A 230,686-nucleotide genomic window follows, 5' to 3' on the forward strand; every position below is an offset into this window, starting at 1 on the left:
CAAGCGGTGCTCTACTAATTCCACTAGCACTCCACTGAAATATCTCAAGTTCTATATTAGCTATACTATTTTGAGAATCATTAATGCAGACGACCCGAATTTGGCTGGCTGCCGTAGATCCAGTTAACGGATTAAATATGGCTCCTGTTGTATATGGCACTCTAATTCCAACTCCTCTCTCACCCTATCCATTCATCATTTCGTATTATAGATTATGTATCTTAGAAGATTTTCGAACAGGCTTACGGGCAAAAAATAACAAATCAAATAAAAATTACTTTCTGCAGCATTAACTATTCATGGCTACTTCTAAATCATGAATGTTAACGATACTCAATTTAATAGCTTATAAAGACGATCATCCAAGAGTTTTAATGAAATTTTCATATATTAGGAATGTAAGTATTCTAATTTATTGGAGTGAGGAACTATGAATCTAACAATTATTGACTCTGGAAAAAGCATTCCCACAAGCTTTACTCAATCCATCTCCACACCTCTAGTAGCTTATCCCAATGGAAATACACTGGCTCAATTCGGACTCTCGACGAATACGGGCGGCATCGTCCAACTTCAGGTTACTCTAGGCCTGCAAGTTACTACAGGGTCCCCCTCAGTACTGATCTCTCTAATTCGTGACTCCACCGTAATAGCCACCAGCCAGTCTACACTCTTCACTGTCAATGCCCTTGAAACCTTAGATTTTGCATTTGTAGATTCGGGTATGCCTGCTGGTTATCATTCCTACACGCTGCTAGCTTCCATCTCTAACGACTATTCCTTGAATAGAGCCAATGTAGTGGGGCCCATTATATTCACAGGATTATCCTTAGTCTAAATAGCGACATTTCTATGTACTCCGCCTGTTTTCCGCACAATAAAACCCCTGGAAATGTTTCAGGGGTTCTTCTCATTTCAAATATACAATTAGTACAGAATTGTTTTAGATATGATTACGAGCAAGATAAATAGTACCAAAATTGCACCTGTAGATGTCCAGCCGCCGCCATATCCACCAATATTGTTATCACAACAACCTACTTCACCCATTTAAATTCTCCTCCTCATATGCAGTTCGGATTTCTTAGAACCCTTCATTCTATGTAAAATTAGCTACGGATGCGAGGGCTTATAGACTTATTATATATCCCATTTCCATCTATTTTTTATGTCAGGATTCCAACAGATCCTGCTGCTAAATTGTTTCCAGAATTTCAGATGAATTTCATCTTATAACGATGTTCTATTTGTGGTTCAGCACTAAGAAAGTTCCAATTCTACTCCAATGAACCTAAAAGTTTTAATCTCTAAGAAAGTAATTTACTTATGTCCTCAACAAAAGTCCTCAATAAAATGGAAAGAGCATGTTCAGACCCTAATATAGGGTTGAACATACTCTTTATTTTTTAACCGATGGATATTCCGTCAAATGAGACAGGTCCAGTAACACTTGCTGTATTCAGCAAAATATTTAGACTGTTGTTTGCTACGACCAACGAGTATGCATGATAACCAGCCGGTGCATTATCGAGGAAAGTTATATTAATAGGAGTAATTGCCAATAAAGATAAACCCGATGCGCCTACATTGAAGATGGGCTGTCCATCTCTTAGAATCGTAAAAATGACACTTGGAACACCCGCAGTCGTCTGGAAACCTACCGTCGTTGATAATAATGCACTCCCACCAGTAACAGTAAAAAGTCCAAATGTTGCTAAAGTTGTAGGATTTGCTGTTCCCAGAATAGGAATGCTCAACGTTTGTGTTCCTGTAGAAGCTACGGAGCTTCCTCTATCTATAATTGTGGCCATGTATTTCCCCTCCTTTTGTAATCTCTATACAATATGTTAGCCGATTCAAAAGGTTTGGATGTTCGCACTACTCCCATAAAATCCATGATCGCCTTATACTCAAAATTCACTTGCATGAGAGAACCCCGAAGGTCTCCAAAGAGACTTCCGGGGTTCTGCTTGGTTCTGGTTCTCGTCTACTCCTGTATCATCATTACAGCAAGAACGATTTAGAGATAATTACGAGAAGAATGAACAATACCAAAATTGCTCCTGTGGAAGTAAAACCACCGTATCCGCCTGCTACTTCACCCATTGAGATAACCTCCTTGTAATTAACGTACCATGCATTGTATTCGGCGATTCTTTCCTTGGATTGGACACTCACCCATTTCTACAAAATCCCTCTGTACCCTAAGATCTTTCCCAACCCTCAAGAATAGTGATGCGTTGTATATCCGATTGATTCTCCCATAGAATATACCGTTCTTTCTCTAAAACCAGTAGCGCAGCTCGAATGTCCTCGGCATGGGATCGCCCAGTTAGACGTTGCAGCTCAATCATGCTAGGCATTTTTCTATACTTGGCTGCGTAATTATACATAATTCTCAACAATTTCCGTTCAAAATCAGGCAACATATGAAATCGACCGTCCCTTGGGCTAGAATATATATATTATACAAGAACATATGTTCCTGTATCAATAGATTAAAAAAAGATCCCTACACAAAGTGTATGAATCTTTTAGGAGACCAATAATTTTTACTCACAGTTATTTTGGATATTATTGTATAATTAGTTAACTTTTTAAATAAGGAGAGATTTTTGTGAAGAAATTAGACTCCTTCGAGAAGACTTTATTAGTGTTTGCCGGGATCATTATTTTATTCGTTATCAGTTGTCTTGCGGCATTTCTATACTTCTCCACGAATTTTGTCCATTGAGGCGGGATACCAAGGGTTAATATGAACCAACACTTCTTCTACATAATTCATTTTATGTTTGATTGTATCGCGAATTTCTTTACTTACATCATGCCCTTGCTGAACCGTCAAATCATTGGGTATGCTTACTCTAACATCTATAATAATGTAGTTCCCCAATTCTCGCGCCCGTATACGGTCAATTCTCTTCACATAATTCACTGCTGCCACAATACTGCGGATTTCATTCAGTTTGTCTTCCGACAAATTTTTGTCCATCAGGACATCCACCGATTCACGGCCCATCCGATAAGCTAGCTTAATTACAAAGTAAGATACAATTAATCCAGCCAGTGGATCTCCATATTCTGTAAAGGGAATGTGATAATGATCTCCTATTAAAGAAAGCCCAATCCCTGCTACCGCTGCGGCTGAAGCATAGACATCAGCGATATGATCATAGGCCGTGGCCATTAAGCTTTTGCTATTCTCCGCTCTTCCAATACGAATACAGTATACATATAACGTTTGCTTCCATATTAGAGAAATAACCGCCGCTCCTAGAGCGATGTAACTTGAAGCCTCAGGGGGTTCAAATAAAGCTTCTACAGACTTTACAATCATCAGAAGAGCCGCCAAAGCAAGAATGATGGCGACTACTGCAGAAGCCAGCACTTCCGCTTTACCATGACCATAGGGATGATCATCATCGGCGGGTTTTTGAGCAATTTTCGTAGACGTCAATGCAGCAAAGGTCGCTACAACATCTCCAGCATTATGTATTCCATCTGCAACAAGCACCTGACTTTTGAATAATAAACCTACCCCGATCTTAAGCCCTGTCAAAAGTACATTACTTATCAAACTAATCCATACCGCAACAATTGTCTTATTCCTAGCCTGCATTGATCTCATAACCTGCCTTAAGAAAAAATAGTGTCTTTACATAGTAACCTCTACACTTTGAGTGGGTCTAGAGAAACAGTGTTGTCCAAAACCTCAAAAGACAGTCATTTGGCAATTCTTTTTCCTCTAACCAATTTATTTACCTAGCTACAAAATAAAAAAATCCACTCCTTATGGAGTAGAATTTTTGTCCATATATTTAGATAAGATCGCACCTAGTGTACCGATATCAATAACATCCGATGCTTTCCAATCTGGGCTAATACCAGCATGTTCAATTAACCATTGTCTGCCGGATTCTTTCCACTGTAGTGCAGGTGCTGGAGGATCATTTGGAATAGGAGTAGTAGCTTTCTGATAAGCATTTTTGAGATCTGCTAACGTCCCACGATACTCATTCATGTCCACACTTCCTGATATGCCATTTACGCTACCTTCACTTGAATACTGCATGAATTCCCAGGCATTCCATCCTGCTTTGTTCGCAGGAACCGTACTGCTATAGTAGGCATACCATAATGGTACGTCTCCAAGACTTGCGTTCAAGTACGCATCAATAAAGCTAGGATAGGTGTATAAAAAAGGGAGCTTTCCCGTACGTCGTTTGAATTCGTCGACCCAAGCTCGGATCGTAGCTGTAATATTAACCGGTGTTCCTGCTTCTTTGGTCTCGGCATCTAGCACTGCAGGAAGATCTAACGATGCGACCCCGCCTATAAGATTCAACGTAGTTAGGAAATAGGCAACTTCGGCTGCTACATCGGCAGGCTTGGATGCTCTTGTAAAATGATAAGCGCCTACTAGTAGGCCTGCTGCTCGTGCACCCTTTACATAGGTCACAAATTGTGGATCAGTATACGATGTACCTTCTGTAGCTTTAATAAATACAAAGCTTTTACCTGATGCTTTTACCTTAGTCCAATCAATAGTACCCTGCCAATGGGATACATCAATACCTTGGGCATGCGCCGTGCTTCTAGCTTGCATGGGCTGTCCTCCTTTCCATTTGCTATATGCTATGAAAAGGAGGAACCATTGCTCCCGGCTTATAGCCTTGCTTTATCGGTTATTCCATAATTTTTCCGGGGTCGGCTACTTTCTCTATTTTCTTCTCCGTCCGGTGTTCACTGCCTAAATAATATTTCTCTATGGGCTTAAAGTTATCATCCAAAGAATACACGAGCGGTGTCCCTGTAGGAATATTCAGATCCAGAACCTCTTCGTCCGTCATATGATCAAGATATTTGACAAGCGCCCTTAGACTATTACCATGCGCAGCAATAATGATCTTCATTCCGGCTTCCAATTGAGGAATAATCTCACGCAGCCAGTACTCTTCTACTCGAACAATCGTTTCTTTTAGACTCTCTGTTAGAGGGATATACTGATCGGGCACATCACGATATTTCACATCATTCCTAGGATAGCGCCCATCTTCCTTCGTCAGCGCAGGGGGAAGTACATCAAAACTTCTACGCCAAAGATGGACCTGCTCCTCCCCATACTTGAGGGCCGTTGCTTCTTTACTGAGCCCTTGAAGTGCTCCATAATGTCGCTCGTTCAGCTGCCAAGTTTTGTGCACCGGTATCCATAGAAGATCCATTTCTTCCAACGTAAGAAATAGTGTTTTGATCGCTCGCTTCAGATAAGACGTATACGCAATGTCGAATACAAAGTTTTCTTCCTTAAGGAGCCTGCCTGCTTCCTTAGCTTCAACAATTCCTTTTTCAGATAGATCAATATCCGTCCAGCCAGTAAATCGATTCTCCAAATTCCAGACACTTTCTCCGTGACGAATGAGAACTAACTTGTGCATATCGCCTATCTCCCTCCATCTCATACCCATTTGCTAAAACTCTCCATTATAGGATTACCCAATCTTAGTAGTTCTAAGAACAGATTATAGAGACTTATTTAGGAAGTATATTTTCTGCCTAGATTTCGCCCATAGGAGACAATGTTCGCTTTTTAGGTAAGGATGAGAACTGTACAGGTAATAATGGAAAAAGAAGTTCCGCAATGCGATAGGCTTCCTCAAGATGTGGATAACCAGACAAAATGAACGTATTGATACCTAATGCGGCATACTCTTGTAATCTAGCAGCAACCGTAGCTGGGTCGCCGACAAGTGCCGTGCCAACGCCCCCGCGAACCAGACCTATGCCCGCCCACAGATTAGGACTAAGCTCTAGCTGATCTCGGTGACTTCGTACAAGTTCTGTCATTCTACGCTGGCCTACCGAATCGAATCGGTCCAGCACCTGCTGGGCTGAATCAATCTCTTCTTCACTAATATGCTGAACAAGCCTTGCGGCCGCTGTCCAAGCCTCCTCTTCGGTCTCCCTGACGATGATTTGTACACGGAGACCGAAGCGAATGGTTCTCCCATGCGCGTCTGCCTTTTGCTTAACATCTAACACTTTCTGGGCAACCATCTCTGGTGTCTCTGCCCAAGTCATATATTGATCGATATGTTTGCCAGCTACTTCATGCCCGCTCTCAGATGAAGCTCCAATGAACAGAGGAGGAGATTGCTGCTCCAAGGGAGGAAATAATAACTTTGCGCCCTCTACCTCAATATGCCGACCGCGAAATGTTACCGTCTCTCCTTCCATAAGCTTCTTCCATACCGTCAAGTATTCATCCGTGGCTTCATAACGCTCTTGATGCGTAAGGAAAATCCCATCCCCAGCCATTTCAATGGGATCTCCACCTGTCACTACATTAATCAATAATCTTCCTGAAGATAAGCGATCAAAAGAAGCGGCCATTCTCGCTGCAATAGATACACTGACACCACTTGGACGCACAGCAACCAAAAATTTTAATCGCTGCGTAAAAGGCATGATTGCAGAGGCCACTACCCAAGGATCTTCACAAGCATGCCCCGTCGGGACAAGTATGCCAGTATAACCTAGACGGTCCACCGACTGTGCGATCTGTCTGAAATAATCGAGATCCGTAACCCTTGCTCCTTCTTTCGTACCTAGATACCTTCCATCTCCCATTGTAGGTAAGTACCAATAAATTTCCATAGCGACTCCATTCTTATGACCCATGACTTTGTGAACCTCATTCAACCTACACGGACGCAATATGTGAAAGTAAAGATTCTCGTAATTCTAAAAATTGACGATCCGCACGTAGTTCATTAAAATTTCGAGCTTTATTTTCGGAATACAGAGGATTTCTAAAATCTTGAACGATGCGCCCCGGCCGAGCATGCATAATAAGAATTCGACTAGATAATAAGAGGGCTTCATCCACATCATGGGTTATGAACATTATGCATTTTTGTGTCTTGGCCCAGAGTTCTCTAACATGAATCTGCATCGATTCCCGCGTCAGAGCGTCCAAAGCACTAAAAGGTTCATCCATGAGCACAATGCTGGGATCCGTGGCAAGTGTTCGGGCTATGGCTGCTCGCTGCTTCATGCCTCCAGATAATTGATGAGGTAGCTTCGAAGCCGCTTCCTGAAGTCCAACAAGTTGCAGATAATGGGCGGCTTTCTCCTTGCGCAACGGCTTGGGGATACCCTTCATTTTCATACCAAACTCTACATTCCCAGCGATCGATAACCAAGGAAACAAATTAGCATGCTGAAACACAACGCCTACGGAAGAATTGGGAGCTTTATGCTCTTTTCCATTAATTCTCACCGTTCCACGTGTGGGCGGAATATATCCAGCTAAAATATGCAAAAGCGATGTCTTCCCACAACCGGAAGGACCTAATACACACACCAATTCACTTTGCTCTAATTCAAGATTAATCTGGTCTAGAACGGGTTCTTCCCAAGCAGGACGATAGGTAAGACTTACTTGATCTACAATGATTTGAGTGCTCCGATTAGCATGAACAGGTTCAGAATGATGAGATGTGAATGTAGGTGTTGCGATCATCACAGCCTAGCCTCCTTTCGCTAGTTATTTAACAGGGTAGAGATCATTTCGAAGTGCCTTCTGGTAGGAAGCTAGATTTACAGAGGATTTAATTGTTTTCTGCTCTACTAAAAAGTCCCCCGTGTCCTTAAGTAGCTGTCCGAATTGACCCGGCTTATCAGGTGAACCCATGTATGCTGCCTCTGTCTGCTGTAATGCATCCAGCACAATGATTTCGTTCATGGCTTTAAGACTCTGCGCTACTGTTAACCCTAATTCTTTGGACAACGCTACAGATGCGCTCTGCGGATGTGCACGATACTCCTGAACAGCCTCATCTAATACAGAAATATAATCCTTTACCACATTTGGATATTTGCTAAGGAACTCTTTCTGTACTACACCTACTTCCCCAGTAATTCCCCCTTTAGCAGCAACGTCTTTTGAAGTTAAAAGCACATTTCCTCCATGTTCGATGAGAGTGGATTGCGTAGGTTGCCAAATATATGCACCATCAATATCTCCACGCTGCCATGCAGCCAAAATTTCTGGAGCAGGAATATCAAGAATCGTTAAAGATTTCTCATTAATACCTGCTTGTTTCAATGCAGATAGTAGACTGAAGTGGGATGTAGAACCGAATGTCGTTGCAATTTTATGTCCTTGAGTGCCTTGCAAATTAGTTATGCCTACACCATTTTTCACAATGAGAGCTTCACTCTCAGCAATGACATCATGAATATAGTAAATTTGATAAGGCAAACCTTGAGAAATTCCGTTCGCCGCTGGAGGCGTACCGACCATCCCAAAGTCAATAGCTCCACTGGTCATGGCTACATTCACATCGCGCCCCGCATCAAACTTGATCCACTTCACCTGAACTCCGGCAAATTTCTTCTCGGCTAAGCCCAGAGCTTTGGCTAATAGTTCTCCATTTGGAGAGACTTGATAACCGATTCGAATTTGCTTGGGATATGTACTAGACCCCTCTCCCTTAGTAGTACTAGTTAGTGCCGCATCTTTAGCTCCGCAGCCTGATAATAAAAGGACGATCATTAACCATATGCAAATGGGAAGATTTCGAGAGTTTAGATATTGGTTCATTAGAAATTCTCCTTTTTATTCACTCTAAATTAGGATTGTTCTGTCCAAGGACACCATTTATGCATAGCTGAACGGATGAGAACATCAATGAGCACAGCAATCACACCCATAATGATAATACCGACATAAATCACATCACTGCGTAGAAATTTGCTAGCGTCCAGTACCATCCAACCGATTCCGGATATGGCCGCTACCATCTCTGCAGCTACAAGAGTGGAATAAGCAACGCCCACCGCTGTTCGTAGAGCTGTTAATAGATCAGGTAGACAAGATGGAAAGATAATATAGATGTACAAGCTCCATCCCTTAGCTCCTAACGATGTCGCTCCACTAATCCGATCTTTAGGAACGCGTTGTACGCTGTATACTGATGTAATGAACAAAGGAGCAAAGGCGCTTAAGAACAACAATAAAATTTTAGAAGTATCTTCAATACCGAACCATAGAACCAAAAGTGAATAATAGGCTAGTGGAGGCAACGGCCGATAAAACTCTACAAACGGATCAAATATAGCTTGAAGCCAGCGAAATCTTCCACACAGAATTCCTAAAGGGACGGCAGTAACAAAGGCTATACTTATTGCCACAAATAAACGCCATAGACTGGCCCCAATATGTCCTAGGAGGGTCTCACCTTTGTATCCATCTTTAATAATCTCAAGGAACGCTGCCCACACTTCTGCAGGAGATGGCATAAATAAAGAACTTACTACATGCAGCGAACTGATCAGCCACCACAATAGCCCAGCTACAATTACCGCACTCGCTGAAATTCCCCGATATATATACGGATGAACACCTTTTCTTGCTATAGAGCGGGAATGTTTTGGTTTTTCTTTCACCGATATTGCAGGCCGCACTTTACATTTTCCTTTCCATCTACATTTAAAATAGGTGAACAACAGAAAAAAACCATCTTCATACCACTAAGGAAGTTGTCTTCCTACCAGGTATATGAACGATGGCCTCTAGTGGTCTAGTAGGCTATATAGTTAATAGAGACGATTTTTTTGCAATAGAACATAAAAAGTGATAGCTCTCCCAAAGGCTCTATCTTGATTGCCATTTAACTATAACGTCTGATTGATACATAGTCAACTATACTCATTAAAATACTAGGTTATTAAAAAACCGCTTCATTTAAATTATTTTACATCTCACAATGTTTTCCAATTAGTATGCTATAATCGACATAATTATATATATTTGGAGGTCAACATGAGTTATTTTTTTCTGTTTTTCGTGCTTAATGCGTTAATTGGTAATCCGTTTATCGCCATCTTTCTCCTACTTATCATTGTGTATTTCATTGATCGAAGATATGTAGGAGTCTTTCCCAGCATCACGAAGCCTTTCAAACGCATGCGTACAATCTCTGCCTTACGTCAGCAGTTGTCTATGAACCCTCACGATGCCACAGCCAAAAGAGACTTGGCACGGCTATTACTCGAACGAAAAAGGTACAACGAAGCCTATACTCTTCTAGAGCAAATGAGATCCCAGTCGGAACAATCTGCTGAATATTGGGACGATCTCGGGCAAGCCGCTCTTGGTCTAGGACGTATAGATGAATCGGAGAACTATATACTTGAGGCTATCCGCCTTAATGAACGAGTAAGATACGGTCAACCCTACTTAAGACTAGCTATTGCCATGAAATCTAAAGACCCGCAGAAATCGATTGCCTACGCTGAGAAATTCAGCGGCATCCATTCTTCTTCATGTGAAGCCTACTATCTATTGGGACATGTCTATCAGTCCCTAGATAGAAAAGATGAGGCTCGCCAAGCTTTCTCTGAATGCAATGCCATTTATCGAGGATTACCTAAGTATAAAAAACGGCATGAGCGTAAGTGGGCTCTGCGGAGCTGGTTCAGCCGCTTAAGACTATAATTCAAGGCTGATGATCTTAATCCACAAAGACCCGATCCCTCTCGCTAATACGAAAGGGATCGGGTCTTTGTGGTTGTTGATTTATTTAATTAGCCATGCAGATGTGTCGAATCGGTACCTGTTTTTGTTCCTGCCTTACGAGGGAACGGCCACCAGTTCGCATTACCGAACGTTTTCACCATTACAGGAATGAAGAATGGTAATATCACAAGTGAGTAAAGCGCTAGACCACTAAGTACAACCGTAGCAATCTGAAGCATAGACATGACGCCAGATGGATACATAGAAGCGAAGGTACCGCCCAGAATGACGGCTGCCGACAATATCACAGTACCCATATTTCTCATCGCATGCAAGATGGCATCGGTAGCGCTCCAGTGCTTGTTCTCATTGAATCGATCCATAAGGAAAATACTGTAGTCGATCCCTAGTGCAATTAGAATGACAAAGCCAAAGAATGGAGTAGCCCAGCTGATGCCGGAAATGCCCATAATCTTCACAAAAATAAGCTCAGTGATTCCGAGAGAAGTATAGAACGTTAATACAAGTGAAGCAATCAAATATAGTGGCATGATGATAGAACGGAACAGCAGCACTAGAATAATAAAGATTCCCGCTAACATCAGTACAACTGTACGTGAGTAGTCTGCATCCGAAATATTTTTCAGGTCGTTAAATGTACTTGTTACCCCTCCAAATGCAATATTGGCTTTTGAAAGTTTGGTTCCTTCCACCGCACGAGATACAGCTGCTTTAACCTGATCTACCTCGCTGATCGCCTTAGTACCATACGGATTATCCGAGAAGACGACATTCAGTGTCATGATCTTACGGTCTTTGGACAAGTACGTGTCAAACAACTTGGTTACATCTTTATTGTTAAGCGCCTCAGCAGGTACATAGAATCCACTTAAGCCTGTCTTGGACTCGCCTACTTGCGTCAGATAATTTTTGGCTGTATCTAGTCCACCGCTCACTTTAGCAATTCCATCCGCACTTTGACTGAGTCCGTCTGTAAGCTTGGAAATCTGTCCAGAGAACTGATTGAAGCCATTTTGAACTTGTTCCTGCCCGCTTTGAATCTGAGCCAGACCGCTGACCACTGCAGGAATTTTCCCAACGATCTGCCCTTGACCATCGGCAGCTTGCGTTAAGCCCGACTCTAGCTTTGTAATTCCAGCTATGAGTTGATCGAATCCCCCCGCGAAAGCCGTTTGACCTGAAGCAACCTTACCCAATCCACGGTTCGCCTGAGTTAACCCTGAAGAGGCTTGAGCAAGTGAGGTTTGGAGCTGTTTGAGGCCAGCTGAGATCTGCTCTGTACCTTTTCCAGTCTCGGTAACCGTTCCTCGGATGGTTAAGTAATCCTGATCTTTTGCAAGTTCTGGATACTTACTTTCAAGGCTTGTGAACCGTGTGGATAATCCATTGAGTCCCGCAGCAATGCCGGCCAACTGTTTATTAACACCCGATAATCCACCACTGATTGAACCTACGCCTTTGCCAATTTTCTGATAAGAATCAAGCAGTTGTTGCTGAGCTGTAGCAAGTTGCTGTGCGCTCTTCTTCGCTTGGCTTAGACCTTGCTTCAATTGCCCTGCCCCGGCAGAACCGCTGCGAATTCCTGACTCAATGGTCGATAGTCCTCCGCTAAGCTGAGATATGCCGTTCTTGAGTTTCTCTGTGCCCGCGGCAAGCTTGCCTGTGCTATCAGCAGCTTCTTTCAATTTAGGTTCATTCTCGCTTAACGAATTACTAGCTTTGGACAATCCTTCTTTGATGGTATTCAGACCATCATTGCCTTTACCTAGTCCCTCACCCACTGTTTGAACCTGTTTGTTCAACTGGAAGTCTTCCACTTCATCTCCGGTTGGACGACTCAGACCACGGACGCTGGAGACACCATCAACCTGGCTTACTTCTCGGCTTATTTTCTCAGCCAAAGCCATATATTCTGCATTATCCATGCGTTCTGTATTCTTTATTACAATAGAAGTAGGTAATGCTTCTCCGGGTTCAAAGCTTTCGGAAATAATATTGAAAGCTTTCACCGATTCATATTTCTCGCCTATTTCTTCCATACTATTGAACGATACTTTACCCGAATAAGTGATTAAGAAAGGCACCGTACAGATGACAACAACCAGCATGGCGGCCCAAGGGCGCTTGATGGCAAAAGAACCTGCGGCACCCCAAAGCTTGTTCTCTTTATGTTCTAAGGAACCCTTAGCTGGCCAAAAAATCTTTTTGCCTAGGACGGCCATGAAAAATGGAACAATGGTGACTAACGCAACCAGCATTACAGCGATACCAATAGCTACCGCTACAGCTGATTTGTATAGAATGAACTTCGATAGACCAATAGCCGAGAACCCAACGAGTACGGCAAGACCTGAGAAAAATACTGTTTTGCCAGCGGTCCGATACGTTGCTACAATCGCTTCCCACGTATCATCCGTATGCTGTAATTCTTCCTTAAATCGACTGATGAGCAGGATACAATAATCCGTTCCAATCCCGAACATAATCGCTACCATGAAGATTTGAGTATACGTCGAGAGTGGAAAATTCACAGAATCCACGAGGAATGCCACAATCGATTGAGACACGATATAACTGAACCCTACTGTAAGTAACGGGATAAATGGAGCGACAAATGAACGGAACATTAAGAACAAAATAAGCAAGATGAAAATAACCGTGAAATATTCTGATTTTTTCAAGCCTTGTTCTGAGCTAGTTACATTATCTTCATTGATGAGTTCCTGCCCACTCAAGTAGTGCTTAACTGTAACAGAACTTAACGAACTACGAATGTCTGCTGCAATATCCTTCACAGGGCGTTGGTCTGTATTCACAGCTATAGCCGTTAAAATCGTACGCCCATCTTTGGATATCATCTTCTCTGCTGCATCAGGGGTACTAAATGGATCCGTGATCGAATCAATCCCCAGCTTTGCCTTATTGGCATTTAGCTTTTCAATACCTTGTTGTATCGATTGTTTGCCGGCTGTAGAGATGGCTTCATCCTGATGGAATACAAGCGCGACCTGACTTTCTTTCCCTCCGCCCTTCATTTCCGCAAGTTCTTTCAAAATTACCGAAGCTTCTGAAGATGAATATCCATCAGGAACGGACACATTTCCTTTCTCCCGTACCAGATCGGTCATTGAAGGCGCTGCAAGCATTAATCCAACCGCTACAATGACCCATACCAGCATGACAAGCCATCTGGTTTTTAGTATAAATCTCATTTCTCTTGACCTCCGTCTCCCACAATTCGAGCTAATTTCTCAAACGTAACGATAAATGCATCAATCTCTTCCTGACTGAAATGAACCAAATAGGAGGACACCACCGACTGAACTTGATTGTAGGCGTTATGAAATACGATCGTTCCTTCATCTGTCAAAGATAGATAGACTATTCTTCGATCTTGAAGATCCCTAGTACGTTCGATTAATCCCCGATCAACCAAGCGTGTAATCATAGCCGTGATTGAACTTTTACCTACGCAAAATTCATCGGCGAGTTCTGTAGAAGTTGCAGTACCCTTCGCCCGAATCGAATACATAATCTGAAATTGTTCCAATGTAATATCTGCACCAAAAGCATCTAGAATCTCACTATTCAGCTTCTTCGTGACCTGAAAAGATGCATTTATATATCTTTCGATAATAACTTTGGACTGTTCCTGGCTCAATGCTTCGCGCTCCTTCCTTTCCTTCCCTCGTTCACAACTAGTATCCACTCATCTAAAATTGGGACAATGATTCTACAGTAAAACAGTTCACCTATAGAACTATATAGCGATAAGCAGCCATTGTCAATCCAATATCTTCCGTATATTGGCATAACAAAAACCCTTCAAATCTGAACAGATTCAAAGGGAAATGTATAGATTACCTAAATATCATTACCTAAAAGTTAAGCTTCGTCTGTAGGGGGTTCCGCTTCATAAGTACACAGATATTGTTCAATCCCAGGGATCTCACTTGGCAGACTAACAACTACGAACCCAATGCTTCGGTAAAAATCCACGACCTCTTCATCCACCTTGGCGATCAGACGCTGGGGAGACTGGTCTATTAACAGTTCTAGTACTAACGCGCGCCCATACCCTTGGTCTCTGTGTTCGGGAGACACTGCAATATGTTCAATTTGAAAAGTATCGTCCTCAAGTAGCTTGTACCCAATCACCCCTACCCAATCCTCTTCCTGCCGCAGCGCATAAAGCTGATAAGCTGAATCTATAGTATAGAGATGAGTTGCTGACGCAAGTTCCTCTTCATCGGAATAGACCGCAACTTCAAGTAAAGATGCAATATCCGCACGATTCACATATTCTTTTACATCAATTAGCAATTTGAAATCCTCCTGAATAGATAAGTAATCCCATTCTACTGCAAAAAAAATAAATTGTGAAATGCATTAAATTACAGTTGCATTTCATATAATTCCAAGTATAATACTTGGTATATAACATAATTGAAGGTGAGAATATGATTCAGACTCCAGTCAAATATAGTACACAGCGGGTAGACGATTATCTCGACCTGTTGAATTATGCCAAGCATATGGGTGATCTTTCTTGGCAATTAGATCTCATGGAGACTTTAAAGACACTCCCTGATTTAAGTGAAGAGGAATTCCGGCAAGCTGCAGAAGATTTACTCTGGAGACAATTCGATGAGGTAAATTCAAAAATGATGGATCTCTTCATTCAAATTCGTAAAAGTGCAGATGAGACCACCAAACAATTGCTTCTAGAAAAAATGTGGGATTTGAAGCGGGAGAGAATTTCACTATCCCAAAAAATAAAAGCAAAACAGTAATCCATAACATATATATGTATAAAACAAAAACAGGCATGCAGTTGGTCTGCTTTGCCTGATGACATGAGTATCTTGGTAATTTTGGGGATTACCTCGACACTGAATTTTTAGATTTGAGTAATGATAGCTTTACCGGTAATATTGCAGATTACATTACATGGATGTTTGTTTCATCTCACGCATCATTGTCATCATCATGGTCATCATTTCATCACAGTCTTGCATTTTGTTCATCATCATGTCCATATCCATACCCATGTCCATCATGTTCATTTCGGAGCAACAATTCATCATCATCTTCATGCTGTTCATTTTGCTCATCATATCTTCCATACACATGTTCATCATCATTTGCATGCACATTTTTTCCATTTTGTCTCGCCTCCCTTCCTTTATTTTCCTCTGCCTATTTCAAAATACTACACTTTCTTCCTAAAAGCAATAGTTTCTAGAAAATAACTATTGTCTTTTTTGTTTTTCCATAGTATAATACCACCTTTTCTGATTTATCCTGTAGGCTTTAAGGGTGCAAGGATTCAAATTCCAAATAAAAATAAAAAACCAGCCTTGTAGTGGCTGGTTTGTATAAGCAAGAAGCTATTTTTTCTCTATAACTTCTGTATGACCATCAGCAAAACCTAGAACTAGGGTCTGCGTAATGTCAATGAATAGTCCATGCTCCACAACGCCTGTGACATGATCAAGTTCCTGCGCCAAAAGCGCAGCATCTTCAATTCGGCCAAAAGCCGCATCCACAATGTAGTTCCCGTTATCCGTCACATACAGTTGATTCGTATCTTGCTGTCTTAGCTGGAAGTCTGCAGGATACAAGGAACGGAGCTTACGAAGCGTCCATTCATAACTAAAAGGAACAATTTCAATAGGAAGTTTGAATACACCTAATTGATCTACCTTCTTGCTATCATCGGCAACGACAATAAAATGATCAGCTTGTAGAGCTACAAGCTTTTCTCTTAAGAGCGCTCCGCCGCCACCTTTAATGAGCTGCAATTCATGATCTACTTCATCCGCACCATCAATAGCTAAATCCAACCGATCTACTTGAGCTGCTTCAATCATAGGGATGTGATACTTGCGTGCTAGCTCCTCCGATGCTGAAGAAGTAGCGATAGCTTGAATTAACAATCCTTCCGCCACGCGTTGCCCTAACCTCTCAATTGCCCAGTAAGCTGTAGATCCCGTTCCTAGCCCTACCGTCATGCCATCTTTAACCCAATCTGCGGCCAGATATCCTGCTGCCTGCTTCCCATTCATTAGCATAGCCTCCTGATATGTATACTCTATCATCTATCATAACAAATGTTCCTATCGTCTGATAGCCTTTTCATTAAAAGCAAAACAGCCTCTCCGCTAAAGGACAGACTGTTCTACCTTAACTAGGCAGGCCGAGGCTTCGGATTCGACTTAGAATCGGCCTCTTTTCCTCCCCCATCTTTGTCCGGCTTGACCGCGCACAAGATAAGAATTACGGCAAGCAAGGATACTCCACCGATCACAAAAAACATGGTCATATGACTGGTCTTAACCAACACCGACACAACCGGGGGACCCAAAGCTACACCTATGAAGCGCATACTACTATACAGTGAAGTGATCGTTCCTCTTGCTTCCTTTTCAATTCCCTCCGTTATAAGAGCATCTGTACATGGAAGAACAATACCAATACCCGCCCCGCATATAATCAAGCAAGAAATGACGAAATAAATATGATTGAACATACTGATGCCGAATAAAGCCCCTGTGGACAAAATCATTCCAGCTACGCTGCACCACTTCATCAGCACTTTATTTTTGCCTATTTTTTTTCCAGTAATATACGATGCCAGACATAGTGCAGCTAAGGGAATAGCAAGAACAAGACCTTTCACTACTCCCTTCAGATGATGCTTGCTCTCCAATTGTTCTGACAAGTAAAATAAAACGCCGAACAACAAAAACATACAAATTCCACCGATGGCAAAGATGGCATACAGCCAGCGTCCCTTTATTTTTAAAATCTTTTTGACCCCTTTAAGAAACGTGCGTAAGGATGGTGGATCTTCTTTTCGGGGAGGAGACTTCACTAAGAAAATCACTAAGCCAAGTGCCACCAAACATAACAGCGGAATAGCTAAAAATGGGAGATACCAAAGCCACAATCCAAGTGCAGCACCTAGAATCGGACTCAGCACTTTACCGAATGTATTGGATGTCTCGATGAGACCCAGACTTTTACTTACATCGTCTTCATTCTCGAACATGTCCCCTACTAAGGGAATGACAATGGGGAAAGCACCCGCAGCTCCAATTCCCTGTAACAAACGTCCAGCGAGTATAATCCAATATACCGTCATACCCTCCCCAATCCATGAGGCAAGGCCAGATAAAGCACCTCCAAGACCGGTAATAATTAAGCTAGGGATAATAACCGCTTTTCTTCCGAATTTATCCGATAAATATCCCGCAATAGGAATAAGTAAAATGGCAACGACACCATACACGGTGATTAACATACTGACTTCAAATGAACTAATATGAAGTTGTCTCGCAATTTGAGGAAGTATGGGAATAAGCATCGAATTGCCAAGAGTCATAATCAGCGGTATGGAGGCAAGTGCGAGTAGACTCCCTTTTTTGTTATCCATCCCAACACCACCACCTCTCGGCTTCCAAGTAAAGATTGGAACTCTACATAGTGTGGTTATTTTCGTGTGGAAATATTCGAAGATTACATCTCATCTATCCTTACATAATCCTGATTGCGTGCAGACAGGATGAACGGGCTAGGTTGTCCTAGCGAGTAAATGTGGAGCCAATGCATTGCTCTCGTACATGCTGTATAAAATAGCTTTCGCTCCGTCTCCCGAGCGTATATTTCTTCAGACCCATTATAGATAAGAACAGCATCGAACTCCACTCCCTTAGCTAAATAGGCCGGGATAATATGTATCCCTTGCTCGAATGACATCGTTGTTTTTTTAATGAGTTTGACGGGCACCTGCTCATGTAAAGCGGTATAGGCTTCTTCTGCCTCTGCTGCCGTTTTACATATCACAGCAATCGTCTCATAATCCTCCCTCTTTAGGCGTTGAATTTCATTGATAATTTGAGCTTGAAGTTGCTCTTTATTCCCAACTATTTCTACAACAGGAAGCTCTCCACGTCGATTGAAAGGAATAATATGCTCTCCACCTGAAATCATAGCCTTCGTAAAGTTCACAATCTCTTGCGTCGAACGATAACTCCGCGTTAACGTAATTTCTTCGCTTTCCTCAGGACCATATAGATCTTGAAGCACGGAGGATTGCTGAAGCACAGAGGCATGAACATAAATAGCTTGATTCAGATCCCCCAACGCCGTCATACGCGCTCTAGGGAACAGATGTTTCAAGAAATAAAGCTGAAATGGAGAATAATCTTGTACTTCATCAATAAAGACATGCCGAATGTTGGTATTAGAACGGAAGCCAAGGATCATTTCCTTCAAATACAGCATTGGAGTTGCATCTTCATAAGCCAGGTTGCCTTGACGCAGATGATCTAAAGTGAAGCTACAAATATCTGCCCATTCCTCAGGGAGAGGGCGGTCACTCAGTTTGGCTATATGTTCAGAGGAATCAAATAATGTAGCGTACATCTTCTTAGTGTCCACAAAACGAATGCCCTTGACCCATTTGCGCAGAGGTTTCAGTCTAGAGCTAACCAACATTTTTGCCAAAATGATATGTTCATCTTCAAAGTCAGAAAAGGTATCCCCTTTTCCTCTTTTTTTCCTGCGCATCCGTCGATATGCGCGCTGATATTCCTCTTTATCCAGCAATTGCAATTGTTCTTCTACCCATGGCTTCTTCAGTTCCTTGCGAGCGAATTCCGATAGTGCTTTCAAGAGCCAATCCTTCAAAAGTTCACAACGATTAGACAAGCGTACAGAGGGATCAAACGCATAGAATTTCGCTTCAATATCCGCCGCGGAGACGATTTCTTGCCCCTGAAATCGTAAAGGCCTGAACTGCATCCCTGTGTGCTCCAGAAGTTCCTTATATCGATTGAGCACATGATAAAATTGCTGGGAAGATTTGTACTGAATGCCTGCGATACGAGCGGTATACCCTTTTTTTTCATAAGAGGATAAGACATATTCCATCTGAATAAACGGATCTTCAAGTTGATATTCCCTTCCGATGCGATGTTCCAAATACTCTTGGAACGTAGTCTGTCTCATGTTCTCTTCGCCAAGCTCTGGCAGCACGGTAGAAACGTAACTATTGAACATTGGATTCGGCGAGAACAAAATAACCTGATCCGCTGTCAATTGCTCCCGATATCTATACAGTAGATAGGCTACACGTTGCAGGGCTGCCGAGGTTTTACCGCTTCCAGCAGCACCTTGCACAATCAGTATTCGGCTTCGATCATTCCGAATAATTCGGTTCTGCTCCTGCTGGATGGTAGCTACGATACTTTTCATCTGAGCGTCTGACGTCCGGCTGAGAACTTGTTGGAGCAATTCATCTCCAATGGTCACCCCTGTATCGAACATAAACTTAATATGCCCATCTCGAATAACATATTGCCGTTTCAGCTCAATCGTACCGCTAATTTGACCTGAAGGCGTGTGATACGACGCTGGCCCTGGAGTACTGTCATAATATAAGTTCGATATAGGTGCACGCCAATCGTAGACAAGGAAATGCTCATCTTTCTTGTCCAAGAGGGAGGCTATTCCTAAATATACAGCTTCTCCGGGTTCACCTTTCTCGGTAAAGTCGATACGTCCAAAATAAGGGGATTGATGCAATCTTTTCATTTTGCTGAGTTCTGCGTAGGCATGTAAATGGCTTCTCTCCCGATCCGAGAGGATCTCCGATTGTTGACGCATACTCGTAGAAGTCTCACCCACATCATCCGACTCGCTGAAATTCATCGTAACTTCATCCCAGAAGTCTTTACGCATCTCTACCACATCGCCTCGGACGGATCCTACTTCCTGTTCCAATTTGCGAATGCGTCCTTCAATAAGCTGAGTAACTTCCTTAACACGGGTCTGTTCTTCCTGCCAATCCTGATCCGTCATGCTCAATGCGATTCACCCTTTCATCCTTGCAAATACGATAGTTGACTTTATTTCTAATACATGATAAAATAGAATTAGGTTAATTATAATTTTATATATTAATTTTAACACATATATCTAGTTTACCTTTATTTAGCTATCAAAGCAAATACATGAGCATATTCAATCGTTAAAAGTCCCGCCTAATGGCGGGACTTTTTTTAGTATATACAGTTCACTTACGTCATACCCTGTTCTTCCATAACTAATGGCGAATGGTCCGCTAGTCGATTCAACCGCTCTAACTGATGTCCATAGTCATACATTTCAGCAGAGACAATCGATAAACGTAATATGCCAATCTTTTTCTCTGCATAATGCTCGTGCATTTTCCGAAGGAACTCATCGTTATCTTTTTCTAGAAGATCTGCTTCCAGATAATTCGGCTTCAACTTATCATCAAATTTCAGCAAAATATGTTCATGGAACCGAATAAGTCGCTCCAGATGTGCATCAAAATCCTGGTTTAGTTGCTCTGGTCGATCCGCTTGAAAATAATGCTGTTCTACAGCATCTAACACTTCATATCCCTTGCGAAGCGTCTTGAGCATCTGTTTGTAGACCACAAGCTGACGACTTTCGCTGAATTTAGGTTTCTTCAGCTTCTTCAGATCTTCTTCCATAAGCTTAAATTTATCGCTGAGTGAATTAATCGCATCTTCCAGCCCCCGCTTCTCATTTCGGAATACATTCTCCCTGATTTCATCGGAGATGACCGTCCGCATCAGCAGACTGAGCTTGTCAAAGATATGTCGCACCTGCCCCACGAATTGAACGCGAGGTTTTGGAGGAAAAAGCAGCAAATTAATTAAAAAGGCTGAAAGAATGCCAACTAAACTCAATGAGAAACGAGTAAGAGCGAACTGCCACTGTCCTGAAGCTTCCATCACCGCCACTACAGTTACAAGTGTAAGCCCAATCGTATCCCCCATATTTAATTTAAGACAAATCATAATAACGACGACGCATACCAGTCCCACGGCAATAGGTTCTTTGGAGAACACCATTCCTGCTAATAATGCAATGATCGCACCCAGCGTATTCGTCTGTAACTGTTCAATTAAATATCTCCACGAACGGTAGATGGAGGGCTGCATAGCAAATATCGCAGCTACAGCAGCGATTACGGGTGAAGTCAGATGAAACCATTCCGTAATATATAAGGCCAATGTCACAGCAATACCCGTCTTCAGCATTCTAGCTCCAAAAGTCACAGCCACACCTCCTGTCCTTAGATTGTTTGATTTTGCTATGTTTTGTCGAGACTAAAGTGTACCCGGAAAATTAATTGCCGTACCACACTTACATCAAAGAGGTGAATGTTATGTTATTAATCCGTTCCATTCGAGTTCCCGTTAGCGTAACCCTGATCGGTATTATTTTACTCACGACGCTCCATAGTTCCACAGCACAAGCACGTACAGAAGCAAAAGCTGTGGACCCGCTGAAGGCTCAAGTTCATACTTTATTTCCAGAGGACCCCCAGACCCGTTCATCCCAGACGCATGGCCGATTTCAGATGATTCTGGTACAGGAGACAGCAGCGCTTATGCACACCACACCAGACACATTCATTCCAGACATTCGTTCAGGCAAAACCCTAGCCCAAATCGTGCAGGCTAAGACAGGTTGGAGCGAATCAGCCTATGTCCGCAGACTAAATCAGGCTATGGCTAGCAGACTAGATCAAGCCGTAGCTTCAGGAAAATTAAGTTCAGATCAAGTCTCACGTATCAAACAAACATTACCTAGTAAGATAAAAACGTCGGTTACCCAGGTCTGGCAAGAGCATCCACGATCTAAGGTGGAAATTCACCGCGGGTCCAATCAAATTAATATCAGACCTTAACTACCAACCATAGAAATAAGGCTTTTGAGGCTGTCCACGTGGACAGTCTTTTTTCACCCTTTAATTGAAGGTGTAAAATCTCCACTGCGCTGAAACTCCGCCATAATATCAAATTCATCTTTTAGTTTGCTATAGATTCTCTCATACATATCATAGAGCTGAAGATAGACTTCACTATTTTTCAAGTTTGGCTTATGACGATGAGTAATCCGTACCCATGATTTCACCTCATCCAAGGAATCCAAATCACCTATAGCATATAAAGCCATAACCGCGGCACCCAAAGCGGAAGCATCGGCGACTTCAGGCACCAATAGTTCCTTCCCCATCACATCACACAATATCTGACGCCATACGGCTGATTTGGCAAATCCTCCTGAAGCAATAATTTCGGTGGCGGGACCCGCAATATCACGTAGTGCAACTCCAACAGAGAAAATACTCAGGACCACACCTTCAAGCACCGCTCTAATAAAGTGCTCTCTCTGATGTCTAAGGCTAATTCCAAAAAACAATCCTCTAGCATTGGCATTCCAGTATGGGGCTCGTTCGCCTGAGAGAAAAGGTAAGAACAGCAGACCTTCTGAACCAGCAGGTACACGTTCTGCATAATTAATCATCAGATCATAGGGGTCCATCCCCAGCTTCTTAGCTACTTCAATCTCTGGCGATGCAAATTGATCTCGAAGCCATCTAAGCATAATTCCCCCATTGTTCGTTGGACCCCCAACGACCCATTGTTGATCCGTTAAGGCATAACAAAATGTTCGCCCCTGTGGATCCGTAAGCGGGTGGTCCGTTACCATACGTATCGCTCCACTAGTTCCAATCGTAATCGCGACTTCTCCGGGTCCTGTTGCGCCTACCCCTAGATTCGCTAACACCCCATCACTTGCGCCGATAACTACAGGTATATCTGCTGAGAGTCCCATTTGCTCGGCTACAGCAGGCTCCATTCCCTTCAGAATATGCGTAGTAGGCACCAAAGCTGGTAGTTGTTCGCGTGTGATTTGTAATAAAGACAAGACGTCCTCATCCCAATCCAGTGTGTCTAGACGAAGTAATCCGGTTGCTGAAGCAATCGAGTAATCACTAACATATGTACCAAAAAGTCTATGTAATACGAATTCCTTAATTCCGATGAACATGGCTGTCTTATGGAACAATGCAGGAGCTTGCTCACGCATCCATAGTATTTTGCTTAAAGGAGACATCGGATGAATCGGCGTTCCCGTGCGCAAGTATATTTCATGTCCGCCTAACTCTTCCTTTAATTTCTCTGCTTGCGCTACGCTACGATTATCTGTCCAGACGATGGAAGGAGTGAGTAAATTGCCTTCGGCATCCATCGAAATAAGCGAGTGCATAGCTGAGCTGAAGCCAATCGCTTTTACTTGATAAGACGCAGCTTCCTTTGTCGAAAGTACTTGTTGAACAGCCTTCACAATAGATTGGAAAATAAGCTCCGGATCCTGCTCTGCCCAATCTGGCTTAGGTTGACTCAAGGGATAGCCTACCGATTGGGAGACAATGACCGTTCCCTTTTGGCCAAATAATACTGCTTTTAGACTCGTTGTTCCGATATCTAACGCTAGAATAGCCTCATTTTGTTGCATCGTCATTATAACTCCTCCTTCGATCTCCTACCGTTTAGATACTACCTCGGAATTCATTGGCTGGAATGCCGGCAAATCTCTTAAATCTTCTTGAAAAGTATAGCGGGTCCTGAAAATTAAGCTTGAGCGCAATCTCTTTAATCTGCATATCGGTGTTAAGAAGTAATTGCTTGGCTTCGCTTATTTTGAGCCGCTGAATATAATCATGCAAAGGATACCCCGTATGATGGCGAACCAACCGCCTTAACGTAGACAACGAAACGTGATATTTCTCAGCCAGATCCTGTGGATTCATCGTTCCATAGATCGCTTCTTCCAAATCCCTCCGTACAGATTCCCACGTTCCGTCAAGCGCAGATACTCCCTCTGCCGCTAACTTAAATTCAAAGAGCATAGATTCCAGCTGAAGGGCTGCGCGGTCTGCATTCGCGGGGACCCCACTCTCCATAAGATCAAAAACATTTTCTAGTTTATGTGTCCACTTTTCATGTCTCCCCACATGCAAGAGAAGACCCGGGGTAAGCAGTTCTTGTTCTACCCATTCCTGAATTCTTGATCCATAAATATTAATGTAATACTCATCCCAACTTGTGCCAACATCTGGGCCAAAGCGATAATGAGCCTGATCCGTGAAGAAGAACACGTCCCCGCCCATAATTCTTTGCTCTCCACCTTGGTCTGCTTGGTACACGCCCGTTCCACGCGCGATATATACAATAGCCCAACTCTCAAAAGATGCTTTTTCCCGAAAAAGGAAACGATCTGGCAAATGCCCCACTTGACCTATACGAATGAAAGGCACTCGTAGCTTTGAGGGGTCCATTTTGAGATCAATAATCCGAGTGGAGCTCTTACTGATAACATAATCCATGTGGGTGGTCAAGATCGATATTCCTCCTGCATAGGCGAAGTGATATTTTTTAATTCAATCCATGGATGGTCTACCAAATTGTACAAAAAGATCGGAGGATAATCCAATGTCTTACGCCGATGAATTCAATCTGCTGCCTGCAACGCAACAAATTCGATATAGGTCAGAACATTCATATCTACTCATCATGAAACACCAACGCTCCGTCCGCCCTAAGCAAAAACAAGTACGACTTAAAGAAACCCTACATCTTCAATCCTTGATTAAAGACCTTTTGCATGAAGGATTAGCTAGCCGAGTATTCCCATCATCCCTAATCGGTCCTTCTATATATATCGTACTCATTGAAGCTGAATAAAAGGAGCAGTATACGATTGTAACACACACTGGGTATGCCAACCTAGTATTGGGTGGAAGTATTCAGGCTATCTATTATGCACGTCAGCTCTATATTGGAAGCTTACCTTTCGCTTATGATTCCTTCCCCGATTTATGGCTTGAGGAAACATCCTTGACTGGAGAAGATGTAGTGAGAATCCATCAACATACTAAAGAATAGGAAATTAAACTTGCTCCGAATGAGAACAGTTAGGGTCATTTGGAGGAGTTATTAGGGAGTTCAACGTGGTAGCATTTACAGAGTGTCTACTTGGAGTCCTTATTAGTCATATAGAAGTTCTATTTCAATCTAGGATTACCGAAATATATGAATACAAGAAAAAAGGCCCCCCTACTCTTACGCAGGTAAGGCCTTAAGCGAAGCTAAGACATTTTCAGTCCTAAAATAGACTTTTACTCGAACCTTAACGTTCCTTATGCTTATCTTGAGCTGGCTGATGAATGTCCACTGCTTCATCTTCAGGTATATGCTTAGGTTCGATCTTCTCATCCTCTACAACAGGAACCGCTGCTTGCAGCGCAGGCTGAATGCCCACCCCCACAGGAACTTCCAAGATGTCGAGGAAGAACATGAACACTGGAACCCCAACAATGAGTCCCCATACCCCGAAGAAATGTTCAGAGACGAGTAAAATAGTGAACGTATAAAAAATAGGTAGATGCGTCTTAGAGGACATGAACTTCGGATTCAACACATAAGACTCCAAAGCATGCAATACTACAATCATAATTAAAATATAGATGACTTTAATTGCTCCGCCGATCTTAAATGCAATCGCACACAGCGGAATGAGCGATACGAATACACCGAGTACAGGTACAAGTCCGAGCAAGAAAATCATCATGCCGAGTGCGATAAGATTCGGAAATCCCATCACCCATAAAAAGCCGGTCGATAACAGAGCATTCGTTAGGGAAATGAGAAACTGCACTTCTATAATTTTACCAAATGATTGTACGAATTTACGTCCGAAATATTCAAGCTCATTAAAAAAGTAAGAAGCTTTGCTAGCTCGGAACTTGGATGTGAATCGAATGACCTTCTCCTTCTCTAGGAGGAAGAATAAACTTAAAATAATAGCAATAAATACATTGAAGCTCCATTTACCAATATCCGTGACGGTCTTCACAATGAAATTAAATCCGGTATCAATGTAGCTAGCCAGATCGATTTTGTTAATCGATTCTACCAAATAATTCACAATCATATTGTCTGGAAGATCCATCGGAGGTTTGTTGTAGAACGTGATGACCTGATTGACCAATTCGTTCAGCTCCGTCACTAAGACGGGGAAATATTTATAGACGGTATAGACCACTAGACTAATCAAAACAATATAAATAAAGGCAACTGTGAAAGTATTGTTCAGCCTGACCGTTCGCTCCGTACTCTTAATAATAATTTTGTGCAATCGATTAATCAGGTATGTAAGGATGAAAGTGATCAAAATTAAGTTAAGCATGCTCTGAAATACATATAACATGACTACTAAAAAAATAAGAGCAAAAAACCTTCGAACCCCTGCAATCGCAAACAATTCCTTGAAAAACGTCATGAATCTGCTCCTTTATCCTATCTATATTTATGAATATTGTATCCATAATAAGTGAGTACACTCCTCAAATCAAGAAAATACCTACCTAGATATACGGTCAACTGGAACCAAAGTAGCACTTTTTTTCAAGAATCGAACCAAAGCCTGATATTTTTTCTGAAATTCGGTGAAATGATGATATAAGGTGGTGCTCTCTGACTACTGCTCAAGGAAAGGGGATCAGGATGGATATTAAAAAATTCAGAATCAAACAAGGCGAGGAATTTTCATTAGAAAAAGCTGACCCATCGAATACCAGCCAATTCAAATCCAAAGAAGAGGCGGAAGCCGAGACGGAGAGCCTTCGCAAGAGACTCGTTGAACTTCAAGATATTCTCTATGCTGAGAAAAAGCATTCCGTGCTCGTGATTTTGCAAGGGATGGATACAAGCGGGAAGGACGGCACAATCAAGCACATTTTCTCAGGCATCAACCCTCAAGGGTTCAATGTGACCAGCTTCAAAAAGCCTACGGCTGAAGAGTTATCTAGAGACTTCTTATGGCGAATACATGAACATACACCAGCTAAAGGCTATATCGCCGCATTTAATCGATCTCAGTATGAAGATATTCTTGTCCCTAAGGTCCACGGCACAAGTACGGATAGTGCACTAGATCATCGCTTAAAACATATTCAGCACTTTGAAGATATGCTCTCGGATGAAGGTACGAAGATCGTCAAGATTTTCTTACATATCTCTAAAGATAAACAATTAGAAAAAATTCATGAACGGATGAAAGAACCCCGTAAATTCTGGAAATTCGACCCTACCGATTTGTTAGAACGGGAATATTGGGATGCCTATCAATCTGCCTATGAAGAAGTGCTGAGTGCTACAAGTACAGCTCAGAATCCTTGGTACTGGGTACCCGCTAATCACAAATGGTTCCGGAACTATCTAGTATTACGTATTCTCGTTCAGACGTTGGAAGGGTTGAATTTAGAGTACCCTGCTCTGCAAGCCACGCCTTCTGATCTTGCGAGATACATGAATGAGAAGTAAGTGCTTTACCGCATTAATGATGAGTTGCGTCTTTGTATTGTCTTGCACGTAAAATAGAGGAACGCTATACTCTCGTTAATAACTTTGACGGAGAAAAGTAAGTGGATGCGTCCTGACAGGGACGGGATTGCCGGAGATTGAGAGCAGCCCGCAGATGACGCGCCTACTGAAGTTCGCTCCTGAGTTGATTTCTTGAATCGCTGTAGACAGCGTATTAGGGAAATCCGGCTTTACACCGTTACCGTGCTGAGGCGAGATATCTTGAAGGTTGTCTAATAAGGGTGGTACCGCGGCATATATTGCCGTCCCTTAATTAGATAACCTTTTTTTGTTGTATATAGATTAGATTTCACCCCATTACCCTTTAAGGAGAGATTCAAGATGAGTGAACATTTAGATGAATTAAGAGGTAAGCTAGATGCTATCAATATTCACATGTTAAAACTACTGAACGAACGAGCAGAGATTGCCCGCGAAATCGGCGAAATCAAAGAAAAACAAGGCATTCCGAAGTTCGATCCAATCCGTGAAGGCACGATGCTTGATGAATTGACGAAATTGAATCCGGGCCCGTTCAAGGATGATGCTGTAAAACACATTTTCAAAGAAATCTTCAAAGCCTCTCTCGACTTGCAGATCGAAGATCACACACTGCAATTGCTAGTTAGCCGTAAAAAACAACCAGAGAATACCCTGATTGATATCAAAGGTATCTCTGTGGGCGGAACTTCCCCCGTCCTAGTTGCTGGCCCTTGTTCTGTTGAATCCTATGAACAGCTTCGCACGGTTGCTGCTGCATTAAAAGAAGCGGGAGTGAAGGTTATGCGCGGCGGAGCATTTAAGCCTCGTACTTCCCCGTATGATTTCCAAGGCTTAGGTATCGATGGTCTGCGGATGCTCAAAGAGGTAGCCGATGAATATGGTCTAGCCACGATCAGTGAAATTGTTCATCCAAATCACATCGAACTGGCTGAGAAATATATCGATGTCATTCAAATCGGGGCTAGAAACATGCAAAACTTTGAACTGCTCAAAGCCGCAGGTCAAGCTAAGATTCCTGTTCTCTTAAAAAGAGGCATTGCCGCAACGCTCGAAGAATTCGTGCATGCCGCTGAATATATTGTGGTCCATGGTAACAGTCAGGTCATGTTGATTGAACGAGGAATCCGCACATATGAGAAATGGACACGCAATACGCTTGATATCTCCGCAGTGCCATTATTAAAACAAGAGACCCATCTTCCTGTACTTGTCGATGTTACCCATTCTACAGGTCGCAAGGATGTATATTATTTGCTACGTTTATTCTAGGTTTTCCTGATTACTGTAGCTGTGAACTACACTAGACAAGTAAGCTGTCCCGTCTTTAGCAATGGTTTCAGCTTACTGTCAGTTTTTCGTTGTCTATAGCAATAACAAGAAATATAGTTCGTTAAACAATTATTACTTGAATAGGCCTGATTGCTGGAGTCCCTTCCAAAAATTCTGGAATTCCGGAATATCTAGCTGCTGAGCGGCATCGGACAGCGCGGTAGACAGACATAGAATCCAACAGGTTAGCCATAATATGGTATTGTAAATCATATAAAGCAAAGGTCAAATATTCCTAATTTAATCATGATTAATTCGAGGCAATTATGGGGATAAAAAATTTTGTTGTTGCTTGTACTCTTTTTGCCTTCGTCTTTTTTATGATAGCGATTGCAGGAAAAGATCTATTCACCTATGCTCCACTCATGGGATGGGCAGGTGGATGCTTATCTTTAACCGTTGCTCTTATAGCGCTGCGAAGATCTCATTCGGTGCGAAAATAACATTTATGGTAAACATAGAAAAACCCCTTACCTGCCTTTGATTCCATAAGCTTCATAAGCTTAGTTAAGATCCAATGGCAGGTAAAGAGGCAGCCCTTATTTTGAGCACATCATTTTAGTTATAATTCAGCAGTGGCTTCACGCACACAGGCTTAGACACTTGCGCTGTTAACCCTGTAAATGCTAACTTACCCGTCTTCGTATCCACCTTGAATACGGCCAAGTTATTCGAATCCCGATTAGCTACAATCATCCACTCCCCACTCGGCGTTAAGGTAAAATGTCTTGGATGTCCACCTTCTGAAGAGACATGTTCTACTAGCTTAAGCTGACCGTCTTCGGGCTCAACCTCAAACAAGACGATACTATCGTGCCCGCGATTAGAACCATACACATAACGTCCATCGCTAGAGACCGCGATCTCTGCTGTGCCATTCTCCCCTTGGAATCCATCTGGTAAAGTGGAGACGACCTGCTGAAGTGTAAGTTCGCCTGCATTCGCCTCATAAGTAAATGCGGCAATTGTAGAGTTGACTTCATTGATGACGTAGACTTTATCTCCTTGAGGATGGAAGGCTAAATGACGTGGACCTGAACCCGGTGGCAGCACCGCATCTTTATGGAATACAAGCTCACCTTTCGTACGATCCAGTGCATATATTCTTACAATATCTAGTCCTAAGTCACATACCAACACATACTTCTCATCTGGGCTGAACCATGCCGAATGAACATGCGGCTTATCCTGACGTTCCGGATCTACCCCATGTCCTGTATGCTGCTTCATATCCAGCAATGCACCTAGTGTTCCGTCTGCATTCAGACCGATAAGTCCCACTTGTCCTCCGTGATAAGCGGCAACGACTAGGAAACTATGATCTTGATCCCGATTAATGTGACATGTAGTTGCATGTAAATTCAGCTCTCGGCTGATTTCTGTTAAAATACCGCTAGTCTCATCAAAGGTGAAAGCTACAGCTTCCCCAGCTTTCGTATCCTCCGCTACCGTCTCTCCAATCGCATAGAGCCTATGCTTGGCAGCATCTACATTAAGAAATGTAGGATTCTTCAGCCCCGATACCTGATCCAGCTCTTTTAATTCCCCTGTATTTTGATTGAGTTCATACGTATAGACACCGGGACCTTCTGCTTCCGCATAAGAACCTACGAATAGCAGTTGACGATCTTGTTGTTGCGACATTCCTCTATTCCTCCTAGTCTGTAGACATTCTTGTTCATATTGTTCTACAAATAGAAGCAAATGTAAAGTCAGCTTAAGCCCAGTGTATTACAATTCGATACGTCTTTTCTCCCGTGCGGATTGCAGACAAGCTTCGATTAATCTCAAATTCAGCACAGCATCCTCCGGCTCAAATAAAGGAGGTTCAATACCCATAGCCGCGCGACCAAAATCCTCTACTTCTCTAATAAATGCATTCACATTACGCTCACGATACTCCTGTAATTGACGATTTTGGAACATAAAATACCCTGATTGCTCTTTACCCGAAAAAGCATGAGGAATCTCTATTCTACCTTCGCTACCCCGAATTTCTAGACTACGTCGCTCTTCCGCCCACATGCCACAATCGAACGTTAATGCGAGGCCATCTTTAAATTCAACCAGACCACTGGACATCATATCGACGCCGCCATGTTCCTCAGAGAATAAGGCATTTACTGTAACAGCCTTAGGTTCTAAGCCTGTAAAAAAGCGTGCTGCACTCAGTGGATATCCCCCCACATCATACAGCGAACCGCCTCCCCAATCTTTTTGATAGCGTATGTTCGCCTTTTCGCTTGGATTATTATAAGTGAACGATGCCCGAATGACACGTAGATCACCGATACCGCCTCCAGCAATCATGCGCTGTGCACGGCGTAGGACGGGATGATGTCTATACATCAATGCTTCTGCAAAATGAACGCCCGCAGTCCGGCAAGCCTTTACCATCTCTGCTGCCTCAAGGCTGGTTAAAGCCACTGGTTTCTCGCATAAGACATGCTTTCCCGCCTCTGCTGCACGAATCGTCCACTCGTAGTGAAGATGATTAGGTAGCGGAATATAGACGGCATCCACATCAGGATCCTGCAATAATTCTTCATACGACCCGTAAGCCTGAGGAGCATGAAATTGCTCAGCAACCCCTCTACTTTTGTCTAAATTTCGACTAGCTACCGCTTGTATTACGCCGTTCGAGGAGTCTGCAATAGCTGGCATTACACTATTGCGAGCAATATTTGCACAGCCCATAATTCCCCATCGTAATGTAGTATTCATCTAAGAGTTCCCCCATTCATGATATAAAAGTGCTCATTCTTCACATGAGACTGCTCATTCTTCGTTCAAAGCCCGCACAATCGGTTAAACATATCTAATAAGCATAAACCTGTAAGCCGAAGATGAAACAGAATCTAGCGGATGGTTTTAAAGCCCATGGGAAATACCGTATAATAAAGTATTCAGAAATTTAGAAAGTCTGATAAGAATGGACTAGACCGAGGAGTGGAAAGGATGAAAACCATCAAAGTAGGTGTCATCGGTGGAGGCGGGATTGCAGGCGCCCATGCCAAAGCATATTTGAAACTACCTTTTGTAAAAGTGGTTGCTGTTGCTGATTTAATGGAAGGACGAGCAGCACAGTTTATTGAGAAATATAGCCTGAGCGAAGCTCAACCTTTTACCGATTACCGAGAATTATTGAAGCTTGATCTGGATGCTGTAAGTATATGTACGCCCAATGTATCTCATCATCAAATTTCCATTGATGCCCTTAGAGCCGGTAAGCAAGTTCTTCTGGAGAAACCCATGTCCGTTACTCTAAGTGAAGCCATCGATATGGTCCATGTATCCAAACAAATGAATCGTATGCTCTCGATTGGATTTCAACCGCGTTATGATCCGAATATGAAAATGCTTCGCGAGATTGTGCAATCCGGCCAACTTGGCAATGTGTATTATGCCGAGACAGGGGGAGGCAGACGCCGCGGGATGCCCGGCGGAACTTTCATTAGCAAAAAATTAGCAGGGGCAGGGGCCATGATTGATGTAGGCTGTTATTCTTTGGACCTTGCACTAAATACGCTGGGACATCCCCGTCCACTAACGGTATCTGCCTTTACCACGAACCATTTCGGAACCAATGCTCGGTACCATCCTGAAGCTTCTAAATTTGAAGTAGAAGATTTCGGCGTGGCTATGATTCGGTTCGAGAATGATATGGTGCTTCAATTCAAAATCTCATGGGCTATGCACATGGACTCTCTGGGCCCTACGATCTTCCTTGGTACAGAGGGTGGCATTAAAGTAACGCCTTATGGATCAGGCCCATGGGCTGGAATCTGGAACGATAAAGTAGGGTCAATGAAGATGTTCCAAGATGATGAAATTGGACAAATCTCCAGAGATTTAGCATTAGTTGATCACGACCTTAATCTCTTCCATGAGAAAATTCGCGATTTTGCCGAAGCGGTTCGTGATGATCGACCTGCTCCCATTCCAGGGGAAGAGATTGTCATTCAGCAAGCTATTATTGATGGCATTCTGCGTTCATCTCAACAACGTAAAGAAGTATCCGTTGAGCTGCCCTTGAACATCACAGAAGTATAATTATAATGAGATACAAGATTACGCAAAAAGAGCTTGCGGAGAACATTCTCCGCAAGCTCTTTTCTATTTAGATGTTTTCTATTTAGATCTTTTCTATTTATCTCTATTTAGATGAAGGTAGCATCACCCTTAAATCTTTCTTGCCCAGTGACGACTTTCTTGAATGCCATCGATTATCGCTTTACCGAATTTGTCACCTTCCGCTCCAGTGTCATGAATGACAACGCCTGGGCTTGGGGCAATTCCTGCGGCTTGTAACAGCTCTGTTGCATCTGTTCCAATTGCAATCGTCTTATAGTGTTGGAAAGCTTCGCGCAAGAAATTGCCTGTCTTGCTATCGGTCTTCAGTGCATCTGCACTTGCCTTACCCCCTACAGCATATACAGCGTCAAACAGTACAGAATCTGCATTTAGAAGGGTATGAACAGGTTCTGCAAGGGTTCCTTTATCTCCGCGAATCGGTGTAAGATCCAGCCCTACAATTTCAGGTGTAACACCTGCCGCTTGCATGCTAGTCAATACGGATTTGACTTCCGCTTCATTATACCCGTCTGCCATTAGCAATGCTGCTTTGCGCGTCTTAGCAGATTTGATCGTATTCATCTGACTAAGAGCTGGAGATTTCGCAGTTACACCTGTAGCCACGCCTTTTTTAGCCTGAGCGTTGATACCCGCTGCAATACGTTCTGCCAACACTTCATCGACTTGACTGAACACATCCACTACATTTTGACGAATTTCCTTGCTCTTGACTTTACCAAGTTCAAATCGGAAAGCATTTACGATATGTTCCTTCTCTACATCAGACATGCTGTTCCAGAATAAAGTTGCTTGGCTAAAGTGGTCTTTAAAGCTATCACTACGTGCCTGTACTTTGCGGCCTTCAACCTTCTCCGCATAATGCGCATAACCGCCTTCTTTCTCCGAAGCAGGAGCAGGAGAATTGCCGGCAATCGTATTTTTATGATAACTAACGGGGCCAGTATTAATCGTCATGCGATGCATACCATCACGTTGATTATTGTTCACAGGTGCCACAGGTCGGTTGATCGGAATCTCCGCAAAGTTAGGTCCACCTAGACGTGACAACTGCGTATCTGTATAAGAGAACAATCTTCCTTGAAGTAGGGGATCGTTAGAGAAATCAATTCCGGGAACCAGGTGACCTGGGTGGAAAGCTACTTGTTCGGTCTCTGCGAAGAAATTATCTGTATTACGATTCAGCGTCATTTTACCAATGATCTGAACCGGGACAAGTTCTTCTGGCCATAACTTGGTTGCATCCAAAATATCGAAATCAAATTTGAATTCATCTTCTTCACTTAGCAATTGCACACCGAATTCGAATTCAGGATAGTTGCCTGTCTCAATAGCTTCCCACAGGTCGCGGCGATTGAAATCCGGATCTTTACCAGCAATCTTTTGCGTCTCATCCCAGACTAAAGAGTGTACACCCAGCACAGGTTTCCAGTGGAACTTAACGAATGTACCTACACCCTGCTCGTTCACTAGACGGAAAGTATGCACACCAAACCCTTCCATCATCCGGAAACTTCTTGGCAAAGAACGATCAGACATCGCCCACATAACCATATGTGCCGATTCTGTATTAGCCGATACAAAGTCCCAGAATGTATCATGAGCCGATGCCGCTTGCGGAATCTCATTATGAGGTTCCGGCTTCACCGCGTGAATAAAGTCAGGGAACTTCATCGCGTCTTGAATAAAGAATACCGGCATATTATTACCTACAAGGTCATAATTGCCTTCTTCTGTGTAGAACTTCGTAGAGAAGCCACGCACATCACGTACCGTATCACTAGAACCTCTAGAACCAGCAACTGTCGAGAAACGTACGAATACTGGCGTTTTTAGCGATGTATCGTTTAGAAATTTAGCTTTGGTATAAGGAGCTAACGACTTATATAATTCAAAGGTTCCGTGGGCACCGAAACCGCGAGCATGAACAATACGCTCTGGAATACGCTCATGGTCAAAATGGGTCATCTTCTCACGGAAATGGAAATCTTCCATTAAGGTAGGTCCTCGTAATCCTGCTTTCAAAGAAAACTCATCTTCACTAACCCGGAGACCCTGATTGGTCGTCAACTTTTGACCGTCATTATTTACACGATATTCTTCTAGTTGTTGATCTTTGCTATCTTCATGTAAATTGCCATTTGCTGCAGATGATTGATTGTCTTTATCATTCATGAGTTCGCTTCCTCCTTGAGATTCATAGCTTGGAAAACCTTTTAGAATTTGTTGTATATTAACGAATAAGGTCAAAAGCAACATCTGGACAAAAAGTCCCTCTTAGAATATAAACACTTTCTCTATTAACCAACCAAGGTATACATATTTTTGTTTGAAATTAAAAGATTTAATTGTATAGATCTTTCTTTTTAGCATATTGCACAAAAAAAACTGTGAAAAATGTGAAAAAATAATGCACAAAACGTTCATATTATGTTAAGATAATAACGCTTCCATTAATCTTTTAAAGGGGGATTTGGATGTTATATACGGAGCTTAGACCACGTAATGTGTACGAGGATTTGGACCCAGGGGCAGATGCTTATTTCTTCAAAGTCGGAGATCAAGGTGTGGTCATTTTTCATGGACGCAACTACAATCTTAAAAAGAGACTGACGGACGAAGAACAACGGACATTGCTTCACCATCCCTCATTTTTCCGGATTACGTGTCATTTATTTGTGAATGTCGACAAAATAACTGAAATCGATCACAATACCCTGCACTTTAGAGACGCTATACATGGGGTGAAATCGATAGAAGTCCCTCGTAAGATGGCTGAGCAACTACGCCGGCTAATCCATACACGGAACTCTATCGCGATATGATGATGAAAGCCGTCTTCTCTGAGGAAGACGGCTTTGTTGTCTTTACTTTATATATATTCTGGCTGTCTCTTCCCAAATCTCGCCACATTCTAAACCGAACAATCCAATCTCCTCGGCCGGCAACGATATATTGGGAGCATTAACTAAATTCACTTGCGGTTCAGGACAGAAAAAACCTGGCGTTCCCTCATTATTGTAGATCATCCACTGTTTGTAGGAAGTTCCCACGTCATAGACTAAAGTTACCTGCTGTACTGTATCCGTAAGCTCCATTCGATTCCGCCCATTCTGGGGAGCAACGGTATAGTGGTGGTCCAAATTCTCTGAAAAAGGATGTAAGGTTCCTTCCCTTAAAGAATGATCGGTTGGAGACACAGGCAGCTTTCTTCCCGTTGGAAGCATCCGTTCATTCATTTCCCAACGTTCTCCTACCGTAAGCTTCACCTGATAATTTGACGCCTGACTACCTGGAATGAATGGGGCATTAATCGCTGTGTGAAAAGCGAGTAGACAAGGCAGGCGCTTGTCTCCATCATTATGAATCCATATGCGCTGAGAGAGCCCATCCGCCCCCAATGTATATTGAAGCTTCATTGTGAACTGAAAAGGAAATTGAGCATAGACAGGATGCTGTTCATTCACCGTAATAGATACCGTAACATAGCTATGATGCTGGGTAGTCCCAAAATCTTCTATTTCCCAAGGAGTTGTATGCAAGAAACCATGTAAATGGTTATGTCGATCGGGCTCGTTAATAGATAATTCATATGTCTGTCCATCCCAAGGAAACTGTCCATCTTCATACCGATTAGGTGGAAAAAGCACAGGAATACCGTAGACCGCCGGTTTCTGCTTGAACATCTCCATTTCATGCTCAGGTTCCCGCAGGAAATTCCAACCTTTTATCGTATCACGAAAAGCTACTAAATTCCCCCCATATTCAGGGAGAATCACGGCCTCATATAATCCGGCGGTAAGTCGAATGGCAGATTCGCCGCCATATGTATCTTTGAATGCTTGTATTTTGCCCATGTTCATCTTCCCTTTCTGGTGTACATACATAAAATTGAATGTTCTCCACATACTTCATAGTAAAACATCTAAGAAATGGAGCGTAATTCCAATGTCTAATTCAATGAGTGTGCGTACCTTGTGGATCTGCAGTTGCGTATTAGTCTTATGCACTTCCTGCGGCTCCCGCCAATCTGCTGATAAGTCCCCTTCCCCCACTGCTTCTAACTCAAAAGCATGGAGCACCGATACTGGCAATGCTGTATGGATTCCTCTGGATTCTGCCGCCGATGCTATGGGCCTAAGGATAAAAGATACATCTAATACCACACAACTCGGTTACACGGATGCAATGTATGAGATCCATGAGGGACAGCATCGGGCTCGTTCCAAAGGATTATCTCTTAAGTTAAGACATGTGCCGGTTCGTCAGGGGAACCGAATCTATATCACGCAAGAGGATTTGTCCACATTATTAGGTACCCCTACTTCTTGGGATAAAAACACGCAAAAGGTGCAGATCCAACCCTTTTCGTCTCAAGAAGCCCAACTGTTAACGCCTAACGCAAATGATACTCCGCTACGTAGTCTTTCAGCTGTAGACAAAGAAGCGCTCATTGCTTTTGCCAAACGATTCCTAGGAGTACGTTATGAATTTGGTTCCTCTCCTTATGAGCAGAGCAAAACCTTTGACTGTTCTTCTTTTACCCAGTATGTATTCAAGAAATACGATATCGATTTACCTAGACTCGCCAGTCAGCAGGCTGAACTAGGAACGGCAGTTACCCGCAGTGAACTGCAGACGGGCGATTTGATTTTTTTCACTGTTCCGGGCCGATTTAAAGATGACAAGATCCCCGGACATGTCGGAATATACATTGGAGACGGCAAGTTCATCCATACGTGGGGAGATCCCGGGGTTCAAATCAGTGACTTAGACAAGGGCTACTGGAAAGGCGTCATTCTTTCCATGCGCAGGGTACTGTAATTACAAAGATTCACACAAGCTTGTCACTTCTGAACCTGAGTCGATACACAGTGGGGGCGGCGTCTAAGACAGCGATCTAGGATGCTTCATGATTCTGAATTTGGCCCAGCCTCCACATTTAATACGCAATCTTCCACATCCGTATTCTCCGCGTACTGCTAAGCTTGCCTTCAAGTATATCATGAACCTCCACATAACAGATTCCTGACTTATCTATAGACTTCATATCGACTTCCTTGCATACATTCCCCTTAGTTAAATGTTAAATAGACTTATAAAAATTATTGCCTTGCTTGGAAAAATCTAGTATGATGTATTCCTTCTTTCATTTTTCGCCTTGACTGAAGTTGACGAACAGCTCGTCACTCTAACTTATCGGAGGTGTACTATGCTTTATTTCACGCTGGCTTCCAAAGCCTACGTCCGCAATCTTCAATACCGCGCAGCTCATCTACTGCATAATGTCGCAAGTGTCCTGTTTGGCTACATGTATGCTTGTATCTGGATCGGAATCGGAGAAGAGACATCACTTGGAGCATATGGTGTCCAAGGCATGACTAGTTACATTGCTTTTACGCAAGCTAGTCTGTGGATCTCTGGATTCGCTACCATGGGACTAGGCATTCCTCAATCGGTCCGCACAGGGCAAATCGCTCTCGACCTGATGAGACCCGTCCACTTATTCCCTCATTTGATGAGCCGAGAGTGGGGCCAAATTGCTTATCAGTTCACCTACAAATCCATTCCTATCTATCTCATCTACTTCGTATTATTTGATCTTAAAGTTCCTAGGCACTGGAGCACGTGGCTGGCTACTTGTTGCGCTTTAATTCTAGCCGGATATCTATCGATCTGTATTAACTATGTGATCGGAGTAACCTCTATCTGGACTACGGAAAGCAACTGGCTCTATTGGACACATCATGCCCTGATTAATTTGTTAGCGGGGTTCTTTATCCCCATCGAATGGTTACCTCATTGGATGCAATCCCTTTGCTGGTTCATGCCCTATCCCTATCTTCTCTATGTTCCGACTCGAATCTATCTGGAACTAGGAGCCATCCATTCCTTAATAGGTTCGCTAATATGGTGTGTTCTACTCACCCTATTCTGCATCTACTTAACCAAGCGCCTAAGACTTAAGGTGGAGGTGCAAGGCGGATGATTCCCTTCAAACCTTGGCTCAAGTTGTACATGATCCTAATTCGCTCCAGTCTCCAAAGCCGCATGCAGTACAAATTTAATTTCATCTTGTCTACCATGCTAGCCGCTATGATTCAAATTGCAGAATTTCTTATGGTCGCTCTCGTGCTGTATAAATTCGGTGCTATACGAGGCTGGACTGTATACGAACTAGGATATTTGTTTGCCATTATGACCCTCTCCAAAACGATTTATCGGTCACTAGCAAGTGATGTCCACCATCTTGAAAATTATCTAGTCGAAGGGCAACTTGATCAGCTGCTAACTCGACCAGTCCCAGTTCTCTTTGCGTTGATGACTCAAAATTTCAGATTAATGTTGGGCGAAATCCTTCAAGGTAGTTTTTTGTTGATATGGTCCATGCGCCATATGATGAATTCTGGACAATTACATGCCATGTCCATCCCTTACACCTTGCTAATGATCTTATCAGGAGCCACAATTTTGTTTGCCATTGGACTTGCAACTGCCTCCGCTGGATTTTGGACCACCCGCATTCAAGAACTACAGACCTTAACTGAAGATGCTGCCCAGACAGCTGCCAAATACCCTCTTCATATTTATCCTTCTTGGCTTAAATCATTCTTCTTATTCGTTGTACCGGTAGGGTTCGTCAATTATGTTCCATCTCTATTCATACTTCATGGTGAGTATGGACTATGGCTGTTGTTAATAACAGTGGGGGTATCCCTTCTGCTGCTCATCCTTAGTCTGCAGTTCTGGTCTTATGGATTAAGTAAATATCAAAGTACAGGAAGTTGAGGGAGGATAATATATGAGCACTGAGGCTATTATCGAAGTTCATGAACTACATAAGGATTTCAAGCTTTCTGTTGCTAAAACCGGGGCATTCTCAGGAATTCGCACCTTATTTTCAAGGGACTATAGGATTAGACAGGCGGTTCACAATATCAGTTTTAGCATTCAACCCGGAGAATTTATCGGCTATATAGGACCCAATGGAGCAGGCAAGTCTACGACGATTAAGATGTTAAGTGGCATTCTTCATCCCACATCTGGTGAAGTGAGAATTCAGGGTACAAGCCCGGGGCAACATCGGCGTCAAGTGGCTGCGCAGCTTGGCGTCGTATTCGGTCAACGAAGTCAGCTTTGGTGGGATCTGCCTGTACAGGACTCCTACGATATCCTTGCTCAAATGTATAGCGTGACCCCGCAGCAATTACGTCAACGTATCGGTACATTAAATGACCTACTAGGATTAGAGGAGTTCTGGAAAACGCCGGTTCGCAAGCTTTCCTTAGGTCAGAGAATGCGTGCCGATGTAGCTGCCTCCCTCATTCATGACCCCGACATTCTATTTCTAGATGAGCCTACCATTGGACTCGACATTGCCGCCAAACGGAGTATCCGGGTCCTGCTGCGTTCTCTGAATCAAGAAATGGGCAAGACCATTCTCCTCACAACCCATGATATGGATGACATAGAGCAGTTATGCAATCGTGTCATGGTTATTAATCAAGGAGAGTTAACTTATGATGGAACTGTGCAGCAATTAAGAGAACGAATCGGACTTCCTACCCTTGTACGTGTCATATTCCAAGGACCTTTTCAGCTTCCCATAAATCTATCTACTACCTTGCTACCCTTTGATATTCCGGTTAAAGACTTAGGATTCATACGAATTCTCGAAGTAGATGACCGAAGTGTTCTGGTAGAAGCGAATAGACAAGAGATCAAAGCGATGGATATGTTAAGAGAACTCAGTACGTGGGGCGAAGTGGATGACATTCATATGAACGAACCGCTGTTTGAAGATATTATTCATACCATCTATTAAATGATAGTTTTCCTTGTTCACCTCTGGCTAGCCATGTATACTAAATACAAACATACGTTTGGTATTATTCTATCTTGTCAGTCCGGAGGTATAGCTTATGAAAGGTACGACCCATTTGGCAATCGGTACAGCAATCGGCGTTGCCGCTTGCTCTCATTATCCATTTTCCCTGAAAAGTTCTGCTGTATACCTAGCCGTGGCCGGCTTCTCAGCACTAAGTGCTGATCTTGACGGTCCTAGTATGCTCAGCTCGCGAATCGGGCAATTATCTCGAACCCTTCGCGAGCTTTTCCTATGGGTAGGTTTTGTCTCCATCCTTATTCTAGGTTGTCAGTATTTTTTCTACCATCTCTTTTTCTTAGAATATACGGCCTTATCTGTCGCCTTACTGATGTTTGGACTTATTACTAAAGAAGGTCTTATACGGAACACCTTAATCAGTCTAATTGGAGCCGGATTCATCTATGGAGGTTGGGTGTGGCATATGTATTGGTTATCTGGACTAGGTCTATTTATTATGGTAGCGCCTTGGTTCAACCATCGCGGGATGACGCATACGGTGTGGGCCGTTTTTGTCTGGGGAGCCATAGCTACCGGCCTTGAGCGAGAACTTCAACTTCCCGGTATTATGACAGTGGCTTCCCTGTCGTATATCTCCCATCTATTAGCAGATACGTTTACTCCAAGTGGGGTGAAGTGGCTTTTTCCTCTGTACAAAAAACCGTTCAAACTCCCTTAAATTGAATCTTAAGGCCTATATATTTGGAATATTATAGTGACAATGGCAGGGGTATGTTCTATAATCTAATTGTTACTGCGCAATAGATTTGCTCACAAAGATTATGGTGTACATACCCACGAGGAGGACAAAATGATGTCTATTTATTCGTTCCATGCTCACAATATTCGCGGCAAAGAAGTTCCAATGAGTCAATTCAAAGATCAAGTCTTACTCATTGTGAACACTGCAAGTAAATGTGGACTCACGCCCCAATACAGTGATCTTCAGAAGCTTTACGAGAAATACAAGGATCAGGGCTTCACAATTTTAGGCTTCCCCAGTAATCAATTCGGAGAGCAGGAGCCTGGATCTAACGACGAGATTAATACGTTTTGTCAGCTGAATTATGGCGTAACCTTTCCTCTTTTTGAAAAAGTAGATGTTCGCGGAAGTTCCAAACATCCTCTTTTCGCATACCTTACCGAGCAAAAGCCTTTCACTCAGTTCGATCTTTCGAATTCAGGTGCTAAATTATTAAAAGCCTTTATTGAAGACAAACAACCTGATCTGATGCTTGGCGATGACATCAAATGGAACTTCACCAAGTTCCTAGTTAACGCACAAGGCGAAGTGGTAGAACGATTCGAATCTCCTGTTGATCCGGTAGACATGGAGACAGCTATTGAGAAATGGCTTTCCGTGAAATAAATTTCTCCCCCTTTTATACAAATGTAAACGCTGTCCGAGTAGACGCTGAAATGATATAATTTGGAATAGCACACTATTTGGAGGGATGTTTACAATGGAATTCCGTATTGAAAAAGACACAATGGGTGAAATCAATGTTCCAGCGGACAAGCTGTGGGGTGCACAAACCCAGCGTAGCCGTGAGAATTTCCCTATTGGTATTGAACACATGCCGATTGAAGTGATTCAAGCTTTTGCTATCCTCAAACGGAGTGCTGCATTAAGCAACCAGAAGCTGGGTAAGCTGTCTGAAGTGAAGGCTCAAGCTATTGCCCAAGCAGCAGATGAAATTGAAGCGGGACAATGGGATGATCAATTCCCACTCGTGGTCTGGCAGACCGGAAGCGGTACGCAGTCGAACATGAATGTTAATGAAGTGATTGCACATCGTGGTAATCAAATTCTTGAACAGCAAGGACATGCAGAGCGCCTTCATCCGAACGATGATGTGAACATGTCCCAAAGTTCAAATGATACGTTCCCTACAGCCCTTCATGTAGCTGGAGTTCTAGCTGTTGAAGGTCAGCTTCTACCTGCCATTAGCAAGCTGGAAGATACTTTTAGCAACCAATCCGAGCAGTTCAAAGATATCATCAAGATCGGCCGTACCCATCTACAGGATGCTACACCGCTTACCCTTGGACAAGAAATTAGTGGTTGGCAGCACATGCTCGAGAAGAGCCGTAAGATGATTAGCGAAAGCGTTGAATATATGAAGGAACTTGCTATTGGGGGAACAGCTGTAGGTACAGGCATCAACGCTCATCCTGAGTTTGGCGATCGTGCTGCGGTAGAGATTAGTCTGTCCACAGGCAAAACGTTCACTTCCGCTTTGAATAAGTTTCATGCTTTAACAAGTCATGATCAAGTCGTGTATACCCATGGAGCTATTAAGGCTCTTGCGGCTGACGTTATGAAGATAGCCAATGATATTCGTTGGTTAGCTAGTGGTCCACGAAGCGGGATTGGTGAGATCTCGATTCCAGAGAACGAGCCAGGAAGCTCCATCATGCCAGGTAAAGTGAATCCAACACAATGTGAGGCCATTACCATGGTTGCAGCTCAAGTATTTGGCAACGATGTTACCATTGGATTCGCAGCTAGCCAAGGAAACTTTGAGTTAAACGTATTCAAGCCAGTTATTATCTATAATTTCCTTCAATCTGTCCGTTTACTAGCTGATTCTCTAGTCGCATTCCATGATAACTGTGCCATTGGAATTGAACCTAATTATGAGAAGCTTGATCACAATCTTAAAAATTCTCTGATGCTCGTCACTGCGCTTAATCCTTATATCGGGTATGAGAATGCTGCCAAAATTGCTAAATTAGCACATAAACAGAACCTTACGTTAAAAGAGGCTGCATTACAGACTGGACTATTGAGCGAAGAACAATTCGATCAATATGTGAAGCCGGAGAATATGATTAAGCCTGCGAAGTAATACTGGAATCTATGAATATCTATCGAGTAAGTTATACATCCGGTAAGTATGTAGTCAAAGGTTATCTTGCTTTTCCTCCAAGGTGTCATGTCTCTTCTGAACAACTAGAGCAATGGATGAATCCAGCGCAATCTCCTGAACTTCCCCTGGAGCTTATTGCGCAGTCTATGGAAAATCCCCTGCCTCATTGGTCTGGTCAGAAGTGGCCTGTCTTCCTTTATTGCCGTGGAGGTATAGGTAAAGTAGGTAGTGTCAAAACGAAATGGCTCGAAGACTTCGCACGCCACGACCAGATCGTATTTGCCCCTTGTTATCGAGGCAATGAAGGGGGTCAAGGTCGCGATGAATTTGGAGGTGCGGACCGAGAAGATGTCTTCTCGGCTTTTCGTATACTTCAAAGTCTGCCTTGCGTGAATGCAGAAAAGATTTCAGTGATGGGATTCTCTAGAGGAGCCGTGAATGCCGCAGAGCTTGCCTCCGGCGACGATCAATGGACAGATGCTGCCCTTCACCAAAGATTAAGTGCAGGGATGAATTCAATTGCAAAGTTGTCTTACGTTGAACAGTCTGAGTATCATTTGCTCAAGAGCCCTTTACCTCGAGTATACAGACTTATTCTATGGAGCGGAGTATCGGACTTAAGCCAAACCTATGAAGAACGCATCGAGCTTAGACGCATGTTCAAACGGGTTATTGGAGGCACGCCACATCGGCTTCCCCAAGCTTATGCAGATCGATCTCCTCTATTCATGGCATCAGCACTCCCCTGCCCTATTCTAGTTATCCATGGCACAGATGATCCTCAGGTCGATTACAGTCATGGCGAACGAATGGTAGCGAAGCTGCAGGAGCTAGCCTTAGACGTTACCTTTCATACGTATGAAGGTTATGCACATCATTTTCCTGAAGCTGTTCATCAAACCGCAATTCAGCGAATGTTCCAGTGGATCAGCTCTAACTAGTTGGGCTTAATACAGTGTCTCTATTTAAATGTACTCTTGTTCCAATTAAGACTCCATTACAGTAGGCATACACCCTCCCTTTCCCTTGTGAATACGATGTCACTAGAGGTTTCAAAAGGGAGGATATTACAGTATGGCTAATCGCATTATCGTGGATTTATCGGATCGACAATTGTATTTATTGGACGGAAATATTGTAACTAGAGCATTTCCAGTTGGAGTAGGCAAAATGCTTACACAGACCCCTACAGGGAATTATACGATTATTAATAAGGAAGAGAATCCGGGGGGGCCATTCGGCGTTTTATGGATGGGACTCTCTAGACCTCACTATGGAATTCACGGAACCAATGATCCTGCTTCGATAGGTCATTATGTATCTCATGGCTGTATTCGAATGTACAACGAAGATGTTTTAACATTATCTCCGTTAGTTCCTGTAGGCACACAAGTAACGATCCGTGAATAAAAGGCTTCTGCTTCCCATGGACACCCTGGTTTCACATCTTTCATAAGATGTGAACGCCAGGGTGTTTTTGCGGATTTGCCGAAGCCTTACGTTTTCATTTTATTCTGGTTAACCGTATAATAATGAAGAATGTGAGCACCCCTTAATGGCAGAGGAGAAGAAAATATGACGCAGGTACAGAATTTACACCAAGCATTCGAGATACTGGGACTTCCAGAAGGTTCTTCACGTCAAGATGTAGAGAAAAGATTCGAGATTTTAGTACGTCAATACCGAGGTAGACCTTCCGAGCAGTTCGAGCCGATAGCCAAGGCCTATCGAACCATTACTTCCACTGAAGATCAGCAAGCCATCGATGAGATTACGCGCGAAAAATATGCAAAATTCAAAGGTTTCGCTGGACCCGCTGAGCGAATAGATGACTTTTTCCGTCTGCATAAGTATAAAGTTATTATTGCAGCGATTGCCCTCATCGCTATTATTTTTGGAACACGCAGTTATCTAGACTATCGTGCCGAACAAGACCGACTAGCTAAGCTTCCACCAATTGACTTGTCCTTTATGATTGTCGGAGAATTCGCACAATCATCTGGCAAAGAAGAGATGACAGAGATAGAGACTGGCCTCCTCCAACCTTTTCCAGACTGGCACCGCGTAACTGCTTTACTCACCTATTTATCCTCTGAAGGGCAAGGTCAAATGGGTATGGCCATGCAGCAGAAGGCGATGGTGCAACTTGCTACAGAAAAGTTAGATCTATTCATTATGGACAAGTCAACCTTCGAATGGATTGGTGGCGGCGGTGGACTTATCTCTTTAGATGATCAAATGTCGTCCTTATCCACCAAGCTTAAGCCCGATCAACTGCTAAAGTTGAAGCGTCAGGATGATACTGATGATACTAAGGAACATGTCTACGGTATCAATGTAACCAATAGCCCTTTAGCTAAGGCATTACCGCTGAAATATAAAGATTTTATCATCGGGATCAAGACAGGAGCGCAGCATCCAGAGAAGGCAATGGAATTCCTAAAAACTTATGCAGCAAGCCATTAACTATGCTACACAAGTTCATCCTAAATTTATTAAGAACCATTCATTTTACTATGAACCACTCATCATACTATGAACCAATCAACTTACTATGAGCCTTTTACTTACTATGAAACCTCATTTCACTATAGCAATAAGGACAGGTAGCACTACGAAAGAAGCTAATGTGGTCCATAAAATGCAGCGTGACACCAATTGAGGCGCTGCCTCGAATCTTTCGGAGAGCACCACAGCATTTACTGCTACAGGCATAGAAGCGAGAATGAGCAGAACGGCATACTGCACGCCATGAACATTTAATACCCAAAGTACAAGAGCAGCAACAAGTGGAGATAATACAAGGCGAACCATAATGCCTGACCAAAAAGCTTTGCCTAATATCGCTCCCTCTTCTCTGCCTTGGATACTTACCATCTGAGCTCCTAGAATCGCAAGCACTACTGGAGAATAGGCAGCAGCAACCATAGCTACTCCGCTCTGGATACCTTCAGGTAGAGAAAGGTCCAGCGCACGCAGTAAAAGGGCCAGTGCAGCCGCATAGATCGCAGGCAGTGCAAATACAGACTGTATCGCTTTACGCATCGTGAACTGAGATCTTGCGGCAAAATATACGCCAATGGTATTCACAATGATCATCTGCCCAATCACATACACCGAGGCCTTATCAAGTCCTAACTGTCCAAAGGCAAGCAGAATTAGTGGGAGACCATAATTCACACTGTTTGTGAAGGTAGATATGAGTGTCAATCCTGCTTGTTCTGCTGAGGGAAGTCTAAGCCAGCGTGCAATCGCCTGAGCTATAGCCCATAGCAATACTAGATTAAGTAGCGAGAATCCTAAGGTATGCGTGACTTCAGTCCACGTAATTTTTGCATTCAACAAGGTTTGCAGTAATATGGCAGGGCTTAAAATATACAAATATAGGGTGAGCAAAGGCTTCGTATCTATATTTTTGAACTTTTTGAGCAAAGCTCCGGATAACACGGGGATCGATAAAGGAACTAGCGTATGAAATAACGTGCTCGTGATTGCTTGTAACATGAGGTTTGTCCTTTCTTCAGTTGAGTCTTAGCCTATACTCTACCTTAGATTTACGTATTTGGATATTCCACCTGTTGGAAGATCATCCCGATATCAAAAAAAAGCGTTCGCCAAAACCATGTGGTTAAGGTGAGCGCTATTTAAAATGCACTTTATTTTAGCTGAACTGAATTCAAATCATTAAGTTATGTCTTCATGGGAAGAAGTTGATTCAAGCGGGTCATTCACTATTTCTAGCTGCTCTTCGGCTTTTGAATACAAGGCTCTACGTTGCTCCATTAATCGTACCTTTCTCCTCCTATATAACCAGAACATCCATAGAATAATACCTGCTATACCTAGGATCGGAAGCGCTCCTGCCAGAACGATAATGATCCATTTCCCAAATTCACCTAGCCCATTTAAGGTCCCTCTTAATGCATCAGATGCTCGCTCTCCGATAGAACGGGTTACTTTACCCGACTCTTTAGTTAATAGATCGCCACTTTGCGAAAGGTGAATAGTAATTGTGGAATACGCAATATTATGATCTAAATATTTCATTTTTCCTCTAATTTGTTCAATCTCCTCCTGAATTTTGCCAAGTTCATTCGAAAAAGAGACTAAATCGCTTGTCTTCTCCGCTCGTTTGAGAAAATCTAAATACCGCTGTTCCATAATCTCTTTCACTTTCAGTCTAGATTCCATATCTACATACTGTTCAGTTACATCTTGTCCTTCCATACTCTGACTCATGGATTCATGCTTCATTAGACTTATGTCTTTCATCAAGGGAGCAAATCCTTTAGCCGGAACTTTGACTACAAAATTACCTCCTAGATTGTCGTCTGACTTATTCTCAGAAAATTGAAGAATATAACCGCCCCGTTGTGTCACGATTGTTCTCACTTTATCCTGAGCGATTGTATAGTCTTGAACCTTCAAATCCATGTTTGCCGTGTAGATTAACTTTTTGTTAGAGGAAGGAATTGAAGCATCCGATGTTCCTGTTGATTTCTCAGAAGCTGGTACTTCTGGAGAAGCAGTCGAGTCCGCCGAAGTTTGTACAACATTATCTTGAAAACTCTCCTTATTCTCAACTGCATTAGAATTCTGAGCTGTCCCGCAAGCGGTTATGAATACTAGCATCAAAAGGATGAATCCTTTACGAAAGTCTCTCTTCATCATTTGTTCCCCCCACTCTGAATTCACTATCTTAAACGCAGGAAAATACTGGAATGTTTCAAAGAGTTTGTATTTTTTGCTTATTGCGTTAAAAATAAATGAATGCCCTGTTGACAGCAAGCGTTTTCATGTTGTTAGATAACTGTAGAACTAATCGAATATGGATCTTCGGGGGCAGGTGAAATTCCTGACCGGCGGTGATAGTTCACTTGTGAACTCGAGCCCGCGACTCGTCATGACTGCATCAGCAAAGTGACGACTGACTTGGTGTAAATCCAAGGCCGACGGTATAGTCCGGATGGGAGAAGATCAAAAAACAGCCACGAACACGGTTTTATTTACCGTTGGAATAGGTTTGTTTGATGAGGCCCCCGTATATTACCTTTATGGTATATGCGGGGGTTTTTCTACATCGAGGTCCACTATTCAAAACTAACCGATGGGAGTTTTTGAATATGGAAAATGTCAACACCGCTACACTGCATTTCAATACCAAGAAGCGAATCAATCCTGGTTTTTGGTTCGTAGTTATGGGTGCTGCACTTTGGGGTGCCGACCCGCTGTTCCGAATTTTATTACTGAAATACTTCACATCCACTCAGATTGTATTGCTGGAACATATCTTGCTCTTCGTCTTCGCAGCTCCCGTACTATGGAGGCATCGTGCCGAACTGAAGAGTATCCGCTTGCGCCATGCTGTAGCTCTTATCTTTATCTCTTGGGGTGGGTCGGCTATTGCCTCCATTCTGTTCACTCAAGCTTTGTCCCCGGCCCACGGGGATTTGAATGCCGTTCTTTTACTACAGAAAATGCAGCCTATTTTTGCTATTGTCCTAGCTCGTATTATTTTAAAAGAACATTTGCCTAAATACTTCTCTTGGTTGATTGTAGTTGCACTTACAGGTACCTACCTACTCACCTTCGGATTCTCGCTTCCTTTTGGACATTTTAACAATTTCATAAAAGTAGGTAGTCTACTCTCCCTAGGTGCCGCAGCGCTATGGGGTGGATCTACAGTGATGGGACGATATATGTTAGGTAGTATGAAGTATGAGACCGTCACTTCACTACGTTTCATCTTAGCCTTGCCTTTACTGTTCATCATTAATGCTTCTCAGGGTGCTGCATGGACCGTTCCTACAGGCGGAGCAGAAATCACCTCGATCAGTATCAACTTATTTCTACAGGCTTTGCTCCCAGGTATGCTCAGCCTGCTACTTTATTACAAAGGCCTTTCTACCACCAAAGCTTCTTTCGCTACACTTGCTGAACTGAGCTTCCCGATGGTCGGGGTACTTATTAACTGGATTGCCTTCCACCAAATGATTACTTGGGCACAATTCACAGGATTTATCTTCATCTGGGTGACGCTCTTCATCATCTCCAGACAGCAACAACCTGAACCAGCAGAATCTCTTCAATAAAATATAAAGGGTTGAACCGCTTACTTGCGGTTTAACCCTTTTTTGTTACTCCTTAGTAAGATTTAGTAAGATGAACTCTAACAAAAAAGGATGATCTCTTGAGAGACCATCCTTTCTTTCATATCTTATTTACAACCGTGGTTTTTACTTTTGTTATACTTTTTTACTTTTTTATTTTTTTTACTTTTTCTACTTTTTCTACTTTTTCTACTTTTTCTACTTTTTCTACTTTTGATTAATTTATTTTTTTACAATCATTATTTTACAACCATCACTGGACAAACAGCCTGCTGGATTACATCATGGCTGACACTACCAAGGAACACTTCTGACATTAAGCCCATACCCCGAGTGCCCATAATGATTAGATCGATATTTCCATCCTGCGCTTCCTTACATATCAACTGAGCGGGATCACCATGACGTGTAACTTTTTTAATTTGAGCGGATATTCCTTCTAGAATGGCATAGGCTGGAGCCATCAATTGCTCGCCCTCGTCTTCTAAGCGAGAATCTACATCCACGCCTAAAGGAGGCTCCGTATAACTTAACTGTGGATTAATATGAAGCAGCGTCAGTTCGATGTTTTGACTTTTCATCGTCGATACCAAATCCTTCGCAGACTGCATAGCCCGTAGAGCATGTTCCGATCCATCCACGGGCACTAATAGACGTTGATACATTTGAACCCCTCCTTAATGTCCACCTTCTGTAATATGAGATAAATGTCCTCTGCGCACAATCAGAACGACCACGCCAACTAACACCATCAAAGCGCCGAATAAAAATGGTGAATCTGCAGTAGACCAATCTTCAGATAATTTTCCAGCTAACCAAGGAGATAAGGCCCCTCCAAGAAATCTAACAAAGCTATAGGCTGCCGAAGCTGTCGCACGCTCAACTGGCGCGGCTTGCATCACGGCTGTCGTAATTAATGTGTTATTAATTCCGAGGAAAATCCCTGCTACAATGACAGCAACTACAATGGTAGGCGTGGAATGATACATCGTTCCGACAGCCATAACCACGAGATCCAAAGCGAACAAACTAAGCATCCAACTGATGGACTTGACTAAGCTGATCCGACGCTGAATTCGAGGCGCTACCACTACAGAAGTGAAGGCCAACATAATGCCCCATCCAAAAAATACATAACCGAGTTTGTGTATATCGATATGCATTACATACGGAGAATAAGCCATCAACGTAAAGAATCCAAAATTATAAAGGAAAGCAACAATAGCAAGGGTCAATAAAGCAGGATAGCCTAATGCCTTAAAAGGGTCTGCTATCGTACTTTTCTTCTTAGGCTTCGGTGTAGCTGGTAAGACGAACAGGATAAAGATAAATCCAATTAACATCAATACACTTACACCAAAGAACGGACCACGCCATGAAATAGAACCCAGTTCTCCTCCGAGCAAAGGACCCACAGAAATTCCTAGTCCCAAAGCCGCTTCATATAAAATAATCGCTTTGGCTGTTCCTGAGGTGGAGAAATTAACAATAGCTGATAGGGCAGTAGCAATGAATAAGGCATTCCCTAGTCCCCATCCGGCTCTAAATCCTACAATTTGTCCGATCGTGTCAGATAATCCACCTAAAGATGCAAATATAATAGTAATCAGCATACCTAGCATTAGCGTCCATTTCACACCAAAACGGCTGGACACAATTCCCGTGATGAGCATCGCTACCCCCGTTACCAGGTTATAACTGGTGAATAGGAGTGATACTTGGCTCTTACTTGCATGAAGCTGCTCCGAAATTGCGGGCAAAATCGGATCGACCAAACCCAATCCCATAAAAGAGATTACGCAGGCAAAAGCAACAGCCCAAACGGCTTTGGGCTGTGAAAACATGCTGGTAGATGGCTGAAGTCCACCAGCTAACTCTGTATGTTGTTGTTGTTTCATTCCGAACCCTCCATAACTGTAATCGCCTCAATACTTTTCGACCTCTTATTATATAAACAGTATACTACCTTTCGAATTATATAGTCAATTATTTATATATAAATATTTATATATAAAATAAAGTTTCTATCCTATTTGACACCCTCCTTAACTTGTAACTATAATAATTTCAGTTCACACTTTTCATCACTGATTTCTGCATCATCAAATCCATGTGTACATATATCGGAGGTCTTTTATTATGAAAGTTGAAATTTGGTCAGATTATGCCTGTCCATTTTGTTATATTGGCAAACGTCGTTTTGAAGAGGCATTAGAACAATTTCCTGATCGCGATCAAGTAGAAGTTGTCTATCGAAGTTTTGAATTGGATCCCACAGCTCCCTTGCGTGTAGAGCAGGATATTCATGATATGTTGGCGTCAAAATATGGTATGCCACGGGAGCAAGCCATAGCTACCAATCACAATGTTACTGCCCAAGCGAAATCAGTAGGACTGGAATACAATCTAGACACTATGATTCTCACCAATACGCTGGATGCTCATCGCTTGACCCATCTTGCGGCTGAACAAGTTCTTGCAAAGGAGCTAAATGAACGATTGTTACGTGCTTATTTTACAGATTCTCTGAATTTGGGTGATCATGAAGTTTTGGCTGATTTAGCCGAAGAAGTAGGGATGAATCGTACGAAGGCGCTGGAAGTATTAGCATCCAATCAATATACCGAGGCTGTACGAGCTGATGAGCAAGAGGCTGGCCAACTTGGTATTCAAGGAGTTCCCTTCTTCGTCATGGATCGTGCCTATGGCGTCTCCGGGGCACAATCGCTCGAAGTTTTCCTTGATGCACTACACAAAGCAGCCGCTTCCGAATAGGGAAGCGGCTTTTTCATTTTCTATAGAAAGATCAGACACTTAGATGTCCAATACTATATCTCAACGATCGGTCTGCGCGTTTGGACCATGCATGGAATAACTACGATGCTTGGTCAGCCTTTTACCTATAGCTTGTCCCGTTGAAAGTCGACGAATGAGCTTTTTTCCTAGTTTCTCATTCATCTCTTTGAACCAATCTCCTTGTGGATAGACAGCTAACGTACAAGCATCGGAACATCGCCCCATACAGCTTGTTTTGCTTAACTGAATGTTGGACTTCGCCTGCTGACTGGAGATCTCTCTTCGCATTCCTTCGGCTACAGAACCCGCCCCATTCTTCATACAACTGGACCCCAGACACAAGACAATATGATGTTGAAGTTTACCTAAGTCTCTACTCCCCATACTCTGTTCACTCACCTTCAAACGCATGTTACCATTACCATAACATAGTGTACTCAGGCTGGCGAATGTATTACTTTTTGCTTACTGGCCTATCAACTTAGTATCCTGAATTTATATTTTCATTCCATTTTATCCAGAGTTTGAGGTAATCTTATAATACGAGGGAGTGATCACTAATCAGACGGCTATATTTTATATCAGTGATAGGTAGCATAGCCATATTAATACAATTGTTGTAGATTCTTTTGTAGGAGGTCCACTCCTCTTTCAGTTATTCCCACCCACCATAGTGCAAATCCACACGGCAGGTGTTAATGCATTTAGCAAATCAAATCGCTTATTTACTGAACAAGTCCATAATGATACAAATCAAAGTTCAACTGCACAGATGAATACGGACTTCCGTAATATCACTTTTATCGCCCAGTTTGAAATTCGAAATTCAACCTACAAGCCTATGACAAACTTACAATTAGATCTCATTTCCTCTTCAAATGCTCCACCTCTTGGTGTCTCATATAGCTACGATGGGATGTATGTTCAAATCGTACGATTTTCAACAAGTACTACACAGCTAACTGTACATTTCCCTGAAATAAAAGACTTCCCCATCGGGTCTCCATGGAGTTTAGAAAATAACCCTATCCGCTTACGGCTAAGTTGGGGAGATCAGCATCAATTCCATAAGGACTATCTACTTGCACAACTATTGAGAACATTGTAGGACTTCTAAGACCCGTCACTCATAGATTTTTTCGCTAACCATCATATTATTTAACTATTAATTTCTAGGAGACTGTATTCGACCCAGCAGACTGAATCCATAAATGAAGCTGTAACTTATCATTAGAATTAAGAACAGAATTCCTGTAAACGGAACCATTCGCCGTAACTCCTCTATATCCGTGAACATAGTCAGCACTTGCTTCAGTATGCTTTTCGGATGCATAATCGCATCCCAACTGTTCCATCGAATAAATCTGCCTAAATATATACCAAAACTGCTAAGACCTAGGACTAGCATGGCAAAAATCCAACTTCGTCCATATCCATACACACGCCGCACCAACTCCTGAACCAGAAACAAAGAAAAAATCCCAATGAACAACCCTACTATAGCAACTGAAAAAAACAATAATAAATGATACCAGAAGGCGATGTCCATCCAGAAACGATATGTATTGTCTAGATGATATTTCGCAAAGGGATGGAGCAAATCTGTCAGTAAGTATGCAGCATTCGGGTAGAAAAGAAGCCACAATATGCTTGTAGCTGTTAATAATATGATACGAAGTTCCTTTTCGATCTTAGCAACCATAATCCATTCGAGGAGGAAAGCAAAAAGGATAGGTAACCACGCAAGGAATAGGTTCCAGTTCAAGAACATGTAGATTTGTCTTCCACTGGTATAACGAATATGATGACCTAGACCCAAACAGAACATACTTGCAATGAATAGGAGCATTGCCATCATGAGCTTTACAAATAGATGGTTAATATCTTTCAAACTTCTCAGCATCATGGTTACCTCCAACCCACTTCATTCCTAATCCACTAAAATTCCCTTTATTTTACTCTATCATAGTGGGTTGCAATGCACAAAAAAGCAGGCTGCTGGGCAACCTGCTGATTGATAATTAATGATCTATCTACACGAGTACTCCACTTACTTTTAAGGTACGGGTTGGTTCAGTCTTCCCAAATTCCGGTTTGAGTGTATGCACCCCATGGGTCCACCGCACGCCGTTTGCAATCACTTTGAGAATTTCTTGATTGTAATAGGTCGGGTAAGTCTCATGGCCCGGGCGGAAGTAGAATATTTTACCCTCTCCCCTTTTGAATGTGCACCCACTCCGGAAGACTTCTCCTCCTTCAAAATTGCTAATGAATATCAGTTCATCGGGTTCAGGTATATCGAAAAATTCTCCGTACATTTCCTCATGCTCAAGTATGATCTTGGCATCGATATTCTTTGAAATTGGATGAGTCGGGTTCACATTCCAAATTATTTCTTGTTCTCCCGCTTCACGCCATTTTAGATCACAACTCGTGCCCATCAGCACCTTGAAAGGTTTGGAGAAGTGGGCCGAATGCAGTACAACGAGCCCCATCCCTTGTTGTACACGCTTAGCTACTTTCTGAGTTATGTCATCACTTACACGATCATGGGCCATATGTCCCCACCAAATCAGAACGTCCGTGCTATTCAGCACTTCATCTGAAAGCCCGTGCTCAGGTTGATCCAATGTCGCCGTCCGAATCATAAACCCTTCGTTGGATAGCCCCTCTTTCAAAGCTGTATGGATACCGTTAGGATAAATTTCTTTCGCTTCATCGTGTATTTTCTCATGTACAAATTCGTTCCAAATCGTTAGGTTGATCATGGTTAAGGTTCCCTCCATCAGGTTAGCTTGATTTAGTTATTATCTTATTCCTATCGAGGATCAATTCATATGAACAATATGGCTAAAACATGCACAATGTGGTTAACTTTGCATTCTCAATTCGTAAGATGGGCCTCAGAATCATGTCAGGTATAGAATATAATATCTTGCATAGGTATGATATTTAGGCTTTTACAACGTTTGCACAACTCTAATTCAATGAAGTTAGAGCAAAATAGCCATTTTCAACATTTACCCAAATTTTTCTAACAAGTATGATAAATCTGGTCATCCTCTTTATAGCTTATGAATCTTTTCATAGCTCTGAGCATGCGTAATTTGTTGTAATTTATGATATACCGCAGATCTTAAGCCAGTCTGATTGCCTTCTCTTAAGTTATTGTCCAATTGCTCCAATGAACTTGCTCCAGGGATGATACATGCTACAGATGAATGTTGTAAAGGATAACGGAGAGCTACTCCAGTTAGGGAGGCTTTATCTTCCTTTGCTGTCTGCACGATGGCATCTATCTTATGGATTAGGGACAGAAGCTCATCCGTACTGTAATTCAAATAACCCTTGTGAATCTTGTCCATTCCTTTGTCGGTTAGAATACCCCTCGCTAGCGGCCCCCTTGCAATGAGACTGATTCCTTTTTGTTCAAGTAAAGGTAAGACTTGTTCTTCAGGTCTTCGATCAAGGATGCTGTATTGACTCATTACACTTGCAATATTGGACATCTCAGCATAGGCCTGAATCACCTTTGGACGAATGGACGAAATTCCATAATATCGAATGATGCCGGATTGCTTAAGCTCCTCGAATGCCTCAATCGTCTCTTCCATTGGGTCCTCTAAGGTACCCCCATGCAATTGATACAAATCAATATAATCTGTACCTAATCTGCGAAGACTTTCTTTGACAGCAGAAACAATATACGACTTGGAAGCATCCCATACTACATTTTTACCCGCTTCTCGCCGATTTCCAACTTTTGTAGCCAAAATGACTTTTGAGCGGCGCCCTTTTATCGCTTGTCCAACAAGTTCCTCGTTCCGTCCGTCATCATATAAATCCGCTGTATCGAGAAAATTCACTCCCCGATCCATTGCTTCATGCACGGTATGTATCGCCGCTTCTTTGTCCGTACCTAAAGACATACACCCTAGCCCTATCTCACCAATTGTCAGGTCAGAATGACCTAGCCTTCTCATATTCATCTCATTCATCCTCCTACATGTAGAATAAGAAAAGACTGCCTAAGGCAGCCTTTTCTTATTATTGTACGATGCTGAGGGAGTCCATTCAAATTAATAAGAACTTCCGGATACGAACAATACAGCTATAATCAAAATAACTAAGATAATTGCATACATCGCCGTTCCTACAATACCGCATACTAATCCAGCTATAGACATACCTTTTCCTTGCTCACCTGTAGCTCTAATCTCCTTGAGTGACAATCGAGCAAACACTATCGCTATAATGCCAATAATAAGACCAATATAAGGGATGACTACAGCTAATATGCCCAGCACAAGTGCCGGTATAGCTTTTGAATTAGTTTTTATAGGATTGTGCTGAGGTGGATATGGTGAATATGGCGGTTGTTGTTGATAATTTTGATGTTCATTCTGGAATTCGTTCATGTTAACTCCTTATATGTGCTATTAGATTAGACTTATGTAAATTCAAATCATGAGTTGGATAATGAACTAATAATTATACTTCCAACAATAATTATAATGGTGTACATAGCTGTTCCAATAATCCCGCATACCAGACCAGCAACAGCCAAGCCTCTACCTTGTACCGTGCCACGCTTGATCTCTTTTAACGCGAGTGTACCTAAGATGATGGCGATTATACCAAGAACAATTCCTACATAGGGAGCTACAATACTTAGAATACCTAAGACTAAGGCAGCAATCGCCTTTCCACTGTTAGGCCTGCTGATGGCCTGAGAGTTTTGAATCGATGAATCAGGTGTAAAATTACTCATGAAATACCTCCTAATTAAGTATTAGGAATATTGTACCATAATTCTGGGATAATCTAGGTGTATTGTTTTATTTTTTTGTTTATCTATTATCTTTTTACGGGACAAGAAAGAAAAGGCAAGCCTTATGGCCTACCTCCCTCTCTACATATATCTGAAACTATTTCTGAACCGTTTTATTATAGGTGCCGATTTTGTCCGTAATGGTCTTCGCAGCATCGTCCAGCGCTTTTTGCGGTGGCTTGGAACCACTTAGCACTTCTTCAATAGCGCCCTCTACCGTCTGACGAGCCTCTGGGAACACGCCCATCACTGCGCCTTGTGTAGCTGTGCTTGGCTTTGAAGCATGAAGCTGATCAATAGCTGTCTGGAACTGCGGATATTTGGTCAGATTATCTTTGACGATCTGTTCGTCATATGCTTTTTTCGTAATTGGGAAGTAACCTGTAGCGATATGCCATTTGGCTTGAGTCGTAGGCTCTGCTAAATATTTAATAAATTCCCAAGCCGCTTTTTGCTCCGCTTCTGGTTTGTTGTTCAGAATCCAGAGGCTGGCTCCCCCCACTACAACACCACCATCGGATGCAGACTGGGGTTTAGGCAAGAAGGCGGTCCCCACTTTAAACTTTCCATCACTACCATCTACAATCTCCCGTAGAGAAGCCGTGGAATCCAATGTCATAGCAATTTGACCTGCAATAAATGCTTTTTCGGTATCGTCTGTTTTACGACCCAAGTTAATGACACTTTTGTTATCGATCATGCTCTTCCACCACTCTAATGTCTTCACACCCGCTTCTGAATTTACTAGCGATTGCGTAGCAGGAGAAGTCCGTCCGTTGCCATTGTTAAGGTATTCTTTGCCTTGATTTGCGAACAACTGCTCCATGAACCAACCATAGATAGCAAAGGAAGCTGGGTGCCCCTGTTTGCTAAGCACTTCCGCGTCTTTTTTCACTTCTTCATACGTAGTTGGAGGTTTCTCTGGGTCAAGTCCGGCTGCTTTAAAAAGATCTTTGTTGTAATATAAAATTGGATTAGAAGTATTAAATGGCATTGAATATTGTTTGCCGTCAAAAGTATAATATCTCGTTATATTTTCTTCTAATTGACTGACGTCATATTTATCTTGATCAATGAACTGCTGCACGGGCGTGATCGCTTTGGAATCAATCATGAACCGTGAACCGATCTCGTACACTTGAATCATGGAAGGTCCACTATCTGAGTCCATGGAGGCTTTCATTTTGTTAATACTCTCGTCATATGTTCCTTGGAAGACCGCTTCAACTTGGACTTTATCTTGGGATTTGTTGAAATCAGCGACAAGTTGATCGACTTCTTTGCCTAGAGCGCCACCCATCGAATGCCACCAGACCACTTTGGTCTTACTCGAAGCCGAAGTATCATTACCTTGGGGCTTCGCCGTTGTCGCTGCATCAGACGAATCTGTAGTTGTGCCTCCACAGGCGGAGACCATGAGCATCATAGCCACTGAGGCCATACCTAACATTCCTCTACGTGTAAACTTTCTCATTTCCCTAGATCTCTCCCTTATCCTATATCATCTTATTTGTAAGCCGTCATTAGACGGGAATTACCTCTTTAAAGTGACACAATTAGCCTTTGACCGCACCCGCTGTAAGCCCGCGAACCAAATATTTTAGCCCGAACATAATGAGTAGTAACGATGGCAACAGCACGAGTGCAACCCCGCATAACACAACATTCCATGCCGTAGAATCCTGAAATTGAAGCATACTAATCCCAATCTGTACGGTTCTCATCTGCGCAGTATTTGTAATAAGGAGAGGCCATAAATACATATTCCAAGTATTCAAGAATACATACACAGATAAAGTAGCCAGAGCTGGTTTGGACAGAGGAAGCGTAATGTATAGAAAATAACGGATATGTCCGCATCCATCCATACGCGCCGCCTCGAACAGTTCCTTTGGAAGCTGAAGGAAGAATTGGCGCAGTAAGAATACTCCAAAGGCTGAAGCTAGAAAGGGAACGACTAGACCGGGATAGGAATCCAGCCATTTGAACGATTTAATTAACAAGAAATTCGGAATCATCGTCACTTCCCAAGGGATCATCAAGGTCGACATGAACACCGCGAACCAGAATGCTTTTCCTTTGAACGAAATAAAAGCAAATGCGTAGGCGGCCATACTTCCAGTCAGTACCTGCCCAGCCATGACGAGTGTAGAAACAATAAAGCTATTCACAATAAATCTGCCTACAGGAATTAAATCCAATACCGCGTGCAAACTCCCCATATACAGCTCGGAAGGCACAATTTTGGGAGGATATTGACTGAATTCGTCCGGCGTCATGAAGACGGCAAGGAACGTATAGAGAATAGGATAAAGGATGCATACTCCAATCATAGAGAGCAGGATATACACAAGCCCATTCGATAACGTGCGGCGTTTCATCATTGATAATGCACCCTCTTTTCTACTACAAAGAATTGCACAAAAGTTAACAGCAAGATAATGAGGAACAGAACAATAGAAATGGCACTTCCCGTTCCAAATTGGTAGTTCACAAAGGCCTCTTTATAAATCGAATACACGAGCACTTCTGTGGAGCCCGCAGGACCACCTTGCGTGAGAATATGTATCTGTCCGAACGATTGCAGAGAGTTGATCATCGAGACTATGAACAGAAAAAAGAGCGTTGGTGACAATAGAGGAATAATGAGTTTGATGTAGGTTCGTATTGGGCCTGAGCCATCTATTTTGGCACTATCATAAATATCTTCCGAAATATTTTGTAGTCCGCTTAAGAGCACAATGAAATTAAATCCGGAATTCATCCAAATCGTCATCAGTGATATGGACATCAATGACCAAGAGGGATCAGTAAGCCACTGGACCGGAGCTATATGAATCAAGCTTAGGAAATAGTTGAACATACCCATCGTGGGATGAAATAACATCATCCAAATGACAGAGGACGTACCGACAGACACAGCTAACGGTAAGGAGAATATAAACTGGAAAACACGGATTCCACGCAGTCTTGCATGAGCTAATCCTGCCATGATCAGACCGAGTACAATACCGGCAGGCACTGTTAGAAATGCGAATTTGCCCGTTACCCATAATCCCTTCCAGAAGGCATTCGATACAAAAAGAGTATGAAAATTGTCCCATCCTACATATGCCGCAATGCGTCCCCGAGGATCGGTTAAATGGAAGCTTAAATAGATCGATTTCATCATGGGATACAGCAGAAAAATACCGAAGAAAATGAGGGAAGGTGCCAAGAATACATAAGCCAGTATATTTTCTTTCACATGGGTAGAACGGATTTTTCTCTTTAAAGATACAGGCACTTGTTGCGAAATCGGGTATTGCATCTCTCTCTCTAACAAATTCACTTCGCTGATTCCCCCTTGATCCTTTATCTCCTCTTCAGTGTAGAGAAGACAAGTTCGGGAGACATGAGCGCAGTGTAAAACTTCATTAATTGTAAAGAAACTTTTTACATGAATTACATTTACCATACAAAAAAAGACGCTGTCTGGAGGACAACGTCTTGCGCTTTATGAGAAGGCTACTTATATCGAAAACAAATCTACCTGCGTCGACTTAATTAACATTACTACATATATCTAGGGTGAAAAAGAGAAAAATCTCGGTGCTTGATCAACGTTTACATGCGAATCATCTACATGAATGGGCCGTCCCGAAGTATGATGGATTGCCTCTACTAGCGCCCGAGCCTTGAGTAATATCTCCTCATACTCTTCATTTGGATCAGAATCGATGACAATGGCCCCGCCAACTCCGATAGTTAAACGGTCCTTCTCCTGTACAATCGTTCGAATGACAATATTCAAATCTGCGGAACCCTGAACACTTACGAACCCAATCGAACCTGAATAGATGCCTCTACGTCTACCCTCAAGTTCTCGAATAATCTCCATACTACGTTTTTTTGGAGCCCCAGTCATCGAACCACCCGGGAATACTTTACGTAATGCATCATAGATCGAAATCTCAGGTTTCAGGCTTCCCTCTATAGTAGAGACCATCTGATGCACAGTCTCAAAGGTCTCTATCTGCATCAATTCGGGAACATGAACGCTACCCGTAATACAGATGGATCCGATATCATTGCGTAATAGATCTACAATCATCAGATTCTCCGAGCGATTTTTAGGACTATTGCGCAGCAATTCCTTACACTGCTCATCTTCCTCCGTACTCCGCCCTCTTCCGATTGTTCCCTTGATTGGCTTCGCGTTCAAAATCCGTTCTCGGTCTAGTCTAAGAAACCTTTCTGGGGAAGAACAATGTATATGTAGTTCCCCGAAAGACAAATAGGCCGCATAAGGAGCTGGGTTGACCCTTCTTAAATTCATATACAGCTCAAGGGGATGGACGGATACTTGGGTAGTCAGTTCATTGGTTAGATTGATCTCATAGGTGTCCCCCGCACGCAAATACGTCTTAACTTGCTCAATATTCGCCATATATTCGGGATAACTCTGAGCCCAGTGAAAAGCTAACGGTTCTTGTTCCGATTTGTGTAATGAATTCGAGACAGAGGCGAACTCGCTTATGGTGGAGACGAACTCACTTGGGGTCGGTATAAGCTCTAACTTAGCTTCAACTTGATCGAACCACAGTTCAGCTTCATGCTCATTATGTGCTAGACACAAGACGTAAATATGTTGATCTTGATGGTCGAACGCTAACATCTGATCTGCAAACAATAGCCTTACATCGTCATATCCCTTTGGTTCTATACTAGTAGATGATTGTTCAAGACAATCATACCCAAAATATCCTACATAACCTGTCTGAAAATCAAAGGGAAGCTCTCTACACCCTTCCACTTGAGCGAACCGCGATTCATTTAAATAATCTATAATAGATAGATTTATCGGAGTATCTTCTTGACATCTATGTTCTGTAACGACCCGAACAGCGGCATTATAGCTGACTTGGTAAGAGCGAGGACCCTGATCATCTCCCATATACGAAAATCGGGACATGTTGCCATCTTGCCGACTGCTATCCAGCCAAAAAGCATGCCTGCTCTGCGCATAGAGTTGCATAAATACAGTATCCGTATCCTGCCAATGCTCTAAAATACGATAAAAGACGTTTAAGTTGTCTGAGTCTAAGGCTACTTGAAGGGAGCTATCTGCTGCAGATACCTGCAAATCCTCAAGCAGTTCTTGCCCCACTGACATTGTTGAAAAATTTGATTGTTCTTTTATACTATTCCATTCCTTCGCCTCATTCAAAAAATTCGTAATCAGCTGTGTCCCATACTCGCTGCAGATGGACTCTGGGTGGAACTGTACCCCCCAATGCGGAGATGAGCTATGCCGAATGCCCATATTCAGCCCATCTCGGGTCCAAGCAATTCGCTTGAGTTCATTGGGCAAATGATCCTCTATTAACAAGGAATGATAACGAACTGCTTGAAAAGGAGCTGGAATACCAGCGAACAGCGAATCCTTACTATGGTAGATATCGCTGATTACACCGTGGGCAATCTCCGGTGACGCAATCACGTTAGCCCCATTCACCCATCCCATACCCTGATGTCCTAGGCAAATCCCCAGTATAGGAAGATCCATTTCGCGAAGTGCATGGGCACATACCCCAAAATCTTGCTCCTGATCCGGCCTGCCTGGACCCGGCGAAATGACTACGCATTCGAACGCATAATTTCTTTTCACCTCGTCCCAACTCATGCTGTCATTGTGGACTACGATCGGTTCTTCGCCCGTTATTTGCGCAATCATTTGGTACAGATTATAGGTGTAGGAATCATAATTATCAATTAGTAAAGTTCTCATAATCTCCTCCAAAAAAAAGACAAACGAAAAGCGCTCTGAGCGAGCGCCCTTCTCCACAATTATACTTTATTCACGGCATGTAATACATTAGCAATCATACGTTGTCCTGCAAATTCATGGGCACTCATAATCGATTCCGGATGGAACTGAACAGCCCATACCGGAAGTTCGTTATGCTCTATACCCATAACAATCCCATCTTCCGTAGTGGCTGTGATCTTCAGCGCCTCTGGTACCTGCTTCGCATAGAGCGAGTGATACAAACCTGCTTTTACATGCTGTATATCTTTGAAAATTATACTCGATTGCTCATCTTTTTGAACAAAATGAATATCCATCTTCTTCCCATGCCTAGGGAAGCCCAAGACGTCCAGTTCCCCACCAAAATATTCTACAATTCCTTGCAGACCTAAGCAGACTCCGAAGACAGGGATCTTTTTGTCTAGACAAATCGCTATAGTTCGGCTTAATTGAAAATCGTGAGGTCGACCTGGTCCGGGTGATAACACCACAAGATCGAACGAATGGTCCTGAAGATAGGTCCAAGCGGACTCAGTTCTGAGTGTGACGACCTTCGCCCCACTTTGCTTAAAATAATTCCCGAGCGTGTGTACGAAGGAATCCTCATGATCCACAATGAGAATCTGTTTCCCTCTGCCCACGTCCTGGAAGCTGAACTCCTCGAATCTTGAAGCCCTGCGCTCTCCTCGAATAGCTTGAATTAAAGCGGCCGCTTTGGTTAGTGTCTCTGCTTCTTCATCTTCGGGCACAGACTCACAAAGAAGTGTTGCGCCGACCTGTATTTTGGCTACATCCTTCTTCACATGAATCGTTCGCAAGATGAGACCTGTATTAATCGAGCCATTAAAGCTTAAGTAGCCTACAGCCCCGCCATAAAACTCCCGAGAAGCTTCTTCATGTTCTTCAATCCATTTGACGGCTGCTCGCTTCGGTGCTCCAGTGATGGTCACTGCCCACATATGAGTGATAAATGCATCTAGAGAATCGAACTGCGGCTCTAAAATCCCCTCTACATGATCGACCGTGTGAATGAGATGTGAATACATTTCAGGCTGTCTACGGCCAATCACTTTTACCGAGCCAGGAATGCAAATCCTTGATTTATCATTCCGATCCACATCTGTGCACATCGTAAGTTCGGCTTCATCCTTAGCTGAGTTGAGCAGTTCACGAATGCGTTCCGCATCTTCGATGGCATCTTTCCCGCGCTTAATCGTACCTGAGATTGGACATGTCTCTATCCGGTCCCCTGTAACACGCACATACATCTCTGGAGAAGAGCCGATAAGGAATTCTTCTTCTTCGCCCAGATTAACAATGAATCCGTATGGACTTGGATTAATGACTTTTAGTCTTGAGTAAATATCTGTAGGTCGGTCTTTGCACTTCTCATAAAAAGCATGGGTTGGAACCACTTCGAACAAATCGCCTACCTCGAACGATTTCAACGCTTCCTGCACCAGACCAGCATATTTTCCTTCACAGTACGCAGGTTCAGGTCCTCTGGGTGGATCTACAACCTGCACAGAAAAGGCTTCTCTAGATTCTCCTTCGGTACTCAAGGCCCCATAAGAAAATTCATAATCTAGCGTATATGCCGATTCCATCTGATGATCGATAATCGTAATTTCATCAGGGAGATACAGAACCAATTCAGAGAATTTGCCTTCCCGCTTATGCTTAAGCTCCATGCGTTCGAATTGAAAGATTAGATCATACCCAAAGGCACCATATAATCCAAGGAATGAATCTTCTGTTGAATAAAATATATCCCGAATATTACGAATTAACGTAAAAATAGAACTTTGCTGAGATCGATTCTCTTCAAAAAATATCTCGTTCGATAGCTTAATTGCTCCCTCTAATCGTGTATCCGTATTCTGTATACATTCAATATGCTTCTGCTCTAGAAGATGAACCTTAATCATCTCCAAAAGACGAATCCCCTTGGGATTCAAGGCATTTATCTTAAACTGGTTAGCTAATGTTCGAATCTCTAAAGGGGGATTGATAAATCCAATATCCCATCTCGTATATCTTCCGGGGTATTCGTAGGTACTTGAGAAGAGAGCTCCCTTCTTCGTATCCAATTGCTTCAGCACGTAGTCTAGTGCCACATCAATGGAATTCGATATGTACTTCCTACGAACGTGAATACCTTGCTGTGTTACATAAGACTCGTTGTTAATCAATGTGTCTGTCAAAATACCCATGTGAATTCCTCCTCTATAATGATAAGGAGAAACAGAGTCATATTTAATTGATCTATTCTCATTTGCCTCAGCTCAGCTCAACTAAACTTAACTATCCTGTCTCAACTGCTATTATTATACATTTTTTCATTTGTCACAGCTACTGTTTGCTTCATCCATTTTTTGAAGGTCCAGCGATAGCACATGAACAGCCCTCGAATCCATTCATCTAAGCAAGCAGCAATCCAGATGCCTACGAGCCCAAGGCCAAGATAAGAGCCTAGATAAAATGAGGCGCTAGCTCCAATTCCCCACATGGAGAACATGCCCACTACCACCGGAAATTGAATATCTCCCGCCCCTCGTAGCGAACTGGTCAAAATCAGATTAAACGTTCTTCCTAACTCCAGTATCAAAGAAATCCCTATTAAGATTTTACCCTCTTTTATTACCGTCTGGTTGGTAGTAAACCCATGGATCAAGGGGTTGTAGAGAAGGATCATCCCAGTGGAAGCTATAAGGCATAGCAACAGAGCGAGCTTCAAATTGCTATAACTTAGATTATAGGCCTTGTCTTTAAGGGAAGCCCCCACTAGATAAGCCACCCTAATCTGGGTACCCTGCCCCATCGCACCTGCGAATAAAGGGATAAACATCGCTATATTTTGCAGGTATACTCTCGTTGCCACAGCCTCTACCCCCATAGAAGCAATGAAATAAAAAATTAAAAACTGAGAAGCGTTATAGGAAATTTGTTCGAGTGCTGAGGGGATTCCGATTTGCAAAATTTTTCTCACGTGTTGGGGACGGTCGGTACACTCTCGTAGTTGGGTATGAGTTGTTCGAAGGAATAAGAAAAATAAAGTAATTGCTGCGATACCCTGCCCCGCAATGGTGGAGTACATCACCCCTTGTATACCTAATATAGGCCAACCGAATGGAGCGTAAATGCACAGATAATTTCCGCAGACGACAATAATATTCATGCCGAGCATGACAAACATCACATGTTTGGTCCGTCCATAATTTCTTAGGACCGCAGAGCAGGACATGACGATAGCTTGCAGAAATAAGCACGCCCCGACTCCTCTCAGGTAAAGTAATGAATCGTTATATATATCAAGGGATATTCCCATGGCATGGAGTAAAATCGGCGCCGTAATCCATATAAGGCCACTTATAACAATGCCTATTCCTAAGTTGAAAAGAATCGAAGATATTGAGGCTTTCACCGCCTCTTTCTCTTCCTTTGCCCCAAGCCACTGCGCTACAATAATCCCCGTACCTATGGATACGACACCAAAAATAACTGTAATTAGAGTTAACACTTGATTGGCCACGCCCACCGCAGCCACCGCATGATCGGATAGATGACTTAACATAAAAACACCAGATACTCCGATCAACTTCAACATGAAAACTTCCACAAAAATGGGCCAAGTTAAAGCCAGCATCGTCAACTGTTGAGGATCTCGATCCCTGAGCTTCTTCATCTTAAGACTTCAAATAAACTCTGCATTCGTAGGGTTGCAGAAGAGAAAAGTCGATTTGTTGTATAGGGCAGTCATAGTTCCCGGCAAGTTGCTCAGCCTGAGTTGACTGAACATAGTTAGCTAGTTCGAACTTGGGTGTTCCCGATTTGAAATTGCAAACTACAATAAGTACTTGATCTTGATAGCTACGGGTATACACCGCAATCTCTTCATGATCAGGATCAAGCAGTTCAAAATCACCAAAGATAGCTACTTCATACTTAGTACGGATCTCAATTAATCTCTTATAGTAGTTCAAGATGGAATTCGGATCCTTTAACTGGTCCGCTACATTAATCGCTTCATAATTTGAATTCACAGACATCCATGGGGTCCCCTTGGTAAATCCGCTATGCTCTGAATGATCCCACTGCATTGGCGTCCTTGCATTATCGCGGCTATTGCGCCAGAGATTTTGCAAAATGTCACTCTCGCTAACTCCATTTTCCCTAGCATGTCTAACATAAGTATGAGATTCAACGTCCTGATACGATTCCATGTCTGGTAGGCGCACATTCGTCATACCTAATTCCTGTCCTTGATAGATAAAGGGCGTACCCTGCATTAACATATAGAAGGTTGCCAGCATCTTAGATGAGGCTTGATGATAAGTATGCTCATCTCCAAATCGGCTAACGGAACGGGGTTGGTCGTGATTCTCGAGATATAGACTATTCCACCCCCGGCCCTGAAGTCCAAGTTGCCATTTGGCCATTCTTTTCTTGAGATCAGGAACGGTCCAAGGTTGACTATCCCACTTCCCATTTCCTCGGTCTACGCCCATATGTTCGAACTGAAAAATCATATTAAAGAATCCTTCTTCTTCCTGTACATAAGAAGCCGCTTCTTCAGGATTTAGCCAGCAGGCTTCAGCTACGGTCATACAATCGTACTCATTCAACACTTCTTCTTTCATTTCTTGCATGAAGTCTCGAATGCCCGGGCGATTCGAATAGCCAGCCATGGCATTTACGTAACGCTCTCCATGACCACACGGCAAATTGGGAAGACCAGGCTCTTTTTTGATATACGTAGCTGCATCTACCCGGAACCCATCAATGCCTTTATCCAGCCACCACTTCATAATGTCATAAATCTCCTGCCTTAAAGCCGGTTCCTCCCAGTTCAGATCCGGTTGTCTGGTTGTGAACAGATGGAAGTACTGCTCTTTGGTCTGATCATCATATTCCCATACGGAACCTCCGAAGACAGATCTCCAGTTGTTAGGTTCTTTCCCTGAAGGATCACTTTGCCGCCAAATGTAATAATTACGATAAGCATTATCTTTTGAACGCTGAGATGCTAGGAACCAAGGATGTTCGTCCGACGTATGATTCAGGACCAAATCCATTATAATTTTGATTCCCTTCTGGTGCGCCAATGCCAACAGCTCATCAAAATCTTCCATCGTGCCGAAATCCGAAAGAATCTGCTTATAATCGCTAACGTCATACCCATTATCATAATTAGGTGATTCATATACAGGGCACAACCAAATGACATCAATTCCTAATTCATCTAAGTAATCCAGCTTAGAGATGATTCCTTGCAGGTCTCCAATCCCATCTTGATTGCTATCCATGAAGCTTCTTGGATAAATTTGATATACGATACTGCGCTTCCACCACGGTTGATCCATTCACATTGACATCCTTCCCCTTGAGAATCTGAATATGAAGATCCTGAATATGAAAAAGCGCACATTCGGATATTGGACAATATCTAAATGTACGCATCACAAATTTGTGGAATTCTTATTGTCCTTGCCTAGCCAACTGCTTCACGAACCAAAGTGAATTGCGATCGATTAAACGGTCTAGATAAGGGTTCGCCGCTGAGAGTGCATTTTTGATCAGTTCTTCACCTAAAGCGAATGAGAACTTCTCACTTTTTTCGATTTCTAATTTTTTCTGGAGATAGTAGGTTCCTGATACCGTGTACGTGCCTACCTTAACCGCCTGACATTTCTCAAAGAAACGATCGATATTAAATAAAATATCACTAAAATAATTTCTTAACTTCGCATTTTTCTCTATAATCTGACTCGTCTTAGCGTCGAGTATAAAATCAATAATGTAGTCTTTGTTCTTCAGAAATCTTGAAGTCATCAGAATCAGGTGCAAGTTCTCAATGGGCTTCACAATAATAATGTTCGTGCCTTCATAGATGTCGATTAGAGTCTGGATGCACATTTCAGTCATATTACCGATTAATACTTTCTGACCTGTCTGTACATATTGAGGGGAATCACTTAAGTAGATATAGGCTGTGGAGGTCTCGGAATTCTGAGAAAACGATTTGATCTTCATAGGAGAGTTGATGTGGTCTAGCGTACTGCGAGTAATGTTGACTTCGCCTTCTATTCTGCCCAGTGTGAGAATTTCGTCTACCCCTATGGCACTATACTGTAGCGCTATGTCAGAAATCAGCTCCGCTGTCTTCATATAATTCAGGCCCTCTTGATGATCATTTTTCACACCCCAGCTCCCATCCGTATTAAGTGCTGTACTGAATGGATCGACTGTAAGGGTAATTTCACCTAAGGGGAATGCATCTCGAATGGTTCGGATTCCTTCCACATGATCGTCTAAGATTTGACTTGGCGTCATGCGGGCATCCTTTTTTCCAACGGGCCGGATAACTACGGAATGAATACCATGTTCTCGCAGTTCGTGGATGTACTGAATAGCATTCAGGGCCGATCGATAAGGATATCCGGGCATATGGGGCATGTCCTTCTCTTGATTACCTGAGAGGGTAAAATCAAGATCAATCGGCTGAGCAAAACAGCTTGGAGTAATTTTGACTTCACATTCATCTAGAATACGGCGCGAAGTTCTCATGTTATCAAACAGATTTTTCTGCAAATCATCTTGAAATAATTCTTCGAAAACTGTTTTTACATTGGTTAACATCTCCACCACTCCTATATGATCTATTTATTTTACATGTAAATTGTAGTTAAAGAACCTATTAATGTCAATTTAAAGTCTAGCAAAATTTATGTAGCGTGATGTTTCATTTAATGAATTCGTTTTCACGAAGAAAGCTTACAAACACCAAGAGCAAAGATCCATTAGGAACTTTGCTCTCTTTGATTTTTCATCTATTTTCGCCTTTATCGCTAATCTCTCAAGTCGCTAACGGTCTTTCTTTCTACAATGGAATGTAGTGCTATGGTATTGTCAACAGTCTCCCCCGTCTGAATCATAGTAAGCAGTTTCTCACACGCCATTTCGCCCATTTCTACTAGAGGTTGATGCACTGTGGTCAAAGGTGGAACGACCATCTCGGCCAGCTTTACATTATCATAACCTATCACGGACAGATCGCCGGGAATGCGTATGCCATGCTTAGCAGCCACCGTCATTATAGCTACAGCCATCTCATCACTAGCCGCAAAAATCGCCGTATAGTCTCTAGGACGGGTTAACAGCTGCTCCATTGCTGTGCATCCACTATCGAATTGAAAATCTGCATGCACGATCCATTCCTCCCGGTAGGGAAGATGATGATCTGCTAAAGCCTGTTTGTACCCTTCCACACGAGGAACGCCAGCTACGAGATCGTCCTTTGTTCCGCCCATCATAGCTATATGCCGATGACCATGAGTAATCAGATAATTCACAGCATCGTAGGATGCTTGCTTATCATTTACTTTTACATAAGGTATATGAGGTTTGTCCGTCTCGGTTGCAATCAGTACAACAGGAACTTTCATAGCCTGTAGTGCCTCATAATATGAATCTTGAAGCACTTCGCTTGCGAAAATAATACCGTCAACCTGCTTTTCACGAAGCACCTGTAGATAGTTCAGCGTACGCTTCCCATCATCTGAAGTATTACACACAATGACACTGTGTTGATGACGATGGGCCACCTCTTCAATACCATGCAGAACTTCTGCAGAAAAAGAGTTGGATACACATGGAAAAATTACTGCTAACGTCTGTGTGCGTTTGTTAATGAGTCCTCTGGCAATTGCATTGGGCTGATAGCCCATTTCCTTGATGACCTGAAGCACTTTCACTTTAGTCTCTTCCGAGTAACCTGTAAGGTTATTCAATACTCTGGATACGGTAGCTATAGACACTTGAGCTTGTCTTGCAACATCTTTAATTGTGGGATTCATATCAACATTCCTTTATAGCATCTTCAGCTTTTTTTATCGAGGTTCGCTTAGAAAAACTTGTGTACACCAAGCAACAAAACTACTTTTAGTTGATCCCTTGAGGTACCCTGCCACGCATGATTGAACACAGACCAGACATATAGGCTAATCCACACAGCCATCAGGAATACACCTAGAACCAACATTGGCATGCTTAGATGGAGGTTAGGTTAAGTAACAACACCATAATAGGCAACAGTACCCTATTCACAACGAAAATAAAAAGCCCAGCGAGCCACACATTTTGGAACCAAGGGGCTCGTTGCAGAAGTACGACGAATCCACTTCGATTAGACACCAGCCCCTGTATTGGATATCTAAAAATAATAACCAAACCAATGCCCATCATACCTAAAAGAAACAACAAGAACAAACTCTTATAAATCTCCCTTTTTCTAAGTGGAATCCCCTTCTTAAATTCGACTTATTCTACCATATTCCACATAATAAAATCACCATTTTTTCCCACTAATTTCAAATCTAGTCTTAAATTTTTAACGACTAATATAAGCTTCATATAAGATTACCTTCTTGCAAACTGTACTTTAGTCCTTTAACAAGTAGTTGCTTATCGACGGCGTTAAAGAAGTTCTACACTCTTGTACGCCCCATGTCCAAACTTCATGTTGCTCTAGTTATGAATTCATAGCTTATAGGCCATACTATCCCTACATCTAGCAGAAGACTTAGCATTTTAGCAAAATGGAGGCCTATATTATGAACGCTCAACCCCATTCTCAATCCCCTATTCCTATAGATTATGACCGAAGCTGGTTCACCCAGCTTGATGCTAAGTTAGAGAAAGGTGGCCCGTGGGACGACTGGAAACTCTTTGGCCTGTCCCTTCAAGCAGAGCAAGCTGGACTGATTCATGATTTTGAAGAAATGCAGTGTCTTAAGCACCTTCACGGACTTGAACCTTTGCCTCATCAGTTGGATACCGCTAAGAAAGTGCTGTTTGAGATGCGAGGACGGGCTATTTTGGCAGACGAAGTGGGTCTTGGTAAAACCATTGAAGCTGGACTTATATTAAAAGAATATTTGATTCGCGGACTTGTGCGTAAGGTGTTAATTCTTGTACCCGCCTCGCTGGTCTTGCAATGGGTCCGGGAGCTGAATAGCAAATTTGGCATTTCGGCTACCGCTCAGAAAAAGGCCCATTCATGGAGCTCTGACATTGTCGTTGCATCCATGGACACGGCTAAGCGAGAACCACATCGAGAGATTCTTATGAATGAAGAATATGATCTTGTCATAGTAGATGAAGCACATAAATTAAAGAACAAAAAAACTACCAACTACCAGTTTATGTTGCAGCTTCGCAAGAAATATTGCCTTTTGCTTACGGCCACCCCCGTACAAAATAATCTAGATGAACTTTTCAACCTCATTACACTTCTGAAACCGGGCCAGCTTGGTCGTCAAGGCGATTTTGCCGCCAATTTTGTGGTAGATAAGCGAATTGCCAAAAATGAAGATCAACTTAAAGGTGAACTGGCCAAAGTCATGATTCGTAATCGGCGCGGTGATGGACAGCTTAACTTCACGAAGCGCATTGTTCGGAATGTCCCTTTAGATCTATCCCCCGAGGAGCAAGCATTGTATGACGGAGTGACCTCATTCGTAAGAGATCAATATCAAGCTTCTGGCGGGAATTTGAACAGTATGTTATCGCTTGTTACCTTACAAAGGGAAGTGTGCAGCAGCCGCGATGCGGTCTTCGTGACGCTTGTTAATCTATCCAAGAAATTAGCTCCCGATTCTCCTGTTCGTGACCGGATTTGGGATTTAGTTCATGCCATCAAAGCGATTAAAGAAAATACCAAAGCTGAGACCACCATGAAGCTGATTGAGCAGATGAATGAGAAAGTTATCGTATTTACAGAATACAGAGCCACACAAGAATATTTGCTTAATTATATGCGGGAGCGAGGCATGACAGCCGTTCCTTATCGTGGAGGCATGAATCGGGGCAAGAAGGATTGGATGATGGATTTGTTCCGCGGCAAATGCCAAGTGATGATTGCTACAGAAGCAGGCGGTGAAGGCATCAATCTCCAGTTCTGTCATCATATGATTAACTTTGATCTCCCATGGAATCCGATGCGTGTGGAACAGCGTATTGGGCGAATTCACCGACTCGGACAAGAACATGACGTCAAAATATATAATTTGTCTACTCGAGGAACGATTGAAGAGCATATTTTGAATCTTTTACACGAGAAAATCAATATGTTTGAATCCGTCATCGGCAGTCTGGATGTTATCCTTGAACGCTTCGAAAAGAAAACGTCCATCGAGAAAAGTCTCTATAAAATTGTGCTTGAAGCAGGTACGGAAGAAGACATCCGCAGCAAAGTGAACGATCTCGGACAATCGCTAGACTCCATCAAACAAGAAGTAATCGAAGAAGATGTACATCCCTCAATGACCGATACCAATTTAGAACATCTATTAGGAGGGTAAACTGACAGCATGACCATGACCCCACAAGAAATCCATGATTATGTTCTAACTTATCTGGAAAGCACGAATTGTACGCTGCTTGATCGGTCTGCACACCATATCACGGTTAAATTATCGGAAGAGGCGGATAAGGAATTGACCGGCCGGCCTTACTACTGGGGATTCATTGAACGAACTCAGACTGAGCCGGAGACGATGTCCTTTCTCTTTGTCTTTGATCCTGAACGCTATGATGAAGCGCAGCTCCTTAAGACCCGAGTGCCAAATACAGATACACGCCTGACCCAGTTTGCTCAGCCTGAAGGGAATACACTTGCCCCTGCTCCGACTCCGGCTGAAGGACAAGAGGATACCATTCTTGGGCGATATTTTGGTATCGTCCGCCCCCTGCCTACCCCTGGTCCAGGAAGAATCCAGCGCGAACATATCTATTTTGGCAGTCCGAAGCTTAGACAGATCTTTGCCGCCGCTAGGCGAGGAAGCAGTGCGGTCTATGTATTTGAAGACCCGGGACAACGACAGCGGTCCACGCTTTTTCCGGCTGCATACGAACCTTGGCTTGGAGCCTGCTTCAAAGTGGAATTTGCGTGTGATATGAAGCGCGAAGAACTTCATTTTTATGGCATTTCCTTAGTTAGTGGAAGGATTGATGAGCATTTTCAAGATCGCTTGAATGCCATTCAGCTCCAGACAAGGCTCCCTGAAAATGTCCATATGGAGCCTACGCAGTACCCGCCATCGGAGTGCCGTGATGCTCTGGAACGATGTCTTGAAGATAAAATCAGACAGCTTGATTCAAGCTGGGCTAACTCGGCAAAAGAAAGGCTTCAAGAGGAATTAGCAAGAATAGATGGGTACTATCAAGATCTGCTTCTTGAACCTGAAGAAGATAAACGACTAGCTGTCCATGCACAATATGAAGCACGCAAGCAAGAAATACGTTGGCAATATGAACCTCGAATTCGCGTATCCGTCATAAACTGCGGGATCTTTCATCTTCGTTCGGATGAATGGGGGAGAACTGAGCGTTATCGATAAAAGACATCAAAAATAGAACGGTCCTGACAAGCTCGTCCCGACACGTTGTAACACTCTTTGGATGGAGGACTAGCTAAACTAATGCTAGGAATAGTTATCCGTTCTCAGAGAATATTCCTATAATTTCATTGAGGCAGGGGCCAATGCTATGATTACAAGTTCTCGATTCACACGAATAGGGGTAGTAGGATTTGGATTAATCCTACTATTCACTACTTATTTACCATGTGATATAACCGCGGCTGCGGCCGCAGTTATACCTCATTTAGATCGAAGGATCGCTTCAGCACATGCTTCCAATCCTTCAGATGAGCTGCAACATTTTGCTGAGGACATAGTCCATCGGCTCTCAAACACAGAATCCTTTGGAGGTTGGAGTTCTGCAGAACTTGCCATTGAAGCGCTCGGCCCTGGAACCCACGCCTGGCTAGTTACTGTAGGGTCATCTGTAGGGTATCTCATTATTAGCGCTAAAGAAGAAGGTGGTTATGCCCTTATTGAATATGGCAGGGGCTCACTTCCTCTCTTCGGACGCACTCAGTTAGATCATACACTAACTAGTCTCGCACTAAATAAAGATCATCTTAAAGTCGAAAAGTTTTATGCTGGCCCTACCCTAGCACAATGGAAACTTACGCAGACAGGAACAAACAGCATGCGTATCGCCACCTATTTAGATGCTTTATCCGGCGAACTTCTTCCCGAAACAGATGCAAGCATCTACAAGCAGAGGGTAGCTTGGCTCAATACAAGCCATACCGTTTCTAACTCTGAGCTACAATTCCCTAAGTTAAACGAAATTACAGCAAACGCTTTCAATCCTTATGACAACATGTTATGGTTAACTAGAAAAGCTGTACTGAGTTCCTACACAGCCATTCCTGTACAGCTTATGCAGAACAAACAACTTGTCTTCACTTCTCAAGGAGGAACGCGCACGTATTCAACAGCTCTACCCTTGAATGGCATGCAGCGCTGGACAGGCAGTCCGAGTATACCAGATGTTGTGTATCTCTTCTCCCAGTCGGAGACCTCCGAACGTTGGATTGCTCTCTCATCCCTTGAAGCATCTGGACAATTTTATAATACTAACCCGTGATACATACATAAATGCAAGCAACCAGCAAGGACAGCATGAGTCTACAATAGACCCGATATGCTGGCCTTTTTTCGTTCATCCCCCATCGGTTTCACTTATTTTGATTATATATGGATTAGAAAGGATGTGTATTTATGTCTCAAGAAGTACGCACAAAGTTCGATGCACCCAGAATCTTTGCATTTGCAATACTGTTGTTGTGTGTTCTTGCTTTTCAAGGAAGAGCACAGGCTGCATCCTCCGATGAACCAGGAGAATGGAAGGCGGGGATTGCCTATCCTCAGGGAACTACCGTTACATACTTAGGAAATCTGTATGAATCATTATCCACACATCAGAGCCAGACGGATTGGTTACCTACAGAGGCCTCTTCCTTATGGAAAAAGGTTGACCTCCTATCTTATGTACATATCGGTGGACGAGTAGTTCTCGCAGGTGAGGGGGTCAACTATAGTTGGCCAGGCATCTACTTTTCAGCTCGGTTTAAGGGAACAGGCATTGGGATTAAACTGGAAGATCCGACAAATCGCTATAAAGTCGAGATTGATGGAGCATCCTATCCATCCATTACAGCACCGGGAAATGTCACTCAATGGTTCCATGGGTTAAAAGAGGGGGAACATACCATCCGGCTGACTAAAGTATCGGAGACCTATTGGTCCTATGGGCGATTTGAAGGTTTTGTACCTGTGGAAGGTGGTACATTATTATCCCCACCTGCCTATGCAGCACGCCAGATCGAGTTCATCGGCGATTCCTTCACCGCTGGATTTGGAACTTTGTCTAATCAACGAGAGTGTAGTCAGGATCAGATTGCTGCGACTACGGATGCGAGCCAGACCTTTGGCGCTTTCACCGCCCTTCAATTTGGCGCAGAATATCAGATTAATGGATTGTCAGGACGAGGAATGGTACGGAATTACGGAGGAACGGACATTGAACATCCTTACCCCGTACTCTATAATCGTGATTTGATTAATGATCCCACTAGTGTAACCGCACCCAATGCATCATGGAAGCCTCAGATTGTTGTCATTGAATTAGGCATAAATGATTTGTCTCCACTAGAGGCGGGTGAAAGTTATACCGCGGAAACCTTAAAACAAGCTTATCAAAAGGCTTATAATAACTTTATCGCGACTCTACGTACTAAATATGGAAGTAATGTTGATATTATCGTAAGCGCAACTCCTTTATGGCCTGATAATTTATTCCAGAAATATACGCAAGAAATTGTTACTGCACAACGTGCCGCGGGGGATCAACGTATCCACTATTTCTCCTTTGAAGGCATCACCCTGAACGGCTGCTTATGGCATCCAACCGTAAGTGATCATCATCAAATCTCTGCACAGCTGAATCAATTCATCAATGCATTACCGAGTGCCTGGAATCGTATTCCCAAAGAGGCTATGGTCTGGTCGGACCATACAACTTATCAATTAAATGATATCGTTGTATACAATGGCATCATTTATAGTAATATTAAAGCTCACACATCCAATGTAGGCTGGAATCCCGCTTCTTCTCCTACTCTTTGGAAAAAGGTAGTTTCTCAATAAGATAGGTACTTAATGGTACTACCTACATTCATGAGTTAAGTTTAGTCCCTATATGCTTTTAAAGCAGCGCCCCTTGTTTTTTAGAGGGGCTTTTTCTTTTGAAATTTTTTCTTTTGTGAATATAAATTTCAGCCTTCATAACTGACCAATATTCGTAAAAGAACTCTGCTGAGCTGAGGCTCGTGTCCTTTTTGGGCTTTGCAAAAAATCTATGCACAACAAGATTTCTTATAACTAAAACCGCCGGTGCTTTTATCCTTTGACCAATTAACTTTAAATCGTTGCAAATAACAAGGCAAAAAAACCTCTTAAATTTTACCATATCTTTAAATATGGTAAAACTTAAGAGGTTTTAATCTATCTCAGACTATGAGTCATTCCCAAATTATCGGAATCTTTATACTCAATATCTCGAATGAAAAGCCCTCTTTCCTCTGCCATTTTTTTTAATTTTTCAATAAATTTCGGTTTTTTAGAATAGACCGGAAGTGAAAAATCATAATTACCTAAAATTACAGTTTTTTCATGAGGAAGATAAAAATCAAAAAATATTATTTCTTTTAAGGTAAAGTTTAATATTACTTTTAAAAGCATTAAATCATGGGTCATGATAAATCTACTTTTGATTGACTTTTTTAAAATCAGTAAATTTTTATACTCTGTCTTCGTTACTCTTTCTTTAATATGAGTCAAGTTAAATCTGCTACCAAATAAATTTGAGCAGTTTATGATACATTCATGATGTGATAGTAGTTCAGAAAAAAATTTGATAAACTTAGGTCTATCATTGTTATCAAGATATTTATTAGAAAGAAGATCTAATGATTCACTTTCACTAAGTTTTTCGGGATATCGATCTAAAATTCCAAAGTTTAAAGTGGTATTCACCTTAAGTTCATCTTGCTCATCATCAGATAAAAGTAATTGGTTAAATTCGTAAAATTCTTTTGATTCTTCCTTTGAAAGATTCTTTATCATATCTTTTTCTCCTCAATTAATCTCGCAGCATTTTTCCGAACTCGGTTAGTGCTTTTATTTTTGCCATTCAGATCTTTTAGCTTCCACTTGCTTCCTCCAATGTAATTTATTCTTAAGTCTATTCTTGTCCTTTGAGCATCCTGATTAATCATTCCTTCATTCTTGTCGCGACAAATGCTGAACCTATAACTGAATCAATCCTTAAGCCTACTAATAGGTGGATCATAATGCTTTGCCATTAAATAATACAAGTTAGTTCCCACATCATATCTGTAACCAGCATATCGATAAGAATTTATATCAGCAAGGCTTTGCTTTTTTTAGCTAAATTACCCCATGCATCATAATTATAGTGTGCGACTTCATTTCCAAAAGCATCTGTAAGAATTACAATCTCCGTGCCCATTAAAATGGTAAAAGTTGTATCATCTGATAGTGTTTCCCTTACAACTTGGTTTCTTACTGCCGTTTGCTACCTAATACTATAAGGAGGCAAAAAGCGAAAAAACTTTTCGAATAAAAAGAACCGGCTTTATGCCGGTTCTAACCACTTCATCTTAATTTATTTGAAGCTTTAAAAACGATGATGAACGGAGCGAAGCATAGAGAAATGAAATCAGGGTTCTTGGTTCGCTTTTTAAAACTTTTGCGTGTCAGATAATTTTTCACTTTAGATAATTCGGACACTTTATCCTCACAAACTCAGGACTGTTTTTCAATCGCATAATTTTAGTATCGTAGTTCTAAATTTTCTTCCATACTTATCGTGTGATAAGTTTTTAGGGAGACAGCTACTTATGTTAAACGAATTAACCTGTACGATTAAAGTGTGCTGCTTATTGCGGCTAGTTTATTGTTCATTATCCTGCTTGACTGAGCTTGCAGTTAATTTTCGCTTCCACAAAGGTTCTGGTTCACTCTCCCACCACAACTCAATACCTAGGGGAATCATACCGAACCATTTACGACTCCATGGCTCCTTGGTTTGTTTCTCCTTTTCATGCTCGCGTATACGCTCAGCCTTCGGTGTCTCCACGTAATGTACAACTTTTTCGGTAATTAACATCACAATTTCTTCGCCTGAAGCCATTTTTTACCGCCTCCATAATCATTCAAAGCGTATAAAGTGTAGTATCCATAGTATTCACCACTTCTGAACGTCATAATCCCTTTGAACGTGCATGATCTATCCATAATTGGCTCATTCTATAGAAAATGAACTGAAGAGGGGCAAGTGACAAAGTGAAACGTAAAACAAGTTTATTATTGGCAGCCAGTATCGCACTGTCCTGCTTCACTCCTTGGAGCAGTGAAGTTCAAGCCAAACCTCAAGATATTGAACGATTAGCCAAACACGCTTTTCCGGATTCTGTTGTTCTCATTGATGTGGGACATGGCGGAATTGATGGCGGTACTTCATTTGAAAAAATTTTGGAAAAGGATATTAACCTAGATGTCAGTCGCAAATTGTATATGATTCTTCGTAGCCAAGGGTTCAAGGCCGTACTTAATCGATCAGAAGATTACGCGCTAAGCGATGACAACCGTTGGCTAAAAAGCCGATCTCGGCATATGCGAGATCTGGCTCAACGTAAAGGCTTGAGTCAAGAAATTACTACAGCTGTCGTAGTAAGCCTCCATGTGAACTGGGGACGTAACTCGATCAAGCGAGGTGCCCTCGTACTTCATCAAGATGAAGGTCGAAGCGTTTTACTAGCCCATGCCATTCAAGATCATTTAGACCATTATTATGACATCAACTCTTCTCCGGTATTAGGCAAACCTTTTTATCTACTCAAACATACAGAAGTACCCGCTGTCATTGTAGAGATGGGTTTCCTCAGCAACCCGCTCGACCGCTCGATTATGGTACGTACGAAGGGACAGACGGAATTAGCTGAAGCAATAGCTTCGGGTATTACGGCCTATTTTACAGAAATATAAAATAGACCCCGGTTCACAGATGTATCCTGCTTTCCAGAGTCTAAATAGATGTGTATTCATTCTGCCAGATGGGTAGGCATTATTTCCAAATGAGCGGTAGGCATGGCATTACTTACGGAAGGATTATATTAGGCTTTCCTTGTTCTCTAGCCAAATCACTCACCCCAACGAACTGAGCCTCTTTCTGCAGCTTCTCTATCGACTGTCTAAGAACGGAGGCTGTTTTTTTGCCTGAATGGCCCACATGACCGATCGTTACGCAGCTTTCATGTATCTTTAAAAATTCCGCTACTTTTTCGATTTGTCTGGCAATTGCAGCTTCTGAAGCGACATCATCTAAAAAAATATGATTATCTACCTGAGGCAGTCCTTTGGCTCTGCATAGTTTACCCACAATAGATCTATAGTTCGTCTTACTATCCACAAAAAATAACCCGCGCTCTTTGCATACATCTAACACGATAGACATAATGCGTTCATCTGCTGTAATTTTTGATCCCATATGGTTATTAATCCCCACCGCATAAGGAACATTATCAATCGCCTTCTCTACTCGTGACCTCACCTCTGCATCCGTAAGACTCGACAGGATTGCACCAGGTCCTAGCCAACTAGCTCGTCCTTGTTTGGGTTCCATCGGAAGGTGTAGCAGAACATCAAATCCCTTCTCATGAGCAAGCCTTGCATCTTTCTCTGTCGAGGGAAGGAATGGCATAACGGCCACGGTCAATTTGACCGGCATCGCCATAATCTGTTCGGTTCCCACCATGTTATTGCCTAAATCATCGATAATGACGGCTAGCTTTTTAGTTGGTTGTTCTGTGTGGACAAGAGCCGCTGATGAACCTTTTGCCTGTTCTCCTTTTATGTGCATAAGGGTAGCCGATGGTGCGCCTTGCTCTGCTTCTGCTTTAGGGGTATACCCTATCATGACCAACACTAAAGCGGCCATCGTCAGCTTTAATTTATAGAAATTGGGTCTGTGCTTAAAATTGTTGTTCACTATGCCACTCTCCTGACTTCTTGTTCATCTCATGATGTTGAACTATATTTCGCACCTTTTAATATTCTTTTCATGTAGTTGCTATTTAATAAATATTTTCCCTCAACCCATCAAAATGTATTTGTACCTTTCGTAGTTTTGCCTTTTAGTATCTGTTGAATTTGCGTTTTTATTAATTATTTCTGGAGTGGCTTGAACATCAAAATAATAATTGCATAATTTGAATACCCATCCAATAGCTCTCTTAATGTCAACATGAATTTATTATGAAACATGTTCATTCGCCAGTAATAAGTTTTAAACTAGATCTATTTTTCTGCATTGTCATGTTTTTGCGATTATTAAATTGTAAATAAAAAAGGCTCGTAAACTGCTGCAAGAGCAATTTACGAGCCTGTTAGATGTAAGGTTGGTGCGGTCGAGAGGACTCGAACCTCCACGGGGGTTAGCCCACACGGACCTGAACCGTGCGCGTCTGCCAATTCCGCCACGACCGCATGTTTGGCGCGGTGTTAAACCGCTGTACTACACGTAATATTCGACTAGCTTCACAAGGATTTTTTCGGAAGGCATAAGTTAGGCTAACGAAATTATATCCGCTAATTCTAACTACTTATGCGTCGTGTTAAATCCATGCGCGTCTCAACCACGCTTAAATATATTATCACGTTAGAACTAAGCAAGTCAACAACCTTTTATTATATTTTACCATTGATTAAATCTAATTCTAAAGGTTAGAATAAGAACATAAGTTCGTATTAGGTGGTGATGAATAATGGCTGTCCCTCAGATTACTTCGGCTGAGCTATCCATGATAAAGAGTAGTTTGGCCCTGATGTTCATTCGAAAAGTTTTTGAGCGAGATGCTAAAATTTTAGAACAAAGTGGGCTTCTGAAAAGCCCGGAGGTATACGTGAGTATGATTGGGGAGGGTATAGAACGAGTGAGTATACTCCAATCTGAAGTTAAAAACGAACTACGGAAGCAGAACATTCGTATCTATAGACTTACGCAAGACATAGATGGAATAGAAGCTCATTATCGTTGCCGTAAGTATGAAGGGACGATGCGCATTCTGTGGTCTTCTCTCCGAAATGAAATGCCTGAACGAATGAAAGCTTATCTCAGTATTCAACCTACCGAAACGGTACTTAGTACTCGCTAACAACCTTCTTATTTAACAGATTGAAATAACTTGGCAACAATTAAAAACGCAAAAAGCTGTCCGGGTCTCCAGACAGCTCTCCTTTTTACCTATCCATGATCTGCAATTGCCTTCTGAACACGAGTTACACCTTGGGACAAAATATGCCCGGAGCTGACCGCCGCCGCTGCTGCTACAGTCTCCCGAATTTCTGCATCGCTTGCTCCCTTGGACCGAGCTTCCCCCGTATGATAAAATGTGCATATTTCATTGTTATTGAATAGACTAATGCCCAAAGCGATCAATTGTTTGGTCTTAGCATCCAATTCACCGGCTGCTAAGGCTTTACCTGTGAATTCATGATAAGCCTCAGCTACATCAGGCAAAGCTTGGCCAAAATCGTGAATCCCATCTTTATAAGCCTTTACCTTATCTTCTGTCAAAGACAATTCCTGCACTCCCCTTCTTCAGGATCAACTATAGCTGTTAAGTTACTTCTTCTACGTTGTCCGGAAATAGGGATTTATATGCTTTCATCCAAAGGAGAAATCCGTTTTTCTTTTGAAGGTTGAATGATATAATTTCGGTCTAATTTGACCACGTTGCGGTTGGGCCTGCGAATCATCACTTGAGTATCGTTCCAAGCTACGACAATTCCTCGTATATCATTCGTATCTAGCCCGTCTCTTACGACCCGTACCTTTTCTCCAGATAATCGGTAAGCATCTAACTGTTCATCGCTAATCATGATCTGCCCCTCCTTCTCAATCTATATCCAGCCCATAATTTACCCTACTCAGGTTAAATATAAACAGGCCGTATGCCGAGGAGATCCCGGAATACAGCCTGCCTGGATGCGGGTCGTGCGGTCACAGCCCGCGTATGAAACCTAACCGGCTCCGACACTTCCCAGCAATTATCTTTGTGCGTGTTCTTTACTGTCGTTCTTCTCGAACCAGAAATCCAACACCTTCGCAGACATGACACGTTGTTCTACATAAGCCACTTGCTGTGGACTGAACTGTTCTCTCCAAGGGAAGGAAAGCTCATCGCACAATCCTGCAATCGTCAGCAATTGCGACCAAGCTACATATCGTTTGTACCAAAAAAACTGCGGATGTTCGAGCATATAGGGATAAAGGTCGTCAAATTCTGTATGTTTGCAATCCAAGGCACGCTCAAAAGTAATTTTAGCTTCACTTAATTTTGCAACAAAAAATTCTGCATTAACTACGGGTTGTTGTTCTCCCATGTAGTTGCCTCCTCTCCCTACTTACTCTTCATTATAAACGAAAAGCAAGGCTCTGCAAAGGATTGTTCTTAAATTTGATGAATATGCCTAATCTTCAAAAGCTATGGAACCTCCATCAAGCGAGGTGATTTTTACCAAGGATTCCAATCGGATTCCTTGTTCTCGAATCGCCTTAGCTCCAGCTTGAAAGCTTTTCTCGACGACAATTCCGACGCCAACTAACTCGGCACCCGAACGTTGGATAATTCGTACGAGCCCCCGCGCAGCATCTCCATTTGCGATAATATCATCAATGAACAATATGCGATCATTCTCCGAAATATATTGGCGAGATAGTAAAATATCTGTAACGATGCCCTTAGTAAAAGAAGGAACACGCTCGCATAACGCATCGGGATCAGCCAATAGTGTCTTTTTGCGACGGGCAAATACTAGAGGTACACCTAGTTCAAAGGCGGTGGCAAAAGCGATCGCGATACCAGAAGATTCTACCGTCACCACCCGTGTTACTCCATCCTCACGAAACATCCTTGCAAATTCTTTGCCCATGTCCATTGTAAGCTGGGGATCTACTTGGTGATTCAGCAGTCCATCAAGCTTAAGAACCTGATCTGAGACCACCACGCCTTCTTCCAAGATTCGTTTTTTCAATGATTCCATGGAAATTCCCCCTGACCGTTATTTCAAATTTTCTTTTTTACTAGCTCGTAAGCTCTTCAAATGTTTGTAGAAGAAATATAATATTAGTCCAATTAATAAGATTGTGAGCACCAAGAGAGACATCCGCCATACGTGATGATGCAGGTAGATAGCGATTTTTCTCCAGTTATGTCCTACTAGACTTCCTATACACATGAAGGTTGTACACCAGATGGCTGATCCAATCCCGGCATAGGTCAAATATACAGGTAGAGGCAGACGGTAGACACCTGAGAGATAGGAGGTAACCTGCCTTAATCCCGGTACAAAGTAACCAAAAAGCACGCTCCAATTCCCGTACTTAGCGAACCATTTCTCGGTCTTCTCAAGCCTGCTAGGCGTGATAAAAATCCACTTCCCAAACTTGTGAAGCAGCGGTGTACCAATAACCCGTCCAACCGTGTAACTTAGCATCATTCCCGTCATACTGCCCAGAAAAGTCATCAGTAATGCAATCCAAAATACAAAATGCCCTTCGGCAGTTAAGCCGCCAAACGTGACGACAAGCGTCTCATCCGGAACAGGTATGCCTACGAATCCCAGCGCTAACAATCCGTACATGGCCAAATAACCATAGTGATGGAGATAGGTCATGATTACACTCACTAGTTAACCTCACCTTTCTGAACAAAACGCACGACTTGGACTAGCCGGACAGGTTCCAGTCATGTCCTCAGCCCTACTTACATACCTTGTACTATATATAGCACAGAACCGGTTGATTCGGTAGTCGTGTCTTATTGAAAGTTACCCCCGAACCGCTCGATCTAACCGATAGGAGGAAAATCATGAAAAATGCCTTGAAAGTGCTGCAAATTGGCTTTACTTATATCGGCACCATTGTAGGCGCTGGGTTCGCCACGGGCCAAGAAATCATCACCTTTTTCACGCAATATGGCCGCATAGGAGCCCTGACGATTCTCATTGCTTCGGGACTATTCATCTGGCTGGGAACTAAAATGATGCTCCTCGCACATGACATTAAAGCGGAATCCTATGAGGATCTGAACCGCAAATTATTTGGCCAGCGAACCGGTGGATGGATAAGCCTTTTTACCTTACTCGTATTGATGGGTGTGAACAGTGTTATGCTCGCTGGGGCCGGCTCTGTATTTATGGAGAACTTAGGATTCCATTACCAGACCGGACTACTAATTACGCTAGTAGGTACATATTTGCTCCTCCACCGCGGGATGCAAGCTATTCTTCAATTAAACTCTATTGTCGTTCCGCTCATGTTACTGCTCTCTATAATCATTATTTTAAATACCGTTGGCTTGCCTGGAGCCACTCGGTTTATGACTATTTCGACGGACGCGAGTACAACGGCAGCTTGGGCCGCTCCATTTATGTATACCGCATTTAACCTAGGAATGGCCCAAGCCGTCCTTGTCCCGATTGGAAGCCACACTACAAGCCGAAAGGTTCTTATATGGGGCGGTATTATGGGCGGAATCGGTGTTGGTTTTCTGCTTATGGCTGGGCACTTTGCCTTATCTGCTCAAATGCCAGGTATCACCCAATATGAAATCCCTATGGGCAATATTGCAAATCATCTAGGTGCAGCCGTGCGAATCGTCTATGTCATTCTAATTTTCTTAGAGATTTTCAGTACCTTTGTAGCTGATATTTACGGAGTGTCTTTACAGCTACGTCAGCGTCTTCGGATCTCTCCCAAACTGCTGTCTCTGATTCTCCTATTGATCTGCTATGTAACTAGTCAATTCGGATTCAGTTCGCTGCTCTCGGTTCTCTACCCATTGTTTGGTTTATTCAGCTTAATCTGGGTCGTAATGTTGATTCTATATCGTCGAGAGAAACCTACTCTGTAAATCAGGGTATGTGACTATGAAGAATACTGTAAATATAATTTCTTTAGCTCATGTACAGAACGAGCAATTGAGTATTGACTCTTCGCTTTGTCCCAACCCATTCGAGCCAGTGCATAGCGATAAGAGGGATCAACAATTACTTTTTCTAGAGCATCTGCAAGAGCTTGGGGATCTTCTGGAGGAACCAAAAGTCCCCCCACACCATTCTCGATTTGTTCTGCAATGCCGCCTACATGAGTTCCCACCAAAGCTAGGCAGCAGAGAGCTGCTTCTGCAAATACGGAGCCGAAAGCTTCCGCTCTTGAAGGTAAGACAAAGATATCAAAAAAAGGCATAAATTCCTCTGGATGTAGCGTATAGCCATAAAATATGGTTTCGTTATAAATTCCAAGTTCCTGAGCCATTGCTTCGAGTTCAGGCCGAATCGGACCATCCCCAATGATATGAAGCACATACGGATGACCTTTACGTTTTAGTTCAGCACAAGCCCGAAGTAAGATGTCTAGACCCTTCGCAGGGACCAAACGACATACCGTAACAAGCTGGGCTACTTCATTCTCGTGAGAGACCGGCTTAAATCTCCGTTCATCAAAACCATTCGAGATAATCCCGACATCCTCAGGCCTATTAACATAAGGCGCCATGTAATCTAGAAATGATCTAGACACCGTAAGCATACGATCTGTCCGATGCTCTAACTCTTTATATATGGAGACTAGGAACTGATGTTCCAAACCCCCTTCTTCTATTTTGCCATTCAATAGTAATTCGCGTTCATAGCTAGAGTGAACTGTCTGAATTACAGGCGTATCCGGAAATACCTGCTTCATCGCAAGTCCCGCAATCGGGTGGTGCGCATGGATCAAGTCGTATCGCTTTTGAATTCTAAGCTTCGTCCACCATAAGTAATCTCGGTAGGTTTGAATGTACTTTTGAACAATGGGACTCTCTTCGTAGACGGTCCAGTCAAAGGTATGAAACTCGACAGGGTCCTTTCCTTTGCTTCGTATCCTTCTTGGGATAGAGAATAGCTCCATCTCCCAGTGGGGAGGATTGAACCGTTCTTGCATGTAAGGAATCATAGAAGATACCCCACCAGGTTGTTCGGGCGGGAAGAAAAGTGCTTGTAGCAGTTTCACAATCAAAGCCCCTTCCTTTAGTTAGTTCGGACGACGTACCGCCTTTATCCATTATGACATACGCCACTTGGAACATCCATTTTCAGTTCATAGCAAAAAAGAACTTGAAGGCATCATCTGAATGATACGAACAAGTTCTTTTTTATGTCGATTAGAATGTACATACTAGATAACTTTCGATTTAGATTGTACATTACTAGATAACTTTCGATCTAGAATGTGCATTACCAGTGATGAATGTTCCTAGGCGGAAGGAGTCTCGGACAAGCAGAATTTCTCCAGCGCGAGCCGCACACCTTCATCATTGTTAGAAGCTGTAACTTCCTTAGCCGCTGCTTTTACTTCAGCTGGAGAATTGTCCATAGCTATCCCAAGTCCTGCAAATGTAAGCATCGTTATATCATTATAGAAATTACCAATAGCCATAACTTCTTCTGACGCAAGACCTCTTGATGTCGCCAACTGCTTCAAAGCATTTCCTTTTGAAGAATCAGGATGCATCAGGTCAATAAAATAGTCTCCACTACGCAGCATATTAAATTCTGGGTTCCACAGACTCCACTCTGCAAACACACGCTCCATCTGATCCGATGGACCTGAAGCGGTTAACTTCACAATCGGTTCCTTAAAGTCTGCCCAGATGGGCATATCCTGAGGTTCGATCATGAACTGATGATACATAGCCAGAACTTCGGAAGTCATTTGGTCTAAATGGTCGACGTACAAGCCGTATGTGGTGTTCACATCAAAATGAACTCCATGTCTACGGCAGTAATCCATATAAGGCAATAATCCTTGTGCATCAATTGCGAACTCGTGTACAATGTCACGCGTCTTCACATCTACGGTTGCCGCTCCATTATGCGTAATGACATATCCTTCGAGACCCATGGTCTCCATGAAAGGAATACAGCTGAGCGGAGCCCGGCCTGTACACAGTACAAATTCCGTACCTTGCGCGGCTATACGTTGAATGGTCTCGGCCGTAGAAGGCGTGAGTTCATGCTTATCATTCAGCAAGGTTCCATCTACATCCAGTGCAATCAATTTATAATTCATGTCTCCACCCTCTCTATATGTCATAATTATAATATATCTCGATTCATCAAGGAAGCCAGTTCTTCAGGGTGAAGTTCACGTGATGCCCCGAGAGGAAGTTCTTCATCCAATGCAAGAGAACCCATAGAGATTCTTTTGAGAAACAATACTTTGGAATCCACGGCTTCAAACATGCGCTTTACCTGATGGAATTTCCCTTCCGAAATTGTAAGCTCAATTAGACTTAGCTTACGATCATCCTTTTCCACATGTTGAAGCACCTGCAAATGAGCGGGTAAAGTCTTATAGCCATCATCTAACGTAACCCCATCCACAAAACGCTGCGCTTCACGATCGCCTACATGACCTTCTACCTTAGCAAAATACGTCTTGGGGACATGTTTGCGCGGAGACAGAAGATCGTGCGCAAGCTGCCCGTCATTGGTAAGCAGAAGCAACCCTTCCGTGTCTTTATCTAACCTGCCCACAGGGAACAATTCAAAACACTTATATTGTTCAGGCAACAAATCTATGACTGTACGATCTCGCTGATCCTCCGTTGCCGAGACAACACCTGCGGGTTTGTGAAGCATGATGTACACAAATTCTCGATAAAAGATAGCTTCACCATCTACTTCAATCTGATCTATATAGGGATCGGCCTGAGCACCGCTATCTTTGAGGACTTGTCCATTAAGCGTAATTCGACCTTGTTTGACCATTTTTTTCAGGTCCGAGCGTGAGCCTTTTCCTAAATGACCTAATATTTTATCGATTCGCTGTGTTTTCTTTCCTTTACTATTAGCCATTTATGTCCACCTCCATCCTGCTGGATATTCATTCTTCAATATACCGTCCAACCATTTTCCCCAGCCTGCCGAAATGCCATCTACAAGCACAAGAACGAATCCCTTAGGGGCTACATCTTCATTACGCAGGACTCGATCAGCCGATATCTCCAAGGTCTCTCCTTTAAGGTACCTTACTGCTTCTCCCTGCTCTATACTCAGGTTCACCGATCGAACGGCTTCATCAGAACGGAGCGCCGCAGCAAGCGGGTGGCCAGGTATGAACCGCCCATGCTTCACCGTGCCTACATACCAACCAGGTCTCACGGTTTTGAGACCGTTGAGGCTGGATTTGGGCAGTCTAGAGAGATATACATTTGAACCATATAAAACAGGTACTCCCGGATCTTCGAGCTTCAGATTTTCCTGAGCAAATTGATTCCAACCATCTAAAATCTCGCTTTCTACCGCAACAGGCTTCATGGATGACCGTGTATCTTTATGATGAAGTGAGGATCCACGACGAGAGCCTTTCGATTCTGTTCGATTTCGCTTGGTCTCTGCAGGAGGAGCGGAACTTTGAATACATACAGGCTCTATTGCAATATGGCTTCTCTCCGCTCGCTTCCCTTGATGCTGAAGAACAGCTACAAAATGACCCTCACCCTGTATTTTATGGGGCCATAATCTTGTGCATTTAGCTGTCGCTTTAATGGACTCTTCCGACCATTCGTTAGACTTGGACGAATCGATCCACTCCGGTCTACCCGAAGCAGTCCCCCATGACTTAGGAACTTCCATCACATTAAACTCCGCATGATCGTCCAAAAATGAAGCAATCATCGCTTCGTTCTCTTCTGGAGAGAACGTACACGTCGAATAGACGATCGTTCCCCCCGGGGCAAGTAGAGCTGAAGCCGATTTCAAAATATCCTGCTGCATCCATTCACATTTCTCCACCGAATGTTTCTCCCATTGCCGAGCCATATCCGGCTCTTTGCGGAACATCCCCTCGCCTGAACAAGGTGCATCAATTAAAATTCTATCAAAAAAGTTAGGAAAGGCATTTGCAATACGCTCAGGGCTATCATTTAACACAATAGCGTTACGGACACCATAAAGTTCAATATTTTTAGCTAAAGCTTTGGTACGTTCTGCACTGATATCATTGGTCACGAGGAGTCCTGTACCTTGTAACTTAGCGGCAATCTGCGTGGACTTTCCGCCTGGGGCTGCACATAAGTCCAATACCCGGTCATCCAGCTGAATATCCAGTGCTTCTACAGGTGCCATAGCACTGGGTTCCTGAATATAGTAGAGTCCCGCATGATAGTAGGGGTGCTTGCCAGGTTTCACCCCATCTTCTGTATAATATCCTGTAGGGCACCAAGGAATAGGTTGTAACTTAAAAGGAACCTTCTTTTCGAATGCTTCAGGTGCAATTTTGAGCGTGTTAATGCGCAGACCACTGTAATAAAGCTGGTCATAGGTAGCTATAAAAGAAGTATACTCCTCTCCAAGCAGCTGCTCCATTCGCTCTATGAACGCCTCCGGTAATGCTGTCTTCATATCATGGTATTCCTTCCTGAGTCGCAAGCGGCCCGCTCCCCATACATTAATGAGGAGCGGGCCGCTGGCATTATTTAGGTCTGAGCTGATCTCTGAGTGCATGTTTGTCTCCCCGCTGCGGGTGAATCTGCAAGGGAAGATGGGGTGGACATGCTTTATCTGATCTCGCCACAGCTTGTTGCAAATGAATATCGATCATTTCAATCTGAATGTCATAATAAGGAATGGGCGATTCCGGCTGTGACTCTAGGGCAGTAATCAGCACATAGACCTCATCTCTTAATTTTCCAAGGTTAATGCCCAAGCTATCTCCCGGATAATGAGCTAATTTCTCAGCCGCCGAACGAAGCATTTTCCTACTTCCTGAGAGATTATGTCTACGAAAATGAAACATACCCACAGCTACTTGAAGTAAGCCTTTAATTAACGGATTACGATTTTCTTTCAGCCACAATTCTTCAAGCACTTCATGACATTCAAAGTAATCCTGATCCCGATTAAAATATATCAGATACGCCACAAACAGCGGATCATAACTCATCCGGATCCTCGGCTTTGCGGGCTTGCTTCAGCAGCCCCTTCACTTCATCGGATAGTTCCTTCATCGCATGCATATCTTTCAATTCCCATAATTCATTAAACCTGCGCTGTGCTTCGATAGCCTCTGAGACGAGATGATAAAAATATAATTTGTGTATAGCACCAAGTACTTGAGTAATTAAACTGGAATCATCCTCAAAGCTCTTCTGCGCATCCAAAATTTCTTGACGGATACTAGACATTTCATTATCTAGAATAAAGGCCGCTTCCGCTGCTTTTTTCAAGCGTTCTCTCATATCTCCTGGCAGGCTTTCTCTGAACTTATAGTTCAGTGAATGCTCAATCGTAGCCCAAAAGTTCATAGCAAGAGTACGAATTTGAATCTCAGCTAGCACTCGTTTTTGACCCAGTGCAGTCTGAACAGGATACTCTACAATCATATGAAAACTACGATACCCACTATCTTTATAGTTCGTAATGTAGTCCTTCTCGTATATCACCTGCAAATCTTTGCGATTTCGAATATATTCAGCCACTCTCCGAATATCCTCCGCGAACTGACACATGATTCGAATACCTGCGATATCCTCAATTCCTGTCTCCAATTGATCCATCGGGACATTTAGACGTTTCGCCTTGTCCAAAATACTGGATATCTTCTTCACGCGTCCGGTTACGAATTCGATCGGTGCATACTCTTCTAGCTTCTTAAGTTCGGAACGCATCGTCTTGAATTTAACTTTTAATTCTTCCACGGCTTGTTCATACGGAAGCAAAAATGCTCCCCAATCTATAACATTCATCCTCTGTGCCTCCTGTCCTGTATCCGGCTAATTATCGATGATCGGCTCCTACAGCTTCTGAGATATGACTAAAACCATCGCGCTTAAGCAGTTCCAGAAGTCCTGCATGTAGTTGTCGATTGATCTCGGGTCCTTTATAAATTAAGGCAGTATATATCTCAACTAGACTCGCCCCTGCACGGATTTTGTCATAAGCATCCTGACTATCAAAGATCCCTCCTGAACCAATGATGGGTAGAGTTCCTTCCGTCTGCTTATATATCCGGGCAATAATTTCTGTAGAGCGCTCTGTCAAGGGACGACCACTAAGACCCCCCGTCTCCTTGGCATTCTCATGAGTTAGACCTTCTCTAGAAATCGTCGTATTTGTAGCAATGATTCCTGAGACTCCGCTCTTTTGAATCGTATCTACCATAAAGGTCAGTTCTTCATCGCTCACATCCGGTGCAATTTTGACCAGTACAGCCTTTTTCTTCCCCATCCGAGCGTTATGAACCTCTATCTCCTGCATCACGGCAGACAAAAGCGTAGCGAGTTCACTCCCATGCTGTAGATTACGCAAATCCGGCGTATTTGGTGAACTTATATTAACCACAAAAAAATCAGCTTGCGTATAGAGCGCTGCGATGCATTTCTCATAATCTACATGCGCTTCCTCGTTAGGCGTCGCTTTATTTTTGCCAATATTGACAGCGATAGGGATGGGTCTTGCGGACAATGCTTCCAATCGGCTCGCCATCTGGCTCGCTCCATGATTATTAAAGCCCATCCGATTCACAAGTGCTTCATCTGGAGGTAGACGGAACAAACGCGGCAGTTCATTACCAGGCTGGGCGAGCGGGGTTACGGTGCCCACTTCCATGAAGCCAAACCCCACAGCAGAGAATCCAGCCACGGCTTCAGCATTTTTATCTAGACCTGCGGCAAGTCCTACAGGTGTTGGAAAATGAAGACCGAACAAATCTACGGCAAGTTCAGGAATTTCCTTCACACCGTACATCATGTGTAGTAGCGGCGCACCGCCCGGGAGCTTCCCCGTTGTATGTAATCCGCCAATAACTAAATGATGCGCCTTCTCAGCATCTAATTTGAAGAAGATTGGCTTACCAAAGTTGCGGTATAACAATGCTATTCACTCCGTTCATATGCAATGGACATTATGCCCCTTCATCAAGTTTATCGTTTTCTTCGGCAAAAGAAAAGTTTTGAAACGAAGATTGTTCATCTTGTTCTGTGCCTAGAAATTTCATGAACTTCCCATTACAATAGATTTGTATGAATGATTTGTTTTATGAGAGGGGACCTGGGCCTAGTGTCAACCAAACGTATACCACCGACAATGCATCAGAAGAAGGAAGAGGTCAATAAAAAACTAATTATTTGGGTCAGTACTATTATAGGTGTCATCGTCGTAGCTCTCGTCGTGCTTCTTGCTGTGTCTAAATAAAACAATGAAGTAATCAACGATCGAATTAATTAATAATTTATGTTAGCCAATGATACGTTTTACGGGGATTTGTCTGCTCCTGTCGATCCGGTATGCTAAATTTAGATCCAGATTGAGGAGAAAGATGAGGCAAATTCCCTTTACCAATGGACACTTTGGTCCCCATGGGTACCATATCAAACAGTTCCTCTACGTCATCCTTACGCATACGAACACATCCGAGAGACTGATCTTTGCCTATGCTGTCCGGCGCATTCGTTCCATGGATAGCATAATTCGTATCTGATAATTGCATGCCTCGGCTTCCAAACTCCCCATTCGATCTTCCATTCGGGTTCATAACTTTATCTGTGATGTGATATATACCTTCTGGGGTATTGACTCCTCCCAGACCAATGGAATAACTCCTTAAGATAATATGTCCACTGACCAAAGCCAATTGATGTTGCGCTTTGTCGACGATAATTTCAAGAGGTTGATCAAAAAAACGTTGGGCCACTGCCGCGCGGTTTCCCTTGACGCCCTGCTCTTCGCTATTATTATTGTGATTTCCTGAGTCTAATGATGCCCCTGCCGCAGTAGAAGAATTAGTTCCTTTAGGCTGAGTTATCAAGGCAAATGCGGCTCGGAGTTCAGGACTGCGACCTGCCACCCAATTTTCTGGAAAAGGCTTAGTTAATGCATTCAGACTCTCAGGCATGCGTCCTTTTGCTTGTAAGTAGTGCTGAATCGCAGTATTAATAATGGCATTGGCCTCTTGCTGCACCGTCCAGACCTTTGCTAATTGTTGTAATGCTTTTGTCTCCGCCGGCTCACAGTCACAGACCTTCTGCTCTAGACTTTGTACCCTTAGTTCTCCTTTACTGGGGTGTTCAACGCTCAGTACGACGGGCATCTCCTGATGCCAGAGCAGCCAACTTCCTTGTTGGCGCATCGCAAGCACACCTGTTAGTCCACCAGAAGGCATACTACTCATAAATTCCCCGATTACGTCTCGATCGGAATTCACACGACCCCAAGCTTTAGCTGTAAAGTCTACGGCTATTCTATCAGCTCTCCCATCGTCATTCGTATAAGAATCTATGGTTAAAAGATCCCTTTCTATGTAAGCATCCATGGTCAGGTCGGAGTTATGATCTACATGCTTTGGTGCAGCAACCGATGGAATCCACAAGAGCTGTAGCAATACCACAGCAAGCCATGCGCGCCTTATTCTACGCGTCCGTCTCTCCTTATGGTCTGTCGCTTCCATTAATTTAGCCTGATATTCTTCCCATACTTCTGCTGGAACTTTGCTACTCTCAAATGCTTCATATATGTGACCGGCTTTGTTATAACAATAATTGGCTTTGCCGATTTGTTCATTTTTCTCATATTCCTTGCCTAGTAAATACCATGCCATCCGATTCTCCGGATGAAGTAGAACATATTTTTTCAAATAAGATAAATTCATATAAAACGCTCCAATCCTAGGCGATCCTTCCTTTCTATTATCGGTAAAATCAGACTAGATTGCAGTGCCCTCCTTAGTCCAAGGGAAGATCACGCGTTCGAATCCTATCAATTATGTCTTTGGATATACGCAAAAAAGGCATCTTCTGATCCCTAGGGGGAGAAAGATGCCTTCTGCGTAAATAATAAAATTAGCCTTCTTTATTGAATGGAGTATCTGCAATTTTGATAGAATCTGTAGGGCAACCATCACAAGCGTCCTGCAAATCATCATACAAATCTTCACCAATTTCCACGTTACCATGGTTGCTGTCGCTCTTGTAAATAACTTCAGCCAATCCTTCATCATCGTAATCATAAATATCAGGTGCTGTAGCGCCACATGCGCCACATGCGATGCATGTGTCTTTTTCAACCCAAGTATATTTTGCCATATTTATCTGCCTCCTGTATAAGACCGTACAAGTCCAATGCTTGGTTACCAACATGTTCAATATAATATAATATAACCACAATTTCAATGAATTTCACACTTTCAACAAGTGATAATCATTATCACAAAATACTCATTCCTCCCGATCTTCTCGTAGAAAATCGGTTTGTAGTGATGTACCGCGGATTTTGTGGTTACGGATGAGTGTAGAGGGGTCATCTCCTAGCATTCCTGCAGTGAGAATAGCGCTCTCACCAAACTTATCTCGAATTCGATCCATAGTCCGAGTTAGCTCTTCTTTTTTGGGTTGTCTCTCATAATCAAATAGATCCATCTGAAGAGCCGACTCCTCTTTGGGCACCAAATTTTGCAGTGTAATCCCAAGAAGACGTACAGGTCTTCCTTCCTTCCAATGCCTACGATACAGCCGGCAGGCCTCGTGATAAATCTCATCGGCGGATTCCGTAATTTGGGTCATGGTTTGAGAACGAGTAATGGTCTTCATATCTGGGGTTCGAATCGTAATCTGAACAGTCTGAGCCATCATATGCTGACGTCTCAGTCGCCGTGCCACTTGATCTGCTAGATTCAGCATCACCCGCTGCACTTCTTCTATTTGACTAATATCTCTTGGAAGCGTGGTTGTATGTCCGATAGATTTGTTCTTTTCTCGGTCTTCTCGGACAGGCGAATCATCTAGACCATGCGCAGCCTGCTTCATCCAAATTCCCATCACACCGAATCGTTCGCTCAGCAGTCGTTCATCGGCTGCAGCCAACTGACCAATAGTATAGATTCGTAAGCGTTGCAATTTTTCCGCCGTCTTTCCGCCTATACCAAAGAGCTCTCCACACGGCTTATCCCAAAGTAGCTTAGGAATGTCCCGCAACCGCAGAACAGTAATGCCATTCGGTTTTTTCATATCTGAAGCCATCTTGGCTAACAATTTGTTCGGTGCCACCCCAATCGAGCAAGGAAGGGAAAGTTCGCTCATAATCCGATCTTGGATCTCCTGGGCAATCTGCATCGGTGTTCCGAATTGCCTAGAACCTGTAATATCGAGATAACATTCATCTATGGATACAGCTTGCAGTAATGGTGTGTACCCATAGGCAATCTCCATAAATGCTTTGGAGTATTTCCGATATAAATGAAAATCAGGAGGAATGACAATCAAGTCTGGACATTTCCGGAGGGCCTGATGCACCTGCATCCCCGTAGAAATTCCTAATCTACGTGCCGTATATGAACTGGTCACGATAATTCCTTTACGTAGCTCTGAACTCCCTGCAACAGCCGTAGGTTTATTGCGATAGAGACGAGGTTCCTCCGCCTCATGAACAGAGCAATAAAAAGCATTCATATCTAAATGTAAAACAACACGTCCATTCGTTGGATAATGGGCATCTACACTTTTCAAATTGAGACCCTCCTTTCTACCAGATCCTCCCATGCAAAATATCGAAAACCATGTTACATTTAAAATAACTAATGATATAATATTTAATTATACCAAAAATGCTGATGTTTTTACGACTTTTGAAGGGGGATTCTCCAACATGTCAAAGGCCTTATCCATCTTCGATACCACTCTGCGGGACGGTACGCAAGGCGAAGGAATCAGTCTCTCTGCCGACGACAAGCTTAAGATCGCCACGAAGCTTGATCAGTTGGGTGTGCATTATATTGAAGGCGGAATTCCGGGAAGCAATACAAAAGATATCGAATTTTTTAGACGGGTAAAAGATTTGGGACTGCGCGCCAAAGTTACGGCTTTTGGCAGTACACGCCGCAAAGATAGCGTGGCTGCACAGGACGCCAACCTGAATAGGATTATTGATTCTGGTGTCTACGCGGCTACCTTAGTCGGGAAATCTTGGGATTTCCATGTTCACACTGCTCTCCAGACTTCCTTAGAAGAGAACCTCGCGATGATTTTTGACTCCATCTCCTACTTGAAACAGAAGGGTCTTGAAGTTATTTTCGATGCCGAACATTTCTTCGATGGCTACAAGCACAATCCTGAATACGCTCTCTCGGTAATGAAGAAGGCGGAAGAAGCTGGAGCCGATTGGTTGGTCATGTGTGATACCAATGGAGGTACTCTCCCTCACGAAGTTCATGGAATCGTATCCGTATTGTCTGAACGCGTGAAGCAGGCCATGCTTGGTATTCACACCCATAACGACTGCGAACTTGCAGTAGCAAATTCTCTAAGTGCTGTACAGGCGGGAGCTCAGCAAATTCAAGGAACCATCAATGGATACGGCGAACGCTGTGGAAATGCGAATTTATGCAGTATTATCCCCACACTACAATTGAAGATGGGTTATGAAGTGCTTGAGACTGACAAATTGGCCCAACTCACCAATACAGCTAGATATATTAGTGAAATTGCTAACGTTCATATGCCAAATAATCAGCCTTATGTCGGTACCTCTGCTTTTGCTCACAAAGGTGGCATTCATGTATCCGCCATCCTGCGAGATTCAAGAACTTATGAACATGTAGCTCCTGAGACTGTTGGCAATAAACAAAGAGTTCTCGTATCTGAGCTTGCCGGACAAAGTAATATCGTATCCAAAGCTCAGGATATGGGTATTGCCTTTGACCCTAGCCATGAGGATACGAAGCAAGTCATGTCCAAAGTTAAGGATTTAGAACATCAAGGCTATCAATTCGAAGCGGCGGATGCCTCACTGGAATTGCTACTTCGTGAAGCCAATGGAGAAATTACAGAATTGTTCGTCTTTGAGTCCTTCAAAATGTTGGTCGAAAAAACAGCAGGACGTCCTGTTGTCTCTGAAGCGTTCGTTAAGATCAAGATAGATGGCGCGAGTGTCTATACAGCAGCCGAGGGAAATGGACCTGTGAATGCCCTCGATAATGCACTTCGAAAAGCATTGATTAATTACTATCCACGCCTACAAGACATCCATTTATCCGATTATAAAGTTCGGGTGCTCGATGAAATGGATGCTACAGCATCCAAGGTGCGTGTGCTTATCGAGACAAGAGACCTCACATCGAGCTGGAATACGGTCGGCGTCTCTAGCAATGTGATTGAAGCCAGTTGGGAAGCTTTAGTGGATAGTATTCGCTATACGCTACTCGGACAGACTAAATTGCAAGGTCAACATGAAGTAGCTAGCGAACGAGGCGGCATTGTGAACCACTAATTCTAAAGCCAAACCAACTTAATAAAGAGCCGAATCAAGGATTTCCTGATTCGGCTCTTTGTTTTGCATCTTTAACTCGATTACACTTCTGTACTTCCTACTACGTTAAGTTAGAGTTATTTACTATCTACTAGCTTCATAAGCTTGAATTCAAGATCTTTGGCGGTTAAAGTTCCGATAATTACATCTTGAATTTTGCCATGGCGATCAATCAAAATATTCGTTGGAAAAGCAACCCCATTATATTGTTGATAAGCCTCAGCTTTCTCGTCTAGCAGTACTGGAAACGTGTACTTATACTTATCCACAAATTCTTTTGCATCTTTCAGCTTGTCATACATCGTTACATTTACACTATACACATCGAGATTCTGCTTGTATTTATCACTTAATCGAACAAGATCTGGGGCTTCTTCTTGACATGGACCACACCATGAGGCCCAGAAGTTGAGCAACATCGGCTTATCCCTTGAACCGCCTATAGAATATGTCTGTCCATTCAAAGCCTGTAAAGAAAATGATGGAGCATCGCTGCCTATCTTAAGCCCGCTATTTGCAGAAGCCGTAGCTCCTAAAGAACTAGGCTTAGACATCCATTGATCCCACCAAGACATAATTCCTTTATCCGAATTCTGATACAGCGCAATCGCTAGTAATAGAGCGACAACACTGAGTATCAAACCCATTCTTTTCATAATTATCTTTCCTTTACACTTGTTGTTAACAGCCCTTAAAAAGCAGGCCTAGTCACTCCTTCCTATTGTACCCTTATTTCATAATTTGTTACAATGACCTCATCATTTTCGATACAAAAAGGAGACTGTAATGAATTTTTCATTCGAATCGGATCGCATGTATACATTAAATGCATCCGTACGCCGCCAGTTGGTGACCCATTTATATAGAGAACTCCCAAATGAAGCTTGCGGAGCTCTATTGGGTAATTTGGATAACAACGTCCTACATATTGACCGACTCCAGCCTATACGCAATACTGCCGGAAATCCCAAGCACGCTTTTCATTTAGACCCATCGGGGTGGATATCCTGTAGCTTCCATCCTCACTTGATTGGCATATTTCATACCCATCCTACGTCTTCGCCTACCCCTTCAGCCGAAGATTTGATGCAATTACAATTGTTTGGAGAATTCATACACATTTATCTTATTGCTTCGCCTATAACTAAAAACGGTGAACCTGATGCGCTAATTCACGCCTATTCGGTCCACCGTAACCCACATAGTTTATACTATCTTGAACCTTTAATACTTACTCAAGAAAATGTATAAATCTCCTAAAGTCAATACATTTCTCAACTGTAGTTCTTCTAATAGACATGCCCACAAAGTTGCTGTCATCTTAGCATCTTGTAGCGCATTATGACGACGAGTAATTGGAATCTGATAAAAATTCAGCCATTCATCCAAACTCATAATTCCTAGATTTGGATTTAGCTTAGTAGCAATAATCATCGTATCCAGAACTCGGTGACTAAGACGAGTCTTAGATGTTTTCCAGAGCGCTTGATCCAGAAATGCTTTGTCATGACCGCTACAATGCGCAACGAGGACACGATCAGACACAAAAGTCATAAAGCCATGCAGTGCCTCTACCATGGGTGGTGCACTGCTGGCCATTTCCTGGGTAATACCTGTAAGCTCTAGGATAGAAAGAGGAATTGTACGCTCAGGCCTACTTAACAAATGAATTTCTTGTTCCTTATTCACACTGCCTTGCATGTTTATAGCACCAAAAGATAATATTTCATCACCATGCTGAGCATGAAATCCCGTGGTCTCTAGATCAAACACAGTTGTCTGTAACTCCGTGAGAGGAATATGAAGTGTCTCCGGACGACGTTGTCCTTTGTTAAGCGAACGGATAAAAGCAATCTGCTGCGCGCTCGGATGTGCATATAATGAATTCACATGTGAAAAAAAGCTTTTGCTTCGAAATGCGCCCCAAAAACCTCCACTCCCTGTATTTGGCTCTCTCATTTGCGCTTCCTCTCCCAAAAGCGATGCTGGCGCTGTAACGTTCGATACAACATTTTGATATTCCCAAGACTCCCTCGAAGTAGACGTAACGTCTCTCTCTGCCTCATAATAGTTGGGCTGAGGTAAGAACTGCCTTCTATCATCCCATCTTCCTTGACCCATGAAGTCATAGATCTCAATTGAAGTGCCGTAACGAAGGAACTTTGGCAAGCCTCTATCCCGGACACAGCTTCAAGCTGAATTAGTTTTTGCAGACGGTCTAGGGTGGATGTCTCGCGCAGACCATATTGGAGGGCCATACACCTTATTCCATTCACAAGAGGCATATATAGACCATACTTCATGTCGAAACTTCCTGCATGCTCCCCAAAAGACTCCGTAATCACCTGACCCAGTACATTTAGTCCAGCTTTGTGACGAACCGTATTTCTCAATAGTCCAGCTGTAAGTTCATCGCTTTGTTCCATTATCCTCAAGAAGTGATCAGACCAAGCAGCACTTAGCATAGCATCGCCTGCAATATGTCTAAGATCGGAAGCAATAGTTAAATATCTAACCGCTTCCCACTGCAAACTATTACGCCATCCTTGTAATTGCTGTCTCCAACCCGCTATATCTTTTCGCCACATCGGATTAATTGCCATGACCTGTCCTGGGCACGGAGGATACCCAGACTTTTCAAGTATCCTTACCAGCCGCTCAGCAAAAACATCAAAATATGGCGCAAGATCTCGCCCTCCACTATCCCCAATAATTAACCCATTGTCTTGATCACTCCAGAGGGTCTGTTCAGAGCGGCCTGCACTACCAAATACAACAAAGGCGTATGAAGTTGGCGGTTGACCGAACCCCTCGGCTTCCATCATCATCTCCGAAAGATATACCGCTCGATTCATTACCTCATCATGCATTTGATTGACCGCTCGGTTCCACTCTAGCACTGGCATCCTATTTCGTAGTTTAAGCAGTTCATTTTGTTCTTTCATCCGGGCTGCTCGCAATGAACGGGGAGAGGAAGCCGATCGAATGCCTGTATAATGAATATCCTTCACGGTTACTTCAGACATGATCTTGTTCCCCTCTCTTTGTTGGATTCTATAGTAAGTAAGTTACATACGTTGTGTCGACTTTGATGCTTGATGCTGAATAAGACTCATTTGTTCAGGATAGCCATAGGTCCCATGCTCACTAATATCCAGCCCCATCATTTCTTCTTCTTCAGTTACACGAATCCCGATGATATACTTCATAGCCCCAATTACTAAGAAGGACACGACAAATACAAATGCAAAAGTACCGAGTACGCCAATAGCCTGAATGCCTAATTGGCCTAAGCCTCCTCCATAGAACAATCCCGCCTTGCCTACACCTGTAGTAGCTACTAATTCTGGGGTAGCGAATAAGCCTGTCGACAGCGCTCCCCATACACCCGCCAGACCATGAACAGAGAAAGCAGAGATCGGATCATCAATTCCCGCGCGTTCTAACCACTTTCCAGTGAAGAAAGCGATAATGCCTGCTACGGCTCCAATGATTACGGCAGCCCAAGGAGTAACAAATGCGCAAGATCCCGTAATCGCTACGAATGCTGCTAATACCCCATTAAGCATGCTTTGAATATCGGACTTCCCTGCAACAGCCCAGGAGATGAATAATGCGGCAAGGGCTCCGGCAGCGGCGGCAATGTTCGTAGTAAGCGCAACATAACCAAAGAACCCATTCCCAAGTGGAGTCAAAGCACTTCCCGGATTGAAACCAAACCATCCGATCCAGATAATAATGACACCTAATACGGTCAACACTTGATTATGACCAGAGATTACATTAGGTTTACCTTCCTTATTATATTTGCCTAGACGAGGTCTAAGAAGAATTGTCGCTGCTAATGCCGCTGTAGCACCAGTTAAATGGACTACCGTAGAACCCGCGTAATCCTGCATACCCAAGCTTCCTAACCAGCCACCACCCCATACCCAATGAGCAACAATTGGATAGATGAAGACGATAAAGATCGTTCCAAAAATTATATACACGCTCAGCTTCGCTCTTTCAGCCATCCCGCCGCAAGCAATAGCGAGCGATACCGCAGCAAATGAAAGCTGGAATAAAAATTTCACATTTAATGAGACATCAGAAAAAGCTAATGACCTGAAGGATGCCGCTGCATCATCTCCGCTGAATAAGAACCCTGTCGTTCCCCAGAAGCTATTCCCGTTCCCGAATCCAAGGGCAAAGCCAGCAGCCCAGAAAGCAATTACAGAAATACCCAACGTAAGTACAGTTTTGCCTGCAACATGTCCGGCATTCTTCATCCGAACGGATCCTGCTTCAAGAAGTGCAAATCCAGCTTGCATGAAAAATACGAGCAGTGCTGCTAAGAATACGAATAAGGTATTAAGTCCCACCTGTAGCACAGGTGTCGTTACTTCATTCGCCGCAAATGCGGATACTGGAAAAGCTAAAACCAAAAACAAGGTAATCAGGCCGACTATCCACGATCTCTTCATTAACAACACACTCCCAATGTCATATTATCTAACATAGTTTCTCTGATTAATGTGATTATACGCTGGATTATTCTTGAATGACAATATATTTTTCATTAAATATCTAATAAAATAGTTTATATAACATGAAATGTAATGTATTATCTTATATTTTTTATATTATTCTACCTTATGAAAGTATGACGTTTGACTGTATACTTTAGAATCGTGTATCATACCTTTTATAAGGTGTAAATAGAGATATAGGAATGGAATATAGGGGAGGAATGATTGTATTGGAGGATATGAAGCTGTACCGCATAGGCGAACTTGCCAAAATTGCCGGTGTAAGTGAACGGACTATCGATTATTACACAAAAATGTCCTTGATCATTCCGGAGACACGCACACAAAAGAACTACAGGCTCTATTCTTCTGAAACCTTGAACAGGCTCGAACGTATTAATCAGATGAAACAAGAGAAATATACGTTGGAAGAAATACGAGCGAAGCTTGAACTTTGGAATGATGTTACTGACGAAACCGACGTCACTAACAAACTAAGCGCCTTGGAAATGCATATGCAGCAGCTTGAGCGGGAAGTGAAAGAACTTGAACCGATTATCTCACAACTGAAGCCCGGCCAAGCCAATCGCGCCTATACCCACTTGGTGCCCCAGAGCCTTGCTTGCATCGAAGCCATCCGTATTCTTCTCAATCATGGACCTTTTACTTAAAACTTACGGCTGGAGGAGTGTACTATGTATTTTGGTGGTATGTATATATTAATTATCGCGGCGTTCATCTTATCCTTATGGGCTCAATTTAGAGTTAAAGGTACCTTTAACAAATGGACCAAGGTTCAAAATTATCGGGGCATGACGGGGCAAGAAGCCGCAAGACATATGCTCGATACCAATGGACTCCACGATGTACCTGTTGAACCTGTGCGTGGAAGCCTGACTGACCATTATGACCCCATTCACCGTGTCGTGAGGTTATCTGAACCTGTCTATTATGAAAATACAATTTCGGCTCTCGCTGTGGCTTGTCACGAAGTGGGTCATGCGATACAGCATAAAGAACATTATCCGATGTTAGTGCTTCGTCACCGTATCTTCCCTGTAGTGAATTTCGCTTCAGGTATTGCTCCCTTCATGTTGCTTGCAGGCTTCATCTTTAGCTTCAACAACCTAATAGGACTAGGTATTATCTTTTTCTCCGTAGCTGTAGCATTTCAATTGATTACACTACCTGTAGAATTTAATGCCAGTAACCGCGCCCGTGAAGTCATGGTGTCTGAAGGTTATATTACGAATGAAGAGGAACGCGGTGTAGCTAAAGTCTTAAATGCTGCTGCACTTACTTATGTAGCTGCTGCTTTAGTTTCTTTATTGGAACTGATTCGCTACATTCTCATCTTCACTAACAATCGCGATTAATAAAATTAGCCTAATATAAAAAGAAAAAAGAACACTCTACCTTATTACAGGTGAGTGTTCTTTTTATATATCCATATCATTTTATATTTCTACATCATTTTATATTTCCATATCCTTATTTGAATTCATTCCTGCTATCTCCATGAACCTTGAAATACTCCAACAAAAAATTTCTAAAGGATTGAGCAACAAGAGGAAGTTTGTCATCCGAACGATGAATGAGGCCAATAGTTCTTGTGATTTTCGGCGCCGCGATGTGAACTCTTGCAGGCTGCAAGCGATGATTGGTCTCGTATAAGGCCATCTCAGGTAATATGCTTACGCCCATCCCTGCAGCTACAAGTCCGCGTATTGTATCTGTCTCTTCACTTTCAAATGCAATTTTGGGCGTAAAGCCCGCCTCAATACACGCTTTCCATACAATCGGCCTTAATGAATATCCTTCACTAAAAAGAATAAATGGTTCGTCTTTTAGCTGATTCAGATGAATTGTCTCTTCTCCAGCCAGAGGATGAGCCGAGGGTACAATCGCCACTAGTTCCTCGGTCAGCATAAGATTTCCTTCAACATGTTCATGACTCTCTGGAAAGGGAGAGATAAAAGCAAGATCCACTTCAGCACTGACTACATCACGAATGAGCGAGGGGAACATCCCTTGCTTGAACCGGAATTTGACATTAGGATAGCGTTTACGAAATTCGGCCACAAGGCTCGGTATGAGATGACTCCCTAAGCTATGAGGGAAACCTAGCCGAATTTCGCCTAATTCCGGATCTAAAAATTCATGCACCTCATCCACTGCACGATCCAAATCTTTGAGGATAGTCTCAATTCGACTACAGAACAGTTGCCCTACGGCCGTCAAATGAACATTTCTTCCCTTTTGAATAAATAAATCCACTCCCAACTCTTCCTCGAGTTGATGAATCTGACGGCTCACCGCAGATTGTGCCACATGAAGTTCTTCAGCAGCTTGGGTTACATGTTCTCGCTGAGCGACTTTCACAAAATATAAAAGTTGTCTAAGCTCCACTCTTTTTATCGCTCCATTCTTACTTCAACCTACTCCTAAACTTAACTGCCTATTTATATTCTTTTCGCCTGGACGGGGTCAATCGAACAAGTAACCCATAGATAAAGAATCCACCTATTAATCCCCCAAAATGCGCCACCCAGTTCACGCTGCTCATCGTGATTGAGAAGACAATTCCAACTATTAAAATGGCATATAACGTCTTGCGAGAAGACTCATCCATGAGAGAACGCTGAAAAAAGGCAATGTACAGAAAAGCTCCATAGACTCCATAGATGGAACCCGAAGCCCCCACAGTGAGTAGCAGGTCCATATTATGATTACTCATCGCCACACTTAATATATTGCCAATAACACCGCTAGCCAGATACAGTATCGCATATCTCCACCAGCCAAGCAGGCGCTCCAATGGCGGGGTAAAGACTAAGATAGCGAAGCAATTAAATAACAAATGTTCGAATCCACTGTGCAAAAATATGGAGGCTACGTGTCGCCAAGATTGATTAGCATATTCATCCCCATTCGTCACAGCTCCATACTTGAGTAGATCCCCTCCATCCAGTAGAACAAGTAAATACATCACCAGGTTAAGAACGAGAATAAGCGAAGTAACGGGGTACGAACGAACATAACTTCTCCAATTTTCATAACGAATAAAAATCATAAATTCACATCATCCTTTAGCCAATTGATTCCGAACAATGGACAAGCCCTTTTGTAAAAGATTATAATGGTTTTTGGTATGTAACACCAAATAAGGAGGAGATTCATTTGGCACAAGAACGTAAAGAAGTCGCTACATTCAAAGGCAATCCGATCACACTTTTAGGTCCTGAATTAAAAGTTGGCGATACGGCTCCTGATTTCACATTGAACAAAAATCTTGTGGAGACGGTTACCCTTCAAGATTATGCGGGCAAAATCAAACTCATCAGTGTAGTCCCTTCCCTTGATACAGGTGTATGTGACGCTCAGACTCGCCGTTTCAACGAAGAAGCCGATCGTCTTGGGGATAAAGTTACTATCCTTACAGTGAGTGCAGATCTTCCCTTTGCTCAAGCTCGCTGGTGCGGCGCTTCCGGTATTGAAGGCGTTATTACGCTTTCTGACTACAAAGATAACTCATTCGGAGAAGCTTATGGCGTGTTGATCAAAGAGTTCAGATTGGACTACCGTTCTATCTTTGTCGTAGATGCAGATAACACAATTCGTTACGTGGAATATTTGAACGAAATGACAGAGCACCCGAACTACGATAAAGCTTTGGAAGCAGTAAAAGAGCTTCTCTAATCCATCATAATGTTCAATATAAGGCCGGGGAGACAGCTCCCCGGCCTTATTGATGTACGTTTCATTATTGATGCTTCATTATTGATACTTTATTTTCATTATTGATGTATGTTTCGTATAAAGAAATAATCTAGGATTCTGTTGTTTTGTATTGGCTAAGTTTCTTGTCCAGCACGCCGAATAATTGAACAATATTGCGATAGTTCGAACCTAAATCTCCCATGGAACCCCGAGAAGCTGAATAAATATCTACAGCCGTTCGGGTCGGGCCCGCAGCAATCACAGATACTGTAATATCCATCATTCGGCCAAAAGAACTACGCTTTTCAAGCAACACTTCTCCAACAGAAGGCACTTCATGAAGCAGCTTGTATCCTGGCACCTTTTTTAGTGTTGAGGATACTTCTTCCCAAGCTTTTTCACGGGATAACTGATAATATCTGGTTTTGAGTTCAGGCATTTTAGGACGATCACTACTTGCTTCTTGACTGCGTAATACTCCAGCTATATTTCTTTTAAGTGACATATGTATTTCCTCCTCCACATCCCGGGACAATAATCATCATTAAAGGGTTTTCGATACCTATAGTGTACCATTGTTAGCCCCCAAACAAAAGGAAGCCTCTCCCCTTCGTCCCATGAACAGAACCGTATGCTAAGATGATCCAGGATTGTAAAAGAGCACTCACCTCCATAATCAGAAGGAGTGCTCGATAGGACGACTTATTGTGCTTTTCCACCTTCGATGACTAAGGAATCGGTAAATCCTTCACCATAGACTTTATTTAACGTCTCCTTGTAAGCCTGATGAATAAATTTTTCTTTGCCCAATGTTTCAAGCTCCGTATTAATCCAGTCCTTAAGTGCCGTGTTCCCTTTAGCGACTGCGGGAGCTATGGTATCTTGACCACCGAATTCGGGAATGGTGACGGTAAACCCTGGATTGGATTTAGCCCAAGCAATCACTTCCGTGTTATCGTTAGCAATCGCAGCACCCCGGCCATCTTTCAATGCAGCAAAAACCTCGGTGTACTGATCGAATTTCAGCAACTTGATATCGGGATTGTTTTTGGTAAAATAGGTCTCGGCCGTTGTTCCTTTGGCAACAATCAGCTTCTTCCCGTCAGCTTTCAATTGATCAATCGAAGTAATCGGTGCTTTATCTGGCGATACAATGCCAAAGCTTACTTTCATATAAGGATTGGCAAAATCCACTTTTTGTTTACGTTCATCCGTAACCGTGAAATTAGCCATAATGATATCTACTTTATTGGATTCTAGGTAGGCCACACGGCTAGCTGCATCTACCAGTACAAATTCAACTTTCGACTCATCCCCTAATAGATCTTTCGCAAATCTCCTAGCAATATAGACGTCAAAACCTTGATTTTTGCCGCTAGAATCTACGTAACCAAAGGGAGGTTTATCCGCAAATACACCAATTCGGATCTTCCCTTTCTGCTTCAGTTCCTCTATGGAAGCAAATTTTCCCGAGCTTGACTTCGTTCCTCCACCACTATCTTTGTTACTCCCACATGCGGTGAAGCTCACCATTAACACTACACTTGCCATAATGATTGACATCCGACTGACTAACTTCTTCATAATTCCTATCTCCCCAATCTACGTATTAATATTGAAAAATATCTAAAAATTGCTTCGCTCGCTCCGTTGTAGGATTCGTAAAAAAAAGTTCCGGCGTTGTTTCTTCGCAAATGAACCCTTGATCCATAAACACAATTCGGTCACCTACGGATCTGGCAAATCCCATTTCGTGAGTCACAATGATCATGGTCATACCTTGCCTCGCCAATCCTAAGATGACATCTAACACTTCTCTTACCATCTCGGGATCAAGCGAAGCCGTAACTTCGTCAAACAGCATCATTTCAGGCTTCATGCATAACGCACGGACAATCGCAATTCGTTGTTTTTGCCCTCCAGATAATTCTCTAGGATACGCCGATTTACGATTCAGCAATCCGACTCGTGTTAACAATTCTTCCGCGTGAGCCCTCGCCTCTTGCTTCTCTCTTCGCTGCACCTTCAGAGGTCCGAGTAAAATATTATCCATTACTGTCAGATGCGGAAAAAGCTCATAATTCTGAAACACCATTCCAATGTGTTGACGTATCTCTCTCCATACCGTCTTCCCCTTCGTCAAGGAATGACCTTGGTAGCTGATGTCCCCATGCTGTATCTCTTCTAATCCGTTCATACATCGAAGTAATGTACTTTTCCCACAGCCCGAAGGTCCAAGCACTACGACCACTTCACCTTTATGCACCGTCAAATTAATCTGACGAAGGACGGGGGTATCGCCATAATATTTTTCGAGCCCTTTAACTTCAAGTAAAATATTTTCGCTGTGTTCCAATGCCTTTTACGCCCTCCTTCATAAGCTGTGCCATTTAAGTTCATATTTCTTAGCTAGTCTAGACAAGGGATAGCAGATAATAAAATATAGAATAAAGATGAAACCATACACCCAAAACGATGCATTAGGTGCTTTAATTACACCGATTTCTATAATTTGCTGGCCAATTTTGACGACCTCAATAACGCCGATAAGTACCACAAGGGACGTCGTCTTGATCATTCGAGTAGCGAGATTAATCATGCCTGGGAGCACGCGTCGCACAGCCTGGGGAATTAAAATATAGCGGTACAACTGCATATAACTGAACCCCAGAGCTTTCCCTGTCTCCACTTGATGTCTAGGTAGAGATTCCAAAGCTCCACGGACTAAATCTCCCACTTCGGCGGCTCCCCATAGACTGAAGACAACTATCGAAGTGAACTCACCACTTACCTCGATCTGGAGCGCTGGCGTTAGCCCAAAATGCACAACCCATAACCAGACCAAAATTGGTATAATTCTGAACATTTCAAGGTATACCCTAAGCAGCAAACGAATGATTGCGGGTGCCGAAGTACGCAGTAACCCCATGATCCCTCCGCTCAGCGTACTAAAAATTATAGAGCTAAATGCTATTGTGATAGTCACCCCTAGTCCACCTAGCAATCGTTCAAAATTGGAGCCTTCAAACAATACCTCAACGCCCAAACTCTGCAAATCGGATCCTCCTTTCTAACCAGGTTAGCCCCATAGATAAAGGTAATAGAAGGATCAAGTAAGCCAAAACCAGCAACAATAACGCTTCTGTTGACTTATATTCCATCCCAATGAGATCTTTGGCCACGTTCATCAGATCCATTAAAGATATCGCCCCTACAATAGAAGTCTCTTTAAGAAGAAAAATGGCATTGGCCGAGAGAGAAGGAATACTTGTGGAAAAAGCTTGCGGAAGAATAACATGCCTAATTAATTGAGCTCTGGATAGACCGATACTTAATCCCGACTCCAGTTGAATTCTCCCCACAGATTCAAATCCGCTGCGAAAAGCCTCCGTCATATAGCTTCCTCCCAAAAAAGTAAGCCCGATAATAGCGCAAGACATCTCACTGAGAGGCAATCCAATCTTAGGCAAGCCGTAATACAAAAAATAGAGTTGAACTAACAAAGGGGTATTCCTCGATAGCTCAATATAAGCCTGAATAATTAACGATATTCCCTTCCATTTAAAGTGTAGGGCAATACTCAAGATAAGACCCACAAAAAGTGAGCACACTATGGAAAGGCCTGCCAATTGAAGAGTAAGACACATCGCTTCGTAATAAAGCGGGAGGCTTCTTTTCATAAAATCAAAATCCAACTGCAAATCTTCCACCCCAGTATGTAACACCATAATGTATATTACTTATTTTCCAATATTTAGATGAATGCGAATTAATTTTATTCCGATAATTCCAACTTGTCAACTATGTTTTAAATAATTAATGTGTACATAACAAAAAAGCGCCTATTATGAACAGAATTCATAACAGACGCTCAGATGTAATTGTTAATCCCGCTTATGCCGTCCGGTCACCTTGTCTTAGAACCTGCATTGGCAGGTGGGTGATCTCAAAAGCGATTGTGATGTCCCCATATCCTATAGATAGGGCTTATCAGTAGCGCTTCAATTTGTTCTCCCGGAACATCATCATTGGTTCAAAACAATGAATAACCGCAACGCACATCGCAGGATGTATTGTTATTATAGTAGCTCCATTTACAATTGTAAACTCGGTGTAAGTTAGAAATTGTTGGGAATTATTTTTTTATTTCACCGTTCCCTTATCTTCTGTATCTGACAACCCTGCTTCTCTGGCTTCTCTAAGTTGCTCGGCTTTTAATTGCATCTTCATGTACGTCCCGTAGAAATTAAAGAAGGCCACACACGCAGTGAGACTCGCAAAGCCAACTACAATAAAGACGGGAAATCTATAAGTGATCATACCCAGTACTATAACGATGAGGACCGTTGAAAATACTCGGAAAGGCCGCACCAAGGTCAGCAAAATTGAATTTTTGATTACTTGTACAATTGTCATGTGATAATGAACTAAGGTGGAGAAGAAGTTGAACATGGATACCAAAATAAGAAGTAAAAAGACAAGCATAACCATGCCAATCACTTGGGTATTGTTCAACTGTGTCATATACACTTTGTAATCTATAATCATAATTACAGTGAGGAGTGTATAGAACACACCGCCAATCATACTATATTTGTAATTCTCTTTGTACGCTTTAAAATATGTTTTAAAGATAGGCACATCTGGATCTCCCATTATCCACTTCCTAGTTAATGCAAACAAAGCAGCCGTCGCTGGGAATAGTGTAAACGGTGCCAAAATTGCCATGAGCCATAATGTTAAATTCTCGGTTTGATTTGGTGATTGCGCGAGCAGTAACAACTTGGTAAATCCAATAAATAAAAATGGTATGGAACACACCAACCATAACAAGTTGCTTACAAATATCCTGGTAATCCATTCTGTAATTTTGTATAAACCGCCCATCAGGCCTTTATTTTCCAATTTGTCTCCCCCTCTGAGTAACGCATGTATATGTAGTTTAACTATACTCCATTCAAGACCTTGATTCCAGCGCCTATTTATGAACGTTCTAGGTTATTGTCTAGTCAGAACACAGCACACATCCATAAACTACCTCGTAACTGATAAACTTCGATTTACCAAAGGAGGAAACCTCATGTCCTATGCAGGTGGAGGATACGGCGCTTGGACTTCAACAGGTGCAATACTAGTTCTGTTCATTCTTTTGGTCATCATTAGCAGAACATTTCTCTAAGATGGTACACATGACAGAACAAAGAAGACGAAGTGAACTTCACTTCGTCTTCTTCGATGTTCATTTTAGTTATCGGTACGTGTTGAAGATGGACGACGCTCGCTGCTACCACCAGTACGAGGTTTGCGATCAGACGCTCTGTAGTCACGAGTGCCTTCTCCACGGCTATTATAACCACTGTTATTGTAACCGCCTTTGCCACTACCATAACTGCTGCTACCGCTACGGTTGCTACTGCTGCTACTACCTTCGCGGCGGTATGATCCACCACCACTGCTGCCATTGCTGCTTCCACTACGGTTGCTGCCATAGCTACCTGATGGCTTGCGGCCATTGGAGCGAATGTCTGGCTTACGACGTTTCACACGAATTGGTTCTTCTGGAGTCAATTCAATGTTGGACCCTTCATTCTTATCACCAGTCACGAGCTTAAGTGCTGCAGAGAGCAAGTTCACAGAATCATATTGTTCCAACAATTGAATCGCAATGCCTTTGTATTCATTAAGGTCACCACTGTCTACAAGCTCAATTAGACGCTCTGCAGTGATGCGTTGTTTGCCTTCAATCGCTTCAGCAATACTTGGAAGCGGCTTACGAGTAATACGGTGACGTGTAACACGCTCAATAAAGTGTAAGTGATCCATCTCACGTGGTGTAACGAAGGAATAAGCTGCTCCCTCTTTACCCGCACGTCCTGTACGACCAATACGGTGTACATAGCTTTCAGGATCTTGTGGAAGGTCAAAGTTCACAACGTGAGTTACGCCGGATACATCGAGACCACGCGCAGCAACATCTGTCGCTACGAGAACATCGATACTTCCATCACGGAACTTACGCATTACTGCATCCCGTTGGTTTTGTGACAAGTCACCATGAAGACCATCTGCAGAATATCCACGCTTGGACAAAGCTTCTGCCAATTCATCTACACGACGTTTTGTACGACCGAATACGATAGCAAGTTCTGGAGATTCCATATCAAGCAAACGGCTCAGTGCATCAAATTTTTGACGCTCATGAACTTCAAAGTAAGCTTGGTCAATCAGTGGTGCACTAACTTGTTTTGGAATTACTGAGATATGCTCAGGATTTTTAAGGAATTGTTGAGCCAACTTTTGGATGTTGGTAGGCATTGTTGCTGAGAAAAGCATAGTTTGACGTTCTTCGGGGACAAGCTTCAGAATGGATTGGATATCTTCCATGAAGCCCATATCCAGCATTTCATCCGCTTCATCGAGGATTACAGTCTGAACATCATCAAGCTTAATGGTTTTGCGGTTAATGTGGTCAAGGAGACGACCTGGTGTACCGATGATGATTTGTGGTTTCTTTTTCAAGGCACGAATCTGACGAACAATATCTTGACCGCCATAGATTGGAAGGGAACGAATACCTTTGAAGCGGGACAATTTGCCGATCTCTTCAGCAACTTGAATCGCAAGTTCCCGAGTTGGAGCCATAATTAAAGCGACGATACGTTCTTCTTCACGTGCAATCTTATTAATAAGTGGAAGACCGAATGCTGCTGTTTTACCTGTACCTGTCTGTGCTTGACCAATCAGATCTCTGCCTTCAAGAGCAAGAGGAATGGATTTCGCTTGAATCGGAGTGGCTTCCTCGAAACCTAGTTCTGTAATGGCTTGTAATACCTTCGGCTCTAGGCCAAATTCTGTAAATGTACTCAAATTGTTTAAGCTCCTTCTATATAGTGGACAAATCCACAATCTTGACGTTATTCTTAAGTAGCGGTAAACGTTTATAGGCTGTCCTATACCGTCAAAAAATTTCATAGCTGACCGAATGTAACAGCTGGAAATTGTCCCTTACGGTACTAAACTTTACCGTTTCTTTTGAAACATGTTCCGTGACACATATATTCATTAAAATGGAATTCCATCCCTACTCAAGAATATCTCAAAACATTATAGCACAAAACAATCTTGGAACACCAGTTATGCATCTAGACCATTTACGTGAGGTGAAACCTTTGTTTAAAACTATCAGCCAATGTTTAACTGTAATTTTTGGCGCTGCTCTCATCGCCTTGGGTTTCAACCTTTTTTTAGTTCCACACCAGCTCTTAAGCGGCGGTGTATCTGGACTCGCCATGCTTACAGGCTACTTTACCAATTTCCAAATCGGAACCTTATACTTTGTATATAATATCCCACTCCTAATTGCAGGTATGTTTCTTTTGGGCAAAAAATTCATTGGACTCAGCATTCTAAATGTTGCTGCAACGACGTGGCTCATTGCGGTTATTCCTGTCACGCCTGTCGCTACAGATCCACTACTCGCTTCTGTATTCGGAGGTGTTATTGTCGGACTGGGAAGTGGTATATCGTTCCGAGCGGGAGGTTCATCCGGTGGATTTGACATTCTGGGGTCTATTATTACTAAATACCGTGACTTCCCTGTAGGAAGTGTACTCGTCTCCTTAAATGCATTAGTCATTGTCGCTATGGGTTATATGAATGGAAATTGGAACTTAGCTTTATATTCCATGATTTCCATCTATCTTAGTGGTAAAGTACTCGATTTTGTATATATTAGTCATATCAAAGTAACCCTATTTATTATTACTAATAATACGGACGATCTCTTACAAAAGTTGTTGCAACTACCTCGGGGTGTCACGCTAATTAAGACAGAAGGTGCCTTCTCCCACAAGGAAAAGGATATGCTCATGACTGTCACTACTCGTTATGAACTTGCTGAACTGCGCGAGATTATTCGCAAGTCAGACCCTGGTGCTTTTGTGAATATTGTAGAGACACTAGAAGTTATGGGCTCATTCCGCAGGGGTTAAATGCCTCTGGTGCAGCCCCCCTTGTTCTGTGTTATGATTAGCTTGTGACTTTAGCTCATTCATGTGATGTAGGATTTACCCTTTGTTTTCACAGGTTCTGGCTTTCCCGCTACAAGACGAATGATTCTTTTACACGAATGATTCTGGGAGGAAAGGGTGATTGTTGTGGACATGGAAACGGTAAAACTTTCACAGATTGTATTAAAGTGGTTCCCGGATATGATGCCGGTCTTCAATCCTGATGAGCTGAATTCAAATATTCTGCTCCGAGATGGCTTCACCGTCCTCGAACCTGAAGATGCATTAGAGATCATCCATTACAGCATTTGTGAGCACCAAAGCTCCGGGCTTCTTAATTGATTGAGAACAACTTAAGCCGCTTCTCAGACCTTGAGAATGTGGCTTTTGCTTTTTCATCCTTCTTTTCCATTAAACAACAATGCTTATTCGCGTTTGAAAACGATCAATTTTGTTTAAAGAGGAAAGGATAAGTGGGCCATCCAACTTAGAAAATGACAAACCTGTTGTTTTTCGGACTTGTCCATTTCCGTTATACTGAAGCTAACGCACAAAAGGGAGAGATTTATGCATGAACTTACTCTGGACATTTTTATTGCTCGCCGTCGGCACTTCTTCTGGTGCTCATCCACCAGCAGCCGCACATGATCAAAAAGCTACACTTTCAGGAATTTTAAAATCATCCTATCAATCGTACCAAGCTACACAGTCTACTCCAGTTGGTGCTGGAACTACGGCCGTTACGAAATCCGATCCTCAACAGAATGCTCCACAAGTTAAAGGAATTTATGTCACAGCCTACAGCGCAGGCGGAGCTAAAATGAGTCAATTGCTGGATCTGGTCGACAAAACGGAATTAAACTCCATGGTTATTGACTTGAAAGACGATGCTGGTTACATAACGTATCCTTCTACTAATCCTGACTTACTTAAATATGGTAAACCTCAACCTTTCATCAAAGACATTAAAGGACTTATGACAAAGCTTGAACAACATAAAGTCTATCCTATTGCACGAGTCGTTGTTTTTAAAGATACCATCCTAGCTAAAAAGCATCCCGAACTGTCCTTTGTGAATCAAGACGGCAGCCTCTGGAAAAATGGTAAGGGTGACAGTTTCGTCAGTCCTTACAGCAAAGAAGTATGGGATTACAATGTCGCCATTGCCAAAGAAGCCGCTGCACTGGGCTTCAAAGAAATCCAATTCGACTATGTGCGTTTCCCAGAAGGATTTGAGAAGCGCGCTAACACGCTTAAATATGCCAAAAATGGCGATATGAGTCGAGTCGATGCCGTCACCTCATTCGTTAATTATGCACGAAAACAGTTAGAGCCGCTGGGTGTTCGAGTATCGGTAGACATCTTTGGTTATGCGGCTTCTGTCCCCGCAGCGGAGGGGATTGGCCAAGATTTCGTCAAGATCTCTAACAATGTAAATGTCATCTCACCGATGATCTATCCAAGTCATTACTCCACGGGTTGGTTCAAAGCTAAGGACCCCGATCGAGCGCCGTACCAAGTGATCAAGGGCTCTATGGTCGACACACACAAAAAACTAGATCCTCTAGGCGACAAAAAACCGATCATTCGTCCTTGGATTCAAGATTTCACAGCTAGCTGGCTCGGAAGCGGTCACTATACGAAATATGGCAAAACTGAAGTAGAAGAACAAATACGCGCACTCAATGAAATGAATGTTGAAGAATATCTGCTTTGGAATGCGAATAACCGTTACACTCCTGATGTAAATTATAAATAAGCACCACAGCCCTTATACAAAGCCCAGTTTTCTGGGCTTTCTTTTTTTGTAAGCAAGTCTGAAGAAACGGAGATTCATAAACTATGAAACATACGATAACCACTCGGCAAAAAGCCAGTCAATTTATCCGCATTCTCATCCCTATTCTAATCACGCAAATTACATTATCCTTAATGACGTTCTTTGATACGATGATGTCCGGTCATGCTAGCCCAGCTGATCTAGCGGGTGCGGCTATAGGGATTAGCCTTTGGATTCCTGTGCAGACAGGTCTAAGTGGTGTGCTCATGGGAATCACTCCCATTATCTCTCAACTTATTGGCCGAGGAGCCAAAGACAAAATTGCCTTTAATGTCATGCAAGGTATTATGTTATCCCTTCTAATATCTTTGGTTGTAATTGTAGTTGGAGGACTCTCGCTCAATGCTCTCTTGAATCTCATGCACTTAGAACCTAAGGTTCATTATATTGCACACCAATTTCTGATAGCCATTGGAACAGGTGTCATTCCTCTATTCGGCTATATGGTTATCAAATCGTTCATAGATGCTACGGGTAATACTCGGATCTCCATGTTCATCACGCTGACCTCCCTCCCCATTAATGTAGCCTTGAATTATCTTTTAATTTTTGGAAAACTGGGCTTCCCTAAATTAGGAGGTATCGGTTCTGGCGTAGGATCTGCGATTACGTATTGGTGTATTTTCATCCTGTCTTTAGTAGCTGTTCATAAATTCAAAGCGTTCAAAGAATATGCAATTTTTCGTAAATTCTACAAAATTTCTATTATAAAATGGAAGGAATTGTTAAAAATTGGAGTGCCGATTGGTTTCGCCATATTCTTTGAGACAGCTGTGTTTGCGGGAGTAACGTTACTGATGAGCCGGTTCGATACTGTAACGATAGCAGCTCACCAAGCGGCGATGAATTTTGCAACCACCCTGTATATGATTCCGCTCAGTATTTGCTTGTCGCTAACTATTCTGGTCGGTTTTGAGACGGGGGCTTCCCGGCTTCGAGATGCCAAACAATATGCCAAAATGGGGGTTCTATCTGCAGTTGCGTTATCTATACTCACTGCGATTTTCCTTCTGCTATTCACTAAAAATGTGGCTGCGCTGTATTCCACGGCTCCTGAAGTCGTTGCTATGACTGAACAATTTCTGATCTATGCAATCTTCTTCCAGTTGTCCGATGCGATAGCTACTCCCATTCAAGGAGCACTCCGTGGATATAAGGATGTGAACTCACCCTTCTTCCTAGCTTTTATAGCATACTGGATCATCGGACTCCCGCTTGGTTATGTATTAGCAAATTACACGAATCAAGGTCCTTTTGGCTATTGGGTGGGACTGATCTCAGGCCTCGGCGTAGCAGCTGTTCTGCTCATTTGGCGTCTAAGTTATATTCAGCGAAAGCTGTCGCAAGAAGTGCTGCCCGTGTAAAGGAATTCAATAGAGTCATTTGGATATTCCCTTATGAATTCAATAGGTCAAGACGCTTACATATGGCCACTTACGTAATTTCGTTCTATTCCACACTTTCCAATGAATACAAAAAAAGGTGTACTCTGTTTAACAACAAGAGCACACCTTTTTTCTTATGATCATGCCGACAATATGATGTCATCATCGGCTTCTATGGACTACGATTCATATCTAATACATTTAAAAGTGGATACTAAAGCTCCCACCCAAAGGACCTGTCCAAGTTAACTGATAGGTGCCACTTGGCAAGTTCGGGAAAGAACCCGTAATATTTTCTTTTACGACTGAACCTGTGTTCGTGTCATTGTAATGATGAGAATACACAACTGCACCCGTTGCCGTTTCCTTAAGAATTAGATCACCACCATGAAGATTTGCAACATAGCCTGATACATACAGTTCGCCTTGTCCTTGAGCCGTGTTAGAAGACACTGCGGCATAGGCGGCAATTGGAGCCAAAACTAAGACAAGCATGCAAATCAACATCGTCATTACCATTTTCTTTTTCACTTAACATCATCCCTTCGACTATAAATGTATGGGTAGCCGTGACAGTCAAGAGGTGAAAACGGGCCTGTGAATCTATTCATGTTTCCCCATATTCACAAAATAACATATAACTAACTAATTTACTATACATGTTTTTGGAGGAAGCAACTGGATGTTAAATTAGCTCCTTATTGTGTATTTTAGACCAAAATATGTTATAAATTTTTCTGTTTTATCTTTATCTAGTTGCTTGAAAAAGTAATATAAATTTCTGCTTCCAATACTACAATTACAGAGAAATGAATCAGCTACATAGGGACAACTAGTCGACTGGTTATATCCTTACGCCGGTAGATTCCTAACATTAGTCCAACGCCTGCAAAATCAATAATTAACTGCGACAAACCATAATTTAAAAAAGGAAAGTTCATGCCAATGAATGGAGCTAAGCCGAGAGCCATGAGCACAGAATAGACTAATCTGAAAATGAGAATTAGAGAGATGATAAGAACTAAAGATTGACCGAACTGATCTCGAACCTGTCTATAAGTAAAAAGGAAGTGCGTTGCGAGAAATAAGACGAGTAGACAGACACTAATTCCGACTATCCAACCAAAATAATACACGATATAGACAAACATTGAATCGGAATGTATATATGGGAGATATTTGAGATCCGTTCCGTTACCTTGACCCCACCATCCTGCGCTTCTTAGCGCTTCTTGATATCGGAAAACCGTATACCCTTCGCTTTCGGCATATTTACGTACATTAAATATAGCAAGGAATTTATTTGCTAGCCGTTCATTCATATACATATACAGACTACTACCCCCTAAGGCCATAATACTTCCTAGAATTACGATCCATTTGGATCGGAAATACCAATAATTTATGCAAATTATAGCGATAAGGTATATAGCTAATGAAGCAAGACTATTTACCAAAAAAAGAACGGGAAACACACTAACACTTATCATGTTTAGATAAAAATAAACTGTGTTTGATCTATTCATTTGAAATCTGCTGTACATACCCGAAATAGATTTTAAATAAAGATATACACTTAGGCTACCTATGTGAATAGGAAAATTTATAAAGGGTAGATTTATGAAGCCAGGATAACCATTAACTCCTAAATGTTCGATTCTTGTAAGTATCCACACTACGCTAATCAGAACGTATATATGCCAAGCGTAGCTCCTAAGCCATGTGTACGGAACAAAATACAAGATAACCATGGCTATTACTCCTATTAATAATCCTATGCTTTGCCGACCAAAAAAGTTAACCTCTTTCAGATTTGAATTTTCATAAGTACTATAATATTGGTCTGCGAACCACAGCCCCACCAGCCCTATCGTGACCAATCCAAAGACCGCTATTAAGATCGACCAGTTCAGCTTCGGCTTATGGATGCTATGTAGCTGCCTGCCAAGTTCGGTTGGACTCCCGAGCTGCGCTTTAGCCCAGATACTGGCCTCTTCCTCACTACATCCCTCAGCTAATTTCACTTCTACTAGCTCATCAAAATGCCCACCAATTTCTTCTCGAATATCCATGTGCATCGGTGTAGCTCTAATCTGAGCACATACTTGATCTAGGAATGCTTCACGATCATCTTGATAGGGCATTACGCAGGTCCCCCTTCACCTAATACAGAATCTACAGAAGTCTTGAATACATGCCATTCCTTCTTTTTTAGATCTAATTGCTTCAAGCCCTCTTTCGTAATTCGGTAATATTTGCGCTTACGTCCTCCATGTTCAATCCAGTACGCTTCCACCCATTGTTCCGTCTCCATCGTATGTAAGATGGGATACAGCGTTCCTTCTTTTAAGGCAAAAACTCCTCCAGATCGTTGCTCCAACTGTTTAATCAGCTCATAGCCATACAGTGCTTCTTTAGACAATAAGGTTAGAATAAGCGTTCCGGTACTGCCCTTTAACATTTCTTTGTTCATCTTTGTCATCATCTTCCTCCTTGAAATAATACCTATAATTTCTATGCATCGTTAATCTATGTATAGATTAACTTATTATGTATGTAATTGTCTATTAATGTAAGTAAAATTTTATTTATATTTTCAGCAATTTAATTGTGTGCATTGATAATTTTGGATATTCATACTACAATTAGGGTAATAAGAAGTACTACATTCAAGGAGCGTGATTAGATATGTTAAAAGTAGGATGTAAGGCGCCCGTTTTTGAAGCGGATAGCACAAAGGGACATATCCATCTTCAAGAAGTTATAGGCAAACAGCCTATCGTACTAATTTTCTACCCTATGGATGACACCCCAGGCTGCACCAAACAATTGTGCGCTGTACGTGATGCTGAACCTTCTTATAGTGGCTATGGCGCATTGGTATTAGGCGTGAATCCGGGAACCAAAGAAAGTCACGAGAAATTCGCAGCCAAACATGGATATGATTTCCCGCTGGTATCGGATACAGATAATCAGATTCGCAGTCATTATGACGTGGGCAAAACGCTTGGAATTTTAACTCAACAACGCGTCGTCTACGTTATAGGCTTGGATGGTAACATTGCCTTTGCTGAAAAAGGATTGCGTGCAACGGACGAAATTCTCGGTGTACTTAAGACAATGACGGCTTAGATCATTACCCATTGATCCTACGATAATATAAGACACAAAAAGGTTATCCTTAATGCCCTAGCGGGCAGTTGGGATAACCTTTTTTTATAAGTATGACTTATTATGTTACGGTCTTGACGAGTAATGGCAATATGTCATGATCAATCCAATCTATGACCATACATGCTAATGGGACAAACGTTGAGCTAATTCATATAATTCCATGTTGAAGGATTTCTTCGTGTTAACCACCTTCTCGATGTCAGTAAGCACTAGCTCACTCTTAAGCACACCGCAACCTTTGTTAGATTCGCCTTCAATTAATTTGCGTACGGCGAAGTCTCCTAGTCGGCTAGCTAGATTCCGGTCGAATGGAGTTGGTGATCCGCCGCGCTGGATATGACCAAGTACGGTAACCCGGGGATCGATGGATGCGTAACGCTCTTTAAGTGCATTTGCTACATCCTCTCCGCGGCCTACCCCTTCAGCCACGATAACAATACTATGTCGTTTGCCATGGTCAAAGTTCATTTTCATTCGGTCAGCCACTTCATTCAAATCATAAGGTACCTCAGGCAATAGAATCGTCTCTGCTCCAGAAGCAAGACCTGCATGAAGCGCAATATCACCGCAATGACGTCCCATGACTTCTACGACTGATGAACGCTCATGAGAAGACATGGTGTCACGAAGTTTGTTAATAGCATCTACCACGACATTAACGGCTGTATCGAATCCAATCGTATAATCAGTAAAGGAGATATCATTGTCAATGGTCCCTGGAAGTCCCATTGTCTTAATTCCCAGACGGCTAAGCTTCTCGGCACCTTGATACGACCCATCTCCACCAATGACCACAAGTCCGTCTATTCCACGTTCACGCAGAATTTGAGCTCCGCGCTCTTGACCTTCGAGCGTCTTGAACTCTAGACATCGCGCAGACTGAAGTATGGTACCTCCACGCTGTATAATGTCACCTACACTACGAATATCCATCGAGAAAATATCATTATTCAGTAATCCTTGATATCCACGCTGAATGCCGTATACTTCTAGTCCATAAAAAATTCCGCTGCGTACCACAGCACGAACTGCTGCATTCATCCCTTGTGAATCTCCGCCACTGGTGAGAATTGCAATTTTTTTTACATGTGACATCTTGTTGCCTCCTTCAGACTTGGCTCATATATATTTGCGAATCCAGCGGCTATTAGCGAAGAAAAACAAGCGAGTTAATGGACTTTTCTTCATCAGGCGCTGGGAAGCACTACGAATCTCTTGTTGCTGGCTCACTTTAGGATCAGATAGATATAAGGCCAGTAGACCTTCAATAATCATACGATGAAAATTGGAGACCGGAAGCACCTTTACATCCTCCCGAGCCGATTCCACAATATACGAAATCCGCTTTAGCATCGTGTCCGTATTATCGTAATAATTGCAGAAGTTCAAATCCCCGCCAATTCGGTCTTCATCTTGATCGATGAGATAATCCAGCATAATATGAAGGCCGCATACATGAGGGAAATAAGCCTTCTTAATTGCTTGAGCACTTGCCTCATCTAGACTAGGATTACTTGCAGCTAAAAATAACATGAACATACCGAGCGTTGAACCTGTGGCCGCGGCGAATTCATTCCATTTCAAATCGGGGGCAAGATGTCCATATTCCGCATGCCAAGTTAATAGAGCTGGCTCACGTAATTCAGGCTTAATATGCTTATATACCTGTAAATCGGTGTACAACTTAACCAATTCTAGCACCTCGGTCTTCGCGGCAGCGTAACCCGGCAGCTTGGCGATGCAACTGCGGCACATGGCGACAAGGCGGTGCAGATACCCTCCATCCTCATTCTCGTCACGTAAAGCATAATAATCTTGCATCTCAGCTTCTGGATTCACGGCATCTAACATGGATTGATGAAGCAACCGAAAATCTCCTGCATCCATAGATGTACTGCGATCACACAAGTTATCCAAATAATCACTAATGGTCTGAAAAGCTACAATCAGCGCAATTAGTACGTCCTTCTGTTCTAAGTTGGCCGCAGCGTACACAGAGCCACCTTGACAATGGAATTGTTTCGTTGCAATACTGGCTAAGGCTTGTCTACGTAATTCTTCATCGGGAATATCCTCAGCGAGTTTTTTCCAAGCTCCCAGCTCCTCACGAACACCGGGTAAGACGTGCTTATATACTCGACTCATTAATCGAATGGGTTCCCTCGGTATCTGATTAGGGCGTTCTTCTAATTCAATCAATAATCTTCCTCCACTTGGTTGTGGTATACATACGAATCGTCCAAAACCATGTCTATTATAATATGATCCAACCATCTGCACAAATAAACTATGTCACAGACAATTATAAATGTCGTTTCTCGTCGGTTACATCTGCAGACACCCGGTACCATATCAATAAATCATTAATGATACTAGCAAGTTCAGCAATATCGGTATTAATTTGACAGCTTGCTTCAAAATTATCTTCTTCGCCCAGATCATACAATCTAATCACAATTTCTCGTTCTAAATCCATGATCTTAGAAGGAATATTGCCCCGAATGCTCTCCCATACTTCAATAATATGTAACCTTTCTTGCAAGGGAAACTGCTCAAAGGGTATATCAAATTCCGGAACTTCAATGCCTAGCCTATCATTATAGACAAATACACTCATCCTTATACCTCCCAAAGACCCAATCTATCTATTCCATTATAGCGGAAAAGACAGAAAAATGTCCTCTCCTTGTGCTATACTCGTAAAATACCTATCTTCAAAATGATACGAATGGGGCGTTATCACAGCATGAGAAGAGTGCAACTGGGTCATCCCGACATCAACTGGCTTCGTGCCTTTACCTTTACAATCTACGGAACAAGCGTCTTGGTAGGCTCTTATTTTCCGCTATTTTACCGATACTTAGGCTTCTCTACTACACAAATCGGGTACTTATATGCCATCGGTCCCCTCATTTCCTTATTCTCCAATCTTCTATGGAGCATGATCAGTGACCGTTATAGGACGATTAAGCGAATCCTCCTCATTCTTCTCGTTGGACAACTTGTGCTAACGCTCGCATTAAGTTTCTCCGTTTCTTTTGCCAGTATGATGGTGGTTATCACGATCTTTTACTTCTTCTTCTATCCAATATATCCGCTAGCCGATACGCTCGCTATCTCTACTGCCCTCCAATATGGAAGAAACTTTACCGTAGTTCGTATGTTCGGTTCTTTGGGATATGCTTTCTTTGCTATCGCTATTGGCTATGTACTCAGTCACTTTGGAACACCTTGGACGCTAATCATCAGCATGTTATTAACCATCACTACTTTAGTATTCACCTTTAGGATTAAAGACCAACCTGCCACAGCAGGAAAGCTTAATCTGTCTGGGTTGTTCACTATACTTCAGCAGAAGGAATTAATCTGGTTTCTTAGCTGCGTATTTTGTCTAGCGATTGGTCATCGTATGAATGAAGCTTTCCTTACCATTACACTCAAAGAAATGGGAGCTGGCGATAGCCTGATCGGCTGGTCGGTTCTGGCCTCATCCTTATCAGAAATTCCTATTTTTTTCGTCTTAAGTCTATATGGGGACCGGTTCAAGGAGCTCCCCCTTCTGTTAATCTCCTGTATTATGTTCGCAGCAAGATTCCTACTGATGAGTATTACGGATTCTGCGGGCAGTGTCATTCTCATTCAGATGATGCATAGTGTGTCCTTCGGCATCTTTTATGTAACATCTGTTCGATACTTGGCTCGGCTCATTCCAGATCAGTACCGGGCTACGGGTCTCGCTTTGTTCACCATCATGTGGTCTAGTGTGTCAGGGCTTCTAAGTGGAGCCTTGGGAGGAATGGTGTTTGAACACTTTGGCCGCAAAAATTTCTATTTGGTCGCGATGAGTTTTGCTATATTAGCTTGCGCTGGGTTTGCCTTCCGCTATTTGCGCAGACCCCAAGCGGACAACCAAGATGTTATACTATAGTTTTAACGCATATAAATAAAAATGCTCTTGCCGGGAAGCAAGAGCATTGCTATATCAAGAACCTTGTCCAACTAAAGACGGTGTTAGCCGATCCGTTCCATTTCCGCTTCACTAATCTCAAAGTTAGCAAATACATCCTGGACATCATCATTATCATCGAAGGCATCCATCATCTTAAGTAGTTTCTCAGCATTCTCGCCATCTACATCTACGGTATTCTGAGGTACCCATCGAACTTCGGCACTGCTGAACTCTAGACCTTCACCTTCGAGAGTTTCCTTAATTTTCTCCAGTTCGTGAGGATGCGTAGTCAATTCAAATGATTCTTCGGAAGTCACCAAATCATCAGCTCCTGCTTCTACCGCCTGCATCAGTAAGGAATCCTCATCTAGATCCTCAAACTTCGTACGATCAATCACAAGTTGGCCCTTCTCATCGAACATATATGCAACACAGCCTGACTCCCCCATGTTCCCGCCTCTTTTATTAAAAATCGAACGTACATCCGCCGCTGTACGGTTACGATTATCTGTCAGGCATTTGACCATAATTGCAACGCCGCCGGGTCCATATCCTTCATAATAAATCTCTTCGTAATCCACGTTATCTGCATTCCCCGATGCTTTCTTAATAGCCCGTTCGATATTATCGGCAGGCATCTTAATTGCGCGAGCACTAGCGATGGCCGTCTTTAGTCCAAAATTCGCATCCGGATTCGTTCCACCCTTACGAGCTTGCATATAGATTTCACGACTAAGTTTCACCCATTGATTATTTTTGGCCTGGTCGGCCTTACCCTTGCGGTCTTTGAATAATTTAAATTTCATGTGTAACGCTCCCCACCGGAATAATTGTGGCGTAAATGCCGATAAAGCTTTCTTTCTCAGTGTATCACTACCCTAAAGGTTCGGTCAAAGCACGTAAAAAAACACAGTCTGTCAACAGACTGTGTCTTTCGTATGAGGCCCATCATCCACTTCAGTGAACGATGCTAGCCGAGAGTATCTTATAATTTCACAACATTAGCTGCTTGAGCTCCACGATTGCCTTCCGTAATATCAAATTCTACTTCTTGGCCCTCGTCTAAAGATTTGAAACCGTCACCTTGAATTGCGGAAAAGTGAACAAATACGTCTTCGCCACCATCCACTTGTAGGAAACCATACCCTTTTTCTGCGTTAAACCATTTCACTGAACCTTTCAAATGAACAACCTCCTAAAATACGCCATTATTGGCGAATATCTATATTATAAGATAGGACCTACTTAAATGCAACGCAACTTTTGCCTTATTTATCAAGGGTGTAAGCGTACTCATAGTCCTGTTTACATTTGCTTTCCTAGTAGGTGTGCGTTATGATTTTATCAAGCTTTTGCATATGATTTCCTATTAGATGTATAGACTGGAGACAGACCCACTATGATTAAAAAACACGAAATTTATAAGACTGACAAATGGAATATGATGACGGTAGAAGTACAGGGAAAATACCTGGTTCTCCGTGAAATTTCAGATCAATGGGGAGAAGAGACACATACATTCCTCAGCCGTCCTGCCTTAATGCATTGGGCACAGAATCGCTTCCGCAAGGAAGATTTCGAAGGCAAGGAAGAAGAATGGCGTGAACTCATGAGTTCATTTAAGCAGGTATAATACATGGAAATAGACTATACCCGAATTGCCGTCTTTATTGTAGTTGCTTTTGCGCTGGGGTTGGTTGTTATTATGAACAAAAATAACATCCCCCCACGCTTAAAGCGTGGGATTGCATTATCTGCCGCAGTGATGATTGTACTCGCTTTTATCTTCTTGATTATTGGTTTCTTAGGGTAGTAAGAACAAAGCTGGTTCATAATTCACCGGAACCCAGGATATACTAAGGGACAAAAATTCCGGGAGGCCCCACGTTGTTCAACTATACGCCGTTGCTCTCGATCATGTTATCTTGTAGTCTTTTGTATGGAGCTACGCCGATATCCGCAGCATCCATCAAGTCCAATTCAGTAGAGCGATCTGCTACACATCCAAGGAGGATCCCTATGAGTACATTACCGAAACGTTCTGAGGTCACCGAAGAAAATAGCTGGAAGTTATCTGATTTATATACTGACCAAAAAGCTTGGGATCAGGCCTACGACAAGTTAAAAGCAAAGAAAGCTGAAGCTGGCCGTCTGGAAGGTAAAATTAACACGGTAGCCAATCTGAAAGCCGCATTCGAATTAGATGATGAAATCTCTAATGAGATTGAAAAACTCTATGTCTACGCGCACTTGAATCATGACCAAGACACCACGAATCCTACATATCAGGCACTTGTACAAAAAGCAAAAAAACTGAGCGTCGAGCTTAGTGAAGCCCTTTCTTATGTTACCCCTGAAATCTTATCTTTACCTGAAGATGAACTCGATGGGTTTATTAACAATAAGGAACTGGCTCCCTATAAATTTACTTTGGAAGAGATTAAGCGCGAGAAAGCGCATGTGCTCTCCAAAACAGAAGAAGCGTTACTTGCTCAAGTAGGTAATTTGTCTCAAGCGCCGCAAAATATTTTTGGTATGATCAATAACGCCGACCTGAAATTCCCCAAAATTAAGGATGAACACGGAAAAGAAGTGGAGCTAACTCACGGCAGTTACATTCAGTTCCTTGAAAGTCCAATACGTGAAGTACGTGAGCGTGCTTTCAAAGCTGTGTATGCGACGTATAGCAAGCAAAAGAATACGATTGCCGCTACATTAAGTGCCAATATCAACAAAAACATTTTTTATGCGCAGGTCCGTAAATATCCGTCCGTGCTAGAGATGTCACTGTATGGGGATAACATCCCCAAGGAAGTGTATACGAACCTCATTGACACAATCCATGAAAGTCTCCCGCTTCTTCAGCGCTATATGCAGCTGCGCAAGAAATTGCTGGGTCTCGATGAACTTCACATGTACGACTTATTCGCTCCACTCGTAGAAGATTACAAGTGGGACATTACCTATGATCAAGCTAAAACGTACGTCAAGGAAGGCTTAAAACCGCTAGGTGAGAATTATGCCAAAGTCTTGCAAGAAGGATTTGATCAACGCTGGATTGATGTCTATGAAAATGAAGGCAAACGTACCGGTGCATATAGCTGGGGAGCATACGGCGCGCATCCTTATGTTCTGCTGAATCACAACAATAACCTGAATAGTATGTTCACGCTTGCTCATGAAATGGGTCATGCTCTTCACTCTTATTTCTCCGATGAAGCATTAAGTTACCGTGATGCCCAGTATACAATCTTCTTAGCTGAAGTAGCGTCTACTACGAATGAAGCCTTGCTCATGGATTACCTATTGAAGCATGCTAAAGACCCTAAGCAAAAGCTGTACTTGCTTACGTATTATGCAGATCAGTTCCGTACCACTGTGTTCCGTCAGACGATGTTTGCTGAGTTTGAGAAAATTACTCATGAACGGGCTGAAGCAGGTGATTCTCTCACACCGCAAGAACTGTCGAGCATCTATTACGATCTGAATAAGAAATATTTTGGAGATAAGATGGTTGTTGATCAAGATATAGAGATGGAATGGGCACGTATTCCCCACTTCTACAACAGCTTCTATGTGTATAAATACGCTACGGGATTCTCCGCCGCTACCAGCTTCTCCAAACAAATACTGGAGGAAGGCCAGCCTGCTGTTGATCGTTACCTTGGATTCCTTAAGAGCGGCGGTAGTGATTATTCCATTAACATCCTTAAGAAAGCCGGCGTAGACATGTCTTCCCCTCAACCGATTCGGGAAGCAATGAGCGTATTTGGTGAACTTATTGAACAGATGGAGAGCTTGACGAAATAATTTAGTAAACAGCGATCAAAAATCCCTTGCCCGGTGTGGGTAAGGGATTTTATATTAGGATTATCTCTCATTTATTTCTACCAAAATTAAAGTCGAGGTGAATTCATGAAAATCCAATGGTCATTGATTGCTGCACTGGTATTCGCCTTAATCACCGCGGTGTTCGCTGTCATTAATGTGAAGCCCGTTCAGGTTAACCTGCTCTTCTCCACGGTAAGCTTACCACTCATCCTGCTCATTATAGGCTCGACCCTTTTAGGCGGTATCATAGTAGGTTCATTTGGCTTATATCGCAACTATAGACTGCAAAGAGAGAACCAACAATTGAAGCTGGATCTGATGCAACAGACAACAGTGGAGGAACTTAAAGCCACACAATCGCAAAGTGTACCTAAGGATTCCCTCAACAACACCACATCAGAACATATAGATTAACTTATTTTAGGAGGAACTCATCCCATGTCTATTACAATCAACGAATCTTATTTACTGGAAATTTTAAAACAACTACTTGATACCCCAAGCCCCAGCGGCTACACAGCTGAAGTTATTCGATTAATTGAAGCAGAAGCGGATAAGCTTGGAGTATCTTTTGCTCGTAATGCCAAAGGCGGAGCCATTCTGACTCTTGAGGGTCAAGATCCGAGCAAGACGATTGGACTTAGCGCACATGTAGATACATTAGGAGCTATGGTACGCTCGATTCGTCCCAATGGCACCCTTGCCCTGACCATTGTTGGCGGTTTCGCCATGAACAGTATAGAGAATGAATACTGCCAGATTCACACCCGCGATGGGAAGGTGTATACCGGAACAATTTTAACCACACACCCTTCTGTCCATGTGTATCCGGATGCTGGTGAATTTGCACGCAAAGAGAGTCATATGGAAGTTCGAATCGATGAGCTAGTGGAGACAAGAGAAGATGTACTTAAGCTTGGTATCCAAAATGGAGATTTCATTTCGTTTGACGCTCGGGCAGTCATTACCCCAAGTGGTTATATTAAATCCCGTCATATCGATGATAAAGCAAGCGTAGCCGCTCTTCTAAGCTTAATTGAGTCCTCCAAGCGGGAAGGATGGATTCCGAAGCATAACCTAGTCTTCCTAATCTCTAATTATGAAGAGGTCGGGCATGGAGCTTCCTTTATACCTGCGGGAATTGAAGAGCTGATTGCTGTAGATATGGGCTGTATCGGAGATGATCTTTCTTGTAAAGAAACGGACGTCTCCATTTGTGCCAAAGATTCTACTGGCCCGTATGACTATGATATGACTAGCAAACTTATTGAGCTGGCTACAGCTGCACAAATTCCATTTGCCGTCGATATTTATCCACGCTATGGTTCTGATGCTTCTGCTGCGCTTCGAGGTGGGCATGATCTTCGCGCAGCCTTAATTGGCCCTGGTGTGCATGCTTCCCATGCCATGGAACGAACGCACAAACAAGCCGTCTTGAATACGGCTCGCCTCCTAGCCGCTTATGTTACAAGCTAGGCTTAAAGCTGGTATCGCCACACTGCTACTTGCATCCTGCATCCTATGGATGATATCACTCGGAAGCCAATATATAAAGCATGAATATCGTTATGCAGAGCATACGGCTAGCAATGGTGTGATTCTACAAGCATTAATCCTAAAACCCGAGCAAGTGGGCCTAAAAGCGGTGAACGCACCTCTACAAAATGAGTCCAGCTTAGGGATGAATGGCGGTTTTTTCTTTGGTACCGATATTCTGAGCATTGCAGTTCAGAACGATCTTCCTGTTAAAGGAACAGCCCGTACGTATGGCACAGGCTGGTATAATGTGAAATACCCGAGAGGAACACTCGTGTGGGACGATACGGCTCGCCGCTTCTCCGTACAAGTCGTCTCATCCGCAGATGATCTTCTGGTGAAGAACCGGAACCGTTATTTTGCTCAAGGTGGGATCAGTATGAATCTCATGCACGAGAACAGTTGGCAGAGTGCTATCGATCAAGAAAAGTTACCTTATCCCTTGGAACAACGGCTGCGTTCAGGGCTGGTCTATGATGAACACAATCAACTGTGGCTAATTGTAACTCCTTCCCGTGCCACGGCAGCTGAGTTTCGATCCGCCATTCAAGAACAGATTGCCCCAGGTCGCTCAAAAGAAGGCATTTTCTTGGATGGGGATGGATCTTCACAACTGAACGTACCGGGTCATAATGTACTCGGAGACTCCAGAGATTTAAGACAGATTATATCTCTCAAATAAAATATTTAATACAGACTTGAATTTTCACGAATATCTGAGGTATACTACTTTAAATTTAACATTTCGAATCAAGCCGATGAAGAGATTCCAACTCGGAGGCGTTCTCGTCAAAAGTTCATGATGCTCATGACCTTCTAAGTTAACCGGAACCGCCCGTTATCGCGGACCAAAGAGGATTCTGACGTAAGCTTAGGGCAGAATCAAATTGGGTGGCACCGCGAGTCGTAAGCGCTCCTCGTCCCAAAAGGACAAGGGCGCTTTTTTTGTATTTTTACGACTAAGGAGCGGGTAATTATGGTAGACGTAGAGTGGATTCGAGAGCATGCAGATGAGGTGCAGCGCACCGCGAACGAAAAAGGAATTTCGCTTGATGTTAGCGAGGTCATCCAAGCCGATGAGAGATGGCGGGCATCGCTAGCCCGGGTAGAACAATTGCGCTATCTACGCAATCAGTTCACTTCTGAGATTGCTCAAGCTATGCAAGCTGAACAACAAGCAGACATGGCTCAGCTAAAGAACGAAGTAAGAAAGAATAATAAGGAGCTCCAGCTTCAGGAAAAAGAGCTTCAGCATCATAAGAAGGTTCTTCATGAACTGCTGATGCAGGTTCCGAATCGCGTATCTGAAGATACTCCTTATGGCCTATCGGATGCAGACAATATAGAAATCTCTCGAGTAGGTCAACCTCCAGCGTTTCCTTTCCCTATGAAAAGTCATATTGAACTCGGGGAGATGCATCAACTGATAGATTGTAGACGGGGTGTGAAAACGGCTGGAAGTCGGCACTATTATTTGCGAGGGATGGGCGTCTTACTCAAACGTGCGGTGGAGCAACTCGCCATAGATCTTTTGATTCAGCGAGGGTTTGAGATGCTAGATGTCCCTCTAATTGTGAACGCAGAAGCTATGGAACGAACGGGGTTCTTTCCTCAGGGAATAGATCAGAGCTTCAAGATTGAAGGGGAATCTAAATATCTTGTAGGTACTTCGGAAGTTCCTCTAATCTCGTATTATAGTCAAGAAATTCTGGATTTGACTCAGCCTAAGCGACTAGCTGCTCTATCGACCTGCTTCCGTAGTGAAGTCGGTTCGGCAGGACGAGATGTCAGTGGACTATATCGGGTCCATCAATTTTCTAAGGTGGAACAAGTCATCTTGTGCCGCAATGATCTTGACGAATCCGAGCGAATGCTCGCAGAGATTACCCAAAATGCAGAAGACTTACTAACTATGCTGGAATTACCTTATCGAGTCGTCGCTGTCTGTACGGGGGATATGTCTCAGAAGACATACAAACAGTTCGATATTGAGACATGGATGCCAAGCCGGGAAGCTTATGGAGAGACTCATTCGTCGTCGATACTTCTGGATTTCCAAGCTAGACGTTCCCATATCCGCTACCGCGATGAGACAGGAAATCTTGTCTTCTGTCATACCTTAAATAATACAGCCGTAGCTCTCCCAAGACTGTTGATTCCATTGCTAGAGAACCACCAGCAGGAAGATGGATCAATCTACATTCCTCTAGCCTTAAGACCCTATATGAATGGACTAACGCATCTTGAAATATAGAGGGAGCAGCCTACTTCTAAATAACGTCTAATAACTTCTAAATAAAGAAGCACTTTTGTGCTCTCTTTCGATAGCACAATAACCCAATATCCTGAAAGGGATCTTGGGTTATTGTTATTGTGCTCTCAGCTAAATGATTATCGCATGGAATGAGCAAGAGGCTCATGTCTTTCGTCTTCATCTATCTATTCTGTATAACTCTCTAGGTAACAACTACCCTGCTTGCCTTAACATTCGAGGACATGTTATTGTTGCTAACTTTTCGCTCGGAGCCTATACCCTTCCACTTAATGCACCAGCTTCAAACGGTGTATGAACTTCTCGACAATAGGCGAGGAACTGCCCTCCCGCTCTACCCAACCATAGTATACAGGATGCTCTTCAGGCAGTTCTAACATCAAGGGTTTGATGGATGCATGATTTGCGGAAAATGAGTAATCTATCCCTACAGTAATCGCAATTTCCTCACGTACTGCTTTTTCAATAGCCTGCACATTATTGGTCTTAAATAAGATGTCTACCGGTCCATACTTCTTCATGAACTGCTCCATATACCAAGAGATATATTCATCATCATAGAGGACTAAGGTCTGATTAATCATCTGTTCTGGCCGAATTGACGATTCTAAGGCAAGAGAAGAATGGGCGTGAACGCCAACAACAATCCTTCCCTCTCTCAATTTCTCAAAAATCACACCCTTCTCCTTCTTCATTTCACGCTCAAAAAAAACCATTAGTCCAACATCTATGCGCTGATGCTGTAAGTCATCCATAATTTCTTTGGGACCCTTTTCCCAAATTTGAATTTTGACTTGAGGAAAATCCTTTTTGAAATTAGAGACGACATCCACGAGTAGATGCATCGGTCCAGGAATAGTAGCAATTCTAAGTTCCCCGCTTAACGTATGCTTGTAACTCATAGCCTCATCTCGGATATCTTGTAGCAACGTCAGAATTTCATCTGCTTTTCTTATAATGATCTGGCCTTCCAGTGTAGGCACTGCTCCTTGTCCCCGTGCGCGGGTGAATAGACTCAAGCCGAGTTCTGTCTCCATGCTGGTAATCGCCTGACTAATAGCCGGCAAGGATACATGTTCTTTGCGGGATGCTCCAGTTAAAGAACCTGTCTTGGCGATACTTACGATATATTCGAGCTGTTCAATATTCATGCCTACTTCCACTCCTATTAATCCTTACTTAATTATTATTAATAATAACTAAATTTTAATTAACACTCAATCTTGCTACACTTAATTTGCTCTTACAGATTGCTTACTACAGGAGGAAAAATACATGAGTACACAACGCGTTGCAGTTATTACAGGCGGAGCTAGCGGAATTGGTAAAGAGACTGCACTTACATTTGCAAGAAAAGGCGATCAAGTTGTGATTGCGGACTTTAATGAAGAAGCGGGACAAGCTGTAGTTCAAGAAATTGAAGCTAAGGGTGGCCAAGCTACATTCGTCAAAACCGATGTATCTAAGTTCGAAGAAGTCGAAGCTTTGGTCAATGCAGCCGTAGATACGTATGGCAGAATTGATGTCATGTTCAACAATGCTGGGATCGGTGGGGCTGGGCCGGTGCTGGATCAAAATATGGAACGTTATGATCAGACCATTGCTGTCAATCAACATGGCGTAGCTTACGGCATTATAGCTGCGGGACGAAAAATGCGCGACCTCAATATTCAAGGGGTGATCATTAACACGACTTCCGTGTTCGGCTTTTTGGCTTCTCCGGGCACGTTCGCTTATCATGCTACCAAGGGTGCTGTCATTATGATGACCAAATCGGGGGCACTTGAGTTAGCTGAATATGGAATTCGAGTAGTTGGCGTAGCTCCTGGGGCAGTAGATACTCCTATCATTCAAGGATACAAAAATGCTGGGATGATCGATAGCATGAAAGCAAAAGTGATGGGTAACAAATTAACCCAACCAGCGCAGATTGCAGATACGGTCTATTTATTATCTCTGCCTGAAGCGAGTGCAATTAACGGCAGTGTCGTGATGGCTGACGAAGGATTTGCTTCGTTTAAATAATAGGAGTTCATTGTAGCTTCATATCTTCATAGTTTCCATACCAAAAAGCACCCCTACCTTTAAGGTAAGCGTGCTTTTGTTTTGCCCTTTGTATGTTCCACTCAAGCTTTTTTCTGAGCTTCAATTTTCTCAGCTAGCTCATTTAAATACGTCCAGCGTGTCATCAAATGTTCTAAATGCTCTTCAGCCTTTTGCTGTTCCCGCATTAACTCTTGAAGCCGGCCGGAGTCACTTGCAGAGGACTCCATCTCCTCGGCAATGGCGGTAAGCTTTAACTCTCCCGCTTCGACGTCCGCATCAATAGTGTCATATTCGCGTTGCTCCTTGAAAGAGAACTTGAGCTTTTCTTTGAATTTGTCACTTGCCCCTGTGCTTGTAACTTTAGGAGAGATCGTAGACGAAGGCACCGCAGGTGATTTATCCATCTCGGTTAAAGAGCCATTTTTCAACAGTTGAGCCTTACGTTCTTCATATTCACTATAGTCTCCTACATGTTCGGAGATACGAGCATCGCTCTCAAATGCCATTATCCGATCGACCGTCCGATCTAGGAAATAGCGATCATGGGAGACTACAAACACAGCACCCGGGAATTCATCCAGATAAGCTTCTAAGACAGTCAGCGTCTGAATATCGAGATCGTTGGTAGGCTCATCTAGCATCAGTACATTGGGTGAAGCCATGAGAATCTTCAGAAGGTAGAGGCGACGTTTCTCTCCACCGGACAATTTGCTAATCGGAGTCCACTGCATACCGGGATCAAATAGGAAACGCTCCAGCATCTGAGCCGCTGTAATTCGGGATCCATCCGCAGTCGTCACAATTTCTGCTTCGTCCTTAATATACTCAATGACCCGTTGTTCCGGTTTCATTTCTTGAGGTTCCTGTGTGAAATAACCTAATTTTACGGTCTGCCCTACATCCACCAACCCTTTTGTAGGCTGTAACCTGCCTGCAATGAGATTAAGCAGCGTCGATTTGCCGCTTCCGTTAGGGCCAATAATCCCTACGCGATCACCGGGAACTGCAGTATACGTTAAATCTCGAATTAACGTGCGATCGCCCACTTTGTACTCCAGATCAGAAATCTCCAAAATTTTACGTCCAAGTCGTGTTGATGCTACTGAGATATCGACAGAACCATTTTTCTGATCTGGCTTTTGATTCTGTAACGTCTCAAATCGCTCAATTCTAGCCTTTTGCTTGGTAGAACGGGCTTTCGCTCCTCTTCGAATCCAAGCTAATTCCGTACGCAGTAAATTCTGACGCTTATGCTCGGATGAAGCTTCGCGCTCTTCGCGTTCGCTTTTCAGTTCAAGGAAACGGCTATAATTCGCTTCGTAACGGAATAGACGACCATGATCGAGTTCAATCATGACTTTAGCTACCCGATCTAAAAAATAGCGATCATGCGTGATCATGAGTAATGCGCCTCGACGCTTCTGTAGATACTGCTCTAACCAAGCGACCGAATCGTTATCGATATGGTTGGTAGGCTCATCCAGTATGAGTAGTTCAGACGGCTGAATCAGTGCAGAGGCCAAAGCTACACGCTTACGCTGTCCTCCCGACAACGTTCCCATCAGGCGGCTCATGTCTGTTAATCCTAATTTAGACAGGACGCTCTTCGCTTCACTCTCAAGTGACCATACCTGCAAACGATCCATATCCTGTCCTAGCCTTGAGGCATCCTCCTGAGCTTGCTGATCTTCGGGTTGTTCCTCAAGCTTAGTCAAAACCTGCATGTAATCATATACCGTCTGTAGCTCTTCTCCGCCGCCATGGAAGACCTGCTGAAGAATCGTAAGATCTGGATTATAATCCGGATTCTGTGCCAGATAACGAATACGTACATCATTACTCACTGAGATTTTACCTTCGTCCGCCGTCTCAAGCCCCGCAATGACTTTGAGAAATGTAGACTTCCCAGTTCCGTTAACGCCAACTACGCCTACTTTATCCTGATCTTCCATCCCAAATGATGCTCCCGCAAACAGAACCTTTTCACCATAACTTTTGGATAACTGTTCTACAGTCATTATATTCATTGGTTGTACCCCTACTTCTATCCTATATTTGTACTGCGTCCGCATCTTTATTTCATCAGAGGCCGTTTATTCTGGAATTGCACAGCCATGAATGAACAGATGAGATACGAAGTGGATATCCTTTTCCAAATTTTCTCGGGTGAACTCGTGATTAAATAAGATGTCCATTTTCAAGCGATCCAACATCCCAATATAGGATTTCGCATGTAACATAGGCTCTTTAATTCCGCCTTCTTTCATAACGCTGAACACTCTGTTCATATAACTCTGCAAAAAATGTTCCATCATCTTCATGAGCTCCGGATCATTGTTAGGTGCCATAAAAAATAATTTGGTATGATCTTTGCGGTCATAATAGTATTCCAGATGGTGTTTGGCGATGAACCGAAGCTGATCTTCTAAAGATTGCTTAGCAGCTAAACCTTCCTCCAAGTGCTCCAAAAAAGTATCAAAGTCTCGTTTAGATACCGCAGCGAACAACTGCTCTTTACTCTTAAAATAAAGATAGACCGTACCCTTGGCTATACCTGCTGTCTCCGCAATCTCCGAGATCTTCGTATCATAAAATCCCTTGGCACCGAAATGGGCATATGCCGCATCTAAGATGGTATGGAACTTGTCCATATACTTCAGTTCACCTCCTTCTATGCCATAATCAGACCTATCAACAGGGCCACGATGCCACCTGCTATGGAACTTAACCCATTCACTGCATCATTACTCATCCATGACCAGCCGCGTATTCTTACACCAGCTACCCCGCAGTGTATAGGGACTTCTACTTCTCTTCCACATGCACTGCATTGATACATTCGCTGCAAGGTGGCACCGAGTAATGAGTCTGTAAAAGCACCCACCGTCCCCCCGAGCAGTCCCGCTAATACCCATACCCAGCCATCAGCAGGAAACGTCGCGCTGGATAGGGCTGCTAGTAAGGGAGCCATGATGCCAATAATTAACGCCCCAGCCACAAGAGCCATACTTCCCAAGAACGATATTCCACCAGAAGTACCCGGGAGAACCTGACGTCCTGTCAATATAGATCGTGGAGCCTTCTTGCTTAGTCCTCCAAGTTCCGTGGCCCAAGTGTCTGCGGTAACTGAACCCATCACTCCAAGGAAAGCATAGATCCAAGCGGGATGAGGCCAAATATAGTGAGCTAGGCAAAGCATCATCCCTAGTCCTCCATTGGCCCATACTTGTCCCGCATCTCTACGGCTACTTTTCTCATATCCCTGTTCTAGAACGGTCTTCTTATGCCCTTTCCATTTAGATAAGAGTGTAGAAGTAATAAAAAAGACTAACAGTATTCCAAACCAAAACACATTCCCCGCACCATAGTACACCGTTCCCATCACCATAGCTGCAAGCATGCCGGAGAGGGTAAGTGATTTTTTATAATAAGCTGCCCCTGCTACAAGAGCTGCACCACCCCATCCGATGAACCAGCTCATTACAGCTGATGTCCGATGGTTGTACTACCCAAGGGCTTACCATCCCAGAAAAGTTCCAACTGATCCCCTGCCACTACAGGCCCAACCCCAGCAGGAGTCCCTGTAAAAATAAGATCTCCTTCATCCAAGCCATAGTGATCCGCAATATAATCTACAATGTCTTGTAAAGAGAAGATCATATCATGGGTAGTCCCCTTCTGCACGGATTCTCCATTCTTATGAAGTTCAAATATATGGTTCCCAATTTCTTCTGTACCAGGAAACGCCTGATAGGGAGTAATGGGTGCAGAATTCAAAAATCCTTTAGCTGCCGTCCAAGGATGGCCCTTCTTCTTCAGCTGATTTTGCACATCTCGGAGGGTAAAATCAATGCCCAACGCCATAACATCGACCAGATCATCGACCGAAATCCCCGGGACGTAAGCTCTCGCAATTCGCAGTACCAACTCAGCCTCATAATGAATCTCACCTTGTTGTGAAGGAAGTCTAAGCACATGACCATCCATAGAACTTACCGCATGGGATGGTTTGAGAAATATCATCGGTTCTGTAGGCACATCATTGCCTAATTCTGCCGCATGAAGACGATAATTGCGCCCAACACAAAAAACGTTTCTGACATTGGATTTCATAGGTGTATCCCCTTCCTGTAATCTGTTAGGTGTATAACTCATTCGCTACGTACTGCATAGCGCTTACTTTTTGAACCAAGTTCTCCAGCGGCCTAGCTCTTGGTTCTCTCCATCAATCAAGGTCGCCTGCCACACATCGGGTCGATTGGTACAGATTAATAGATCTGGATGCATCTGAGCAATTCTCCGCATGGTCACGGGATCATCAATTGTCCAAGCCATCATCTGAACGCCACGCTCCGCAGCTTCATTTGCTAACGCAGGCGTAATATGTCTGGCAGAGATAGATAGAAATGCACTATCCATCTGCTTAAGGCGATCTAATAGATCTGGCGGATATCCATCAATAATGAGGCCAATCTCCATGCTTGGGTCCAAACTCTTTACTTTGGCTAATGCATTGACATCAAATGAGGTAAGAACGACATCGTCTTGCATTTGCTGACGCTTAACACAGTCGATCACCTTCTCTTCCAGGCCCGGGTACATATTGTTCTCTGTCTTCAGCTCAATGTTGACCTTCAAGCGCCCCCGCACTGCTGTAAGAAATTCATCTAATGTCACCAGTCGTTCACCTGCATAGGCCGCAGATTTCCAGCTTCCTGCATCCAATGTACGAAGATAGTTCCAAGACGCATTCTTCACAGGACCACGCCCATTCGTAGTGCGGTTCAATGTAAAATCATGAATGAGGAAAGGGACCCCGTCCTTCGAAAGTTGCACATCCGTCTCTACCCACCGAACATAAGGGTTCTCCATAGCTAGGTTCATGGCTGCCATGGTATTCTCTGGAGCCTTGCCGGAGAATCCTCGATGAGCGGCACAATAGTTCAACATGAAGCACACTCCTTAGGTCTGAAATCTCTTTTGATTTTCTAAATTCTTTTCTATTTTCTTTTTTAAACTTCTTTTCTAACTTTTTCTTTTCTAACTTTTTTCCAAGCTTTTTTCTAAGTTCTTTATTTTCCAAATTGTTTTCTATGCGTTAGCCAGAATTTTCTTGAGTCAAGTCTTTTTGCTCTGCTGAGGTCGACTTCGATGAATTAAATCCAAGACTTGTATTCGGAGCAAGTGATTTCAAATTACCCGAGGCATCAATCTTAATACCCGGAGACAATTTTTCTATCGATTTTAATAATTTCGCACCATCTGCTGCACTCTTGGGAATCGGCTGACCAATCTCCGTAAAGTAAGGAATCATTTTCAAGTCACACTGACCGGTAGTCTTACAGTCTGCTTCAAATACAGCCGTGTCCCACGTCTGAGGTCTCCCCGTAGCTTTGGTAAAAATAAAGTTACCTGCGCTGTAGGCAATCCATTTACCTTTGTACTGCTCCACGCCTTGGAGCACATGAGGATGGCCACCTACTACGAGGTCTGCTCCAGCATCCACGAAAGCATGGGCTATGGAATTTTGAAGTTCATCCGCTTTTGTTACTCGCTCTTTACCCCAATGAGCTACAACAATGACAATGCTCGCTTTTGCGCGCGCTTGCTGTATAGACTGAACGGCAAGTTTTAGATCTTCATTGTATATTCCTGCAATACCAGGTCTTCCTGCTTTCGCATTCCAGCTCATTTCAGGCAGAACGCGGCTGAAGCCAAGAATGGCAATTTTAATACCCTTACGCTCTACATATACAGGGGCGTAAGCCTCAGCGCTATCTTTTCCAGCACCTGCATAAGAGATTCCATTTGCTTTCAGATGCGATAACGTATCCAGAAGACCTTCTGTACCTTGATCCAAGGTGTGATTGTTAGCTAAGTTCACTACATCTACGCCTGCTTTTTTCATTGCTTTGAGCGCATCGGGATGAGATTTGAAGACAAATTGCTTATTTTTTGCTCCCGTTCCGCGCTCTGTGACAGGAGTCTCCAGATTTAAGAGCGTCAGATCATCCTTTTGAAACAGATCCTTCACATACTTAAACGGATAATCCGCTCCATTTTGAGTCATTTTATCTGCTACTTTGCCCGAAAATAATGTATCCCCGCCGAAATGAATGCGTACATGATCCGTACTCGATTTCACATTTTCCACATTACTTTTAGTTGTACTGGATACAGGCTCTGATACTTTTGATCCTTGATTCTGATTTTGACCTGAAATTATCCCGGACGGGCTATCTTTAGTTTTGGGAGGGGATAATTCGGCTTTAGATTTGTTATTAAAATAAGAAAAAGTAAGAACTAAACCGATAAGTGCAATTAGTGATAAGTTAAGCCATGTCCACGTCCGCCACTGCCGCTGCTGTATGTTCCTTTTATCCGCGCTATACTTTTGAGATCTCGGTTGAATCGCCCATTCACTCCTTTAATCCTAAGTATTTTTGTTGAAGCATCGTTCCTATTATATCAGTTATATTCGCTGAACTAAAGAATTAGGCGCAGCTTATATTTAAGCTAAAAAACCCGTATAAAGGACGACTTGCACATCCTTTTTTACGGGTCTTATCTAGCAATACCACACTTTTCTCAGCCAGTAAAGTCTGCCATATCCATCGCAAGCTCTTTTGCCTGCTTGATACAATCCGGTAACCCTACACCCTCAAAGGCAGCACCCGTTACATATAGACCTGGTGCTTGCGTTTGCAGTTGTTGACGAAGCGATGCGATATGCTCCAGATGTCCTACTGGATATTGAGGCATCGATTTGAAGAGCCGGGTAATCTCCGTGAATAGCGGTGTTGCTGTGATGCCCATAAGCTCTCGTAAATCTTTGAGTACAAGCTGCGTTAAAGCATCGTCAGGAAGCTGTACATTTTGTTCATCTCCCGAACGACCTACGTAACAGCGTAGAAGAACATGATCTTCTGGACTTGTATGCAGCCATTTAGTTGAAGTCCAAGTACATGCAGTTATGTTGCGGCCTTCCTTACGAGGGACCAGGAATCCTGAAGCGTCGAATATGCCTTCTAAATCCTTACGTTTGAATGCAATCACCACATTAGCCACTGAGACATAGTTCACAGCGTCCAGTGCATCTACATTCACAAACGGTCGGAGTAGATCCGCTGCAACAAAAGCTGGCGCGGTGACGACGACTTGATCTGCCTCCATTACATCGCCATTCCCCAATCTTACAGTATACCGACCTTCATTTTGATCAATAGCGGTCACCTCGGTGTCTAACATCTGCTGCACATCCTGCATCTCATGCACCAGAGCATGGATTAGGCTTTGCAGACCTTGACGGAACGTAAGAAAAGCACTGCGCTTCGTCCCACTATGCGTCTCCACAGGTTTCTTGCCCGACATCATTCCGCGCATTACACTGCCATGTGCGCGCTCTACTTCACCAAACTGCGGGAAGGTAGAATTCAAGCTAAGCTTATAGGTGTTGCCCGCATAGATCCCCGCAAGCAGTGGTTCGGTCACATTCTGAAGTACTTCACTACCTAGGCGACGCTCAATAAAGTGACCCAACGATTCATCCGCTTTATTTTTGCGTGCAGGAATAACTAGGTCTAGCATGGCGCGCATTTTCCCACGCCAAGAGATGAGACCAGACTTGAGAAAGGGTCCAATCTCTGTAGGAATACCTAACACCAGTCCCGAGGGCATCGGATGCAACTTCCCTTGTTTGACGATGTACGTCTTTTTGGCATTCGGATTTGTGGAGACGAGTTCATGTTCAATCTCAAGTTCTTGAGCCAGTTCAATCATCGCCGTTTTCCGGGCAAGAAATGAATCCGGTCCTTTCTCGATAACGAATCCGTCCCGGTGGAGTGTCTCAATTTTGCCGCCCATGGTTCTGCTTTTCTCAAGTACCGTAATGTGAGCAGAAATTCCTTGTTCCCGGTAGAACTTCCTCACATAGAAGGCTGTACTTAGTCCCGTTAACCCTCCGCCCACAATGACGATCTTCCTCGCAGAATCATTCATAGCCAATCATTCCTTTTCCCACGCTGTAATAATTGTATCGCTTAGCGTCTCCATATAGAGGGGATCTGTATTGAGTGAATCGGTACGCATGAGCCGCATATCAAGTTCTTCAGCAGCAGCTTGTGCTTCAATATCTAAATCATACAGCACTTCCAAATGATCGGATACGAATCCAATCGGAGCTACCAATACGTATTCAATTTGTTCTGCACTTAAGGTCTTGAGCGTATCCAGAATATCCGGTCCCAGCCAAGGCGTTGCGGTTCTGCCGGCACTTTGCCAAGTGAACTGCCAATCTTTGACCCCTGTCATGTCAGCCACAGCCGCAGAAGTCTCTAACAGTTGATCTTGGTAGGGATCGCCCATTTCCAGAATTTTAGCAGGTAAGCTATGCGCACTAAAAAGCACTTTCACATCGTCTCTAGCTGCGCCAGCTTCCTCGAACTGATCTAATTTCTGGCTGACACGCTGAGCCAATGCTTTAAGCAGCTGCGGATGCAGGTGATAGTCACGAATGAAGGACATAGTAACTCCAACTTCAGCCGCCTTTTCTTCCGCACGTTTCACGTAACTTCCTACACTCATAATGGAATAATGAGGAGCTAGAACGATACCAATACCGTGGGTAATGCCGTCTTCCGCCATCTGTTGCACACCATCTTCAATGAATGGAAAGGCATGTTTGAGCCCTTGATAAACGACAAATTCGACCTCTTTATCCTGCGTATTGCGGCTAAGCGTCTCTTGTAAAGCGTCCACTTGACGATCCGTGTTCTGACGAAGCGGGAAGAATCCCCCGACAATTGCTTCATAGCGATCTTTGAGTTCCTTTAATTGTTCAGGGGAAGGCGCGCTTCCTCGGCGAATGTGGGTATAATAAGCCTCAACTTGATCCAGACTCTGCGGTGTCCCATAGGACATGACCAGTACACCTATCTTTTGTTTCATGGAACAATCACCTCACGAAAGTATTGTAAAGCAGTTATCTCTATTCTTAGAAACCTTATGACCTGGATGCGCTATGATTACGAGCTATCGCTTCAGCAGAATACGTATGAATGAATTCCGTTAACTCTCGAAGTTTGTCCAGTGAAGCTTCTGGGAATAACCCATGTCCCAAATTAAAGATGAATCCGGGATCGATTACGCCTTCATCTATAATAAGCTTGGCATGTTCTTTAATTACTTCCATTGGCGCTGTGAGCACGTAAGGGTCCAGATTACCTTGAACGGCAAAGTTCCCACCGGTACGTCTGCGTCCTTCTGGAATCGATACACGCCAGTCGAGGCCAATGACATCGGCCTGAATTTGCTGCAGGGTAGGAAGCAGTTCTCCTGAGCTTACGCCTGGGAAATAAATTTTCGGTACATCGAGTTCGTCAAGTTCGGCAAAGATACGAGTAATCGTCGGTAATACGAAGGTCTGAAAATCTCTGGGTGACAAAGCGCCCACCCAGCTATCAAAGAGCTGAAAGGCTTTGCCGCCACTACGCACATGAGCTTTTACATATTCGATAACCATATCACCCAGCTTCTCCATCAGGCGATGCCATAGCTCAGGTTCCCCATACATCATGCCCTTGGTACGAATATAACTCTTGGATGGACGGCCTTCAATTAAATAGCTGGCAATCGTAAATGGAGCCCCAGCAAAAGTAATGAGTGGTACTTCCAGCTCACGATCCAAAATACGAATCGTCTCGAGAATGTGGGATAAATCTCCCTCCACATCAATCGGACGCAATCTATCAATATCTTGAGCAGTCCGAATGGGATTGTCGATGACCGGACCAATATTTTTTACAATGTCAAAATCTATGCCAATGGAAGCCACTGGATTCATGATGTCGGAGTATAAAATTGCAGCATCCACACCAAGTTTGCGGACAGGCATCAATGTGACTTCTGCAGCAAGCTCAGGTTGACGGCAAATTTCTAACAGACTGTAGTTTTCTTTGATCTTGCGATATTCGGGATCGTATCTACCTGCCTGACGCATATACCACACGGGTAGCTGATCCACTTCCTGCCTATTACAGGCACGAATGAACCGATCGTTATAAGTCATGAATACGCCTCCATCTATATATTTTCCCTAGCATCCATTATGCCCCTTTTGCCAAGTTGTAACAACCGCTTAACCCGAACATCTCATGACAATCCCATGAATAATACGACATTTGTGACCTATTTAAATTATGATATAATGTTTCATTAACTTATCATCAAGCAATAGGAAGCAACTACTACGAAGCAACAGATGTCTGGAACTGAAGGAGTGAACAACTTTGAGTACATGGAAAGTCAACTTAATTGTCCTTTGGTTTGGTCAATTTCTAGTCAATGCAGGGATGACCATGATTACCCCGTTCCTAGCGCTGTATCTCGCAACCAACTTGAATGTACATGGAGAGAAAGAACTGGGGTTATGGGCAGGAGCCATCTTTGCTGCCAATTTTGCTACCTCGTTTATATTCCAACCGCTATGGGGGAAATTAGCTGATAAATATGGACGTAAAATTATGTTACTGCGTTCAGGTTTCGGGATGGCCATCGTAATTACATTAATGGGATTTGCGACGACCCCTTGGATGCTGCTTGCCCTAAGACTACTGAATGGCGTCATCTCAGGTTTTAATCCAGCCGCCATTGCCCTCGTCTCGGGAACAACACCCAAAGATCGTATGGGCTTTGCTATGGGCACGATGCAGTCTGGCACCGTAGCCGGTACGATACTTGGGCCCTTAATCGGTGGTTTGCTGGCAGACATCGTCGGTTTCCGTCCCATTTTTTATATCACCGGCTTCTTACTCCTCATGGCTTCTCTACTCGCTTTATTCTTGGTCCGCGAGAACTTTGACCGAGAAGAAGCCGCACATACGAAGCAAATCTCGGTGCTAGCCGGATTTCGAGAACTCAGCAAAACACCGCAGTTACTCGCCCTGTTCGCCGTGACGTTCTTACTTCAATTCGCCATGCTTAGTCCCATGTCCGTCCTGCCGCTATATGTAGAGAAACTGCATGGATCCGTAATCAATCTTAGCTTCTGGGCAGGCTTTGTCAGTGCCATTACAGGATTATCTAATATGATCACCTCCCCCATTCTCGGAAGATATAGCGATAAGATTGGGGCACATCGCATCTTGACCTTTGCCCTGCTCGGTACAGCGCTTACCCTAATTCCTCAAGCTTTTGTTCATACGGTATGGCAGCTTATCTTCATTCGCTTTCTTATGGGGATCTGCATGGGGGGACTATTACCCAGCGTGAATGCCCTGATCCGCTCTTATACGCCCGATGGAATGGAGAGCAGAGCTTTTGGATTCAACAGCAGTACACTTGCTTTGGGTAACATGATGGGAGCGCTCATTGGTGGGTTCCTATCGGGTTATATCGGTATTGAAGGAATTTTTATCATCTCAGGTGTATTGCTTCTACTGAATACGGTATGGGTTCGCGCCAAGTTATATAAACACAGAAAGACGCCCAATTTTCAATAAAGACCTAGATAAGAAGTTGTTCAACCACGTCAAAAAGGCATCCTTGTCTCTTGTGAGACTGAGGATGCTTTTTAATGGATTCATGAAATCATGGAATAAGTTCTATTTCACAAGAGCAAGAGCCAGCCCATCAAAGGCAGGCAAAAATGTGCTGAGTAGACGCTCATCGGTGGCGATCATTTCATTAAACTTACGCATCGCCACTACGGAGGGTCCATTTTTCTCAGCATTTAAGGTTCTTCCTCGCAGCAATGTATTATCTCCAGCGATAATAGCCCCCGGATTCGCTAGTTGTATGGCTCGCTCCAAATAATGGGCATAATTCTCTTTATCTGCATCGATGAAAAAGAAATCAAACCGTTTGCCTTCCGCTTGAAGCTGATCTAGACTTTCTAGTGCGGGCCCGATCATATAGTTCACGTTCTTTCCAAAACCCGCTTCCTCCATATTATGACCCGCAAGTCTCGCGTTGTCCTCCGAAATTTCCAACGAAGTAATCGTTCCTCCGGGTACCAGTCCTCTTGCGATACAGATTCCGCTGTATCCACCAAGCGCTCCAATCTCTAAGGCATGTGTCGTACAGGAGGTGGTCACAAGCAAAGTCAATAGACGTCCATACCCTGGAGCAATAGATACATCTTGTATCCCTGCCGCTGCAATAGAAGCTTTGACTCGTCCAAGCACTTCATCCTCTGCATACAGTTCTTCGCTATATTGTTCTGGTGTCGTCATTCTTCTCTCTCCTTTCTATGGGTAAAACGAATTGTATGTTCTTGAACATTCGCCTATACTATATGGAATGAACATTTATAAGCAGGATCTCGGCACAAAAGCCCTTTTCCCCTAGGGATAGGCCCTTCTCATTGTAGGACTTTTCATGAATCGCTACAAGTCCACAGGGGAGCCCATGCTGACATGTTACTTTCCCAAATGGAGCTGATACCAACTTGCCAGGACCACTACAATTGATCGCCACTGCGCCGATGGGGCTTGAAGCCGTTGTCGCGCGTGAACTCAAAGATCTCGGATACGAGGATACTCGCACAGAAAATGGACGAGTTAACTTTACGGGTGACTATATTGATATCTGCCGCTGTAACCTGTGGTTACGTACTTCTGACCGCGTACTGATTAAGATGGGTGAGTTCGATGCTTTTACGTTTGATGAACTCTTTGAAGGAACCAAGGCACTTCCTTGGCAGGACTGGATTCCTGCACATGGTGAATTCCCCGTAGAAGGTCGTTCTCACAAATCTCAACTCAGCAGTGTACCCGCATGCCAAGGGATTGTGAAGAAAGCCATCGTAGAGAAGTTAAAAGAGTCGTATGATACGGAATGGTTCGAAGAAACAGGTCCAAGGTACGTCATTGAAGTCATTATGCTCAATGATAAAGCACTGCTAACCCTTGATACAACTGGACCTGCACTTCACAAACGCGGCTATCGCAAACATGCAACCGAAGCACCGCTCAAAGAGACCATGGCCGCTGCCTTAATTCTGTTAAGCCGCTGGAATCCTTCCCGTCCTTTCTATGATCCATGCTGCGGATCAGGTACTCTGCCTATTGAAGCCGCTTTAATTGGCTGGAACATTGCACCGGGTCTACGTCGTACTTTTAATTCCGAACCATGGCCCGTCATTGGTGAGGAATTATGGGAACAAGCACGCGAAGAGGCTTATGATGCGGTGCGAGATGACATCCCTCTGAATATTGCCGGCAGTGACATCGATAGCGAGGCCATTGAGATTGCTATGGCGGCCGCAAAGAGTGCAGGACTTGGGAATGAAATTACATTCACACGTCAGCCCGCTGCAAGCATCGTACCTGAAGGTGAATACGGATGCATGATTACGAATCCGCCTTATGGTGAACGGATCGGTGAAGAGAAAGAGATACGTAAGCTCATTGCTCAGCTCGGCCGTGTAGCCGCTGGGATGCCCACATGGTCATTTTTCGCCATCACCCCAACGCCACAATTTGAACATGAGTTCCACCGCAAAGCAGACAAACGACGCAAGCTATTTAATGGACGGATTGAATGTCAATATCTTCAGTTCCTCGGACCTCTACCCCCACGCCGCTAAGGCGGGGGTTTTGTTCTGCATGGCGGAAAGGGATGAACACCTCTCATGAATGCTACACGTAACCGATTCACCTCACTTCTTAAAAAGATGCTGCAGCATCCCCTAGCGCTTTATGTACTTTTCCTGGCCACCATGACTTGGAAGCTAGGTTATATGCACGCCCATCTGCATGCCCAGAATATTGATATGAACCGACTGGATTACATCATTGCGATAGGTTCTCTCATGCTGGCTTCATTTTGGACTTGGTGGTTACCCAGAAAAGGCCGCACCACCGCGTTAATTCTGCTTAACTTAGCGCTTACTGCCCTAATCTACTCCGATCTCGTCTATTACCGCTACTTCGGAGATTTCATCACTATTCCGGTATTATTCCAAGTAGGACAGGTAGGAGAACTTGGCGGAAGCATACGCTCATTACTGCGATGGACCGATCTCTGGTTTGTAATCGATTGGCTCTTGTACCTTCCAATGCTATTCATCACCTTGGGTAGAAAAAATACGATTCGACTTTCCTCTTACCTTGAATCTTCATGGGTTAGAGTCTCTTTTCTGCGCCGCACTATGAAAAGGCTATCATCGGGCCTACTTGTCTGTCTGCTGGGGCTGGGGCTCACTATATTTCCAATTCGCCACTACACGACAACTTGGGCGGCGGGCCTACTTACAGGAAATTGGTGGAATCTAGCGCTATATAATGTAACGGGGCTGCTTGGATTCCACGCGCATGACACTTATAACTATGCTGTGGGGCATTGGGGACCGCAGAAGAAGCTGAATTCAGAACAGATGTCTCGGGTTCAAGCTTGGTACGCTAATGCGGGCATACTCAGATCGGAGACTCCTAGTTCCCCCACCGCTTCTTATGGCGCCTACAAAGGGAGTAATGTCATCGTTGTCCAGGTCGAAGCCTTTATGAATTTCATGATTGGCCAAAAGATTGGTGGACAGGAAATCACGCCTCACTTCAATCAGTTAATGAAAGATAGCCTGTATATGCCAAATTACTATCATCAGACAGGTCAGGGAAGAACATCGGATGCAGACTTTTCCTCTCAGTCCTCCTTACACCCGCTTCCCACAGGCTCTGTCTTCACCAGGTACCCAGATCATACTTATAATGTGCTGCCACAAATTTTAAAAGATAACGGCTACCAGACCGCCGCTTTTCATGCCTATGAAAGCAGCTTTTGGAATCGCTATACGGTATATAAGGCTTTTGGATACGATCAATTTTACAGCAAAAAAGACTTCACCCTCGATGAACCACTGGGATGGTCTTTAGGGGATAAGTCTTTCCTTCATCAGTCCATCAATAAGATGAAAATCAATCAAGAACATGCAGGGAGCGCGCCCTTCTATTCTTTTTTGATAACGCTTTCTAGCCATCACCCCTATACGCTACCTGAGCAAGTGCAGGAACTCAACGTAGGCGAATTCCAAGGGACTATATTTGGGAACTATCTTCAAGCCGTCCATTACGTGGATGAAGCCTTAGGCCAGATGGTAGAACAACTTAAGCAAGACGGGCTGTGGGATCGCTCGATACTCTATATTTACGGAGACCATGACAATTCCATTCCGGATAAGACTTACTACGAAAAATTTCTTGGACGAAGCTTGAACGAGCTGGATATGGAGCAAATTATGAATCAAGTTCCATTACTCATCCATGTACCCGACAGTAAAATCAAAGGCATGGACTTGAGACCTGGAGGCCAATTAGATATGGCACCTTCATTGTTGCATCTACTCGGTATTCCTTCACAAGAATTTGCCATGATGGGAAATGATCTGTTTCACTCAAATCCACGTTTTGTTGTATTAAGATCTGGAGCATTCACGGACGGTACAATTCTGTATATGCCTTCGGCAGATGGTATTTTTGAGCATGGAGTCTGTTATGATCTAGCCACGCGCCAACCTACCGATGTAGAACGAGCACGGGCTGGTTATACAAAGGCCAAACAACAACTGGATTATTCGGATAAGACGATTGAGTACGACTTGATTCGAAAATGGACTCCAGCACCTTAGACCGCCACTCCCTAACACTTCAAAGAATCATTAAAAGCACATCAAAAAGCACAGCAAAAAAAGCACATCTCTATAATGAGAAGTGCTTTTTGTTGATTGTACTAAAGTACTTATCTGCTAAATTAGAGATGTGTCTTTTTGTACCTGCACGTATATAAGGATGTGTATTTTGATTAAGACCGCGCTTTTTTCACAAAAGGTTCAGCCTTTGCGATCACTTCATCCTCGGTAGGTGCACTGATATAACGTCCATTCACATATACAAAGGCCCGCTTCCCGCAAGGGCCACAGTAGGATTTACACCCAACTTTGATCTCTGCATCCGGAGCCATCTTCTGTAACTTAGGCACAAATGTCTTCAACCTGACAAAATTGCATTTATCGCATACACGTATATCGTTAGCCATGATTTTCCCTTCTTCTGTAGCTTATTGAGCCTATCTGTATATTCATTAGATCTTATGCACACTAGACCTTAACTACGAGACTATAATACCCGTATTGTAACCTAACTAAGGTTGTTAATCAACGGTTCTGCGATGGAAGTAAGCTCCTTATCGGAACAAATATAATTATTTTTTATTAACTCACTAACCTAAATTAAGGTATGATATATATGATTTCCCATTTTTGCCCATAGGTCAATTTTCCGGCAAACTGCATAGGACTAAATGAATGAATACATACAGATCAGGTTTACTTAGGGGGAAGACTATGGCTCAACAGAAACTATCCATATATTGGTTATTTCGATACCTTCGCCCTGTACTAGGGCGATTGATCATTTTATTATTGCTGGTACTCAGTTCTGTAGCTATGCAGCTCGTCCAACCACAGATCGTGCAACGATTCATCGACAAGGCTCATGTTGCAGGCATTGTAGCCGATTTATTCACGCTTGCTGGTATGTATCTTGCCGTAGCCGTTCTAAATCAATTATTCACGCTTGCCGTAAGCTATTTAGGAAATGATGTATCGTGGAGAGCAACCAATCAGCTTCGCGGTGATCTACTTCGACATTGTCTGCGCTTAGATATGCGATTTCATAATATGAAGACACCTGGGGAAATGATAGAACGTATCGATGGTGATGTTACGAATATGTCGAATTTTTTCTCTATGTTCATCATACAGGTCATCAGCAGTTTTATTCTGTTAGTTGGAATCCTAGGCTTTATGTTCACTACACATTGGCCCATTGCCATTGCGATGACACTCTTCACTTTGAGCTCCCTCACGGTTATGTTCATCATTCGAAATTTAGGGGTAAGCTCTTCCAAAGCCGAACGTGAAGCAAATGCCACCTTATTTGGATTGATCGAAGAACGTATTGCAGGTATCGAAGATGTTCAAGCGAATGGGAATGTACCTTACGTCATGAAAAGATTTCACCGCGAAATGCGTAACGTCTACCTCAAAGGTCGGCGGGCTTGGATGCTTCGGATTGTTCCTTGGAACACTACGGTTATTTTATTTGCGATCGCTGTTACGGTCGTGCTCATCATGGGTGTTCGTTATTACACTCTCGGTCAGATCTCCATAGGGACATTGTTCCTCATCTTCCAGTATACACAGATGTTAAATGATCCTATTGAACGCCTTGGAGATCAGGTTCAAGAATTCCAGAAAGCGAAATCCGGTATGCTTCGCGCTAGAGAATTATTGGCTCTACAGAGTCCGATTATAAATGGGACAAAAGACGATCTTCCTGCTGGTGCATTAGGACTTGAATTCGAGCATGTACATTTCAGCTACAACATCGATAAGCCGGTACTCCACGATATTAACTTCACTTTGAATCCTGGCGAGCGATTAGGAATCATCGGCAGAACAGGTAGTGGGAAATCCAGCTTAAGCCGTGTCCTACTACGTCTGTACAATATTGACAGTGGTTCCATTCGTATAGGAGGCATGGATATCCAAGACCTCAAACTTCAAACCCTCTATCGACGAATGGGTATGGTTACCCAAGATGTTCAATTATTCGATGGGTCCTTACGAGACAATCTGACGTTATTTAATCCCCTTATTACAGATGAAAATATTTTAGCTACGACGGCTAGACTTGGTCTCCGGGTATGGATTGACGCTCAACCTCAAGGGCTGGATACGCATCTATCCGCAGGAGGCGCCTCTCTTTCTGCGGGGGAAGCCCAGCTCTTCGCCTTGACCCGCGTATTTTTAACTAAACCCAGCCTTGTTATTCTAGATGAGCCTTCATCGCGCCTCGATGCTGCGACAGAAGCCTTGCTGCAGTCTGCTGTACATCAATTGATGAGCGAGTGTACGGGAATTATCATTGCGCATCGATTAGCTACCTTAGATACGGTCGATCACATTATGGTCCTTCGAGATGGCCGTATTGTAGAATTCGGTAAGCGAGAGCTACTTGCTCTTGATCCTTCTTCAGCTTATGCGAAGCTGATTCAGACCGGCGAAGAGGAGGAATTAGCATGAGTGTATCCCTTTTTATGCGAAGATTATTGAACTACAACATACCCCTAGCGCTAATCAACGGGCTATTATGGGGTGTGTTTCACGCCTTACCTCTATTTACTGGCCTTGGCATTCAGTGGTTTTTTGATCGGGTTGCTACAGAATCACATCAGTACCTATGGCTCGCGGCACCCTTGGTGTTCATAGCACTCATAAGATTTCTACGTGTTAGTGTATTCTTCATTGCCTTCTTTCAATGGGTCACCTATATCTATCATATTGAAGCTATACTTCGTACCAATATGCTCAAAGGGATTATGCGATGGCCGGGACGTAATTTACCCGCCTCCCCCGGAGAAGCTGTCAGTCGTTTTCGGGAAGATGTTAGTGAGGTCGTAGAATATGTAGAATCTTGGGTAGATGTATGGGGACGTTTTGCTTTTTCTGTCATCTCTCTCATCATCATGGCCCGAATTAATCTTTGGATTACCCTGACTGCGGTTCTCCCTCTTGTACTCGTCACCATTATGAACAATTTGTCAGGTAATCGAGCACGAACCTATGCTCAAAAAAACCGAGAAGCTACAGGTAAAATTACCGGGTTCATCGCAGAATCGTTCGGTGCAGTCCAAGCTCTTAAATTAGGTCAGGCCGAGGACCATGTCCACGCCAGATTCACCGATCTGAATGAGGCCCGAAGAGGTGCGGCACTCAAAGACAACTTTTTCAAGCAATGGATGCAATCCTTGAATCAGCACATTTTAAGCATTTGCACAGGTATTATTCTGCTGATGTGTGCATCACAAATGCGCGCAGGTCAATTTACGGTAGGTGACTTCGCCCTGTTCACATCATATCTGACGAATTTTTCCTACAGCATTTCCCTATTTGGATTTATGATCTTCCAGCATAAACGGCTAAAAATATCTCTGGATCGCATGCGAATTCTGTTCCGTCCGGGGGAGGAAGATCAGATCATACACCCGAGTCCAGTGTATCTGAATGAGGAACCACCCGAGTCTCTAGCACCAATTCATTTCCCAGAAGACCAACTGAGAACCTTAGAAGTTAAAGGACTCTCCTATATGTATCCCCAATCTACACATGGGATCAAGGATATTCATTTCAAGCTAGAACGTGGACAATTCCTCGTCATTACGGGTAGAGTAGGTTCCGGTAAATCCACACTTATCCGGACACTGCTAGGGCTGTTAGAGAAATCAGAAGGAAATGTATTATGGAATGGACGGGCGATCGACCCTGCAACCTTTCTGATTCCTCCTAGAACAGCTTTTACACCGCAAGTCCCGCGCTTGTTCAGTGATACACTCAAAGAAAATATTTTATTAGGCAAGCCAGATCGTGGTGCAACTCTGGACAGATCTATTCGGCTAGCAGTCATGGACAAAGACATTGCCGATCTTGAAAAGGGGATGGACACCTTCGTCGGTCCCCGAGGGGTTATGTTATCTGGCGGGCAGATTCAACGAGCGGCTACAGCTCGAATGATCCAGACCGAATCCGATCTGTTCTTATTCGATGATCTTTCCAGTGCCTTGAATGTTGAAACTGAACATACTTTATGGAGACGGATATTTGAAGATCAGCAGATGACCTGCATCGCTGTGTCTCACCGCCGAGCGGCACTTTCCCAAGCGGATCACATTATTGTGATGAAGGATGGCCGCATAGAGGCCGAGGGCTCTTTATCTGAACTGCTAGATACTTGTGAAGAAATGCAGCAACTGTGGCAAGGCGAGCCCACACCTGTTCCTAATGCTTAATGAACAGTTAGGGAAAGCCATGTCTTATCAACAAAAAGACCGCGAATAATCGCGGTCTTTTTGTTTCGGTTCAAGGTTTTACGTTAATGGTTTTACGTTGATGCTTTAAGTCAATATGTTATCTCGATATTACCTCAATATTTTTGATAAAAAGTTGAAAAAGAATGGGTACGAATTAGTTCCGATCGTTCACATTTAACATATTTGTACCATTCACAGCCTACATTCAAGGTGAAATGGTTCTGCCCGATACTAAAATATACTGAAGTAGATTCGGTTGTATCTGTATCCCGCCTTTTGACCTAATATCCTTTGTAATTTGTGCATCTTTTTTCACAGAAGGTCTCTTTCTATCTTTAATGTCTACAGAAGAATAAGGGATATCCAGTGTGCTCCCTTGTTCAAAATATATGAGGGTAGATAGGTTCTCTTGTCCTTCTGGAACATCGGCCCCAGATATATTTTTAGCAACTACATTAAAGATGACTTCAGTAATTTTATTGCGAACATTCGTAGATAATGTGTAGTACAAAGGTTGAAATGCACTCGGATTTAGTGTGCGCGAGATGGCTACACGATCATCATCTAAAAGATACTTCAAGCGACCCTGCCTCAATAATCTTTCATCCTTAAGCTGTATTATATTCTGACTGACAACGGCACGATAAGAGAATGAATTGAACAACACGCGTGCAGGTATAATCATCGATCCCTTTTCCATAACAGGTGCTGTGTCCATGGATACGTCCTTCCCATTGACTACGGCATTTTTGCTACCTAGTTTAATTTTCACAACGTTCTTCCCTTGCTTCATCCAAGCAGATTGTGAGGCTTGATCATAAGAGACTTGAGCACCCAAAAGCTCACTTGTAGATCTTAATGGAAGCATCAAACGATTATTATTCTTATCCACGTAGGGAGCCTTAGGATAGGTATAGGCTACATAATAATCATTCATTTTAAGAATTATGGGTGTTTTTTCTTGTGAAGCCGCTGCATAACTCTGATTAGGTAAGATAGATCCAAATAGAACTAACAGCATCCCAAACACTACCGTTTTATTAAACTTCATTTTATCATCCTCCTTTTTTTGGAATTCAGAAGTTTAGACGAGCATTGATGAATTTTGTTGCGAACGATGATAACCAAGAAGATACACTGTTCCTCTTCCTCCAGAGCTGTAGAAGTATTGCACACAGATTGAACACAGTCAAAATAGCCCATGCTTCATGCTGTATAAGTATTTTTAGTCTCTTTGTGAAACGAAATCTATTGCAAAAAAAAGACGCATTCAAATCGATCGCATGCGATCCACCTGAACACGCCCTGTATAGAGCTGTATTGAAGCTGTACGAGAATATTAATGATCTCCGTGGTTTCCTTTTGAAGGATTCGTAATTACAAACCCTTCCTCTGGGAAATATAGATAATCGATCTTTACGCCATCAAGTAATGGCTCGTTAGGATCTATAATAACGTCGATCTCCTTGTCAGTAGAGACGATCTGATCTTTCTCTTCAGGCTTGGCCAAATCCATCCCATAGTGAGCATGATCTCCATGCGCATGGGTAATGAACACTTTGAGCAATAATCCTTTGCCTTGATGCTCTTCCTTTTCGAGCTCTAACTTAATTATTTTCGCAGCATTTCGGGTAATTTTGACACTCATCAGCATTCGCTCCTCTAGTGCTTGTTCTAGTGCTTATTGTAAATAATCTACTCCTCTAGTGCAAGGAGCAGATCATAGTACAGGATATTTGCGCTCCGCCCGATTCACGAACCAATTCATTAAGATCATACTTACCGCAATATCATCCAGCGGCATAAATGGAATGGCATCGGGAAGGATCCAATATAAAAGTGCGGGAACAAGGAACAACATTTTCTCCCCTAATGGAATCTGCGAAGAGGTCATCAATCGAGGTAATCTCCGAAATACATGTGCCCAGTTTTTAGCGGACCAGAGTTTTTGTAATTTCATGATGGTTCACTCCTCTTATCAAAAATGGCTTACCTAAGTAGGATACCCATTTCCTTATGTCCTGAATAATTTAGATCGTTAACCACTCTGCAAGAAGATTCGATATATCTTGATACATTTGTTCAAATTGTTCCACAGGCAGAGGATTCACACCTACTCCTGCCTCAATCGTGAATCCGGGCCTCCTGAAGTACTGAATGAACCAGTCTTTGTACCCAGCATCACTGTCGGTTAGCTGCACTGGAAGATACCCCGAGACTCTACCTAAACGCATAGCCCATTCTTCTGCTTCAGGAGGTTCACAGTCTCGATAGTTCCAGTAGATCTCTTTACCTTGCGTATGGAGAGACAGGACCGCATCAAATTGTTCCTGAATTGTAAAATGGGATAGTGCTATGGCCTCTGGTTCGGTCAATGCCGCACTACCGCCATAATCTTTAGATGCAGGACCCTTTTGTCCCCTTCGGATTCGCTCTTCTTCCCATCCGGCTGGGAATTGGTCGTTCAAGTCTACCCCACGAATATTTGCTTTCCACCTGGAAAAGTCTCTACTTCCTCCATTCCAGCAAATGAGTTCTCGTTCAAGTAGGCTTCCTTCCTCTATCCCTTGTTGTACGAGGTTCACTCCATCTGGATTGACCATCGGTACGATCCAAAGTGTATTCTTGTCTAACCATACAGGCGCTATGTCTCCATACCTTCCACAATGGGTGGTACTCGCAAAAGACAATTCTTCAACAAATTGCAGTAAAATGGGTGTCGTAATCCATTCGTTCGCATGAACTGAAGCATTGGCATGGAGTTTTCGTAAACCTGTACCTAAGCCTAAAGCTAGGATTGGACGTCCACATACGCTGTGACCAATCACTTCTTGCCGAATACAGGGATAGGTGTTTCTTAACAAAGACACCTGATGCATCATCATGTCAAACGTGTAGATATCCCCGTCGATGCTTACATTTCTTTGTCGTGTGTTAGTCATTCATAGCCCTCCTTACACCCGTAATTCAACGTATGAATAAGGACGTGCAGACTATGTCAAGAAATGGTGGATGAATATATAAAAAGAGTCCCCACATCCTTATATTAAGGACTGGAGACTACTCACTATAATACCGGGAACTGCCATACTACAGGGGTAAGCATTATCTGTTCTCCAAGCCAACTATGCGCTATGGACTGGAACATCTCTGCATCACCGCTGCAAAAGAATTGGTGAATGGGTGTCTCGTCTGCTGTGGCGAGCTGACCTTTCTGATAAAGAACGGTGCTGATCTCACGAGCCGTCTCATCTGCTGAACTAATCAGCTTCACTTTCGGACCCATCTCTTCTTGAATGGCATCACGCAGGAAAGGATAATGGGTACAGCCGAGAATTAACGTATCGATTTTGAACTTCTTGATTCCAATAAGCGCTTTTCGCACGACCGCCTGAGCAGCCACGGAATCGAACATCCCTTGTTCTACTAAGGGGACAAGCGTTGGACAAGCATCACTTACAACATCAATAAAAGGCGATAATTCTCGAAGTGCCGCTGGATAAGCTTCACTTTGGATCGTACCTGCGGTACCAATGACACCGACATGTCCGGTCTTGGTAGCGCTGATGGCTGCCCTCGCCCCTGGACGAATCACTCCGATGACAGGAATGCTTATTTTATCAGCAATGTAGTCCAAGGCCGCAGCAGTTGCCGTATTACAAGCAATCACGACCATCTTAGGCTTGTATTGAATGAGATAATCCACAATTTGTTCGGTGAACAAGCGGACTTCTTCCGGGGTTCGGGGGCCGTAAGGAGCACGGGCAGTATCTCCGAAATAAATAACTTTCTCCCGTGGAAGTTGGCGCATGACCTCCTTGGCCACCGTCAATCCTCCTACACCCGAATCTAGTATTGCAATAGCTTGTTGCACGAACATCCCGCTTTCTTTCGTTTCATAGTTGAATGAATCCGATAATTATTCTTAAGTACTTTATGATGCAGCATCATAAAGGGTACCTAAATAGTACCCCAATTTGCGCAGTACTACAACAAATAGAACCTTATGAATAGGCAAAAAGGCCCCTAAGGGCCTTCTGTAATTATCACTAGGGTTGAAAGATTCATTTATAATTTAATTTATAATTTATCCACTTCAGTCTGCGTGAAATCGGCTACACTTGCTGGATCATTCCCCGTGGAGGAGACGTATACGACCGCTTCTTCTACGTCTTTCACGCCTCCTTTACCCAAGCGAAAAGATTGCACACGCGTTACGAATCCTTGGGTCTTTTGTTTTGCTTTTCCATAAAGTTCGGTACTCTGTCCTCCTACTTTTTCAGCTACAGCCCTTGATTTATCTGTTACCTGCCGCGCCTGAACTACAATATTTGTGCGAAGTTCTTTGCCTGCTTTGGGAGCAACGAGTAACGCGGTCACAGAACCCACAACACCGCCAAATATCGATCCCCAAACAAAGTGATTTTTGCTCATGCTTCATCTCTCCTATCGGCCATGCCCGCGAGCCGGGCGAATGCCTATATTGTTGATGTATTATAATCCGCCTGAGCTTGACCTGACACACATTACAACAAAAAAATAATGAATTTAAAAATGGAGCAATGTACATTGCATAAAAAAGCCCCCCTACTCCAAGCTGCAGTAGTGGGACTTATCCATCATCTCTAAGATTACGACCATCTATCCTCTAAGATTGCCACCATCTTGCCTCTAAGATTGCGACAATTCCTGATCCAAATACACGCGAATACGATGTGCAAAATCGGCTAATGCATCAGGCAAAACGTGCATTAATGATTCTAGTCCACCCTTGTCCCAGCTAAAATATTCTTGCACCAAAGGTCGACGCAGCCGAACGAGCTGAATGAGTAGGTTCCCCATATCCTCCGGAACGACATGCTCATCTAACATGATGTCGACGATATCTTCATAACTACTCGCATCCCGCATAATGAACCCATCAATCAGATAACTCCCTACATCTGTAACGACCTCTATAGCTAAATGTAGCGCACGTTCTTCCGCATAACGGTGGAGGAGCAGATGATCTGTCTGATCCGATGCACTTTTCAAAATCTCAATAATATCCGGTAACACTTGTAATCTACGCTCAATCTGTTCCCGATTCACATAATACATGGAAGAACTCCTTAAAATTCGTAGTCTACAGCAATAGAAGATTCTCTAACTTCATTCATATATTCAATAACTTTGAGATGCTCAGGATGAACTTGATAGCCGTTCAAATCCTCTTGGGAAGCGAAAGTAGCTACTAATGCGATATCATATGAACGCGCAGAGTGAATGATATCGGCTCCTACTTGTATATCCACCAGTTGTTCTACTTTACCGTCCAGCTCTCGCAACACTTCAAGTGTACGGTCAACTATTGCGGTAGAAGCATCTTTCAATTTGAACAATACAATATGTTTGATCATGCCATCGTCTCTCCTTAGGTTTCCGAAGTCATCGTTCCAACAAAAAATATATCATGTACAAGCCGAAAGAAAAAGAACTTGAGTACGATTGATAGAGGATCTTGTGGATCCTTACAGCGATAAGCGTTAAAAATTCAAAAAAAAGACGCCCCTCCAAGGGCGCCTTCTCTATGTCTTACTGCTGCTCTTCTTCTTCAAAAAAGCGAGGTAGATAAGGCTTGTGTGCTTCCAGCATCTCATCCAGTAGCAATTTACCCACCGTTACAGAAGGCACTAACGGATGATGGGTCATGGCTTGCAGCGCTAAGCCGCGATCTCCACTAACTGCAGCATCGATGGCTAGACTCTCGTAGCTTTTCACAGCATGGAGAAGTCCTTTAATATGTTCAGGAATATACTTCGGCATCAATGGAATCGGCCCTTGAGCCGTTACAATGCAGTTAATCTCAATGCTCGCATCCTCAGGCAAGAAATCAAACACAGTGCCGTTAGGTACATTCAGCGTCTGAATATCATTGGTCCCTTTGTACAATGAACGCATCAATTTCACTGCAGCTTCAGAGTAATATGCTCCCCCGCGTTGTTCCAGTTGTTTTGGCTTTTCTTCGAGAGACTCGTCGGCATATAATTCGAATAGTTCTTTCTCTACCCGACTCACAACGTCAGCACGCGTACCATCTTTCTCCAAAGACTCTTTCATCTCGTCGAACATTTCGTTCGTCATATAATAATATTTCAGATAGTATGTCGGTACCGCGCCTAGGGATTGCAGGAACTCGGGGTCCCAGCCTACGGTCGGTACATTCTTGGCACTATACTGCTTACCACCTGCCAGAATCTCAGGAAGCTTCTCTTCCCCATTCACCAGCGCAGAAGTTACCCAGTGCAAATGATTAATGCCTACAAATTCGGGCAAGACTTGCTTTTCATCTACCCCATACTCTTCTGCAAGGAACTTTTGAAAGTTAATAGGAGAATTACACAAACCTACGGTCTTCACACGAGAGTACTTTGTTACGGCTTCTGTTACCATACCTGCTGGATTGGTGAAATTAAGCATCCATGCTTCTGGAGCCAACTCTTCAATGTCACGACAGATGTCCAGAATCACCGGGATCGTCCGTAGTGCCTTGAACATGCCTCCGGGACCTGTAGTCTCTTGTCCTACAACCCCATGTTGGATGGGAATATGCTCGTCTTGCTTCCGCGCTTCAAGTAGACCGATACGCATTTGCGTCGTCACAAAATCTGCACCAGCAATGGCTTCTCTGCGGTTCAATGTCAAATGAACTTTCATAGGGATGCCCGCTTTGCGAACCATGCGCTGTGCTAATTTGCCTACAATATCCAGCTTATGCTTGCCTTCCTCGATATCCACCAGCCAAAGTTCTGCAACTGGCATGTCCTCATATCCCTTAATCAAACCTTCAACTAGCTCGGGCGTATAAGAAGATCCTCCACCAATCACAGCAATTTTGAGTCCTTGTCCCTTATTCATGTACAATTTCCCCTTTCTGGTCTGACACTGTTATATTCTGTAAAGTAGCCATCACTTCGTCACTCGCCGGTTGGTTGTCTGCATCCATGGCACTTAATATGGCTCCCATTACAGGATCCATCGTAATTCTTACAATCGAAGCCTTCGGAGCGATCCGTCCCAATTCTTCAGTAATCGCATCAATCATAGGATTATTCATACTCTTAGCTAGAACACTTCCGCCTAAGACCACTTCAAAAGCTTCTTCCTCCATACCTAATCGACGAATTAATGCACCCACCGCATTGGCATGCTCACGACCTTCTTCTAACAAATAATCAATAGATAATGCATCTCCAAGCTGTGCAGCCTTAAAAACAAGCTCTGCCAGATGAAGCGGTGGTGAAAAGCGATCATCTAGTGCAGCATCCAACATCGCAGGAACATCAGCGAATTCTGTTGTATCTAAGACCATTTGCTGTAATATCGTAGGTCTACCTCTCCCATCCCAAGCTCGAATCGCAGAACGGAAGGCAAAGTCAGCCAGACTTCGACCCGATCCCTGACCGTCTCCAAAGAGATAACCGAACCCACCATATTGCAGTTCTTCTCCAGCGCTATTGCGAGCAGCCGCATTAAATCCAGTACCACTAATAATTACGGCTCCATAAGAACGTGAGGTCCCCGCTCGCATAGCGATCATCGTATCACAAGCTATTTTGTGTCTAGGAAAACCTAGTGAACCAATCATTGGACGTAAAATTTCGAAATCCGGTTCCCGATCAGCCCCCGCTAATCCAAAATAAGCGAAATGAATATCCTTTGGTGTCAACTTGGCTTCTTCAAGTGCCAAGCGGCAGGCTAAAGCTATATTTTCTTCTGCCTGTTGAAGACCGGTCTGATGATTGCCGTTGCCCGTATCTCCTCGGCCTTGAAGGTGTCCTTGATCATTCACAATGAGGGCGTGGGTCTTGCTTCCTCCCGCATCCACTCCAAGATAGTAATTCATCTGCTACCCCCTCCTTCTACCATTTAGTGTACACAAAAAAGACTATTGCATTCTTCCGCAATAGTCTTATGAACTGATACTATTCTACTGAGTTTACATTATAGTTCCTGTTGCACTCTATGGCGCATTTTTGAGGGAGAAATGCCATAATTTCTGCGAAATAAGCGGTTAAAATTCGACAAATTACGAAATCCACATGTAGCAGCAACTGATAGTATTGAATCATCGCTCTTCTCTAGAAGTTCCACAGCATGTGCTAGCCTAAGCTGAACTAAATAATTCAAAGGTGCACTTCCTGCCACTTGGCTGAATAACGCACTGAACCGAGAGGGACTCAGATGCACGAGCTCTGCCAAGTCTCTCACATTCCATGGTCGAGACAAATCTTCTTCCATCGCGGCGATGACTGAACGCATCTGCTCAATCTGCCAACTAGGCATCATTTCAATTAACTCTGTAGTACTGAAATATCGATTCACTTCCGCAAGGAATTGAAGTAACAATCCCATAATAATGGAGTGATTTGAGCGTTTTTTCGCTACATATTCGTTCAAAATCTCCCGAAGATACTTGCTCATCACTGAACTTCGTTCGTGGGTACATGAGATGTACCTTGTGGAGCTAGCTTCATTATCCCGAAAAGGACGAAGCAGTTCAGGGTCATACCGCTGGGCAGGTGCCAGTAAAATGGGATCAAACATTACCACACCCATCTCTAAATCCTGACCTTCATAAGCACGGTGAAGATCGTCAGAATCGATGAGGAATAGATCCCCTTCCGTGAAGGGATATTCTCGGCCATTAATTACATAAATACCACTTCCGCTTAAAATCCAATTAATCTCAAGCTCTCGATGCCAATGCAGCCGCTGAAACGAGGGGGTAACTCCAAGCGTAGAGGAGGCCGTCAATGGAAAATCCGTGGGTAGAAATATATTGTCTCTAGCAATGTCCAAATTCTCATCGTATATGGAAGGCCTCACCCTGCTCACCCCTTTGTCTAGTCATCGTTCATTCTATTGAATCATATCCCTGCGCTCAGTTCAATATTGCTCTATCTAAGGATGAAGGAACTCAAACACGGCTTGAGCAATTCGCTCTGAGGCGTAGCCATCTCCATAAGGATTACTCGCTTCAGACATGAGACGATAGATGGAATCATCATCCAGCAGTCGCACAATTTCCGTATATACTTTTCGCTTATTCGTACCGATACAACGTAGGGTTCCAGCTTCTACACCTTCGGGACGTTCGGTCTTATCTCGCAGGACAAGAACCGGCTTAGCAAGCGACGGCGCCTCTTCTTGAATCCCCCCTGAATCCGTTAGTACGAAATGACTCCGTGCCATAAAGTTATGTGCCGCTACTACATCCAGTGGACTGCATAGATGAATCCGTTCCCGGCCTCCTAGATACTCCTCGGCTAACCGAACAATAGCTGGGTTCGGATGAACAGGGAAAATAAATTCGACATCATCCCGCTCTTCTGCCACTCTAGCTACAGCCTGAAATACGGCCTCCATCGGTGCCCCCCAGTTCTCTCTTCGGTGCATCGTCAGCAAGATCCATTTTTTATTCGAATCGAGTTCCTGCAACAGGGGATGATCGAATTTGTCTTTAATCGTCCATTGCAAGGAGTCAATCACTGTATTTCCGGTAACATGTACGTGTGCAAAACGATTCTCTGCGGCAAGTTGCAAGGCAGAGGTCACCGTTGGAGCAAAGTGAAGATCTGCCACTCTGCCAATGAACTCACGATTCATTTCTTCAGGATATGGCGCATATTTGTCATACGTTCGTAGTCCAGCTTCAACATGACCTACAGGAACCTTATTATAGTAAGCCGCTAAGGCGCCCATAAAAGCGGTAGTGGTATCCCCATGAACAAGTACCATCTCACATGATGAGCTCGCGATAATTTCATTTAATCCTTGGAGGGCTGCAGCACTAAGTTCAGCAAGATTTTGACCAGGCTTCATTAGATCGAGATCGAAATCCGGCTTAATATCGAACACTTCTAATACTTGATCCAGCATCTCTCGGTGCTGAGCTGTTACACATACGACCGGTCGCAGCCCGGGTGTAGCTTCCAGCGCTTTGACTAACGGTGCCATCTTAATCGCTTCCGGCCTCGTACCAAAAACGACCAGGACATCTGTATCTTTCATTTGCCCCAACTCCTCCTAACTTTCGAGGATTGTAACTCTCCTCGCAAGCGTTCTATTATTTCTCTCTATATATATGAGAGTTCTATTGAACGCGCATCGGCGTAAAGGAAAAAGATGCAGTCTGTCAGACTATTTTCGGAAAGAAAGGCGTTTGACGTTGCTCTATGAAGCTAGCATTGCATAGAATATCGCATGCTTTCACAAAGGAGGAAACCTATTTTGGCTGTCATTATTTATCCTAAAACCATGAACTGGACATTCATGAAACAGCGTCCACAACAACTTATGACCCAGTTCGGTGCTTTGGGACATCAAGTGTACTTCGAAAATCTAGCTCCTCTTTCCAAAAATCAGCAAGAAGTGGAACCGAGCGTTCATTTGTTCACAGATCATCAAAGTTTCATTTCAAGAACGCTTCCCAAACTACGGAAAGAGCATGAGGTGGTAGTCTGGACCACCTGGTCCAAGCAGCGTTCTCGACTCACTTTATTCAAACCAGATGCTGTCATTTATGACTGCTGTGATGAATTCCCACATTGGGCCAAATATGAAGCGAAGATGGTTGAAGATTCCGATCATCTCGTAGCAACGGCAGAGACCATCAAGACTCGTCTATCCTTAGCTTATCCAGGGAAACCCGTTACGCTAATTCCCAATGCGGCAGATCAAAGCATGTTCAATCTCCCGATCGGTCCACGTCCGGCCGATCTTCCAGAAGGACCGATTGTTGCTTATATTGGCGCTTGGGCGTACTGGATTGATCATGTTCTTTTTGAGAGAGTAGCACGCGAGAATCCGGGTGTAAACTTCGTATCGATTGGTTCTCCTTACGGAGATATCCCTTCTTATACGGAACTTCCGAATGTACATGTATTGGGCGAGAAACCCCACGCGGTTCTGAAACAGTATCTTCCTCATATCGATGTAGCCATCATTCCTTTCCAATACCATCCCATCACCTTAGCTACCAATCCCATCAAAGCTTATGAATATTTGGCTGCAGGTGTCCGGGTTCTCTCTACCGCCTTGCCCGAATGTATCTTAATGGAGCCTCATGTAACGACGGCCACTACTCACGATGATTTTATTCATAAGTTACAGCACATGCTCTCTCATCCAGATGACGAACAGAAGAAGGCTGCCCGTCTTGCCTTCGCTGCTACCAATCGCTGGCAAGAACGCGGGATTGCTGGGGATGAAGTTATACGTGAAGTGTTGCTCCGCAAACAAAAGCTATAGCCTCATGAATATGCTATTACTTTGCGGTCATGGCTCCCCTGTATTACCTCAGCATTCCCTTGGTGAACCCGAAGTCTATGCGGCCAGGCTTCATCAGCTACTTGAGAGCAGTTCTGAAGCTTGGGTCGTCTGGAATCCTCTTATTAGCCATCTAAGCAAAGAGATCATCACTCAGCTAGATCAGTTCCTAGACACAGATCAAGTTCTTCCGGGAACCCATGTCCTCAGTATTCATCCTGATCACTATCTAAAAAACGTAGATTCTCTCCCACAAGGAATTCCCTTAGTATGGCGTAAGACCTATCTACTCGAGACGATCCAGAAGTGGCCAAGCAGCCCACTTCCCTCAGCCTTATATCTACCCTTTGCTTGGCTGCCGCAGTCTTCAATGACTACGCAACTCCTTCCTTCATTTCAGCTAGAGGAACGTAGAACCTCCAAACGCCGAGGTTATCGACCCTTGGTCCTTTTGATTGATCCCCATCAGCTTACTTCCATTGTTCCTATCATCGAACGAACGCGCCCCTGGGTACAGCCGTCTATTTCGCTAGGTGTAAGCCTCCCCACGGATAATTCGCATCCTGAAATCTCCATTCTCATGTCCATCTATCAAATGCACAGCAGTCTAGGATGGGCAGTTCGTTCAGTACTAGCTCAGGACTATTCAAACTTCGAGTTCCTCATTGGAGATGACGGTTCAGATGATGGCAGTTCACAGCTTCCGATTCTATCCAGTGATGCTCGCATTCAGTTGCACGTCTTCCCCACCAATCGGGGCAAAGCATCGGTCATGAATGACCTGCTTTCTGTAGCACGGGGCAACTATATTCTTGAGCTCGACGGCGATGACTGGCTGGCTCCAGAGGCGCTCACTACACTTGCAGCGGCAATGCGCGCGGTACCGGAAGCCGCTATTGCGACCGGTACGTGTGGTCTTTGGCAGGGGACACGTCACCTTGGGCCGCTTCAGCGGGGCGTGTCCCCTTACCGCGGGCACCACACGGACGCGCACAGCGCCGTGCCTTTGGTGCCGCGCATGTACCGCGCAGATCTGCTGCGCGGGCTGGGCGGCTGGCCTCAGGCACCCGGCGATTTCGGCCGGGTGTTCGAGGACATTGCCGTATGCGAGGCGCTGCTCGCCGAGCACCCGGAGGTCGCCGTCGCAGCCGAGACGGTGTACCACCGGGTACTGCGGCCCGCAAGCGTCAGCCAGCGTGCCGGCGAGCTCTACCCTGCATGGAGAGAACTTCATGCAGGTCATTAGAAAGGAGGAAATGCTCAGTGAAAATTGGAGTTTGTGGATATTATGGCATGGGCAATTTCGGAGATGATCTCTTTTTACGTACATTCCAACAGGTGTTCGAGCCTCAGCATCAAGTCTATCCTTGGAACAACCAACTCGATGAGAAGAAGACCGACGCGATCATCGTAGGCGGAGGGGATTTGATTACTCCTTATTCTTTTAGCACCTATTATTTCCCGCCCGTACTCAAAGAGCATCCTACTTGGTTACAAGGTGTAGGCATTGTTGACGCCTATCCCGAAGAGACTTGGCCTCCCGCGGAAGTAGACAAATATCGGCAAATCATCAGCCGGGCGAACAAAGCCGTCTTCCGTGACGAACGGTCCGGTGAACTCGCCAGAAATGCGACTTTCCACAGACAAGTTGAGGTCGCTCCCGACGTAGCTTTTGCCTATCGTCAGCCTGCCTATCCCATCAAGAAATTCACGGACAAAAAAGTCATCGGGATCTGCATTTTCGCTTATTCTTCCTTCCCGTTCGAAGATTTCTTAACCCTAATGAAATCTTGGTCGGATCAAGGATACCATCTTAGACTCATCCCTGCGGTCAATCACCCTAATGGAGGTGGATATTCCGACTATCCGACCTGTCTGCAGCTCAAAGAGCGCCTGCGGGAACTGAATCCGAATGCCTCTATTGATATCCTCTCATTATTACTCGATCTAGATTTCACTTACAGTGCCATTCAATCTGTCGATTACTTGGTCAGCTTCAAGCTTCATCCTGCCCTCGTAGCCTTAAGAGCCGGCGTACCTACGCTTGCGTTCAGCGGGATGAGCAAGGTGAAAAGCTTGCTTCAATCGTTCGGCCTTGAACGTTATTACTGTGACTATAGACAGCCACTGTCCACCTATGCTCCCGTGATCGAAGACTTCCTGAACTATGGGCCTGCGGCTGTCAAAGCCATCCAACCTCAAGTTCGCAAGACGGAGAAAGAGAGCCTCACTAGCCTACTCAAACTACGTAAAGATATCGAACGCAAAGTTAAACCACGCAAGTAATTATTTTTGATTCATCTACAATGTTCATGCACTACCCATATTATGTTCCACAATTCGTAAGGAGGAATGAATATGTGTTTCTTTGGATACGGTCAACTTAGACACAAAGTGAGACATCTCATCGAAGAAGTGAAAGAACTCACAGCGCGCCTTAATGATCTGGAGGATCGTCTGAGTTCAGGTGTTTTCCCTAATCCAGCGATCGTAGCATACTTGCAAGATAAAATCGGTCAAAGCATTCATATCAGCACAGCTAGTGCTTCCTTGGAAGGAATTCTAGTTACCGTAGCTACAGATGCGCTGGAAATCCGGGAATCTACTGGCGATCTTGTCTTAATTCCATTCTCTCGTATTACTGTCCTCCAATAATTATCAGCCCGTATGAAAGGAGATGCATGATATGAACTTTCAAGAATTAGCTAAAGGTTTTATTGCCAAAGAGGTGGAAGTCCTTATTCCCAATGATTTGTTAACTGGCATTCTAATCTCTGTAGATGCACGTACGCTGGTTATAAAAGTGCCCGGTGTTCTCTACGGTCCCGTCCGTGATATCGCTCTTATCCCTCTGCATGCTGTAGAATTTATTCGGATCGTCGCTACTTCATAAGTAGAACTTGAAACTACTGCTCTACTAAACGTCTACTACAGCTTAAAGCCGGTCAGGAGTCTAGCTCCTGACCGGCTTTTCAATAATTCCTATTCGACTTATAACTTATTTCTTGACTAAAACAACTTATTTCTTGACTAAATTTTCTAGGCTCATAGTCAGATCATTCAGCTTATGAATCTCCTCCACAATCTCGCGCACATGCTGCTGCTGTACCTCCGAGCTTGCAAGAACTTGCTGTACCGATGCTGCACTTTCTTCTGTAATGGCGGCAACCGAAGTCATTTCATCCATCACACTTTGTGAAGATTGTTGAAGCTGAGCATGAGCATGTCTTAGTGATTCGGATTGATCCAATACTTCCGAAGTATTACTGTAAATACCCGCAAACAATTTCTCGAGTGCTTCTGAAGAGGTCTTCCCTGAAGTAGCCGAAGATAGTCCCTCTTGGACCGTAAGGGAAGCTTCCTCAGCTTTATTCTGCAGCAATCCTAGAATTTCCGAAATCTCTGACGATGCGCGGTGTGTGTTCATGGCAAGCTTGCGAATTTCCGCAGCAACTACCGAGAATCCTCTTCCATGTTCTCCAGCACGAGCGGCTTCAATGGAAGCATTTAAGGAGAGTAAATTAGTCTGATTGGCAATCTCACTAATCATATTGACGATATGCCCTACCTTTTGATTCTCTTCATTCATTTCATGAATGGCCTGTGCCGTTTTGTGAATATTTCGGTCGATCTCTCCGATTTGCTGATGTAACTGAAGCATTTGATTCTGTCCCTGTGAAGTAATAGCCGCTGTATCTTTAGCCCGATCACTCATATGAGCAGTAGCTTGATTCGTACGACGAACCGTATCATTAACCTGTTCCATCGATTGAGAGATATCTGTGATTAATGTAGATTGTGATTCAATCCCAGATGCAATTTCTTGAAACGCCATAGCAACTTCAGAAGAGATTTGTCCTGTTGTTGAAGCATTGTTCTGAAGAGAGTCATTGGAAGCTGCCAATATGGAGATCGATTGTGTAAGCTCCTGTAACACACTCTCCGTATGCTCACGTGCGCGCTCCGATTCGATCGCATACTCCCGAACTGAATTCGTCATGCCTTCACCAATTCTAGTCTGAACAATGAGTACCATAGAAAATAAGACTAGGAATACAGCAAACACCGACCTCAATCCATCATAGATTTCACTATTAACAGCGAATACTATGAACAGCGTATAGACAATGTTGACCATGATTAGTCGATAATTCTGATAGAGCGAAAGAATGGCAAGAATAAAGAACAAGATTAAAGTACATATGAACGTAACTGTCTCTTGAATGATCAAATACGCGAGTGTATTTAGTCCGATCATCACAATATACTTTGTCCCTACAATAAATTTCTTTAGGCTCCATAGCACTGTAATTACAAGAGCTAGAGGCAGACCCGAATACAACATGACATAAAATGTTCCGTTTGCATGTAAGGCTAAAGTAGAGATCCCTCCTACAATTACTGTAACCCATACCATATACATAATCAGTCGGTTAATTCGCATATCCCTGGAAAGCTTGTCTGACATCTGTAGTTATCCCTCTTCACTCTATAAAATTGTTGTAGTATATTCATCGGAGTTTTTTGATAAAAACATTACAGATTGAGATAAAAATCTGTAAAAAAAGAAGAATCCTCACAATAAGGATTCTTCTCGTTCTATTCTAATATAATTACGCGATTTTTCCCGGCATTTTTGGCTCTTCTTAAAGCTCTCTCTGCCGTTTTAATCAATAGTGTAGGTTGTGTCTCTGTGGATGGTGCCAGTGTAGCAATCCCTAGGCTAACCGTAACGAATTCACCAATATCCGGCAGATTAAGCGGAATCTGTACATCCAACACTCCCTGCCGGATTTGTTCACCTAACTCCTTGACATGCGCGACATGCTGCCCCGTAACAAAGAGAACAAATCGACCACCTTCATACCTCGCTGTGAATCCCTCATGCATTTTACTATAAGCATCAATGACATCAGCTACCCACTGCATACATAGATCCCCTGTCTGCAATCCATGAACAGCATTGTACAATTTGAAATTATCAATATCAATCATGAATAAGGCAATAGATGGTTCAGGAGATCCTTTTCCATCCACTAACAATTCATGCCAAGTCCGATCCAATGTCTTTTCAAAGTGACTTTGATTCGGTAATTCGGTCAACGCATCGAGTTGTAAGAAACTTTGTAATTGCTCAGTCACTTCATTATAACTCTTCTTCAACTGAGGATTTTCTTCACGCTCGCGGAAAATCGCAAATAATGATTTCTTCCCGCCAGATACGACATGAGCCATCGTAATTTCTAAATGAAGAATACGGTCATCCATGGACTTGAACTTTTCCTCAATAGAAATGAGCTGCATATCCGATCTTTCTGTCTCCATCATTAACTGTCGCATATGTTCTCTGGATTGTTCCGCAACAAGATCTAAATATTCGATATTCTGAAGACTGGATCTATCTTCTGCCTGAACACTGAATAACTTCGCTGCTTCCTGATTATAGTAGACGACTTTGCCTTTCGTGATGACAAAGAATGCAATCGGTGATAATTCCATCAACTGCAAATAACGTTGTTCATTTTCCCTAGACACTCGAAGATTAATTTGCGCTTGTTCCTCGGCATGACGCAATTGATTCTCCGTCTGCTGAAGTACAATCGTCTTTAGATCCGGAAGAACCCTAAGTTCCTTCGCTTTCCAAGGTAAAGAGCTAGCTTCAACAACTTGTCTCCACTTCTCAAACGATTTTCTTGGTGAAAGCCGGATGCCGTCTTCTTCTTGAATAACCGCTTTGGCCGGATCCCCTGCCCAATTCACAATTTGCAGTACTTCAGGCCGGAACCATATCATATAGTTCTCATGATCTTGGGATAAAGCTAAATATACGGCACCCGAAGCCTTGCTTTTATAAGCCTCAGCTGGTGCATATTCAAGACTTAACTTCGATGTATGATAGATCAAATTGTCAGATTGCTCGGCCATCCACACGGACAAATCCTTTACTTGCACAGCAGAAGGCGTATCACCCATTAATAACAACTGGCCATGATACAAAAGCGCTGCCCCTGAAGCATTCATCACTTCAAGCACAAGGTCCTGCTGCTTGTCCACTTGCTCTATAATAACCGAGGCCGCTGTATTCCCAATGAATATTCGTGATAAGCGGTTCGATAGATTTTTCAAATGTAACTCGGATTGGTAGTCGTCCAATTGCTGACGCTGATACAGCTCACTTGAGAAAAATGAACCAAGAAAATTACATAAATTGCGAAGGCGATGTGGTATATATTTGGGCGAATAGTGATGACAAGTAATGAGTCCCCATAGCTTATTATTATGAATAAGCGAAATGGTCATGGTGGCATTCACACCCATATTCTTCAAATATTCAATATGAAGCGGGGATACGCTTCTGAGAATGGAAAGGCTTAGATTAAGTGGCTGATCTGTCATCGGATTAAGTGTAGGTACTACTTTCACCGGAATGTAGTTCACATCTACTATGGTTCTTAGCCAATTCCGTAGATATAATTCTCTGGCTTGCTTAGGAATGTCACTAGCTGGATAATGATGACCAAGGTAAGGCTCTAGCCCCTCTTCTTTGGACTCGCCAATGACTTTGCCGTTCCATGCTTCATCGAATTCATAGACCATGACTCGATCATAATCCAAAATCCCCTTAACCTGTTCCGCTGCCATTTGGCTGGCTTCGTAACGATTATGGGCTTGTTTCATTTTAGTGAAAAAAGACTGAATCCATTCAAAATCATGAAATTCCGCAAAACCACTCTCCGGTTCTGCATTCTCCAGCTCCAGAACAATCAACCCTTCACTTTCATGCAATATGCCATAGAACTGTGTAGCCACTCCACCTACTTCAACATCAATATGCATATAGTGCAGTTTCAAAGGATCTACTCTGAACTCTGTCTTCATAATTCGTTCAAGCTGATCTTCACCCAATAGTGAAGCTAAAGGGCGCCCCATTAATTCCTGTATAGAAATTCTCAAAAAATCTTCAGCATTCGCACTGCATTGTACGATACAGTAATCTCCATCACTTTCAACAGCTAATAATACACCATGAGGCTGAATGGTTCCTGGAATATGAATAGGCTCCCGATCACAGTTCGTTAAATCTACTTCACCTGACACATACTCGCCCTTCGTAAGAAGCGAACGATTCAATGTATTGTCAGCTGCAGTCGTATTACGTTCTTCGCTTTGATCCATGTTCAATTTGCCTCCTTTAGTTAAGCTAGTCGTGGAGTGAAATCATCATTGCTTAAACCATTGATCCAATTGGACAAAAGTATTTGTCGCAGAGACTACGATTTCATCTTCTATTTTAGCTTCTACATCGGCCACCTTAAGCAAAAGCTCTCTAAATTCAGTCCATTGAGCACGAGTCTGTGCCCCGTAGCTATTAAAGTAATGACCGTTAATCTCTGCATCTACAGGTAAGTACTGCTTCAACAGCTTCGTAATCATCTGCCCGCCCAGAGTAGACCCTTCTAACACGTACATCACGCCGATAACCTTTGAAAATGTAGACATATCTGGCAGTTCATCGCAGATGGGCAGAGCTTGAATCTCCTCTTCCGTACGCCCAAGAGCGATTAAATCCTGATGGAGTAAGGGAGTCTTACGCGTGACCTCATAATTAAATCCGAATTCATTCCATGCCGACCATGATGCAAATTGATCTTCAATAGGCTGTACAAATCCATAGAACTTCTCCAAATATTCACGATACAGGTCCATCGTTAGCGTTCGGTCCGTGATTGCCGTAGCATAACGATTCTGTTCAGTTTGTATATGATAAGGAGCTGTCTCCTCTTTCAATCGAGTAAGAATCGTGGAGCTCATACAAAGACACCTCCATAATAATAGATTAGAATTCGATAACTATCTCTTAAGAATCATAAAAAAGAACCGTTAGCCGAAACTAACAGCCCTTGTCTATCGTCTAGTATACCTTAATTCAAGACGTTTCGATAGGTAATGTATGGTGTAGCTCTATGAATATCAGTACCCACTCTGTATATTTACAACACTCATATCTGGCTTGTCCCCTTGAACGTAACGCATCAAATTATGAATAAAAATAGACATGATTCGTTCCGTATAACTCGTGGAAATGCCCGCAGTATGGGGAGTAATAATCACTTGCTCCATGGCCCACAACGGATGATGCTTCCCAAGCGGTTCTTCTTCAAAAACATCTAAACCCGCACCCGCAATCGACTGAGATTCAAGTGCGTTCACCAAAGCTTCTGTGTCCGTTGTGGCCCCTCTTCCAATATTGATATAGAAAGCGCCTTTCTTCATCGCCTTAAATTGCTCAGCACCCATGAAATGCTCGGTTTCCGAGGTAGCGGGAAGACAATTCACTACATAATCGCTCTCTGCTAAAAGATTATGAAGTCCATTATAATCATACATGATGTCCACAGACTCCACCGGTTCCCCTGACCTACGCAGTCCGATCACCTTCATAGAGAATGCTTTGGCTAATCTCGCCGTCTCTGCTCCAATAGAACCCACACCGAGTATGCCTATCGTTCGCCCATGAACCTCACCGATACTTTTCTTCTCTATGCCCCAGTTCTGCTGAATCTGATGGCGTATCGCTATATGAATATGTCTGGTCAAAGTTAACATGAGAGCAAAAATATGCTCTGATATAGGAAATGGATGCACGCCGCTCGCATTCGTTATTTGAATATTCATTTCACGCATCCGGTCTAACGGAAAGGTCTCGACACCAGCTCCCCAGTTTTGCACCCACTTTAAAGCTGTATGCTTTGTGAGCGCATATCGCTCCGCTTGAGCATTCCAACCTAAAATAACTTCCGCATCCGGGATATGTAACTCTGCCATGTGCGGTTCTCTCGCATCTATGATCTCCCAGTCCGGTGCCGCCTTCTGAATTAGGTTCATTTCATGTTCGCCTATGGGATGTACTACTGCCAGTTTATTCATCTTCTATCTCCTCTCCTGCGTACCTGTAATTACATTCGGACATTTCATTTCACTTACTTATTACCCCATTCCATGTTCTCATTAGCATAAACAGTGTGTACGGCATTCCTAAATCTCTTAATCTACATAAGCATGTACAATGCTTATGGCATTTCTAACCTCCTACTGCTATCTAATGGCCTGTACAATGCTTATGGCAGTCCGTCCCAACTGTATATTGCTCCCAATAACAGCATGTGCAATACGTAAAGCATGCTCATACCCCCTGTTTCCCCCAATTTTATGCACAAAAAAAACCGCCCTGACGAGCAGGGCGATCTCAATAAAATCTAGGTTAGACCATGATTTTGCAGATGTCATTCGTGAATTCTACAGGATCTTGCACGGGCAAACCTTCAATAAGAAGTGCTTGATTATACAATAGTGCCGTGTACAAATTCAGTTTTTCCTTGTCGTGTTCAAAGGCCTGCTTCAGGGAAGCAAACACCTCATGCTGAACATTGATTTCTAATACTTTGTCTGCCTGAATATTAGGGTTGTCTGGCATCGCATTGAGTACTTTCTCCATCTCAATAGAGACTTCACCTTCGGAAGATAGGCAAACCGGGTGCGAACGAAGACGCTTGGACGCTTTTACCTTGCTTACTTTCCCGCTCAATTGCTCATTCATATAGTCGAACAACTCTTTGGATTCTTCCGCTTCCTCAGGCGTTTGTTCTTGCTCATCTCCCGGCTCAATGCCAAGATCTCCACTGGATACAGATTTAAAGGTTTTGTCCTTATATCCGTTCATAGCCTTAAGCGCGAATTCATCTATATCATCCGTCAGATAGAGAATTTCAAATCCTTTATCCGCTACCATTTCCGTCTGAGGTAACTTCTCAATCCGCTCTACACTTGCGCCTGTTGCATAATAGATATATTTCTGATCCTCTGGCATCCGGGATACATACTCATCCAGCGTAACCCATTGCTTACCTTGGGATGATACGAACATCACCAGATCCTGCAATACTTCTTTGTGAGCACCATAATCACTATATACACCAAACTTCAATTGTCTACCAAAGGATTTGTAGAACTGTTCGTAGCTCTCCCGATCCTCTTTCAACAGACCAAGTAGTTGACTTTTGATCTTGCTCTCTATATTTTTGGAGATTAATTTGAGCTGACGATCATGCTGAAGCATTTCCCGAGAAATATTGAGTGACAAACTTTCAGAATCAACCATACCTTTGACGAAGCTAAAGTAATCTGGAAGCAAATCCGCGCATTTGTTCATGATCAAGACGCCGTTGGAGTAAAGCTCTAGACCTTTTTCATATTCTTTCGTGTAATAATCAAACGGTATACTACCTGGAATGAAAAGAATCGCTTGGTAGACCACAGCGCCATCGGCACTGATATGAATATGCTTCACAGGCTTATCGTATCCGTAACGTTTCTCTGTGTAAAAGTTCTCATAGTCTTCTGGAGTTAGTTCACTTTTGTTCTTACGCCAGATTGGAACCATGCTATTTACACGCGTCTCTTCAGTATACTCCTCGTATTCGTCTTCACTACCCTCTTTGAGTCTTGAAGATGTCTGCTCCATAAGAATTGGATAACGAATGAAGTCAGAATATTTTTTAATAATCGATCTTAGGCGGTATTCATCTAGGTACTCGTCATAATTGTCTTCATCTGTACTTGGCTTGATGGTCAAAATGATATCGGTACCCGGCTCTTCTTTCTCTGCCGCCTCAATGGTATATCCTTCTGTTCCTGTAGAAACCCACTTATAAGCCTCTGTCCCCTGAACTGGCTTACTGATCACAGTGACGACATCCGCAACCATGAAAGCAGAATAGAAGCCTACCCCGAACTGACCGATGATATCATGTCCGTCCTTGGACTGATTCGCCTCTTTGAAGGAAAGTGAACCACTCTTAGCAATAACGCCCAGATGATTCTCCAAGTCCTCACGATTCATACCTACGCCCGTATCCCGGATAGTTAAGGTGCGCTGTTCTTTGTTCACTATGACTTTGATATAGTAACTGTCTTGATCGAAGACCAGATCATCATCGGTTAATGCTTTGTAATACATCTTATCAATCGCATCACTAGCATTCGAAATTAATTCTCTTAGAAAAATTTCACGCTGCGTGTATATCGAGTTAATCATCATTTCCAGCAGACGCTTGGATTCGGCTTGAAATTGTTTCTTTTCCATGAAAACTTCCCTGCCCTTCACAAATTGGTTGAGTTTTTAGCACTCTACATCCTCGAGTGCTACCGTTTTGTATATATCATTCTACCAAAATGTTGTCAATGTTTGGACTAGGGATAAATTTCGAGGATTGCGGGGCAGTGCTGTCGTCCTTCCAAATTTTAAATACATGGATCTCTCGGAAAAGCTGCTGAGAAATATCGTGAATCTCCGCCGCTTGCTGAGCAATACTGCGGATCGCATGATCCTGAAGTGAGGTGGAAGCATTCACTTCCTCGACACCTGCAGCGGTCTCTTGAGCTATAGAAGCTACCTGATGAATCGTCACGGTTAACGCTGCATTTTTAGCTTGCGCTTGATCTACTTTATGATGGATCTGATGAATTTGGCGGTCCATTTCCTGCATACTTTGGTCGATCGACTCAAAAGAAGATAACGTATCTGCCACTTTGTGATCTTGTTCTTCTAAGTCGACACGAGTCTGTAGCATCTGCTTTTGGAACTTCGCCACATCATGTTGGAGGCTAGAGATCATTGTTCCGATATGTATCGAAGCTTGCTTCGTCTGTTCGGAAAGTTGTCTGACTTCATCCGCGATGACTGCGAACCCTTTTCCATGTATACCCGCTCTAGCCGACTCAATCGCCGCATTTAATGAAAGAATATGAGTCTGCGAGGAGATATCTGTAATGGAGAGTGTAATCTTGCTAATCTGCTCCGACTGAGTAGTTAAAGCTTGTAGAGCATCATGCATATGACTTATCGATGTTCGAGATTGCTCCGAGACCTCTTGGAGTGCCTGTACAGACGATGCTCCATCCAGACGGTTCTGGTTGGCTCTTTGACTCGTATTCAGCATGGTGATCGCAGCCTCTTTGATATCAGATACTTCTTGTGCGAGATCCCGTATTAACATTGAACTTCCTTCAGTTTGCCCCGCTTGGTGTTCCGCTCCTACTGATATTTCTTGAATTGTTCTTACGATCTCTTGGTTGGAATGCGCGGTAACGGAAGAAGATTCTCGGAAGGATTGAGCATAATCTCCTAGATTGGAAGCGATAGATTGTGTTGACCTGAGCATATCACGGACCCGTTCCACCATATGGTCGAATAGATGACTTAGCTGTCCGAGTTCATCATGGTGAGGTGAATGGATACGATGGCGCAAATCACCTTCTGCAATAGTACGCACTGCGATTTGTAGCTTATGTAATGGCGTTAAGAAAGAACGAAGCAACAATGTTCCCATTAGGATTGTAAAAGCAAACACGATAAATGCTGCATAGAGAGAGGCTGATTGGGTACGATTTAGCAGGATAAACGACTCTTTTTGTGCTTGTTCTGCATCAGCAGCAGCCGTTGCATATAACGTCTCATTATTCTTAATCATAGCTTGGTTCAGGACCATATTCTGTTGGTGTAATGAATCTATCGTTTCGAGAATCGTTAAAGGATCAAGCTTAGCATTGCCTATCGTCTGCGTAAGTTCTTGAATATGAGCAAAGTATTCTCTTGTCTTACTCTTTAGTTGACCCATTTGTATAAAAGCTTGTGTTTCTTTATCAAAACTTACTTTAGCTAGCTCTTCGCGCAGCCTGTTTTCTTTTGTAAGTAAGGAACTAGCTATCTCGACATCACTAGATTCCGCAAGCGAGGTCTCCAAGCTATTAAGTTCTTGAATAAGCTGAGTAATGTTTGAGATATGTATTCGTTTTTCCATGTCTATACTTTGCTGCTTCATCGAGCTTTGAACGGACGCTATAGAACGACTTTGGAATAATGCCACACCTAAAAATATGAGGGCAATGATCGAGAAACTTAAGATCAACTTCCATTTCATAGAGAATAGCTGGACTCTCCCTTTCAACTCTCATCCTCCTCTGTTATGCATCTGTATTTTAAGTCTATGGACCTAGGTCCAATGTCTTGATTGTAGAGCTGGCATATTAATTATCGTCGAGCTTCTTGTTAATGTTGTGTAAAGTCAGATCTTGTAGAGGGTCGTACGACCACGTTTTTCCTCACTTTTTCTTATAATTTCAAATATCCCGGGTGTGTAAGCGCTTAATTCTTTACAGCGTTGAATGGATAAAATTGGATAAATTTATCCCCCTTAGGAGATTGAGCATTTCATAAATAACTGTATACTAGAGGAAAATTAGCATGTTTTACAGACTCTCGATCTATTCCCTTCCCTAGCATTTCCCCAATCTATTTTATACTTTATATCTGTCTTTTCTGAGAGTCAGTTCTTAGATTATCCCCTTGTCGAATGTTTATATGACTTCTACCCATTTTGGTATAGACTCTTGTGAGAGTTTATATAAATATCTGATTAAGAAAGGAGTTTTGACTCTCGAATTCCACATGCTTTTCATTATGTAATGGAGGTGATCGTGCAACCATTGATTGATGTTGCAAGTTCTCTTGCTTCAACCTAACCAATAGAATCTAAGGAGGAAAATCATTTGACTATTACACGTTCAGCCCATCCGCTTCACCCTAAAGTACTTTTTACGGCCGGTGCGGTGCTTTTCTTAAGCTTATTGATGATGTTATTCGCTGGTAAGGCTTCTGCCCATGGATATATTGATAACCCCTCGAGCCGTGCGGCGCTTTGTGCTTCAGGCGTGAATAAAAATTGCGGAGCTATTATCTATGAACCTCAAAGTCTAGAAGCCCCTAAAGGGTTCCCTAATGCTGGACCTGCCGATGGCAAGATTGCTAGTGCGGCTGGCGCATTCCCAGAACTTGACCAACAAACGGCAACTCGCTGGAGCAAAGTCAATGTATCCCCAGGTACGACTACATTCCACTGGACCATTGAAGCGAACCATGCCACTACGAGCTGGAAGTATTACATCACGAAGCAAAACTGGGATCCTAACGCTCCACTTAGCCGCTCACAGTTCGATTTAACACCTTTCTGTTCCGTGGATTACAAAGGCAAACAACCACCAAAATCCTATTCAGATACTTGTACAGTTCCTAGCCGTACAGGCTACCAAGTTATCTTAGCCGTATGGGAAATTTCTGATACAGCCAATGCCTTCTATAATGTTATTGATGCTAACTTTGGCGGAGCAAGCTCAGCAGATACTACGGCACCTACAGCACCAACTAGCTTATCTTCATCCAACGTTACTTCATCTGGTGCAACTTTAACTTGGGCCGCTTCAACAGATAACGTTGGTGTAACCGCCTACAAAATTTACAATGGCTCTACACTCTTTGGAACAACTACAAGTGGCAATACATTGTCCTACAATGTAACAGGTCTGAATGCCAATACGGCTTATACTTTAACCGTTAAAGCTGTGGATGCTGCGGGTAACACTTCATCAGCTAGCAATTCCGCTTCATTCACAACCACTGGAGGAACTACAAATCCAGGGGATACTACAGCTCCTACAGCTCCCGGAAATTTGTCTTCCTCTAATGTAACGTCATCTGGCGTAACATTAACTTGGAGTGCAGCTAGCGATAACGTAGGTGTAACTGGTTACCGCGTTTATAATGGTTCCACTTTGGTAACTACCACCAGCGCATCCACTTTAACTTATACAGTGAGTGGACTTACAGCTAGCACAGGATATAACTTTACGGTGAAAGCTATTGATGCTGCTGGAAATGCTTCAGCAAGCAGCAATACTGCGGCTGTAACTACAATTGCTGGTTCGGGTTCAACGGTCTCTGCTTGGGCACCTAATGTAAGCTATGCAGCAGGAGCGCTAGTAACGTATGGGGGTAAAACTTATAAAGCTCTACAACCCCATACTTCCATTAACGGCTGGGAGCCATCCAATGTACCAGCATTATGGCAGTTAGTATCATAATCTAGCCATGATCTGGTGAAATTTTAGTAAGAGAGCCACCCTCTGGGGTGGCTCTTTTTTTACTTCATCCACTTTATATTACCGATTAGAACCTTTGGGTCCTTCAATATAGATGATGTGCGAAATACGGATATGTAGCGAACGATCCTCACGTTAATATGAATATGATCTACGGCCACGCCTGCAAGTACGCCCTCAACTCTACCTGCAGTCGTCATACAGGCGAATTTCTGTCCTTGATATCTACTAGTATATTGGACGAACACTGGATCCAGAATCGTAAAAATATATTGAACGAGCTAAATTTGTTATTTTTATACATATTAGATAATATATTTATATGAAAGTATCATAAGAATACTTCTACCTAGGAAAGGAAAAATAATGGAGATGAACGATTCTTTAGAGCATCCTTATTGTATTCAGGCCATGAGCCTAACTCAGGCTTCTGCCATATTGACATGGAAATATGAGATTCCATACGAAAGATATAACATGTCTTCTAGTTACGAGATTCATGAGAACTCGGAAGATATCGAAGAGATGATGGATGGAACTTATTATTCAGTGAGCACAAGTAATCAGGGGTTAGTCGGATTTTTCTGTTATGGGAGGAACGCTCAGGTACCTAAGGGAGTCCAGCAAGGGCTGTATTTAGAGGAGGAATGTTTAGATATTGGACTTGGATTATCTCCAGATCTTACGGGGAAGGGACATGGATTTCAATTTCTGAAAGCAGGGCTTCAATTCGCTCAAAGTCACTATGATGCTTCCGCCTTCCGATTAACAGTAGCTACCTTTAATGAAAGAGCGATAGCTTTGTACCGTAAATCCGGGTTTGAACCTGGAGCGACATTCATGGATACTCGGGAGGAACACTCCACAGAGTTCATGATCATGATGAGGAGCAGACTTACTTAAGAGAGGTAATTAGATATGATTAGTTCTTTAAATGTTGCTAGCCTCGTATTTGGCCTAATTGCTTGGATCGTTCCTGTGTTGAATATTGCTAGAATAGAAAAATTAGACTATACGAGGTGGATGTTCTCCTTCATGATCAGCTTCGGTTCTTGCGCTATTTCGTTACTTATTCAGATCTATTATTATTATTTTTTAATCAAAGATGGCGATATTACAGCTCTTATCGATACCAATGGAGTGGTAGCTTTAGCCGCTACTATTTTATTTATGGGTACTCTTCTTATAAATATAATATTCGCAATAATTCTGACCTTATATAACCGCAGAACAATGAGATAAAATGGGATTAAGCGATAAGAATTAAATTCCGGTTGATGAGAGCAAATGACTGACGTTCATAGATTACAGCAAAATTACATAAAAATTGCATATATGAATATATCAAAAAAGGGCTACCTGAACATTCAGGTAGCCCTTTTACCTTGGTCATTTATTCGTTAATGAATTGAACTAATTGCAAAGATCCTTTTAAGACTTTCACGGCCTCAGCACGGGTCGCTAGCGCTTTAGGAGCCATTTGATTGCTTGTCGTCCCATTTAAAATATGCGTTGTTACTAGATCGGCCATCGCATCCTTCGCCCAGCTTCCAATAGCACCCTGATCTTTAAAGCTATCTAATGCAGAGTTAGCATTGGTTGTTGTTGGCGAGTGTCCTGCATACTTTAGAGCTCTCAGCGTCATGGTAGCCATTTCTTCTCTGCTAATTGAATCAGATGGATGGAAGCTATGATCCTCTAGCCCTTGAATAATCTTCGCATCCACTGCCGCTGAGATGGCTCCATAAAACCAATCTGAAGCTTTCACATCTTTGAAATTCGCTCCTGTGCCTGCTCCGTCTAATCCGAGCGAACGGACAAGCAGGGCAGCAAATTCAGCACGAGTAACATGTTGCTGTGGCGCAAACGTATTCGCCGTCTCACCTTGAATAATTAACTTCGAAGCTAGAAGATGTATATCGTTCTGCGCCCAATGTCCCTGAATATCATCGAAGCTGACATCAGACTGAATCACAGCATAGATCCCTTGACTAGCCGTTGATTTCATCGTAACTGTTGTCTCATTGCCACGGACGCTCAAATAAGTAGGGACAAATACGAACTTCTGGCTCCGTTCATCATATCGAACACCTGTAGTGATGTTCGGAAGTAGTGCTGATTTCACGGTCATACCTCTAGAAGCAAATGAGCCGAAATGGTCCATAGCAATCGTCTTCCCATTCGCTTCCGCAGTGACTGTGAATTTCACAACATCACTCAACATTTTCACATGAGCTTGAGTTGCGGCAGTGTTGAGTTTCTCTTTGAGGGTATCTTCCGCATTAGATATAACTACTGAAAGTTTGATATTTTTCAATTCAGTACCTAGAGTGGTTGTAAATTTCTGACTGTCCATTGCACTAAAAGGTAATGTATAGAACCCATCTTTAGTTACAATTTTTATACTTGTGCCTGACTTCGTAAGATCTACAGAACTCAGCGACTGTATTGGAATCTCTACCTTCACAGGTTCCGTAGAATTAGGAATGCTCAGCACCGGCTGGCTATGAGCTTGGAGCTCTTTGCTTAAAGAGTCCCCATCCAATATCACTTTGTTATATACAATGCCATCTGTACCTTTTTCTTTCACGAACACTACCTTCACTTGATCCAAGTATGCAGTACCCCCATCACCTGGTGTTGGTGTTGGTGTTGGTGTTGGTGTTGGTGTTGGTGTTGGTGTTGGTGTTGGTGTTGGTGTTGGCGTCGGTGTCGGTGTCGGTGTTGGCGTCGGTGTCGGTGTTGGCGTCGGTGTCGGATCCGGCGTTACAACCTTATCACTCTTCAGCTCTTTCGTGTTCCGAACACGTATCCTTGTCCCTTCCGTATTTTTACCTACAAAACCTACAGCTTCGAGCGTATCTCCTGCATTAAGGACGGGAACTGGACCGCTCTGATTGACGATATACCCATCGGTAAAGATGAGAATATGACCTGTTCCATCATCAACAACATATGAATTATCATCATATTTAGAGATGACCTTCCCTTTTACCTTCACAAGTAGACCTTGATTCATTTCCTCAAGTGCCTGCCCCGTAGTTATAGAACGAGGTTGGACTGGCGATGTATGCCCTGTCTTGATAACATCCATAGCGAATGAGCCAAATTCTAGTTCTTGATTGTTCTCAAACATTTTAGTCTCGCCATAGACGCGTACGGTATCTCCTTCCACAAGCGTATTGTCCGGCACTTCTTTGAATGCCATAATACCACCAGAGGCATCTTGAACATAGAAAGCATCAAAGAACACACTTGAACCGGACACTACGGTTCCTTCAATTACGGCCGATGTTCCTTCAGGTAAAGTTCTGACTTTAGCAATAGATGTAATCACCGTATCTTGATGCGTGAGCCAATGAATGCTGTTAATTCCAAGCTCATTATTGCCCTTCGCATTGTAAGATTCGTCCATCTGTTTATCATTGACAAAATTCATACCCGAGACAATGATTCGACCTTTCCCTAGTTCCTCAGAAGCTACAGCAGGTATAGCCGAGCCCCCTTTTCCATCATTCGTATTGTCATAGGTGAATCCACCCGCGACTATGTTGTTCTGAAAGGTTGTCTCATTCCCTTTTACGAGTACAGTTACTTTGTCATTCACATCTTGAGTATCTACCAGTGCCGTATGTCCAACTCGCTCCAGACTTGCCCCACTATAATACTCTAAAGTTAGTGAACGATCGGTAATGTAATTCCGCACTGGACCAGGATGAAGCCTTACGGTATACGTATTGTTACCAACTGGTTGAGACCAGAAATTTCCCGCAGGGCTCGTATCAAATAAACCATCATTGTTCACTTGAATTTGGGATCCGATTTTTTGTAGCAAATTGTTACTTATCGTTGGACTTGCACTATTGTTACTCTTTTCCGTCAGGAATAACGATCCACCCTTTTGCACAAAATCTGCAATGGCTGTACTTTCGTCATCAGTTACAGCAAGCGAAGGATGTGTGAACATTAGTACATTCACATCAGCGAGCGTCGATGCTGTGATAGCACCCGTATTCTCGATTACCGTGTAGCCCTCTTGACGGAGCTGCGTAGTAAAACTTTTCAAATTATCTTTGTACGTTCCTGCATCCGTAGTTGTATTCTCGTTCTTGTGTGAAGCATCAATCAGAACTTTGATTCCTAATGAAGCTTTGATACTCACGGGCAATTCGAATTGATTGTCCTCTGGAGCATCACCTGAAGGGGTATCCAAGACCGCAATAATCTTATGATTACCCTGCACAGGGTTTGCCCACGATACTCTCGCAATCGCTGTCCCTTTGTTCAGAATGGAAGGAACGACTGCGTTGTTAATCAGATGTGCAGCATCTACACTATCATAGTAGAAATGTACATTTAAATTCGTCAAATCCTGTGAACCTAGATTTGTAAGACCCGCTTCTAGCGTCGCTGGGCTTCCAGCAACCATACTATTTCCTACTACGTTAATTCCACTAACTTTTACATCCGTGGTTACTTCTTGTGACCAGATGGGTGCGGAGTAGATGCGTTCGCCGTCCATTTGGGTCACTTTGACTACATACCACTGCTGTCCCCCCGTTACCGCAACCGTTGGATGCCATGTAAAATCCTTCGTCATAGGAGTATAAGTCTGGAGCACTTTATTTGTATTCGAGATTAGCTCTACCTTAGCAATACGGTCATCCGACTTGTAGGTATCCTTAAGATAACTGAATTCAGGCATAGTCTTCTTATCTTCAGCTACCGGATCGTTGCCTGAAATAGAGAAGTTTAATGTATTTCCCTTTACAGTCGAACCCATGTAATTCCCATTTGCCAAGAAATCTAGCGAGAAGTTCGGATCCTCACTCATGTATACACGCATATTGCGCATCGACTGAAGCAAGGAATCTTGAGAAAGATCGTTCGCTACAATGACTGTTCTAGCATTGGTCTCTCCCCATGTACCATCATGGTTATCTTCACCATACGTAGGTGCGACATGCCAGCCTAGGTCTAGAGCCTTGAAAAATTTCCCTTCTGCATTGGCATAGCCATAATGACCTGATCCATTCCCTAACTCGAACATAGTGAATAGCTTATCTACGTTCCGATCGTAAGGGGTAAAGTTATTGAACGCATTCGCAGACATATCGGGATGATTGAACTGTGCCACGATATCGTCATACGTGAGAACCCAAGCATAGTATTTACTTAAGTCTTGATACTGCTTGGAGTTCTGATTCCGATCAATAAAGTTCTTCGTTCCAAATACATTGGAATGCCCCCAAGTAGTCGATGTCATCTCAAAGGCTGGGAACACAACAAAACTATTATTTTTGGTATACTGATTCGCTAATGTCTTCGTTAGTTGCCAATCCGCGCCGCCCGTACGTTCTGGGGAACCTTTATGATCTACGGTGTCCTGTCCAGACAACGAAGAGTCAATATCATGGGAGTGATCGGAGAAAGCAAAGAAGTCATAATGATGCTTCTCAGCGGCTTTGAGTGCATCTTCAGGTGTACCGGCTGCGTCATGGGAGATGTTCGTGTGATTATGTGTTGTCCCCCAGTAATGATGACCTCCAGTAAAAACGGGCGTGACTGTGAACTTCCATGTGTATGAACCCTTGTTGCCTAATTTATCACTGACCTGAACAGACACTTCATGCTCTGCTATCGTCAGATCCGTCACTTGAGGAATAGCAATGGTGATGGTATCCCCTTGAATCGTTCCTGTAGCTACTGCACCATCTAACTTCGCTTGTAGCGTCGAAACATCTAATCCACTAGGTTCATTGAACTTCACAGAAATGATCGGTCTTCGATCTTCAATTTTGGTAGCAGACATTGGGGTCTCCTCGAAAAATTGAGGTGCAGCCGTATCTTCAGTAACGCTCACTTTCAGGGGGGATGCCGCTGAACCGGACTGCTTCACCTCAGCACCTGCCTTAGCTTCAATATAATAATCAAAGCTGCCTGAAGTCGCAAAGCTTGAATTCAAGTTCACCGTATAATTGAGATGATCCTGTGAAGTCATCGGTAACGATGAATAGGTTCCTTCCACAGCACGGTAGTATAACGTAACAGAGTCGGCGTTCTTCGCCACTGCGCCAAACTGAACATCTGTATTTTTGTAGACTTGTGTAAGGGGTTGATGAGTTAAGGTTAACTCTTTGACCTCATTAATATCTGCTGAGGATCTTGGATATACCTGATATCCTGTCTTATAGGTTGTTCCCGTTACATACTGACTAAGTATGCCTGTAAACGTATAGATGCTATCTTTCTGAAGTTTGGCTGCAACATCAATGCCACTGGCGGTAGTAATCCGCACGGTCATCGTCTTATTCGTTACTGTATCTGCAACGGTAAGATTGGTTCCAGTACCTGATGTCGCTGGAATATTTGTCACTTTTCCAGTGAACTGGACGAGCGTCCCTTCCATCGGTTCAGCTTTATTATAATCAATCAGTTCTAACAAGCTCGATTGGGTAGCTGCCGGAAGAGGTGACGTTCCTTTCTTCACCACAGTCGTTGGCGTAATCTCAGTTAATCCGTTATAAAATTGGATAGGACCCGTCACATCAATGACATCCCCTGGAGCAACTGTCTTTCCCGCTGGAAGGGCTCCGAATACCGCAATCCCGCCTGTTGCATCTTGCATATAGAACGTATTGGCCGCTGTCACCGCATTATTTACAGTCACCGTTCCCTCAATGGTGAACACCTGATTGATTTTATCGGGTTTGCCATTTGCATCGTTCGTTCTTACGGTACGAATCGGGGTAATGACCGCCGTATCTTCCTTATGAATTGAAGTTCTAGGTCCCTCCAAGTCTTTGCCGCTAGAAGAATACGTTGTCTGCGAGACAAATATATCATTAGCCCCACCTGTAAACGTATAGATGAATGACCCGTCTGCCCCAGAGGTAACATAATCTTTACCGTCTGATGCATTCGTATAACTTGTCCCTCCTGTCTGAACACTATAGACGCTAACTTTTGCAGCTGGTGCAGAAGCTCCAGCATTACCTACGATACGTCCTCCGCCATTGGCATCTAGATAATATTTGATATTTGCTTCCGCTACCGCTGGACTTGGCACAGCTAGATGAATAACAACTGCTGTACTTTCTGTTTTGCTATTTTCTTTAGATGTAACATAGATCGTGTTCTTTCCTGCTGAATTATCAAAGGTCAAATTACCGAATGCTCCCGAAGCATCAGCATCCACACTACTGACCGCTTGAACAGATCCTGAGCTTGGATCATCCAAATATAGATGAATCCGACTATTCGCTGGACTAGCACCTACATCTCCAGAAACGGTCCCTGTAGTACCCTGATTCGTAAATTGGACTAGACTTCCTTGAACCTGTGTACTTTTGGTGACCACAATGGCAGGTGTACTTGTATTTCTAGGCGCTTGGACGGCCGCTACTGTGAAATCAGTAGCGTTGTTATCCGTGTCCCATCCGGCCCCTTTGCCTGGCTCTGACTTACTTCCATCTTCTGATTTACGCTGAGCACTCGTAGTGTTACTTAAGACAGGAGTTGCCGCAGTCTCGGCTTCATTTGCAGCTCCATACCCAACAAAATCAACGACGGAAGAATCGAGACGAGAGGTTATAGCCTCTTGCTTGTTAGTTAAAGCTACTTTTCCATCCGTTCCAGCTAATGTAATTGTACCGATATCATCCGCTGTAACGGGGAGGGGGAGATTGGCATTCGTCCCTGCAGCTTCTTGAATGAGATAAAATCCATGACCGGGAATCATCGTTTTCCCTGTTAATTTTGTTAAATTATATACTGCTGTGCTTGCTTTAGATGCATATTGAACCGCATAACCGTCTAAATTAATAGCACTATCGGTCGGATTATATAACTCTATGAAATCATTTGAATAGGGCGCCCCATTATTGCCTCCCCCACCATAGACTTGACTAATCACAACATGTCCGGCAGCCGCAGCTGCTCTGGGTACCCATACCCCTTGCGGAACCGCTGACAGCACAAGTAGCAGCATAGCTAATCCCATGCTGGTCTTTTTCCTCAATCGCTGAAATTTCAAACTCATGAACCTAACTCCTCCTCGTTGTATGACACTTGAACACAAATTCGTATAGCTATTTAATGATAAGCACTTTTTGTAAAGCCCATGTTATGTCTACCGCTGAATTTTGCGCCGAAAAGTTAATATAACTTTACACTTAGTTAACACCCTGAATAATAAGTCTCGCTATGATGAGGGGTAGCCGATAATCAGGCTCTAGTACTCACTTCAAGGAGGAACTTCTTTTGTTAACTCGCCCGCTTCGATTGTCTTGCTACACCCTTATCACCATCATGATGTTATCCATGATCACGATGACCTTCTCTAACTTCAAGGTATCTGCTCATGCACTTAGTGCCAGTTACACCACAGTAACATTGAATAAGGACACAACTAATGTTGCCTTCTCTTTAGATGTTATTTCCGTTATGGAGAACATTAAGATCGATACCAATGGAAATGGAATTATAGAACAAAGTGAACTGGATAGTCACACGCATGCATTGGAAGAATGGATATCGGATAGCGTTGTGCTAGACATGAATAGTAGAGAGCAGACCCCTCATTTCACAGCCATCAAACTTGAAAATAAAGCAGATAAAGAAGTCATTACGTGGGATATTACCTACCCTGCCTTTCAATCCGGGCAGACTATTGCCATTACAGACGGTCTATACGCTGAGCCCTCAAGTTCTACCTATGTCAATCTCATTACAGCACGGTATCAAGATCAAGTGAGCGATACGGTTCTTCAAGGTAAGAATCGCACGTGGACGATGTTATTAACGGAAGAACAACAACAGCAACAATTGAATACACCCGCAGGTACGAATGGAAATGCCGGGTCGGGAACTACAAACGCATCTCATTCGGGTTCTTCCACTTCGGAATCAGGTGCTAGTACAATTGACAGCTCTGATGGGTTCTCCTTCTTCAAGCTGGGGATGAATCATATCCTCACAGGGTACGATCATTTATTATTCTTGTTCGCTCTTCTCCTCAGAAAACAAAGCTTCAAACAATACGCTTCCATTATTACGGCATTCACCATTGCACATAGCATTACCTTATCTCTAGCCGTACTTGGATGGATCAGTGTTCCATCACGCATTGTAGAATCGGTCATTGCGCTCAGTATCTGTTATGTAGCTTTGGAGAATATATTCCGTAAAAACATCCGATATCGCTGGGCGATTACGTTCATGTTCGGCTTAATCCATGGCATTGGATTCTCCGATATTCTCAGAGCCATGAATCTACCAAAGGGACATTTAGCTGTAGATCTAATCAGTTTCAACCTTGGGATCGAGTTCATTCAGATCAGCATCGTCTTGATTCTGCTTCCTATTCTTGCGCTTCTTCAGAAGAAGAATTTTTTCAAACCCGCTGTCATCTATGGTTCCTGGATCATTACAACCCTTGGTGCCTTTTGGTTAGTAGAACGTCTTTTCTTCTAGCTACATTCCATATAGACCAAAAAAAGGACCTTTGTTTTTCACAAAGGTCCTTTTTTTGGTTTTTCTATTTTTAAGCTAATAATATCTCAGTAGTTCATGCATGCTTAGGAGTAAGATGCATTTATTATTTAGTTCACAGATATTTTAGTTCACAGATTATGCACTTTTTTTCACGGGTTCGGCTTGACTTAAAACTCTAGATAAACTACTCTAATTAAAGTATATAAAATAAAGTATAAGGGTGGAGAAGTCAGTGTCAGCATTTTTTAAAAATAAGGCGATCAAAAGTGGAATATTCATGATGGTGTTCTATCAGATCATCATGATTGGAATATTCATGTCGGGATATAGCGCTATACCCAAAAATATAAGCAACCTGTCCGTAGCGATCGTCAATGAAGATACACAGTCGGGTGTACAGTTCGTAGAACAGATGAAAAAGCAGCTTCCTTTTAAACTCGTTACGAATGATTCACTAGATCAGGCGAAAAAAGAACTTGAAGATCGAGAAGTTCATTTAATCATGCACATTCCTCAAGACTTCACTCAGAAACTGTCCAAGCAAGGGGAAAAAGCGAAGTTAGATTTCTTTATTAATGAATCTAATCCAGCAGCAATCAACAGCAGCATGCAAAATGTAGCCGATCAGATCTCCAGCAAACTCACCAGCCAAATTCAGACTCAAAGTTTCGAAGGTCTATTGCAAGGCATGAAAGTCCCCGCAGATCAATCCAAACAAATGGTTGAAAGTGTCATGACCAAGATCACATCTAACATAGTGATTACGAACCCTGCTCCAACGGGAATGCACAACCAGATGGCACCCATGTTCCTGACAATGGCTTCGTATGTCGGTGCTATGATCTACTCTATGATGAGTATTGGCGCGCTGAATTACTTGAAGACGAATATGAACAAATGGAAAGCCTTCCTTTCCCTTCAAGGCGTGAACTTAGTTCTTTCAATTGTTGCCCCTTTGGTGGGTCTAGCCATTTACTTTGCGATTCAAGGCTATAGTGCAGATATCTTCTTCAAAATGTGGATGGTGCACGCTTTAGAATTATTCGTAGCCATTGAATTCACTAGTATCTTCTGCCTAGCGTTTGGTCAAGCCGGTATGATCTTGAATCTGCCATTGCTGCTGTCCCAGACCATTGCTAGTGGAGCCGTGCTTCCACAAGAAATCATGCCGGGATTCTTCAAGGCACTCAGCCACATTTCACCGATGTTCTACACCGTTCATTTGGATTACAATATGCTGTTTGGCGGTGGCAAAACTTCGGTATATCTGTTAGGACTTATCCTTGTTGGCGTAGTAGCTTTAGCTATTAATGCTATCATTCACCTGCTCAAACCTGTTAAAACAGTACAAATCGCAACCCAGTCTGCACAGTAACCTATTTTCATGTACACTATAATAAAAGGACTAGCTAAGACTCGTAGTCTCGGTTAGTCCTTTTATTCAATATGTGAATAAGGGGGAACACCATGTCGCTTCAAATCTTTATTCTCGGTACCTTGAGCGAGGGCGATCACCATCCATACGACTTGAAGAAAAAAGTGCTCAAACCACTTGAAAAAACCATATCCATAAATGATGGAACTCTGTATTATAATTTCGAAGTACTTTTAAAGAAGGGATATATCCAGAAAAAAGATGTCATTCAAACAGAGAATCGTCCCGAGAAAACGACCTATGGAATTACGGATCTCGGACGTCAAGCTTTGCAAGAAGAGATCTACGCTGCTTTTCAGAAATGTACGGATATAAAATCCCTATACTCCTCCTTGGTCTTCTTAGATAAGGTAGATGCCACCAAACTTGCCTATTTAATAGAGGAAGCCATCACGAAACTTCAAAAACGAGCCACTCTTATTGAAGACACAGATCCTACCTTCCCTGATGTGATGCCCAAAAAACAAAAACCGATTCAGCTCATCGCTGATCATGCCTATCATGCTGTACAAAATGATATTGCTTGGCTCAAGAAAGTCTTAGCTTATGTGCGAGAATAAATTGGCGATATATTGTTGCATCTTTTTCTAAAAGAACAATTTAAACTTAGTAAATTGGGAAAAGAGCATCTACTCAAGAGCTTCTAAATAAGAGCTGCTAGATAGTAGCTTCTAAATAACAGTACGCAATAAGAGCCTCTAGATAACAGTATCCAAAAGAGCGCAACTATAGTAGATAGATTTCTATAGTAATATTTTCTATTACAGAAAAAGAGCTTCCCCCACAGGGGTTGCTCTTTTTTGGTTGCTTATAGGTGGGTCATATTATTCTCCAACAAAAGCTGCAGACCCATTATCCCCGGTGTAAAGCGGTGCACCTGGTTTGGTGACGAAACAGATGATCATCTTAAAAGCCATGCCTTTACTGATATTTTGTTTAAATGTGAGAATAAAGCTTTGACCCTTACTCCCTGTGGTTTGAATCGACACATTCGCGGCCGTGAGCGAATTCGTGCTATTCACACTATCGTTCATTCCTAGCGTTGCAATATTTGTTGGCGTTTGTTCGGATGTGCTCTGAATCCAGTAGTTCTTAGGATCAATTCCTTTCACCTGATCTACGGGCTGATCATAAGTAACTTGAAGCTGGTTTGGTGCAATTTGACGTAGACTCGTGAGCATCGGGATTGCAGTTACAGGCTCTGCGTAAGTTTGATGACTCCTAGCATCCACTTGAGGTACAGTAACCATCGTGCAGGCCATCAATGTGCCTAATATAGATGTGACGAGAAGTTTTTTCATGTTGTTCCCTCCTGACATTATTCAATCTAGAATAATTTTCCCAGAGGTGAGCGAATTCATTCATCTGTAAGTGAGATATTAAAACTTGATAACTATAATGAACCTTACTAAAAAGCCATCAATCATTAGAATGATGGCTTCTGTTAGCTATTCACATAATTCAATTTCTTATGTTGAAGTTCGTATATATGCTGGCAGTGACTGGATACAGAATCATCATGCGTAACAATTATAAGGGTCATCCCTTTGTCATGAAGGTCATCGAAAATTCTCAAGATAGACTTCTCTGTTTCTTCATCTAGTGAGCCTGTGGGCTCATCTGCAAGAAGTATAGATGGTTCTTTAACAATTGCACGTGCTATCGCTACTCTTTGACGTTCACCCCCTGAGAGGGTGGATACATTTCTTTTCATCGCATGATATATCTCTAAATCATGTAGCACTTTTTCAACTTTAGTTTTTATCTGTTGTTTCGGCATATTGCTGTACTGTAGAGGAAGGGCTATATTATCAAAAACATTTCTGTCATCAAGCAAATTGAAAGCTTGTGTTACAAATGCTATGTTCTTTTTACGATATTCTGCCCACTCATTGGCATTATGGTTAGAAATATTCGTTCCATTAAATAACATGTCACCTTTTTCAAAAGAAATGAGCCCTCCTAAGATATTTAGTAAGGTTGATTTCCCACATCCGCTCTTACCTTTAATAGCGATCGAATCTCCTTTGGATACTTTAAAATCTAGATCCTCTAATATGTTTTCGTATCGAGTTCCATTTTTAAAACTCTTTTTAATACCTGTTAATTCAAGCAACATATTCTATACTCCACCTTCAATGTTGATGTAATCTGTCATTGAGTTTGACAAGAGTTTCCGAGCAAGTAGTATGCAAATTATAATACTCATAGCAAAGCAAAGAACTAAGATTAGTAATTGCGTTTCCATATCGCCTAATTTTAAAATTTCGTAAAGAACTAAAAAGTTAGTAAGATATGCCGCTAGTAGAATAGTACTGATTTCTAACCATAACATATAGATAAGTCGATTTATTGTTGCTCCATTAATATAGTGGATTGCAAAAGAGGACAATCTTCTCTTCTGCTGCAACAAAAGTATTGTGATGATTACAATAAGATTCAATATAAAGGTAGACACAAATATCGATTGTATCAACGTTCTGTTCTCCTGTACTACCGTCATTAATCCTCTATATTTTTGAAAATGTGGGCTCAAACCAATAAAGGAATAACCTGCAAAAGAAGTGTTCTTAGAAATTGCTTCTACTCGTTGCATCATTAATTTATTTTGTAATGCGTTGTTTTCCGTTACAAGATATCCATTAGCCACGGCAAAATAACTAGCTTGTTGAAACACCTCATCAGTTTTTGATGCTGGAATTCCATAATCTCTGTAAGGCAAAATTACATATTTGTTAAGGTAGAACTCCGTATTGCTGTTAAAGTATACCTTACTGTTCTCCTTGAGAAATCCAATGATTTTTACAGTAAGCGGCTTATTATAGTAATTAATAGTTGTTTCGTCTCCCACCTTATACAAATTCTGATAAGAGGAACCCAGTAAGACGGGCATTACGCTATTATCTTTAAAATCTTCATCATTCCATAAACGACCATTTTCTACTTGCAATCCAAAATAATTCATTGCCTGCTTGTTCATTTGAAAAGATTTAACTGTAGTAAATATATCATCACCAACTTGTACTTGATTCTTTTTGCTGCCTTGCTCATATCCTTCAATTAATTCTTCGGGTAGCCCTTTATCTTTTAGATAAATAAATTGATTAAACATAGCCAGATAGTTGAAATCACTAGTATTGTTGAGTTGTTTGTAGTAACTCTTAAGACGAACTAAATAATCAGGCTCACTAACAAATTCCGCATACTTATCGCCATCGTAGAATCCATCTAGTAGCTGATAAATTGCTTTTCCTTCGTAAATTTTTTGAAGACTAGTACTCTCATATTCCAATTCTCCTTTAAACGCCACAAATGTTCCCAATATTACAAAGAACAAAGTCAGGTGAAAATAGATCGATAGACTTAAAAATTTATGCTTCTTAAAATAATATATCAATTCTCTAACTTTCACTGTTTAGCTACACCTCGATTAGAATTATTTAGCCACAAAAATACCCCTAATATGATGCAGGCGATGAAAAGGAATAGACTCATTACCCATATCATTTGCGCTAGTGTGATAATCGCTTCAGCATCAAAGGTGAAAAATAAAATCATAGATAGAATTCCAGAAACAGTAATGTTCATGATAATTTTTAAAAATGATTGGGTGTATACTTTCTTTTTTGAAATTCCTAATATGAATAAAACGTACATAAGCTTCTTTTCTTTTTCATACCAATATCTCATGAAGGCTATGATGCTAATCAATATTAAGAGATAGAATTCAAAAACTAATAGCTGATAAATAAATGGTATATCGGCGGTTTTAGTTAAACCTTTTTGCTCATCTTCCAAAACATTAAAACTTGGATTTTTCTTAATGATTTCATTCGTGATTAAATTAATATTTTTTTTACTGCTACCATCTACAACAATTTTTGTATAATCACCTGCTGGTCCTTTGATTGGTTTGTTCAGTAGAGCAATATAATCAATTGAGCTTGCAAATGAAGCTCCCATAGTACCAGTCACTTCGTAAATTTCCCCATGAGCAGATATATATTTTTTTCCTTTGATTTCTTTAGTATTTTTTTCAAGTTCTTTTCCAATTACAGCTTTCTTTGTATTGTCACTTTTCGAAAAGAATTTACCTGATAACATTGGAGGTGACCATTCTCCTTTATTCTCCAGTAACAAACGATATGTATCATCGTATTCCAAAAAAAGTCTATAATTAGGCTGCGAAATATTGCTTATAAAATTTTCTTTGTAGTCTTTGGTACTGAGGACGACATGTTGAGGAGTATATAATTCATTCGATAACTCCTGAAATTTTTCTTGTTTACCTGTATAGGTTAAAAAGCAGTAGCATAGAGTCAATAAACTTAGAAAAATGAAAATAAATATAATATCTTTTCTTTTGAGGGTAAACATGTACTCTCCTCATTTCACATTGATAAAAGTAGAAGCTACTTTGCGTAACAAAGTAGCTTTCTTTTTAAATGAAAGTTTTAATAGGTATTAACGTCCCTATAAAACCTCCTATTAATAACTAAAATATAACATAATTTTCTAAAGTTTAAAAAAGTGTATGCCTATCAACACTCAGAACATAGAAATCAATCAATTGTATGATGTTGACGAAGTAAGTAAAATAACCTCTCTAAGCGTGACTGTGAGTCACCTGATTTATTACTCATTGGATTAAGAACAAAAGAGTCATTACTGAACAAACATATAAGCGTGATTATTCGCAGACAAACCTCCTTAATATCTTGATTGAGTGAAATTATGGTGAATGCAACTAATTACTTAAAAGTATTCTCCAAAATTTTTTTAGGAAGGCTGAATTCTCCCCAACCGCTACGCATTTATCTTACAATAAGTATAAAAAAATTCAGAAAAAAGGTAGACCACCTATGAGTCTACCTTTTCTATTATGCGTTTGTCTTTGGCAACCAAATAATATGGATTTAATTCCGATTTCGATAAGTGATCTTACCTTTCGGATTCGCATTCCAGTGAAACAGCAAAAAACAAAAAACACCGGGAAACCCGGTGCTACGCGCTAACGCTGAAGAAGTGCTTCTTTCATTTGTGGAACCGACATTCCCTGGCTCTTCATCGTTCGAATCCGAAGAATGAGAGCTACGGTCTCTACTCGTCGATACCGACGGGTTAGATTCTCTTCTGCTTGTTCAAAAGGGAGCATCCCTTCTTCTGTATAATATTTGAGTGTGCTGTAGCGAGAATCTGTAAGCCGTACTAATTCACCAATGGATACGAATTCATCGGCCAATATAGTCTCCATGGAACGTTGTCTAGACATGTATTAACCTTACTCCTTTAGAGGGGACGCCTTGGAAGTAGACGAACACCATGAATAGGAATTCTTCCGATAATGGCATGAGGTACTGCCTCATATATAATATTATCAATTTTTATAATAGAAATCACCCCTTCGTGTAGAACCGTATACTTATGACCCTGTTCTTCCAGCCGTGCTAACACATCGTGCAGCCGCTCCCTAGCATTAGGAAGCATCTTCTCTGTATCAATGAATACAGATTGAGATCGCTCCAGAATAGGATAGACGAAATTCAAACCACTGCCGCCTTGGGTCTTAACGAATGATTTTTTGAAATTTAGAAAATACTTGATAGCCATTTCGATATCATGGTGGATTTGAATGCTGAACAATTTTTTGCCTAAAGGCGTATGACGATGGCACTCTTCCATACGAATCGATACCTTCTCTAGTTCGTTGCCTGAAAAGAAATCATGCATACACCCACTCTCTCGAAAAAGCCACAGCATACAGATATTTTCATCACTAAGAGGTCCCTCCTCTAGAAAATCGGCACGAATCCCTTCCGTAATTCGAGAGTACTCATAAGCATTACTGCGATACTCCTTAATTTCTACACCTGAGGAATAAAAGAGTAAATCACAGCCCAATAAGTTTGGTATTTCCTCAAGCAGATACCTTGCCTTCAGATCATTAGCCATCGTACGCTCAAATTTGACTAACTTTCGTTTGGATAACGTGGAAGCCTTCTTCAACCACCAAAATAGTTCACCACTAACCTCATTATTTCTACGTGTAATAGGTTTTAAAATCGTAGATAAATACCCTTTGGGTTGCATCGCATCCCATGTATTAGGATGCACCGATAATTGGTTATCCGTCTCCGTGAAACCATGATTCAAATAGACATCCAGAATGACGGCCGCTGCCGTACAGCGGAGGGCTACTTTTTTTGCTGTAGTCATCGAAAGACTACGCTGTGCATTCAGAGCAATTAATGCGAAACTTTGTGCTAATGATAACTCTGCCATAGAAAGGACACCCCAATTCATAAATTTATCTATGATGTCTGAAGTGAAGTTGAACAATTTTAATCTTTAGTAATTTATTACTCACTACTTACTACTTACTACTTACTACTTACTACTTACTACTTACTACTTACTATATACACTATTTGTATCAATATGTAAATGTTTGGTGTGTTTTCCCACAAGAAACCCCTATAAGAGGGGTTAATATTATGCATACTATGAAATGAGCAGAATAGTAAGTAACTTTTCTCCGTGATACACCTATTAAGAAAAAGAACAATATAGTTACAATTTCTGTAATTAAAAAGAACCGTAACGGTGGTCCGTTACGGTTCTTCATTCAGCTATACAGTTAGTTAGGCAAGCTTATTCCATGCCATGCTCTTCACGGATTTTGTATAATCCTTGAAGAAGTAGATCAGAAGGCTCACGATTCAACAGATAATGTGTTAACAATAGATTAATCGGGAAAGCGCATACGTTATTCCCATCTCGGATAGCAGGGAATCCCACTTCAAACACAGGACCATGCTCCTCGTTCCAATCCAGACCCGCATGAACATCTTCAGGTGCAAATTCGGCTTGCACATCTGAGATCCATTGTGGAATGAGCTGCTGATCCATCAAGGTCTTGGCTTCCTCTTCATTCGCCATCGGTTCAGGCAAAGTTGCTCCGCCCTCCTTCTTCATCAGTTCGAAGAAGAATGATCCCATCCATTCGGCACTATTACCTCCAGACTGGAACTTCGCAACCAGCTCACGTAGGAAGAACCCACACTGATAAGCATGTCCCGATGCATCTCTCACTTGAAAAACAAATACCGGTCCATAGATTTCTTGGTTCAATACTTGGACTTGGACATCATCAAAATGCGTCTGCAAAGTCACTACACCGTTATGTTGAACCGCTTCAATGAGTTCTACCCACTTTTTATGGTCCTGTTCGACTTCTTCCTGAGTTGTTTCATGTGTTGCTTCTGTTGGTTCTGTTGGTTCTGTTGGTTCTGTTATTTCAGTTGATTCGGTTAGTTCATGATTTGGCTCGTTTACTTTGTTCGTTTCTTCATTCATTGTGTCATTGTTCAATTCTTGATTTGTTTTATTGCTCATTATTATCACCCGTTTCTATCATATCATTCTATGCTTTGAAGCGTCCATTACTCCGTCTACCCTATCGCTCCAATTCTTCCGCTCTTTCTGACCCTTATGAAATGAAACATAGTGAAGGTTAAAACAAGCATTAAAAGTGCTAATTAATAAAAAGTTAAATTTTGGTGTCATTTGGCGGTTTACTGGCACTCTCTTGACAATTATTCACGCTAAATTTACAATTAAATTATCTTGATATACGAGATATTTTATACACAAGATTTATTTTATCTGCGATTGCATATGCTATTACATTAAACGGATTACCGCAATCTCAACCCACCATCACTATACTACTAAGGGAGAGAACTACATGCCTTTCCTCATTATATATGCGACCAAATCAGGAGCTACTGAGCTATGCACTAAGATGCTGGCAGAAGAGCTCGGTGACTGCACTTGCTTGAATCTAGCGGAGGACAAGCCTAAGCTTGAGGAGTATGATACCGTCATCCTAGGAGCTGGCGTTAGAGACGGGAAGATCTACAAACCGATTCGTGACTACATCAAAAAGAATAAAGATGAGCTGCTGACGAAGAACTTAGGTTTTTTTATTTGTAATGAAAAGCCCAAGAAGACTGAAGAGATCATTGAGCAAAATTTCTCCAAAGACTTACAAAGCGCAGCGATTGCGATCGCATCCTTCGGAGGCTATAAAGCCTATGCAGCCCCTAAAGAAGGGGAAGATCAGCTCAAAGGTATTTTTGTAGATCATATCCGCGATTTTGCGGCTACATTTAAAGAACTTCCGAGCAAAGCCACGTCCTGAAGACGTGGTTTTTGTGTGTCTACGTATTTTACTCCTACGTATTTAATCTAGGGAACTCAGCCTCTGTATGTGTGCTATGCATTCCTTTGCTTTAGCCAAATTATTAATCTTTTTATATAGATTGGCCAAATCTGCATAGATCTCTATGTTACCTGGCTCCACCTTTAATAATTGGTGTAACGTCTCGATCGCCATCTCGATCTTTCCTGCTTGCTCATACATTTCACCTAACAAAGATAATCCTGTGGCATCCGCAGGATTCAGCTCCAGAACCCGTCTAATATACGGCTCCGCCTTCTGAAATTCTCCCTGTAAGAGATAGAGATCTGCAAGATGGACATGTACCTCCCGATCCTTGACATCCGTTAAAGATAATTCTATGAATATCTGTTCACTTTGTATGAATTGTTTTAATCTCTTGAGCGTAAGAGCTTTATTGAACAAAGCAAACTTTGAATGGGGATTCATCTCTAAAGCAAGATTCTCTTCCCTCAGTGCATCAACGTAATGTTCTTCACCCATCTCGAAATATACGGTACCTAAATGAATATGCGTCTCCTCTTGCATGGGATTGATCTCAAGCGATTGCAACCTCAGTTCGAGCGTTAACCTTTCGGTTCGCAGTGGGACGCAAGCATCTCCATTCAATGTCCGTCAAAGGATGGCTTGATGTAAGCCCTCCGCTAATATATCTCCATAGCGGTAAATACCGCTATAAAAATTACGTCTGTCTAATATTCGTTTGACTTGTACTTTCGTAAACATACTGCCTTGCTGTGTCTTAAAACCTTCTTCGTTCAACGATTCTGCGATTTGGGTCAACGTCCATATTGGATGTTGATCCTTTAATTCAAACACTCTGAGGACGGTTTGTGCTTGCTTCTCGTCCACTTCGATACACTTCTGACCCTTCTTAGCCTTGTAGCCGAAGGTTGCCCTTCCACCTGCATAGCCGCCCTGCTGAGCCTTCTTGCTCCGCCCCCGACCTAACTTGAGAGCGATTTCTAGCCGTTGATACTGGTCTAGCAGTTCCATCAAACCGTTAATCAGGAAATCATTTGGGTCTTTCTTGTAAATGCTGTAAGTTGGTTGTTTAATGCTCCGAACATCCACCCCATACTTCTTAAACTCTCTATGTACCAATACTTTCACAATGTCAGACCGCCATAAACGGCTTGTATTGAGGACAATAACCGCATCAATGGATTGAGCAGACAGGGCAACTAACATGCTCTGAAAGCCGATTCTGTTCACCTCAAGGGCTTCCTCATCTACCTTCGCACCGCTGATGCCTTCATCGCTGTATATGTGAATAAGATTCCATCCCTGCTCCTGACAATAAGAACGAATTTCGTCCTGTTGGTACGCTAGACTATAACCATCCTTGGCTTGTCCTTGTGTTGAAACTCTCACATAACCGATGACTTTCATGATGTTTCCTCCCCACCGTTACAGAAATCACAATTATCGAAACGGTATTCCGTATCATATCTTCATTATAGTACGGTACTCCGTTGCAAGCAATTGTTTTTTAGTGATATGATGAAAGAAACACCGCACAACTGTAACGGTAGTGCGTATCGGAGGTAAACATGCCTGTTCGGTTAAGACTAAGAGAAATACTAGAGCAAAGGAACATTAGTCAACGGGAACTTGCAAGAAGGATGAATATCCGTTCTAGCACAGTTAGCCACCTTTGCTCTGATAAAGTTAATGCGGCTTATTTTGATACATTGGAGCAAATTTGCAAAACACTCGACATTCAGCTTCATGAACTGATAGTCATGGAGGATGAGTAATATTAAAGTGCCACTGGTAATTTGCTCACAACGCCGCCCAGTACAACACAAGGTATCGTTATTACACCCTCCCATTGTTCCTCTGCAAGTCTATTGAAATCCATAGTCGGACGTTGCCGCATTCGCTTCTCAATTTCCCTACGGTAGTACCCTGTTACTTGCTTCTGTTCCAGTTCGCCGCTCAATAATTCCTTGACTCTTTGTTGAAGTTTCGGTTTCATCTGCTCAAGACCAATGACTTGTGAACACAGATAAAGTCTATTGAATAGGGGCGGAAACTGGACTAGAGCGCTCATCGGGATTTTCTCAACAGGCTTATACACGATTTCAAATCTCGTCAATTCGCCTTCGATTCTCACCCCACGCCTTTGCAGAAGTTCCAATTTCTTGTCATATACTCGGCAATATCCTGCAACTTGCCGCTGATAGCTCTTATTGGAGTAAAATGTTCCCTTTCTTTTCTTCATGTTCCGCCCCGTTAATGAAAGGACAAACAATTCAGTCAAGGGCAACGGAATGTCGAATGCTACATCAGAACGAACATAGAGAATTTCTGTTGCATGATTCCCAATCTCTGAAATCCAAGACTGGAAGTGAATCAAAGAGTCGGGAGGACATTCCAGACGAAGCGTATGCTTCCTTCCGATTCGGGCATAAACTAGCTGATACGAAAGATACGCCCAATGTTTTCCCTCCCTAACCCGAACACGGTACTTGAATCCCTTGTCCTTAACATAAAACGAAGCGTTGTAGGAATCACAAAGCCACTGACGAAGTGGATTGAAGAACTTCCAATACACATTCGTAAAATCCACTACAATACGGTCAATCGAAACCTTTACCCCTTCCATACTTAGCCCCCTGCGGAAATTTTTTAACGAATTTCCGTCTATAATTAGAGGGCAAGGTGGCTAGCCTTCACGTTGCCTTACCTGCTTATGTAAACTGCTCGTCAGCAGAGTTCTTTTATGCACAGTAACAATCGCTTTAGAAGTCAGTTCAGTTGCGGACATTATCAACATCCTTCAAGTTCCCCGCCGCTACTATGAATTGTCGTGCTATCCGTCTGAAAAAATGCATCATCTGACCTTTCGCCCTCTCTATCGGAACAAGGTATTGTTCAGTTGCGATGGATTTTGGAAAAAACAGCAGAAAACGAAGCTAACAAAAAACAGGTCAACTATGGTGGTAACTGACCATAATCGACCTGTATTTTGTATCGGCATAGCGTTATTTAGGTTACAAATTCAAGCATTAACGTACGCACAACAAATTCATGAAATCCTTATACGGGTATTACATGGGTTAGATGTGTTATTGGTTGAATGATGAGTTCATTAAGCACTGGGTAGCCCCCACCAAAGAAAAAACCTTGAAAGGCATACAGCCAATCAAGGTTATCAACCTTAACTTACCATACTACTAAATTGTTATGATATTCGTGTCTTTCAATACAGAGACCAAATTGTAGATCTTTATCTACGACTACTAAATCTCTGTATCCATCTTTAAAACCTACGAACGATAAAATTTCATTCATATTTCCCCAAAAGGACTCTATAGTCATTACTAATGCTCCAGTGTCTCTGTCATGACGATGTAAGATGGCAACATTGTTATTTTGGAATCCTTTTGTCCTTTCTTTAGTATGCAATAAGGTATTCACATTGATTTGATAATCCTTAACTAGTTCAGTTTGATTAGTTATGGTATCGATTATTTCGTACACTTTCTTTGATACTCTTGTTGTCTCCTCTATAGATAAAAAATCTTCTATAGTTACTGGAATTTGACCGCTTAATGTAGATAATACTTCTTTTCTTTTTACATTAATTTTTAGTTGCTTAATTTTTTCTTGTCTATCAGAAGACGACATCTGACTCCCCCTCCACAATTATTTGCCAAACCCATCTAAGTCTTCGGGAAAATGACCATCGTATTGATTGTATCTACCCTTATCGAATGGATTTCCTTTTGCATCATCAGCACCGTGGAAGTGTGAACCTCTTCCTAGCTTATCTTCTTCATGCAATATAATATATTTCTTTTGACCATCAACTGTAAATTGATATGCTGTTCTATTTTCCGAAGTACCGTCAAAAACATACCCATGCTTTTCGAATTGAGCTGATTTCGGAATTCCTGCTGCTTCTTTAGCATCTCGGAAGGCTTGGTTACGAGATACCTTAGAAGCAACTTCACCCGTCCCCTTACCAACAACAGCCCTTTCAGCCTTAGCAATGTCTGTAGCTTCTTCTCCAAACTTGGCAAACTTAGCAAGCTTGGCAAATTTACCACCAGGAATAAATCCGATAATTGCCAGACTCTTGTCATAGCTAGTTGAACATGAATCCGCTAATGCAACAAGATCATCGAATATCGCAACACGTCCGATAGTCGTCAACGTTCTGGCCACAAAACCTGCTGCCGGATTAAATTCGCTGATTGCATCAAGCCCTGAATTTAGATTCTGATCGTAGTTTCGAATGTATGCATCGCTAAATGGCACCCATTCTGGTGCATTCGCCCATGCCTTGAACGGCACATGTCCACTCGGATCTGTGAAGATCAATGGATTGTTTCTTACATATGAATACAGATGCAAACTCGGCGGATCGTTGGCTTCCCCTGTGTAAGTGTCTTCCGTTAAAAACCGCCCGATGGTTGGATCATAGAAACGCGCTCGAAGGTACTGTAGCCCGGTCGAATCTGTATATTCACCAGCGTATCCATAAGGATTTTTCTGAATGCCAGACTGCTGGCTTACGTTCCCCCATGCATCATACCCGTAAGTGTTAAGCAACGGCTGACTAGCATCGCCTAATGCGCGAACATCGCCATGACCATCGTAAAGATAATAGGAGATGTTCGTTCCTTCCGCAAGATGGCTCGTCGAATTAGGTTCCTGCATTCGGGCTATACGTTCCAGCCCGTACAGATTACGGCCAATTACATCTCCACTATTGTTCGTTTCTAGCGAGATCTGATCGTCATCCCAGTAGAAGCGAATTATATCACCGGCGGAACTTGTCGCCTCAACACGTAGACCGTCGCCATTGTATCCGTATTTAGAAAGGTTCGTCCCTTCCTTAACGCTGATCAATTGATTGAGAGGATCATACGTGAACGTTCGATTGGCATCACTGAGCAAATTTCCATTTTGATCGTACTTGAGAGCCACCGCTGGATCGGTGCCGTTGTTAATAGCCGTTAATCGGTTAGCAGCATCGTAGGTATACGATCTGGTCAACGACTCTTCGCTCGGTTGTAGAATTGTTTCCGCGATGCGGTTACCGACCGCATCATAGGTGTAAGCAGTCCGTGTGCCATCCGCTTGGGTGTATTCAGCCAACCGATTCAATGAATCATACTGATAGAGCGCCTTTCCGCGACCATCGGCTGCACTCGTCATATTACCGATACTGTCATAAGCATAAGTGAACGGTAGCAGCAGTTCTTCGTCATTCTTTTTATGTGTCATTCCAACTATCTGTCCATTGGAATCATAGCTATAACCTACGGTGATTCCATTAGGGGTTAACGTCTGGATGCGTCGACCTCCAGCATCATAAGTATAAGTCGTTGCACCTGCAACCGAGTCCTCCACACGTATTAACTGACCTGCTGCATCGTATTCCCGATTGGTCACAGCACCCATATAGTCAGTGGTGTTAACCAGTTGACCTGCTGCATCATACGCATATTGAATAGTTTTTCCGTCTCCAAGGATCTTGGATGTCAAGCGTCCTGCACCATCGTACTTGTATCGGGTCGTACCCGATCCATCTGTCATTGTCACTCTTCGTCCCGCCAGATCGTAAGTGTAGGATACTGGCTTCATGCTACCGGAGCTTACACTGCGAACCTGATTGACACCAGTATAATCGTAGTTAAGGACCGTACCATTTCGATCAACGATACTCGTTGTGTTGCCATTGTTGTCATACACGTACTGTGTGCTTTTTCCGAGCGGATCGGTCACTTTGGTCACACGATTCAAACTGTCGTACACATAACTTTTCACCTGTTTTTTGGCGTCCGTCACGCTTTTCAGACGGCCTGCTTCGTCATAACTCGATAGCGTCGTTCCCCCCTCTGGATCCATCACTGTCGTCAATTGGTTACGTTCATTATAGCCATAGCTCCATCTAGTTCCGTTAGGTAAGTATAATTTTATTTTGTTGCCCAAAACATCATAATCATAGGCGGTTACATAACCCAGTCCGTCCGTTTCCGTTACTACACGACCGACTTCGTCGTACGTGAACGAGCGTGAAACTCCGTTTGCATCCGTAACTTTCGTCATAAGACCTGCCACATCGTACTGATAACTTATGGACTGCCCCAGCGGATTGGTGATTCGTATAACTCTGCCCATGTTATCTAGAGAAGTCGTTGTGGCAAGATTATTGGCGTCGACTTGACGGACAATACGGCCAGCGTCATCGTATTGCGACTCGATCTTAGCACCGTTAGAATCTGTGGTCGATATGAGTTGGCCAAGCACATCGTACTCCGTAGAGGTCAGGCCTCCCGCTCCGTCTATTTGCGTTAGTATTCGCCCCATTGCATCATACGTTGTCGCCAAGCGTGCACCATCTGGTTGATTGACCGCAACTAGACGGTTTAGCGCATCGTACTCGAATTTCTGAACGTTCCCGTTTGGATCCACACTTTCCAGTACATTGCCAACAGCATCATACTGATAAGTAGCCAATTGTATGCCTGTCGTCACTGCTCTTGTCGTTACGGCAATTTCGTTTGAATCTACGGTCTGCCCATCCGCGTATACGGCCCGGATTTTATAGAAGTAGGTTTTCTTCGGCTCCAGGCCAGTCATCAGGTATGCCGTCAGCGTGACATCCGAAATTGTCGCGAGCTTATTGGCATAGCTGAAATTGGTTCCCGATACGCTGGATTGATACACTTCAAAACGTACCAGATTGGGTGTACGGTTGATCGACCAGTTCAGTGTAAACGACTTGTCCGTTACAGCAGACGGCGCGGTAAGGCGCAAGGACCGGTTCGCGACATCCATAATCAGCGAAGAGCTGAACGCTTCCCCAGAAACCGTGTAGAGAATCAGTTTTAGCGCGTATGGTCCGTTCTCCAAGCTGTTCGTGTCCCAATTGCCAAGAAGCCCATTGCTCAACGCTGTGTAACCGGTTTTCACCAATCTCCACTCTGTTGGCGAAGTACCTTGTCCATAACATAGTTCCCATTTAGCCAAGTTCGAAATAACCGTATTACCGGAGATTCCGAGCACGCCGTCTGTCTCCGACGAGATGTAGACGAGCTGAGAAATCTTCAGAGTGAAGCTACCGCCCGTACCGCCATTGGCCGCTTTAATATAGAACGTTCCTGTAGTTGGCGGCTTGAAGCTCATGCTATTCTGTCTGCTTGCTTCCAGTAGTTTTCCAGTGCTATCAAATACCGTAAGCCCATTATTCGAATCTAGAATACTACTGGTTAGTAAGTAGGGGATACCAGCAGTCAACGTTGCCCGGTAATACGAGTCGGAGTTGTCCGGCAGCATATACGTTGCGTTTCCGGTTTGATTTGTCAAGCTAATCGGATAGGCAGCACCAAGGGTCGATCCATCCTGAGCGCTCAGCGCAGTTGTTGAGCCAGCTACACCATATACTTTCAAAAAATAAGTTCCTGCGAGCATAGGCGTGGAGCATGAAGAACTACACGTCGTCAGCAAACTGTTCGCTTTGTCATAAATTTCAATCTTGGTCGTATTGGTAGCTTGTAACATGAAGGAACGATTCGTCGTTAATGCATACCTAACGTAACCGTAAGTCGGTACGAGACTTGCTTGTGGACCTGGCATCCGATAGGTCTCTGCCAGACGCTCCATGTTCATCGTAAAGTTGCCCGCCGTCGTACTTGAAGACACGCGAATATAATAATCACTTGTTGCATCCGGCGTGAAGTCAAGGGCGGTTCCTGATGCAAGTTCCTGCTCTTTACCATCATACAGGGATACCCGGTTGCCTCTCGCATAAAATGAATAAGCGGTACCAGCTGTTAATGTGACACTGTATATACCGAATTCATTGGCTGGTTGCGTATTGGAGACTAGAATAAATCCTTTCGTCTCGCTCACACGATAAGCCGTTCGGAAGCTGGAGCCGTCTTGCGCGCTAAGGGTAATTTTCGCCCCGGCCGTACCGTAGACCTTGTACGTGTAGCTACCGCTCGTTGCCGGTATATAAGCACAGCTAGTCGCGGAACATGTAGTGACCTGATTGTTCTGGCTATCGAAGAGTTCGATTTTGCTTGCATTCGTTGCATTTAATACAGCAGTCCGATTGCCTAATAGCGTGACGGCATATCGGGTATAACCTGTATCCGAAATGATTCCGTCCTGCGGTCCTGGAGCTTGAAACGGTACCGCTTCCCGTTCAATGTCCAGAGTGTAGCTGCTATTCGTACTACCTGAAAGCACACGGATATAATAAAAACCCGCTACTGTTGGCGCGAAAGCTAATGTAGTTGCCTCACCGCTAATGACCTTATTTTGTGCACTATCGTATACCTCTATACCGGTAGCCCCTCCACGCGCATAAATGACATAGTTGTTTACCTTAGAAAAGTTTACTTTATAGTACGCACTGGAAGAGAATGGCTGATTGTTTGTAGACACTGTTCTTCCGCTAGCTTCAGAGGTTACATAAGCCGAGTCGAAGCTTGAGCCATCCTGTGAGCTTATGATAATGCGCGCATTCGCAGTGCCGTAAACCTTGAGATAGTAGCCCGCTGCTATGCTTGGTGAAAAAGCACATGTGGAATTATAGCAGCGAGAGATGTAGTTGTTTAAGCTATCGTAGAACTCGATTTGAGTAGCTCCCGAAGCTGTAAGCATGAAGGTTCGGTTAGCAACAAGCTCAGCCCAATAAGTGGTTGAACCACCGCTTGAAATGGTTCCATTCTGCGGTCCTGGAGCTACGTAATCTGCCGAACTCATATTCTGTCCGATATTGAGGGTATAATTGCCGTTGGAAGTTCCTGACCTCAATTTCACATAATACACACCAGTCGTCGAAGGGGTAAACGAAATAGATGTCCCACTGCTTACCGCTAGTTGAATTTGATCGCTAGAATACACCGTAAAGCCTACTGTTCCGCTCGCACTGATACGATAGTTCTTCCCAGCAGTTAATGATGTGACTTTATAGTAGGCGACATCGTTGGCCGGAACCATCTTAGACGAGCTATTAGACGCCTCAGGTGAAGCGATCGTAATTGAATAGGCGTTTGCAAAGTCTGACCCGTCCGAAGAACTCAGTATGTGAGTTCCTGAGTTCCTCAGTTGAATAAAGTATGTTCCTGCCGTACTTGGCGCCAAACTGAGATCTAAGTCGAATTCCTTCAAGTAATTAGTGGACGGGTCCTTATACACAAGGCTGCTATATCTACTACCTGAATTAAAACCATCTTTAAAGTTAAATGTTCGATTCGCCTTCAGATTTGTGGAGAACCACCCCATTCCACTTAAGGTCACATTTTGTGGCCCTGGCGCCTCATACGGTGTCGCTGATGATATTACTAAGGGATAAACACCGCTCGTCTTACCCGCTTTTACCTGCACATAATACATTCCAGCCGTTGGCGCTCTGTAGCTAATGGCGCTGTCCTCAGTGATCGCTACTTGCTTTTGAGTACTGTCGTACACTACCATTCCGGTAGCACCTGCTGCACTAAATCCGACCTGATATGCAGCATTCATGGCAATTTTATAATACGCACTATCGCCGCCCGGAATTGAGTAGCTCAATATTTTGCTGGCCTCATCGCTCCTTATCGTAATTGGATAGGCGTTTGCAAAGTCTGACCCGTCCGAAGAACTCAGTATGTGAGTTCCTGAGTTCCTCAGTTGAATAAAGTATGTTCCTGCCGTACTTGGCGCCAAGCTGAGATCTAAGTCGAATGCCTCCAAGTAACTAGTGGACGGGTCCTTATACACAAGGCTGCTATATCTAGTACCTGAATTAAAACCATCTTTAAAGTTAAATGTTCGATTCGCCTTCAGATTTGTGGAGAACCACCCCATTCCACTTAAGGTCACATTTTGTGGCCCTGGCGCCTCATACGGTGTCGCTGATGATATTACTAAGGGATAAACACCGCTCGTCTTACCCGCTTTTACCTGCACATAATACATTCCAGCCGTTGGCGCTCTGTAGCTAATGGCGCTGTCCTCAGTGATCGCTACTTGCTTTTGATTACTATCGTACACTACCATTCCGGTAGCACCTGCTGCACTAAATCCGACCTGATATGCAGCATTCATGGCAATTTTATAATACGCACTATCGCCACCCGGAATTGAGTAGCTCAATATTTTGCTGGCCTCATCGCTCCTTATCGTAATTGGATAGGCGTTTGCAAAGTCTGACCCGTCCGAAGAACTCAGTATGTGAGTTCCTGAGTTCCTCAGTTGAATAAAGTATGTTCCTGCCGTACTTGGCGCCAAGCTGAGATCTAGGTCGAATGCCTCCAAGTAATTAGTGGACGGGTCCTTATACACAAGGCTGATATATCTAGTACCTGAATTAAAACCATCTTTAAAGTTAAATGTTCGATTCGCCTTCAGATTTGTGGAGAACCACCCCATTCCACTTAAGGTCACATTTTGTGGCCCTGGCGCCTCATACGGTGTCGCTGATGATATTACTAAGGGATAAACACCGCTCGTCTTACCCGCTTTTACCTGCACATAATACATTCCAGCCGTTGGCGCTCTGTAGCTAATGGCGCTGTCCTCAGTGATCGCTACTTGCTTTTGATTACTATCGTACACTACCATTCCGGTAGCACCTGCTGCACTAAATCCGACCTGATATGCAGCATTCATGGCAATTTTATAATACGCACTATCGCCACCCGGAATTGAGTAGCTCAATATTTTGCTGGCCTCATCGCTCCTTATGGAAATTGGATAGGCGTTTGCAAAGTCTGACCCGTCCGAAGAACTCAGTATGTGAGTTCCTGAGTTCCTCAGTTGAATAAAGTATGTTCCTGCCGTACTTGGCGCCAAGCTGAGATCTAGGTCGAATGCCTCCAAGTAATTAGTGGACGGGTCCTTATACACAAGGCTGATATATCTAGTACCTGAATTAAAACCATCTTTAAAGTTAAATGTTCGATTCGCCTTCAGATTTGTGGAGAACCACCCCATTCCACTCAAGGTCACATTTTGTGGCCCTGGCGCCTCATACGGTGTCGCTGTAAATACTGGCACTGCGTTGCTACTTGACGAAATATTGTTCGCTAAATCTTTCGCCTTCACTGTAAAAGAATACGTTTTATTTGTAGTCAACCCCTCAGTCGTATACGACAACGTTTTGCTATCGACTGTCGCAGCAAATATTCCATCTCGATATACATCATAGGCGACGACAGCTATGTTATCTATGGCTGCGCTCCAGCGCAGGCTCGCGCTGGTCTGTGTCACGGCCGTGACTGACAAGACGGGAGCCTTGGGTGCTTCTGTATCTGGTTTTGTCTTCACTTCTAGTGTTTTACTTGGTTCAGATACATTCCCTGCTGCATCAATAGCCTTTACTGTCAGACTATATAATGTATTGGGTTGGAGTTCAGAAAGCTTATTATTAGTTTCTGTTCCGTTAACTGTACCAACTACAATATTATTATTTAATATCTGATAGGCGGTTACTTTTACATTATCTATGGCTGCCAGCCAACTAAGGTTAATTGTCGTTTCCGACTGAATGCTTGATGTTAGACCGCTCGGGGCAGTAGGGGGTTCCTTATCATCTAATGTACGGACCGTCAGCGAAGCACTTCTAGCGGACACGTTACCAGCCGCGTCTCGGGCCCTTACTGAGAAGATATAATCGGTACTTGCTTTGAGATCCGCCACCTGATAAGACAATTCGCTTCCTGTAAGCGATACGAGGAGTTCCTCATTTAAATAAAGATCATACGCTTTAACCCCGATGTCATCTATCGCCTCATCCCAAATTAGATCAACGGTGCGGTCCGTTTGATTTGGAGACTTAAGATTATTGGGTATACTTGGAGGTTCTTGGTCGGGTTGTTCCTCCTGTGGAGACCCATTTCCTTGCTCCTCTGAATTAGTTGTTAGGGTTACGGATTTGCTGGCGGGGGAGACATTGCCTGCAAGATCTTTCGCCTTCACCATAAAGCTATAAGCTGTTGAAGGCAGTAGACCTGTTACCTTCATTGTACGAATGGTACCATCTATGTTAGCAATCAACGAAGCCTTCTCTTGAGGATTAGAACTCTCATCCCCCGAGCCAGTTCCGCTTAATATATCTTGCTGGTAAACTTCGTAGGCCACTACCCCTACATTGTCGGTCGATGCTGTCCAAGAGAGCTGGACAGTCCGATCTGTGGGGTTTTCTACAATTAAATCAGTTGGCGTAAGTGGCGCCTCAGTATCCGCCTCGGCCTCCGTGCCATCATTATCGACATAGTTATCGCCATTATTCTCCAATCCTAATGGAATAGCGCTGGTAGGCTCATCCTTTTCAACCTGCGCGTTGTCTGATTGTTTCACCGATAACGGCGCTTGGGATATTTTTGAATGTGCCGAAGAACTTCCTACCGTTTTATCTGATTTATTAATTGTTGCGCTGCCTTTAGCCGACGTATTTGTCCCTTCTACTTTAGTCGCGGGGTAAGGCTTGTTTGTTTTGATAGATTTCTTTTGTGTAATCCCATTTCGTACCGCGGGCACTTGTGCAGAAACCATTTCTTTCATTGCAACCGGCCTTGCCTCAGATTTAAATTCTCTAACTTTATTCGCGGGCTGAGATTTGTCTACTTTAGTGAACTTTTTTGATGTAATCCCATTCTGTGACTTGGGCACTTTTACAGGAAACGTTTCTTTCGTTGCAACCGGCCTTGCCTCAGATTTTAATTTTCTAGCTTCAGTCGCGGGCTGAAGTCTGTCTACTTTGTTGAACGTCGTTTTTGGAATAACTCTGTTTTGTAGCGCTGACATTTGTACAGGAACTGCTTCTTTTGCTGCGACTGGTTTTGTCTCAAATGGTGTAGCAGGGATTGATGCCAAATTCATTAGCATGCTAAAGCATAAGACAACTGCAAACTGCTTGAATACTCCATACCGTTTCTTCATAGCTACCCTTTACTTCCTCTCCGTTTTAAGCACTCGACCGATGGCATCGTAGGTATAGGTTGTCACTGCACCTGATGCCTCGGTTTTCGTAATGAGCCTATCGTTCACATCATACGTATATGACTCTTTCACTCCACCCGGATAGGTCACCTTTGTAGCTCGTCCTTTGGCATCGTAAGTTTTAGTGGTTACATTACCTTTCGCATCGGTAACCGAGGTTTGGTTACCCATGGCATCATACGCATAGGAAGTCACCGCTCCTTTAGCATCCGTGACTTTGGTCAGTCGCCCGAGATTGTCATATTCATATGAGGTGAGATATCCTTTTTGGTCTTTCCGGTTTTTCAGTAGCTCCCCTACATACTCCATACTCTCCATCGTCTCATCCGGATATCGGATATTTGTCACATGACCATATACATCGTAGCCATAATCCGTACGTTGTCCCATCGCGTCGATTTCCGAAGTTCTGCGACCCAAGGAGTCGTACTCATACATCGTCTTCTTACCTAGAGCATTAGTAACTTCAATGAGTCTGCCATTCCCATTGTAACGATAACTCGTTAATGCGCCTGTATAATCCTTTGTCTGAGTAACTTGGCCCCGAGTATTGTATACATACGTCATCTTATTGCCCAGTGCGTTGACAATTGATGTGACATTGCCCAGCTCATCGTAAATGTATGACGTTTTGTGTCCTAACGCATCGATAACCGCTATAACCTGATCTTTGTTGTTATAAACGGTCGAGGTTTTATTTCCTAAGGCATCCACGACTGTCGTGCGATTGCCTCTTGCGTCATAGAAATATTTCGTTTTGTTACCGAGCGGGTCCGTGATGACGTCAACTTTATTATCCGGATTGTAGTTTAGTGTCGTCCGATTTCCAAGCACATCCGTCATTCCTGTCAAAATCTGACGGTTGTCCCAAGTGAAGCTTTTGACCCCGGTCGCATAGTTCGTAATGGAGCCTCCAGCCGCGTTGGCTGCATTAATGGTTTGTGTCAAACCATTTGGGTTCGTGCGGCTAACAATCTGACCTGAGCTGTTATAGTACTGGAACTTCGTCGTTTTCCCTTTGCGGTTCGTAATGGCAAAACCTGAAGTATAATCAAAACTGTAGAATTGATTGTCCGAGTATTTGATTTGAATTAATCGTTTGCTATCATCATAAGCCAGCCTAACCTGGTACTTGCCATCTGCATCCATCATCGCAAGTGTTCCATCTATGTTGTAGCTTAATGTTGTTATTGCTCTACTCGTATCCAGCACTGTATTCAAACGCCCCTGCTTATCATAGGTGAGAGAGACACCCTCACCCAAGCGATTCATTTTGCTGTTGAGCTTCCCCGTTGCGTCGAACTTCATGACATCTTTGGTCTTTTTAGTTAGGGTTAGAGTATTGTCCGCGTTCTTTGTCAACGTGTCGAAGTTGTTGGGCGGACTTGTGTACGTCCCATCTATATTCCTGGTATACGTCACTCGGCTGCCATCCCCTGCTTCCAAGTCCAGATTGTTAGGGTTGTTATTGGATGCAACCATACGATCTGAATAACTGGTTGTCCACTTCGGAGAACCTACTGAACTTGAACGGCTGTCCGAGGCAGTAGAATTAAAAAATAATTGGAACTCTGTATGATTGCCTTCACTTCCTCCGTAGAGTAACTTTGGAGTTTGGACCGCCAGATTTCCATACACCCTGTTAATAGAAGTCGTCATCCCGTCCATATCTCCGTCGGCTGCCGAATTCATAGCCTCGAAGTTGCCACAGGGCTGATTGCAATCTACTCCCCCGGGAATGCCTCCAAAACCGCCTGCGTTAGAACAAGTATATTTACCAATTAGTTCATCCGTAGCACTTTGGGTTAAAATAAATGCTCCTTTTAATCCCTGCAGCGCCTCCGCATCGGTATTAGCGAATACTATCGCATTACCAGTGAAAAGGGATTCGAATTCCATTTTAGGTTTTTCCACCCAACCGACTTGTGAATCATACATTCGGATGCTATCTGCGGCGACCGCTGTCACCGTAACATAATGATCCTGTAAAAGTGCGATAGCCGGAAGCTTAAGCGTCGCTAAGTCAGATTTTGCCACCTGAAGGCCAACTGCCCGGATTCCTTGTTGCTCTGATGCATGAATTAGTCCAGTCATTGTTGTACCTTTTTCGGTCGTGCCTGCATCTTGAGTCAACTGCTCTAGAGAGGCCGTTACTCCTTTGACGGACAAAGCAGCACGCAGCGCAGCAGGCCCACATATGCATTCTAATGACTGATTAGATGATGATGTTGAAACTTTATTAGATGTCGTATTAGTTTGCTCAACGGGTTGTTGCGGACTTAACACATCCAATTTCGATTGAGCCCGACTAGCCAGGTAGCTACCGGAATTGGCATGAATGAATTGCTTGAGTTCGGCAATGGCCTCGGTCTTCTTGCCTGATGCTACTAATGCAAGTGCCTTTTGGAAGTTCAAATCTTCAAGCGTGGTATTCATCGTAAAATAATCGTAGGGATTGGTTCCACTATAGCTCTGAACGACTTGGGATAATTCGGTATAAGCCCTACTGAAATCACCATCCTCGGCAGCTAAAAATGCAGCTTGGCGTTTTGTTTTTGCTAGATCTTCATTGAATTGATTTTTTGCATTTCGCTCCCAAGGAGCCTCTGCACTTCTCGTCTTTGCTAACGAACGAAACTTCAGCCCGTCCATAGCCTGCAGAAGGTCATTTTTCAACGTCTTGAACTGCGTTTTGCTAATGTTGGGTATTACTTTGCGATAAGCCTTTACAAGCTTTACTTGATCGTGTAATGGATGCTCTTTCTCCAGCTGATTCAAAATCGCATCCGCAGCGGAGGCGTTCGCCTTGGAATTATAGAGGCTCTTTTTCATATTAGCTCTCTGCAAATCAGCCATTACATCCAAGTCAGTAGTGGCATGCAATTGCTTCACTTTGTCGAAGTACTTACTTGCTTCGTCAAAACGGTCGCGTGAATACTCGATTTCGCCAAGCCTGTATTGAATCCAGGCATTCATTTTTTTGTCCGACGGAAATTCAGAGGCAAGCTGTTGATAAGCTGTTTGTAATCCATCGGTTAGACCTAACCCCATCTGTAATCTCATTTCTTCATTATCACGTTGGGTCTCCAGCGCTTCCAGCCGCTCCATGGCACTCGTTGGTTTGGACACCGTTACTGCATAAACGGGGTTAATTGTAGTTAAAAGAAGCAAAAAGCAAATAAAAAGCAAACCAAACTGTTTCAAAACCATATCCCCCTTAATAATTTCTATCTTTTCATTTCGCTTTTATTTCCTTTCTAAGTAGTTAGAACTATGACTTTCAACCTATATCTTAAGACTAGAGGGAAATAATTCCAATAGCTTATTTTGTATTATTTTGTATAATCATGTCGATTAGTTACATTTATTTTTCTTTATACATCTCTACATGTCGATAAACGGCATATAACGGTGAGCTTATACAAAAAAAACCATAATCTACTCTCTCTTGTTCAATTAGTTCAAAATCATATTGAAATTAAAAATAGTATGGGTATTTCTTGTTATAGAGTTGAGTTCCATTGATAAAAACTCTTTGAAATACAGATAAGGAACTTAAACTTAAACGCAAAAAATCCTCCTACGTGCAGAGGAAAGAGATAACGTAAATATGTCATTTTCAGATAGAAGACTATTAAATACATGCCTGATTACGCAAAGTGATGGACATTTTTTATTTGAGTTGGGAGAACACATGAAGGCTCGGTATTTCACTCCAATATTAAAATATTACGAACCAAGTTCTCGGGTTTGTGAAGAGATCTAATCAAATAATTGTTGATTCTTACTACTTACTCTTTACTATTTACTACTTAATCCCTTAAGTGTCTCCAAATCATGAGCGGATACTAAGGTGTCCAGATGCTCAAATATCTGTTCTTCATCCCAGTTCCACCACTGAAGCTCCAGTAACAACTGAATGATCTCCTCACTAAAACGCTTTTTGATCACCTTTGCAGGGTTACCACCGACAATCGTGTAAGGCTCAACATTCTTCACTACGGTTGAATTCGAAGCTACAATAGCACCGTCGCCAATCGTGACGCCTGGCATGATCGTAACCTGTTGACCGATCCAGACATCGTTACCGAGGACCGTATCTCCTTTGAAAGGAAGCTGTTCGACCATCGGCGTCACCTTCTCCCATCCTCCACCGAAAATATTAAAGGGATACGTAGTAAAGCCATCCATGCGATGATTCGCCCCATTCATGATGAAGGTTACGCCTTCTGCAATTGCGCAGAACTTCCCAATCCGCAGCTTATCACCTAGGAACTCATAATGGTGCTGAATATGGTCATAAAAAAGCTCAGGTGAATGGGTATTATCACTATAGTAAGTATAATCCCCGATCTCAACGTTCGCTCGCCTAGGCAAATTTTGAATGTAACACACTGTTCGAATCGCTTCATTAGGGTAAAGCTTATGTTTATCCGGTGCGTTCATCATATATATACTTCCTTTCTGTGCTCAAACCTGCGAGGCTACAACTATCTTATACAAACTAAAGTATACACGGGCTTAGATGTAGATTTAACTAAAATTAAACGCTTGTCCATAATTATGAAACTACATATATATTAATTTTCCTTTTCCAAATTTGATTCATTGAGCTAGCAGAACATAATATCTTTAAGTTGTAACTTTTGGCACCTATTCTACTTATCATTATCGTCGTTGCCATAGCCATATTATTTTCAGTAGGTAGCGATAAAAGACCGTCTCCTGTAGATTTCATCTACGAGAATCGGCCTTCATTCCTTTTCCTTAATTTATTTTTTAGGATTTCTTAATACTAGTCGTACTATTATTAACCGATTTATTGGTCTATTAGCAACGTAGCGAAATCCTAAAAATATAGATAAATTTACTCTCAATTAATCCGAGATTTATGATTTAAAGCAACTTAATCAGCTCTTCTAACTCATCCACCAAAGGTTTGGCAAGTAAAAAATTCGTATTTTTTAGAGCCACTTCGATTTCCATTTCTAACGCCTTTTTCTTTTGTTCCTTCTCTAGATAATCTCTGTCAAAATGACTAGCATAGATCATCTTCCTAAATTTGCGCATACTCATTTTTCTAATCGTCTTATCATCAATAATTAGAACATAATCCATTCCATTCACCACAGAATAGAAGTCATGAGAGATCATGAGAATCGCGCCTTTATAATCCTTAATGGCTTTCTCTAGTGCGATTTGAGTATAGGTATCTAGATGACTTGTCGGTTCGTCGAGAAGCAACATCTGTGCTTTACTAGCCGCAACTTTAGCCAATTGAAGCATGTTTTTTTCTCCACCGGATAAAGATGCTATTTTCTGATCGAGGATTTCTCCTTCAAAACCATAATTTAAAAGATAGGATCTAATCTCATCATACGTCTTAAATCCAGCTTCAATAAAATCTTCTAATATCGTATTCGAATCCTCTAACATTTCACCTTGAAATTGAGATAGATAAGCCACTTTCACATCAGCATTCATGTCAATGGCTTCATGTGTATTGTTAAAAATGTCTCGGAGCAACGTCGTTTTACCCGTACCATTCGGTCCAATCAGGGCTACTTTATCCGTAGCTTTCATCTCAAAATTCACATGGTCTAAAATCAACTCATCAAAGGCAACCCTATAATTAGTAACATTCAGAATGGTGGTATCTTCTTCTATTTCATCATCAATATCTAAACGGATATTCGGCTGCTTAATATCTACGAAAGGCGCCTTAATTCGGCGTGCTTCAAATCTTTCTTGAAATCTAACTCTAGCCTTAAGCGCTCTACCTCTAGACGCTTCTGAATTATACGTTGCAATATGTCTGAGGTTATCAATGATACCATTGTTTCTCTCCATTTCTTCTTCCTCAGCGATGGTGAGTTCTTGCAGCTCTATCTTAGTCTGAAGTAAGGAGAAGTTATATTCAATATATCGCCCATCGAACTCTTGAATCTCCGTATTCTCGAGGTGCAAAATTTTGTTGAAACAATGATTGAGTAGATATCTGTTGTGCGTAACCACTAGCAGCATGCCTTTGTGAGTATTAATCAAGTTTTTGAGCGCATTCAAGTTATCAAAGTCTAAAAATACATCCGGTTCATCCATAATCATGAGATCTGGACGCTCCAGCATCTCCTTCATCACTTGGATAAGTTTGAATTCCCCACCACTCAGGTCCGATACCCTAACATCTTTTAGCTTCATGAGGTTGGCTAGGTTGAGCTTCTTAAGAATATTGCTCTCAAAATCCTCCCCACCGATGGCTTCAAACGCATCTAAAGCGAATTGATACTTCTCAAGTAACGTATCCATATCCGTAGTCGTAGCCATGTCAGCGCAAATGGATTCGATGTCTTGTTGAATCTTAATGTACTTTTCACCGATATATTCGAACACCGTAGTGTCTTGGCTTCTGTCTAATTGAGAGAACTGACTTACGTATCCGATGGTGCAATCGGGGTCGATCTCTAGCTTACCCTCAAACAAATATCTTTCTGGGTCCATCAATATATCGATCAGGGTACTTTTCCCACTGCCACTTGTTCCTATAAAAGCGCAATGCTGCCCCTCTTCAAGCGTAAATGTAATATTTGTATATAATTCTTTCTGCGGAAATGAGAAGGATAAGTTATCAACTTTAATCATCATATGACCTTTCTGTATAACTGAATTTGTGACTACTATTAGATGAAAGTAAAGATTTCGAGTTAGCTGTTAAGTTGATAGAATACCACTGTTTATCCCCAACCACAATCATTTCCCATGAAATGCACAAATGAAGGAGATGGCCTTGAAATTTAGCATTATTGTTCGCAGTTTCGGTTATGAATATTGCAAGAAATACTGATGGTATATGTGGGTATTTTTACATATCCCCCGATCAATTATCAGGGCATCCATATGTGCTTTTTTGTACATATTTATCTACTGGAAAAGTAGTCCTGTCAATATCTTCTCTCGTAATTTATTTCATTAATGCTTTCGTTACTGAAATAAAAAACAACTACCTTAAATTATACAAGATAGCCGTATGACGTCATAAAATGTAATTTTTTAATAAATATTCAGAACATTGAATAAAATACATTATAAATATTTACACTTGATATTCAATAATTTATTTTTTTAATTTCTTTTCTTTTATTATTTATTCAGCATTTTTCACATACATCAACCAAATTACATTATTACACAGAATCTAAATAGGAATAAATCTAGGTTTATAAATTTATTTTTATATATTCATATAACTTCTGCTCTACCGGATTTTTTAAAATCATATCCATATAGACTATAGGAACTTCTGAAGTAGGAACTCATCCTCCGGATTCAACTTAAGTTTAACGTTCCATTCATAATTGATCTTCAATGCCTGAACGGTTAAGTTAGCACTCCCAATAATTAATGCATGATCGGCATCCTTATTAAATATATAACCTTTCGAATGAAATCCTTTGAGATCCGTAAGGCGTACATCCATATTCTCTATCTTTAGCAGTTCTCTAAATACTTTAGGATTATTGAAATATAAATAGGTTGAAGTTAATAGTCTTCCTCTTATTCCTTTAGCCTTCAAATCTAGTAAATACGATTTTAGTGTTGCTAGACCACTTTCTGTTACAAAAGCTACAATAAACATAAATGACTGACAATGTGTCAATTCTTCTATCACCGAGGACAATATACTTTCATTCTTCCGCGGATTGTTAATTAACAATTGAGGGGAGTATTGTACGAGTGAACCGTCAACTGGTGATAGAACGGTATTCTCAAAGTTACGAGCTACGCTAGTCATGTCATTTCCACTCACCTTAATTTTTAGCATAATTGTATAATTATCAATTTAATATCACAATCCAATATATTACAAAAAGACAACCTACATATGAATGCAGATTGTCCTCTATTAAATAAATAATTTATACGGCACTGTCAACTCGATGGTTCATAATCTTCTGAATCGCTGGAATATCAGCAGGAGCCCAGTCTAACGTGTTCAGCTCTGCTCGTGATAACCACTTTATCGCGGCATGCTCGGTTAACGTCGGTGTCCCCTCAATTAATCTACAATAATATGTAGTTAAATGAACGATGCCAAAGTCATATTCGTAGGTTGTATCTTCAACATAATTACCAATTTCGACTTGGCAATTCATTTCTTCATTAATCTCACGTTGTAATGCTTCCTGCGGAGTTTCACCATCTTCGATCTTACCACCCGGAAATTCCCACTTTAGAGGTAATGATTGATTAACACCTCTTTGAGCACATAAGATTTTATCTTCATGTACAATAACAGCCCCAACGACTTTAATCACTTTTTTCATTATCATCACCTACCGAAACGATTTACTTCTATCATACTTATATAAGGTAACTCGGGACAACTACTTCCCTTAGAAACACAAACTATAAGGACTTATTTAGCATAGATATTATAAATAAAAGTTTATTCTCATGGTGCTTCGTTCAATTATCTTTTAAATATAAAATTGTAAATATTAAGCAACAAATGAACTCTTATTATCGTTAAGAAATAATGTATGGCAACTCGATTTATAAACAATGGAGAAAAAATACACAAATTTATTATACACTGCTCCATGATACGGGGAATTTATAAATCAATTAATTCAACCCTAACTAAAAAGGAGCCCTACCATGAAAAAATATCAAAAGTTTCTATCTGCCGGATTTCTTTCGCTAAGTATTCTGAATTTAAATGTAGCCTCCTCTTACGCAGGTGAGCTTACTTTCAAAGATGTAAAGGCTGACTATTGGGGATATCCAAACATCAAGTGGGCCATGGATAACAACATTGTTCATGGGTACCCAGATGGAAGCTTCAAACCGAATCAACATGTCAGTCAAAGTGAATTTCTTGCTATGTTGATTCGTGCATTTCGACCAACGAACCTCCCTACTCCACTTGCTTCCGAACGCTGGGATGCACCCTATTTAAAGCATGCGCAAGCACTGAGCTGGAACATAGACACGCATTCCACCACTTTTTCAAGGGGAAAAGCTGCACAACTGTTATCTAATGCATCGGGTAAGAAATATACTATGAATGATTCTATTCAGTATCTTCTCGATCTAGGATTAGCTGAAGGAAAGGTAGCTAGAACCATCGATGGGTTCCATAAGAATGATCCATTGACAAGAACCGAAGCCGTGACATTCATTGAACGTTTGCGACAACGAATAAATACGTTACAACCCAGCCCAGCTAAAGAACAGAAATATAGCCGTGCAGATAATCTAATCGTGTATAAGAACACGAGCTTCCACTTTTCATTACTGCTTCCCAAAAGTTGGGATGGTAAATATACGGTAACGGATACGATTCCCACTACAGCTGGCCATAATATTAACTTCTTGAATAAAGCTACTAAACACGGCATTCTATTTACGATTTCTGTCTGGAATAAAGATTATTGGAATAAGAACAAAAATCAGATTAGCGGACAAATACAAGCCACGAAGCTTGGAGAAAAAGGTAGCAACGTGTATGTATTTCATACGCCTACGGATGTCCAGTATGATCCCAGCGATGAACAACCCATGAAGGATTATCAAATGATGTTCCATGATATCACGATGATCAAAAATTCTTTTACTCTACAGAAATAATAAAAATATTGAGTGAAATCACTTACCCATCGCTTTTTTTGAGATTAATCCGTTGCTTTTTGAATTTTCCCATATCGTAATAAAGCCTTGTGCACACAAAACAAGCCGAAAATCTTATTATAAGAAATTCGGCTTGTTCCGTTTAGTTTTACTTAGTACACAAACCTGCTATTTATATTCTTGTATTTTTCTTAATTCAATTTTTCCTGTGAAAATGAATAAGCTGACTTTTTGTTCATACTTTTCAAATACATACTTTGCACCCAACCGATCTACTTCTCTCCAATTATGAGTTTCAATTTCAGTTCGATAAATAGTCGGTAAGCCGTCCTCTTCTGTCACATTGCTATAGTTATATTGTTCTGAGTTTTTATCGGAATTCATTAGTTTTGCTTCCATTGGAATTGGAAAACTATCGAATATCTCGGATGATCGAAAACCGTCATTGTCCTTTGAACATGATGATAAGTACAATAAGCAAATCAAATTTACTAGCAAAAATATAAGCTTTTTTCTCACAGTTCACCTCCACTAGTTATCGCGAACTATGCATAAGCTATCATGAAGCAATCTTTTAAATTTAGACTAATAGCTCCATAATCATATCTTCAATGTCGTCATATACAAGAATTATCTCTTGGCTCTCATGGTTAAAATGATAAATTTCTTCATTTAAATGACCGTTTTCATTCATCTTATAGCCGATTAGATCTCCAGTCCCATCTTCACCAATCCATATCATTTTTTCTGTTATATTACTATAATTCACAAGGGTATTATTTCTGACTATGTCGTCAGAGGTCTTTGCTATTCTCTTGCTATCTTTAATCGGATAAAAAATCCACTCATCTATTTCAGCTTGGTTCACCAGCTTCACAAGTTCTCGATACTTGTCAGGAAATTGAACTTTTAGCAGTGTTTCAGCTATTATAATGTCATTTTCTTCAAGACCGGGCTTTCTCGTGATAATCAATTCTCTTGCCTGCTCCATTCTTTAGCACCTATTATTCTTAAAACATTTTCTTATATAACTCAAACCCGCTATACAATTCCGGACTTGTATAAGTTGTTCTCATAATTTCATAGCTATGGTCTAGATCATCATATCGAGTGAATTTGTTGTTAACTCCATGTTCATTAGTTTTTTGAGCATAACAACTCCTTTCTTACTATGTATTGAGTTCTTAGTATGATTACTTTAATGATTTATTCAGGAATATAGATCGAGAATGTTTTATCATTGAGACTGATTATTACTCCATTTCTAAGACTATCTTCAACATATTGTTTATTAATATAATTAGCGACCCAAAATTTATTTGTAATTCCTTTTTTGAAAAAATTCATATCAGAAATCATTCCATACTCAGGCAAAACATTTAGACCAAATTTGCTTACAGTACCACTTTTAAATCCTGGTAAATGTAATTCTCCAATATTAGATGAATTAAGATAAGTATTTGCATCTATGTTGGTTACATTAGGTGTAAAACTATATTCAACAAAAACTAGATAATTATTTGCATTAATCCAAGAAGTATAACTATAGTTTTTATCAACGAACATTTTCCCATATAGATTTCTAATATTATTAAGACCACTAACATTTGCAATTATGTAATGATCTAAGCTAATCTTTCCTATATTATTTCTAAGGTTATAGGGTACATTTCTTATCTTTGTAAAAGTTGTTTCATTATCGTGCTCATCTTTCCTAAAGAAATACCCCATACTTATCACATTTGTCCCTGTCAATCCTACCTCTCGGAACTCCTTTAAATCCTGGAAAGCACTCGGCTTTTTGTCTTGAATTGACTCGAATCGGTGCAAGATGACCGCCGCCTCAGCACGGGTTGTGGTCTGGCTTGGCCCAAATGTGCCGTTCGGATAACCTGTCATTAACCCAGTTCCCATCGCTACAGATACGTAAGGATAATCTGACTTATTAAGTCCGCCTTTATAATATTCTGCCACCGGCACAAGGGTGTCGGCTGTATCTGATAAAGCTTGCTTAAAGTCCGCTTCTTTCGTTGCCAATCCTGAAGCTACCCATTTAGCAAGTTCTCTTCGGGTGAGTGGCATATTCGGATTGAAACCATTCGGATAATCTGTAGTAGAGATGAATCCTTTGCTCACTGCCATGTTTACTTCGTTCTGACTCCAGCCTGAAATGTTGTTGAAACCAGTTTTAGTGCTATCCTCTGGATTGTTGGATGCCCTAGCTAATATCGCTGCGAATTCTGCCCGACTGATGGTAGCGTTAGGGTTGAAAGTCCCATTCTGATCGCCTTTCATATACCCTTTGAAAGCGACATAATTAATGTCTGCTTTTGCCCATGATGGCAAATTATCTTTAAATGTTACAGTTCCTTCGGCTTGGGAGGTGCCTTCCATTCCGTAGCTGCCTCCAGTAGCGATTAGTCCTGCGGTTAATGTGAGTGCTAGTTTTCGAATCATTTTGTTGCCTCCATCTTGATTTAAGATAGGAGAATTGTACCATGGTTCTATATTTCTAATTGTCGAATTTTGTATTTTATTTAAATGTAAGGTCCTAATAACCTAATTCTTAGTTATTAGAATCTCTATTCTAATGAAAATCAAACAACTTTAATTAACTTCTTTTTAAACGAGGCAATCTAAATTATATGCAATATCAATATAAAACTTCCTCATGTTTCATCGTTTATGAAACTCCTAATTTAACTGATACCTAGTAGCTAAAAAAACAAAAAAGGAACTGTGAACATCAAAACAATATATCCAATCGGAACCACACTTAAGATTACGGGAGCTCTTGCCCTAAGTTTTTTCTTAAAGACAATCCAAGAAAGAATGGAGCATAGAATAACTACTACAGGGTACAAGGAAACAAGGGTCATCATAGTCTCAGCCCATAATGAGTCCCCATTATCAAACAACATCGTTGTTATTACCAAAAGATACAACCACACAGGCATAGTACATAAATACACAATCTGATTAGTAATTAAGTATGCTTTCATATTGCACCTACTTTATTTTCACTTAAATTTTTCAGTTAACACAACGTTCTGTAATTCACTTACCTTCTTCATTATAGGTTCCAGTTTCTGTTCCAGATCGTCGATCAATTCATAGAATTGATCGTCTAACCCTTCGCATAACTCTTCAATCTCTTCTTTATCCCAGGATTCTAAGATTTCATTTCGTTCATCGATGTCTTTAGGAGGAACGCCACTGGGGAACAAATCCCCTATTTTTTTCACCAAAGAAATAGCCTTATGTGCTTGCAATGTATGCAAATCTTGAAGCGTATCTTCATAATGCTCTGCCCCATAATTATAAAAGAAGCTTATTAAGCTCCCTCCAGACACTTCACCTATCAAACCTTCAACATTGGTCCAAATTCTTTCATATTCATTGAGTTGACTATACCCTTGCGTATCTAACTTTTCACAAAGTATTGTCCAAGCCGGTTCTCTTACAAAATCAGTCATAAATATCCTCCTTCAAATCATATGTACTACCTAGATAAGCTGCCATGCACTATCCGAATATACTAACCAATGCTTATAATCTCTGGTTTCTTTTTGTAGTTCAATTACCGTATCCATATCTCTATACTGTCCAACTACTGCTAGGGGAATTTTAATTTCCATCTTACTTTTGTGGGTCTTTGATAGATCTATGAACAAACCCTCTTTCGTATATTTCAAAAAAATGTCTGAGATATGGCTCGGAATTTCCTCGAATGCTCTATTTGTGAGCCCGACTAACTTTAGTACAAGCACTTTACTCAAAATAACTTTATATTCCTCCACACTTGCAACGTAAAGTTTATTAAACCACCCATCATCATGTGCATAATAAGCAAATCTAGCCATAGGTATCTTATGTAAAGGCTTCGCTAGATGACCGAAAAAAAGTAATTCTGCAATTTGTTGATCATCTAATTGATCTAGTTCCTCTTCAGTCTTCACATCAACCCAGCAAAAATCTCCATATCTATACACGTTATCTTCGATTAGTTCATTGATTTCTTCTTTCGTTACATAATCGAATCTAGACCTATGATGCCAGTCAGCATTATCAAACTGATGCTGAAGCAATATTAAGTTGTCCGGCCTACTCTCCACACATGACATAAATTCATAGAATTCAATGCCATGCGAATAAAAGCATGCATCATCTATCTCGTGTTTATTAACATATATCAGTTCTCTTATATTGTGTTTTTTTTTCATTGACCTTCCCCCTCAAATAACTTACAAATTTTTAGTTTACTATCGAAATGAGCTTCTTTCGTAACAGCCCAATTATACAGTATAGAGAAAATTACTTTACTAGTCTTTAAACTTTTGCATTGTTATAATTCTACTCAACTATCAAAGTATTAATTGACTTGTTCTAAGCAATACACTCACACCTGTATTTCGGCATAGAAAACACAAAAAGGCTTGTACTCCACCACTGCAATGTTCCCCTTCACAATTTCTGCTTAAGACCAAGTAACATGACCATCCCCATCAAGTTTTCCACATTATTACATGGCTATGGTCTAGTTCAGCTTGTTGAAAGTATTACCTCGATCAGGTGTTCCAGTCTTAGGATCACTACTAAGTTGTTCACTCGTCTATCCATAATGTCATATCTCCCGTTTTTTCAAATCCTAGATCACTATACAGTCCTGCTGCTTCTGGTGTGGCTAGAAGTTTTATCATCTTTACATCTTTGCTCTTCAACCATGTAATCACTTCTTCTGTTAACTGTTTTGCATATCCTTTTCTTCTGAAATTTTTTTTGATATATACATCTCCTATAAATCCGAAAAATGGCGTTTTGTAAAAACAATAAGGAATATCATTCTTAATAAAAGCACCCGCGCATCCTGCTATCTCATTATCTATATCAATTACAAAGTGTCTAATTTTATTTTGATCATACATTTTCAAATATTCTCTTTCTATAATCTCACTAGCCTTATCATTCAATAGATGGTCGAGTTCTGCATCCTGAAACATACTCAGCTTTAATTCAATTATTGTCCTTAGTTCTTGTATTGTGGATTCCCTTATCATATGTGATCCTCTATTCTTAATATATTCTAGGTCGCCCTATGTATAATTTTTCAATTATACCGTGATATTGTATACAAACATTCCATGAAAGAGCATCCTCCATGTATACTTTAGACTAAAGGTGGTCTTCCTCCTTCCGTTAACAAACCAGGCATTCAAACCGCTAATATATAAAAAAACCGAGAAACCCTATGCAGGATTCCTCGGCTCAAAACACACTTACTTAATTATGTTCGCGAGACTCACCCATAGCTCTGCCCCACAACCCTAATCCACCAACCGAATCAGACTATATTTCTTCTTTCCTTTACGAATAATAATGTAGCGGCCATCGAATGAATTCTCTACGCTCACTTCGGTATTCACATCCTGAACACGTTCTCCGTTCATACTGATAGCGCCGTTCGTAATGTCTTCCCTAGCCTGACGTTTGGAAGGTTCAATACCTAGCTCCACTAACCAATCCACGATATTTTTAGTTTCTTTGGTAGCTTCGAACGTTGGCATTTCTTTGAAACCTTGCTCGATCTCATCGGCAGTTAAGGACTTAATATCTCCACTGAACAATGCGGCCGAGATTTTAACCGCTTGGGCCAAGGCTTCTTCGTCGTGAACGAACTTCGTCATCTCTTCAGCTAGGACTCGCTGAGCCTCGCGTTTACCCGGCTCTGAAGTTACTTTTTGTTCCAGTTCCAGAATCTCTTCTTTGGACAAGAAAGTGAAATACTTCAAGTATTTGATGACATCTCGATCATCGCTATTCAACCAGAACTGGTAGAATTCATACGGTGACGTTTTGGCTGGATCTAGCCAGATTGCCCCTCCTGCTGATTTGCCGAATTTCGTACCATCTGACTTCAACATTAGAGGGATGGTGAGTCCAAAAGCTTTAGCTTCGGCCCCTTCTTTTTTGCGAATCAAGTCTAGACCACTCGTGATATTGCCCCATTGATCGGATCCCCCAATTTGGAGTTGCACACCCTCAGCAGTAAATAGATGATGGAAATCCATCGACTGAAGAATCTGATAGGAAAATTCGGTAAAAGATATTCCGCTATCTAGACGGCTAGATACAACATCTTTGGCAAGCATGGCATTGACGGTAAAATTTTTCCCATAGTCACGTAGGAAGTCGATCACATTAATCGTATGTGTCCAGTCATAGTTGTTCACCATGGTGAGCTTTGCATCATTATCGGTCACAAATAATTTCTTCATCTGTGCAGTTAGGGCATCTACATTGTCCTGCACCTGCTCAAGCGTCTGCAATGTACGTTCACTGGAACGGCCACTCGGATCTCCAATGGTTCCGGTAGCTCCCCCAATTAAGATGACGGGATGATGTCCATAAGTCTGGAACCGTTTCATGACCATGAAGGGAATCAAATGTCCAATATGCATACTGTCTCCCGTAGGATCTACCCCGCAGTACAAAGCAATCTTTTTCTCACTTACAAGTTCACGCAATCCCTCGGCATCGGTCTGTTGATTAATCGCGTCGCGCCATTCTAATTCATCCATAATATTCATTGTACTCATGCTCATCTAACCCCTTTTATTTAGTATCAAAGTATTCAGTCAGAATTCATTCAGATTTCATCTAAATTTCCTTCTAGCTTCTTTCTGGTTTCATTCTAACTTCTTGCTAATTTCCTTCTGTTCTTTCTATTTTCTACGAGTACGCAAAAACGTCCCTATGTCTACAATAGACATAGGGACGATGATTCACCGTGTTACCACCCAAATTGTACCCGTAGCTACACTACAGATACCACTCTTTACCCTGTTATCGTGGGCTAGTCCGCTTAGTATGACCTAAGATACTCCAGAGTGTAATTCACAAATCTGTGTGTGCTAGGTTCCATCAACCCCTAGCTTTCTGATAACAGGGACAGCTTGCTACTTAATCCTTCAACGTATACCGTGTATTAGATTACAGTCAGTATAGAGAATGATGAGGACATTGTCAATTCATGTTCTTTGGCAGGATACTACCATATCGCTTGATCTTTTATGGTCCTGCCTTAGACTTTAAATTCCCCTACGGCATGCTGCAAATCTTCTGCCATTTTAGATAAGAAGGCTGCGGCTGCAGCAATCTCCTCCATCGATGCGAGCTGTTCCTCGGTGGAGGCGGAGACATGTTGGGACTGTAATGCTACAGCATCCGCTCCCTGAGCAATCACACTCATACTATTCAGCACTTGCTCCGAACTTGCAGAGATCTGTTCCGAGGAAGCCGATACATGATGTACTTGATCCGAGACTTTATCAATATTGTGCTTGATCTCCTCGAACAGCTCACCGGCAACGCGCACAACGCGAATCCCTTCATTCACCTCTTTAACCCCAACCTGAACAGAATCGACGACCCCATACGTGTGATTCTGAATGGTTGTAATTAGTGAAGCAATCTGATTAGCGGATTGAGACGACTGTTCAGCGAGCTTCTGAACTTCCCCTGCCACTACGGCAAACCCACGTCCCTGTTCTCCAGCACGAGCGGCTTCGATAGCTGCATTCAAGGCTAACAGATTGGTCTGCGCGGCAATTTCGTTAATAACC

At 42.7% G+C, this 230,686-nt stretch carries 212 protein-coding genes, 1 tRNA gene, 1 other RNA gene, 1 pseudogene, 1 riboswitch and 2 other annotated features (2 of these 218 running past the window's edge); of the genes and pseudogenes, 70 read left to right on the top strand and 145 right to left on the bottom strand.

What is annotated here, in order from left to right; translation table 11 throughout:
• A protein-coding gene (locus J2Z69_RS10795) for a hypothetical protein (RefSeq protein ID WP_209862069.1) crosses the window boundary here: on the bottom strand, window positions 1–160 show its 5' end (the start). 209 nt of this gene lie to the left of the window's left edge; 160 of the gene's 369 nt are visible here — the first part of the coding sequence; its start codon is at window positions 158–160; its stop codon lies beyond the left edge, outside the window.
• A gap of 270 nt (window positions 161–430) precedes the next feature.
• Here J2Z69_RS10795 and J2Z69_RS10800 point away from each other — a divergent pair, with 270 nt between their 5' ends.
• Window positions 431–838 carry a hypothetical protein gene (locus J2Z69_RS10800; RefSeq protein ID WP_209862073.1) on the top strand — a complete coding sequence of 136 codons (408 nt, stop codon included), beginning with the start codon at window positions 431–433 and terminating at the stop codon, window positions 836–838.
• Between the two features lie 89 nt (window positions 839–927).
• Here the strand turns inward: J2Z69_RS10800 and J2Z69_RS19305 are convergent, their stop codons facing one another.
• The 11 genes from J2Z69_RS19305 to J2Z69_RS10850 form a co-directional block, all read right to left on the bottom strand.
• Window positions 928–1,050, bottom strand: a complete 123-nt coding sequence (locus J2Z69_RS19305; RefSeq protein WP_281069401.1) for a hypothetical protein — start codon at window positions 1,048–1,050, stop codon at window positions 928–930.
• A gap of 356 nt (window positions 1,051–1,406) precedes the next feature.
• On the bottom strand, window positions 1,407–1,811 hold the full coding sequence (locus tag J2Z69_RS10805; protein WP_209862076.1) for a hypothetical protein: 405 nt from the start codon (window positions 1,809–1,811) through the stop codon (window positions 1,407–1,409).
• Between the two features lie 193 nt (window positions 1,812–2,004).
• Window positions 2,005–2,106, bottom strand: coding sequence for a YjcZ family sporulation protein (locus J2Z69_RS10810; protein ID WP_209862079.1), 102 nt, complete (start codon window positions 2,104–2,106; stop codon window positions 2,005–2,007).
• Window positions 2,107–2,204: 98 nt separating this feature from the next.
• A complete protein-coding gene (locus tag J2Z69_RS10815; protein ID WP_209862082.1) occupies window positions 2,205–2,429 on the bottom strand; it encodes a hypothetical protein in 225 nt (74 codons plus the stop codon).
• 275 nt (window positions 2,430–2,704) lie between these two features.
• Window positions 2,705–3,628 carry a cation diffusion facilitator family transporter gene (locus J2Z69_RS10820; RefSeq protein ID WP_245339209.1) on the bottom strand — a complete coding sequence of 308 codons (924 nt, stop codon included), beginning with the start codon at window positions 3,626–3,628 and terminating at the stop codon, window positions 2,705–2,707.
• Window positions 3,629–3,790: 162 nt separating this feature from the next.
• A complete protein-coding gene (locus J2Z69_RS10825) occupies window positions 3,791–4,606 on the bottom strand; it encodes a glycoside hydrolase family 25 protein (protein ID WP_209862085.1) in 816 nt (271 codons plus the stop codon).
• Window positions 4,607–4,685: 79 nt separating this feature from the next.
• On the bottom strand, window positions 4,686–5,435 hold the full coding sequence (gene gpmA, locus J2Z69_RS10830) for a 2,3-diphosphoglycerate-dependent phosphoglycerate mutase (protein WP_209862086.1): 750 nt from the start codon (window positions 5,433–5,435) through the stop codon (window positions 4,686–4,688).
• Between the two features lie 118 nt (window positions 5,436–5,553).
• The gene (ssuD, locus tag J2Z69_RS10835; protein WP_209862674.1) at window positions 5,554–6,654 is read right to left on the bottom strand and encodes an FMNH2-dependent alkanesulfonate monooxygenase; all 1,101 of its coding nucleotides are present in this window, start codon (window positions 6,652–6,654) and stop codon (window positions 5,554–5,556) included.
• Between the two features lie 46 nt (window positions 6,655–6,700).
• Window positions 6,701–7,522 carry an ABC transporter ATP-binding protein gene (locus tag J2Z69_RS10840; RefSeq protein ID WP_209862679.1) on the bottom strand — a complete coding sequence of 274 codons (822 nt, stop codon included), beginning with the start codon at window positions 7,520–7,522 and terminating at the stop codon, window positions 6,701–6,703.
• Window positions 7,523–7,546: 24 nt separating this feature from the next.
• Window positions 7,547–8,605 carry a taurine ABC transporter substrate-binding protein gene (locus J2Z69_RS10845; protein ID WP_209862089.1) on the bottom strand — a complete coding sequence of 353 codons (1,059 nt, stop codon included), beginning with the start codon at window positions 8,603–8,605 and terminating at the stop codon, window positions 7,547–7,549.
• A gap of 29 nt (window positions 8,606–8,634) precedes the next feature.
• Window positions 8,635–9,450 carry an ABC transporter permease gene (locus J2Z69_RS10850; protein WP_342591580.1) on the bottom strand — a complete coding sequence of 272 codons (816 nt, stop codon included), beginning with the start codon at window positions 9,448–9,450 and terminating at the stop codon, window positions 8,635–8,637.
• Between the two features lie 376 nt (window positions 9,451–9,826).
• Between J2Z69_RS10850 and J2Z69_RS10855 the strand changes: the two genes are divergently transcribed.
• A complete protein-coding gene (locus J2Z69_RS10855; protein ID WP_209862091.1) occupies window positions 9,827–10,501 on the top strand; it encodes a tetratricopeptide repeat protein in 675 nt (224 codons plus the stop codon).
• Between the two features lie 89 nt (window positions 10,502–10,590).
• On the opposite strand, the gene J2Z69_RS10860 is transcribed toward J2Z69_RS10855, so the two are convergent.
• From J2Z69_RS10860 to J2Z69_RS10870, 3 genes are all read right to left on the bottom strand, one after another.
• Entirely contained in the window at window positions 10,591–13,755 is a 3,165-nt protein-coding gene (locus J2Z69_RS10860) for an MMPL family transporter (protein ID WP_209862094.1), read from the bottom strand.
• Window positions 13,752–14,204 (bottom strand): MarR family winged helix-turn-helix transcriptional regulator, encoded by a 453-nt coding sequence (locus tag J2Z69_RS10865; RefSeq protein WP_209862097.1) that lies wholly within the window; start codon window positions 14,202–14,204, stop codon window positions 13,752–13,754. The genes J2Z69_RS10860 and J2Z69_RS10865 overlap by 4 nt, the downstream gene beginning before the upstream one ends.
• Before the next feature lie 224 nt (window positions 14,205–14,428).
• Entirely contained in the window at window positions 14,429–14,866 is a 438-nt protein-coding gene (locus J2Z69_RS10870; protein ID WP_209862102.1) for a GNAT family N-acetyltransferase, read from the bottom strand.
• A 137-nt stretch (window positions 14,867–15,003) separates the two neighbouring features.
• Between J2Z69_RS10870 and J2Z69_RS10875 the strand changes: the two genes are divergently transcribed.
• Entirely contained in the window at window positions 15,004–15,336 is a 333-nt protein-coding gene (locus J2Z69_RS10875; RefSeq protein ID WP_209862104.1) for a hypothetical protein, read from the top strand.
• 153 nt (window positions 15,337–15,489) lie between these two features.
• On the opposite strand, the gene J2Z69_RS10880 is transcribed toward J2Z69_RS10875, so the two are convergent.
• From J2Z69_RS10880 to J2Z69_RS10900, 5 genes are all read right to left on the bottom strand, one after another.
• Window positions 15,490–15,708, bottom strand: a complete 219-nt coding sequence (locus J2Z69_RS10880; RefSeq protein WP_245339210.1) for a hypothetical protein — start codon at window positions 15,706–15,708, stop codon at window positions 15,490–15,492.
• Window positions 15,709–15,933: 225 nt separating this feature from the next.
• Complete coding sequence (gene rpiA / locus J2Z69_RS10885; protein ID WP_209862108.1) at window positions 15,934–16,611, bottom strand: ribose-5-phosphate isomerase RpiA; 678 nt, start codon at window positions 16,609–16,611, stop codon at window positions 15,934–15,936.
• A 122-nt stretch (window positions 16,612–16,733) separates the two neighbouring features.
• Window positions 16,734–17,981 carry a bacillibactin exporter BcbE gene (gene bcbE / locus J2Z69_RS10890; protein WP_209862109.1) on the bottom strand — a complete coding sequence of 416 codons (1,248 nt, stop codon included), beginning with the start codon at window positions 17,979–17,981 and terminating at the stop codon, window positions 16,734–16,736.
• Window positions 17,982–18,064: 83 nt separating this feature from the next.
• Window positions 18,065–20,410 (bottom strand): RNA polymerase recycling motor HelD, encoded by a 2,346-nt coding sequence (gene helD / locus J2Z69_RS10895; RefSeq protein ID WP_209862111.1) that lies wholly within the window; start codon window positions 20,408–20,410, stop codon window positions 18,065–18,067.
• Between the two features lie 218 nt (window positions 20,411–20,628).
• The gene (locus J2Z69_RS10900) at window positions 20,629–21,663 is read right to left on the bottom strand and encodes an FUSC family protein (RefSeq protein ID WP_209862115.1); all 1,035 of its coding nucleotides are present in this window, start codon (window positions 21,661–21,663) and stop codon (window positions 20,629–20,631) included.
• Between the two features lie 110 nt (window positions 21,664–21,773).
• Between J2Z69_RS10900 and J2Z69_RS10905 the strand changes: the two genes are divergently transcribed.
• Window positions 21,774–22,298: a hypothetical protein gene (locus tag J2Z69_RS10905; RefSeq protein WP_209862118.1), complete on the top strand. Its 525-nt coding sequence runs from the start codon at window positions 21,774–21,776 to the stop codon at window positions 22,296–22,298.
• 53 nt (window positions 22,299–22,351) lie between these two features.
• Here the strand turns inward: J2Z69_RS10905 and J2Z69_RS10910 are convergent, their stop codons facing one another.
• Entirely contained in the window at window positions 22,352–23,914 is a 1,563-nt protein-coding gene (locus tag J2Z69_RS10910) for a gluconokinase (RefSeq protein ID WP_209862683.1), read from the bottom strand.
• Between the two features lie 34 nt (window positions 23,915–23,948).
• A complete protein-coding gene (locus J2Z69_RS10915; RefSeq protein WP_209862121.1) occupies window positions 23,949–24,797 on the bottom strand; it encodes a helix-turn-helix domain-containing protein in 849 nt (282 codons plus the stop codon).
• Between the two features lie 94 nt (window positions 24,798–24,891).
• Here J2Z69_RS10915 and J2Z69_RS10920 point away from each other — a divergent pair, with 94 nt between their 5' ends.
• Complete coding sequence (locus J2Z69_RS10920) at window positions 24,892–25,143, top strand: hypothetical protein (RefSeq protein ID WP_209862124.1); 252 nt, start codon at window positions 24,892–24,894, stop codon at window positions 25,141–25,143.
• A gap of 445 nt (window positions 25,144–25,588) precedes the next feature.
• On the opposite strand, the gene J2Z69_RS10925 is transcribed toward J2Z69_RS10920, so the two are convergent.
• Window positions 25,589–26,740 carry an AI-2E family transporter gene (locus J2Z69_RS10925; protein ID WP_209862126.1) on the bottom strand — a complete coding sequence of 384 codons (1,152 nt, stop codon included), beginning with the start codon at window positions 26,738–26,740 and terminating at the stop codon, window positions 25,589–25,591.
• Between the two features lie 224 nt (window positions 26,741–26,964).
• On the opposite strand from J2Z69_RS10925, the gene J2Z69_RS10930 reads away from it, so the two are divergent.
• Together J2Z69_RS10930 and J2Z69_RS10935 are read left to right on the top strand one after the other, a co-directional pair.
• Complete coding sequence (locus J2Z69_RS10930; protein ID WP_209862129.1) at window positions 26,965–27,783, top strand: PPK2 family polyphosphate kinase; 819 nt, start codon at window positions 26,965–26,967, stop codon at window positions 27,781–27,783.
• 75 nt (window positions 27,784–27,858) lie between these two features.
• Window positions 27,859–28,096: a binding site (T-box leader), on the top strand.
• A gap of 68 nt (window positions 28,097–28,164) precedes the next feature.
• Window positions 28,165–29,094 carry a bifunctional 3-deoxy-7-phosphoheptulonate synthase/chorismate mutase gene (locus J2Z69_RS10935; protein ID WP_209862130.1) on the top strand — a complete coding sequence of 310 codons (930 nt, stop codon included), beginning with the start codon at window positions 28,165–28,167 and terminating at the stop codon, window positions 29,092–29,094.
• A 618-nt stretch (window positions 29,095–29,712) separates the two neighbouring features.
• Here the strand turns inward: J2Z69_RS10935 and J2Z69_RS10940 are convergent.
• Together J2Z69_RS10940 and J2Z69_RS10945 are read right to left on the bottom strand one after the other, a co-directional pair.
• Complete coding sequence (locus J2Z69_RS10940; RefSeq protein ID WP_209862132.1) at window positions 29,713–30,798, bottom strand: lactonase family protein; 1,086 nt, start codon at window positions 30,796–30,798, stop codon at window positions 29,713–29,715.
• Window positions 30,799–30,885: 87 nt separating this feature from the next.
• Complete coding sequence (locus J2Z69_RS10945; protein WP_209862134.1) at window positions 30,886–31,878, bottom strand: Gfo/Idh/MocA family protein; 993 nt, start codon at window positions 31,876–31,878, stop codon at window positions 30,886–30,888.
• A gap of 234 nt (window positions 31,879–32,112) precedes the next feature.
• Between J2Z69_RS10945 and J2Z69_RS10950 the strand changes: the two genes are divergently transcribed.
• Window positions 32,113–33,207, top strand: a complete 1,095-nt coding sequence (locus tag J2Z69_RS10950) for a Gfo/Idh/MocA family protein (RefSeq protein WP_209862136.1) — start codon at window positions 32,113–32,115, stop codon at window positions 33,205–33,207.
• Window positions 33,208–33,336: 129 nt separating this feature from the next.
• Here the strand turns inward: J2Z69_RS10950 and J2Z69_RS10955 are convergent, their stop codons facing one another.
• Window positions 33,337–35,421, bottom strand: a complete 2,085-nt coding sequence (locus J2Z69_RS10955) for a catalase (protein ID WP_209862138.1) — start codon at window positions 35,419–35,421, stop codon at window positions 33,337–33,339.
• 302 nt (window positions 35,422–35,723) lie between these two features.
• Between J2Z69_RS10955 and J2Z69_RS10960 the strand changes: the two genes are divergently transcribed.
• Window positions 35,724–36,071: a LytTR family transcriptional regulator DNA-binding domain-containing protein gene (locus J2Z69_RS10960; protein ID WP_209862140.1), complete on the top strand. Its 348-nt coding sequence runs from the start codon at window positions 35,724–35,726 to the stop codon at window positions 36,069–36,071.
• A gap of 42 nt (window positions 36,072–36,113) precedes the next feature.
• Here J2Z69_RS10960 and J2Z69_RS10965 read toward each other — a convergent pair whose 3' ends face one another.
• Window positions 36,114–37,103, bottom strand: coding sequence for an aldose 1-epimerase (locus J2Z69_RS10965; protein WP_209862142.1), 990 nt, complete (start codon window positions 37,101–37,103; stop codon window positions 36,114–36,116).
• Between the two features lie 91 nt (window positions 37,104–37,194).
• Between J2Z69_RS10965 and J2Z69_RS10970 the strand changes: the two genes are divergently transcribed.
• From J2Z69_RS10970 to J2Z69_RS11015, 10 genes are all read left to right on the top strand, one after another.
• Entirely contained in the window at window positions 37,195–38,070 is an 876-nt protein-coding gene (locus J2Z69_RS10970; protein ID WP_209862145.1) for a C40 family peptidase, read from the top strand.
• Between the two features lie 388 nt (window positions 38,071–38,458).
• Window positions 38,459–39,235 (top strand): ABC transporter permease, encoded by a 777-nt coding sequence (locus J2Z69_RS10975; protein ID WP_209862148.1) that lies wholly within the window; start codon window positions 38,459–38,461, stop codon window positions 39,233–39,235.
• Window positions 39,235–40,035: an ABC transporter permease gene (locus J2Z69_RS10980; RefSeq protein WP_209862684.1), complete on the top strand. Its 801-nt coding sequence runs from the start codon at window positions 39,235–39,237 to the stop codon at window positions 40,033–40,035. The genes J2Z69_RS10975 and J2Z69_RS10980 overlap by 1 nt, the downstream gene beginning before the upstream one ends.
• Window positions 40,036–40,063: 28 nt before the next feature.
• On the top strand, window positions 40,064–41,071 hold the full coding sequence (locus J2Z69_RS10985) for an ABC transporter ATP-binding protein (RefSeq protein ID WP_209862686.1): 1,008 nt from the start codon (window positions 40,064–40,066) through the stop codon (window positions 41,069–41,071).
• 97 nt (window positions 41,072–41,168) lie between these two features.
• The gene (locus J2Z69_RS10990) at window positions 41,169–41,810 is read left to right on the top strand and encodes a metal-dependent hydrolase (RefSeq protein WP_209862151.1); all 642 of its coding nucleotides are present in this window, start codon (window positions 41,169–41,171) and stop codon (window positions 41,808–41,810) included.
• A gap of 135 nt (window positions 41,811–41,945) precedes the next feature.
• Window positions 41,946–42,500 carry a glutathione peroxidase gene (locus J2Z69_RS10995; protein WP_209862153.1) on the top strand — a complete coding sequence of 185 codons (555 nt, stop codon included), beginning with the start codon at window positions 41,946–41,948 and terminating at the stop codon, window positions 42,498–42,500.
• 94 nt (window positions 42,501–42,594) lie between these two features.
• The gene (fumC, locus tag J2Z69_RS11000) at window positions 42,595–43,983 is read left to right on the top strand and encodes a class II fumarate hydratase (RefSeq protein WP_209862156.1); all 1,389 of its coding nucleotides are present in this window, start codon (window positions 42,595–42,597) and stop codon (window positions 43,981–43,983) included.
• Window positions 43,984–43,994: 11 nt separating this feature from the next.
• A complete protein-coding gene (locus tag J2Z69_RS11005) occupies window positions 43,995–44,945 on the top strand; it encodes an alpha/beta hydrolase family protein (protein WP_209862159.1) in 951 nt (316 codons plus the stop codon).
• A gap of 133 nt (window positions 44,946–45,078) precedes the next feature.
• Entirely contained in the window at window positions 45,079–45,414 is a 336-nt protein-coding gene (locus J2Z69_RS11010) for a L,D-transpeptidase (protein ID WP_209862162.1), read from the top strand.
• A gap of 165 nt (window positions 45,415–45,579) precedes the next feature.
• A complete protein-coding gene (locus J2Z69_RS11015) occupies window positions 45,580–46,470 on the top strand; it encodes a molecular chaperone DnaJ (protein ID WP_209862165.1) in 891 nt (296 codons plus the stop codon).
• Between the two features lie 114 nt (window positions 46,471–46,584).
• Here the strand turns inward: J2Z69_RS11015 and J2Z69_RS11020 are convergent, their stop codons facing one another.
• Window positions 46,585–47,508 carry an AEC family transporter gene (locus J2Z69_RS11020; RefSeq protein ID WP_209862168.1) on the bottom strand — a complete coding sequence of 308 codons (924 nt, stop codon included), beginning with the start codon at window positions 47,506–47,508 and terminating at the stop codon, window positions 46,585–46,587.
• 180 nt (window positions 47,509–47,688) lie between these two features.
• Window positions 47,689–48,672 (bottom strand): DUF4349 domain-containing protein, encoded by a 984-nt coding sequence (locus tag J2Z69_RS11025; RefSeq protein ID WP_209862170.1) that lies wholly within the window; start codon window positions 48,670–48,672, stop codon window positions 47,689–47,691.
• 160 nt (window positions 48,673–48,832) lie between these two features.
• A riboswitch (FMN riboswitch) is annotated at window positions 48,833–48,986 on the top strand.
• A gap of 141 nt (window positions 48,987–49,127) precedes the next feature.
• Between J2Z69_RS11025 and J2Z69_RS11030 the strand changes: the two genes are divergently transcribed.
• Window positions 49,128–50,096, top strand: coding sequence for a DMT family transporter (locus tag J2Z69_RS11030; protein WP_209862172.1), 969 nt, complete (start codon window positions 49,128–49,130; stop codon window positions 50,094–50,096).
• Between the two features lie 257 nt (window positions 50,097–50,353).
• Here J2Z69_RS11030 and J2Z69_RS11035 read toward each other — a convergent pair whose 3' ends face one another.
• Together J2Z69_RS11035 and J2Z69_RS11040 are read right to left on the bottom strand one after the other, a co-directional pair.
• A complete protein-coding gene (locus tag J2Z69_RS11035; RefSeq protein WP_209862173.1) occupies window positions 50,354–50,779 on the bottom strand; it encodes a universal stress protein in 426 nt (141 codons plus the stop codon).
• A 12-nt stretch (window positions 50,780–50,791) separates the two neighbouring features.
• Entirely contained in the window at window positions 50,792–52,012 is a 1,221-nt protein-coding gene (locus tag J2Z69_RS11040; RefSeq protein ID WP_209862176.1) for an MFS transporter, read from the bottom strand.
• Window positions 52,013–52,253: 241 nt separating this feature from the next.
• Between J2Z69_RS11040 and J2Z69_RS11045 the strand changes: the two genes are divergently transcribed.
• Entirely contained in the window at window positions 52,254–52,889 is a 636-nt protein-coding gene (locus J2Z69_RS11045) for a DsbA family oxidoreductase (RefSeq protein ID WP_209862179.1), read from the top strand.
• Window positions 52,890–52,949: 60 nt separating this feature from the next.
• Here J2Z69_RS11045 and J2Z69_RS11050 read toward each other — a convergent pair whose 3' ends face one another.
• A complete protein-coding gene (locus J2Z69_RS11050) occupies window positions 52,950–53,321 on the bottom strand; it encodes a (2Fe-2S) ferredoxin domain-containing protein (protein ID WP_209862181.1) in 372 nt (123 codons plus the stop codon).
• A gap of 262 nt (window positions 53,322–53,583) precedes the next feature.
• Between J2Z69_RS11050 and J2Z69_RS11055 the strand changes: the two genes are divergently transcribed.
• Complete coding sequence (locus J2Z69_RS11055; RefSeq protein WP_209862184.1) at window positions 53,584–54,018, top strand: hypothetical protein; 435 nt, start codon at window positions 53,584–53,586, stop codon at window positions 54,016–54,018.
• 57 nt (window positions 54,019–54,075) lie between these two features.
• Here J2Z69_RS11055 and J2Z69_RS11060 read toward each other — a convergent pair whose 3' ends face one another.
• From J2Z69_RS11060 to J2Z69_RS11130, 15 genes are all read right to left on the bottom strand, one after another.
• Window positions 54,076–54,813: a DUF1361 domain-containing protein gene (locus tag J2Z69_RS11060; RefSeq protein ID WP_209862186.1), complete on the bottom strand. Its 738-nt coding sequence runs from the start codon at window positions 54,811–54,813 to the stop codon at window positions 54,076–54,078.
• A gap of 130 nt (window positions 54,814–54,943) precedes the next feature.
• Complete coding sequence (locus tag J2Z69_RS11065; RefSeq protein ID WP_209862189.1) at window positions 54,944–55,678, bottom strand: ThuA domain-containing protein; 735 nt, start codon at window positions 55,676–55,678, stop codon at window positions 54,944–54,946.
• Window positions 55,679–55,975: 297 nt separating this feature from the next.
• Complete coding sequence (locus J2Z69_RS11070) at window positions 55,976–56,899, bottom strand: aldo/keto reductase (protein WP_209862192.1); 924 nt, start codon at window positions 56,897–56,899, stop codon at window positions 55,976–55,978.
• A 90-nt stretch (window positions 56,900–56,989) separates the two neighbouring features.
• Complete coding sequence (locus J2Z69_RS11075) at window positions 56,990–57,328, bottom strand: DUF4190 domain-containing protein (protein WP_209862195.1); 339 nt, start codon at window positions 57,326–57,328, stop codon at window positions 56,990–56,992.
• Window positions 57,329–57,375: 47 nt separating this feature from the next.
• Complete coding sequence (locus J2Z69_RS11080) at window positions 57,376–57,681, bottom strand: DUF4190 domain-containing protein (protein ID WP_209862198.1); 306 nt, start codon at window positions 57,679–57,681, stop codon at window positions 57,376–57,378.
• Window positions 57,682–57,838: 157 nt separating this feature from the next.
• Window positions 57,839–59,215, bottom strand: coding sequence for an ABC transporter substrate-binding protein (locus J2Z69_RS11085; protein WP_245339214.1), 1,377 nt, complete (start codon window positions 59,213–59,215; stop codon window positions 57,839–57,841).
• Window positions 59,216–59,297: 82 nt separating this feature from the next.
• Window positions 59,298–60,122, bottom strand: coding sequence for a carbohydrate ABC transporter permease (locus tag J2Z69_RS11090; RefSeq protein ID WP_209862690.1), 825 nt, complete (start codon window positions 60,120–60,122; stop codon window positions 59,298–59,300).
• Window positions 60,122–61,072, bottom strand: a complete 951-nt coding sequence (locus tag J2Z69_RS11095) for a carbohydrate ABC transporter permease (protein WP_425355004.1) — start codon at window positions 61,070–61,072, stop codon at window positions 60,122–60,124. The genes J2Z69_RS11090 and J2Z69_RS11095 overlap by 1 nt, the downstream gene beginning before the upstream one ends.
• Before the next feature lie 234 nt (window positions 61,073–61,306).
• Window positions 61,307–63,511, bottom strand: coding sequence for an aminodeoxychorismate synthase component I (gene pabB / locus J2Z69_RS11100; RefSeq protein WP_209862200.1), 2,205 nt, complete (start codon window positions 63,509–63,511; stop codon window positions 61,307–61,309).
• Between the two features lie 59 nt (window positions 63,512–63,570).
• Complete coding sequence (locus J2Z69_RS11105; RefSeq protein ID WP_209862203.1) at window positions 63,571–65,745, bottom strand: anthranilate synthase component I; 2,175 nt, start codon at window positions 65,743–65,745, stop codon at window positions 63,571–63,573.
• A gap of 101 nt (window positions 65,746–65,846) precedes the next feature.
• On the bottom strand, window positions 65,847–67,217 hold the full coding sequence (locus tag J2Z69_RS11110; RefSeq protein WP_209862205.1) for an MATE family efflux transporter: 1,371 nt from the start codon (window positions 67,215–67,217) through the stop codon (window positions 65,847–65,849).
• A gap of 1 nt (window position 67,218) precedes the next feature.
• The gene (locus J2Z69_RS11115; RefSeq protein ID WP_209862208.1) at window positions 67,219–68,895 is read right to left on the bottom strand and encodes a glycoside hydrolase family 13 protein; all 1,677 of its coding nucleotides are present in this window, start codon (window positions 68,893–68,895) and stop codon (window positions 67,219–67,221) included.
• A gap of 115 nt (window positions 68,896–69,010) precedes the next feature.
• A complete protein-coding gene (locus J2Z69_RS11120) occupies window positions 69,011–70,171 on the bottom strand; it encodes a delta-aminolevulinic acid dehydratase (protein ID WP_209862211.1) in 1,161 nt (386 codons plus the stop codon).
• A gap of 209 nt (window positions 70,172–70,380) precedes the next feature.
• The gene (locus J2Z69_RS11125) at window positions 70,381–71,388 is read right to left on the bottom strand and encodes a LacI family DNA-binding transcriptional regulator (RefSeq protein WP_209862214.1); all 1,008 of its coding nucleotides are present in this window, start codon (window positions 71,386–71,388) and stop codon (window positions 70,381–70,383) included.
• Between the two features lie 193 nt (window positions 71,389–71,581).
• Window positions 71,582–71,794: a hypothetical protein gene (locus tag J2Z69_RS11130; RefSeq protein ID WP_209862216.1), complete on the bottom strand. Its 213-nt coding sequence runs from the start codon at window positions 71,792–71,794 to the stop codon at window positions 71,582–71,584.
• A 350-nt stretch (window positions 71,795–72,144) separates the two neighbouring features.
• Between J2Z69_RS11130 and J2Z69_RS11135 the strand changes: the two genes are divergently transcribed.
• The 4 genes from J2Z69_RS11135 to J2Z69_RS11150 all read left to right on the top strand — a co-directional run bounded on the left by J2Z69_RS11135 (window position 72,145) and on the right by J2Z69_RS11150 (window position 77,592).
• A complete protein-coding gene (locus tag J2Z69_RS11135; protein ID WP_209862219.1) occupies window positions 72,145–73,893 on the top strand; it encodes a DEAD/DEAH box helicase in 1,749 nt (582 codons plus the stop codon).
• Window positions 73,894–73,902: 9 nt separating this feature from the next.
• On the top strand, window positions 73,903–74,931 hold the full coding sequence (locus tag J2Z69_RS11140; RefSeq protein ID WP_209862222.1) for a YqhG family protein: 1,029 nt from the start codon (window positions 73,903–73,905) through the stop codon (window positions 74,929–74,931).
• Between the two features lie 148 nt (window positions 74,932–75,079).
• Window positions 75,080–76,030: a hypothetical protein gene (locus J2Z69_RS11145; RefSeq protein ID WP_209862225.1), complete on the top strand. Its 951-nt coding sequence runs from the start codon at window positions 75,080–75,082 to the stop codon at window positions 76,028–76,030.
• 134 nt (window positions 76,031–76,164) lie between these two features.
• Window positions 76,165–77,592 carry a carbohydrate-binding protein gene (locus tag J2Z69_RS11150; protein ID WP_209862228.1) on the top strand — a complete coding sequence of 476 codons (1,428 nt, stop codon included), beginning with the start codon at window positions 76,165–76,167 and terminating at the stop codon, window positions 77,590–77,592.
• 357 nt (window positions 77,593–77,949) lie between these two features.
• Here the strand turns inward: J2Z69_RS11150 and J2Z69_RS11155 are convergent, their stop codons facing one another.
• Together J2Z69_RS11155 and J2Z69_RS11160 are read right to left on the bottom strand one after the other, a co-directional pair.
• Complete coding sequence (locus J2Z69_RS11155) at window positions 77,950–78,570, bottom strand: hypothetical protein (RefSeq protein WP_209862231.1); 621 nt, start codon at window positions 78,568–78,570, stop codon at window positions 77,950–77,952.
• Between the two features lie 850 nt (window positions 78,571–79,420).
• A complete protein-coding gene (locus tag J2Z69_RS11160; RefSeq protein ID WP_209862233.1) occupies window positions 79,421–79,660 on the bottom strand; it encodes a YqzE family protein in 240 nt (79 codons plus the stop codon).
• A 152-nt stretch (window positions 79,661–79,812) separates the two neighbouring features.
• Here J2Z69_RS11160 and J2Z69_RS11165 point away from each other — a divergent pair, with 152 nt between their 5' ends.
• Window positions 79,813–80,514 carry an N-acetylmuramoyl-L-alanine amidase family protein gene (locus J2Z69_RS11165; protein ID WP_209862236.1) on the top strand — a complete coding sequence of 234 codons (702 nt, stop codon included), beginning with the start codon at window positions 79,813–79,815 and terminating at the stop codon, window positions 80,512–80,514.
• Window positions 80,515–80,626: 112 nt separating this feature from the next.
• Here the strand turns inward: J2Z69_RS11165 and J2Z69_RS11170 are convergent, their stop codons facing one another.
• Window positions 80,627–81,517, bottom strand: coding sequence for a divergent polysaccharide deacetylase family protein (locus J2Z69_RS11170; protein WP_342591581.1), 891 nt, complete (start codon window positions 81,515–81,517; stop codon window positions 80,627–80,629).
• 410 nt (window positions 81,518–81,927) lie between these two features.
• Window positions 81,928–82,014: transfer RNA gene (locus J2Z69_RS11175), tRNA-Leu, on the bottom strand.
• Window positions 82,015–82,292: 278 nt separating this feature from the next.
• Between J2Z69_RS11175 and J2Z69_RS11180 the strand changes: the two genes are divergently transcribed.
• The gene (locus J2Z69_RS11180) at window positions 82,293–82,682 is read left to right on the top strand and encodes a YhjD family protein (RefSeq protein ID WP_209862239.1); all 390 of its coding nucleotides are present in this window, start codon (window positions 82,293–82,295) and stop codon (window positions 82,680–82,682) included.
• 89 nt (window positions 82,683–82,771) lie between these two features.
• Here the strand turns inward: J2Z69_RS11180 and J2Z69_RS11185 are convergent, their stop codons facing one another.
• The 5 genes from J2Z69_RS11185 to J2Z69_RS11205 form a co-directional block, all read right to left on the bottom strand.
• Entirely contained in the window at window positions 82,772–83,110 is a 339-nt protein-coding gene (locus J2Z69_RS11185; protein ID WP_209862242.1) for a carboxymuconolactone decarboxylase family protein, read from the bottom strand.
• Window positions 83,111–83,184: 74 nt separating this feature from the next.
• The gene (locus J2Z69_RS11190) at window positions 83,185–83,409 is read right to left on the bottom strand and encodes a hypothetical protein (RefSeq protein ID WP_209862245.1); all 225 of its coding nucleotides are present in this window, start codon (window positions 83,407–83,409) and stop codon (window positions 83,185–83,187) included.
• 168 nt (window positions 83,410–83,577) lie between these two features.
• Entirely contained in the window at window positions 83,578–83,913 is a 336-nt protein-coding gene (locus J2Z69_RS11195) for a hypothetical protein (protein WP_209862247.1), read from the bottom strand.
• Between the two features lie 87 nt (window positions 83,914–84,000).
• On the bottom strand, window positions 84,001–84,573 hold the full coding sequence (locus J2Z69_RS11200) for a xanthine phosphoribosyltransferase (protein ID WP_209862250.1): 573 nt from the start codon (window positions 84,571–84,573) through the stop codon (window positions 84,001–84,003).
• 18 nt (window positions 84,574–84,591) lie between these two features.
• A complete protein-coding gene (locus tag J2Z69_RS11205) occupies window positions 84,592–85,218 on the bottom strand; it encodes a DedA family protein (protein ID WP_209862253.1) in 627 nt (208 codons plus the stop codon).
• 182 nt (window positions 85,219–85,400) lie between these two features.
• On the opposite strand from J2Z69_RS11205, the gene J2Z69_RS11210 reads away from it, so the two are divergent.
• On the top strand, window positions 85,401–86,444 hold the full coding sequence (locus J2Z69_RS11210) for a YkvI family membrane protein (RefSeq protein WP_209862255.1): 1,044 nt from the start codon (window positions 85,401–85,403) through the stop codon (window positions 86,442–86,444).
• Between the two features lie 14 nt (window positions 86,445–86,458).
• Here the strand turns inward: J2Z69_RS11210 and J2Z69_RS11215 are convergent, their stop codons facing one another.
• The 7 genes from J2Z69_RS11215 to J2Z69_RS11245 all read right to left on the bottom strand — a co-directional run bounded on the left by J2Z69_RS11215 (window position 86,459) and on the right by J2Z69_RS11245 (window position 93,447).
• Window positions 86,459–87,583 carry a glycosyltransferase family 4 protein gene (locus tag J2Z69_RS11215; RefSeq protein ID WP_209862258.1) on the bottom strand — a complete coding sequence of 375 codons (1,125 nt, stop codon included), beginning with the start codon at window positions 87,581–87,583 and terminating at the stop codon, window positions 86,459–86,461.
• 243 nt (window positions 87,584–87,826) lie between these two features.
• Window positions 87,827–88,642, bottom strand: coding sequence for a Cof-type HAD-IIB family hydrolase (locus J2Z69_RS11220; protein WP_209862261.1), 816 nt, complete (start codon window positions 88,640–88,642; stop codon window positions 87,827–87,829).
• Between the two features lie 26 nt (window positions 88,643–88,668).
• A complete protein-coding gene (locus tag J2Z69_RS11225; RefSeq protein ID WP_209862263.1) occupies window positions 88,669–89,430 on the bottom strand; it encodes a pseudouridine synthase in 762 nt (253 codons plus the stop codon).
• On the bottom strand, window positions 89,431–90,978 hold the full coding sequence (locus J2Z69_RS11230; RefSeq protein WP_209862266.1) for an RsmB/NOP family class I SAM-dependent RNA methyltransferase: 1,548 nt from the start codon (window positions 90,976–90,978) through the stop codon (window positions 89,431–89,433).
• Window positions 90,979–91,048: 70 nt separating this feature from the next.
• Complete coding sequence (locus tag J2Z69_RS11235; protein ID WP_209862269.1) at window positions 91,049–91,519, bottom strand: DUF309 domain-containing protein; 471 nt, start codon at window positions 91,517–91,519, stop codon at window positions 91,049–91,051.
• The gene (gene yjbM / locus J2Z69_RS11240; protein ID WP_209862272.1) at window positions 91,509–92,321 is read right to left on the bottom strand and encodes a GTP diphosphokinase; all 813 of its coding nucleotides are present in this window, start codon (window positions 92,319–92,321) and stop codon (window positions 91,509–91,511) included. The genes J2Z69_RS11235 and yjbM overlap by 11 nt, the downstream gene beginning before the upstream one ends.
• Before the next feature lie 31 nt (window positions 92,322–92,352).
• Entirely contained in the window at window positions 92,353–93,447 is a 1,095-nt protein-coding gene (locus J2Z69_RS11245) for a quinone-dependent dihydroorotate dehydrogenase (protein WP_209862275.1), read from the bottom strand.
• 186 nt (window positions 93,448–93,633) lie between these two features.
• On the opposite strand from J2Z69_RS11245, the gene J2Z69_RS19310 reads away from it, so the two are divergent.
• Window positions 93,634–93,768: a hypothetical protein gene (locus J2Z69_RS19310; protein ID WP_281069404.1), complete on the top strand. Its 135-nt coding sequence runs from the start codon at window positions 93,634–93,636 to the stop codon at window positions 93,766–93,768.
• Window positions 93,769–93,805: 37 nt separating this feature from the next.
• Here the strand turns inward: J2Z69_RS19310 and J2Z69_RS11250 are convergent, their stop codons facing one another.
• The 3 genes from J2Z69_RS11250 to J2Z69_RS11260 all read right to left on the bottom strand — a co-directional run bounded on the left by J2Z69_RS11250 (window position 93,806) and on the right by J2Z69_RS11260 (window position 97,073).
• Window positions 93,806–95,221, bottom strand: coding sequence for a L,D-transpeptidase (locus J2Z69_RS11250; protein WP_209862278.1), 1,416 nt, complete (start codon window positions 95,219–95,221; stop codon window positions 93,806–93,808).
• A gap of 190 nt (window positions 95,222–95,411) precedes the next feature.
• On the bottom strand, window positions 95,412–95,654 hold the full coding sequence (locus J2Z69_RS11255; RefSeq protein ID WP_209862281.1) for a ferredoxin: 243 nt from the start codon (window positions 95,652–95,654) through the stop codon (window positions 95,412–95,414).
• Window positions 95,655–95,786: 132 nt separating this feature from the next.
• A complete protein-coding gene (locus tag J2Z69_RS11260) occupies window positions 95,787–97,073 on the bottom strand; it encodes a DNA polymerase IV (protein ID WP_209862284.1) in 1,287 nt (428 codons plus the stop codon).
• Between the two features lie 139 nt (window positions 97,074–97,212).
• On the opposite strand from J2Z69_RS11260, the gene cimA reads away from it, so the two are divergent.
• Complete coding sequence (gene cimA, locus J2Z69_RS11265; protein ID WP_209862287.1) at window positions 97,213–98,832, top strand: citramalate synthase; 1,620 nt, start codon at window positions 97,213–97,215, stop codon at window positions 98,830–98,832.
• 116 nt (window positions 98,833–98,948) lie between these two features.
• On the opposite strand, the gene J2Z69_RS11270 is transcribed toward cimA, so the two are convergent.
• Window positions 98,949–99,527, bottom strand: coding sequence for a TlpA family protein disulfide reductase (locus J2Z69_RS11270; RefSeq protein ID WP_209862290.1), 579 nt, complete (start codon window positions 99,525–99,527; stop codon window positions 98,949–98,951).
• 130 nt (window positions 99,528–99,657) lie between these two features.
• Between J2Z69_RS11270 and J2Z69_RS11275 the strand changes: the two genes are divergently transcribed.
• A complete protein-coding gene (locus J2Z69_RS11275; protein ID WP_209862293.1) occupies window positions 99,658–100,122 on the top strand; it encodes a M67 family metallopeptidase in 465 nt (154 codons plus the stop codon).
• Here the strand turns inward: J2Z69_RS11275 and J2Z69_RS11280 are convergent.
• From J2Z69_RS11280 to J2Z69_RS11290, 3 genes are read right to left on the bottom strand one after another with little or no spacing between them, the layout of a single operon-like run.
• The gene (locus J2Z69_RS11280) at window positions 100,096–100,830 is read right to left on the bottom strand and encodes an exonuclease domain-containing protein (protein ID WP_209862295.1); all 735 of its coding nucleotides are present in this window, start codon (window positions 100,828–100,830) and stop codon (window positions 100,096–100,098) included. The genes J2Z69_RS11275 and J2Z69_RS11280 overlap by 27 nt on opposite strands.
• Window positions 100,827–101,897 (bottom strand): DUF294 nucleotidyltransferase-like domain-containing protein, encoded by a 1,071-nt coding sequence (locus J2Z69_RS11285; protein ID WP_209862298.1) that lies wholly within the window; start codon window positions 101,895–101,897, stop codon window positions 100,827–100,829. Before J2Z69_RS11285 ends, J2Z69_RS11280 begins: the two co-directional genes overlap by 4 nt.
• A 42-nt stretch (window positions 101,898–101,939) precedes the next feature.
• A complete protein-coding gene (locus J2Z69_RS11290; RefSeq protein ID WP_209862301.1) occupies window positions 101,940–103,337 on the bottom strand; it encodes an ammonium transporter in 1,398 nt (465 codons plus the stop codon).
• Window positions 103,338–103,603: 266 nt separating this feature from the next.
• On the opposite strand from J2Z69_RS11290, the gene J2Z69_RS11295 reads away from it, so the two are divergent.
• Together J2Z69_RS11295 and J2Z69_RS11300 are read left to right on the top strand one after the other, a co-directional pair.
• The gene (locus J2Z69_RS11295; protein ID WP_425355000.1) at window positions 103,604–104,053 is read left to right on the top strand and encodes a MerR family transcriptional regulator; all 450 of its coding nucleotides are present in this window, start codon (window positions 103,604–103,606) and stop codon (window positions 104,051–104,053) included.
• Between the two features lie 24 nt (window positions 104,054–104,077).
• Window positions 104,078–104,758: a zinc metallopeptidase gene (locus J2Z69_RS11300; RefSeq protein ID WP_209862304.1), complete on the top strand. Its 681-nt coding sequence runs from the start codon at window positions 104,078–104,080 to the stop codon at window positions 104,756–104,758.
• A 115-nt stretch (window positions 104,759–104,873) separates the two neighbouring features.
• On the opposite strand, the gene gltC is transcribed toward J2Z69_RS11300, so the two are convergent.
• Window positions 104,874–105,791, bottom strand: a complete 918-nt coding sequence (gene gltC, locus J2Z69_RS11305) for a glutamate biosynthesis transcriptional regulator GltC (RefSeq protein WP_209862307.1) — start codon at window positions 105,789–105,791, stop codon at window positions 104,874–104,876.
• A gap of 49 nt (window positions 105,792–105,840) precedes the next feature.
• Window positions 105,841–106,455 (bottom strand): rhomboid family intramembrane serine protease, encoded by a 615-nt coding sequence (locus tag J2Z69_RS11310; RefSeq protein WP_209862310.1) that lies wholly within the window; start codon window positions 106,453–106,455, stop codon window positions 105,841–105,843.
• 107 nt (window positions 106,456–106,562) lie between these two features.
• Between J2Z69_RS11310 and tpx the strand changes: the two genes are divergently transcribed.
• Entirely contained in the window at window positions 106,563–107,081 is a 519-nt protein-coding gene (gene tpx, locus J2Z69_RS11315) for a thiol peroxidase (RefSeq protein ID WP_209862313.1), read from the top strand.
• Between the two features lie 130 nt (window positions 107,082–107,211).
• Here the strand turns inward: tpx and J2Z69_RS11320 are convergent, their stop codons facing one another.
• The 7 genes from J2Z69_RS11320 to J2Z69_RS11350 all read right to left on the bottom strand — a co-directional run bounded on the left by J2Z69_RS11320 (window position 107,212) and on the right by J2Z69_RS11350 (window position 112,007).
• A complete protein-coding gene (locus tag J2Z69_RS11320; RefSeq protein WP_209862316.1) occupies window positions 107,212–107,607 on the bottom strand; it encodes a DUF1499 domain-containing protein in 396 nt (131 codons plus the stop codon).
• Between the two features lie 197 nt (window positions 107,608–107,804).
• Window positions 107,805–108,635 carry a cysteine ABC transporter substrate-binding protein gene (locus tag J2Z69_RS11325; protein WP_425355005.1) on the bottom strand — a complete coding sequence of 277 codons (831 nt, stop codon included), beginning with the start codon at window positions 108,633–108,635 and terminating at the stop codon, window positions 107,805–107,807.
• Between the two features lie 76 nt (window positions 108,636–108,711).
• On the bottom strand, window positions 108,712–109,458 hold the full coding sequence (locus J2Z69_RS11330; RefSeq protein ID WP_209862323.1) for an amino acid ABC transporter ATP-binding protein: 747 nt from the start codon (window positions 109,456–109,458) through the stop codon (window positions 108,712–108,714).
• 18 nt (window positions 109,459–109,476) lie between these two features.
• Window positions 109,477–110,157, bottom strand: a complete 681-nt coding sequence (locus tag J2Z69_RS11335) for an amino acid ABC transporter permease (protein WP_209862325.1) — start codon at window positions 110,155–110,157, stop codon at window positions 109,477–109,479.
• A complete protein-coding gene (locus J2Z69_RS11340) occupies window positions 110,138–110,830 on the bottom strand; it encodes an amino acid ABC transporter permease (RefSeq protein ID WP_425355001.1) in 693 nt (230 codons plus the stop codon). Before J2Z69_RS11340 ends, J2Z69_RS11335 begins: the two co-directional genes overlap by 20 nt.
• Window positions 110,831–110,985: 155 nt before the next feature.
• Window positions 110,986–111,175: non-coding RNA, 6S RNA (gene ssrS / locus J2Z69_RS11345), on the bottom strand.
• A gap of 70 nt (window positions 111,176–111,245) precedes the next feature.
• Window positions 111,246–112,007 carry a YesL family protein gene (locus J2Z69_RS11350; RefSeq protein WP_209862328.1) on the bottom strand — a complete coding sequence of 254 codons (762 nt, stop codon included), beginning with the start codon at window positions 112,005–112,007 and terminating at the stop codon, window positions 111,246–111,248.
• Window positions 112,008–112,182: 175 nt separating this feature from the next.
• Between J2Z69_RS11350 and J2Z69_RS11355 the strand changes: the two genes are divergently transcribed.
• Window positions 112,183–112,281, top strand: coding sequence for a YjcZ family sporulation protein (locus tag J2Z69_RS11355; RefSeq protein WP_209862331.1), 99 nt, complete (start codon window positions 112,183–112,185; stop codon window positions 112,279–112,281).
• 65 nt (window positions 112,282–112,346) lie between these two features.
• Here the strand turns inward: J2Z69_RS11355 and cshA are convergent, their stop codons facing one another.
• Window positions 112,347–113,969 (bottom strand): degradosome RNA helicase CshA, encoded by a 1,623-nt coding sequence (gene cshA, locus J2Z69_RS11360; RefSeq protein WP_209862333.1) that lies wholly within the window; start codon window positions 113,967–113,969, stop codon window positions 112,347–112,349.
• A 269-nt stretch (window positions 113,970–114,238) separates the two neighbouring features.
• Here cshA and J2Z69_RS11365 point away from each other — a divergent pair, with 269 nt between their 5' ends.
• The 4 genes from J2Z69_RS11365 (at window position 114,239) to J2Z69_RS11380 (ending at window position 118,315) form a co-directional block, all read left to right on the top strand.
• Window positions 114,239–115,093, top strand: a complete 855-nt coding sequence (locus J2Z69_RS11365) for a YitT family protein (protein ID WP_209862336.1) — start codon at window positions 114,239–114,241, stop codon at window positions 115,091–115,093.
• Window positions 115,094–115,264: 171 nt separating this feature from the next.
• Window positions 115,265–115,453 carry a hypothetical protein gene (locus J2Z69_RS11370; RefSeq protein WP_209862339.1) on the top strand — a complete coding sequence of 63 codons (189 nt, stop codon included), beginning with the start codon at window positions 115,265–115,267 and terminating at the stop codon, window positions 115,451–115,453.
• Between the two features lie 229 nt (window positions 115,454–115,682).
• A complete protein-coding gene (locus tag J2Z69_RS11375; protein WP_209862341.1) occupies window positions 115,683–116,870 on the top strand; it encodes a putative glycoside hydrolase in 1,188 nt (395 codons plus the stop codon).
• 83 nt (window positions 116,871–116,953) lie between these two features.
• Window positions 116,954–118,315, top strand: a complete 1,362-nt coding sequence (locus J2Z69_RS11380; protein ID WP_209862344.1) for an MATE family efflux transporter — start codon at window positions 116,954–116,956, stop codon at window positions 118,313–118,315.
• A gap of 222 nt (window positions 118,316–118,537) precedes the next feature.
• On the opposite strand, the gene J2Z69_RS11385 is transcribed toward J2Z69_RS11380, so the two are convergent.
• The 3 genes from J2Z69_RS11385 to J2Z69_RS11395 form a co-directional block, all read right to left on the bottom strand.
• A complete protein-coding gene (locus J2Z69_RS11385) occupies window positions 118,538–118,867 on the bottom strand; it encodes a flagellar basal body-associated FliL family protein (RefSeq protein ID WP_209862347.1) in 330 nt (109 codons plus the stop codon).
• A 287-nt stretch (window positions 118,868–119,154) separates the two neighbouring features.
• Window positions 119,155–120,480, bottom strand: coding sequence for an FtsW/RodA/SpoVE family cell cycle protein (locus J2Z69_RS11390; protein ID WP_209862350.1), 1,326 nt, complete (start codon window positions 120,478–120,480; stop codon window positions 119,155–119,157).
• Entirely contained in the window at window positions 120,480–120,818 is a 339-nt protein-coding gene (locus J2Z69_RS11395; protein ID WP_209862353.1) for a PadR family transcriptional regulator, read from the bottom strand. The genes J2Z69_RS11390 and J2Z69_RS11395 overlap by 1 nt, the downstream gene beginning before the upstream one ends.
• Window positions 120,819–121,024: 206 nt before the next feature.
• On the opposite strand from J2Z69_RS11395, the gene J2Z69_RS11400 reads away from it, so the two are divergent.
• On the top strand, window positions 121,025–121,468 hold the full coding sequence (locus tag J2Z69_RS11400) for a peroxiredoxin (protein ID WP_209862356.1): 444 nt from the start codon (window positions 121,025–121,027) through the stop codon (window positions 121,466–121,468).
• A 165-nt stretch (window positions 121,469–121,633) separates the two neighbouring features.
• Here the strand turns inward: J2Z69_RS11400 and pfkA are convergent, their stop codons facing one another.
• The 3 genes from pfkA to J2Z69_RS11415 form a co-directional block, all read right to left on the bottom strand.
• Complete coding sequence (pfkA, locus tag J2Z69_RS11405; protein WP_209862359.1) at window positions 121,634–122,605, bottom strand: 6-phosphofructokinase; 972 nt, start codon at window positions 122,603–122,605, stop codon at window positions 121,634–121,636.
• Window positions 122,606–122,629: 24 nt separating this feature from the next.
• The gene (locus tag J2Z69_RS11410) at window positions 122,630–123,709 is read right to left on the bottom strand and encodes a tetraprenyl-beta-curcumene synthase family protein (RefSeq protein WP_209862362.1); all 1,080 of its coding nucleotides are present in this window, start codon (window positions 123,707–123,709) and stop codon (window positions 122,630–122,632) included.
• A 103-nt stretch (window positions 123,710–123,812) separates the two neighbouring features.
• Window positions 123,813–124,127 (bottom strand): hypothetical protein, encoded by a 315-nt coding sequence (locus tag J2Z69_RS11415; RefSeq protein ID WP_245339225.1) that lies wholly within the window; start codon window positions 124,125–124,127, stop codon window positions 123,813–123,815.
• Window positions 124,128–124,256: 129 nt separating this feature from the next.
• Here J2Z69_RS11415 and J2Z69_RS11420 point away from each other — a divergent pair, with 129 nt between their 5' ends.
• Window positions 124,257–125,438, top strand: coding sequence for an MFS transporter (locus J2Z69_RS11420; protein ID WP_209862365.1), 1,182 nt, complete (start codon window positions 124,257–124,259; stop codon window positions 125,436–125,438).
• Window positions 125,439–125,521: 83 nt separating this feature from the next.
• Here J2Z69_RS11420 and J2Z69_RS11425 read toward each other — a convergent pair whose 3' ends face one another.
• Entirely contained in the window at window positions 125,522–126,265 is a 744-nt protein-coding gene (locus tag J2Z69_RS11425; RefSeq protein WP_209862366.1) for a YebC/PmpR family DNA-binding transcriptional regulator, read from the bottom strand.
• A gap of 179 nt (window positions 126,266–126,444) precedes the next feature.
• Complete coding sequence (locus J2Z69_RS11430; RefSeq protein WP_209862369.1) at window positions 126,445–126,642, bottom strand: cold shock domain-containing protein; 198 nt, start codon at window positions 126,640–126,642, stop codon at window positions 126,445–126,447.
• Between the two features lie 216 nt (window positions 126,643–126,858).
• Between J2Z69_RS11430 and J2Z69_RS11435 the strand changes: the two genes are divergently transcribed.
• The 8 genes from J2Z69_RS11435 to J2Z69_RS11470 all read left to right on the top strand — a co-directional run bounded on the left by J2Z69_RS11435 (window position 126,859) and on the right by J2Z69_RS11470 (window position 133,396).
• Entirely contained in the window at window positions 126,859–127,092 is a 234-nt protein-coding gene (locus J2Z69_RS11435) for a hypothetical protein (protein ID WP_209862372.1), read from the top strand.
• A 3-nt stretch (window positions 127,093–127,095) separates the two neighbouring features.
• Window positions 127,096–127,272: a hypothetical protein gene (locus J2Z69_RS11440; RefSeq protein ID WP_209862375.1), complete on the top strand. Its 177-nt coding sequence runs from the start codon at window positions 127,096–127,098 to the stop codon at window positions 127,270–127,272.
• A 206-nt stretch (window positions 127,273–127,478) separates the two neighbouring features.
• Entirely contained in the window at window positions 127,479–129,269 is a 1,791-nt protein-coding gene (gene pepF / locus J2Z69_RS11445) for an oligoendopeptidase F (RefSeq protein ID WP_209862378.1), read from the top strand.
• A gap of 105 nt (window positions 129,270–129,374) precedes the next feature.
• Window positions 129,375–129,704 (top strand): LapA family protein, encoded by a 330-nt coding sequence (locus tag J2Z69_RS11450; RefSeq protein WP_209862381.1) that lies wholly within the window; start codon window positions 129,375–129,377, stop codon window positions 129,702–129,704.
• 24 nt (window positions 129,705–129,728) lie between these two features.
• Window positions 129,729–130,766, top strand: a complete 1,038-nt coding sequence (locus J2Z69_RS11455) for a M42 family metallopeptidase (protein WP_209862384.1) — start codon at window positions 129,729–129,731, stop codon at window positions 130,764–130,766.
• Window positions 130,753–131,508 carry a hypothetical protein gene (locus J2Z69_RS11460; protein ID WP_209862385.1) on the top strand — a complete coding sequence of 252 codons (756 nt, stop codon included), beginning with the start codon at window positions 130,753–130,755 and terminating at the stop codon, window positions 131,506–131,508. The genes J2Z69_RS11455 and J2Z69_RS11460 overlap by 14 nt, the downstream gene beginning before the upstream one ends.
• Window positions 131,509–131,802: 294 nt before the next feature.
• Window positions 131,803–133,080: a serine--tRNA ligase gene (gene serS, locus J2Z69_RS11465; protein ID WP_209862387.1), complete on the top strand. Its 1,278-nt coding sequence runs from the start codon at window positions 131,803–131,805 to the stop codon at window positions 133,078–133,080.
• A 133-nt stretch (window positions 133,081–133,213) separates the two neighbouring features.
• Entirely contained in the window at window positions 133,214–133,396 is a 183-nt protein-coding gene (locus tag J2Z69_RS11470) for a hypothetical protein (RefSeq protein WP_209862389.1), read from the top strand.
• Here J2Z69_RS11470 and J2Z69_RS11475 read toward each other — a convergent pair.
• Window positions 133,368–134,249 carry a LysR family transcriptional regulator gene (locus J2Z69_RS11475; RefSeq protein ID WP_209862391.1) on the bottom strand — a complete coding sequence of 294 codons (882 nt, stop codon included), beginning with the start codon at window positions 134,247–134,249 and terminating at the stop codon, window positions 133,368–133,370. The two genes, J2Z69_RS11470 and J2Z69_RS11475, sit on opposite strands and share 29 nt — an antisense overlap.
• A gap of 124 nt (window positions 134,250–134,373) precedes the next feature.
• Between J2Z69_RS11475 and J2Z69_RS11480 the strand changes: the two genes are divergently transcribed.
• Window positions 134,374–135,123: an SDR family NAD(P)-dependent oxidoreductase gene (locus J2Z69_RS11480; protein ID WP_209862394.1), complete on the top strand. Its 750-nt coding sequence runs from the start codon at window positions 134,374–134,376 to the stop codon at window positions 135,121–135,123.
• Between the two features lie 101 nt (window positions 135,124–135,224).
• On the opposite strand, the gene J2Z69_RS11485 is transcribed toward J2Z69_RS11480, so the two are convergent.
• The 9 genes from J2Z69_RS11485 to hemE form a co-directional block, all read right to left on the bottom strand.
• Complete coding sequence (locus J2Z69_RS11485) at window positions 135,225–137,171, bottom strand: ABC-F family ATP-binding cassette domain-containing protein (RefSeq protein WP_209862397.1); 1,947 nt, start codon at window positions 137,169–137,171, stop codon at window positions 135,225–135,227.
• Window positions 137,172–137,237: 66 nt separating this feature from the next.
• Complete coding sequence (locus J2Z69_RS11490; protein ID WP_209862400.1) at window positions 137,238–137,795, bottom strand: TetR/AcrR family transcriptional regulator; 558 nt, start codon at window positions 137,793–137,795, stop codon at window positions 137,238–137,240.
• A 20-nt stretch (window positions 137,796–137,815) separates the two neighbouring features.
• On the bottom strand, window positions 137,816–138,625 hold the full coding sequence (locus J2Z69_RS11495; protein ID WP_209862402.1) for a DUF92 domain-containing protein: 810 nt from the start codon (window positions 138,623–138,625) through the stop codon (window positions 137,816–137,818).
• Window positions 138,625–139,257: a fumarylacetoacetate hydrolase family protein gene (locus tag J2Z69_RS11500; protein ID WP_209862405.1), complete on the bottom strand. Its 633-nt coding sequence runs from the start codon at window positions 139,255–139,257 to the stop codon at window positions 138,625–138,627. The genes J2Z69_RS11495 and J2Z69_RS11500 overlap by 1 nt, the downstream gene beginning before the upstream one ends.
• Before the next feature lie 63 nt (window positions 139,258–139,320).
• Window positions 139,321–140,094 carry a glycerophosphodiester phosphodiesterase gene (locus tag J2Z69_RS11505; protein ID WP_209862407.1) on the bottom strand — a complete coding sequence of 258 codons (774 nt, stop codon included), beginning with the start codon at window positions 140,092–140,094 and terminating at the stop codon, window positions 139,321–139,323.
• A 148-nt stretch (window positions 140,095–140,242) separates the two neighbouring features.
• Window positions 140,243–141,298 (bottom strand): CapA family protein, encoded by a 1,056-nt coding sequence (locus tag J2Z69_RS11510; RefSeq protein ID WP_342591582.1) that lies wholly within the window; start codon window positions 141,296–141,298, stop codon window positions 140,243–140,245.
• 434 nt (window positions 141,299–141,732) lie between these two features.
• Complete coding sequence (hemY, locus tag J2Z69_RS11515; protein ID WP_209862409.1) at window positions 141,733–143,142, bottom strand: protoporphyrinogen oxidase; 1,410 nt, start codon at window positions 143,140–143,142, stop codon at window positions 141,733–141,735.
• Between the two features lie 6 nt (window positions 143,143–143,148).
• Window positions 143,149–144,090 carry a ferrochelatase gene (gene hemH, locus J2Z69_RS11520; protein ID WP_209862411.1) on the bottom strand — a complete coding sequence of 314 codons (942 nt, stop codon included), beginning with the start codon at window positions 144,088–144,090 and terminating at the stop codon, window positions 143,149–143,151.
• 55 nt (window positions 144,091–144,145) lie between these two features.
• Window positions 144,146–145,210, bottom strand: coding sequence for a uroporphyrinogen decarboxylase (gene hemE, locus J2Z69_RS11525; RefSeq protein WP_209862413.1), 1,065 nt, complete (start codon window positions 145,208–145,210; stop codon window positions 144,146–144,148).
• A 220-nt stretch (window positions 145,211–145,430) separates the two neighbouring features.
• On the opposite strand from hemE, the gene J2Z69_RS11530 reads away from it, so the two are divergent.
• Window positions 145,431–146,642, top strand: coding sequence for an MFS transporter (locus J2Z69_RS11530; protein ID WP_209862415.1), 1,212 nt, complete (start codon window positions 145,431–145,433; stop codon window positions 146,640–146,642).
• A 102-nt stretch (window positions 146,643–146,744) separates the two neighbouring features.
• Here the strand turns inward: J2Z69_RS11530 and J2Z69_RS11535 are convergent, their stop codons facing one another.
• Complete coding sequence (locus J2Z69_RS11535) at window positions 146,745–147,374, bottom strand: O-methyltransferase (RefSeq protein WP_209862418.1); 630 nt, start codon at window positions 147,372–147,374, stop codon at window positions 146,745–146,747.
• A gap of 215 nt (window positions 147,375–147,589) precedes the next feature.
• On the opposite strand from J2Z69_RS11535, the gene J2Z69_RS11540 reads away from it, so the two are divergent.
• Window positions 147,590–148,729, top strand: coding sequence for a THUMP domain-containing class I SAM-dependent RNA methyltransferase (locus J2Z69_RS11540; RefSeq protein WP_209862421.1), 1,140 nt, complete (start codon window positions 147,590–147,592; stop codon window positions 148,727–148,729).
• 45 nt (window positions 148,730–148,774) lie between these two features.
• Window positions 148,775–150,766 carry an LTA synthase family protein gene (locus J2Z69_RS11545; RefSeq protein WP_209862425.1) on the top strand — a complete coding sequence of 664 codons (1,992 nt, stop codon included), beginning with the start codon at window positions 148,775–148,777 and terminating at the stop codon, window positions 150,764–150,766.
• A gap of 173 nt (window positions 150,767–150,939) precedes the next feature.
• Here the strand turns inward: J2Z69_RS11545 and J2Z69_RS11550 are convergent, their stop codons facing one another.
• Window positions 150,940–151,173, bottom strand: coding sequence for a YuzB family protein (locus tag J2Z69_RS11550; protein ID WP_209862427.1), 234 nt, complete (start codon window positions 151,171–151,173; stop codon window positions 150,940–150,942).
• 307 nt (window positions 151,174–151,480) lie between these two features.
• Here J2Z69_RS11550 and J2Z69_RS11555 point away from each other — a divergent pair, with 307 nt between their 5' ends.
• Window positions 151,481–153,223 (top strand): ABC transporter ATP-binding protein, encoded by a 1,743-nt coding sequence (locus J2Z69_RS11555; protein WP_209862430.1) that lies wholly within the window; start codon window positions 151,481–151,483, stop codon window positions 153,221–153,223.
• On the top strand, window positions 153,220–154,986 hold the full coding sequence (locus J2Z69_RS11560; RefSeq protein WP_209862433.1) for an ABC transporter ATP-binding protein: 1,767 nt from the start codon (window positions 153,220–153,222) through the stop codon (window positions 154,984–154,986). Before J2Z69_RS11555 ends, J2Z69_RS11560 begins: the two co-directional genes overlap by 4 nt.
• Window positions 154,987–155,212: 226 nt before the next feature.
• On the opposite strand, the gene J2Z69_RS11565 is transcribed toward J2Z69_RS11560, so the two are convergent.
• The 12 genes from J2Z69_RS11565 to wecB form a co-directional block, all read right to left on the bottom strand.
• Window positions 155,213–156,058, bottom strand: a complete 846-nt coding sequence (locus J2Z69_RS11565; RefSeq protein WP_209862435.1) for a stalk domain-containing protein — start codon at window positions 156,056–156,058, stop codon at window positions 155,213–155,215.
• A 288-nt stretch (window positions 156,059–156,346) separates the two neighbouring features.
• The gene (locus J2Z69_RS11570) at window positions 156,347–156,655 is read right to left on the bottom strand and encodes an iron-sulfur cluster assembly accessory protein (protein WP_209862439.1); all 309 of its coding nucleotides are present in this window, start codon (window positions 156,653–156,655) and stop codon (window positions 156,347–156,349) included.
• Window positions 156,656–156,727: 72 nt separating this feature from the next.
• Window positions 156,728–156,967 (bottom strand): hypothetical protein, encoded by a 240-nt coding sequence (locus tag J2Z69_RS11575; protein ID WP_209862442.1) that lies wholly within the window; start codon window positions 156,965–156,967, stop codon window positions 156,728–156,730.
• Window positions 156,968–157,037: 70 nt separating this feature from the next.
• Window positions 157,038–157,949, bottom strand: coding sequence for a M14 family metallopeptidase (locus tag J2Z69_RS11580; protein WP_209862445.1), 912 nt, complete (start codon window positions 157,947–157,949; stop codon window positions 157,038–157,040).
• Between the two features lie 125 nt (window positions 157,950–158,074).
• Window positions 158,075–158,887 (bottom strand): glutamate racemase, encoded by an 813-nt coding sequence (gene racE, locus J2Z69_RS11585; RefSeq protein WP_209862448.1) that lies wholly within the window; start codon window positions 158,885–158,887, stop codon window positions 158,075–158,077.
• 200 nt (window positions 158,888–159,087) lie between these two features.
• Window positions 159,088–159,441, bottom strand: coding sequence for a YtxH domain-containing protein (locus J2Z69_RS11590; protein WP_209862450.1), 354 nt, complete (start codon window positions 159,439–159,441; stop codon window positions 159,088–159,090).
• A 237-nt stretch (window positions 159,442–159,678) separates the two neighbouring features.
• Complete coding sequence (locus J2Z69_RS11595; protein WP_209862453.1) at window positions 159,679–160,107, bottom strand: DUF86 domain-containing protein; 429 nt, start codon at window positions 160,105–160,107, stop codon at window positions 159,679–159,681.
• An 11-nt stretch (window positions 160,108–160,118) separates the two neighbouring features.
• The gene (locus tag J2Z69_RS11600; RefSeq protein WP_209862456.1) at window positions 160,119–160,406 is read right to left on the bottom strand and encodes a Dabb family protein; all 288 of its coding nucleotides are present in this window, start codon (window positions 160,404–160,406) and stop codon (window positions 160,119–160,121) included.
• A 175-nt stretch (window positions 160,407–160,581) separates the two neighbouring features.
• A complete protein-coding gene (locus J2Z69_RS11605; protein WP_209862458.1) occupies window positions 160,582–161,904 on the bottom strand; it encodes a 6-phospho-beta-glucosidase in 1,323 nt (440 codons plus the stop codon).
• Window positions 161,897–162,892 (bottom strand): N-acetylglucosamine kinase, encoded by a 996-nt coding sequence (locus J2Z69_RS11610; RefSeq protein WP_209862461.1) that lies wholly within the window; start codon window positions 162,890–162,892, stop codon window positions 161,897–161,899. Before J2Z69_RS11610 ends, J2Z69_RS11605 begins: the two co-directional genes overlap by 8 nt.
• A 98-nt stretch (window positions 162,893–162,990) precedes the next feature.
• A complete protein-coding gene (locus tag J2Z69_RS11615; RefSeq protein ID WP_342591583.1) occupies window positions 162,991–163,875 on the bottom strand; it encodes a helix-turn-helix domain-containing protein in 885 nt (294 codons plus the stop codon).
• 75 nt (window positions 163,876–163,950) lie between these two features.
• Window positions 163,951–165,060, bottom strand: a complete 1,110-nt coding sequence (wecB, locus tag J2Z69_RS11620) for a non-hydrolyzing UDP-N-acetylglucosamine 2-epimerase (protein ID WP_209862463.1) — start codon at window positions 165,058–165,060, stop codon at window positions 163,951–163,953.
• 219 nt (window positions 165,061–165,279) lie between these two features.
• On the opposite strand from wecB, the gene J2Z69_RS11625 reads away from it, so the two are divergent.
• The 5 genes from J2Z69_RS11625 to J2Z69_RS11645 all read left to right on the top strand — a co-directional run bounded on the left by J2Z69_RS11625 (window position 165,280) and on the right by J2Z69_RS11645 (window position 169,210).
• The gene (locus J2Z69_RS11625) at window positions 165,280–166,299 is read left to right on the top strand and encodes a glycosyltransferase family protein (RefSeq protein WP_209862466.1); all 1,020 of its coding nucleotides are present in this window, start codon (window positions 165,280–165,282) and stop codon (window positions 166,297–166,299) included.
• Between the two features lie 4 nt (window positions 166,300–166,303).
• On the top strand, window positions 166,304–167,563 hold the full coding sequence (locus tag J2Z69_RS11630) for a glycosyltransferase family 2 protein (protein WP_209862469.1): 1,260 nt from the start codon (window positions 166,304–166,306) through the stop codon (window positions 167,561–167,563).
• A gap of 17 nt (window positions 167,564–167,580) precedes the next feature.
• On the top strand, window positions 167,581–168,603 hold the full coding sequence (locus J2Z69_RS11635) for a polysaccharide pyruvyl transferase family protein (protein ID WP_342591584.1): 1,023 nt from the start codon (window positions 167,581–167,583) through the stop codon (window positions 168,601–168,603).
• Between the two features lie 72 nt (window positions 168,604–168,675).
• Window positions 168,676–168,972 (top strand): coiled-coil domain-containing protein, encoded by a 297-nt coding sequence (locus tag J2Z69_RS11640; RefSeq protein ID WP_209862473.1) that lies wholly within the window; start codon window positions 168,676–168,678, stop codon window positions 168,970–168,972.
• Between the two features lie 31 nt (window positions 168,973–169,003).
• The gene (locus J2Z69_RS11645) at window positions 169,004–169,210 is read left to right on the top strand and encodes a hypothetical protein (RefSeq protein ID WP_209862476.1); all 207 of its coding nucleotides are present in this window, start codon (window positions 169,004–169,006) and stop codon (window positions 169,208–169,210) included.
• Between the two features lie 126 nt (window positions 169,211–169,336).
• Here J2Z69_RS11645 and J2Z69_RS11650 read toward each other — a convergent pair whose 3' ends face one another.
• From J2Z69_RS11650 to J2Z69_RS11675, 6 genes are all read right to left on the bottom strand, one after another.
• Window positions 169,337–170,761 (bottom strand): methyl-accepting chemotaxis protein, encoded by a 1,425-nt coding sequence (locus J2Z69_RS11650; protein ID WP_209862478.1) that lies wholly within the window; start codon window positions 170,759–170,761, stop codon window positions 169,337–169,339.
• Window positions 170,762–170,916: 155 nt separating this feature from the next.
• Window positions 170,917–173,493, bottom strand: a complete 2,577-nt coding sequence (locus J2Z69_RS11655) for a diguanylate cyclase domain-containing protein (protein ID WP_209862481.1) — start codon at window positions 173,491–173,493, stop codon at window positions 170,917–170,919.
• Between the two features lie 45 nt (window positions 173,494–173,538).
• Window positions 173,539–174,129: a biliverdin-producing heme oxygenase gene (locus tag J2Z69_RS11660; protein WP_209862483.1), complete on the bottom strand. Its 591-nt coding sequence runs from the start codon at window positions 174,127–174,129 to the stop codon at window positions 173,539–173,541.
• A gap of 159 nt (window positions 174,130–174,288) precedes the next feature.
• On the bottom strand, window positions 174,289–175,245 hold the full coding sequence (locus tag J2Z69_RS11665) for a D-2-hydroxyacid dehydrogenase (protein ID WP_209862486.1): 957 nt from the start codon (window positions 175,243–175,245) through the stop codon (window positions 174,289–174,291).
• 334 nt (window positions 175,246–175,579) lie between these two features.
• Entirely contained in the window at window positions 175,580–177,460 is a 1,881-nt protein-coding gene (gene htpG, locus J2Z69_RS11670; protein WP_209862489.1) for a molecular chaperone HtpG, read from the bottom strand.
• A gap of 76 nt (window positions 177,461–177,536) precedes the next feature.
• Window positions 177,537–179,324 (bottom strand): methyl-accepting chemotaxis protein, encoded by a 1,788-nt coding sequence (locus J2Z69_RS11675; protein ID WP_209862492.1) that lies wholly within the window; start codon window positions 179,322–179,324, stop codon window positions 177,537–177,539.
• Between the two features lie 601 nt (window positions 179,325–179,925).
• Between J2Z69_RS11675 and J2Z69_RS11680 the strand changes: the two genes are divergently transcribed.
• On the top strand, window positions 179,926–181,293 hold the full coding sequence (locus J2Z69_RS11680) for a lytic polysaccharide monooxygenase (RefSeq protein WP_245339227.1): 1,368 nt from the start codon (window positions 179,926–179,928) through the stop codon (window positions 181,291–181,293).
• Between the two features lie 59 nt (window positions 181,294–181,352).
• Here the strand turns inward: J2Z69_RS11680 and J2Z69_RS11685 are convergent, their stop codons facing one another.
• Entirely contained in the window at window positions 181,353–181,511 is a 159-nt protein-coding gene (locus J2Z69_RS11685) for a hypothetical protein (RefSeq protein ID WP_425355002.1), read from the bottom strand.
• A 172-nt stretch (window positions 181,512–181,683) separates the two neighbouring features.
• On the opposite strand from J2Z69_RS11685, the gene J2Z69_RS11690 reads away from it, so the two are divergent.
• Together J2Z69_RS11690 and J2Z69_RS11695 are read left to right on the top strand one after the other, a co-directional pair.
• Entirely contained in the window at window positions 181,684–182,214 is a 531-nt protein-coding gene (locus J2Z69_RS11690; RefSeq protein WP_245339229.1) for a GNAT family N-acetyltransferase, read from the top strand.
• Window positions 182,215–182,229: 15 nt separating this feature from the next.
• On the top strand, window positions 182,230–182,553 hold the full coding sequence (locus J2Z69_RS11695; RefSeq protein ID WP_209862495.1) for a hypothetical protein: 324 nt from the start codon (window positions 182,230–182,232) through the stop codon (window positions 182,551–182,553).
• A 151-nt stretch (window positions 182,554–182,704) separates the two neighbouring features.
• Here the strand turns inward: J2Z69_RS11695 and J2Z69_RS11700 are convergent, their stop codons facing one another.
• Window positions 182,705–189,352: a DUF4350 domain-containing protein gene (locus tag J2Z69_RS11700; protein WP_209862498.1), complete on the bottom strand. Its 6,648-nt coding sequence runs from the start codon at window positions 189,350–189,352 to the stop codon at window positions 182,705–182,707.
• A gap of 221 nt (window positions 189,353–189,573) precedes the next feature.
• On the opposite strand from J2Z69_RS11700, the gene J2Z69_RS11705 reads away from it, so the two are divergent.
• The 3 genes from J2Z69_RS11705 (at window position 189,574) to J2Z69_RS11715 (ending at window position 192,801) form a co-directional block, all read left to right on the top strand.
• A complete protein-coding gene (locus J2Z69_RS11705) occupies window positions 189,574–190,785 on the top strand; it encodes a HupE/UreJ family protein (RefSeq protein ID WP_245339230.1) in 1,212 nt (403 codons plus the stop codon).
• Between the two features lie 253 nt (window positions 190,786–191,038).
• Window positions 191,039–192,181 (top strand): YhgE/Pip domain-containing protein, encoded by a 1,143-nt coding sequence (locus J2Z69_RS11710; protein ID WP_209862501.1) that lies wholly within the window; start codon window positions 191,039–191,041, stop codon window positions 192,179–192,181.
• A 92-nt stretch (window positions 192,182–192,273) separates the two neighbouring features.
• Window positions 192,274–192,801, top strand: coding sequence for a PadR family transcriptional regulator (locus tag J2Z69_RS11715; protein ID WP_209862504.1), 528 nt, complete (start codon window positions 192,274–192,276; stop codon window positions 192,799–192,801).
• A 264-nt stretch (window positions 192,802–193,065) separates the two neighbouring features.
• On the opposite strand, the gene J2Z69_RS11720 is transcribed toward J2Z69_RS11715, so the two are convergent.
• The 7 genes from J2Z69_RS11720 to J2Z69_RS11750 form a co-directional block, all read right to left on the bottom strand.
• Window positions 193,066–193,542, bottom strand: coding sequence for a hypothetical protein (locus tag J2Z69_RS11720; RefSeq protein ID WP_209862519.1), 477 nt, complete (start codon window positions 193,540–193,542; stop codon window positions 193,066–193,068).
• A 143-nt stretch (window positions 193,543–193,685) separates the two neighbouring features.
• Window positions 193,686–194,360 (bottom strand): ABC transporter ATP-binding protein, encoded by a 675-nt coding sequence (locus tag J2Z69_RS11725; RefSeq protein WP_245339233.1) that lies wholly within the window; start codon window positions 194,358–194,360, stop codon window positions 193,686–193,688.
• A gap of 3 nt (window positions 194,361–194,363) precedes the next feature.
• Window positions 194,364–195,653 carry a hypothetical protein gene (locus J2Z69_RS11730; RefSeq protein WP_209862522.1) on the bottom strand — a complete coding sequence of 430 codons (1,290 nt, stop codon included), beginning with the start codon at window positions 195,651–195,653 and terminating at the stop codon, window positions 194,364–194,366.
• Window positions 195,650–196,618 (bottom strand): hypothetical protein, encoded by a 969-nt coding sequence (locus tag J2Z69_RS11735; protein WP_209862524.1) that lies wholly within the window; start codon window positions 196,616–196,618, stop codon window positions 195,650–195,652. Before J2Z69_RS11735 ends, J2Z69_RS11730 begins: the two co-directional genes overlap by 4 nt.
• Before the next feature lie 634 nt (window positions 196,619–197,252).
• Complete coding sequence (locus J2Z69_RS11740; RefSeq protein WP_209862526.1) at window positions 197,253–197,513, bottom strand: helix-turn-helix domain-containing protein; 261 nt, start codon at window positions 197,511–197,513, stop codon at window positions 197,253–197,255.
• 17 nt (window positions 197,514–197,530) lie between these two features.
• A complete protein-coding gene (locus J2Z69_RS11745; protein WP_209862529.1) occupies window positions 197,531–198,523 on the bottom strand; it encodes a hypothetical protein in 993 nt (330 codons plus the stop codon).
• A 369-nt stretch (window positions 198,524–198,892) separates the two neighbouring features.
• Window positions 198,893–199,636, bottom strand: coding sequence for a hypothetical protein (locus tag J2Z69_RS11750; RefSeq protein ID WP_245339234.1), 744 nt, complete (start codon window positions 199,634–199,636; stop codon window positions 198,893–198,895).
• 352 nt (window positions 199,637–199,988) lie between these two features.
• Here J2Z69_RS11750 and J2Z69_RS11755 point away from each other — a divergent pair, with 352 nt between their 5' ends.
• Window positions 199,989–200,444, top strand: a complete 456-nt coding sequence (locus J2Z69_RS11755) for a flavodoxin domain-containing protein (protein ID WP_209862533.1) — start codon at window positions 199,989–199,991, stop codon at window positions 200,442–200,444.
• Window positions 200,445–200,486: 42 nt separating this feature from the next.
• Here the strand turns inward: J2Z69_RS11755 and J2Z69_RS11760 are convergent, their stop codons facing one another.
• On the bottom strand, window positions 200,487–201,092 hold the full coding sequence (locus J2Z69_RS11760) for a tetratricopeptide repeat protein (protein WP_209862536.1): 606 nt from the start codon (window positions 201,090–201,092) through the stop codon (window positions 200,487–200,489).
• A 6-nt stretch (window positions 201,093–201,098) separates the two neighbouring features.
• Window positions 201,099–201,875 (bottom strand): recombinase family protein, encoded by a 777-nt coding sequence (locus J2Z69_RS11765; protein ID WP_209862539.1) that lies wholly within the window; start codon window positions 201,873–201,875, stop codon window positions 201,099–201,101.
• 161 nt (window positions 201,876–202,036) lie between these two features.
• Between J2Z69_RS11765 and J2Z69_RS11770 the strand changes: the two genes are divergently transcribed.
• Window positions 202,037–202,243, top strand: a complete 207-nt coding sequence (locus J2Z69_RS11770) for a helix-turn-helix domain-containing protein (protein ID WP_134754430.1) — start codon at window positions 202,037–202,039, stop codon at window positions 202,241–202,243.
• Between the two features lie 2 nt (window positions 202,244–202,245).
• Here the strand turns inward: J2Z69_RS11770 and J2Z69_RS11775 are convergent, their stop codons facing one another.
• From J2Z69_RS11775 to J2Z69_RS11810, 8 genes and pseudogenes are all read right to left on the bottom strand, one after another.
• The gene (locus J2Z69_RS11775) at window positions 202,246–203,094 is read right to left on the bottom strand and encodes a replication initiation factor family protein (RefSeq protein ID WP_209862542.1); all 849 of its coding nucleotides are present in this window, start codon (window positions 203,092–203,094) and stop codon (window positions 202,246–202,248) included.
• 560 nt (window positions 203,095–203,654) lie between these two features.
• Window positions 203,655–204,119 carry a YxiF family protein gene (locus J2Z69_RS11780; protein ID WP_209862546.1) on the bottom strand — a complete coding sequence of 155 codons (465 nt, stop codon included), beginning with the start codon at window positions 204,117–204,119 and terminating at the stop codon, window positions 203,655–203,657.
• Between the two features lie 18 nt (window positions 204,120–204,137).
• Window positions 204,138–213,377 (bottom strand): fibronectin type III domain-containing protein, encoded by a 9,240-nt coding sequence (locus J2Z69_RS11785; RefSeq protein WP_209862549.1) that lies wholly within the window; start codon window positions 213,375–213,377, stop codon window positions 204,138–204,140.
• 9 nt (window positions 213,378–213,386) lie between these two features.
• The gene (locus J2Z69_RS11790; protein WP_209862553.1) at window positions 213,387–216,641 is read right to left on the bottom strand and encodes a cysteine peptidase family C39 domain-containing protein; all 3,255 of its coding nucleotides are present in this window, start codon (window positions 216,639–216,641) and stop codon (window positions 213,387–213,389) included.
• 597 nt (window positions 216,642–217,238) lie between these two features.
• On the bottom strand, window positions 217,239–217,886 hold the full coding sequence (locus tag J2Z69_RS11795) for a Vat family streptogramin A O-acetyltransferase (protein ID WP_209862556.1): 648 nt from the start codon (window positions 217,884–217,886) through the stop codon (window positions 217,239–217,241).
• Between the two features lie 447 nt (window positions 217,887–218,333).
• On the bottom strand, window positions 218,334–220,076 hold the full coding sequence (locus J2Z69_RS11800; protein ID WP_209862559.1) for an ABC-F family ATP-binding cassette domain-containing protein: 1,743 nt from the start codon (window positions 220,074–220,076) through the stop codon (window positions 218,334–218,336).
• 652 nt (window positions 220,077–220,728) lie between these two features.
• A pseudogene (locus tag J2Z69_RS11805) lies at window positions 220,729–221,160 on the bottom strand (phospholipase D-like domain-containing protein); the annotation flags it as partial.
• Window positions 221,161–221,350: 190 nt separating this feature from the next.
• Window positions 221,351–221,758, bottom strand: coding sequence for a (deoxy)nucleoside triphosphate pyrophosphohydrolase (locus tag J2Z69_RS11810; RefSeq protein WP_209862725.1), 408 nt, complete (start codon window positions 221,756–221,758; stop codon window positions 221,351–221,353).
• A gap of 334 nt (window positions 221,759–222,092) precedes the next feature.
• On the opposite strand from J2Z69_RS11810, the gene J2Z69_RS11815 reads away from it, so the two are divergent.
• On the top strand, window positions 222,093–223,064 hold the full coding sequence (locus tag J2Z69_RS11815; RefSeq protein ID WP_209862565.1) for an S-layer homology domain-containing protein: 972 nt from the start codon (window positions 222,093–222,095) through the stop codon (window positions 223,062–223,064).
• A gap of 168 nt (window positions 223,065–223,232) precedes the next feature.
• Here J2Z69_RS11815 and J2Z69_RS11820 read toward each other — a convergent pair whose 3' ends face one another.
• The 8 genes from J2Z69_RS11820 to J2Z69_RS11855 form a co-directional block, all read right to left on the bottom strand.
• On the bottom strand, window positions 223,233–223,448 hold the full coding sequence (locus tag J2Z69_RS11820; RefSeq protein ID WP_209862568.1) for a hypothetical protein: 216 nt from the start codon (window positions 223,446–223,448) through the stop codon (window positions 223,233–223,235).
• 196 nt (window positions 223,449–223,644) lie between these two features.
• Window positions 223,645–224,055 (bottom strand): SMI1/KNR4 family protein, encoded by a 411-nt coding sequence (locus tag J2Z69_RS11825; protein WP_209862571.1) that lies wholly within the window; start codon window positions 224,053–224,055, stop codon window positions 223,645–223,647.
• A 215-nt stretch (window positions 224,056–224,270) separates the two neighbouring features.
• Window positions 224,271–225,521 carry an S-layer homology domain-containing protein gene (locus J2Z69_RS11830; protein WP_209862574.1) on the bottom strand — a complete coding sequence of 417 codons (1,251 nt, stop codon included), beginning with the start codon at window positions 225,519–225,521 and terminating at the stop codon, window positions 224,271–224,273.
• 563 nt (window positions 225,522–226,084) lie between these two features.
• Window positions 226,085–226,540 carry a DMP19 family protein gene (locus J2Z69_RS11835; protein WP_209862577.1) on the bottom strand — a complete coding sequence of 152 codons (456 nt, stop codon included), beginning with the start codon at window positions 226,538–226,540 and terminating at the stop codon, window positions 226,085–226,087.
• A gap of 30 nt (window positions 226,541–226,570) precedes the next feature.
• Entirely contained in the window at window positions 226,571–227,287 is a 717-nt protein-coding gene (locus J2Z69_RS11840) for a hypothetical protein (RefSeq protein WP_209862580.1), read from the bottom strand.
• Between the two features lie 381 nt (window positions 227,288–227,668).
• Window positions 227,669–228,121 (bottom strand): GNAT family N-acetyltransferase, encoded by a 453-nt coding sequence (locus J2Z69_RS11845; RefSeq protein WP_209862583.1) that lies wholly within the window; start codon window positions 228,119–228,121, stop codon window positions 227,669–227,671.
• Window positions 228,122–228,388: 267 nt separating this feature from the next.
• Entirely contained in the window at window positions 228,389–229,651 is a 1,263-nt protein-coding gene (gene tyrS / locus J2Z69_RS11850; RefSeq protein WP_209862728.1) for a tyrosine--tRNA ligase, read from the bottom strand.
• A gap of 180 nt (window positions 229,652–229,831) precedes the next feature.
• Window positions 229,832–230,045: a binding site (T-box leader), on the bottom strand.
• Between the two features lie 100 nt (window positions 230,046–230,145).
• Window positions 230,146–230,686 carry the end of a methyl-accepting chemotaxis protein gene (locus tag J2Z69_RS11855; protein WP_209862586.1) on the bottom strand. The gene runs 1,154 nt beyond the window's last position, so 541 of the gene's 1,695 nt are visible here — the last part of the coding sequence; its start codon lies beyond the right edge, outside the window; its stop codon occupies window positions 230,146–230,148.

Origin of the sequence: Paenibacillus shirakamiensis, from assembly GCF_017874255.1 — a bacterium.
GTDB lineage: Bacteria > Bacillota > Bacilli > Paenibacillales > Paenibacillaceae > Fontibacillus > Fontibacillus shirakamiensis.

Excerpts from the sequence above, each read along its gene's own strand:
- J2Z69_RS11695 (WP_209862495.1), top strand. The coding sequence starts at position 182,230 with ATGATTAGTTCTTTAAATGTTGCTAGCCTCGTATTTGGCCTAATTGCT.
- J2Z69_RS11210 (WP_209862255.1), top strand. The coding sequence starts at position 85,401 with ATGAAAAATGCCTTGAAAGTGCTGCAAATTGGCTTTACTTATATCGGC.
- J2Z69_RS10825 (WP_209862085.1), bottom strand. The coding sequence starts at position 4,606 with ATGCAAGCTAGAAGCACGGCGCATGCCCAAGGTATTGATGTATCCCAT.
- J2Z69_RS11190 (WP_209862245.1), bottom strand. The coding sequence starts at position 83,409 with ATGATTAGCGATGAACAGTTAGATGCTTACCGATTATCTGGAGAAAAG.
- J2Z69_RS11440 (WP_209862375.1), top strand. The coding sequence starts at position 127,096 with ATGGAAATAGACTATACCCGAATTGCCGTCTTTATTGTAGTTGCTTTT.
- htpG (WP_209862489.1), bottom strand. The coding sequence starts at position 177,460 with ATGGAAAAGAAACAATTTCAAGCCGAATCCAAGCGTCTGCTGGAAATG.
- J2Z69_RS11590 (WP_209862450.1), bottom strand. The coding sequence starts at position 159,441 with ATGAGCAAAAATCACTTTGTTTGGGGATCGATATTTGGCGGTGTTGTG.
- J2Z69_RS11105 (WP_209862203.1), bottom strand. The coding sequence starts at position 65,745 with ATGGGTATTTTGACAGACACATTGATTAACAACGAGTCTTATGTAACA.
- serS (WP_209862387.1), top strand. The coding sequence starts at position 131,803 with ATGGTAGACGTAGAGTGGATTCGAGAGCATGCAGATGAGGTGCAGCGC.
- J2Z69_RS11030 (WP_209862172.1), top strand. The coding sequence starts at position 49,128 with ATGGAAAATGTCAACACCGCTACACTGCATTTCAATACCAAGAAGCGA.
- J2Z69_RS11770 (WP_134754430.1), top strand. The coding sequence starts at position 202,037 with ATGCCTGTTCGGTTAAGACTAAGAGAAATACTAGAGCAAAGGAACATT.
- J2Z69_RS11725 (WP_245339233.1), bottom strand. The coding sequence starts at position 194,360 with ATGTTGCTTGAATTAACAGGTATTAAAAAGAGTTTTAAAAATGGAACT.
- J2Z69_RS11685 (WP_425355002.1), bottom strand. The coding sequence starts at position 181,511 with ATGACGACTGCAGGTAGAGTTGAGGGCGTACTTGCAGGCGTGGCCGTA.
- J2Z69_RS11740 (WP_209862526.1), bottom strand. The coding sequence starts at position 197,513 with ATGTCTAGACAACGTTCCATGGAGACTATATTGGCCGATGAATTCGTA.
- J2Z69_RS11610 (WP_209862461.1), bottom strand. The coding sequence starts at position 162,892 with ATGAATTACTATCTTGGAGTGGATGCGGGAGGAAGCAAGACCCACGCC.
- J2Z69_RS11295 (WP_425355000.1), top strand. The coding sequence starts at position 103,604 with ATGATTGTATTGGAGGATATGAAGCTGTACCGCATAGGCGAACTTGCC.
- J2Z69_RS11050 (WP_209862181.1), bottom strand. The coding sequence starts at position 53,321 with ATGCGTTTGAAGGTGAGTGAACAGAGTATGGGGAGTAGAGACTTAGGT.
- J2Z69_RS11580 (WP_209862445.1), bottom strand. The coding sequence starts at position 157,949 with ATGACTAACACACGACAAAGAAATGTAAGCATCGACGGGGATATCTAC.
- J2Z69_RS11470 (WP_209862389.1), top strand. The coding sequence starts at position 133,214 with ATGATTATCGCATGGAATGAGCAAGAGGCTCATGTCTTTCGTCTTCAT.
- J2Z69_RS10855 (WP_209862091.1), top strand. The coding sequence starts at position 9,827 with ATGAGTTATTTTTTTCTGTTTTTCGTGCTTAATGCGTTAATTGGTAAT.
- J2Z69_RS11275 (WP_209862293.1), top strand. The coding sequence starts at position 99,658 with ATGAATTTTTCATTCGAATCGGATCGCATGTATACATTAAATGCATCC.
- J2Z69_RS11395 (WP_209862353.1), bottom strand. The coding sequence starts at position 120,818 with ATGACAAAGATGAACAAAGAAATGTTAAAGGGCAGTACCGGAACGCTT.
- J2Z69_RS11660 (WP_209862483.1), bottom strand. The coding sequence starts at position 174,129 with ATGAGCTCCACGATTCTTACTCGATTGAAAGAGGAGACAGCTCCTTAT.
- J2Z69_RS11080 (WP_209862198.1), bottom strand. The coding sequence starts at position 57,681 with ATGAGTAATTTTACACCTGATTCATCGATTCAAAACTCTCAGGCCATC.
- J2Z69_RS11715 (WP_209862504.1), top strand. The coding sequence starts at position 192,274 with ATGTCGCTTCAAATCTTTATTCTCGGTACCTTGAGCGAGGGCGATCAC.
- J2Z69_RS11005 (WP_209862159.1), top strand. The coding sequence starts at position 43,995 with ATGAATATCTATCGAGTAAGTTATACATCCGGTAAGTATGTAGTCAAA.
- J2Z69_RS11290 (WP_209862301.1), bottom strand. The coding sequence starts at position 103,337 with ATGAAGAGATCGTGGATAGTCGGCCTGATTACCTTGTTTTTGGTTTTA.
- J2Z69_RS11570 (WP_209862439.1), bottom strand. The coding sequence starts at position 156,655 with ATGAGTGTCAAAATTACCCGAAATGCTGCGAAAATAATTAAGTTAGAG.
- J2Z69_RS11475 (WP_209862391.1), bottom strand. The coding sequence starts at position 134,249 with ATGAATATTGAACAGCTCGAATATATCGTAAGTATCGCCAAGACAGGT.
- J2Z69_RS11255 (WP_209862281.1), bottom strand. The coding sequence starts at position 95,654 with ATGGCAAAATATACTTGGGTTGAAAAAGACACATGCATCGCATGTGGC.
- J2Z69_RS11325 (WP_425355005.1), bottom strand. The coding sequence starts at position 108,635 with ATGGTGAGCTTCACCGCATGTGGGAGTAACAAAGATAGTGGTGGAGGA.
- J2Z69_RS11665 (WP_209862486.1), bottom strand. The coding sequence starts at position 175,245 with ATGAATAAACTGGCAGTAGTACATCCCATAGGCGAACATGAAATGAAC.
- J2Z69_RS11415 (WP_245339225.1), bottom strand. The coding sequence starts at position 124,127 with ATGAGTGTATTTGTCTATAATGATAGGCTAGGCATTGAAGTTCCGGAA.
- J2Z69_RS10820 (WP_245339209.1), bottom strand. The coding sequence starts at position 3,628 with ATGAGATCAATGCAGGCTAGGAATAAGACAATTGTTGCGGTATGGATT.
- J2Z69_RS11545 (WP_209862425.1), top strand. The coding sequence starts at position 148,775 with ATGAATGCTACACGTAACCGATTCACCTCACTTCTTAAAAAGATGCTG.
- J2Z69_RS11320 (WP_209862316.1), bottom strand. The coding sequence starts at position 107,607 with ATGTCACTTAAAAGAAATATAGCTGGAGTATTACGCAGTCAAGAAGCA.
- J2Z69_RS10840 (WP_209862679.1), bottom strand. The coding sequence starts at position 7,522 with ATGATCGCAACACCTACATTCACATCTCATCATTCTGAACCTGTTCAT.
- J2Z69_RS10945 (WP_209862134.1), bottom strand. The coding sequence starts at position 31,878 with ATGAATACTACATTACGATGGGGAATTATGGGCTGTGCAAATATTGCT.
- J2Z69_RS11020 (WP_209862168.1), bottom strand. The coding sequence starts at position 47,508 with ATGTTACAAGCAATCACGAGCACGTTATTTCATACGCTAGTTCCTTTA.
- J2Z69_RS11780 (WP_209862546.1), bottom strand. The coding sequence starts at position 204,119 with ATGTCGTCTTCTGATAGACAAGAAAAAATTAAGCAACTAAAAATTAAT.
- J2Z69_RS11155 (WP_209862231.1), bottom strand. The coding sequence starts at position 78,570 with ATGATAAAGAATCTTTCAAAGGAAGAATCAAAAGAATTTTACGAATTT.
- J2Z69_RS11420 (WP_209862365.1), top strand. The coding sequence starts at position 124,257 with ATGAGAAGAGTGCAACTGGGTCATCCCGACATCAACTGGCTTCGTGCC.
- J2Z69_RS11380 (WP_209862344.1), top strand. The coding sequence starts at position 116,954 with ATGAAACATACGATAACCACTCGGCAAAAAGCCAGTCAATTTATCCGC.
- yjbM (WP_209862272.1), bottom strand. The coding sequence starts at position 92,321 with ATGAATGTTATAGATTGGGGAGCATTTTTGCTTCCGTATGAACAAGCC.
- J2Z69_RS11750 (WP_245339234.1), bottom strand. The coding sequence starts at position 199,636 with ATGAGCAATAAAACAAATCAAGAATTGAACAATGACACAATGAATGAA.
- J2Z69_RS11115 (WP_209862208.1), bottom strand. The coding sequence starts at position 68,895 with ATGGATCAACCGTGGTGGAAGCGCAGTATCGTATATCAAATTTATCCA.
- J2Z69_RS11700 (WP_209862498.1), bottom strand. The coding sequence starts at position 189,352 with ATGAGTTTGAAATTTCAGCGATTGAGGAAAAAGACCAGCATGGGATTA.
- J2Z69_RS10955 (WP_209862138.1), bottom strand. The coding sequence starts at position 35,421 with ATGAATGATAAAGACAATCAATCATCTGCAGCAAATGGCAATTTACAT.
- J2Z69_RS11500 (WP_209862405.1), bottom strand. The coding sequence starts at position 139,257 with ATGAAATCCAATGTCAGAAACGTTTTTTGTGTTGGGCGCAATTATCGT.
- J2Z69_RS10845 (WP_209862089.1), bottom strand. The coding sequence starts at position 8,605 with ATGAACCAATATCTAAACTCTCGAAATCTTCCCATTTGCATATGGTTA.
- J2Z69_RS11485 (WP_209862397.1), bottom strand. The coding sequence starts at position 137,171 with ATGAATATAATGACTGTAGAACAGTTATCCAAAAGTTATGGTGAAAAG.
- J2Z69_RS10930 (WP_209862129.1), top strand. The coding sequence starts at position 26,965 with ATGGATATTAAAAAATTCAGAATCAAACAAGGCGAGGAATTTTCATTA.
- J2Z69_RS10990 (WP_209862151.1), top strand. The coding sequence starts at position 41,169 with ATGAAAGGTACGACCCATTTGGCAATCGGTACAGCAATCGGCGTTGCC.
- J2Z69_RS11655 (WP_209862481.1), bottom strand. The coding sequence starts at position 173,493 with ATGGATCAAAGCGAAGAACGTAATACGACTGCAGCTGACAATACATTG.
- J2Z69_RS11045 (WP_209862179.1), top strand. The coding sequence starts at position 52,254 with ATGAAAGTTGAAATTTGGTCAGATTATGCCTGTCCATTTTGTTATATT.
- J2Z69_RS11650 (WP_209862478.1), bottom strand. The coding sequence starts at position 170,761 with ATGCGAATTAACCGACTGATTATGTATATGGTATGGGTTACAGTAATT.
- J2Z69_RS11690 (WP_245339229.1), top strand. The coding sequence starts at position 181,684 with ATGAACGATTCTTTAGAGCATCCTTATTGTATTCAGGCCATGAGCCTA.
- J2Z69_RS11365 (WP_209862336.1), top strand. The coding sequence starts at position 114,239 with ATGCATCTAGACCATTTACGTGAGGTGAAACCTTTGTTTAAAACTATC.
- J2Z69_RS11535 (WP_209862418.1), bottom strand. The coding sequence starts at position 147,374 with ATGACGACACCAGAACAATATAGCGAAGAACTGTATGCAGAGGATGAA.
- J2Z69_RS11090 (WP_209862690.1), bottom strand. The coding sequence starts at position 60,122 with ATGAAACGCCGCACGTTATCGAATGGGCTTGTGTATATCCTGCTCTCT.
- J2Z69_RS11150 (WP_209862228.1), top strand. The coding sequence starts at position 76,165 with ATGTCTCAAGAAGTACGCACAAAGTTCGATGCACCCAGAATCTTTGCA.
- gpmA (WP_209862086.1), bottom strand. The coding sequence starts at position 5,435 with ATGCACAAGTTAGTTCTCATTCGTCACGGAGAAAGTGTCTGGAATTTG.
- J2Z69_RS11015 (WP_209862165.1), top strand. The coding sequence starts at position 45,580 with ATGACGCAGGTACAGAATTTACACCAAGCATTCGAGATACTGGGACTT.
- J2Z69_RS11010 (WP_209862162.1), top strand. The coding sequence starts at position 45,079 with ATGGCTAATCGCATTATCGTGGATTTATCGGATCGACAATTGTATTTA.
- J2Z69_RS11745 (WP_209862529.1), bottom strand. The coding sequence starts at position 198,523 with ATGGCAGAGTTATCATTAGCACAAAGTTTCGCATTAATTGCTCTGAAT.
- J2Z69_RS11400 (WP_209862356.1), top strand. The coding sequence starts at position 121,025 with ATGTTAAAAGTAGGATGTAAGGCGCCCGTTTTTGAAGCGGATAGCACA.
- J2Z69_RS11230 (WP_209862266.1), bottom strand. The coding sequence starts at position 90,978 with ATGAAGACAGCATTACCGGAGGCGTTCATAGAGCGAATGGAGCAGCTG.
- J2Z69_RS11785 (WP_209862549.1), bottom strand. The coding sequence starts at position 213,377 with ATGAAGAAACGGTATGGAGTATTCAAGCAGTTTGCAGTTGTCTTATGC.
- J2Z69_RS11310 (WP_209862310.1), bottom strand. The coding sequence starts at position 106,455 with ATGATTTTTATTCGTTATGAAAATTGGAGAAGTTATGTTCGTTCGTAC.
- J2Z69_RS11720 (WP_209862519.1), bottom strand. The coding sequence starts at position 193,542 with ATGAAAAAACTTCTCGTCACATCTATATTAGGCACATTGATGGCCTGC.
- J2Z69_RS10995 (WP_209862153.1), top strand. The coding sequence starts at position 41,946 with ATGTCTATTTATTCGTTCCATGCTCACAATATTCGCGGCAAAGAAGTT.
- J2Z69_RS10875 (WP_209862104.1), top strand. The coding sequence starts at position 15,004 with ATGATTCAGACTCCAGTCAAATATAGTACACAGCGGGTAGACGATTAT.
- J2Z69_RS11135 (WP_209862219.1), top strand. The coding sequence starts at position 72,145 with ATGAACGCTCAACCCCATTCTCAATCCCCTATTCCTATAGATTATGAC.
- J2Z69_RS11370 (WP_209862339.1), top strand. The coding sequence starts at position 115,265 with ATGGAAACGGTAAAACTTTCACAGATTGTATTAAAGTGGTTCCCGGAT.
- J2Z69_RS11640 (WP_209862473.1), top strand. The coding sequence starts at position 168,676 with ATGTGTTTCTTTGGATACGGTCAACTTAGACACAAAGTGAGACATCTC.
- J2Z69_RS11180 (WP_209862239.1), top strand. The coding sequence starts at position 82,293 with ATGGCTGTCCCTCAGATTACTTCGGCTGAGCTATCCATGATAAAGAGT.
- bcbE (WP_209862109.1), bottom strand. The coding sequence starts at position 17,981 with ATGGATAACAAAAAAGGGAGTCTACTCGCACTTGCCTCCATACCGCTG.
- J2Z69_RS11490 (WP_209862400.1), bottom strand. The coding sequence starts at position 137,795 with ATGGACAAGTTCCATACCATCTTAGATGCGGCATATGCCCATTTCGGT.
- cimA (WP_209862287.1), top strand. The coding sequence starts at position 97,213 with ATGTCAAAGGCCTTATCCATCTTCGATACCACTCTGCGGGACGGTACG.
- J2Z69_RS11435 (WP_209862372.1), top strand. The coding sequence starts at position 126,859 with ATGATTAAAAAACACGAAATTTATAAGACTGACAAATGGAATATGATG.
- J2Z69_RS11035 (WP_209862173.1), bottom strand. The coding sequence starts at position 50,779 with ATGTATCAACGTCTATTAGTGCCCGTGGATGGATCGGAACATGCTCTA.
- J2Z69_RS11735 (WP_209862524.1), bottom strand. The coding sequence starts at position 196,618 with ATGTTTACCCTCAAAAGAAAAGATATTATATTTATTTTCATTTTTCTA.
- J2Z69_RS11375 (WP_209862341.1), top strand. The coding sequence starts at position 115,683 with ATGAACTTACTCTGGACATTTTTATTGCTCGCCGTCGGCACTTCTTCT.
- hemY (WP_209862409.1), bottom strand. The coding sequence starts at position 143,142 with ATGAATGATTCTGCGAGGAAGATCGTCATTGTGGGCGGAGGGTTAACG.
- J2Z69_RS11815 (WP_209862565.1), top strand. The coding sequence starts at position 222,093 with ATGAAAAAATATCAAAAGTTTCTATCTGCCGGATTTCTTTCGCTAAGT.
- J2Z69_RS11575 (WP_209862442.1), bottom strand. The coding sequence starts at position 156,967 with ATGAAATTACAAAAACTCTGGTCCGCTAAAAACTGGGCACATGTATTT.
- J2Z69_RS11755 (WP_209862533.1), top strand. The coding sequence starts at position 199,989 with ATGCCTTTCCTCATTATATATGCGACCAAATCAGGAGCTACTGAGCTA.
- J2Z69_RS11495 (WP_209862402.1), bottom strand. The coding sequence starts at position 138,625 with ATGAGCTGGTTCATCGGATGGGGTGGTGCAGCTCTTGTAGCAGGGGCA.
- J2Z69_RS10920 (WP_209862124.1), top strand. The coding sequence starts at position 24,892 with ATGTCTTACGCCGATGAATTCAATCTGCTGCCTGCAACGCAACAAATT.
- J2Z69_RS11195 (WP_209862247.1), bottom strand. The coding sequence starts at position 83,913 with ATGGGAGAACAACAACCCGTAGTTAATGCAGAATTTTTTGTTGCAAAA.
- hemE (WP_209862413.1), bottom strand. The coding sequence starts at position 145,210 with ATGACTTATAACGATCGGTTCATTCGTGCCTGTAATAGGCAGGAAGTG.
- J2Z69_RS11480 (WP_209862394.1), top strand. The coding sequence starts at position 134,374 with ATGAGTACACAACGCGTTGCAGTTATTACAGGCGGAGCTAGCGGAATT.
- tyrS (WP_209862728.1), bottom strand. The coding sequence starts at position 229,651 with ATGAATATTATGGATGAATTAGAATGGCGCGACGCGATTAATCAACAG.
- J2Z69_RS11455 (WP_209862384.1), top strand. The coding sequence starts at position 129,729 with ATGTCTATTACAATCAACGAATCTTATTTACTGGAAATTTTAAAACAA.
- J2Z69_RS11120 (WP_209862211.1), bottom strand. The coding sequence starts at position 70,171 with ATGTTAACCAATGTAAAAACAGTTTTCGAAGAATTATTTCAAGATGAT.
- J2Z69_RS11600 (WP_209862456.1), bottom strand. The coding sequence starts at position 160,406 with ATGATCAAACATATTGTATTGTTCAAATTGAAAGATGCTTCTACCGCA.
- J2Z69_RS11270 (WP_209862290.1), bottom strand. The coding sequence starts at position 99,527 with ATGAAAAGAATGGGTTTGATACTCAGTGTTGTCGCTCTATTACTAGCG.
- rpiA (WP_209862108.1), bottom strand. The coding sequence starts at position 16,611 with ATGAATGGGAAGCAGGCAGCAGGATATCTGGCCGCAGATTGGGTTAAA.
- J2Z69_RS11550 (WP_209862427.1), bottom strand. The coding sequence starts at position 151,173 with ATGGCTAACGATATACGTGTATGCGATAAATGCAATTTTGTCAGGTTG.
- J2Z69_RS10925 (WP_209862126.1), bottom strand. The coding sequence starts at position 26,740 with ATGACGTTTTTCAAGGAATTGTTTGCGATTGCAGGGGTTCGAAGGTTT.
- racE (WP_209862448.1), bottom strand. The coding sequence starts at position 158,887 with ATGTTCGTGCAACAAGCTATTGCAATACTAGATTCGGGTGTAGGAGGA.
- J2Z69_RS10800 (WP_209862073.1), top strand. The coding sequence starts at position 431 with ATGAATCTAACAATTATTGACTCTGGAAAAAGCATTCCCACAAGCTTT.
- J2Z69_RS10805 (WP_209862076.1), bottom strand. The coding sequence starts at position 1,811 with ATGGCCACAATTATAGATAGAGGAAGCTCCGTAGCTTCTACAGGAACA.
- J2Z69_RS11085 (WP_245339214.1), bottom strand. The coding sequence starts at position 59,215 with ATGAGAAAGTTTACACGTAGAGGAATGTTAGGTATGGCCTCAGTGGCT.
- J2Z69_RS11065 (WP_209862189.1), bottom strand. The coding sequence starts at position 55,678 with ATGATCAACCTAACGATTTGGAACGAATTTGTACATGAGAAAATACAC.
- J2Z69_RS10815 (WP_209862082.1), bottom strand. The coding sequence starts at position 2,429 with ATGTTGCCTGATTTTGAACGGAAATTGTTGAGAATTATGTATAATTAC.
- J2Z69_RS10935 (WP_209862130.1), top strand. The coding sequence starts at position 28,165 with ATGAGTGAACATTTAGATGAATTAAGAGGTAAGCTAGATGCTATCAAT.
- J2Z69_RS10970 (WP_209862145.1), top strand. The coding sequence starts at position 37,195 with ATGTCTAATTCAATGAGTGTGCGTACCTTGTGGATCTGCAGTTGCGTA.
- J2Z69_RS11505 (WP_209862407.1), bottom strand. The coding sequence starts at position 140,094 with ATGTTGAACTATTGTGCCGCTCATCGAGGATTCTCCGGCAAGGCTCCA.
- J2Z69_RS11630 (WP_209862469.1), top strand. The coding sequence starts at position 166,304 with ATGAATATGCTATTACTTTGCGGTCATGGCTCCCCTGTATTACCTCAG.
- J2Z69_RS11220 (WP_209862261.1), bottom strand. The coding sequence starts at position 88,642 with ATGAATTATAAATTGATTGCACTGGATGTAGATGGAACCTTGCTGAAT.
- wecB (WP_209862463.1), bottom strand. The coding sequence starts at position 165,060 with ATGAAAGATACAGATGTCCTGGTCGTTTTTGGTACGAGGCCGGAAGCG.
- J2Z69_RS11060 (WP_209862186.1), bottom strand. The coding sequence starts at position 54,813 with ATGCTGAGAAGTTTGAAAGATATTAACCATCTATTTGTAAAGCTCATG.
- J2Z69_RS11340 (WP_425355001.1), bottom strand. The coding sequence starts at position 110,830 with ATGGTGTTACATACTGGGGTGGAAGATTTGCAGTTGGATTTTGATTTT.
- J2Z69_RS11300 (WP_209862304.1), top strand. The coding sequence starts at position 104,078 with ATGTATTTTGGTGGTATGTATATATTAATTATCGCGGCGTTCATCTTA.
- J2Z69_RS11800 (WP_209862559.1), bottom strand. The coding sequence starts at position 220,076 with ATGATTAAAGTTGATAACTTATCCTTCTCATTTCCGCAGAAAGAATTA.
- J2Z69_RS10965 (WP_209862142.1), bottom strand. The coding sequence starts at position 37,103 with ATGGGCAAAATACAAGCATTCAAAGATACATATGGCGGCGAATCTGCC.
- J2Z69_RS11830 (WP_209862574.1), bottom strand. The coding sequence starts at position 225,521 with ATGATTCGAAAACTAGCACTCACATTAACCGCAGGACTAATCGCTACT.
- pabB (WP_209862200.1), bottom strand. The coding sequence starts at position 63,511 with ATGAGAACTTTACTAATTGATAATTATGATTCCTACACCTATAATCTG.
- J2Z69_RS11235 (WP_209862269.1), bottom strand. The coding sequence starts at position 91,519 with ATGAGTTATGATCCGCTGTTTGTGGCGTATCTGATATATTTTAATCGG.
- J2Z69_RS11390 (WP_209862350.1), bottom strand. The coding sequence starts at position 120,480 with ATGCCCTATCAAGATGATCGTGAAGCATTCCTAGATCAAGTATGTGCT.
- J2Z69_RS11765 (WP_209862539.1), bottom strand. The coding sequence starts at position 201,875 with ATGAAAGTCATCGGTTATGTGAGAGTTTCAACACAAGGACAAGCCAAG.
- J2Z69_RS11285 (WP_209862298.1), bottom strand. The coding sequence starts at position 101,897 with ATGTCTGAAGTAACCGTGAAGGATATTCATTATACAGGCATTCGATCG.
- J2Z69_RS11825 (WP_209862571.1), bottom strand. The coding sequence starts at position 224,055 with ATGGAGCAGGCAAGAGAATTGATTATCACGAGAAAGCCCGGTCTTGAA.
- J2Z69_RS11560 (WP_209862433.1), top strand. The coding sequence starts at position 153,220 with ATGAGTGTATCCCTTTTTATGCGAAGATTATTGAACTACAACATACCC.
- fumC (WP_209862156.1), top strand. The coding sequence starts at position 42,595 with ATGGAATTCCGTATTGAAAAAGACACAATGGGTGAAATCAATGTTCCA.
- J2Z69_RS10940 (WP_209862132.1), bottom strand. The coding sequence starts at position 30,798 with ATGTCGCAACAACAAGATCGTCAACTGCTATTCGTAGGTTCTTATGCG.
- J2Z69_RS11795 (WP_209862556.1), bottom strand. The coding sequence starts at position 217,886 with ATGATGAACGCACCGGATAAACATAAGCTTTACCCTAATGAAGCGATT.
- J2Z69_RS10880 (WP_245339210.1), bottom strand. The coding sequence starts at position 15,708 with ATGGAAAAAATGTGCATGCAAATGATGATGAACATGTGTATGGAAGAT.
- J2Z69_RS11605 (WP_209862458.1), bottom strand. The coding sequence starts at position 161,904 with ATGAATAAGGGACAAGGACTCAAAATTGCTGTGATTGGTGGAGGATCT.
- J2Z69_RS11160 (WP_209862233.1), bottom strand. The coding sequence starts at position 79,660 with ATGGCTTCAGGCGAAGAAATTGTGATGTTAATTACCGAAAAAGTTGTA.
- J2Z69_RS11450 (WP_209862381.1), top strand. The coding sequence starts at position 129,375 with ATGAAAATCCAATGGTCATTGATTGCTGCACTGGTATTCGCCTTAATC.
- J2Z69_RS11025 (WP_209862170.1), bottom strand. The coding sequence starts at position 48,672 with ATGAAGAGAGACTTTCGTAAAGGATTCATCCTTTTGATGCTAGTATTC.
- J2Z69_RS11225 (WP_209862263.1), bottom strand. The coding sequence starts at position 89,430 with ATGGCTAATAGTAAAGGAAAGAAAACACAGCGAATCGATAAAATATTA.
- J2Z69_RS11355 (WP_209862331.1), top strand. The coding sequence starts at position 112,183 with ATGTCCTATGCAGGTGGAGGATACGGCGCTTGGACTTCAACAGGTGCA.
- pepF (WP_209862378.1), top strand. The coding sequence starts at position 127,479 with ATGAGTACATTACCGAAACGTTCTGAGGTCACCGAAGAAAATAGCTGG.
- J2Z69_RS11125 (WP_209862214.1), bottom strand. The coding sequence starts at position 71,388 with ATGAATCCCACAATTAAAGATGTTGCAAGACAAGCTCAAGTGTCTATA.
- J2Z69_RS11040 (WP_209862176.1), bottom strand. The coding sequence starts at position 52,012 with ATGAAACAACAACAACATACAGAGTTAGCTGGTGGACTTCAGCCATCT.
- J2Z69_RS11840 (WP_209862580.1), bottom strand. The coding sequence starts at position 227,287 with ATGAAAAAAAAACACAATATAAGAGAACTGATATATGTTAATAAACAC.
- pfkA (WP_209862359.1), bottom strand. The coding sequence starts at position 122,605 with ATGTCACATGTAAAAAAAATTGCAATTCTCACCAGTGGCGGAGATTCA.
- J2Z69_RS11140 (WP_209862222.1), top strand. The coding sequence starts at position 73,903 with ATGACCATGACCCCACAAGAAATCCATGATTATGTTCTAACTTATCTG.
- J2Z69_RS11645 (WP_209862476.1), top strand. The coding sequence starts at position 169,004 with ATGAACTTTCAAGAATTAGCTAAAGGTTTTATTGCCAAAGAGGTGGAA.
- J2Z69_RS11555 (WP_209862430.1), top strand. The coding sequence starts at position 151,481 with ATGGCTCAACAGAAACTATCCATATATTGGTTATTTCGATACCTTCGC.
- J2Z69_RS11425 (WP_209862366.1), bottom strand. The coding sequence starts at position 126,265 with ATGAAATTTAAATTATTCAAAGACCGCAAGGGTAAGGCCGACCAGGCC.
- J2Z69_RS19305 (WP_281069401.1), bottom strand. The coding sequence starts at position 1,050 with ATGGGTGAAGTAGGTTGTTGTGATAACAATATTGGTGGATATGGCGGC.
- J2Z69_RS11280 (WP_209862295.1), bottom strand. The coding sequence starts at position 100,830 with ATGAGAGAGCCAAATACAGGGAGTGGAGGTTTTTGGGGCGCATTTCGA.
- J2Z69_RS10810 (WP_209862079.1), bottom strand. The coding sequence starts at position 2,106 with ATGGGTGAAGTAGCAGGCGGATACGGTGGTTTTACTTCCACAGGAGCA.
- J2Z69_RS11110 (WP_209862205.1), bottom strand. The coding sequence starts at position 67,217 with ATGAAGAAGCTCAGGGATCGAGATCCTCAACAGTTGACGATGCTGGCT.
- J2Z69_RS10950 (WP_209862136.1), top strand. The coding sequence starts at position 32,113 with ATGAAAACCATCAAAGTAGGTGTCATCGGTGGAGGCGGGATTGCAGGC.
- J2Z69_RS11810 (WP_209862725.1), bottom strand. The coding sequence starts at position 221,758 with ATGAAAAAAGTGATTAAAGTCGTTGGGGCTGTTATTGTACATGAAGAT.
- J2Z69_RS11835 (WP_209862577.1), bottom strand. The coding sequence starts at position 226,540 with ATGACTGATTTTGTAAGAGAACCGGCTTGGACAATACTTTGTGAAAAG.
- J2Z69_RS10910 (WP_209862683.1), bottom strand. The coding sequence starts at position 23,914 with ATGCAACAAAATGAGGCTATTCTAGCGTTAGATATCGGAACAACGAGT.
- J2Z69_RS10905 (WP_209862118.1), top strand. The coding sequence starts at position 21,774 with ATGTTATTAATCCGTTCCATTCGAGTTCCCGTTAGCGTAACCCTGATC.
- ssuD (WP_209862674.1), bottom strand. The coding sequence starts at position 6,654 with ATGGAAATTTATTGGTACTTACCTACAATGGGAGATGGAAGGTATCTA.
- J2Z69_RS11820 (WP_209862568.1), bottom strand. The coding sequence starts at position 223,448 with ATGAATTCCGATAAAAACTCAGAACAATATAACTATAGCAATGTGACA.
- J2Z69_RS10860 (WP_209862094.1), bottom strand. The coding sequence starts at position 13,755 with ATGAGATTTATACTAAAAACCAGATGGCTTGTCATGCTGGTATGGGTC.
- J2Z69_RS11075 (WP_209862195.1), bottom strand. The coding sequence starts at position 57,328 with ATGAACGAATTCCAGAATGAACATCAAAATTATCAACAACAACCGCCA.
- J2Z69_RS11250 (WP_209862278.1), bottom strand. The coding sequence starts at position 95,221 with ATGAATTTATCTTATTTGAAAAAATATGTTCTACTTCATCCGGAGAAT.
- hemH (WP_209862411.1), bottom strand. The coding sequence starts at position 144,090 with ATGAAACAAAAGATAGGTGTACTGGTCATGTCCTATGGGACACCGCAG.
- J2Z69_RS10960 (WP_209862140.1), top strand. The coding sequence starts at position 35,724 with ATGTTATATACGGAGCTTAGACCACGTAATGTGTACGAGGATTTGGAC.
- J2Z69_RS11565 (WP_209862435.1), bottom strand. The coding sequence starts at position 156,058 with ATGAAGTTTAATAAAACGGTAGTGTTTGGGATGCTGTTAGTTCTATTT.
- J2Z69_RS11200 (WP_209862250.1), bottom strand. The coding sequence starts at position 84,573 with ATGGAATCATTGAAAAAACGAATCTTGGAAGAAGGCGTGGTGGTCTCA.
- J2Z69_RS11070 (WP_209862192.1), bottom strand. The coding sequence starts at position 56,899 with ATGAATATGAGAAGGCTAGGTCATTCTGACCTGACAATTGGTGAGATA.
- J2Z69_RS11845 (WP_209862583.1), bottom strand. The coding sequence starts at position 228,121 with ATGATAAGGGAATCCACAATACAAGAACTAAGGACAATAATTGAATTA.
- J2Z69_RS11145 (WP_209862225.1), top strand. The coding sequence starts at position 75,080 with ATGATTACAAGTTCTCGATTCACACGAATAGGGGTAGTAGGATTTGGA.
- J2Z69_RS11595 (WP_209862453.1), bottom strand. The coding sequence starts at position 160,107 with ATGTATTATGTGAATCGGGAACAGATTGAGCGTAGATTACAAGTGTTA.
- J2Z69_RS10975 (WP_209862148.1), top strand. The coding sequence starts at position 38,459 with ATGCTTTATTTCACGCTGGCTTCCAAAGCCTACGTCCGCAATCTTCAA.
- helD (WP_209862111.1), bottom strand. The coding sequence starts at position 20,410 with ATGACGGATCAGGATTGGCAGGAAGAACAGACCCGTGTTAAGGAAGTT.
- J2Z69_RS11775 (WP_209862542.1), bottom strand. The coding sequence starts at position 203,094 with ATGGAAGGGGTAAAGGTTTCGATTGACCGTATTGTAGTGGATTTTACG.
- J2Z69_RS11460 (WP_209862385.1), top strand. The coding sequence starts at position 130,753 with ATGTTACAAGCTAGGCTTAAAGCTGGTATCGCCACACTGCTACTTGCA.